This is a genomic window from Deminuibacter soli (genome assembly GCF_003412455.1).
Classification (GTDB): Bacteria; Bacteroidota; Bacteroidia; order Chitinophagales; family Chitinophagaceae; genus Deminuibacter; species Deminuibacter soli.
Map to the genome: position 1 here is coordinate 230,687 of NZ_QTJU01000001.1, position 230,686 is coordinate 461,372.

Annotated in this window: 210 protein-coding genes and 1 tRNA gene (2 of these 211 cut by a window edge); 66 read left to right on the plus strand and 145 right to left on the minus strand. The window is 45.9% G+C overall.

Annotated features, from left to right (window positions below):
• A protein-coding gene (locus tag DXN05_RS00840) for a glycosyltransferase (RefSeq protein ID WP_245975082.1) crosses the window boundary here: on the minus strand, positions 1-142 show its start. It extends 989 nt beyond the left edge of the window; the window shows 142 of its 1,131 coding nt (coding positions 1-142); the start codon lies at positions 140-142; the stop codon falls past the left edge of the window.
• Between the two features lies 1 nt (position 143).
• Complete coding sequence (locus DXN05_RS00845) at positions 144-1,340, minus strand: glycosyltransferase (protein WP_116845323.1); 1,197 nt, start codon at positions 1,338-1,340, stop codon at positions 144-146.
• Between the two features lie 453 nt (positions 1,341-1,793).
• Here DXN05_RS00845 and DXN05_RS00850 point away from each other — a divergent pair, with 453 nt between their 5' ends.
• From DXN05_RS00850 to DXN05_RS00865, 4 genes are read left to right on the plus strand one after another with little or no spacing between them, the layout of a single operon-like run.
• Positions 1,794-4,841 (plus strand): SusC/RagA family TonB-linked outer membrane protein, encoded by a 3,048-nt coding sequence (locus DXN05_RS00850; protein WP_245975083.1) that lies wholly within the window; start codon positions 1,794-1,796, stop codon positions 4,839-4,841.
• A gap of 19 nt (positions 4,842-4,860) precedes the next feature.
• The gene (locus DXN05_RS00855; protein ID WP_116845324.1) at positions 4,861-6,510 is read left to right on the plus strand and encodes a RagB/SusD family nutrient uptake outer membrane protein; all 1,650 of its coding nucleotides are present in this window, start codon (positions 4,861-4,863) and stop codon (positions 6,508-6,510) included.
• An 8-nt stretch (positions 6,511-6,518) separates the two neighbouring features.
• Positions 6,519-8,054, plus strand: coding sequence for a sulfatase family protein (locus DXN05_RS00860; RefSeq protein WP_116845325.1), 1,536 nt, complete (start codon positions 6,519-6,521; stop codon positions 8,052-8,054).
• A 4-nt stretch (positions 8,055-8,058) separates the two neighbouring features.
• Positions 8,059-9,594 (plus strand): sulfatase family protein, encoded by a 1,536-nt coding sequence (locus tag DXN05_RS00865; protein WP_116845326.1) that lies wholly within the window; start codon positions 8,059-8,061, stop codon positions 9,592-9,594.
• A 36-nt stretch (positions 9,595-9,630) separates the two neighbouring features.
• Here DXN05_RS00865 and DXN05_RS00870 read toward each other — a convergent pair whose 3' ends face one another.
• Positions 9,631-10,755 (minus strand): adenylate/guanylate cyclase domain-containing protein, encoded by a 1,125-nt coding sequence (locus DXN05_RS00870; RefSeq protein ID WP_147313802.1) that lies wholly within the window; start codon positions 10,753-10,755, stop codon positions 9,631-9,633.
• Between the two features lie 162 nt (positions 10,756-10,917).
• Here DXN05_RS00870 and DXN05_RS00875 point away from each other — a divergent pair, with 162 nt between their 5' ends.
• Entirely contained in the window at positions 10,918-12,420 is a 1,503-nt protein-coding gene (locus DXN05_RS00875; RefSeq protein ID WP_211329950.1) for an arylsulfatase, read from the plus strand.
• Between the two features lie 152 nt (positions 12,421-12,572).
• On the opposite strand, the gene DXN05_RS00880 is transcribed toward DXN05_RS00875, so the two are convergent.
• From DXN05_RS00880 to DXN05_RS00890, 3 genes are all read right to left on the minus strand, one after another.
• Complete coding sequence (locus tag DXN05_RS00880; protein WP_116845328.1) at positions 12,573-13,562, minus strand: glycosyltransferase family 2 protein; 990 nt, start codon at positions 13,560-13,562, stop codon at positions 12,573-12,575.
• Positions 13,563-13,993: 431 nt separating this feature from the next.
• Positions 13,994-14,983 (minus strand): glycosyltransferase family 2 protein, encoded by a 990-nt coding sequence (locus DXN05_RS00885; RefSeq protein ID WP_116845329.1) that lies wholly within the window; start codon positions 14,981-14,983, stop codon positions 13,994-13,996.
• A gap of 491 nt (positions 14,984-15,474) precedes the next feature.
• Positions 15,475-16,068: a thermonuclease family protein gene (locus tag DXN05_RS00890; protein ID WP_116845330.1), complete on the minus strand. Its 594-nt coding sequence runs from the start codon at positions 16,066-16,068 to the stop codon at positions 15,475-15,477.
• Here DXN05_RS00890 and DXN05_RS00895 point away from each other — a divergent pair.
• Entirely contained in the window at positions 16,062-16,868 is an 807-nt protein-coding gene (locus DXN05_RS00895) for a hypothetical protein (protein WP_116845331.1), read from the plus strand. The two genes, DXN05_RS00890 and DXN05_RS00895, sit on opposite strands and share 7 nt — an antisense overlap.
• Before the next feature lie 652 nt (positions 16,869-17,520).
• Here DXN05_RS00895 and DXN05_RS00900 read toward each other — a convergent pair.
• Complete coding sequence (locus DXN05_RS00900) at positions 17,521-17,871, minus strand: DUF6876 family protein (protein ID WP_116845332.1); 351 nt, start codon at positions 17,869-17,871, stop codon at positions 17,521-17,523.
• A 287-nt stretch (positions 17,872-18,158) separates the two neighbouring features.
• On the opposite strand from DXN05_RS00900, the gene DXN05_RS00905 reads away from it, so the two are divergent.
• Positions 18,159-18,344, plus strand: a complete 186-nt coding sequence (locus DXN05_RS00905; protein ID WP_147313803.1) for a hypothetical protein — start codon at positions 18,159-18,161, stop codon at positions 18,342-18,344.
• 988 nt (positions 18,345-19,332) lie between these two features.
• Here the strand turns inward: DXN05_RS00905 and DXN05_RS00910 are convergent.
• From DXN05_RS00910 to DXN05_RS01045, 28 genes are all read right to left on the minus strand, one after another.
• On the minus strand, positions 19,333-19,995 hold the full coding sequence (locus tag DXN05_RS00910) for a Rossmann-fold NAD(P)-binding domain-containing protein (protein WP_116845334.1): 663 nt from the start codon (positions 19,993-19,995) through the stop codon (positions 19,333-19,335).
• 16 nt (positions 19,996-20,011) lie between these two features.
• Positions 20,012-20,878, minus strand: coding sequence for an aldo/keto reductase (locus DXN05_RS00915; RefSeq protein ID WP_116845335.1), 867 nt, complete (start codon positions 20,876-20,878; stop codon positions 20,012-20,014).
• Between the two features lie 25 nt (positions 20,879-20,903).
• Positions 20,904-21,362 carry a cyclophilin-like fold protein gene (locus DXN05_RS00920; protein ID WP_116845336.1) on the minus strand — a complete coding sequence of 153 codons (459 nt, stop codon included), beginning with the start codon at positions 21,360-21,362 and terminating at the stop codon, positions 20,904-20,906.
• Positions 21,363-21,414: 52 nt separating this feature from the next.
• Positions 21,415-21,900 (minus strand): (R)-mandelonitrile lyase, encoded by a 486-nt coding sequence (locus DXN05_RS00925; RefSeq protein WP_116845337.1) that lies wholly within the window; start codon positions 21,898-21,900, stop codon positions 21,415-21,417.
• 4 nt (positions 21,901-21,904) lie between these two features.
• On the minus strand, positions 21,905-22,963 hold the full coding sequence (locus tag DXN05_RS00930) for an alpha/beta hydrolase (RefSeq protein ID WP_116845338.1): 1,059 nt from the start codon (positions 22,961-22,963) through the stop codon (positions 21,905-21,907).
• 8 nt (positions 22,964-22,971) lie between these two features.
• The gene (locus tag DXN05_RS00935; RefSeq protein ID WP_116845339.1) at positions 22,972-23,547 is read right to left on the minus strand and encodes a DapH/DapD/GlmU-related protein; all 576 of its coding nucleotides are present in this window, start codon (positions 23,545-23,547) and stop codon (positions 22,972-22,974) included.
• 63 nt (positions 23,548-23,610) lie between these two features.
• Positions 23,611-24,489, minus strand: coding sequence for a helix-turn-helix domain-containing protein (locus DXN05_RS00940; protein WP_116845340.1), 879 nt, complete (start codon positions 24,487-24,489; stop codon positions 23,611-23,613).
• 376 nt (positions 24,490-24,865) lie between these two features.
• The gene (locus DXN05_RS00945; RefSeq protein WP_147313804.1) at positions 24,866-25,531 is read right to left on the minus strand and encodes a hypothetical protein; all 666 of its coding nucleotides are present in this window, start codon (positions 25,529-25,531) and stop codon (positions 24,866-24,868) included.
• Positions 25,528-26,271 (minus strand): winged helix-turn-helix domain-containing protein, encoded by a 744-nt coding sequence (locus tag DXN05_RS00950; RefSeq protein ID WP_116845342.1) that lies wholly within the window; start codon positions 26,269-26,271, stop codon positions 25,528-25,530. The genes DXN05_RS00945 and DXN05_RS00950 overlap by 4 nt, the downstream gene beginning before the upstream one ends.
• Positions 26,272-26,276: 5 nt before the next feature.
• A complete protein-coding gene (locus DXN05_RS00955) occupies positions 26,277-26,831 on the minus strand; it encodes a hypothetical protein (RefSeq protein ID WP_116845343.1) in 555 nt (184 codons plus the stop codon).
• 16 nt (positions 26,832-26,847) lie between these two features.
• Positions 26,848-28,920, minus strand: a complete 2,073-nt coding sequence (locus tag DXN05_RS00960; RefSeq protein WP_116845344.1) for a Piwi domain-containing protein — start codon at positions 28,918-28,920, stop codon at positions 26,848-26,850.
• 4 nt (positions 28,921-28,924) lie between these two features.
• Positions 28,925-30,064, minus strand: coding sequence for a hypothetical protein (locus tag DXN05_RS00965; protein ID WP_116845345.1), 1,140 nt, complete (start codon positions 30,062-30,064; stop codon positions 28,925-28,927).
• A gap of 1 nt (position 30,065) precedes the next feature.
• Positions 30,066-31,376, minus strand: coding sequence for a restriction endonuclease subunit S (locus tag DXN05_RS00970; protein WP_147313805.1), 1,311 nt, complete (start codon positions 31,374-31,376; stop codon positions 30,066-30,068).
• A 56-nt stretch (positions 31,377-31,432) separates the two neighbouring features.
• Positions 31,433-33,247 (minus strand): restriction endonuclease subunit M, encoded by a 1,815-nt coding sequence (locus DXN05_RS00975; protein ID WP_116845347.1) that lies wholly within the window; start codon positions 33,245-33,247, stop codon positions 31,433-31,435.
• A 16-nt stretch (positions 33,248-33,263) separates the two neighbouring features.
• On the minus strand, positions 33,264-33,860 hold the full coding sequence (locus DXN05_RS00980) for a mobile mystery protein B (protein ID WP_116845348.1): 597 nt from the start codon (positions 33,858-33,860) through the stop codon (positions 33,264-33,266).
• Entirely contained in the window at positions 33,851-34,309 is a 459-nt protein-coding gene (locus DXN05_RS00985; RefSeq protein WP_116845349.1) for a mobile mystery protein A, read from the minus strand. Before DXN05_RS00985 ends, DXN05_RS00980 begins: the two co-directional genes overlap by 10 nt.
• 156 nt (positions 34,310-34,465) lie before the next feature.
• Positions 34,466-36,703 (minus strand): DUF3987 domain-containing protein, encoded by a 2,238-nt coding sequence (locus DXN05_RS00990; protein WP_116845350.1) that lies wholly within the window; start codon positions 36,701-36,703, stop codon positions 34,466-34,468.
• Between the two features lie 38 nt (positions 36,704-36,741).
• Positions 36,742-37,017, minus strand: a complete 276-nt coding sequence (locus DXN05_RS00995; protein ID WP_116845351.1) for a helix-turn-helix domain-containing protein — start codon at positions 37,015-37,017, stop codon at positions 36,742-36,744.
• Between the two features lie 2 nt (positions 37,018-37,019).
• The gene (locus DXN05_RS01000) at positions 37,020-37,313 is read right to left on the minus strand and encodes a helix-turn-helix domain-containing protein (RefSeq protein ID WP_116845352.1); all 294 of its coding nucleotides are present in this window, start codon (positions 37,311-37,313) and stop codon (positions 37,020-37,022) included.
• A 200-nt stretch (positions 37,314-37,513) separates the two neighbouring features.
• Positions 37,514-38,521 carry a DUF6617 family protein gene (locus tag DXN05_RS01005; protein WP_116845353.1) on the minus strand — a complete coding sequence of 336 codons (1,008 nt, stop codon included), beginning with the start codon at positions 38,519-38,521 and terminating at the stop codon, positions 37,514-37,516.
• On the minus strand, positions 38,518-39,621 hold the full coding sequence (locus DXN05_RS01010; protein WP_116845354.1) for a site-specific integrase: 1,104 nt from the start codon (positions 39,619-39,621) through the stop codon (positions 38,518-38,520). The genes DXN05_RS01005 and DXN05_RS01010 overlap by 4 nt, the downstream gene beginning before the upstream one ends.
• Positions 39,618-39,791 (minus strand): helix-turn-helix domain-containing protein, encoded by a 174-nt coding sequence (locus DXN05_RS25220; RefSeq protein WP_211329952.1) that lies wholly within the window; start codon positions 39,789-39,791, stop codon positions 39,618-39,620. The genes DXN05_RS01010 and DXN05_RS25220 overlap by 4 nt, the downstream gene beginning before the upstream one ends.
• Positions 39,792-40,201: 410 nt before the next feature.
• Positions 40,202-41,578, minus strand: coding sequence for a tRNA uridine-5-carboxymethylaminomethyl(34) synthesis GTPase MnmE (gene mnmE, locus DXN05_RS01020; RefSeq protein ID WP_116846342.1), 1,377 nt, complete (start codon positions 41,576-41,578; stop codon positions 40,202-40,204).
• Positions 41,579-41,669: 91 nt separating this feature from the next.
• On the minus strand, positions 41,670-42,503 hold the full coding sequence (locus tag DXN05_RS01025; protein ID WP_147313806.1) for an energy transducer TonB: 834 nt from the start codon (positions 42,501-42,503) through the stop codon (positions 41,670-41,672).
• 341 nt (positions 42,504-42,844) lie between these two features.
• A complete protein-coding gene (locus DXN05_RS01030) occupies positions 42,845-43,672 on the minus strand; it encodes an energy transducer TonB (protein ID WP_116845356.1) in 828 nt (275 codons plus the stop codon).
• Between the two features lie 51 nt (positions 43,673-43,723).
• A complete protein-coding gene (locus DXN05_RS01035) occupies positions 43,724-44,275 on the minus strand; it encodes an ExbD/TolR family protein (RefSeq protein ID WP_116845357.1) in 552 nt (183 codons plus the stop codon).
• A gap of 55 nt (positions 44,276-44,330) precedes the next feature.
• Positions 44,331-44,993, minus strand: a complete 663-nt coding sequence (locus DXN05_RS01040; RefSeq protein WP_116845358.1) for an ExbD/TolR family protein — start codon at positions 44,991-44,993, stop codon at positions 44,331-44,333.
• A 78-nt stretch (positions 44,994-45,071) separates the two neighbouring features.
• A complete protein-coding gene (locus DXN05_RS01045; RefSeq protein WP_116845359.1) occupies positions 45,072-45,938 on the minus strand; it encodes a MotA/TolQ/ExbB proton channel family protein in 867 nt (288 codons plus the stop codon).
• Between the two features lie 352 nt (positions 45,939-46,290).
• Between DXN05_RS01045 and DXN05_RS01050 the strand changes: the two genes are divergently transcribed.
• The 3 genes from DXN05_RS01050 to DXN05_RS01060 all read left to right on the plus strand — a co-directional run bounded on the left by DXN05_RS01050 (position 46,291) and on the right by DXN05_RS01060 (position 49,899).
• Positions 46,291-48,834, plus strand: coding sequence for a zinc-dependent metalloprotease (locus DXN05_RS01050; RefSeq protein WP_116845360.1), 2,544 nt, complete (start codon positions 46,291-46,293; stop codon positions 48,832-48,834).
• 118 nt (positions 48,835-48,952) lie between these two features.
• A complete protein-coding gene (locus DXN05_RS01055) occupies positions 48,953-49,459 on the plus strand; it encodes a BON domain-containing protein (RefSeq protein ID WP_116846343.1) in 507 nt (168 codons plus the stop codon).
• Between the two features lie 20 nt (positions 49,460-49,479).
• Positions 49,480-49,899: an SH3 domain-containing protein gene (locus DXN05_RS01060; RefSeq protein WP_116845361.1), complete on the plus strand. Its 420-nt coding sequence runs from the start codon at positions 49,480-49,482 to the stop codon at positions 49,897-49,899.
• Between the two features lie 32 nt (positions 49,900-49,931).
• Here DXN05_RS01060 and DXN05_RS01065 read toward each other — a convergent pair whose 3' ends face one another.
• The 20 genes from DXN05_RS01065 to DXN05_RS01160 all read right to left on the minus strand — a co-directional run bounded on the left by DXN05_RS01065 (position 49,932) and on the right by DXN05_RS01160 (position 69,194).
• Positions 49,932-51,197 carry an ABC transporter permease gene (locus DXN05_RS01065; protein WP_116845362.1) on the minus strand — a complete coding sequence of 422 codons (1,266 nt, stop codon included), beginning with the start codon at positions 51,195-51,197 and terminating at the stop codon, positions 49,932-49,934.
• A 179-nt stretch (positions 51,198-51,376) separates the two neighbouring features.
• The gene (locus DXN05_RS01070) at positions 51,377-52,765 is read right to left on the minus strand and encodes an NADH-quinone oxidoreductase subunit N (RefSeq protein ID WP_116845363.1); all 1,389 of its coding nucleotides are present in this window, start codon (positions 52,763-52,765) and stop codon (positions 51,377-51,379) included.
• A gap of 17 nt (positions 52,766-52,782) precedes the next feature.
• Positions 52,783-54,225, minus strand: coding sequence for a complex I subunit 4 family protein (locus tag DXN05_RS01075; protein ID WP_116845364.1), 1,443 nt, complete (start codon positions 54,223-54,225; stop codon positions 52,783-52,785).
• Between the two features lie 24 nt (positions 54,226-54,249).
• Positions 54,250-56,178 carry an NADH-quinone oxidoreductase subunit L gene (nuoL, locus tag DXN05_RS01080; protein WP_116845365.1) on the minus strand — a complete coding sequence of 643 codons (1,929 nt, stop codon included), beginning with the start codon at positions 56,176-56,178 and terminating at the stop codon, positions 54,250-54,252.
• 64 nt (positions 56,179-56,242) lie between these two features.
• On the minus strand, positions 56,243-56,578 hold the full coding sequence (gene nuoK, locus DXN05_RS01085; RefSeq protein WP_116845366.1) for an NADH-quinone oxidoreductase subunit NuoK: 336 nt from the start codon (positions 56,576-56,578) through the stop codon (positions 56,243-56,245).
• Positions 56,579-56,627: 49 nt separating this feature from the next.
• On the minus strand, positions 56,628-57,131 hold the full coding sequence (locus tag DXN05_RS01090; protein WP_116845367.1) for an NADH-quinone oxidoreductase subunit J family protein: 504 nt from the start codon (positions 57,129-57,131) through the stop codon (positions 56,628-56,630).
• Positions 57,132-57,171: 40 nt separating this feature from the next.
• Complete coding sequence (gene nuoI, locus DXN05_RS01095; protein WP_116845368.1) at positions 57,172-57,705, minus strand: NADH-quinone oxidoreductase subunit NuoI; 534 nt, start codon at positions 57,703-57,705, stop codon at positions 57,172-57,174.
• 27 nt (positions 57,706-57,732) lie between these two features.
• Positions 57,733-58,773, minus strand: a complete 1,041-nt coding sequence (nuoH, locus tag DXN05_RS01100; RefSeq protein WP_116845369.1) for an NADH-quinone oxidoreductase subunit NuoH — start codon at positions 58,771-58,773, stop codon at positions 57,733-57,735.
• Between the two features lie 43 nt (positions 58,774-58,816).
• Positions 58,817-59,935, minus strand: a complete 1,119-nt coding sequence (locus DXN05_RS01105; RefSeq protein ID WP_116845370.1) for a 2Fe-2S iron-sulfur cluster-binding protein — start codon at positions 59,933-59,935, stop codon at positions 58,817-58,819.
• A 51-nt stretch (positions 59,936-59,986) separates the two neighbouring features.
• A complete protein-coding gene (locus tag DXN05_RS01110; RefSeq protein WP_116845371.1) occupies positions 59,987-60,364 on the minus strand; it encodes a GxxExxY protein in 378 nt (125 codons plus the stop codon).
• A 51-nt stretch (positions 60,365-60,415) separates the two neighbouring features.
• On the minus strand, positions 60,416-61,768 hold the full coding sequence (gene nuoF, locus DXN05_RS01115) for an NADH-quinone oxidoreductase subunit NuoF (protein ID WP_116845372.1): 1,353 nt from the start codon (positions 61,766-61,768) through the stop codon (positions 60,416-60,418).
• 107 nt (positions 61,769-61,875) lie between these two features.
• Entirely contained in the window at positions 61,876-62,280 is a 405-nt protein-coding gene (locus tag DXN05_RS01120; protein ID WP_116845373.1) for a VOC family protein, read from the minus strand.
• Positions 62,281-62,295: 15 nt separating this feature from the next.
• Positions 62,296-62,796: an NADH-quinone oxidoreductase subunit NuoE family protein gene (locus DXN05_RS01125; protein WP_116845374.1), complete on the minus strand. Its 501-nt coding sequence runs from the start codon at positions 62,794-62,796 to the stop codon at positions 62,296-62,298.
• Positions 62,797-63,019: 223 nt separating this feature from the next.
• Positions 63,020-64,249, minus strand: a complete 1,230-nt coding sequence (locus DXN05_RS01130; protein WP_116845375.1) for an NADH-quinone oxidoreductase subunit D — start codon at positions 64,247-64,249, stop codon at positions 63,020-63,022.
• A gap of 63 nt (positions 64,250-64,312) precedes the next feature.
• Positions 64,313-64,831, minus strand: coding sequence for an NADH-quinone oxidoreductase subunit C (locus DXN05_RS01135; RefSeq protein ID WP_116845376.1), 519 nt, complete (start codon positions 64,829-64,831; stop codon positions 64,313-64,315).
• A 14-nt stretch (positions 64,832-64,845) separates the two neighbouring features.
• Positions 64,846-65,436, minus strand: coding sequence for an NADH-quinone oxidoreductase subunit B (locus DXN05_RS01140; RefSeq protein ID WP_116846344.1), 591 nt, complete (start codon positions 65,434-65,436; stop codon positions 64,846-64,848).
• 266 nt (positions 65,437-65,702) lie between these two features.
• Entirely contained in the window at positions 65,703-66,104 is a 402-nt protein-coding gene (locus tag DXN05_RS01145; RefSeq protein ID WP_116845377.1) for an NADH-quinone oxidoreductase subunit A, read from the minus strand.
• Positions 66,105-66,253: 149 nt separating this feature from the next.
• Positions 66,254-67,975 carry a tetratricopeptide repeat protein gene (locus DXN05_RS01150; protein WP_116845378.1) on the minus strand — a complete coding sequence of 574 codons (1,722 nt, stop codon included), beginning with the start codon at positions 67,973-67,975 and terminating at the stop codon, positions 66,254-66,256.
• Between the two features lie 59 nt (positions 67,976-68,034).
• Positions 68,035-68,901: a PstS family phosphate ABC transporter substrate-binding protein gene (locus DXN05_RS01155; protein ID WP_158559095.1), complete on the minus strand. Its 867-nt coding sequence runs from the start codon at positions 68,899-68,901 to the stop codon at positions 68,035-68,037.
• 62 nt (positions 68,902-68,963) lie between these two features.
• Positions 68,964-69,194, minus strand: a complete 231-nt coding sequence (locus tag DXN05_RS01160) for a hypothetical protein (protein ID WP_116845380.1) — start codon at positions 69,192-69,194, stop codon at positions 68,964-68,966.
• A 393-nt stretch (positions 69,195-69,587) separates the two neighbouring features.
• On the opposite strand from DXN05_RS01160, the gene DXN05_RS01165 reads away from it, so the two are divergent.
• Genes DXN05_RS01165 through DXN05_RS01175 form a run of 3 tightly spaced genes read left to right on the plus strand, consistent with a single transcriptional unit; the run spans position 69,588 to position 72,007 of the window.
• Entirely contained in the window at positions 69,588-70,049 is a 462-nt protein-coding gene (locus tag DXN05_RS01165; RefSeq protein WP_245975085.1) for a low molecular weight protein-tyrosine-phosphatase, read from the plus strand.
• A gap of 48 nt (positions 70,050-70,097) precedes the next feature.
• Positions 70,098-71,468, plus strand: coding sequence for a histidine--tRNA ligase (hisS, locus tag DXN05_RS01170; RefSeq protein WP_116845381.1), 1,371 nt, complete (start codon positions 70,098-70,100; stop codon positions 71,466-71,468).
• A gap of 50 nt (positions 71,469-71,518) precedes the next feature.
• Positions 71,519-72,007: a hypothetical protein gene (locus tag DXN05_RS01175; protein WP_116845382.1), complete on the plus strand. Its 489-nt coding sequence runs from the start codon at positions 71,519-71,521 to the stop codon at positions 72,005-72,007.
• A 117-nt stretch (positions 72,008-72,124) separates the two neighbouring features.
• Here DXN05_RS01175 and DXN05_RS01180 read toward each other — a convergent pair whose 3' ends face one another.
• On the minus strand, positions 72,125-73,318 hold the full coding sequence (locus DXN05_RS01180; RefSeq protein WP_116845383.1) for a thiolase family protein: 1,194 nt from the start codon (positions 73,316-73,318) through the stop codon (positions 72,125-72,127).
• 208 nt (positions 73,319-73,526) lie between these two features.
• Between DXN05_RS01180 and rlmN the strand changes: the two genes are divergently transcribed.
• From rlmN to DXN05_RS01195, 3 genes are all read left to right on the plus strand, one after another.
• On the plus strand, positions 73,527-74,597 hold the full coding sequence (gene rlmN / locus DXN05_RS01185) for a 23S rRNA (adenine(2503)-C(2))-methyltransferase RlmN (protein ID WP_116845384.1): 1,071 nt from the start codon (positions 73,527-73,529) through the stop codon (positions 74,595-74,597).
• A gap of 77 nt (positions 74,598-74,674) precedes the next feature.
• Positions 74,675-75,820: a pseudouridine synthase gene (locus DXN05_RS01190; RefSeq protein ID WP_116845385.1), complete on the plus strand. Its 1,146-nt coding sequence runs from the start codon at positions 74,675-74,677 to the stop codon at positions 75,818-75,820.
• 2 nt (positions 75,821-75,822) lie between these two features.
• Positions 75,823-76,548 carry an RluA family pseudouridine synthase gene (locus DXN05_RS01195; protein WP_116845386.1) on the plus strand — a complete coding sequence of 242 codons (726 nt, stop codon included), beginning with the start codon at positions 75,823-75,825 and terminating at the stop codon, positions 76,546-76,548.
• Positions 76,549-76,621: 73 nt separating this feature from the next.
• On the opposite strand, the gene DXN05_RS01200 is transcribed toward DXN05_RS01195, so the two are convergent.
• From DXN05_RS01200 to DXN05_RS01230, 7 genes are all read right to left on the minus strand, one after another.
• A complete protein-coding gene (locus tag DXN05_RS01200) occupies positions 76,622-77,323 on the minus strand; it encodes an NYN domain-containing protein (protein ID WP_116845387.1) in 702 nt (233 codons plus the stop codon).
• A gap of 262 nt (positions 77,324-77,585) precedes the next feature.
• A complete protein-coding gene (locus DXN05_RS01205; protein ID WP_116845388.1) occupies positions 77,586-78,221 on the minus strand; it encodes a peroxiredoxin in 636 nt (211 codons plus the stop codon).
• Positions 78,222-78,434: 213 nt separating this feature from the next.
• The gene (dinB, locus tag DXN05_RS01210) at positions 78,435-79,622 is read right to left on the minus strand and encodes a DNA polymerase IV (RefSeq protein ID WP_116845389.1); all 1,188 of its coding nucleotides are present in this window, start codon (positions 79,620-79,622) and stop codon (positions 78,435-78,437) included.
• Positions 79,623-79,681: 59 nt separating this feature from the next.
• Positions 79,682-80,200: a ribosome maturation factor RimM gene (locus DXN05_RS01215; protein ID WP_116845390.1), complete on the minus strand. Its 519-nt coding sequence runs from the start codon at positions 80,198-80,200 to the stop codon at positions 79,682-79,684.
• 141 nt (positions 80,201-80,341) lie between these two features.
• Positions 80,342-80,785: a 30S ribosomal protein S16 gene (gene rpsP / locus DXN05_RS25180; protein WP_317125851.1), complete on the minus strand. Its 444-nt coding sequence runs from the start codon at positions 80,783-80,785 to the stop codon at positions 80,342-80,344.
• Between the two features lie 168 nt (positions 80,786-80,953).
• The gene (gene ffh / locus DXN05_RS01225) at positions 80,954-82,279 is read right to left on the minus strand and encodes a signal recognition particle protein (RefSeq protein WP_116845392.1); all 1,326 of its coding nucleotides are present in this window, start codon (positions 82,277-82,279) and stop codon (positions 80,954-80,956) included.
• 220 nt (positions 82,280-82,499) lie between these two features.
• The gene (locus DXN05_RS01230; RefSeq protein ID WP_211329953.1) at positions 82,500-83,372 is read right to left on the minus strand and encodes a sigma-70 family RNA polymerase sigma factor; all 873 of its coding nucleotides are present in this window, start codon (positions 83,370-83,372) and stop codon (positions 82,500-82,502) included.
• A gap of 311 nt (positions 83,373-83,683) precedes the next feature.
• Here DXN05_RS01230 and DXN05_RS01235 point away from each other — a divergent pair, with 311 nt between their 5' ends.
• The gene (locus DXN05_RS01235) at positions 83,684-84,067 is read left to right on the plus strand and encodes an START-like domain-containing protein (RefSeq protein WP_116845393.1); all 384 of its coding nucleotides are present in this window, start codon (positions 83,684-83,686) and stop codon (positions 84,065-84,067) included.
• Here the strand turns inward: DXN05_RS01235 and DXN05_RS01240 are convergent.
• Complete coding sequence (locus DXN05_RS01240; RefSeq protein ID WP_116845394.1) at positions 84,064-84,711, minus strand: hypothetical protein; 648 nt, start codon at positions 84,709-84,711, stop codon at positions 84,064-84,066. The two genes, DXN05_RS01235 and DXN05_RS01240, sit on opposite strands and share 4 nt — an antisense overlap.
• A 20-nt stretch (positions 84,712-84,731) precedes the next feature.
• Between DXN05_RS01240 and DXN05_RS01245 the strand changes: the two genes are divergently transcribed.
• The 4 genes from DXN05_RS01245 (at position 84,732) to DXN05_RS01260 (ending at position 89,426) form a co-directional block, all read left to right on the plus strand.
• Positions 84,732-86,177 carry an LptF/LptG family permease gene (locus DXN05_RS01245; protein WP_116845395.1) on the plus strand — a complete coding sequence of 482 codons (1,446 nt, stop codon included), beginning with the start codon at positions 84,732-84,734 and terminating at the stop codon, positions 86,175-86,177.
• A gap of 169 nt (positions 86,178-86,346) precedes the next feature.
• Positions 86,347-87,375: a cation diffusion facilitator family transporter gene (locus tag DXN05_RS01250; RefSeq protein WP_116845396.1), complete on the plus strand. Its 1,029-nt coding sequence runs from the start codon at positions 86,347-86,349 to the stop codon at positions 87,373-87,375.
• 64 nt (positions 87,376-87,439) lie between these two features.
• A complete protein-coding gene (locus DXN05_RS01255; protein ID WP_116845397.1) occupies positions 87,440-88,810 on the plus strand; it encodes a dipeptidase in 1,371 nt (456 codons plus the stop codon).
• Between the two features lie 136 nt (positions 88,811-88,946).
• The gene (locus DXN05_RS01260) at positions 88,947-89,426 is read left to right on the plus strand and encodes an RNA-binding S4 domain-containing protein (RefSeq protein ID WP_116845398.1); all 480 of its coding nucleotides are present in this window, start codon (positions 88,947-88,949) and stop codon (positions 89,424-89,426) included.
• 30 nt (positions 89,427-89,456) lie between these two features.
• Here the strand turns inward: DXN05_RS01260 and DXN05_RS01265 are convergent, their stop codons facing one another.
• Positions 89,457-90,437, minus strand: a complete 981-nt coding sequence (locus DXN05_RS01265) for a DUF2963 domain-containing protein (protein ID WP_158559096.1) — start codon at positions 90,435-90,437, stop codon at positions 89,457-89,459.
• Positions 90,438-90,580: 143 nt separating this feature from the next.
• Between DXN05_RS01265 and trmD the strand changes: the two genes are divergently transcribed.
• Positions 90,581-91,267, plus strand: a complete 687-nt coding sequence (trmD, locus tag DXN05_RS01270) for a tRNA (guanosine(37)-N1)-methyltransferase TrmD (protein ID WP_116845400.1) — start codon at positions 90,581-90,583, stop codon at positions 91,265-91,267.
• Positions 91,268-91,993: 726 nt separating this feature from the next.
• Positions 91,994-93,664, plus strand: a complete 1,671-nt coding sequence (ade, locus tag DXN05_RS01280) for an adenine deaminase (protein ID WP_116845402.1) — start codon at positions 91,994-91,996, stop codon at positions 93,662-93,664.
• Between the two features lie 182 nt (positions 93,665-93,846).
• Here ade and DXN05_RS01285 read toward each other — a convergent pair whose 3' ends face one another.
• Positions 93,847-94,266, minus strand: coding sequence for a hypothetical protein (locus DXN05_RS01285; RefSeq protein WP_116845403.1), 420 nt, complete (start codon positions 94,264-94,266; stop codon positions 93,847-93,849).
• 59 nt (positions 94,267-94,325) lie between these two features.
• Positions 94,326-95,420 (minus strand): anhydro-N-acetylmuramic acid kinase, encoded by a 1,095-nt coding sequence (locus tag DXN05_RS01290; RefSeq protein WP_116845404.1) that lies wholly within the window; start codon positions 95,418-95,420, stop codon positions 94,326-94,328.
• A gap of 102 nt (positions 95,421-95,522) precedes the next feature.
• Here DXN05_RS01290 and upp point away from each other — a divergent pair, with 102 nt between their 5' ends.
• Together upp and DXN05_RS01300 are read left to right on the plus strand one after the other, a co-directional pair.
• Positions 95,523-96,176, plus strand: a complete 654-nt coding sequence (gene upp, locus DXN05_RS01295) for a uracil phosphoribosyltransferase (protein ID WP_116845405.1) — start codon at positions 95,523-95,525, stop codon at positions 96,174-96,176.
• Between the two features lie 143 nt (positions 96,177-96,319).
• Positions 96,320-97,327 (plus strand): PorP/SprF family type IX secretion system membrane protein, encoded by a 1,008-nt coding sequence (locus tag DXN05_RS01300; protein ID WP_116845406.1) that lies wholly within the window; start codon positions 96,320-96,322, stop codon positions 97,325-97,327.
• A 303-nt stretch (positions 97,328-97,630) separates the two neighbouring features.
• Here DXN05_RS01300 and DXN05_RS01305 read toward each other — a convergent pair whose 3' ends face one another.
• Entirely contained in the window at positions 97,631-98,287 is a 657-nt protein-coding gene (locus tag DXN05_RS01305) for a DNA-3-methyladenine glycosylase (protein WP_211329954.1), read from the minus strand.
• A gap of 34 nt (positions 98,288-98,321) precedes the next feature.
• Here DXN05_RS01305 and DXN05_RS01310 point away from each other — a divergent pair, with 34 nt between their 5' ends.
• Positions 98,322-99,092 carry an EI24 domain-containing protein gene (locus DXN05_RS01310; protein ID WP_116845407.1) on the plus strand — a complete coding sequence of 257 codons (771 nt, stop codon included), beginning with the start codon at positions 98,322-98,324 and terminating at the stop codon, positions 99,090-99,092.
• 1 nt (position 99,093) lies between these two features.
• Entirely contained in the window at positions 99,094-99,801 is a 708-nt protein-coding gene (locus DXN05_RS01315; RefSeq protein WP_116845408.1) for an SAM-dependent methyltransferase, read from the plus strand.
• A 188-nt stretch (positions 99,802-99,989) separates the two neighbouring features.
• Here DXN05_RS01315 and DXN05_RS01320 read toward each other — a convergent pair whose 3' ends face one another.
• Both DXN05_RS01320 and DXN05_RS01325 read right to left on the minus strand, forming a co-directional pair.
• A complete protein-coding gene (locus tag DXN05_RS01320; RefSeq protein WP_116846348.1) occupies positions 99,990-100,385 on the minus strand; it encodes a hypothetical protein in 396 nt (131 codons plus the stop codon).
• 87 nt (positions 100,386-100,472) lie between these two features.
• Positions 100,473-101,849, minus strand: a complete 1,377-nt coding sequence (locus tag DXN05_RS01325) for a M20/M25/M40 family metallo-hydrolase (protein WP_116845409.1) — start codon at positions 101,847-101,849, stop codon at positions 100,473-100,475.
• Positions 101,850-101,958: 109 nt separating this feature from the next.
• Here DXN05_RS01325 and bshA point away from each other — a divergent pair, with 109 nt between their 5' ends.
• On the plus strand, positions 101,959-103,098 hold the full coding sequence (gene bshA / locus DXN05_RS01330; RefSeq protein ID WP_116845410.1) for an N-acetyl-alpha-D-glucosaminyl L-malate synthase BshA: 1,140 nt from the start codon (positions 101,959-101,961) through the stop codon (positions 103,096-103,098).
• Positions 103,099-103,257: 159 nt separating this feature from the next.
• Here bshA and DXN05_RS01335 read toward each other — a convergent pair whose 3' ends face one another.
• The 5 genes from DXN05_RS01335 to porV all read right to left on the minus strand — a co-directional run bounded on the left by DXN05_RS01335 (position 103,258) and on the right by porV (position 107,893).
• On the minus strand, positions 103,258-104,694 hold the full coding sequence (locus tag DXN05_RS01335; protein WP_147313807.1) for a murein hydrolase activator EnvC family protein: 1,437 nt from the start codon (positions 104,692-104,694) through the stop codon (positions 103,258-103,260).
• 78 nt (positions 104,695-104,772) lie between these two features.
• Positions 104,773-105,588, minus strand: coding sequence for a DUF4292 domain-containing protein (locus tag DXN05_RS01340; protein WP_116845412.1), 816 nt, complete (start codon positions 105,586-105,588; stop codon positions 104,773-104,775).
• Positions 105,589-105,598: 10 nt separating this feature from the next.
• Complete coding sequence (gene dut / locus DXN05_RS01345) at positions 105,599-106,042, minus strand: dUTP diphosphatase (protein ID WP_211329955.1); 444 nt, start codon at positions 106,040-106,042, stop codon at positions 105,599-105,601.
• A 111-nt stretch (positions 106,043-106,153) separates the two neighbouring features.
• Entirely contained in the window at positions 106,154-106,633 is a 480-nt protein-coding gene (gene ispF / locus DXN05_RS01350) for a 2-C-methyl-D-erythritol 2,4-cyclodiphosphate synthase (RefSeq protein ID WP_116846350.1), read from the minus strand.
• A 111-nt stretch (positions 106,634-106,744) separates the two neighbouring features.
• On the minus strand, positions 106,745-107,893 hold the full coding sequence (gene porV / locus DXN05_RS01355; protein WP_116845413.1) for a type IX secretion system outer membrane channel protein PorV: 1,149 nt from the start codon (positions 107,891-107,893) through the stop codon (positions 106,745-106,747).
• A gap of 378 nt (positions 107,894-108,271) precedes the next feature.
• On the opposite strand from porV, the gene DXN05_RS01360 reads away from it, so the two are divergent.
• The 3 genes from DXN05_RS01360 (at position 108,272) to DXN05_RS01370 (ending at position 111,862) form a co-directional block, all read left to right on the plus strand.
• Positions 108,272-109,804: an SUMF1/EgtB/PvdO family nonheme iron enzyme gene (locus tag DXN05_RS01360; protein ID WP_116845414.1), complete on the plus strand. Its 1,533-nt coding sequence runs from the start codon at positions 108,272-108,274 to the stop codon at positions 109,802-109,804.
• A 301-nt stretch (positions 109,805-110,105) separates the two neighbouring features.
• A complete protein-coding gene (locus tag DXN05_RS01365; RefSeq protein ID WP_116845415.1) occupies positions 110,106-111,386 on the plus strand; it encodes a UDP-N-acetylmuramoyl-tripeptide--D-alanyl-D-alanine ligase in 1,281 nt (426 codons plus the stop codon).
• 194 nt (positions 111,387-111,580) lie between these two features.
• Positions 111,581-111,862 carry a hypothetical protein gene (locus DXN05_RS01370; protein WP_116845416.1) on the plus strand — a complete coding sequence of 94 codons (282 nt, stop codon included), beginning with the start codon at positions 111,581-111,583 and terminating at the stop codon, positions 111,860-111,862.
• A 30-nt stretch (positions 111,863-111,892) separates the two neighbouring features.
• Here the strand turns inward: DXN05_RS01370 and DXN05_RS01375 are convergent, their stop codons facing one another.
• From DXN05_RS01375 to DXN05_RS01445, 15 genes are all read right to left on the minus strand, one after another.
• Complete coding sequence (locus DXN05_RS01375; protein ID WP_116845417.1) at positions 111,893-112,777, minus strand: amidohydrolase family protein; 885 nt, start codon at positions 112,775-112,777, stop codon at positions 111,893-111,895.
• Positions 112,778-112,871: 94 nt separating this feature from the next.
• Positions 112,872-113,801, minus strand: a complete 930-nt coding sequence (locus tag DXN05_RS01380) for a Nif3-like dinuclear metal center hexameric protein (RefSeq protein WP_116845418.1) — start codon at positions 113,799-113,801, stop codon at positions 112,872-112,874.
• Positions 113,802-113,861: 60 nt separating this feature from the next.
• Positions 113,862-114,740, minus strand: a complete 879-nt coding sequence (locus DXN05_RS01385; RefSeq protein WP_116845419.1) for an AraC family transcriptional regulator — start codon at positions 114,738-114,740, stop codon at positions 113,862-113,864.
• Positions 114,741-114,962: 222 nt separating this feature from the next.
• Positions 114,963-115,637: a YoaK family protein gene (locus DXN05_RS01390; RefSeq protein WP_116845420.1), complete on the minus strand. Its 675-nt coding sequence runs from the start codon at positions 115,635-115,637 to the stop codon at positions 114,963-114,965.
• 42 nt (positions 115,638-115,679) lie between these two features.
• Complete coding sequence (locus DXN05_RS01395; RefSeq protein ID WP_116845421.1) at positions 115,680-116,099, minus strand: DoxX family protein; 420 nt, start codon at positions 116,097-116,099, stop codon at positions 115,680-115,682.
• A gap of 19 nt (positions 116,100-116,118) precedes the next feature.
• On the minus strand, positions 116,119-118,014 hold the full coding sequence (locus DXN05_RS01400) for an amidohydrolase (protein WP_116845422.1): 1,896 nt from the start codon (positions 118,012-118,014) through the stop codon (positions 116,119-116,121).
• A gap of 25 nt (positions 118,015-118,039) precedes the next feature.
• Positions 118,040-118,762 (minus strand): M17 family peptidase N-terminal domain-containing protein, encoded by a 723-nt coding sequence (locus tag DXN05_RS01405; RefSeq protein WP_245975086.1) that lies wholly within the window; start codon positions 118,760-118,762, stop codon positions 118,040-118,042.
• A 40-nt stretch (positions 118,763-118,802) separates the two neighbouring features.
• Positions 118,803-120,185 carry an alginate export family protein gene (locus DXN05_RS01410; RefSeq protein WP_116845423.1) on the minus strand — a complete coding sequence of 461 codons (1,383 nt, stop codon included), beginning with the start codon at positions 120,183-120,185 and terminating at the stop codon, positions 118,803-118,805.
• Positions 120,186-120,205: 20 nt separating this feature from the next.
• The gene (locus DXN05_RS01415; protein ID WP_116845424.1) at positions 120,206-120,838 is read right to left on the minus strand and encodes a hydrolase; all 633 of its coding nucleotides are present in this window, start codon (positions 120,836-120,838) and stop codon (positions 120,206-120,208) included.
• Between the two features lie 239 nt (positions 120,839-121,077).
• Complete coding sequence (locus DXN05_RS01420) at positions 121,078-121,704, minus strand: alpha/beta hydrolase (protein ID WP_116845425.1); 627 nt, start codon at positions 121,702-121,704, stop codon at positions 121,078-121,080.
• Between the two features lie 36 nt (positions 121,705-121,740).
• Positions 121,741-122,676 carry a ring-cleaving dioxygenase gene (locus DXN05_RS01425; RefSeq protein ID WP_116845426.1) on the minus strand — a complete coding sequence of 312 codons (936 nt, stop codon included), beginning with the start codon at positions 122,674-122,676 and terminating at the stop codon, positions 121,741-121,743.
• 54 nt (positions 122,677-122,730) lie between these two features.
• Positions 122,731-124,092: a sigma-54-dependent transcriptional regulator gene (locus DXN05_RS01430; RefSeq protein WP_116846352.1), complete on the minus strand. Its 1,362-nt coding sequence runs from the start codon at positions 124,090-124,092 to the stop codon at positions 122,731-122,733.
• Between the two features lie 37 nt (positions 124,093-124,129).
• Positions 124,130-124,930, minus strand: coding sequence for a sensor histidine kinase (locus DXN05_RS01435; RefSeq protein ID WP_116845427.1), 801 nt, complete (start codon positions 124,928-124,930; stop codon positions 124,130-124,132).
• A gap of 332 nt (positions 124,931-125,262) precedes the next feature.
• Positions 125,263-125,976, minus strand: a complete 714-nt coding sequence (locus tag DXN05_RS01440) for a hypothetical protein (protein WP_116845428.1) — start codon at positions 125,974-125,976, stop codon at positions 125,263-125,265.
• Between the two features lie 80 nt (positions 125,977-126,056).
• The gene (locus DXN05_RS01445) at positions 126,057-126,614 is read right to left on the minus strand and encodes a hypothetical protein (protein ID WP_147313808.1); all 558 of its coding nucleotides are present in this window, start codon (positions 126,612-126,614) and stop codon (positions 126,057-126,059) included.
• 221 nt (positions 126,615-126,835) lie between these two features.
• On the opposite strand from DXN05_RS01445, the gene DXN05_RS01450 reads away from it, so the two are divergent.
• On the plus strand, positions 126,836-127,378 hold the full coding sequence (locus tag DXN05_RS01450; RefSeq protein WP_116845430.1) for a GNAT family N-acetyltransferase: 543 nt from the start codon (positions 126,836-126,838) through the stop codon (positions 127,376-127,378).
• Between the two features lie 44 nt (positions 127,379-127,422).
• On the opposite strand, the gene DXN05_RS01455 is transcribed toward DXN05_RS01450, so the two are convergent.
• Positions 127,423-127,701 carry an RNA recognition motif domain-containing protein gene (locus tag DXN05_RS01455; RefSeq protein WP_116845431.1) on the minus strand — a complete coding sequence of 93 codons (279 nt, stop codon included), beginning with the start codon at positions 127,699-127,701 and terminating at the stop codon, positions 127,423-127,425.
• A 323-nt stretch (positions 127,702-128,024) separates the two neighbouring features.
• Here DXN05_RS01455 and DXN05_RS01460 point away from each other — a divergent pair, with 323 nt between their 5' ends.
• A complete protein-coding gene (locus DXN05_RS01460) occupies positions 128,025-128,294 on the plus strand; it encodes a hypothetical protein (protein WP_116845432.1) in 270 nt (89 codons plus the stop codon).
• Between the two features lie 7 nt (positions 128,295-128,301).
• Here the strand turns inward: DXN05_RS01460 and DXN05_RS01465 are convergent, their stop codons facing one another.
• Both DXN05_RS01465 and DXN05_RS01470 read right to left on the minus strand, forming a co-directional pair.
• Positions 128,302-128,577, minus strand: a complete 276-nt coding sequence (locus tag DXN05_RS01465) for a short-chain dehydrogenase (protein WP_116845433.1) — start codon at positions 128,575-128,577, stop codon at positions 128,302-128,304.
• 29 nt (positions 128,578-128,606) lie between these two features.
• A complete protein-coding gene (locus DXN05_RS01470; protein WP_116845434.1) occupies positions 128,607-129,692 on the minus strand; it encodes a 3-oxoacyl-ACP synthase III family protein in 1,086 nt (361 codons plus the stop codon).
• A gap of 243 nt (positions 129,693-129,935) precedes the next feature.
• On the opposite strand from DXN05_RS01470, the gene DXN05_RS01475 reads away from it, so the two are divergent.
• A complete protein-coding gene (locus DXN05_RS01475) occupies positions 129,936-130,199 on the plus strand; it encodes a hypothetical protein (protein ID WP_116845435.1) in 264 nt (87 codons plus the stop codon).
• Here DXN05_RS01475 and DXN05_RS01480 read toward each other — a convergent pair.
• Positions 130,177-131,445 (minus strand): restriction endonuclease subunit S, encoded by a 1,269-nt coding sequence (locus DXN05_RS01480; protein WP_116845436.1) that lies wholly within the window; start codon positions 131,443-131,445, stop codon positions 130,177-130,179. The two genes, DXN05_RS01475 and DXN05_RS01480, sit on opposite strands and share 23 nt — an antisense overlap.
• Positions 131,438-133,051 carry an HsdM family class I SAM-dependent methyltransferase gene (locus DXN05_RS01485; protein ID WP_116845437.1) on the minus strand — a complete coding sequence of 538 codons (1,614 nt, stop codon included), beginning with the start codon at positions 133,049-133,051 and terminating at the stop codon, positions 131,438-131,440. Before DXN05_RS01485 ends, DXN05_RS01480 begins: the two co-directional genes overlap by 8 nt.
• Before the next feature lie 259 nt (positions 133,052-133,310).
• Between DXN05_RS01485 and DXN05_RS01490 the strand changes: the two genes are divergently transcribed.
• The gene (locus tag DXN05_RS01490) at positions 133,311-134,699 is read left to right on the plus strand and encodes a DUF4932 domain-containing protein (protein ID WP_158559097.1); all 1,389 of its coding nucleotides are present in this window, start codon (positions 133,311-133,313) and stop codon (positions 134,697-134,699) included.
• 256 nt (positions 134,700-134,955) lie between these two features.
• On the opposite strand, the gene DXN05_RS01495 is transcribed toward DXN05_RS01490, so the two are convergent.
• The 5 genes from DXN05_RS01495 to DXN05_RS01520 all read right to left on the minus strand — a co-directional run bounded on the left by DXN05_RS01495 (position 134,956) and on the right by DXN05_RS01520 (position 139,741).
• Complete coding sequence (locus tag DXN05_RS01495) at positions 134,956-136,407, minus strand: ATP-binding protein (protein WP_116845439.1); 1,452 nt, start codon at positions 136,405-136,407, stop codon at positions 134,956-134,958.
• Positions 136,408-136,693: 286 nt separating this feature from the next.
• Positions 136,694-137,362, minus strand: coding sequence for a hypothetical protein (locus DXN05_RS01500; RefSeq protein WP_116845440.1), 669 nt, complete (start codon positions 137,360-137,362; stop codon positions 136,694-136,696).
• A gap of 612 nt (positions 137,363-137,974) precedes the next feature.
• A tRNA-Ser gene (locus tag DXN05_RS01510) sits at positions 137,975-138,061 on the minus strand.
• Between the two features lie 48 nt (positions 138,062-138,109).
• Positions 138,110-138,877, minus strand: coding sequence for a TatD family hydrolase (locus DXN05_RS01515; protein WP_211329956.1), 768 nt, complete (start codon positions 138,875-138,877; stop codon positions 138,110-138,112).
• Positions 138,878-139,087: 210 nt separating this feature from the next.
• Positions 139,088-139,741, minus strand: coding sequence for a polysaccharide deacetylase family protein (locus DXN05_RS01520; protein WP_116845442.1), 654 nt, complete (start codon positions 139,739-139,741; stop codon positions 139,088-139,090).
• 48 nt (positions 139,742-139,789) lie between these two features.
• Here DXN05_RS01520 and gltX point away from each other — a divergent pair, with 48 nt between their 5' ends.
• Together gltX and DXN05_RS01530 are read left to right on the plus strand one after the other, a co-directional pair.
• A complete protein-coding gene (gltX, locus tag DXN05_RS01525) occupies positions 139,790-141,331 on the plus strand; it encodes a glutamate--tRNA ligase (RefSeq protein ID WP_116845443.1) in 1,542 nt (513 codons plus the stop codon).
• Between the two features lie 86 nt (positions 141,332-141,417).
• Positions 141,418-142,947, plus strand: a complete 1,530-nt coding sequence (locus DXN05_RS01530) for an ArnT family glycosyltransferase (RefSeq protein WP_158559098.1) — start codon at positions 141,418-141,420, stop codon at positions 142,945-142,947.
• 82 nt (positions 142,948-143,029) lie between these two features.
• Here the strand turns inward: DXN05_RS01530 and DXN05_RS01535 are convergent, their stop codons facing one another.
• Positions 143,030-143,632: a trimeric intracellular cation channel family protein gene (locus tag DXN05_RS01535; protein ID WP_116845445.1), complete on the minus strand. Its 603-nt coding sequence runs from the start codon at positions 143,630-143,632 to the stop codon at positions 143,030-143,032.
• Positions 143,633-143,670: 38 nt separating this feature from the next.
• Between DXN05_RS01535 and DXN05_RS01540 the strand changes: the two genes are divergently transcribed.
• Positions 143,671-144,450, plus strand: coding sequence for an enoyl-CoA hydratase/isomerase family protein (locus DXN05_RS01540; RefSeq protein ID WP_116845446.1), 780 nt, complete (start codon positions 143,671-143,673; stop codon positions 144,448-144,450).
• 69 nt (positions 144,451-144,519) lie between these two features.
• Here the strand turns inward: DXN05_RS01540 and DXN05_RS01545 are convergent, their stop codons facing one another.
• Together DXN05_RS01545 and DXN05_RS01550 are read right to left on the minus strand one after the other, a co-directional pair.
• Positions 144,520-147,519: a glycoside hydrolase domain-containing protein gene (locus DXN05_RS01545; protein WP_245975087.1), complete on the minus strand. Its 3,000-nt coding sequence runs from the start codon at positions 147,517-147,519 to the stop codon at positions 144,520-144,522.
• A 28-nt stretch (positions 147,520-147,547) separates the two neighbouring features.
• Positions 147,548-148,861, minus strand: coding sequence for a DUF3472 domain-containing protein (locus tag DXN05_RS01550; protein WP_116845447.1), 1,314 nt, complete (start codon positions 148,859-148,861; stop codon positions 147,548-147,550).
• Positions 148,862-149,030: 169 nt separating this feature from the next.
• Between DXN05_RS01550 and fumC the strand changes: the two genes are divergently transcribed.
• From fumC to DXN05_RS01565, 3 genes are all read left to right on the plus strand, one after another.
• Positions 149,031-150,431: a class II fumarate hydratase gene (gene fumC / locus DXN05_RS01555; protein WP_116845448.1), complete on the plus strand. Its 1,401-nt coding sequence runs from the start codon at positions 149,031-149,033 to the stop codon at positions 150,429-150,431.
• 178 nt (positions 150,432-150,609) lie between these two features.
• The gene (locus DXN05_RS01560; protein WP_116845449.1) at positions 150,610-151,608 is read left to right on the plus strand and encodes a 2-hydroxyacid dehydrogenase; all 999 of its coding nucleotides are present in this window, start codon (positions 150,610-150,612) and stop codon (positions 151,606-151,608) included.
• Between the two features lie 105 nt (positions 151,609-151,713).
• Positions 151,714-152,616, plus strand: coding sequence for a hypothetical protein (locus tag DXN05_RS01565; RefSeq protein WP_116845450.1), 903 nt, complete (start codon positions 151,714-151,716; stop codon positions 152,614-152,616).
• A gap of 103 nt (positions 152,617-152,719) precedes the next feature.
• Here DXN05_RS01565 and DXN05_RS01570 read toward each other — a convergent pair whose 3' ends face one another.
• The 3 genes from DXN05_RS01570 to DXN05_RS01580 all read right to left on the minus strand — a co-directional run bounded on the left by DXN05_RS01570 (position 152,720) and on the right by DXN05_RS01580 (position 155,728).
• Entirely contained in the window at positions 152,720-153,805 is a 1,086-nt protein-coding gene (locus DXN05_RS01570) for a glycoside hydrolase 5 family protein (protein ID WP_245975088.1), read from the minus strand.
• An 81-nt stretch (positions 153,806-153,886) separates the two neighbouring features.
• Positions 153,887-154,924: a glycoside hydrolase family 43 protein gene (locus DXN05_RS01575; RefSeq protein ID WP_116845452.1), complete on the minus strand. Its 1,038-nt coding sequence runs from the start codon at positions 154,922-154,924 to the stop codon at positions 153,887-153,889.
• A gap of 129 nt (positions 154,925-155,053) precedes the next feature.
• The gene (locus DXN05_RS01580; protein ID WP_116845453.1) at positions 155,054-155,728 is read right to left on the minus strand and encodes a lipoprotein signal peptidase; all 675 of its coding nucleotides are present in this window, start codon (positions 155,726-155,728) and stop codon (positions 155,054-155,056) included.
• A gap of 185 nt (positions 155,729-155,913) precedes the next feature.
• On the opposite strand from DXN05_RS01580, the gene DXN05_RS01585 reads away from it, so the two are divergent.
• Positions 155,914-156,204, plus strand: coding sequence for a YXWGXW repeat-containing protein (locus DXN05_RS01585; protein ID WP_116845454.1), 291 nt, complete (start codon positions 155,914-155,916; stop codon positions 156,202-156,204).
• Between the two features lie 24 nt (positions 156,205-156,228).
• Here DXN05_RS01585 and DXN05_RS01590 read toward each other — a convergent pair whose 3' ends face one another.
• The 5 genes from DXN05_RS01590 to DXN05_RS01610 are packed head-to-tail and all read right to left on the minus strand — an operon-like array spanning position 156,229 to position 163,393.
• Positions 156,229-158,736, minus strand: coding sequence for a bifunctional UDP-N-acetylmuramoyl-tripeptide:D-alanyl-D-alanine ligase/alanine racemase (locus tag DXN05_RS01590; RefSeq protein ID WP_116845455.1), 2,508 nt, complete (start codon positions 158,734-158,736; stop codon positions 156,229-156,231).
• 9 nt (positions 158,737-158,745) lie between these two features.
• Positions 158,746-159,699 carry a TerC/Alx family metal homeostasis membrane protein gene (locus DXN05_RS01595; protein WP_116845456.1) on the minus strand — a complete coding sequence of 318 codons (954 nt, stop codon included), beginning with the start codon at positions 159,697-159,699 and terminating at the stop codon, positions 158,746-158,748.
• Positions 159,700-159,710: 11 nt separating this feature from the next.
• Entirely contained in the window at positions 159,711-161,465 is a 1,755-nt protein-coding gene (gldG, locus tag DXN05_RS01600; protein WP_116845457.1) for a gliding motility-associated ABC transporter substrate-binding protein GldG, read from the minus strand.
• A gap of 10 nt (positions 161,466-161,475) precedes the next feature.
• Positions 161,476-162,198, minus strand: a complete 723-nt coding sequence (gldF, locus tag DXN05_RS01605) for a gliding motility-associated ABC transporter permease subunit GldF (RefSeq protein WP_116845458.1) — start codon at positions 162,196-162,198, stop codon at positions 161,476-161,478.
• Between the two features lie 31 nt (positions 162,199-162,229).
• Positions 162,230-163,393 (minus strand): IscS subfamily cysteine desulfurase, encoded by a 1,164-nt coding sequence (locus tag DXN05_RS01610; RefSeq protein ID WP_116845459.1) that lies wholly within the window; start codon positions 163,391-163,393, stop codon positions 162,230-162,232.
• A 206-nt stretch (positions 163,394-163,599) separates the two neighbouring features.
• On the opposite strand from DXN05_RS01610, the gene DXN05_RS01615 reads away from it, so the two are divergent.
• A complete protein-coding gene (locus tag DXN05_RS01615; RefSeq protein WP_116845460.1) occupies positions 163,600-164,241 on the plus strand; it encodes a hypothetical protein in 642 nt (213 codons plus the stop codon).
• A gap of 378 nt (positions 164,242-164,619) precedes the next feature.
• On the opposite strand, the gene rnc is transcribed toward DXN05_RS01615, so the two are convergent.
• The 4 genes from rnc to DXN05_RS01635 all read right to left on the minus strand — a co-directional run bounded on the left by rnc (position 164,620) and on the right by DXN05_RS01635 (position 168,266).
• Positions 164,620-165,327 (minus strand): ribonuclease III, encoded by a 708-nt coding sequence (gene rnc, locus DXN05_RS01620; protein ID WP_116845461.1) that lies wholly within the window; start codon positions 165,325-165,327, stop codon positions 164,620-164,622.
• Between the two features lie 4 nt (positions 165,328-165,331).
• On the minus strand, positions 165,332-166,585 hold the full coding sequence (gene fabF, locus DXN05_RS01625; RefSeq protein WP_116845462.1) for a beta-ketoacyl-ACP synthase II: 1,254 nt from the start codon (positions 166,583-166,585) through the stop codon (positions 165,332-165,334).
• A gap of 110 nt (positions 166,586-166,695) precedes the next feature.
• Positions 166,696-166,932, minus strand: a complete 237-nt coding sequence (locus DXN05_RS01630) for an acyl carrier protein (protein WP_116845463.1) — start codon at positions 166,930-166,932, stop codon at positions 166,696-166,698.
• A 116-nt stretch (positions 166,933-167,048) separates the two neighbouring features.
• Positions 167,049-168,266, minus strand: coding sequence for a sterol desaturase family protein (locus DXN05_RS01635; RefSeq protein ID WP_116845464.1), 1,218 nt, complete (start codon positions 168,264-168,266; stop codon positions 167,049-167,051).
• Between the two features lie 174 nt (positions 168,267-168,440).
• Between DXN05_RS01635 and DXN05_RS01640 the strand changes: the two genes are divergently transcribed.
• Positions 168,441-168,881: a GNAT family N-acetyltransferase gene (locus DXN05_RS01640; protein WP_116845465.1), complete on the plus strand. Its 441-nt coding sequence runs from the start codon at positions 168,441-168,443 to the stop codon at positions 168,879-168,881.
• A gap of 59 nt (positions 168,882-168,940) precedes the next feature.
• Here the strand turns inward: DXN05_RS01640 and DXN05_RS01645 are convergent, their stop codons facing one another.
• A complete protein-coding gene (locus DXN05_RS01645) occupies positions 168,941-169,429 on the minus strand; it encodes a YcxB family protein (protein WP_116845466.1) in 489 nt (162 codons plus the stop codon).
• 72 nt (positions 169,430-169,501) lie between these two features.
• Entirely contained in the window at positions 169,502-172,858 is a 3,357-nt protein-coding gene (locus tag DXN05_RS01650) for a vitamin B12-dependent ribonucleotide reductase (protein ID WP_116845467.1), read from the minus strand.
• Positions 172,859-173,220: 362 nt separating this feature from the next.
• Between DXN05_RS01650 and DXN05_RS01655 the strand changes: the two genes are divergently transcribed.
• On the plus strand, positions 173,221-173,979 hold the full coding sequence (locus DXN05_RS01655; protein ID WP_116845468.1) for a geranylgeranylglyceryl/heptaprenylglyceryl phosphate synthase: 759 nt from the start codon (positions 173,221-173,223) through the stop codon (positions 173,977-173,979).
• Between the two features lie 71 nt (positions 173,980-174,050).
• On the opposite strand, the gene DXN05_RS01660 is transcribed toward DXN05_RS01655, so the two are convergent.
• From DXN05_RS01660 to DXN05_RS01670, 3 genes are read right to left on the minus strand one after another with little or no spacing between them, the layout of a single operon-like run.
• Positions 174,051-175,355: a M20/M25/M40 family metallo-hydrolase gene (locus DXN05_RS01660; protein WP_116845469.1), complete on the minus strand. Its 1,305-nt coding sequence runs from the start codon at positions 175,353-175,355 to the stop codon at positions 174,051-174,053.
• Between the two features lie 44 nt (positions 175,356-175,399).
• Positions 175,400-176,134: a LytR/AlgR family response regulator transcription factor gene (locus DXN05_RS01665; RefSeq protein WP_116845470.1), complete on the minus strand. Its 735-nt coding sequence runs from the start codon at positions 176,132-176,134 to the stop codon at positions 175,400-175,402.
• A 48-nt stretch (positions 176,135-176,182) separates the two neighbouring features.
• Positions 176,183-177,232 (minus strand): sensor histidine kinase, encoded by a 1,050-nt coding sequence (locus DXN05_RS01670; protein ID WP_116845471.1) that lies wholly within the window; start codon positions 177,230-177,232, stop codon positions 176,183-176,185.
• Positions 177,233-177,438: 206 nt separating this feature from the next.
• Here DXN05_RS01670 and dxs point away from each other — a divergent pair, with 206 nt between their 5' ends.
• Positions 177,439-179,373 (plus strand): 1-deoxy-D-xylulose-5-phosphate synthase, encoded by a 1,935-nt coding sequence (gene dxs / locus DXN05_RS01675; protein ID WP_116846355.1) that lies wholly within the window; start codon positions 177,439-177,441, stop codon positions 179,371-179,373.
• Between the two features lie 84 nt (positions 179,374-179,457).
• Here dxs and DXN05_RS01680 read toward each other — a convergent pair whose 3' ends face one another.
• The 5 genes from DXN05_RS01680 to DXN05_RS01700 all read right to left on the minus strand — a co-directional run bounded on the left by DXN05_RS01680 (position 179,458) and on the right by DXN05_RS01700 (position 183,030).
• The gene (locus DXN05_RS01680; RefSeq protein ID WP_116845472.1) at positions 179,458-180,273 is read right to left on the minus strand and encodes a segregation and condensation protein A; all 816 of its coding nucleotides are present in this window, start codon (positions 180,271-180,273) and stop codon (positions 179,458-179,460) included.
• A gap of 144 nt (positions 180,274-180,417) precedes the next feature.
• Complete coding sequence (mscL, locus tag DXN05_RS01685; protein WP_116845473.1) at positions 180,418-180,849, minus strand: large conductance mechanosensitive channel protein MscL; 432 nt, start codon at positions 180,847-180,849, stop codon at positions 180,418-180,420.
• 11 nt (positions 180,850-180,860) lie between these two features.
• Complete coding sequence (locus DXN05_RS01690; RefSeq protein ID WP_116845474.1) at positions 180,861-181,076, minus strand: polyphosphate kinase 2 family protein; 216 nt, start codon at positions 181,074-181,076, stop codon at positions 180,861-180,863.
• A gap of 104 nt (positions 181,077-181,180) precedes the next feature.
• Positions 181,181-181,744 (minus strand): ribosome recycling factor, encoded by a 564-nt coding sequence (gene frr / locus DXN05_RS01695; RefSeq protein WP_116845475.1) that lies wholly within the window; start codon positions 181,742-181,744, stop codon positions 181,181-181,183.
• 116 nt (positions 181,745-181,860) lie between these two features.
• On the minus strand, positions 181,861-183,030 hold the full coding sequence (locus tag DXN05_RS01700) for an MraY family glycosyltransferase (protein WP_116845476.1): 1,170 nt from the start codon (positions 183,028-183,030) through the stop codon (positions 181,861-181,863).
• Positions 183,031-183,280: 250 nt separating this feature from the next.
• On the opposite strand from DXN05_RS01700, the gene DXN05_RS01705 reads away from it, so the two are divergent.
• Entirely contained in the window at positions 183,281-184,123 is an 843-nt protein-coding gene (locus tag DXN05_RS01705) for a transketolase (protein WP_116846356.1), read from the plus strand.
• 166 nt (positions 184,124-184,289) lie between these two features.
• Here the strand turns inward: DXN05_RS01705 and DXN05_RS01710 are convergent, their stop codons facing one another.
• Together DXN05_RS01710 and rbfA are read right to left on the minus strand one after the other, a co-directional pair.
• A complete protein-coding gene (locus DXN05_RS01710; protein WP_116845477.1) occupies positions 184,290-185,510 on the minus strand; it encodes an FtsX-like permease family protein in 1,221 nt (406 codons plus the stop codon).
• Positions 185,511-185,515: 5 nt separating this feature from the next.
• A complete protein-coding gene (gene rbfA / locus DXN05_RS01715) occupies positions 185,516-185,905 on the minus strand; it encodes a 30S ribosome-binding factor RbfA (protein WP_116845478.1) in 390 nt (129 codons plus the stop codon).
• Between the two features lie 83 nt (positions 185,906-185,988).
• Between rbfA and DXN05_RS01720 the strand changes: the two genes are divergently transcribed.
• The 3 genes from DXN05_RS01720 to DXN05_RS01730 all read left to right on the plus strand — a co-directional run bounded on the left by DXN05_RS01720 (position 185,989) and on the right by DXN05_RS01730 (position 189,778).
• Complete coding sequence (locus DXN05_RS01720; protein ID WP_116845479.1) at positions 185,989-187,824, plus strand: ABC transporter ATP-binding protein; 1,836 nt, start codon at positions 185,989-185,991, stop codon at positions 187,822-187,824.
• Between the two features lie 296 nt (positions 187,825-188,120).
• Positions 188,121-188,852: a ferritin-like domain-containing protein gene (locus DXN05_RS01725; protein ID WP_245975089.1), complete on the plus strand. Its 732-nt coding sequence runs from the start codon at positions 188,121-188,123 to the stop codon at positions 188,850-188,852.
• A gap of 92 nt (positions 188,853-188,944) precedes the next feature.
• Positions 188,945-189,778 carry a ferritin-like domain-containing protein gene (locus DXN05_RS01730; protein ID WP_116845480.1) on the plus strand — a complete coding sequence of 278 codons (834 nt, stop codon included), beginning with the start codon at positions 188,945-188,947 and terminating at the stop codon, positions 189,776-189,778.
• Between the two features lie 188 nt (positions 189,779-189,966).
• Here DXN05_RS01730 and DXN05_RS24990 read toward each other — a convergent pair whose 3' ends face one another.
• Positions 189,967-190,560 (minus strand): TraR/DksA C4-type zinc finger protein, encoded by a 594-nt coding sequence (locus tag DXN05_RS24990; RefSeq protein WP_245975141.1) that lies wholly within the window; start codon positions 190,558-190,560, stop codon positions 189,967-189,969.
• A gap of 94 nt (positions 190,561-190,654) precedes the next feature.
• Between DXN05_RS24990 and DXN05_RS25185 the strand changes: the two genes are divergently transcribed.
• Entirely contained in the window at positions 190,655-191,005 is a 351-nt protein-coding gene (locus DXN05_RS25185; RefSeq protein ID WP_317125852.1) for a hypothetical protein, read from the plus strand.
• Here the strand turns inward: DXN05_RS25185 and ileS are convergent.
• The 4 genes from ileS to hemH all read right to left on the minus strand — a co-directional run bounded on the left by ileS (position 190,976) and on the right by hemH (position 197,873).
• The gene (gene ileS / locus DXN05_RS01740) at positions 190,976-194,407 is read right to left on the minus strand and encodes an isoleucine--tRNA ligase (protein ID WP_116845482.1); all 3,432 of its coding nucleotides are present in this window, start codon (positions 194,405-194,407) and stop codon (positions 190,976-190,978) included. The two genes, DXN05_RS25185 and ileS, sit on opposite strands and share 30 nt — an antisense overlap.
• Positions 194,408-194,486: 79 nt before the next feature.
• Positions 194,487-196,124 (minus strand): amidohydrolase, encoded by a 1,638-nt coding sequence (locus tag DXN05_RS01745; protein WP_116845483.1) that lies wholly within the window; start codon positions 196,122-196,124, stop codon positions 194,487-194,489.
• 125 nt (positions 196,125-196,249) lie between these two features.
• Positions 196,250-196,798, minus strand: a complete 549-nt coding sequence (locus tag DXN05_RS01750) for a CopD family protein (protein ID WP_116845484.1) — start codon at positions 196,796-196,798, stop codon at positions 196,250-196,252.
• A gap of 22 nt (positions 196,799-196,820) precedes the next feature.
• Complete coding sequence (hemH, locus tag DXN05_RS01755; RefSeq protein WP_116845485.1) at positions 196,821-197,873, minus strand: ferrochelatase; 1,053 nt, start codon at positions 197,871-197,873, stop codon at positions 196,821-196,823.
• 120 nt (positions 197,874-197,993) lie between these two features.
• Between hemH and DXN05_RS01760 the strand changes: the two genes are divergently transcribed.
• From DXN05_RS01760 to DXN05_RS01810, 11 genes are all read left to right on the plus strand, one after another.
• Positions 197,994-200,213 (plus strand): helix-turn-helix domain-containing protein, encoded by a 2,220-nt coding sequence (locus tag DXN05_RS01760; protein WP_116845486.1) that lies wholly within the window; start codon positions 197,994-197,996, stop codon positions 200,211-200,213.
• A gap of 270 nt (positions 200,214-200,483) precedes the next feature.
• A complete protein-coding gene (gene hemA, locus DXN05_RS01765; protein WP_116845487.1) occupies positions 200,484-201,674 on the plus strand; it encodes a glutamyl-tRNA reductase in 1,191 nt (396 codons plus the stop codon).
• A 10-nt stretch (positions 201,675-201,684) separates the two neighbouring features.
• Positions 201,685-202,620, plus strand: coding sequence for a hydroxymethylbilane synthase (hemC, locus tag DXN05_RS01770; RefSeq protein ID WP_116845488.1), 936 nt, complete (start codon positions 201,685-201,687; stop codon positions 202,618-202,620).
• Positions 202,607-203,311 (plus strand): uroporphyrinogen-III synthase, encoded by a 705-nt coding sequence (locus tag DXN05_RS01775; RefSeq protein WP_116845489.1) that lies wholly within the window; start codon positions 202,607-202,609, stop codon positions 203,309-203,311. Before hemC ends, DXN05_RS01775 begins: the two co-directional genes overlap by 14 nt.
• A gap of 18 nt (positions 203,312-203,329) precedes the next feature.
• Complete coding sequence (gene hemE / locus DXN05_RS01780; protein ID WP_116845490.1) at positions 203,330-204,358, plus strand: uroporphyrinogen decarboxylase; 1,029 nt, start codon at positions 203,330-203,332, stop codon at positions 204,356-204,358.
• A 155-nt stretch (positions 204,359-204,513) separates the two neighbouring features.
• Positions 204,514-205,521, plus strand: coding sequence for an alpha/beta fold hydrolase (locus tag DXN05_RS01785; protein ID WP_116845491.1), 1,008 nt, complete (start codon positions 204,514-204,516; stop codon positions 205,519-205,521).
• A 13-nt stretch (positions 205,522-205,534) separates the two neighbouring features.
• A complete protein-coding gene (gene hemF / locus DXN05_RS01790; protein WP_116845492.1) occupies positions 205,535-206,497 on the plus strand; it encodes an oxygen-dependent coproporphyrinogen oxidase in 963 nt (320 codons plus the stop codon).
• 131 nt (positions 206,498-206,628) lie between these two features.
• Positions 206,629-207,603, plus strand: coding sequence for a porphobilinogen synthase (hemB, locus tag DXN05_RS01795; protein WP_116845493.1), 975 nt, complete (start codon positions 206,629-206,631; stop codon positions 207,601-207,603).
• Positions 207,604-207,713: 110 nt separating this feature from the next.
• On the plus strand, positions 207,714-208,070 hold the full coding sequence (locus DXN05_RS01800) for a four helix bundle protein (RefSeq protein ID WP_116845494.1): 357 nt from the start codon (positions 207,714-207,716) through the stop codon (positions 208,068-208,070).
• A 73-nt stretch (positions 208,071-208,143) separates the two neighbouring features.
• Complete coding sequence (gene hemL, locus DXN05_RS01805; RefSeq protein ID WP_116845495.1) at positions 208,144-209,430, plus strand: glutamate-1-semialdehyde 2,1-aminomutase; 1,287 nt, start codon at positions 208,144-208,146, stop codon at positions 209,428-209,430.
• A 190-nt stretch (positions 209,431-209,620) separates the two neighbouring features.
• A complete protein-coding gene (locus DXN05_RS01810; protein WP_116845496.1) occupies positions 209,621-210,034 on the plus strand; it encodes a DUF4267 domain-containing protein in 414 nt (137 codons plus the stop codon).
• An 18-nt stretch (positions 210,035-210,052) separates the two neighbouring features.
• Here DXN05_RS01810 and DXN05_RS01815 read toward each other — a convergent pair whose 3' ends face one another.
• Positions 210,053-211,132: a type I restriction endonuclease gene (locus tag DXN05_RS01815; RefSeq protein WP_116845497.1), complete on the minus strand. Its 1,080-nt coding sequence runs from the start codon at positions 211,130-211,132 to the stop codon at positions 210,053-210,055.
• A gap of 116 nt (positions 211,133-211,248) precedes the next feature.
• Between DXN05_RS01815 and DXN05_RS01820 the strand changes: the two genes are divergently transcribed.
• Positions 211,249-211,455 (plus strand): SRPBCC family protein, encoded by a 207-nt coding sequence (locus DXN05_RS01820; RefSeq protein ID WP_116845498.1) that lies wholly within the window; start codon positions 211,249-211,251, stop codon positions 211,453-211,455.
• A 184-nt stretch (positions 211,456-211,639) separates the two neighbouring features.
• On the opposite strand, the gene DXN05_RS01825 is transcribed toward DXN05_RS01820, so the two are convergent.
• The 11 genes from DXN05_RS01825 to DXN05_RS01880 form a co-directional block, all read right to left on the minus strand.
• A complete protein-coding gene (locus DXN05_RS01825; protein WP_116845499.1) occupies positions 211,640-212,605 on the minus strand; it encodes an alpha/beta fold hydrolase in 966 nt (321 codons plus the stop codon).
• A gap of 253 nt (positions 212,606-212,858) precedes the next feature.
• The gene (locus tag DXN05_RS01830) at positions 212,859-213,050 is read right to left on the minus strand and encodes a hypothetical protein (RefSeq protein WP_116845500.1); all 192 of its coding nucleotides are present in this window, start codon (positions 213,048-213,050) and stop codon (positions 212,859-212,861) included.
• A 311-nt stretch (positions 213,051-213,361) separates the two neighbouring features.
• Positions 213,362-213,637: a hypothetical protein gene (locus DXN05_RS24875; RefSeq protein ID WP_211329957.1), complete on the minus strand. Its 276-nt coding sequence runs from the start codon at positions 213,635-213,637 to the stop codon at positions 213,362-213,364.
• A gap of 139 nt (positions 213,638-213,776) precedes the next feature.
• Positions 213,777-214,586, minus strand: a complete 810-nt coding sequence (locus DXN05_RS01840; protein WP_147313809.1) for a hypothetical protein — start codon at positions 214,584-214,586, stop codon at positions 213,777-213,779.
• A 447-nt stretch (positions 214,587-215,033) separates the two neighbouring features.
• Positions 215,034-216,419: a di-heme oxidoreductase family protein gene (locus tag DXN05_RS01845; protein ID WP_116845502.1), complete on the minus strand. Its 1,386-nt coding sequence runs from the start codon at positions 216,417-216,419 to the stop codon at positions 215,034-215,036.
• Positions 216,420-216,446: 27 nt separating this feature from the next.
• The gene (locus DXN05_RS01850; protein WP_116845503.1) at positions 216,447-217,514 is read right to left on the minus strand and encodes an imelysin family protein; all 1,068 of its coding nucleotides are present in this window, start codon (positions 217,512-217,514) and stop codon (positions 216,447-216,449) included.
• 6 nt (positions 217,515-217,520) lie between these two features.
• On the minus strand, positions 217,521-217,958 hold the full coding sequence (locus DXN05_RS01855; protein ID WP_116845504.1) for a ubiquinol-cytochrome c reductase iron-sulfur subunit: 438 nt from the start codon (positions 217,956-217,958) through the stop codon (positions 217,521-217,523).
• 10 nt (positions 217,959-217,968) lie between these two features.
• Complete coding sequence (locus tag DXN05_RS01860; RefSeq protein ID WP_147313810.1) at positions 217,969-219,225, minus strand: hypothetical protein; 1,257 nt, start codon at positions 219,223-219,225, stop codon at positions 217,969-217,971.
• Between the two features lie 176 nt (positions 219,226-219,401).
• Positions 219,402-220,661, minus strand: a complete 1,260-nt coding sequence (locus DXN05_RS01865; RefSeq protein WP_116845506.1) for a PepSY-associated TM helix domain-containing protein — start codon at positions 220,659-220,661, stop codon at positions 219,402-219,404.
• 56 nt (positions 220,662-220,717) lie between these two features.
• Complete coding sequence (locus DXN05_RS01870) at positions 220,718-223,165, minus strand: TonB-dependent receptor (RefSeq protein WP_245975090.1); 2,448 nt, start codon at positions 223,163-223,165, stop codon at positions 220,718-220,720.
• 358 nt (positions 223,166-223,523) lie between these two features.
• On the minus strand, positions 223,524-224,447 hold the full coding sequence (locus DXN05_RS01880) for a helix-turn-helix domain-containing protein (protein ID WP_116845508.1): 924 nt from the start codon (positions 224,445-224,447) through the stop codon (positions 223,524-223,526).
• A 228-nt stretch (positions 224,448-224,675) separates the two neighbouring features.
• On the opposite strand from DXN05_RS01880, the gene DXN05_RS01885 reads away from it, so the two are divergent.
• The 3 genes from DXN05_RS01885 to DXN05_RS01895 all read left to right on the plus strand — a co-directional run bounded on the left by DXN05_RS01885 (position 224,676) and on the right by DXN05_RS01895 (position 227,861).
• Complete coding sequence (locus tag DXN05_RS01885) at positions 224,676-225,158, plus strand: RDD family protein (protein WP_116845509.1); 483 nt, start codon at positions 224,676-224,678, stop codon at positions 225,156-225,158.
• 327 nt (positions 225,159-225,485) lie between these two features.
• A complete protein-coding gene (gene gyrB / locus DXN05_RS01890; protein WP_116845510.1) occupies positions 225,486-227,465 on the plus strand; it encodes a DNA topoisomerase (ATP-hydrolyzing) subunit B in 1,980 nt (659 codons plus the stop codon).
• 189 nt (positions 227,466-227,654) lie between these two features.
• A complete protein-coding gene (locus DXN05_RS01895) occupies positions 227,655-227,861 on the plus strand; it encodes a hypothetical protein (protein WP_116845511.1) in 207 nt (68 codons plus the stop codon).
• A gap of 70 nt (positions 227,862-227,931) precedes the next feature.
• On the opposite strand, the gene mfd is transcribed toward DXN05_RS01895, so the two are convergent.
• On the minus strand, positions 227,932-230,686 hold the 3' portion of the coding sequence (gene mfd, locus DXN05_RS01900; protein ID WP_245975091.1) for a transcription-repair coupling factor. The gene runs 620 nt beyond the window's last position; 2,755 of the gene's 3,375 nt are visible here — the last part of the coding sequence; the start codon falls outside the window, past its right edge — the gene reads right to left on this strand; it ends in the stop codon at positions 227,932-227,934.

Consider the following 230,686-nt stretch of genomic DNA (forward strand, 5'->3'; position numbering starts at 1 on the left):
CTGTATTGTCAGTAAGGTTAACGATGTGATCCCAGTTAACAGCAGGCATACCTTCAGCCGCAAAAATATCCGGCTGGCTGAATGCCTGCTTTTGCCTGAGTAGCCTGGGATTGGCCATAACAGGCGTTGTTCGTTTAGTCATATTAATAGGTAGCATTGTCGGGCAATTGTTTAAAAATGCCAATATCTTCGCGCAGTATGCTAGAGAATAGTTTCACGTGTTTACGCGCCACTGTTTTCCAGATGGTATTTCTTGTTTTAAGAAAGGCCTGGTTGCCCATCTCTTTACGCACAGCATCGTTGCTGAGCAGGTAAACGGCATTTTTGACCATTTCACTGGTATTGCCCAGCTCAATAATAATTCCTGTTTCCTTGTTCAGCATTTCACGCGCCAGTACAAATGAATTTGAAATAATTGCACAGCCCGCACTCATGGCATATAAAAATGTACCGCTCACAGCCTGGTTGGGGTCTTTGGAAGTAAACAGGTAAATATCTGTCAGCACAAGGTATTCCATCAGCTCACGCGTAGGCAGGTATTCATTAATCAGCTGCACGTGTTTTGTTAAACCGGCTGCCTGTATGCTGCGCTGCAGCTGTTTACGGTAGGCTTCTCCCTCACTGGCCAGTAAATTCGGATGCGTGTTTCCAAGCACCAGGTAACGTGCATTGGGAAATTGCCGCACAATCTCCGTCATGGCCTGTATACCTGTTTCAATGCCTTTGTTGGGACTTAGCAATCCAAATGTGGTAAGTATCAGGTTGGCAGACAGGTGATACTTTTCTTTCAGTTCACTGGCATCAGCAGTGTCAATCAAATGTGTACCGTGCGGTATAATGGCAATTTTATGCAGGGCAACCTGGTACACATCATTTAACAGCAATGCCGAATGCTTTGTCATTACTATTACCTTTTCTGCAAGCAGTGCAATATCCTGCACTATCTTCAGCCGTTTAAGTTCGGGTGCAGGCAATACAGTATGAAAACGGATCACAAAAGGTTTCTCAATCAGCGCCAGAAAACCCAGCAGGTAGTCGCCCATATCGCCGCCATATAAACCAAATTCATGCTCAAAGCACAATAATCTGATGGAATTGTCGCGGTTAATCAATTCAGCTGCCTCCATACAGGCCTGCAAACTACTGCTGTCTATCAGTCGTACCACAGGCCACTCATATAACCCGGCATGCGCAGTTTTATCCAGTGCATACACCAGCACTTCTGCTTCCTTTGCCAGCTCTGGCTGTAAGGCATTCAGCAAATCGCCCGCAAAACTGGCAATGCCACATTTTCTCGGCGGGAATGTGCTGATCAGCAGAATTTTAAATTTGTCATCCATAATTGTTCATCCTCACTTTTTTACGCACACGAAAACAATACCCGGAGGTTCAGTTTTTTCAGCAAAACACAACAGCGCTGCAATGCAACAATTAACCGAAAGCAGTAAGAAGTGCAGTTAACAGAAAAGAAAAGCTTTGAGGGAATATGACAAGTGCAGTGTAAGAATGGATAAATAAACCTGACGATTGATCAGCAAATGTGTTATTGATAAACCTTTCAAAGCCTTATAAAGTTAACCAATTTATCTGACCAGCCAAATAAAAGCTGTATTGCACCTCACAACACTCCGGTTTATTATTTCACCGATGATAAACAGGTATTCGGAGGTGAACAGAATTATTAGTCCACTAAATTAGAGGACTAATAAGATTATTTTATAGATTTGCGCGCAATGCATTCGCTGCTGCCGTAGAAAAAATCAACTGAACCAAATACCAAATTACTAAAGGCAATGAAACCAACACTGCTTACCGGCCTCCTCATGCTTATGCTGCAGGGATGGCTGAGCGCGCAATCAATTACCGTAACCGGCATTATAACCGACACACTGCACAAACCCATCAGCGGGGTAACCGTTAAAGCCGGTCGCCACAGCACCCTTTCACAGGAAAACGGCACGTACAGCATCGCAATAGAACCGGGCACAAAAACAATCAGCTTTTCGGCACTGGGCTATCCGCAAACTATTTTACCTGTAACCGGCCCCACGCTAGATGCAACACTGCACAGCGCAGACAATGTGCTGAATGATGTGGTGGTAGTGGGTTACGGCACGCAGAAAAGAAACCAGGTAATCGGCTCCGTGGCCCAATTACAAGGCAGTGAGCTTAGTAAAAGAACCTCACCGCAATTAACGCAATCCATCACAGGGCAGCTGCCCGGCATCACGGTAATACAACGCTCAGGGCAGCCAGGTGCAGTGGGCGCCAGTATACAGATAAGAGGCGTGGGCTCCTTCGGCGCCGGCACCGACCCGTTGATTGTGGTAGATGGTATCCTCGTTACCTCGCTCAACAACATCGACCCGAATGATGTGGAAACCTTTTCTGTTTTGAAAGATGCATCATCTGCTGCTATTTACGGCGCACGCGCAGCCAGCGGCGTTATTTTAATCACTACCAAAACAGGCAGGTCAGGCAAGTTCCGTATTGCATACAATGGCTACGCAGGTTTGCAAAAGCCCACCAAACTGCCCAGCTATGCCGGTTCTGCCGAGTATGCCACACTGATTAATGAAGCACAGCCAGGCTCTTACACCGATGCCCAGGTACAAAAATTCCGCGATGGCACCGATCCCGACAATTACCCCAACACCAACTGGTTTGATGCCACGTTAAAAAGCAGCGCTGTACAAACAGGGCACAATCTCAGTATTACCAACGGCAACGAACGTTCACAATACCTGCTCTCGCTCGGTTATTTAAACCAGGGCGGCATTATTGCCAAAAACAACCTGCAGCGTTATAATGCACGGTTCAATCTCACCAGTAACCTCTCCCGCAACCTGAAGCTTACCACCCGTTTTGCGGCCATACAGAGTTACGACAATGAGCCTTCCACTCCGGGTGGTATGGATTACAGCACTACACAGGATATTATTGGCCAGGTAGTACGGTACAGCCCAAACTATGTAATCAGGAAAAGCGACGGCAGCTATGGCACAGGTATTAACAATACCGGTACACCAGCCTCGGCACTGGAAAGCGCCTCATTTTACAAAGACAAAAGCACCAATCTTGAATCAAGTCTGCGACTGGAATGGACCATACTCGACGGACTTAAATTCACTGCGCTGGCCAGCTATTCTCAGGTAAATGAAAGAACCACCTTATTCAGGGCAACACAGAAATTAACACCCACCATCACCGATCAGCCTTCCAGCTTAACCGAAGGTTTTTACAACAACAATTACAAAACCCTGCAAACCTTTGCAGAATATCACAAACAGGTACGCCGGCACGAGTTCACCATACTTGCAGGTCATTCGTACGAAAGCGCGTATAACGAAACCAACACCTCGTTCCGCAGCAACCTGCCCGGTAACGATATCACGGTAATTGATGCGGGTGATGCCAGCACCCAATCCAATACCGGCAATGCTGCCGAATGGGCAATTGATTCTTACTTCGGGCGATTGCAATACAACTTCGCCCACAAATATTTAATTGAAGGTGTAGCCCGGCGCGATGGTTCATCCCGCTTTCCATCTACACAGAAATATGGCACCTTCCCTTCTGTGGCAGCAGGCTGGCGCATTAGCGAAGAACGTTTTTTAAAGAACCGGTTTTCCTGGCTCGATGAACTGAAACTGAAAGCATCTTATGGCACACTGGGCAACCAGAATATCGGCAACTATCCATACCAGCGCTTGCTGGCCACCGGCCACAATTATTCTTTCGGAAACACCATTGCAACCGGTGTTGGTCTCGATACTTTAACCGATAGCCAGCTGCATTGGGAAAGCACCCGCACAAAAGACGTTGGCATCGAAGTAAGCCTCTGGAAACAATTCCTGTCGTTCACCGCCACTTACTTCGACAAGTATACGTACGATATCCTGGTAAGCCCGTCTTCCAGCGTATCCAGTGTAATAGGGCTCGCACCCGGTGTACAAAACTCGGGCAAGCTTAGCAACAAGGGCTGGGAGTTTACGGTGAATCACCGCAACACGCTCGGTAAATTTTCTTATACTGTTGGCGTTAATTTCTCTATCATCAACAATAAAGTGCTCGACCTCGGTGTGGGTAATGTAAAACAACCCAACGGACTTGTAGGCAATGGCACCAACCTGTTTATCGGGCACCCGATGAATGTATATTATGGTTATGTGGCAGACAAATTGTATGCGAACGCAGCAGATGTTACCGCTTATACAGCCTCAGCCAATCAAAGCGCAGTAAACCCAAAACCGCAGCCGGGTGACATACGCTACAAAGACATCAGCGGCCCGGGCGGCAAACCCGATGGCGTGGTGAACGCAGCTTACGACCGGCAGGTACTGGGCAGCACCATTCCGCACTACACCTATGGTATCAATCTCGGTGCACGTTACAGTGATTTTGATTTCTCTGTGTTATTGCAGGGTGTAAGCGGTGTAAGCGGCTATCTCAATAACTATGCAGGCTGGGCATTTTACAATACTGCAGGCATACAGCGCTGGCAGGCAGATGGCAGGTGGTCTCCCGCAAACCCCAATCCCAATGCAGCTTATCCGCGCCTGGAGTTAATTACCAACCAGGGTACACCCAATACAGCCACCTCTTCGTTCTGGGTAGTCAATGGCGCCTACCTGCGCGTGAAAAGTATTCAGCTGGGTTACAGCCTGCCTGCTTCCATCGCCAGATCGCTGGGTATTGAAGGGGCACGGTTTAATCTCGCAGCAGAAAACCTGTTCACCTTTAGTCATTACCGTGAAGGCTGGGATCCCGAAGTTAATTCCAGCGGCGCTTACTATCCCATCCTGGCCAACTATACGCTGGGTGTTAACGTGAATTTTTAATCCTCAAACAAAGTAGTTTATGCAAGCACTGTTTTATATACGCCGGGGCATGCTGGCCGCAGCAACAAGCCTGCTGCTGTTCTCCTGCCGCAAAGACCTCGACAAAACGCCTCTCAGTAATTTCTCGAATGATAATTTCTGGACCAGTCAAAGCAATGCCCTCCTGGCTTTAACAGGTGTATACCGCGGCAATATCCAGATGATTAATGCCGGTGAATTTTCTGCAACAGACTGGTGGTCGTACCACGGCCTGCTGTTCCTGGAGTTTGCCAGTGACAATGCCTATGACCGCAGGGGCGAGAACTCCGGCTTCAACACGCTCACCAATGGCACGCTCACCAATAGCAATACCTATATCAGCAATTACTGGAACCTCAGCTACGCACGCATTGCACGCTGCAACTTTTTCCTGGAGAATGTATCCAAAGTACCGGCAGACAGTGCTTTTATAAAACGCATTGCCGCTGAAGCCCGCTTTATACGTGCCACACAATACTTTTATCTTTCGCAGTATTTTGGAGATGCACCGCTGGTAACAAAAGTGCTTACCGCAGCTGAAGCCAATACCGTAACCAAGGCTACCAGGCAACAACTCGCTGCATTTGTAGCAACCGAACTCACTGCCTGCGTAAACGACCTGCCCCGGTTTGGTGCACTTACGGCTGCAGAAAAAGGACGCGCAAGCAAACAGGCGGCGCTGGCCTTTCTTGGCCGCATGCAATTGTCGCAGGGAGAATATGCCAATGCAGCCGATACCTATCAAACGCTTATCAATTACAACGACAATACCATTGATCCCGATTTCAGCAGCCTGTTCGATGGCACCAATGAAAGCAGCAAGGAAATCATCTTTGCTACGCAATATGTGAAAGACCTTGCCCCCAATGGCATGCAGCTGCACGATTACCCGGCCACCAGCGGCGGCTATCATATATTCTGTCCGCTGGGCAGCCTCGTAGAATCATTCGAGTTTAAAGACGGCACCCCTTTTTCTTATACAGATGCACGGTACAATGCCAATGATCTTGCACAAAACAGGGACCCGAGGCTGGCCTATACCGTGCTGTACAACGGTGAAAGCTTTGCAGGGCTGCCCTACACCACACATCCGGATTCAACGGCATCGGCAGACCAGCTTACCTTAACCAAACAGGCTACCCGTACCGGTTACGGCATGCGTAAGTTTAATAACCCATCGTATTACGGCAGCGCCTTATCCAACTCGGGCATTGATTTGCCTATTGTGCGTTATGCAGAAATATTGCTTAGCTTGCTGGAGGCAAAACTGGAAAACGGAGATGCGATTACACAATCATTACTCGATGCAACCATCAACAAAGTGCGTGGCAGAACATCTGTAGGTATGCCGCCGGTAACAGAAACTGACCCTGCTGCACTACGCGTAATAGTACGCCGCGAACGAAGAAACGAACTGGCATTTGAAGGATTGCGCCTGTGGGATTTGCTGCGCTGGAAAACAGCGGCGCAGGCGTTGAACGGTGATTTTTACGGAGCGCCTTATCCCGGTGCAAAAAATCTTCGTAAAAAAGGAACTGCCACCGATCCATTCGGCCGCTGGTATGTTACTACCAAAACATTCAGGGCAGGTACCGATGAAAAATGGCCCGTTCCGTTAACTGAAGTAAGTATCAATCCCAATCTGAAATAATTCCTGTAATGAAAAAACACACGCTTGCAATCGGCGCCTTTTTATGCCTGGGTTTTACAGCCTGCAGCCAGCAAAAGCCCAATATTGTTTTTATTTATGCAGACGACCTTGGTTATGGCGACCTCGGCTGTTATGGCGCCACACAGGTGCATACGCCCAACATTGACCGCCTCAGCAAAAACGGGCTGCGCTTTACCAATGCACACGCCAGCTCTGCTACCTGCACGCCTTCCCGTTATTCCATTTTAACAGGCCAGTATGCCTGGCGAAAGGCAGGTACCGGCATTGCGCCCGGTGATGCAGCTGCATTAATAAAACCCAACCGCACTACCTGGCCTTCTGTTTTAAAACAGGCAGGTTATACCACCGCAGCCATTGGCAAATGGCATCTTGGTTTGGGCGAAGATGGGAAAGGGCCAGACTGGAACAACGAGATAAAACCAGGGCCGCTGGAAATAGGATTTGATTATGCCTATTACATGCCCGCCACTTTAGACAGGGTGCCCTGCGTGTATGTAGAGAATCACCGCGTGGTTAACCTTGACCCGGCAGATCCCATCACAGTAAGTTATAAAAATCCCATTGGCGACTGGCCTACCGGTAAAGACCATCCTGAGTTGCTGAAAATGCAATCATCACCCGGCCATGGTCACAACCAGACCATTGTAAACGGCATTGGCCGTATTGGTTATATGACCGGCGGCAAAGCTGCTTTGTGGAATGATGAAACGATTGCCGACACACTGGTTGCCAAAACGCAAAACTTTATACGCCTGCACAGCAGCCAACCCTTCTTTGTATACCTGGCAACCGGCGATATTCATGTGCCGCGCGATCCCAATAACCGTTTTAAAAACAAGAGCGGGCTGGGCGCCAGGGGCGATGCTATTCTGCAGCTGGACTGGACAGTGGGCGAAGTGCTCAAAACGCTGGACAGTTTGCAGTTAACACAGAATACCATTATTATTGTTACCAGCGACAACGGCCCTGTGGTAGACGATGGTTACCAGGATGGCTCTGTAGAAAACCTCGGCACACACAAACCCGCCGGTGAACTGCGCGGCGGCAAATACAGCGCTTTTGATGCAGGCACACGTGTTCCGTTTATTGTGCATTGGCCCAGGCAGGTTAAGCCAGGTGTATCCGCTGCATTGATCAGCCAGATAGATTTACCCATCTCTTTTACATCGTTTACACACCAATCGATACCCGCAGGCGAAATGCCCGATGGCTTTGACATGACGAATGTATTGCTCGGCCGCTCACAAAAGGGCCGCACCAGCGTTATTGAACACGCAGGCACACTCGCGATTATTGAAGGCGACTGGAAATACATTAAACCAGGCAAAGGCCCGCGTATCAACAAGCTGGTAAACATTGAGCTGGGCAACGATGAACAGCCGCAGCTGTATAACCTGAAAACAGATATCCGTGAGCAGCACAATGTAGCGGCACAACATCCTGACATCACAGCAAAACTTGCAGCCAGCCTGCAACGCATAGAGGAATCAGCCAGTGAAAGAAATATCGCTTCTTCAAAATAACTATATGATCAACACATTGCTTCGCGGTACAACATTCATCATCAGCAGCCTGCTGCTCACCGCAGCAGCAGTTGCGCAGCAACGGCCCAATATCATTTTCATTTTATCAGATGATCATGCCTATCAAAGTATAAGTGCGTATGGCAGCAAACTGGCACAAACACCCAATATCGATCGCATTGCCAGAGAAGGCGCGGTGTTTACGCACGCCATGATCACCAATGCCATTTGCGGACCAAGCAGGGCTACCCTGTTAACCGGCAAATACAGTCATGTAAACGGCTACAAGCTCAACGAAAAAGTATTCGATGGCAACCAGCCCACCTTCCCGAAACTGTTGCAGCAAAACGGTTACCAAACCGCCTGGATCGGGAAATGGCATTTAGGCAGCTTGCCGCAGGGTTTTGATTTCTTCTCTATTCTTAAAGGACAGGGAGAATACTACAACCCCAACTTTATTACCAGTCACGACACTACCGTACATCCCGGTTATGTTACAGACCTCATCACACAGTTCTCTCAAAACTGGCTGACCCGGCGGGACACCAGCAAACCTTTCTTCCTGGTAGTGGGCGAAAAAGCCACGCACCGCGAGTGGTTGCCCGATATACAGGATCTTGGCGCATACGATTCCATTGACTTTCCGCTGCCCGCCACATTTAATGACGATTACAATGACCGCCTCGCAGCACGCGACCAGGACATGACGATCGCCAAAACCATGCGTTTGAAAGAAGACCTGAAGGTGCATGCAGACTATGAGAAAAGCGGCACCTATAACCGTTTTACACCTGAACAGAAAAAGGCGTTTTATGAGTACTATGAAAACAAAGTGAGCAAAGATTTTGATGCACAACATTTAAGCGGTGCAGCACTCACCAAATGGAAATACGAGCGCTACCTGAAAGATTACCTGGCCACAGCCCGCTCGCTTGACCGCAATATCGGCCGCCTGCTCGACTACCTTGACCAGACCGGTTTATCACGCAATACAATTGTTGTATACGCATCTGACCAGGGTTTCTACATGGGAGAGCATGGCTGGTTCGACAAACGTTTTATGTATGAAGAATCACTGAAAACCCCTTTTGTAATGCGGTATCCCGACGTAATAAAACCGGGCACTACAGTTAACCAGTTTACATTGAACATCGACTGGGCGCCTACCTTCCTGGATGCAGCCGGTGTTAAAGCGCCAGCTGATATGCAGGGCGAATCGTTTTTACCGTTGCTGAAAAAAACAGCCGGTTCCACACCATGGCGTAAGGATATTTATTACCACTACTACGAGTTTCCTGAGCCGCACCATGTATACCCGCACTTTGGTATACGCACGGAACAATACAAGCTCATCCGTTTTTATGGCGGAGACGATTCATGGGAACTGTACGATGTAAACAAAGACCCGCTGGAAGTGCATAACCTGTACAAACAAAAAGCAGGTTCGAAGATAGTAACCGGTTTAAAAGCCAGGCTGCGTGCATTGATTATACAATACAAAGACAACGAAGCACTGCAGCTGCTGGATGCGGCAAAATAGAAACCGGGGTGTAGCAGGCAATTGCTACACCCCGTTTTAAAAATCTTCCACACTCCAGATATCCACCTTGGTGATTTTTCCGCGAAGTTGTATCAATCCAAGATCAGTTGTTACCAGTTCATGTGCAGGATCAACCTGCTGTAACAGGAAATCAGACACCAGGAATTTCTTTCCGTAGTAATTACATACCCCTTGTATACGTGCGGCTGTATTGAGTGTGTCGCCATGATAAGCAATATCACGCTTAACATCACCGATTTCAACAGCGGTAACTACACCCATGTGCGCACCGGCCTTGAATTGCGGCAGAAAACCATATTGCTCGGCATAGTATTGCCCGCGATGGTAAAACTGTTTTTCACAGGCAAAGAAAAAACGGATACAGGCAAAATCTTTTAATCCATCACGTACGTTCCACATCACCACTATCTCATCGCCCACATATTGATATACCTGCACATTAAAGGCCGCCAGCACCTGGTTAATATCACTGAAGCTGTCGCGGATAAAAGCGCTGTACTGCAAGTGCCCCAGTTTTTCTGCAATGGAAGTCGAGGACTTCAGATCCATAAACAGGAAAATACGTTCTTCTTCACGCGGGTTGCGGTATTTGCCCAGTAACAATGGAATAAGAATGCCCGGACCATATTTTTTATTTACCTGGTTGATAAAATTGATGACGAGTGTCATTACAAAATAATAGAGCAGCAACACGTAAAAGAAATATTCCCACGAGCGCCCGTTCATGGTAAAATCCATCTTATAGGAAGGCGTAGCAATAATGGCATTAAAAAATACAAAACGGATTAAGGCAACAAGCCCGGTAAGTACTAAAAAAGAAATACTTGTCTTGAGCAGAATGATGCGACCAAGGGGCTGTTTTTTAAATATATTCCGGTCGAGAAAGTTATCGGTTAAACCGAGGCAAATGCCATATAAAACACCCAATATAACAGCGAGGAATATAATGGGGCCAAGCCTGCTTAAGCGCTCCAGCTTAAAGGCAGCACCGATTGACAACGCCTGTAGATGCATCAAAATACCAAGAAAAATATTCGCCATAATCCAGAAATTGATCTGGATCATTACATAACTCAGCACCGGGAATCTTGCAGAGACCCTTTGGGCAATAGCAGTATAATCGAAAGTTCTGGACATCATATACAATAAGCCAACATATATCTCCAAAGCTAACAGTAACAGATGGCTTTTGTTTTATATAAATCTGTTTTTCTCAACTTCAATCCCCGACTGTACAGCCATATTCCGCTTTCTTCGCATTTTTAGTTGTGCGCAATTTTTCCCTTCGTAAATTGGCATATCATGAAAAACTTCCTCCGCCTCAGCCAACTGCTTATGCTAACCTTCCTGCTTCAAACAGGCATTGCCCAGCGCAAACCCAATATCGTTCTTATTATGGCCGATGATATGGGCTATTCAGACATTGGCTGTTATGGGAGTGAAATTCCTACACCCAACCTTGATAAGCTGGCCGGCAAAGGCATCCGGTTCAGGCATTTTTATAACAATGCACGCTGCTGCCCAACCAGGGCAACATTAATGACCGGTTTGTTTCCACACCAGACAGGTATTGGCCACATGACAGAAGAACCAGCTGATCCAAACGGTGAAAACTGGGGCACGCCCGGCTACCAGGGTTATCTCAACCGGAACTGCGTAACCTTGGCCGAAGTATTAGGCGCCAATGGGTATCATACTTACATGAGTGGCAAATGGCATCTTGGTATGCATGGCGAACAGAAATGGCCACTGCAGCGCGGCTTTGAACGTTATTATGGTATACTCGCCGGAGCCGCCAGTTACTTCAGGCCACAGGGAGGCCGTGGACTTACTTATAACAATACGCAATTGCCCGCACCGCAAGGTGACTATTATACCACTGATGCATTCACCGATTCTGCTATTAGCTTTGTAAATGCACAGCATGACAGTCGCCCTTTCTTTTTGTATCTCGCATACAATGCACCACACTGGCCGCTGCAGGCCAAAGCCGGGGATATCAAAAAATTTGAAGGCGTGTATGCAAAAGGATGGGATGCAATTCGCCGGGAAAGATATGCCCGCCAGCTTCAATCAGGCATAGTTGACCGCAATACCCCACTCTCGCAACGTGATACAGCTGTAAGGCCATGGACAGATCTATCAGCGCAGGAGCAGAAAGACGTGGCTTACAGGATGGCAGTATATGCAGCGCAGGTAAGTTGTATAGATCAGAATATAGGCAAACTGGTAACAGCACTGGAAAAGAAGGGTGAGCTCGACAATACCATCATCGTATTCCTGAGCGATAATGGTGCCTGCCCTGAGCCCTATAAAGAACTCGGTGGTGGTACTATGGCTGATATCAACAACCCCGAATTATCTGGTGCCATATCATATGGCATGGGTTGGGCCAATGCATCTAATACGCCCTACCGCAAATGGAAAAGAGAAACAGAAGAAGGCGGTATTGCAGCCCCCTTTATTATTTCGTGGCCCAAAGGCATTGCCCGAAACCAGCAATCAAAAATTATTGATGCGCCCTGTTACCTAATTGATGTAATGCCCACGTTCCTTGAACTGAGTAATACTGCTTATCCCAAAACTTACAAAAACAACATTATCTACCAGCTGGAAGGAACAAGCATTGCAGCTGTTTGTACAGGCCGGTCATTTACGGCACATCCCTGCCTGTACTGGGAGCATGAAGGTAACCGGGCTATCCGCAAGGGCAACTGGAAAGCAGTAAAAGACGGGAAAAGCGCCTGGGCTTTGTATAACCTCAGCAACGACCCGACAGAAGAAAAAAATGTTGCAGCAAATTAACCCTGCCCTGTGCAAGGCATTAATTGCGGAGTGGGAAGTCTGGGCCAAAAGTCATTTTGTACTACCGAAGAGAAAAAACGAGGATACAGTTGAACAATAATATTTGTCAAAATTACTATCCTGTTCCTTGTGGTTGTGTAAAACGCAACAGCTTATTTATCTGAATGTGCCAACGTTATAAAACGGTATAACTTATACTTAAACAACAGTAATTTTAGAGTGTGTTTCCTGTTACTGAAGTTGTACTGGTAAAATTTAAACAGTTCCTGAAACACTACTGAATCCCTGAATCGCTTCAATTCACTTACAGGATGAGGTGATGCTTTTATATTATTGAAGAACAGGTCTGTTACATGGTTGATATAATAGTAGCTCAGGTTTTTCCAGGTTCGCTGATCAATGGCAGCATTTACCCGTTTCTGAATTTCAATCCGTTTTTCATAGTGTTTGATGAAATTCTCACCCAGGTTCTTTTTATAACGCTGCGTTGTATACGATGCAGGGTTCACATGCTGTGTGTAAATCACTTTATTAATCATCCTGTTTTCAGGAAAATAAGAAAACACTTCAAAATTAAACAAGGTGTCTTCCCCCCAGGTAATGTCTGTTGAAAATTGAATGTTATGCTTTTTCAGAAAGGCCAGCTTGTGCAGTCTGCGTACTACATACCAAAAGAATGGAAGGCAATCTACATTGGAAAAATAGGCAGCGATATCGGCATGTGACAGCGTATCTGTTTTGTAATCAGGAAAATTCTCTACCTTATCATCACCAAACTGCCGCCTGAATTTAAAAGTAAGTACATCTGCAGCATTGTCTGCCAGTGCATCGGCTATTGTATTGAGGCACCCGGGATCAACGGCATCATCACTGTCAACAAACAATACATAATCGCCTGTAGCCAGCTGCAGACCCATGTTTCTTGCATTGGAAACACCCTGGTTAGGGATACTCCGGTATACGATCCGGTTGTCTGCCGCGGCAAATTCTTCGCAAATCCCGGGACTTCTATCCGTCGATCCGTCATTGATGAGCACTACTTCCAGGTTACTGTATGGCTGGTCAAGAATACTGCGCAGGCATTGTGCGATGTAAATTTCAGTATTATACACCGGGATGATAATCGAAATTTTATAGGGCAAAGCTTTATATTTAAAAAATTAATAATTAAGGATTGTATTATTTTTTTAATACGACAGTAAGATGCTTAACTATTAGGGGCAAGCTAATCCAAAAATTATTGCTTCAATGTTATTATGCGATGAACGACAATCGCATTAGCCATTTACGCAAAGCCGCATCAATTTAAGGCACAGCAAAATCAATACCGGGAAACGCTGCAATACTTACGCAATACAGGTTTTTGCACATCAACAAAGGCAGTTTGCTTCATTTGCAAAACAGCCACGCGTACACATCTGTAATAAAAGAAGCTGCCTCAACAATAGTAAGACAGCTTCTTTTATTAGCATAACGGTTTACCGGCAACTGGTAATAATAGCGTGGTACGAAATAAAAATGGCAGAATGAAAAATCATCCTGCCATAAAAATTATTGTGTTTTTTCCGGTGTTTTACTTACCAGAATGAGCCAACGTAATAAAATGATAGAGTTTATACCTGAACAAAAGCAATTTTAAAGCATGTTTCTTATTGGTAAAGTCATAATTATAAAATTTAAATAACTGCCGGAATACGATAGAATCCCTGAACCGTTTTAACTCGGTAACCGGGTTGGGAGAAGCTTTTATGTTGTTGAAGAATAAATTCATTACATGGTTAATGTAATAATAGCTCAGGTTTTTCCAGGTTTTATGGTCGATGGCAGCGCTTACTCTTTTTTGAATCTCGATTCTTTTTTCGTAGTGCTTAATGAAATTTTCCGTGAGATTTTTTTTGTAGCGCTGCGAAGTGTAGGATGTGGGGTTTACATTCTGGGTATAAATTACCTTATTGCTCAACCTGCTTTCCGGGAAATAGGAAAATACTTCAAAGTTGAACAGGGTGTCTTCTCCCCAGGTGATCTCCGTTGAAAAGGCAAGATGATGTTTTTGCAGAAATGCCAGTCTGTATAATCGCCTGAAAGGATACCAGAAAAATGGCAGATAATCCACGCTGGAAAAATAGGCAGCGATATCGGCACGGGATAAAACGCCCTTTTTATAGTCGGAGAAAGTCTCCATTTTCTCCGCGGAAAAATAACGCCGGAACTGGAAGGTAATTACATCTGCAGGATTGGCTGCCAATTCTGCTGTGATACTATTAAAACACTGCGGCTCTAACGCATCATCGCTATCCACAAACAGCAAATAGTCGCCGGTGGCTAGCTGCAGACCAATATTCCTGGCATTGGAAACGCCCTGGTTCTCGATGCTCCGGTATACGATCCGGTTGTCTGACGCTGCAAATTTTTCGCAGATTTGCGCACTGCCGTCGGTTGAGCCATCATTAATCAGCAGTATTTCCAGGTTATCATACTGCTGGTCAAGGATACTCTGTAAACACTGGCCAATGTAATTTTCCGTGTTATACACCGGGATGATGATAGAAATTTTATACCCCAAAGCTTTATGTTTTAAAGTTTAAAAATTGGGACTACAATTTTTCTATATGGCTGGCAATGCAAAAGCTAAAAGTACGCTCATCGCAAAAGTCTTGTGGGAATGCTCGGAAAGGAGGGTTGATCAAATCTCATATCAGTCTAGATATGAAATTACATTTGAATTTAATAAAAAAATTTCAGATGACTTTATTTATCAGGAAATATTATAGAATATATTACATTTTAATTAATGTAATATATTTATAGGAGGCTTATATTTTTATTCATTTAAGTTAATGTAACTATCTATAGCCTATTCTCCATTTCGTGTTGTCCTATTTGGGGGCAACACAAAATCAGGCAACAAATAAGAGAAGAACAATTATGCAGAATAATTATTTCCCAATACAAAAAGTAAAGAATGCAATATACAAAGGCGTTTGGAAGATTGGGCAACAAATGGGCAACATGAAAAATTAAACAAGTGAAAGAAAGAACAAAATGTTTTTGAAATTAAAAAACAGAAACTGTTTGATATAAACCTCGTTGCCCTGCTTTAGCAAATGTATTTAATTTCTGATACTCAGGCAATGCCTTGCAATAATATTTATCATAAGGCTTTGCATAGCCTTCATTGATCATCGTTTCGTTTAAGCAACTTCCATCAGGTAATAAAACATAAGCCAAGGTTCGTCCATAAAAATCAAAACTGTGTTGCCTCTCCATCACTAAAGTTATTGAAGTACCTACCGGAGCAATTGAAGAAAGATATTGTTTTGATGCCTGCCCTAATTCCAAAAGCAATTGCCCAGGTAAATGCGTTTCTCTTTCGTCTTGTTTCAACTTTCTTGATCTTCTTACTTCTGGTGCATCTATGCCAAGAAAGCGAATTTCTGTTTCATTCCTGCCGAACATATCAGCCACAAATAAGCCATCGCCATCAACAATTTTCGTGATTGTGAGGTGTGTTCTAATTATAGCCTGCCCGAGTGCTTTGATTTGCACTTGTTTACGTTGTTTATGATACTGTAAATCAATGTATTGTAGTGTAAATTTGAGAAGAAAAATTTGATTTACAAACACTTTAAATTCTATAAAAAATGGCAAAGCAAACAGGTTTAGTACGTTACTCTGGAACAATGGGCGGCGTAAGACATTTTAAAATTAAGGGCTTGTCCGGTGACTTCGCCGGTATGGTTGGCGGTCCTTCAGGTGATCAGATTTTAACTGCTCCTGAATTTGAAAGAACCCGTGAAAACATGAACGAGTTTGGCGGCTGCGCATCAGCCGGAAAATCTATTCGTACAGGTTTAAGCCAGGTGATTAAACAAATGAGTGATCCGCAAATGACGGGAAGACTTACTGGTGTTTTGAAAAAAATCAACCTGGAAGACCAAACAGAAGCAAGGGGTTACCGTGCTATTTTGATTTCCCAGGAAAAACAGTATTTGATTGGATTTCCATTTGATAAAAACATCAGTCTTGAAGGTGTGTTCACCGCTCCTTATACATTAAGCAACACTGTTGCCCGTGATGCAGGTACATTAACTGTTCCAGCTTTCAACCCGGCAAACCTCGTGAATGCTCCAGCTGGTTCAACTCATTTTCGTTTATTGGTTGCGTTAGCTTGTGTTTCTGATTTTGCTTACAACGACCAAACCGGAACTTATGAACCAATTGACACAGCAAACAATGAGCTTTCAAATGTTGCTTATTCAGGTTACCTCGATTTGACTGCAGCTATTGCAACGTCAACTGTAGTAACTGCAACATTGCCTGGTTCTCCTACTATTACTGCTGATGCAAGTGTTTTATTCTGTATTGGTATTGAGTTCTACCAGCAAGTAGGTGCTAATTATTACCTGTTCAATTCAGGTAATGCATTAAAAGTTGCGGATATTTTCTAAGCGATAAATATTACGACCAGAAACAGCCTTGCATTCTTGCAGGGCTTTTTTATTGCTATCTGTTTGCGCTTTTTTCTAATGTGGTGCTTCATGGTGCTTTTATGCTGGAGTTAAGGTCGGCTTATGGTCGAAACAGAGGCAAGCCTGGGTAAAGTCAATATGAAAGTGCAAAGCCCCTAAAAGGGCAATGCACTAAGCTGACGACGACCGGATGGCGAACAATGAAGATACCAACCAGTGGAACCAACTGCGAAAACCCGAGTGCCACGATAGCGATAATAAACAGAACGCCTGCCCAGATGCTTACCAAAAACCCATGATGGCATAGATGGAACAGGACTAAACTGCAAGCTGAATGGACAAACTGCCAAACAACGACTGGTAATAATGCGAAGCTGCTTTTGCATAACTATGATTTTTATAAGCATCTCTCAGCGAAGGCAGATAAAAAACCAAAAGGAAACGGAATAAAAGATGGCTTTGTGTGGAGGGTCTTGTGTTTATGCCGTAGTCTTTTGGTTTTTTTAGTCGGGTCAGTGCGGTGGCTGCCGCAGCTAACTTTGCTTAATAAAAAACATATCCGCAAAAGCATTGTCGTTGTACAGTTGTTGTAGTTAGGTAAAAAGCAGCCGTTACCGACTGCTTTCATTATTTAGTACTCCTTCGGCAGCATCAGGCAGCCATCAACTAACCAAATAGTGGCAAGGTCATATGGAAAATCGCTAAAGGATATTTCCTGGCTTGTAACCTTGTTGTGGTTTCCATCGGTACAAAGAATTGAAAATTTGTTATCCTGCTCCCGTTTCAGATCCCATACTTGGAAAGGTTCTTTCTTTACTCTGTCATTTACCTGATGGCTAATAATTAAATCAATCAACCAGTAAGCTTCGCAATCTTCAGCCATTTGCTTTACTCCATCTGTGTAAACAGTTTTAGCAATGTTGTGACGGTAGAAATTTTCTGAACCGTTGCTGCATCCGAAGTAGTGATTTGCATTTTTCATTGTAATAAAATTTAATTTTTAAAAGAAAAAAGAGAAAAAAAGAAAGCATCTACATCAGGCGGCGTGGCTGGCTGCAAAGAAGCAACGCAATAAAAGATGGCTTTGTGCGGTGGGCTTTGTGTTTATGGCGGAATTTCTTTGCAGACAGAAGGCGAGGCTGCGGTAGCCGCCTAACTTGCTGCGCTTTTTTTCAAAAAAATTCCAGCTTTTTGATCTTTTTCGGATTTCTTCAATATTTATAATAAAAAGAATATACAATGATTAAAACGTACAAAAAACATCAAATCATGGAACCACTAATAAGTGGCTATCCACACATTTTTGAAGAATTAAAAAATCAAATGATTACAGACATCGAACAAGGATACCAGATTAAGATTGTTACGCAATTGGAAGGATTTCCAATCGAAGATGTAGCTATGCTTAATACAGCCGAAGAAGTTGAAAATTGGTTTGAGCCGCATTTAAGTTGAAATGTATTCCCTGTGCGTTGGCAAGAAAGGTAAAAGCGCCTGCGGCTAAAAAGAAGCGTAGCTGTGTGGCACACTTGTCCACACTGTAGCCAGGGGGCGTGCCGCCATAAGCCAATGGAGAGAGGTACGAACGGAATTGGCTGCGTGCGCCTGCCACAGTGCTGACTAAAAAGCCGTGCAACGGCGATAGGCAGCAACAGTGAGACGCAAGGGTTTGGCGTGTGTTTTTGTATCCTATTAAGCTTTGTGTGTAAGGACAAAAACCATGACAAACCCGTAGCTGTGGCAGGCAGCAAGGCACGCCAAATTATGGGCAGCGGGTGGACTGAATGCGACTGAAGTGAATGGAGGACGTAGTGTAGCGGAATGGAACCCAGTGAGTATTGTAGCGATGGCTTGCGAAAAGGCATGTGCATCACTTGTGCTTTGCTTTGTGTGTTGATGGTGTGCCATGCCTTGCAGCAAATAGCCAGGCTGCGAACGTGGTGTAATGTAGCGGAACGAAGGACAAAATGAACGAAGTGGCATGAAGGACACAGTAGCTGCCGTGAGGAATGAGGAGGAACTGCAAGTAGTGTGACAAACTGCGAAGCGTAGCGAAGCACCTGAAAGGCATTGCCAGCTTTGCCAATACCATAAAAGTATATAAACAGATTTATTGGCAATGCTGCAATGGTTTGGCACATCTGCCTGCTGACGACGAAATGACGAACACCTATTTACCTTGCAGCGTGGGTCAAGTTGATGTGAGAATTATTGGTGTTGGGATTTATCCAGAAGCTGAACTGAAGCCGAGCAGAAAGCAAATGCCATAAGGAACGAATGGCTTTTGCTGTGGGAAGCCGAAGGTGGCTAATGGGTTGCCTTGGTTGTTGACTTAGCTACCGTAGGCGGGGCTAAATCTGCTCAATAGAATTGCTGGAAGTACAAGTGAGTGACACAACAGAAGCTGAATAAAGAGCAGAAGCTGATAACAAAAATCACAAATTTACTTTGATGCCTTATCTGCTAAAATCTTGATGTCGCTTACTTCTACTACTTTTTTTTCGTAACCGTTTTGTGCGGCATAAATCATTGCTTGTCCTAACTGCCTCACCGTGTTAGCGGTATTTGGAAATACCGTATTGAATGCAGGATAAAGCCATGAAAGGAATTTGTTCATTTTGGAAAGGTTCTTTTGACCCTCCGTGTATTTCATAGCACCTGGACGAAAAGCAAATACTTGCTTGAATGGCAGTTTCATTAGATCATTTTCTGTCTTGCCTTTTACCCGTGCCCACATCAGTCTTCCTTTTTCACTGCTGTCTGTACCTGCTCCACTGATATAAGCAAAAGTCATTTGGGACTTAGGATTTAAGGCTTTGGCAAAGGCTAAGGTTGTGTCATAAGTAATCCTTGCGTATTCTGATTCTTTCATTCCTACGCTGCTAACTCCTGCACAAAAAAAACAGGCATCGTAACCTGTAAGGTTCTCATCGTTTTCCTTTAGCGAAAGAAAATCTGGTACAATGTATTCTTTCAGCTTTGGATGTTTAATGCCTATGAGTTTGCGGCTTACACTTAATACTTCCGTTATTTGTTGATTGGCTAAACATTCTAACAAAACTCCTTCGCCTACCATACCTGTTGTTCCTGTGATAATGACTTTCATATACAACTATTCAACTTTAATTTCGTTTTCCTGCATATACTGGAAACCTGCTATGCTCTCCATAATCTCCAATCTGCTTCATGTTTTTCAATAATTCCATGTCTTCTTCAGAGATATTAAAATCCACTTCTGCATTTGTTTTCATGTGTTGTGGATTAGCCGTCTTGGGTAATGGAAGCAAGTCAAGTTGCAAACAGTAGCGAATAGCCAATTGCGAAAGGGAAACATTGTATTTATATGCTATCGCTTTTATTTCCTGGTTCTTGAAAAGTTCTCCGTGCCCAAATGGTGAATATGCTTCTACAAGAATGCCTTTATCCTGACAGTATTTAATCAATTCTTTCGGCGTATTACTTATGTGTGCTAATATTTGGTTTACCATTGGTTTTACAGAACATGAACTAAGGAGGTTGTCTATATCCCTTTCTTCAAAGTTTGATACACCAATAGAACGAAGTTTGCCAGCTTTATAGGCTTCTTCCAAAGCTCTCCATGCTTCACGGTTACCTTCAAAGTAACGTTCACTTTCAAGAAATTTTGCCCAGGGTTTGGGACTGTGAATAATCATTAAGTCAATGTAGTCAAGTCCCAACTTTTTTAGAGAACTTTCTATCGATGCAACAGCTTCTTTATACGACTTCACTTCGGCGGCAAGCTTTGTGGTCACAAACAGTTCATCTCTTTTTAAACCACATGCTTTAATTCCTTCACCCACGCCATGTTCATTTCCGTATGCCTGTGCTGTATCAATATGGCGATAACCAATTCTTGTCGCCGCCTCCACTGCTTCTACAACATCTTTATCATTTATAAACCAGGTTCCAAGACCAAGTTTTGGAATTTCAACGCCATTGGATAGCGTAAACTTTTCTTCTAAAATCATATTTCAATATTTTATGCTTTTTCAGTTATTCTAATTCAAACGAGACGTTTACATTACCTGCTCCAAGGGCAGCAACAAGCCCTTTAACGTCATCAATGCGACCGAGGTTTGTATAACTGTAAGCCGTAGAAAATGTTTTGTAAAACAGCACTAACGTTGAAGAACCGTATAACATTAAGTCTCCATTTTGAATGGTTCCCGGATTGGATGCATTAGTAGGTAGATTGCGGGACAAATCAACATACTTTTCATTGCCGTTTAACTCAATCATGCTTACGGTTAACGGCAAGAGAGATTTGAACGCTGTTGCTGTTGCGTTGTTATACAGTGTTGCTGTAAAAGTGCTGTTCCCGATTTTGATTTTCATTTTACTACCTGTTGGATTTGTGTTGTTGTTGCTTTCTGATGTGACGGTATTTTTAGTACAGGATGCACAGCTACCAAGCAATACTGCCATAAAAACAAGAAAGAGTAGTCGTTTCATTCTTTACAATTTGATGTAATAGTGCTGCTAAATTTCGTTCTTTGATAAAATACTACTTGCTGTTGTACTCGTCATCCGTTACAGGTTTCAACCAATTCACCACGCCCTTTTCTGTATTTACATTGATGGCAATATGCGTAAAGCTGCTTGTAGGCGAAGCACCATGCCAATGCTCTATACCCGGCTGTATTTTAACTACATCACCTGCATGAAGTGTTTGAATAGGCTTTCCCTTTTCCTGGTAATATCCTACCCCATCTGTGCAAATCAGAATTTGACCGGCAGGATGCGTATGCCAATAGTTTCTTGCACCAGGCTCAAACACAACATCGCTAATGATGGTTGTTAAAGTATCATCGTTTGCGACAAGTGTTTTTACCCATGCAGTGCCTGTAAAGTTTTGGGTTGCTTTTTCTCCTTTTGGAAAAATGCCTGATGTATTTTGATTTTCTTTCGTGTTCATTGGTTGAGCTTTTAATGTGATTTGAAATAGAAATGCAAATAAAACTGCTGCAATTCTTAGTCCTGTTTTTTTCATATTCTTATTTTAAGTTCTTTGTAAAGAAGTCTACCAATTTGCCAAACGGAATAATATCTACTTTGTCGTATAAATCCGTATGCACTGCATTTGGAATAATAATTAACTCCCTGGGCTCCGCTGCTGCTTTATAAGCATCTTCGCTGAAATACCGGGAGTGTGCTTTTTCACCGGCTATAAGAAGTATAGGTCTTGGAGATATTTCTTTAATGTAGGTGAGTATTGGCATATTCATAAGGGACAGTGAACTGGTCATTGTCCATGCACCATTGGAATTAATAGATCTTGGGTGAAATCCTCTTGGTGTTTTATAATAATCAAAATAGTTTTTTACAAATTGTGGTTCATTACCCTGTAGTTTATCTGGTAAATTATTGGTAGACAGGGCAGGTATCTGCTGCTGTGCATCCTGCCAACGTTGTACCGATAATTGCTCTAAAGCTTTAGTTCGTTGTTCGGTTGTTACCACATCATCATAACCCTTTGATGTAACACGGCACATGTCATACATACTTGTAGTAGCAACGGCTTTTACCCGTTTATCAACCGCTGTTGCATTTAACGCAAAGCCAGCAAAACCACAAATGCCAATGATGCCAATTCTGTTTCTGTCAACATTCTTTTGCACGCCCAAAAAATCTACCGCTGCACTAAAATCTTCTGTATTGATCTCGGGTGAAGCTATATTTCTTGGTTCGCCACCGCTTTCACCGGTGTAAGATGGATCGAAAGCAATGGCAATAAAGCCCCGTTCTGCCATCTGGTTTGCATAGAGCCCTGAAGATTGTTCTTTTACTGCACCAAAAGGACCACTGATAGCAAGGGCTGGCAATTGATTATTACTGCTATTCTTTGGAGTGTACAAATCACCTGTTAATTTAATGCCATAACGGTTTTTAAATATTACTTTTTGCCTTGTTACTTTATCACTTAATTGAAAAGTATAATGGTCTGTTGTATCTACTTTGTTCATCTTATTTGTGTTTACACTTTTTGAAGTTTGTGAGTAAACTTGTCCTATCATCAATAGAGAGAAAACAAATCCCAATGCTATGTTTTTCATATATCTGGTTATTTAATTTCTTTAATAATTTTTGCCGGTATTCCTCCAACAATTGTATCCGCCGGAACATCTTTTGAAACCACCGCACCTGCCGCAACAACAGCGTTTTCACCAATAGTTACCCCTGGCAATATTGTTGCACCTGCACCAATCCATGCATTTTTTTTGATGTGAACGTGACCGGGAACAAGAGAATGTCTGTCGCCTGGGGAAACCGGATGCCCTTCTGATAACAGGCTGACTTTTGGGGCAATCAACACATTGTCTTCAATAGTAATGCCGCCTAAGTCAAGGAAAACACAATCAAAGTTTATAAATACATTTTTGCCGATTTTGGTATGCTTACCATAATTAATATACAAAGGGGTAAATACGGCAACGCTTTCGTCAATTTCAGAACCTGTTACCTGGCTCAATAATTCTCTGATTTCTGCCGGATCATCAGCATTATTCATTTTAACCAATAACTTTTTTGTTGCATAAGAAGCATCCCGCATTTTAAAAGCTTCCGGATCGTTGGATAGAATGGTTTCGCCGTTCAATAACCGTTCAAAAATGTCTTTGGTATGGTGATCTGATTGCATACCACAAAGGTCTTACATTAAATATTCCGGGAATAAAGATTATCAAACCGATAATTAAGAATTTCAAACTTCCTGCAATCTTAACGATTTCGGGTTAGTACCGGTAATTCTTTTGAAGAAGTTATTAAAGTAGGTAGGATATTCAAAACCAAGTGCATAAGCTATTTCGGCAATATTCCAGCCGGTGTGGTGGAGCAAAGCTTTTGCCTCAGTTACTACTCTTTCGGTGATATGTGTGGTTGTGGATTTGCCCGTAACTTCTTTTACGGCACGATTAAGATAATTAACATGAACGTTCAGATTATTTGCATAATCCTGTGCTGTTTTTAATTGCAAAGGTTTATCAGCACTCTCCACCGGAAATTGCCTTTCGAGCAATTCAAGAAATACGGAAGTAAGGCGTGAAGCTGCATTTTTGTTCTGCTCATATTGTTCTGAAGGCTGCAGCTTTAATGCTTCATGAATAATGAGGTTGATATAGTTGCGTATAAGATCATCTTTGTATGCATAATCTGAACTTTGCTCTTCTATCATCTTTATAAAGATACTATTCAGGAAATGCCGCTGCTGTTCAGTTATCTTTAAAATAGGTGTACCACCGATTTTAAATAAAGGAGAATGTTGCAGGCTTTCACTACGATCGGAGGCTTTAAAAAAATCTTCGGAAAACAGGCAGGTATATCCTACATAAGTGGTTGAAATAGTTTCCCAGGAATAAGGGATGTGAGGGTTGCCAAAAAACAAAATTGTTCCTTCCTGTTCAAAACTTCTGTCCGCATAATGGATTTTACTTTTTCCTGTAGTTAAACATATTTTGTAGAAGTCCTTCCGGCTGTATGTCTTTGTAGCATTGCCATCAGCTTCTATTTGAAACACATTAAAGCCCTTCAACTTTAGTTCATTGTTGAACTCTGACACTGAACGCATTATTTTGTTTTCCATAAGGCAAAGTTAAGAAAATCAAATAATATTGATAAAAGCCCCTACCAAGGGGGCTCACATGAGGAAGTGAAAGAATAGCCTAACTGCGATGAAAATACAAATACACCGGGTGAAACAAACCAGCAGGAAACCCAAATGCTACCTACAAGCCAACGCTGAACAAGAACTGACATAACGATACATTTAATAATGAAAAAATAAAATGACGCTATGCCGCAATTGCCGCCGTTCCCAAGCCAAAAGGAAACGGAATAAATGATGGCTTTGTGTGTTGGGATTGTGTTTATGCCGTAGTCTTTTGGCTGCCGGGCTTTAGAATAGCCGGGCTTTGTAGTGATGCCGGGGCGGCAATTAACTTTGCGGACAATTTTGTTTGCTATCTCCTGAAACGACTTCTTCTTTTATATTGACCGAACAAAGATTTTCGAAATAGAAATATTGAACCAAGAAAAATTAATCCAGCGATCAGCCAATTGTGATTATCTGAATTAGAAACTTCCTCGATGTAAACTTTATCTTCATTCCATTGAATAAAGCTTTTGTTTTCTTTGTCTTGTAGCACTGCGTATTTGATTTGATCAGGTTGTGCAGACAACAATAAAGGGTCGCTTAAATCTATCCTTATACAGTTTATTTTGTTGGAGCGATAATGAAGTTTTTTATCAGTGGTTAAATCGTGATGTACAACAATTTCAAAATGCAGTTCTTCATTATTGTATGTTGCACTTACATCTGAACGGTATTTATCAATAACAGTTTCTAAAACTGGTTCTGTGTAATTTATTGTCTTCTTCTTTGAATTGACATATCTGTTTTGATACAAAAGGAACTTTGCAAACTGATGCAAGGCTGTTTCGTTATTACCGATACAAGTTGATTTATCAGAGTGCCGAAAATACCAATCCCTTTGTCCCTGCACTGCTTCCAATTTCTGTTCACACTGATAGCAAATACAATTACAAGCCAAACCATTCTTTGCATTTCGTACATGTAATGGTAAACCTGTTTCGTTACTCTTGCCTATAATAAAAACTGCACTCACTTGATTACATCCCAATTGTTCAGGTAATATTTCATTTCATGATTACGGTTCCCTAAATAAATTTTATCGTCACGTATATCTATTTTAACCCGATACTTTTTGTATGACTGTACATAGATGATTGCTTTTTCTGCAACCTTCTTTTCCATTTCGTGCAATGGTATAATCAGGAATTGTGTTTGCGTTTTTCCCTTCAGGATAAAGACGTAAAACGTGTTTCCTGCATAATCTTTTTCAAAGGATATTTTACGAACATCAAAATTGTAGGTTTCGTAGGTATTTGCGTTGGCTGTTTTTACCTGTATCGAAAACAATTTATTGTTTTTGGTTGCTATAATATCCATACCCGAATCAACACTCATAATGCTTGCATTGTAACCTCTAAATAACAACTCTGAACAAACCAAATGTTCGCCTGCCTTGCCTGTAAAACCTGTTTCCAAAATAATCTTTTCTTCTTCTTCAGCTTCCTCTTCCAATACTTTCTTTTGCTTCTTTGGCTCCAATACTTTCTTATTGGGATTTATGCCAAAAGTGGATGGTGCGGTTTTTATAAAATCTGAACCTTCACCTTTTTTATTAATGTCAGTAATGAGCTGTGCATTCATGCTTGCATCGGGTGTAGCACCTTCTGTTTCTAAAATGCCTTTATCCAAAGCAAGCTTTGTGATTTCTTTGTAATGAAGAGGCTTGCCAACTTCCGTTAATATTTGAATTGCAGCAGTTCTGAATTTATTCATGTTGATTATTTGGAAAGTGCTGAATAAAGCTGTGTGATAAGAGTTCTTAATAAGTTTGTCAATGGCTCTAAAAGCAATCGTTGATACTCCTGATAATCTTTACTTCCATGAACCAAATTACATCTCACTAAATAGATAACTTGCAATATTGCTTTGGCTTTTATATCTGCATTTGCAGATCGCACGTTTTGCAGGATTTCCAAATCAGCGTTTCTATCCCGCTGTCCGTTTCGTATTTTAATGTAAAACACTTCCTGATCTATTAACCTGTCAATAGCTTCAATATCGTTATCTAAATTATTAGCATGATAGTTAGCCAAGATATTTACACCACCTAAATATTGAACAACAATTTCTGTTGCTCCGTTACTATCATTTATTTTTCCTTTATAAGGATTACCTTTTGCAATCAAAGCATCTGGAACCTGATTGTATAATTTATTGTACACTGTAAATAAATCTCTATATCTCTCATAAACATCTGAAAGATTATCTCCTTTATTTGCTTCAATCTTTGCATTCCAGTTTTGGCAAAACTCAATTATTTCCTGATCTAACATTTGTAGTCAATTTTATTTATAAAAACCAAAGACTATTTATTGAATTATCCGGCAAATCTGCATGTTCCATGTATGGCGCTATTTCAGCAATGATCTCCGGGTATTTTACTGTTACGGGTAAATTCTGTTGTGCAAGACTTTTGAAATACATCCTGCTGAATTGGTACACCTGTTCAATTATTTCCCTGATGGTTTGTGCATTTTCCAAGTGCTTTTCCATATTGCAATTAATGGAAAGTTTTATCGGAAAGGGATAGCCATCGTTAATGCTAAATGTTTCATTTGGGTAACGGCTGTTATTGAATAGCAAATATTTGTTCTTGCCGATATTGATGAATGTGCCGCTGTAAGGCATCCATTTGCCAGCCCAGGCAGCATCATAAGCAATGATGTCTTTTGCTTCTGTTTTATTTACGTGAACAACAAATACAGGTATTGGATTCTGTAGCTGCAGTTGTGCCAATGCAGCTTCAACCGGTGCTATTTCTTCGTTGGTCATTTTCTCTTTGTAAAAGTGTATTACCAACCTTTCAGGATTGCCATATTTAGCTGCAAACTCTTTTACTTTTACTGCAATGCTGCCTGCCATTACATCCGTTTCGTGGCGAAGGAAATAAGCAAACTCATTGAAGTGACCTGTATTGTCAAAACAAAAGGCACTGCTTAAATACTGCACACCATCGGGATGGCGAAATGCACCAATGCCTATCACCAAAGATTCTTTTGCAGTAGTAACCAATTGCCAGGGAACACCTCCCAGCTTTGCCAGTATTGCCACTGACATATTAGTGAGACTCCATTTAAAACCATCATTGGGAGCCTGTACTGTTTCGGGTTCTACAAACTGGCAAGCAATGTTTCTGCGAAGCAACATTTCCTTTACCCGTACATAAATTCTTACCTCCTGCCTCCGTGTTTCTTCTCTTGTGAATGGTGTAACATAAATAGCCAGGTATTTGATTGCAGGGTTATTGAATGCTGTTTTATTAAAAAAGTTTTGAATCTCCGGCAAAGGATTGTTCCTTTCTTTGAAGCAAATATTCATTGCTGTATCAGGGTGAAACAAGATGCCTGCATACTGTGTTAATCCTTTGTAATGCCCCAAGCCTTTATCGAGGTAAGTCTTCAGCATATCTTTTACCGGCTGATCATCTTCATGGTAAATAAAAAACAAATGCACATTGTTGTGCGGACATGGTAAAAATGCTCTTTTGTATGGAAATTCCTTTTTGGGTGTACGACCTTTATTTGGCTTGCTAAATGCCAACTCATTACTTGCATCATTTACATGGTCTATTAAATGATCGGCTACCTGCAAGAAGCCGCTTTCATGCAAAGGGATGTATTGCTTAAATTCTTCCTTGTTTAAAAAGTAATCGTAAAAAATATCCAATACTTCTTTGTAGGTTTTGTATTTGTTTTCCTTAATGATTTCAGGGACCGGGAGGTTTAATGCTTTGCCTAAATCAAAATTCAGTACCGGATATGTTTTTCTATACTCAGGATGTTCATGCTGTGTTAACTCCTCATAAAAGTATAGTTCGTTGTGCTTAATTACCTTTTTGAAATTTGCCGGTGCTACTGTTCTTATTAATTCAGCTACACTGGTATTGTAAAGCCTTGACTTGCCATTGTAGGACAATAATAACTCCGGATGATTGCTTACTTCCTGAAACTGTATTTTTAAAGAGAACTTGTGATAAACAGTAATTTGTTTTGTTGATAGTTTTGTAGCCTTTACCCAAACCTGATTTTGCCCAATGAAACCTGTGCGTACCAGTTGTTCTTTTTCCTTACGGAAATAATATCTTATCTGCCGGTTATAGTATTTGCGAAGTAAATCCTGGTTCTCTGTTTTAAAATCTATACTTAAAGCGGTAAAACCTTCTTTGGCATAATCAAATGTGGTGTAAATAAATTCTGTGTTATCGGAAAGAATGCCGGGGAATATGGTTTCAATATCATTGGGGAATAAGGTACGGTGCAGCCTGTTAGATTTCTTTGTTTCTTCCAAACTAAAATAAAAGGTTTTTTCCTCCGCAGGAAGATCAAAAGGGATGATATTGAAGTATAGGGTTTGGTTAGCCATAAGGTTATATCCAGTTTAATATTATAAGCCCTTTTGCAAATCTATTAAGCACTTTATCAACTACATTCTCATTATTATACATAGCTTCAAGCTGTTCTCTATTACCGGCAGCATCAAAAGCTGCATCTGATATTTCTCTCGCTTTTACCAGTAAGTATTGCCGTAAATCTTCTAAGGAATTAAATCTGTATTCAGGATTGCCAGCTTGCCAATGATCATGAATAACAACTTCGTTATTATATTCGTTAAACTCCCCCGCTGAAAGCAAATCGTCTAAATTGTCATAAGCAAATATTTCAGCATCGTTTACATCATTTAGCAGCGATACTTCCTGTATTTCCCTTGCCCAAAACTCCTGAATGAAACGAAGCAACTCTGTTCTTGCTCTTGTATAATTAGCATCTGTCCGGTTTGGTATTTGCCTGTTGTGAGCAATGCAATTGCGAACGCTTTCTATTGGATCGAGTGTTGCCCTTACTGCTTGCAGGAAATCTACATGATGCTCAACTGTGATACCTCTCGAATTAAGATGTGCCCTCAATTCTTCGTATTGCTCTTTTGTTTGTATTAACGGTATTAATTCTTTTATCAATACATCTTTTGGCTTCTCAAATTTTAAGTAACCGCTAAAAGTCAAATAGAAAAATTTATTTTCTAAGCGTTTGTCTAATTCATCGGGTTTGGGTTCCTCAACTCCTGCGGTTTTAGCATCAAACTCTTCAAACAAATCATTTCCAGTAACGCTGTATTTATTATAGAAAATATATGAAAACACCTCCCTCATCTTCATCTCCATTTCTGCCAATTCAAGATAATATTTTACATATTGATCTGCCCTTATTTCATCTACATATTTTAGCAACTTATGAAAACCATCAGTTGCTTTTAAACGGTTCTTAAGCCCTTCTAAAAAATCATCGTACTTGCTGAAATCATATTGATCTGTATCTACATCAATTTCAAAACTGGTAAAGTTTACACCTGTTTGCAATGGCTTATTCAGGGTAAGTGAAATAAAATCCATTGCAGAACGCAGGTCAATTTGCATAAGCAAATCATCCTGCATGGTAAGATGCAAAGCATTACCGATAATCTTTAAAGGATTGTCCTGGTAGTTGTGCAATATTTGAAAACTTACTTTCATATTAACTTAAAATAAGAGCTTCTATCTCTTGTTTTGCTTTTTCCAAATCTTGTTTCGCTTCTGCCTTTAATGCTTCTGCCTTATCAATAAAGGCTTTTATATCAACTACGATTTGCTGTTGTACTTCAGGGCTTGGAATAGGAATAAATATTTTCTTCAGTTCTTCTGTTGTAATAGCAGGATAGCTGCCACCACTTGAACGTTGCAACATTTGCTGTAAGCAAATTTGTGTACGCAAAATGTAAAACAGGTATTCTTTGCTAATATCTGCTCTCAACAATTTTCGTAATACTGCAAAGCCAGTTGAAGCAATAAAACCATTCTGTTGCTCATTAATAAAAGCAATTGCTCCTCGGTGTGGTCTTGTAGAGGAAACAATAATGTCATTAGTTCTTATCACCATTCGTGCCCTACTTGGGGCTTCGCTAATGGGAATGTAACTGATATTTTGAATTTTGCCACTAGTAAGGTCTATTTCGCTTATTTCTATGTAAGGAAACTCATTTTCAAAACCATCTTTCTGGTTCCATGTTTCATTTGAAAACTCTACTACATCGCCTAACTGAGCATGATTGATTTGGCGGATATTATCAATTAAATCCTTGAAGCCAGGTAAATAGAAATGTGGGTCAATACGGTTTTCAAGCTCTGATATCTTAGTAACAAATGTTTTCTTATCAACTATTTCCGGAAACTCAAAGCCTATCAATTTAGCTATTGTAAAATCCACTTTGTGGATCATTGTTGCTGCTTCCGAAAGTTTACCATTATACTGAGTAGTTGCTGCAAAAATGTCTGCCTGAATTTTGGATTGAGTTTCAGTTGACAGTATTGGTAAAACTATTGCATCAATATTTTCCCTGCTAATGACTGGTTTTCCAGAGCCTTTTAAGCCTTTAAAGAAAAGGTTTCTGCCGATGTAAGTGCTTAGATATGTGGCAACATAATATGGATTGATACCTGGCTTTAGTTTTATCCTAATTACATTATCACTAAAAGCACTATTGGCTTCATTTTCACTAATAACACAACAATCTCCAACACCAACACCAACTCTTACGAATAATAAGTCACCATTTTGTGTCTTTTTTATGTTAGTTGTATCAGCTACATAGGAAACATCTTCAAGTGTTGGAAATATCATTCTTACATTTTGAGTTCTCAGGTATGGAATACCCTCATCCGTTTGAGGTAAGTTCTTCCCGGTATCAAATGAAATAATGTAATTGGATAGATAATCTAGTTGACTTGATGCTTGTTTTAATTTTTCCTCTAACTGTTTATATAAAGGATGGTGAAAAATTGGATCCAATCTACCTTCAATTTCGCCCCGGTTGGTGATAAACACTTTATCCTTCCAATCGGGGCTTATACGAAAAAATCAGGTGCAGCTTGAAATTGTCTGTACTGCTCTAAAATATCGGGTAGTTCGTTAGCATCATCTCTACCGGTAGCATCATAACCAATTTTCTCTGCCATTGCCATAAAGATGGGATAGTCTTCTACTACTTCATCTTTTGCTTTTTTACGGGCAAACACCAAACTGCTTTTTACACCTGCACCAAAATGGCTGAATGCAAATTGTGGTAATGAAATGATAGCAGTAATAACGCAGCGTTCCAGCAAAACTTCTCTCACATACTGCAATGATGAATTGGTTAAAATGCCATCGGGCAATACCAAACCCATTCTCCCCTCGCCAGGCTTTAAGAAATCAATACACCTTTCAATAAAAAGTATTTCAGTTTTTTGGTTTTGTCTGCCTTCGCCTAACTTGTATTGGTCTAAATATTTTTTTTCTTTTTCTGCACTTTTTACAACTGCACCAAATGGGGGATTTGCTAACAACAAAGAGAACCTGTCTTTAGTAAAACCTTTATGAAGTTCTTTTATATCTTTTAAGAAAGTAAGGCTGTCTGTGCTAATTACATTTGTATGCCCATCATCATGAATAATCATATTCATTTTGCAGATACGAGCAATCTGGTCGTTAATCTCAATTCCATATAAATTCTTCTTGGCAAAGTTGTGCCAGATATCGTAGGCTTCCTGTTCATCATAATCCTTTTCTGCGTCGTGCCTTACTGTATCTAACACCGAAAGCAAGAAACCACCGCTGCCGCATGATGGGTCTATTACTAAATCATCATGCATTGGCTGCAATAACTTTACTGCAAAATCAATGATGGGTCTTGGTGTAAAAAACTGTCCCATTTTCCCTTTGAAATAATCTACCATGAACTTTTCAAAGGCTACACCTTTTGTGTCAAGGTCAGTCTTATTCAATGCTAATCCCTGCAAGTGTTCGACTACGCTATAAATAACTTTTGGTTCTAAGCGTATATCTTCTTTAAACACTTCTTCGTCCTGCTTCTTTGCCTCCTGGTATATTTCATCAATGCGTTCTGCTACTTCGGATGCTGTTTCGTGTGTACCACACTGGAAGCGATAGGGCTGCCCTTTTTTGGTTCCATCTTTTTCATCCTTCATTTTACAGAAAAGCAGTTTTGAAACTTCATCAAAAGCTGTTGTTGGCGCTAACTTACCGCCTTGCCAAACGGTATCGTGACATTTTTCCAATGCACTAATTAAATCATCACGAGAAACTGTTTTAAGGTCCTTAGCTTTATCACCTTTGATAAATTTATATTTTGGAGCTTTACCATACTTGACAGGAATATCTGCAATTACATTACGTTCTCGTTCGCTTGGCTTAAAACCTGCTGCATCGAAAGCTGTTCGTGTATTACCGGCAACAACAGCTGCGTATTTAGCCCGCATACTATTTGCGTTGCCAAAGGTTTGTTCTATCGCCTGCTTGTACTCAGCATCAGTAATACCTTCTTTTTTGCATTCTACAACGAGATATGAACTAAGGCATTCATCATCTTCGTAAACAATAATATCTGCCCTATCTTCCGGTGTTCTTCTCGGTACAGTTACTTCAAGATTTATTCTTTTTACCGGATACTGATATGTAAGTACCAACTCGGAAAAGTAAGATGCCCTTACTTTTTCTTCCGGGTTTTTAAATGAAGTGCTATAATCTCTAAAGCAGTGATAAGTAATCTTGCTTTGGTCTGTATTGAGAGAGATTATACCAGCAGCCAACCCTTTGTTGATATTTTGTATCAATTCAGATTTTTTGCTATCCGCAGATGTATTAATTTCTTTTAATGCCATGAGTACAATTATTTAGTTATGATCTTGCAAAAGTTATTAAAGGTTTTATATCTCCGGCATCAGCAGCCCTGATAGCTGTTAGATAAGCTTTTCTTGTATCTCCCTGCTTTACCAGGTTTGCTGCACCCCATGTAAATACCGGTTGTTTAAAAATCTTTTCAATAATAATATCTGCCATCAAGCGGCTGTGCCTACCGTTTCCGTTTGCAAAGCAATGAATACTTACAATGCGGTGTTTAAACCGCACTGCCATTTCATCTGCACTGTAAGTAGTATTATCCAACCAGTATTTTGCATCATCCAACAAGCTTCTTAGTTCTATTGGTATCTGCCATTTATCAACCCCAATGTTTTTATTGGTTGTTCTAAAGTCGCCTGCCCATTGCCAAACATCGCTATACATTTTTTTGTGTACATCCCTTATAAATTCTTCCGTTAAAATTGTCTCAGCTTTGAATGAACGCCTTAATGTCCATGCAATAGCCTGTTCAATATTCTGCTGTTCAAATTCATCCAGTTCGCCACGGGTGGCAATTGCTTTTATGAGCAAACCTTCTTTCTCGTCTTCATCCAGCGGCGTTTGCCCGTCAAGATATTCCAGGTTTAATCCCATAGAGATTTTGGCATTTCATTTTTTATGGTAACGGCTCTTTCCTCAATGGCTTTTTCAATACGCTGTTTTGAATTTTCCTGGTCTTCCAGCTTCATTGTATTGGAGGTACGCAATACAATCTGCTTTGCCAGTTCTTTTGCCTTCCTGTCTATCAATGCCTCCAATGTACCATCATTCGGGATAAAGCCATAGACCAACTGCATGTCCATAGCTTTTGCCGTTTCTTTTAATGCTTTCAGTGTTATTGAGCCGTCCTGCTCCCTTTTTTCCATATCCTGCACACTCTGCTTGGTTATAGAAAGCCGGTTGCCTAACTGGAGCATGGACATGCCCAAGGCTGTACGGATGGCTTTAATCCAGCCGATAGGCGGGACTGCCACTTTCTGTAAACTACTGTATGCCAGTATTTTACTGTCAATTTGTTGTATTTGTAAGGACTTTTTAGCCACTTTAGTAAAGTTATATTCTGACAAATGATAAATAAAAGTAAAGATATAATCTTACAAAAACAAGAAAAAAGTAAGACTTTATCTTGACCGATTGCCGAAAAAAGAAATACTATAGCCTGACTAATTGCAGGATTGCAAAGTTTGCAAACAAGCAAACTAAAGCTTTTGATAATAGCCGGGCTTGGGTTTGGCAAGCAGGTTTGGGACGGCATGGTGTAACATGTCGTCAACAGAACGGGCAGCCAGTTTGTATTGTTTGCCTAACTGCACGGCTTCTGCTCTTGTAAATTCTTTTGGCAATGCTTCAAAGAATTTACGTTTGTGATCGGCAGCCTGGAAAGTGGTGTTGTCCTGTTGCTTTGGCAGGTTGTTAAACATTAAGATGCTGTGCTGGAGATAAATTTCTGCCAGTTGCAGGGCTGTATTAAAATCAATGTCTGTGCATTCAATCAGTTCTGCTACTTCTGCGTTTTCGAATTTTCTTACACTGGAAAAAAGCATTGCTATACGGTAAAGGATAAGCCCGAGCCGTTTTACAATACTGGCTGCATCTTTACCGGTGAACGTAGTAATATCCTGCAACCAGTTTGCACATTTATGATTGAGTTGCTGCCACTGGGTTTTTGAAAGCGTTATATTGGTTTCACCCATTTTCAAAAACTTTACCATCCTGTACACCTGCAAGGAAAGATTGCTAAAATGATCTGTGAGGTTTACCTGTGAGCCGTAAGGCGAAACATCTTTCCAGATTTGTTCTACTTCAAAAGCATAAAACAAGAAGCGGCTGAACAAGCCATCTTCGGCAGATGCAATCAACCCTGTTACCTGGCTCGGCGTGCCTGATAACGCAATGGATAAAGAAGGATTATTGACTTCTATAAATTCATTGTTTGTTTTTCGTGAACTGGATAAGCGTTCGTGATGAAAGGATTTGCGAAGCATATCTGAATAGCTCCCCCATTCCTGTTTGAATACATTGCCCAATGTGTCTGCCTCGGTTTCGCAAATGATGCCTGTTCCTTCGTTCTGCTCAAGGTGAGAAAGAATTTTTGCATAGCTGGTATTAGCCGGAATGAAAACCACTTTGAATTTTGGTTTTACGGGTGGTTCTTCATTCATGGTTTCACCTTTTTTGAGGGTACGAAAATTCTGCTTGTAGGCTGCATCCTGTTGCTGAAATTGTATATCCGCTTCCTTGCTTGCATTTAATACCTGTGTATGGTACTCGTCGGCTAATTGCTTTGCAAACTTCAATGCTCCTTTGCCACTTGCCGCCGGTGCAATGGCGAATGTGAAAAGATTAGGGTATACTTCCTGCTGTGCATAGATACCTTTTACATTTGGCAGGCAGCCGCTGAGAATACCCAAGGCTCCCGTAAGGAAAACATCTCTTTCCCTGGCATCGGTAAAAGCTAAAGCACCCTGCTTAATAATATCAGGCATCTGGTGATACAATTCTTCAGGAATTGCCGGAGTGTTTTTCAGATAATCTTCTGCGTTGTGTTCGGTGCTTTGTTGCAGGTTTGCAATGTTTGCAACGGTTGCAAACTCGTGTACATGATGGTTATAAGCACTGTTTACGGCTGCTGTTACTTCTTTAGCATTAAGATCATAATGCTGTAAACATAGCTCCAAAGTGTTTTGCAATGGAATACCGGCACGGTTGCAGTTAGATGCCAGCAGGTAAATGTAATTATTACGATTGTTGGGTTCATACTGTGATTTTTGATTGGTGAAATTGATTTGCATTTCGAAGGCTAAGGCATATTCATTTGGTTCTTCAGTTTGAGTTTGCAAATGTTTTGTAGGTTGAGGCAGTATGCTTTCTTTTTGAATTATGCCGTTAGTAATTACTGGAAATTTTTCATTGCTGATGTTGCGGTATGTTTCAGGATCATAAGAAATAAAGCAAAGCCTTGTGATGTCCTTTCCTGAACGGTCAACGGGCAAGCATAAGTGCTGTTGGTAGTAATCTGCTACCTGATTGTAAGCCTGCTCATGATGTTCCTGTGTGCTGGTTACTTCAACCAATATTTTTAAACCGTTACCACCCGGGCTGCGAAAGCAGCAAAAAGTGTAAGGGATTGCGGCGGCTTTGTTAAAAGCCGCCTGCAATTCTTCTTCTTTTAATTTGTCGAGGTCGAGAATGATGAACTGGCTGTATTGTTGTAAGAATTCCAGTTTGCGACCTCCGGCAAATGTTGCTGATGGTGTAAAAGCCAGCAGTTGTTTTTTAAGTTTGTCCGCTTCTTCTTTTTTATCCTGCCGTATTAATGCCCTTACGTCTTCAACATCCTGTTTGTATTTACCTTCTTTGATGTGATTGGTAAGAATGATCAGTGATATATTTTCTATAGGATTATTGAACCCTTTAAAGATTGTAGCTGTTGCCATTTCCTAAGCGTTGAAATTGTGACCAAAAATTGTTTGTGTTACTTCCCGGGTTCAATGCGGTTCTTTTGTAAGAGCAGCATGATGTCGCCCATTTTGTAGTAGATTTTATTCCCTACCTGTGAGAATGCAATCAGCTTTTGGTCCCGCCATGCCTGGGCTGTACGTTTGCTGATATTCATTACCTGCAAGAACTCCTGGTTATCTACAAATACATCATCGGGATTTGCCTGCTTCATTTTGAGCATTGCTTCCATCCTCGTAAGGCGTTGGAGTATTTCCTGAAAATCTTCTTCTGAAAAAATGATGTGTGCCATGATTAAGCCCTCCCTTTTTTGATGATGTAATTGGTTGCCTGCTTTTCTATTTCATCGGTAGTCGTTTGCCGGTTGCGTTGCAACCATGCATCCAGCTCATGCCGGTTGAAATAAAGTTTCTTCCCTTGTGGACAGAAATGAGGGATCTGCCTTGTACTGGTTAATTTGTACAAATGGGATTGCGATAGCTCCAGATAGATACATGCTTCATTGAAATTGAGCACATCTTTCTGTACAATGTTCTGGCTTTCTATGAGCCTTTCGAGTTTGTCGAGACGTTTTAATATTTCGTCCATTTTTAAACGATTGAAAAAGTTATAAAATGGACTTCAGCGCTAAAGTCAACTCCGATTACCGAAGCTGAGTGCAAGTTTGTAAGAAGTGGCTGGTAGTGGGATTTTGGTATTTTATACAAAGACAAAACCCTTGCAGTGCAAGGGTTTCATTATTTTTTTGGTATTTTGATTTGGTATAATCGGGTGAAAATACCAGCATTTTAAGACGGTATTAAAAGGGCAAGTGTAGCGTTATTGTCAAGATAGGTTTGTAATGCTTCTTTCTTTTTGAAATTCCTGAACTCTTTATCAATGTTTGCTGCGTAACGGCTGTTAAGGAACTTGCGAATGTGCAGGTCGGTTATTTTTTTCTTTCCTCCTTTGAATGGAAAAGGATTGAAATGCTTCTTTTGTATAATGATGTGATATACAGCCGCCATCTTTTCAACGTTGCCATGCTTTTTGATGAAACCATATTGGCTATCTATTAAGCCGGTGTTGAATAATTCTTCTTCCACTAAAGCAAAGCGATCAGACTTTGCAATTATTTCGGTGTAAGGCAATATGTTTTTTTGTTCGCCCCGGATGTCAGCTTTTATTGCATTGAATTTGGGCTCCTGGTCTTTTACTGCAATTGCTGTGGCAGGTTTTGGAAGATTAAGCGGTGTTGCTTCAATAATAAAAGATGTTTGCGGCGGAGCTTCGCTAAAATATAATGAGTGTATATCTTCTTCAGTTAGCAAGTCTTCTTTTACAAAAGCTGAAAAGCTGTTTTGAATTTCGAGGTATAACCTGATTAGCTGATATTTTAAATACTGGATTGTGTAAGCATCATCAGCCTGTTTCTTATCACTGTTCTTGTCAGCAACAATAGCCAATTGAAAATTGTTATTGCTGATTACCGTTTCTGTTTGATTCAGTTTGTCTTTGAGCTTCTTTGTTAACGTATCGTGTATCCAGAATTTTTTCTCATCATCACCTGCCTGATTCATCAGGGTGTGCAGATTATTGATGTACCTGTTTGCTTCGTTCGCAAAAAGCAAATGGTAATATTTTCGTTTTGCTGTCAGTGGTTTTGGAAAAGCTAATTCATATAAAGGTTGCTGAACCAGATTTTCCTTTGGAAGCTCATGCAACATTTGATGAAACTTTTGTTCAGTGGTGGTATTATCCAGCCAAGGTTGCTGCACCAGCAAAATATTGTGATAAAGTTCTAAGGTGTTATTCATAGTTCTAATTGAATGCGATTTGCAGCTTCCTTTTTTTTCTTATCAATCACCTTTGCATAAACCTCGGTTGTTTTCAAATGACGATGCCCCAGCATTTTTGAAACTGTATAAATATCGGTTCCTAAATTTAATTGTAATGTAGCATAAGTATGCCTGGCACAATGGAAAGTGATGTGCTTTGTGATACCGGCTTTCATTACCCACTCTCTTAGTTTTAAGTTATTCCAGGCACTGTACTTTAAATCTTCAAAAATTGCCTGCTCCGGTTTGCCTCTTTCGCCTAATAAATCGAACGCCTGCTTTGATATAGGTAACGTTTCTGAACCCTTCGTTTTCTTCTGCCGGAACCGGATGTAATAATCATTGCCTGAACTCTGTATTTCAGACCAAACAAGTTTTTTAATATCAGACCATCTTAGCCCGGTTAATGCAGAAAAAATAAAAGCCTGCTTTAGTATTGGTAAATCACATTCTTCTTTTGCTGCCGCCTGCAATTCTTCGAAAGTTAAAAACTCTCTGCTTGCATCATCAGGTTTTATACAATCAACCTGATTTGCCGGGTTGGTTAAAATGATGCCTGCTTTTACGGCTTCCTTTAAAGCTGCGGTTACTTTACTGTAATACGATGCCTGGGAGTTTTGAAGCAATGACTTTTTGTTTTTGGTTTTTGCGGTGTGCTTCAAATAGTATTTGAAATCTTCGAGCCAGGCTTTATCAATCTCTTTGAAAGTAATATCAAACTTTGCAAACTCCTGCAAGTGCTTTAACGTACTGTTCCAGTTGCCCCAATTGCCATCACTATCTTTTCTTTTTTCTGTAAGCATTTCAAAGTATGCAAGGAAGCTGCCTTTAGTTTTCTCCGTATCTCTAAAACCAAATTCTTCATTCTTGATTTGCAGATGCCGCTTTGATTTGATGGCTTCTGCTAAAGCCAACGTTTCATCATTGTGTTTCTTCTGCTCCTTGGTAAGCTTACCTTTTTCCGGTGTTGGGAACAGGTACATTTTTAAATATTCATACTTACGTTTGCCATCTTCGTAGTAGTCTAAATAAAGGCTGACCTTATCGCCTTTCTGACGTTGTCTAAGCGTTACATTCATACGACTGAAGTATTAAAGATGTTATCAATTGCTTTTCGTGAAATGATAGTGCGACTGCCTAACTTACCTGCTGTTAATTGTCCTTTTTCAATGAGCCTGTAAATGGTCCATCTACTTGTACCCAGCAACTGGCAGGTTTCATCTACACTCAGGAAATCTTTTTGAACCACAACCGGATTGAATGCAGTAACAATTTTTTGCTTTTCTTCCTGGATAGCTGTTTCAATCTTCGCTGCTCTCTTGCGTTGTTTATACGCTTACTTAGCACAGCTATCGGAGCAAAACTGTGTAACAGTTGTTTTAGCGGTGAAGCGTTTACCGCAGCAATTGCAGGTTTTTTCTAAGCGAATGTTACTACTCATATTTGTTGCCTTGTGTAGCTAAGTGTAGCTGCTTGTTGCTGTGTGTAGCACAATTTCTCCCTTATCGATTTTTTGATGCCGGGCAACAAATAATACTACTTTGGGCAACATTCAGGCAACTAATATACAACAAAAAGGGCAGACTGGCAACAAAAAAGAGAAAGATATTTCTATATAATAGTTGAAAAACAGATGTATAATTAATAAAAGAAGGATAGTTACTTTCCAATACAAAACTTACTGAATATATAATCCAGCTGATCTTCATTTGTCACTTCACCGGTTATTTCACCCAGGAAGTGCAGGCAACGGCGGATGTCGATGGCGAGCAGGTCGCCGGGAATATTGTTGTCAAGCGCATCGCGGATATCCTGCAGCGCGGTGTACACTTCCTGTAAAGCGGCCACATGGCGCGCATTGGTTACCAGGGTTTGATCCGTTTGCAGGTTTTCGCTTACGGCAAGTTTAAATAGCTGCTGCTTCAGGTCTTCGATACCCTGTTCATTTTTAGCAGAGATGGTAACGAGCTTGCCGTTACCGGCAGGAGAATAGGTATTGGGCAATTGATCAGCCTTGTTGGCCACCAGCAGGTATTGCAGGTGTTCTGCAGCAAACTGTGCTTCCATAGCCTGCAGCTCGGCGGCTGTGGTTTGTGTAATATCGTAGAGGTACAATACAATGTCTGCCTCACGCATTTTGGCCATGCTTTTTTCTACGCCAATAGTTTCAATCACATCGCTGGTATGTTCGCGTATGCCGGCTGTATCAATCAGGCGGAACAACACACCGTTAATGTTCAGCACTTCTTCAATGGTATCACGCGTAGTGCCGGCGATATCGCTTACAATGGCGCGTTCTTCATTCAGCAGGGTGTTGAGCAGGGTTGATTTGCCTGCGTTCGGTTTGCCAATGATGGCTACCTGCACACCATTTTTGATCACATTACCCAGCTTGAATGATTGAAGCAGTTTGTTTACCTGTACCAGCGCTTCATCCAGTAAGCGGAATAACTGCGGCCTGTCTGCAAAGGTTACATCCTCCTGCGAAAAATCAAGTTCCAATTCTATGAGTGCGGAAAAGGAAATCAGCTGATCACGCAATTGTTTCAGGGTATGCGAAAAGCCGCCGCGGATATTTTGCAGTGCGTTTCTTTTGCTGGCTTCGGTATTGCTGGCAATGATGTCAGCTACTGCTTCGGCCTGGGTTAAATCCATTTTACCGTTGATGAATGCACGTTGTGTAAACTCACCCGGTTTCGCAATACGGGCGCCCTGTTTTACCAGCTGGGCCAGTACCTGCTCCTGTATATAATGCGAGCCATGGCAGGATATCTCTACCACGTTTTCACCTGTAAACGATTTGGGTGCTTTAAACAATGCCACTACCACTTCATCGAGCAGTACCTCACCGCTTTTCAGAAAACCGACATGCAGGGTATGCGATGGCTGGGCAGTAAGGTCTTTCGAGGGAAACAACTCATTCACTATATCGATCGCTGCTGTTCCGCTCACGCGTATAACGCCGATAGCGCCTATTCCCTGAGGTGTTGCCAATGCGGTGATGGTATCGTTCCAACCGGCCAGTTTTCCGTGCATGCTGTTTAATTGTGCGGCAAAATTAAAGTAAAAAAAAATCCCGCCGGAATTGGCGGGATCCACTGTATACCGGAACCTGAGACCACTTGCTTTATTCTTCCTCTACCTTGAAAATCACTACCTGCCGCTGCCGGTAGTTTACATTGCGGCCGTTTTGTACGGCGGGCGTCCATTTAGGACCGCGCTGTATCACTTTCACTGCTTCGGCTGCTGTGCCGTACCCGGGGTCGTTTTCAGCCACCACTTCAGAAACACTGCCGTCCATCCTGTTTACCACGAAAGAAACCACCACTTTCAGCGTACTGCCCGACGCTGCGCCATTTTCAGCAGGTATGGCTGCATTTAAATTGCGCTCCAGGTATTTTCTCCAGGCGTCGATACCACCGGGAAATTTGGCTTCTATCTGCACAATAGCCACAATATCATCCACATCATTTTTGGGTTTCAGCTCAGTAGCTACGCCGGTGCCTTTTACTTCTGATGGTGGTGCAACAATACCGTTGTCGTCAATGCCGTTGGGGTTGTTGATATTGCCAATTTTAGCATGGTCCAGCTCATCCACTTCTTTCATTTCATCTTCAGGTTTCACGTTGTTATCGGGCACCACTACAGGCGGTGTTAATTTGATGGTTTTAACCGGCTCAACTGGTTTGGCAACAGGCGGTGTAACCACAGGGTCAGGCTTTTTTAAATCAACCGTTGTAAGTGTTACCACCTGCTCTATCGCTGGCCCCGGCGCTGGCTTTTTAGCACCTGCCAGCAAGCTGCCTGCGAAGAATAAACCGCTAACGCCAACCATAATACCAATGGCAGTGAGCAGGCGTTTGTTGTACGTTTTGCGTAATTGATAAGCACCGTAGTCTTTGTTTTTATGCTCGAATAATATATCCAGCATGTCGGCTTGCAGTATGTTATTGGCTTGCATAATGGTGTGTTTGTTAATGAGATGCTCAGCAAAAAACTTTCCATACAAGTACAATAAAAGTTTATTCAAAATCGCTGAAACAGCTGCTGGTAAAGGGTTCCAGCCGGCAATTAAAAAGCAGGAACTGTATCGTTCAATTACGCAACCATGCGACTGCTATAAAAAAAGGCCATTACAATTATTAATACAATTGCACAATCAATAAGAAATAATTATAATTAAAAACAGCTGCTACCGCACCAGAACAATGCGCAGTAACAGCTGTTGCAAAAAACAAAAAGGGCTGCTGTATTGCTACAGCAGCCCTTTTATAATGTGTGTGGTTTTTATTGTAAAACCTGCTATTCTTCAGCAACCTGGAAGGTGATGCTTTGTTTCTGACGGTAAATTACGTTTCTACCGTTTTGAACAGCTGGTGTCCAGTTAGGACCTTTTTTGATAACGCGAACAGCTTCATCAGATGTTCCGTAACCTGGGTTGTTCTCGGCTTTTACTTCAGAGATATGGCCGTCTTTATCCACGAGGAATGAAACGACTACAGTGTAATTGCCGGGAGGAGCACCGTTTTCTACAGGTAAATCACGGTTCAGGTTTCTTTCCAGGTACTTTCTCCATTCGCCGTCACCACCGGGGAATTTGGCCTGGATCTGTACTGTTTTAAATTCCTTATCGTAATCTTCTGTTGGTTTCGGAGCTTCCACCACACCAGTACCTTTTTCTTCTACTGGCGGAGCAACAATGTTCGGGTCTTTAATACCCTCCTGGTTGATGGTACCGATTTTGGTATCTTCCAGTTTTTCCTGCTCCGGAGGTGGTTCTTTTACTTCCTCGTCTTTTACAATTTTGGGAGGCGTAAATTTAGTGATCTCCACTTTAGGCGGCTCCTGTTTAGGGGGCGGCGGTGGCGGAGGTTCAGGCTTCTTCTCCTCCTGCTTTTTAATATCTTCCAAGCTTACATCCTGAACGATGATTTCAGTCTTGGCTTTCTTTTTTGTATTGGCCAGGATACCTGCAACGAACAGCAGTAAACAAACCAACGCCATCACAATGATCGAAGTGACCAGGCGCTTTCTGTAAGTTTTACGCAGTTCGTAAGCACCGTATTCCTTATTTCTGCCCTCGAAAATGATATCGAGCACATCGGCACTTAAAATTTTGTTTGCTTCCATTGCGTCACAATGTTTTTAATAAGATTCATAAACCCGGACAATTCCACAGAATTATTTTCCGGCAGGAGCTGCTGCGCCGCCTTCTGATAATTTAACCACCTGCTCTTCAACAGGGGAAATTTCAACAAGGGCGTAACGTTTTACCACGTTTATCAGCATTTCATCCAACATGTCAGTGACGTTCTTGTAAGAAGATTCATCCGTAGGTTTAATTACCACCACAAAATCCTTTTCATCGGTTCTGTGTTTTTTATCGGCAATTACATCACGGATCTCCTTAGAATTGGCCGATTTCAGGTTGGAAGCAGTTGCATCCAGGATACCCTCGTAGTAGAAGATATGGTTATCTCTACCCAACAGTATGGTTAATGCACCTGATTCTTTTGCCTTGGTCTGCTCTTCCGGTTTATCTGTGTCCTTCGGCAGGTTCAGCTTCATGGCTGTAGCCTGGCTCATGGTAGTGGTGAAAATGAAAAACGTGATCAGCAGGAAGCCCAGATCCACCATTGGAGTAAGGTCTACCCTGGTTGACAGTTTCTTACCTTTTTTGACGCCGGGCCCTTTCTTATGTCCGCCACCCGACGAGGTGTCCATTTCTGCCATAGCGCAATCAGATTTATTTTGTTTAAAATATTGTTATCCCTAACCCTTTCAACCCTTATTCAACCGGTGCACCACCTTTGGTAATCTGGTTTGCTTTGTACAAATCAGTACCGGTTGGTACGCCCTGGGGATTGGTTACCAGCTGGAATTTCAGGAGGTCATTCTTCGTAAGTGCCTGTTTTACAGCTTTGAAAGCAGGGTACTTAGATTCATTGTCACCTTTAATCAGCAGGTTCATAGAACCGCCTGAATAAGTGCTTACCGCAGCACGCATCCAGTCGTTCATTTCGTTATTAGCAGTATCCTTCACAGAGATGCCTGGTAAGGTTTTGTCCGTCTGTTGATCTTTCGGCAAAGTCAGCTGCTGTTTTAAACCGGCAATTGACATACCCCAGAAATCCAGTTTGGCCAATGCGTTAATATCTGCTTCACTCCAGCCCGCGCTGCGGATCTGGTTGAGAGAATTTAACAGCGATTGTTTTTTACTTACATCATCCATTGAGAGAAATACCTTGCCATCTTTTGTGATGGATATGAGTACCACATCTTTTTCAGGAGCCACTTTCGATGCTACTGAGCTGGGTGTGGTAACGGCTACCGCTTCGGAGGGCTTGAATTTTGTTGTCAGGATGAAAAACGACAACAACAGAAAAGCCACATCACACATCGCCGTCATATCTACACTCGTACTCTTTCGTGGTATTTTCGGTCTGGCCATTGTTAATTTTTTTTATCTTCTCTAATAAAGATGCGATCATGCATCATTTCCACAAATACACTGTAGGTTTTTTACAGATTATTTGTAGTTGGCAGCGAAGCTCTGGGTTAAAGTGAAACCAGATTCGTCGATACCGTAAGTGATGGCGTCGATTCTTGTAGTGAAGACGTTGTACATGATGATTGACAGCGCAGATGTACCGATACCCAGGGCTGTGTTATACAGGGCCTCAGAGATACCTTGTGACAGTTTCTGTGCAGCTTCACCACCACCGCTGTCACCAAGCGCAGCGAATGAACGGATCATACCCATTACCGTACCGAGCAGACCGAACAGGGTTGCTACTGATGCGATAGTTGACAGGAATACCAGGTTTTTTTCCAGCATAGGCAGTTCAAGCGCAGTTGCTTCTTCTACTTCTTTCTGGATGTTCAGCACTTTCTGCTCAGTGTCCAGCTCAGAATTGCTGATCATTTCTTTGTACTTGCGCAGACCTGCTTTCATTACATTACCCACAGAACCTTTCTGTTTGTCGCACTCAGCAATAGCTTTGTCAACATCTTTATTAGCCAGGTGGAACTGTACTTTGCGGATGAATTCAGAAATGTTACCGGCACCTTTGGCTTTGGTAACAGTCAGTAAACGCTCAATTACGAAAGTGATAACGGTTAACAGGAAACCAATCAGGATTGGTACGATGATACCACCCTGGTACATACGGGCGAGGTTGCTCTTAGGACCTTCGTGTGACGGCCAGAATCCGCCGGCTTTGTCAGGGTTAGTGAAATTAGCGTCCGCGCCAATCATAAAACGCCAGATAACATAACCCAGGATAATACAAACCAATGGAGCTATCCATGAAATTGCATTACTAGTTTTCTTCGGTTGTACAGAACTGATGCTCTTTGTTGCTGCTGCTGTTGCAGTTGGTTTAGTTTCAGCCATGATGCAATTGATTTTTTAGGTTTAAACTAATTATTCAAAATTTGAGTTCGCAATTCTAACGAAAAATCGTTTTAAAACACAAGTATTCCTAAGAAATTAATTTAGGGTTGCACAAATTATAAAAATTTAAGCGCCTTACAAATATACCCGCCGCATTTTTTTTAGCTTTTAAAGCTCCCTTTATTAGGCCAAACAACAGTTTTTTTAAGCCACTGGTTCAATATGGTTTAAAAAAGGTATAAGATGCCGTAACCAAATCAAATCCACAATTTTTATCGGATATTCGCCACAGCCTGCCTGCTGTGTTTTGTGCTTAAAAACTCTTCTGTAAATTGTAAATTTTCCCGTGTATATGAAACATGTTGTGCTTTCCTGTGCACTGGCTGCCACAGTCTTTTCTTCGTTGCATGCCCAGCGCCACAAACCCGTAAACCCCGCACCGGCAAAAGATACCACGCATTTGCCTCCTGTACCGGCACCCAGGCAAGGACCTAAACCCTATAAAGATGTCGTTACTGCCAAAGCTGTTACACATAAAGGTTTGTTTACTGTTCACCAGGTTGACGACAAATGGTATTTTGAACTGCCCGATTCAATGTTTAACCGCGATATTATGGCCATTACCCGTTACAGTAAAACGCCTGGCGGAGGCGGCGTTTACGGCGGCGAACTGGTAAACCAGCAAACCATTGAATGGGAAAAAGGACCGGCCAACACGGTTTTCATGCGTGTGATAACGCTGGTAAACATGGCCGACAGTACCAGCAGTATTTATAAGGCTGTTACCAATTCTAACCTTAATCCCATTGCCGCCGCATTCGACATTAAAGCTGTAAGTGCCGATTCTGCGGGCGTTGTAATCGATGTAACCGATTTTTTTAAGGGCGATAACCAAGCCGTTAGCCTTAGCCCCAATGCCAAACGCAGGCTGAATGTATCGGCTTTATCATCTGACCGGTCTTATATCGATTACATACATACCTATCCCATTAACACAGAAGTAAAAACGGTGAAAACCTTTAGTGCCACTGCATCCGCTGGTTTCAGCCTGTTTGGCCCTTCGCAGCCGCCGCTGCCCGCCGCCAGTGCCATCGGGGCCATTACCATGGAGCTCAACACTTCGTTTATACTGCTGCCGAAACAGCCCATGCAACGCCGTTTTGCCGATGCCCGTGTAGGCTTTTTTGCCGATGATTATACCGTTTACGGTGATGACCAGCAGAAAGTGCAGAACCAGGTTTTTATTGTACGCTGGCGACTGGAGCCCAAACCCGAAGATGTAGCCAGGTGGGAAAAAGGCGAACTCGTTGAGCCGCAAAAACCCATTGTGTACTACATAGACCCCGCCACACCCAAACAATGGCGCAAATACCTGGTACAGGGCGTTAACGACTGGCAGCAGGCTTTTGAAAAGGCCGGTTTCAAAAACGCTGTTATGGCGAAGGAATGGCCCGATTCGGCCGGTATGAGCACAGAAGATGCCCGCTTTTCTATGATCCGCTATTTTGCATCGGATATTGAAAATGCCTATGGCCCCAATGTGCACGATCCGCGCAGCGGCGAAATCATTGAAAGCCACATTGGCTGGTACCACAACGTAATGAAGCTGGTACACGACTGGTATATGATACAGGCCGCGGCTGTTGACCCGGCTGCCCGTAAAATGAAATTTGATGATGAACTGATGGGGCAACTCATCCGCTTTGTTTCATCGCACGAAATAGGCCACACGCTTGGCCTGCGCCACAACTGGGGCTCAAGCAGCACCATACCGGTTGAAATGCTGCGTAACAAGGCATGGCTCGATGTACATGGGCATACCCCCTCCATCATGGACTATGCAAGGTTTAACTATGTGGCGCAGCCGGAAGACCATATTCCGCAGGCAGATTTATTCCCCCATATCGGCGAATACGACCGCTGGGCTATTCAATGGGGCTACACCAGCACCCACACTGCCACACCTGAAGCCGACCGAAAAATTGTAAACAGGTGGATTGTCGATAGCCTGGCAGCCAATCCCCGCCTGTGGTTTGGCGCAGAAACACACCCAACCGATGCACGTTCGCAAAATGAAGACCTTGGCGATGATGCCATGAAAGCCAGTGCATACGGTATTAAAAATTTACAGCGTATACTGGCACAATTACCCGTGTGGACCAGCGAAGAAGCCGATACCTACACCAACCTAAAGGATATGTACACCCAGCTTACCGGCCAGTTTTCCCGCTACATGGGCCATGTGCTGAAAAACGTGGGCGGTATTAATGAAACACCGAAGTCGGTTGAACAGGGCGGCAATGTATACGAGCCAACACCCAAAGCCAAACAAAAAGAAGCCGTAGCGTTTTTAAACAAGCAGTTGTTCGAAACGCCTTTCTGGCTGCTCGATAAAAATGTGCTCAACAAATTCAGTAACCCTGCCGATGCGGAAAGAGTGGCTGCCATACAGACCAACACGCTGAAAGGCCTGCTGAGCGCAGCACGTATCAACAGCATGTTAACTGGCAGCGAACGTTTTGGCGTAGCTCAAACCTACACCGCAGCTGAAATGCTGGACGATGCAAAAAAGGGCGTGTGGAGCGAATTAAGCAGCAAAAAGCCGGTTGAAATGTATCGCCGCAACTTGCAGAAAGCCTATATAGCAGCCCTGGTTGAACTGGCCAAAACTGATGCAGACAACAGTGATTTCGTGATTGTTTTAGGCCGTAGCGGCGCTGCCGGCAGCAATACTAACGCCGCCTCATCCGATGCTTCTTCACTCGCAAGGGCACAACTGGCAGCGCTGCGCACCGAAATTAATGCAGCTATGCCGGGTTTTACCGATAAAATGACACGTTACCACCTGCAGGATATAGCAGACCGCATAAAAAAAGCGCTCGATCCCTCACATTAGCTTTTTTCGCCAGTAATGGCTGAAGCCCGCGCTATGCGCGGGCTTTTTTATTTTCTGTAAACAAAATACCTGCGCAGAATGTAGGACAATGGATTTCTTTACAAAACCTATTTTGCGTATGAAAAAGCACACATTAACCGCCTTTGTTGCCGTATTACTGTTTACTTCCTTCACCTTGTTCTCGTGTAAATCAAAACCTTCCGATGCTGACATACAGGCTGCTATTGCCACAGCCGTATCTACCATTCCCGGTGCATCTGCCGCCAGTGCTGCTGTGAAAGACGGCGTGGTAACCATTACCGGCCAGTTTACCGATGATGCAGCTAAAAGCCAGTACGAGACTGCCGTTAAAAATGTAAAGGGTGTAAAATCTGTACAGGATAATGCCAACGTACAGCCGCAGGTACAGGCGCCTGTTACCGCTCCTGTTGAAATTTCCGCCGATGATGCATTAAACAAGGGATTATCTGATGCCGTAAAAGATTTCAATGGCGTACAGGCTTCTGTAAAAGATGGCGTTGTAACGCTTACCGGTGAAATCAAACGCTCCGATCTGCCCAAACTCATGCAGTCAGTCAGCAGCCTTCGACCCAAAAAAATCGATAACAAATTGGTCATTAAATAACACAGAGGAGGAAACGAACTATGTCTTTACAGGATAAATACAAACCACTCACAGATGCCGCTACAGCAGCCGGCGTAAGCGATTTGCAGGTAAGAGAGCAGGATGGCATTCTGTACATTGACGGCACTGCCACTGACGGCAAAACAAAAGACCAGCTTTGGGATGTGTATAACCAGGTAGATCCTGATTACCGCTCCGGCGACCTGGTTCTCAACATCAACGTAACACCGGCTGCGGCAGGTTCAAAAGCCACGGTTGTAACGGACGAATCGAACCTGAACATCCGCAAAGGCCCCGGCACAGACCAGCCCATTGTAGGCAAGGCCGCGCATGGCGCAAGTGTTACACTGCTTAACCAAACCAACGACCAATGGTGGCTGGTAAAAACGGAAAGCGGTGAAGAAGGTTATGCCTATGCACGTTATTTGAAAGCTGAATAATAGCCGCGTTGTAACGGGCGTGCCTGGCCCTGCTATTCGTAACGTAATGCCACAATGGGATTTAACCTGGATGCCTTGATCGCCGGCCACAGGCCTGCTCCCAGCCCTACCATGGAGCAGATAAGTATACCGATGATCACCCACATCCAGGGCACTACAAAGCCAACTCCCAGGAACACGGAAAACAGGTTGCCAACCAGCACGCCCAGCACAATGCCGAAGAAGGCGCCCAGCAGGCTGATAATAGTAGATTCGAAGAGGAACTGCTGCCGTATGTTTTTGCGTTTGCCGCCAAGGGCTTTAATCAGCCCCACTTCTTTGGTGCGTTCGTTCACGGCAACCAGCATAATATTCATTAAACCAATGGCTGCGCCTATCAGGGTAATTAACCCGATAGCGCCTGCAGCGCCCTGTATACTGCCCAGCAGGCCGATAAAGGTTTCAGCGAGCTTGTCGCTTTTTTCAATTACAAAATTATCTTCATCGGCAGGGTGCAGTTTGCGGATACCGCGAAACAATGCCGTGCTTTCTTCTACTGCGCCATTCAGGAGCTGCACATCATCGGTTAACACGCCAATGGTGTACGAGGGTGATGTATTGCCTGTTCTGCGTACATTGCTGTAGGTGGTAATGACGATATTGTCTGCACGCATCATGGCGCTGGCACCTTTTGTTTTCAGCACACCGATAACACGGTAGGGGTAACTGCCTACGGTGATCATTTTATCGATCGCTTTCTCCGGGTTTACCGGGAACAGCTTTGCTGCCACATCACTGCCCAGCATACATACGTTGCGGCCTGTTTCTATATCAAGATGGTTAAAATTACGGCCAACAGCCAGCGTAAAACCATTTACCTGCAGGTAGTTCTCATCTCCCCCGCGCATGTTTACGTTGGGGTTTGTTTTGCGTTCCTGGTAATGCACTTCATTACCACCCGGACCATTCAATGCAATACTTACCAGGCCGGGATAATGAAAGGCCGTTTTAAACTGTTCCGCTTCCGTAACCTGGATGGGTTTATCGAGGTTTGATTTCTTCTGCTTTTTTCCCTTCGTCACTTTTACCGTTGAGTTGTTGTTCCCGAAACGGATACGTTCTTTATACGAAATGGTAAAACCGTTGGCGCCCATGGTAGAAAAGCTTTCTTTCAGGCTTTTATCCATGGCATCGATCGCGGTGATAATACCTATCAGCGCCATAATACCAAATGCAATAATGGCCACGGTAATGCCCGTACGAAGGCGGTTGCTGCGCACTGTTTTAAAAGCCAGGTCGAAGGAGTCTTTAAGCGTCATACGCTGGTAAGCACAGGCTATTGGTTTCCCTGTTGCTATAAAGATACAGCAAGCGGTATTTAAACGATAATTTTTTAGAGGGAAGGATTTGAGGCCGGAAGAACGGCTTTCTGCCAATTAAAAAGGTTTCAGCCGTTCAGCTGAAACCTTTTGTTATACACAACGCCGGTAACGGCATGTTAGAAATAGAACCAGTTAAGTATGGTTTGCGGCAGTATACCCACAATAACAATGATCGCAGCAACTATCACCATTCCTGCTTTAAAACCAGGGGTAATGGTATCCGTTTGTGCCTCACCGTTTTTGAAGTACATGGCCTGTATTACACGGAAATAATAGTACGCACTCACCGCAGCAAACAGTACGGCAAAAATTACCAGCCAGGTATAAGAACCTGTTTTGATAACCGATGCCAGCATATAGTATTTTGCAAAGAAACCGGCTGTAAGCGGGATGCCTGCCAGCGATAACAGGAAAATAGTATTGGTGGCAGCCAGCAGTGGCTGTGTTTTTGCCAGCCCGTTGTATCCCTCAAAGCTTACATCTTTCATTTTGATGAGAATGGCGAAAATACCAATGGTAGCCAGGCTGTAGGCTGCTGCATATAACAGTAAACCTTCTTTGGCCATATCGTTCAGGCTGAATAAGGCAAACAGCATAAAACCTGCCTGCGCAATACTGGAGTAAGCCAGCATGCGTTTTACACTCTGCTGGAAAACCGCGGTGATATTGCCAATGAGCAGGGTTGATATGATAAGGATAGAGAACAGCATTTTCCAGTCAACCGCAGCAGATGTTTCTGTAACCCTTGCATCGAACAGGCGGATAAAGGCAACGAAAGCCGCCGCTTTTACAACGGTTGCCATAAAGGAAGTGAATACGCTGGGGGCACCATCGTACACATCGGGTGTCCAGAAATGGAAAGGAGCAGCGGATACTTTAAAGGCCATGGCCACCAGTAAAAACAGTAGACCGGCAATTTCCAGGAACGATACGCCTTTGTAGGAAGCGAACACGCTGCGTACTACTTCCAGCTGAAAAGAGCCTGTACCGCCGTAAATCAGTGCAATACCCATGAGCATAATACCGGTTGAGAAGGAGCCCATCAGGAAATATTTGATGGCAGCTTCATTGCTTTTCAGGTTGCGTTTGTCGCTTCCTGTTAAAATGTACAGCGGTATAGACAGGATTTCGATACCGATAAACAGCATCAGCAGGTTGCCGAAGCTGGTAAGCAGGGTTAAACCGCACAGTACAAAAAAGATCAGCGCGAAATATTCAGCTACATAGTTGCCGCTTTTTTCAATATCGCGGCCGCTGAGTACCACATAAATAAGCGTGGCGCCAATACCGATGGTATTAAAGAACAGGCCGAACTTGTCGAAGCGCAGCATGTTGTGCAGGTCAATTTTAAACAGGGAACATCCATAGGTATCTGCAATGTTCGCTATCAGCAAAACAAGCAAACCTGCCGCAGCTATGTGTTTCAGCGCGCTTTTATTTTTCACGAAAACGCTGCTAAACATCATTACAACACCTAAAACAGCCGAGAGTATGATTGCGTTCATATTACCTGCAATGCTTTTTAAAACGAATGAATTTTAGTTAATACAGAGTGCACGGTATCGTTGGTGAGTTGCAGCATGGGCTGTGGATACACGCCCAGTACAACAATTACCACTACCAGTATGGCCAGCATCAGCTTAACACTGAAATCGCTGTCAACCGCATTTTCTGTTGCAGCAACCGTGTTGCCGTAAAATATTTTCTGCACCATACCCAGTGTATACACCGCGGCAAGTATAATGCTGATGCCTGCAATACCTGCCATCCAGCCATTGTAGCGGAACAGGCCGTTAAACATCATAAACTCACCTACAAAGGCATTGGTCAGCGGCAGCGCAATATTGGCAAAGGCCATAATCACAAACAGTATGGCCAGTCCGGGCGCTTTCTGCGCCAGTCCGCCCAGTTCGCTGAACTTGCGTGTGCCCTGGTTTTGTTCAATGGCATCAACCACAATCCACAAACCAATTACGTTTACACCGTGGTTGAACATCTGTACCATTACACCCTGCATGCCTACCTGCTGGCTCGAGAAAATAGCAGCGCACATTAACCCGATGTGGGCAATGGATGAATAGGCAACCAGGCGTTTAATATCGTCTTGTTTAATTGCAATCAGTGAAGCGTACAGTATACCAATTACGCAAAGGATAATCACAATGTGGTCAAAGCGCACTACCGCAGCAGGGAACACAGGCAGAATCCAGCGTATTACACCGTACAAGCCCATTTTTACCATTACACCGCTCAGCAGCATGGTTACTGCTGTGGGCGATTGCTCGTAAGTATCAGGCTGCCAGGTATGGAAAGGGAATACCGGCATTTTGATGGCAAAAGCAATAAAGAACAACCAGAAACCAAAGCTTTGTTCTGCCGGTGTAAGGTTGAGTTTATAAAAAGAAGCGATTGCAAATGAATGATCAGGTGTTTTAAAATACAGGAACAGTATACCCACCAGCATCAGCAGTGAACCGAGGAAGGTGTATACAAAGAATTTGAAGGTAACTGGTATTCTTTTTTCGCCGCCCCAGCCAGAACACAGGAAGTAAGCAGGAATCAGCGCCAGCTCCCAGAAGAAGTAAAACAACAGGCAGTCTGCAGATACAAACACACCCATTAAACCAGCCTGCAGCCACAACAGCAGACCGTAAAAATTACCGGCGTTCCTGTAATCGTTTTTAATGGTAGATACCACCACCAGCGGCATGGAGATACCGGTAAGCAGGGTGAGCATTTTTGCCATACCATCAAGGTGCAGGGTAAAACGGCTGCCCAGTGTAGGCAACCATGCAGCATCTGCATGCAATGCAGCCGCATTTTGTTCGTAAACACCTGCCAGCGATACAGCCAGCGTTACCAGCGATGCAATAACAGACCAGCCTTTGGCTGCTTTTTCATTTTTCAGAAAAAAGCTGACCAGTCCGGCCACAATGGGTATTAATATCAATAGAACAGGAATCATATCAGTAGTTTTCCTTCGGCCTGTTTAAAATATTTTCTTTAAAAATTCAGAGATGATGGTTTCGTTCCAGAATACCAGGAACAGCACCACCAGGCTCAATACCATGAACAGGATGTAGTTGCCCACCTGCCCGCTCTGCAGCAAACGCAGCTGGCGCGCGCTGTAACCAACAAACCTGCCTACGCCGTTTACAATACCGTCGATACCCGATTTTTCCACCACGTTTTTCAGGAAACCGGCCAGTTTCAGCAACGGGTTTACAATAACGGCATCGTATATTTCATCAACATACCATTTGTTTTCCAGCACTTTGCCCAGGCCTGTTTCTTCAGCATCACTGTACTGGTATTTGCTGAATTTGCGCCATGCCGCAACGATTACACCAATGATGATCACAGTTACCACACCCATCAGCATCAGCTCGGTGCTGTGTGATACAGTATGTGCTTCGTGTACATACCTGGTAGATTGTTCAAATACCGGCTCCAGGAATGCTTCCAGTTTGTGTGCATTCGGCAGAATGGCTTCGGGAATACCGATTAAACCACCAACGGCAGCCAGTATCGCCAGCACAATCAGCGGTATGGTCATTGCAGCCGGACTTTCATGCAGGTGATGCTCCTGCTCATGTGTTCCCCTGAACTGGCCAAGGAAGGTCATGGCGTATAACCGAAACATATAAAATGCAGTCATCAATGCACCGGCTACGCCGATATAATACAGCAGGCTGTTTTTTTCAAACGCAGCTGCCAGAATTTCGTCTTTGGAAAAGAAGCCCGACAATGGCGGCACACCTGCAATGGCAAAACAGGCTACCAGGAATGTCCAGTTGGTCTGCGGCATTTTTTTAGCCAGGCCACCCATTTTGCGGATATCCTGTTCGCCGCCCATGGCATGAATTACCGATCCTGCGCCCAGGAACAACAGGGCTTTGAAGAATGCGTGCGTCATAACATGAAACACGGCACCGGTATAGGCACCCACGCCCAAACCCAGGAACATATAACCCAGCTGACTTACGGTTGAATAAGCCAGTACTTTTTTAATATCGTTTTGTTTTAAAGCAATCGTTGCAGCAAACACCGCGGTAGCCAGGCCAATTACCGCGATGATAACCTGTGTTACAGGCGCCATCGTGTATAAAATATTGCTGCGGGCAATCATGTAAATACCTGCGGTAACCATGGTTGCAGCATGAATCAGTGCAGATACAGGTGTTGGACCCGCCATCGCATCAGGCAACCAGGTATACAAAGGAATCTGCGCGCTTTTACCCGTAGCACCAATAAACAGCAATATGGTGATGCCAAAGATATCGGCATTGCTGAGTTTGGCAGTTTGTGCAAATACTTCGTAGTATTCTACCGTGCCCAGTTTGGCCAGTATCCAGAACACAGCCAGCAAAAAGCCGAGATCACCGATACGGTTCATCACGAAAGCCTTTTTGGCGGCGTAGTTATAATTGTTGTTTTTAAACCAGAAGCCGATGAGCAGGTAAGAACAAAGTCCCACACCTTCCCAGCCGATAAACATAATAACATAGTTGGCGCCCAGCACCAGCAGCAGCATCGAAAACACGAACAGGTTCAGGTAAGCGAAGTACCGGCCAAAATGTTCGGCAGGCTCATCGTGCATGTACGAAGTGGAGTACAGGTGAATGAGAAAGCCGATACCGGTAATGATGAGCAGGAACAGGGAAGATAACTGGTCTACCTGGAAAGCAAACGCAATTTTAAACGATTCCACGTCAATGAACGAGAACAGTGGCTGCACGGGTAATGCGCCATTGCTTTTCACCTGGAAAAACAGTAACAGGCTCACAACGAAAGAAGCGAGAATTGAACCGCTGCCTATAATGCCGATCAGGGGTTTATTCAACGATTTGCGGAACAAACCATTGATTAAAAAACCAAGCAACGGAAAGAACGGTATTAAGTAAACTAAGTTATTCATGCACCGATACCCGAAAGGGCTTTTAAAATTTTATAATGAACTGCTGTTGCCGGAATTAGCCCGGTTAGTTTTTTAACCTGTTCAGGAAGTTAATGTCAACCGAGTGAACGTTCCTGTACATCATTACAATAATAGCCAGGCCCACACTTACTTCGGCTGCTGCTACCACCATAATGAAGAATACGAACAGTTGCCCGTCTATGCCTGCTGTGCTGGTTGCATCAGCTGCAAAGGCAGGTCCATGATACATTTTGGAGAATGCCACCAGCAACAGGTTGGTTGCATTCAGCATCAGTTCAATGCACATAAAAATGATGATGGCATTGCGGCGCGTAAGCACACCGATAATACCAATGCAGAACAAACAGGCCGCTAACGCGATATAATATTGAATGGGCATATGTTGCACCCCTGAACGGGCTATTTATGTTTATAAAATTCTGTTCCTACTAATTCTTTTTACCGATTACCACGGCACCAACCATGGCACTCAGGAAAAGCACACTGCTTATTTCAAACGGAATAACATAATCGCTGAACAATACTTTACCCAGCGTATTGATTAAACCGATATTACCCTCTTTCAGCTGTGCGGTTCTGTTAACCATATCAGCAGAAGAACGGATCACGGAAATAAGAATGGTGAATAAAATACCGCCGGAGATAACACCGGCCAGTTTCATCCAGATATTTTTCTGCGGTTCCGTATGGCTGTTCAGGTTCATGAGCATAATCACAAACAGGAACAATACCATGATGGCCCCTGCATATACAATCAGGTTCACAATGGCCAGGAACTGCGCATTTAACAGAATATAATGCCCTGAAATGGCAAAGAATACAGCAATAAGCCACAGGATGCTGTGTATGGGGTTTTTGCTTGCCAGCACCATAATGGCGCTCAGAAGTGCCAGTGCACTTAAAAACCAGAATAAAATTGTTGTTATACCCATTGTTTAAAACAGTGTGTGATTACGTATTGTGCGTCTGTTATTATTCCTGACCTTTTGCAGCAGCCAGGTCAGATGCCTGTGTTTTGGGATCAGGGATGAGCAGATCTTCCTTGCCGTATATAAATCCTTTGCGCGCATAGTTCGATGGCGCAAATGTTTCACTCAGGTAAATAGCGTCTTTCGGACAAGCTTCTTCACACAATCCGCAGAAGATACAACGCAGCATGTTTATTTCATAACGTGCAGCATATTTTTCTTCACGGTACAGGTTCTCTTCACCGGCTTTACGCTCTGCCGCTTCCATGGTAATGGCTTCTGCAGGGCAGGCAACTGCACACAATCCGCACGCTGTGCAACGCTCACGGCCTTCCTCATCACGGTTCAGTACATGCAATCCCCTGAACACCGGGCTGAATGGCCTGGTTTCTTCAGGATATCGGATGGTAGGCACTTTCTTGAACATATGACCGAAGGTGATAGACATACCTTTTGCAACAGAAGGAATGTACATTTTCTCCCATAAGCTCAACGGCCTGCGGTCAACGTCTTTTGATCTATGAGTTAAATTTTGCATGATAATTCTTTTATTAAATCCGCAGTATTAGCCTCTCAGCAATATCACCACGGCAGTAACCAACATATTTGCCAGCGCCAGCGGAATCAATGCCTTCCAGCCAAGGTTCATCAGCTGGTCGTAACGGAAACGGGGCAAGGTCCACCTGATCCACATGAATACAAATATGAAAATGAAAATTTTAACCAGGAAAGCCACCACACCAATGATCGCCAGCAGGTTGGGCGCCAGGTGCGCGTGTCCCAGGAATGGCACATCATAACCGCCAAAATACAGGCTGGCCATAATGGCACTGCTGATAAACATGTTGATGTACTCGGAGAACAGGTAAAAACCCAGTTTCATGGATGAGTACTCCTGGTGGTATCCCATGTTCAGCTCGCTCTCTGCCTCGGGCAAATCGAATGGTGCGCGGTTACATTCTGCCATCGCACACACAAAGAATATCAGGAAGCCCACCGGCTGGTAAACAATGTTCCATACATGACCTACCTGCTGCTCAACGATGGTTTTGATGCTCAGCGAACCGGTCAGCATCAGCAGGGCAATCAGTGAAATACCCATGGCCAGCTCATAGCTGATTACCTGCGATGCACCACGCAAGGCAGCCATCAGCGAGAACTTATTATTACTGGCCCAGCCACCGATCATGATACCGTAAACACCCAGGCTCACCACACCAAATACATACAGGATTCCAATGTTGATATCGGCAATCTGCAACTGAATGGTACGGCCGGCTATTTCTACCGAACTGCCCCAGGGTACTACGGCACAGGTCATCATGGCGGTTAACATCGCCAAACAGGGACCTAAAATAAACAGGAACCTGTTAGAGCTGTCGGGGATAATTTCTTCCTTGAAAAACAGTTTGAGACCATCTGCCAGGGGTTGCAGCAAACCAAACGGACCGGCCCTGTTGGGACCAATACGGTCTTGCATTACCGCGGCCACCTTACGCTCGGCATAGGTAGCGTACATCGCAATCACCAGCGAAGCGGTAATTACAATCGCAATCAGTATCAGTTTCTCTATCAGTAAAAACCAGTCAAGTGCTAGTAATGTCATACAAATAATCCCGTGGCGGGACTTTTATCGTCAATAAATAGGCTTAGTCTTTCTTAGGCAAGGCCGGATTAAAGTCATCTGAATGAGCCGGACCTTCAATCTGGCTCAGGTCTATGTTCGGCTGGTTCACCTGGCTAACGCTGTGAATATCCATCATTAACCTTGGCTTGCGGCCGTGTAATACCTTTTCAATGGTTTCTTCCGGTTTGTGCATGCCCACATAATGGCCCTGCGAAATAACGGAATGACGGCTGATTTTCCTCGGGCCTTCAATAACCCAGTCGCCGGTATGTTTTTTATCAAACCGGCAGGTATTGCAAATCCAGGCAGTTGTACCGTCTGGCAGGCTTTCCACTTCACCCCACTCATCTTTGCGGGCGGTAACGCGGAACACCTCATCGCCGCGGTACCACAGGGTAACCTGGCCACTGCAGGTTGGGCAGTCGCGGTGTGCGTCAACCGGTTTCAGAAACCATACGCGGTTTTTGAAACGGAAAGTTCTGTCAGTCAAAGCACCTACCGGGCAAACATCAATTACGTTACCGATAAAATCATTATCCAGTGATTTTTCGATGTAGGTAGCAATTTCTGCATGATCGCCGCGGCTCAGTATACCGTGCTCGCGTTTGTTGGTAAGCTGATCGGCTGTAAATACGCAACGGTAGCAAAGAATACAGCGTGTCATGTGCAGCTGTATATATTCACCCAGGTCGTGCTTTTCAAAAGTGCGGCGTTGAAATTCGTAGCGGGTGCCTTCCCTGCCATGCTCATAGCTCAGATCCTGCAGGTGGCATTCGCCGGCCTGGTCGCAAATGGGGCAATCGAGCGGGTGGTTAATCAGCAGCATTTCCACTACACCGGCGCGTGCGTCAACCACACGTTCGCTGGTAATATTTTTCACTTCCATACCATCCATTACAGTGGTGCGGCAGCTGGCTACCAGCTTGGGCATGGGGCGAGGATCTTTTTCAGAACCTTTGCTCACCTCCACCAGGCAGGTACGGCATTTACCGCCGCTGCCTTTCAGTTTGCTGTAAAAGCACATGGCCGGAGGCGCCACATCTCCACCAATTTTACGTGCAGCTTCCAGGATACTCGTTCCCGGCGCCACCTCAATGGTGATGTTATCGATGGTTACTTTAAACAATTGTTGCTCTGACATAAATATTTCGTTTCTCGCAAAGCCCGCAAAGCAGCAAGGCCGCAAAGAATTTTATAAATTGTTAGCAATACGGTGAATGCCATCCTTCATAAGAGGCACATTGAAATTAATCAACATCCCTAATTTAAGGTTGGTGAGTTTCAGATAGGTTAGTAATTGCTTGTGATGCAAATCAGCTAAAGCCTCAATTGATTTTAACTCCAGTATCACTTTATTTTCAACAACAACATCAGCCCTGAATCCAATCTCCATCTTAATGTCTTCATGTATCAGGGGTACTGCCTGTTGCCGGCTAAAATCAATGCCCGTTTTAATCAACTCAAAACACAGCACTTCTTCATATACACTTTCAAATAAACCAGGCCCATAACGCTTATGAATCTTCAAACACAAATCAAAAACTACTCTTGATATTTCGTTTTCAGTCATAGTTCTTCGTCCTTGCGCCTTTGCCCCTTAGCGCTCCTTGCGTGAAACCTTTTACGCCACCACTTCCCTCGCATCTGCATAATGCGCCAAACCGTAATTGCGGCGCTGGCTTTCTTCAGGGTTCAGTACATGCCATTCAAACTCATCCCTGAAATGGCGGATGGCAGCAGCTACAGGCCATGCAGCAGCATCACCGAGCGGACAAATGGTATTGCCCTCAATGCGGCGCTGGATATCCCATAACAGGTCTATATCGCTCATTTTACCTTTACCGGTATCAATTGCTTTCAATATTTTCTCCATCCAGCCGGTTCCTTCACGGCAGGGCGAGCACTGGCCGCAGCTTTCATGACGGTAAAAACGCGCCAGTGTATAAGTGTTGCGCACCACGCACTGGTCTTCGTCCAGCACAATAAAACCGCCGCTACCCATCATAGATCCTGTTGCAAAACCACCGTCGCTCAAACTTTCGTAGTTCATATAACGGGTTTCGCCTTTGGCTGTTTTCAGCAGCAGGTTGGCTGGCAGAATGGGAACAGATGATCCGCCCGGGATACAGGCTTTCAGGCGTTTCCCGTTAGGGATACCGCCACAATATTCGTCTGAATAAATAAACTCCTCTACAGAAATCGTCATGTCAATTTCATACACGCCGGGTTTGTTGATATTACCGCATGCAGAAATCAACTTGGTACCGGTTGATTTACCTACGCCGATCTTGGCATATTCTTCACCGCCCATGTTAATGATCGGCACTACGGCAGCCAGGGTTTCTACGTTGTTTACCACTGTTGGCCTGTCCCATGCACCTTTAATAGCCGGGAACGGCGGTTTAATACGTGGGTTACCACGTTTGCCTTCCAGGCTTTCAATCAGCGCAGTTTCTTCACCGCAGATATATGCGCCGGCACCCCGGTGTACATATATTTCACAATCGAACCCTGTACCCAGGATGTTTTTACCAAGGAAGCCATTGGCCCTTGCTTCTTCAATGGCCTGTTCCAGGATATCGGGTATCCATGCGTACTCGCCACGGATATAAATATATGTTGCGTTTGAGCCTAATGCAAAAGAAGATACAATCAGCCCCTCAATCAGCAGGTGAGGCAAAAACTCCATCAGGTACCTGTCTTTAAATGTACCCGGCTCGCTTTCGTCGGCATTACATACCAGGTGACGGGGAACACCTTCCGGTTTGGCAATAAAACTCCATTTCATACCGGTAGGGAAACCGGCGCCGCCACGGCCACGCAGGCCGCTTTTCTTCACCTCTTCCACAATGGTATCGGGCGTCATTTCTTTCAGTGCTTTTTCAACACTGCGGTAGCCGCCTTCGCGACGGTACACATCAAAATAACGGATACCTTCAACATGTGCTTTATCTAACAAAAGTTTTACTCCCATATCATCTGAGCTTTATAGGCTGCAGTATTTAACTGCCTGCCTTATTTGAAGTTATTACCCGCAGGTAACAACAGCCTGGTGTATTGTTCGCAGCGGTTTTACCGCATTTATTTTTGTTCACAGTTAAACATCCAGCTTACCCCGAATGGGTCTTGCAGCATCCCGAAATACGCGCCCCAGAACTGATCCTGCAAAGGCATTACTACTTTGCCGCCTGCCGCCATTTTAGTAAAAACGGTTTCCATCTGGTTGCGGTCGGGCACTTCTACGGATAGCTGGATATTACCTTCAGTTGAAACCGGCTGACCTTTAAACACATCCGATACCATGATCATGTTATCACCGAATGTGAGCCTTGCATGTATTACTTTCTGCTTGTAATCCTCATCCACAGGCATGGGAGAATCGCCGTAACGCTGTAAGGCAATGATCTCGCCACCCAGCGCCTCTTTATAAAAGTTCAGCGCTTCTTCGGCATTGCCGGCAAAATGCAGATAAGGAGTAAGTTTCATATACAGCAACAATTTTTAGTTGTTCTGCGCAGCTTTGCTTCTGCACTCTTCAATCAGCTGGTCAACCTTCTCTTTCGTCAGGTGCTCCCTGAAATGTTTGCCCAGCTGCATCATAGGTGCATAACCGCAGGCGCCCAGGCACTCTACCGTTTTCAGCGTAAACATACCATCAGCCGTGGTTTCACCGGGTTTAATACCCAGCTTGGTACCAATGTAAGCAATGATATCATCGCTGCCGCGCAACATACACGGACCAGTCTGGCAAACCTCGAACATATATTTACCAACCGGTTTCAGGTTGTACATGCTGTAAAATGTGGCCACCTCGTACACTTCAATCGGCGTTATCTGTAACAGCTCTGCCACATAATCCATCACAGGCACATCTAACCAGTTACCAAATTCTTCCTGGGCCAGGTGCAGCAAAGGCAACAAAGCACTTTTCTGCTTCCCTTCCGGGTAGCGGGCAATGATTTCGTTTACCTTGTTGATTTTATCGTCTGAAAACTTCACCATATAATTTGAAAATTTGGGAATTTGAAAATGTGTAAATAGAAAACCCAGACCCTTATTTACTTATTTTCAAATTGCATTTGCTCTTCCTTATATCCTGGTATTATGAAAACCCGAAAACTTCGCTAAATCCTCTGTGCCCTCAGTGTCTGCCTCCTCCGTGTCCTTTGTGTTTAAAACCTACGCTCCGGCAGCTAATTTTCAAATCTTCAAATTACCACATTAACTAAGCGTCCATTTCACCTGCAATCAGGTTCAGGCTGCTCAGTACCAGCACCGCATCAGCCAGCATTGAATCTTTTACCAGCTCGGGATAAGCCTGGTAATAGATAAAGCAGGGGCGTCTGAAATGCAAACGGTAAGGCGAACGGCCGCCGTCACTAATCATATAAAAGCCCAGCTCACCATTGCCGCCTTCTACTGAATGATATACCTCACCCGCCGGGATAGCCGTTTCACCCATAATGATTTTAAAGTGCCATATCAGCGCTTCCATTTTGGTGTACACATCTTGCTTTTTAGGCAGGTAATATTCGGGAACATTGGCGTGAAACACTTCAGCTTCCTCACCTTTGAATTGTTGTATTTTCTCGTACGCCTGGCGCACAATGCTCAGCGATTCCCATATTTCTTCGTTGCGCACCAGCCAGCGGTCGTATACATCACCGGTAGTACCAACGGGAATTTTGAAGTCGAAATCTTCATAGCTGCTGTAGGGCGTATGCACACGCACATCATAATCTACACCGGCAGCACGCAGGTTAGGACCAGTAAAGCCGTAGTTCAATGCCCTTTCAGCACTGATAGGACCCGCACCCACACAACGCTCTACGAAAATGCGGTTGCGTTTCAGCAGGTTTTCAAATTCTTTCATCACTTTGGGAAACTCATCGAGGAACGATTCGAGTTTGCTCCAGGCAGCAGGTGTAAAGTTTCTTTCAAAACCACCGATTCTGCCAATATTGGTTGTTAAACGTGAGCCGCAGATCTCTTCATAAATTTCATAGATGCGTTCACGGTATTGCATCACATACAAAAACACCGACAATGCGCCGGCATCCACGCCAATTACCGAGTTACAGATCACGTGATCCGCAATACGCGCCAGCTCCATGATAATCACACGCATGTAGTCAACCCTTTTAGGCGTAACCACACCCAGTAATTTCTCACAGGTCATATGCCAGCCCATGTTGTTGATGGGGCTTGAACAATAGTTGAGACGGTCGGTAAGCGGGGTAATCTGGTAAAGCGGTCTTCTTTCGGCCAGTTTTTCAAAAGCGCGGTGAATGTAACCTACGGTTGATTCAGCAGACACGACCCTTTCACCATCCATTTCCAGGATATTCTGGAATACACCGTGTGTAGCAGGGTGCGTAGGCCCGAGATTGAGGGTTGTGGTTTGCCTTTCGATAGATCCATCAGGCAACTTGATATTATGTTGATGCTCTTGCATGTTACTTTGAAATAGGCTAATATGAGAATGGGCAATGTATTTACAGGCTGTTGCAGCACATCACTAGTTGATGTGACCGCCGCGGCCAAACATGTCATCGTCTTTATCTATACGTGTCTGATCTTCGAGCGGAAACTCCTTGCGCATCGGGAAATAATCCATTTCATCCACATTTAATATGCGCTTCAGGTTAGGATGCCCAACGAAGTTTACACCATAAAAATCATAGGTTTCACGCTCCATCCAGTTAGCACTCTGGTACAGTGCCGTAGCAGTGTACACGTCGGGCTCGGTTACAGCAGTGAATACTTTTAAACGGATACGCACATTTTCTGCGAGGTTATGCAGATGGTACACTACAGCCAGTTCGCGGCCCGGCGCATCAGGATAATGCACAGCCGTTAAATCAGTTAAAAAGCGAAAACCCAGTGCTTCATCGTCGTGCAGAAACTGCATCACTTTCAGGTTATGCGATTTGGGCACTTCAAAAGTAAACATGCCGTAAGGCTGTTCAACACCTGTAACCAGTTCTCCGAATTTTTCCTGTAACCGTTGCTGTATGTATTCGTTTGTTAAGGCCATGAGTTTATTTCCGTTTATTGAATACCGTAGGTACCCAACAGGTTTTTATAATGTTCGCTGTTTCTGCGGCGCAGGCTTTCGTTGTGCACCAGCTCCTGTATTTTAATTACACCATCCAAAATGGCTTCAGGGCGTGGAGGGCAGCCGGGCACATACACGTCAACCGGTATAATCTGGTCAATTCCCTGTAATACAGAATAAGTATCGAATATACCACCTGAAGAGGCGCAGGCGCCAACAGCCAGTACCCAGCGCGGCTCAGCCATCTGCAGGTATACCTGGCGCAGTACCGGTGCCATTTTCTTGGCAATGGTACCCATTACCATCAGCAAATCACACTGGCGCGGGGTAAAGCCCATACGTTCTGAACCAAAACGGGCCAGATCGTAATGCGAACCCATGGTCGCCATAAATTCAATACCACAGCATGAGGTAGCGAATGGCAGCGGCCAAATGGAGTTTTTACGTGCTAAACCAACAACTTTTTCCAGTGATGTGGCGAAATATCCTTCCCCCTGTAAGCCGGCAGGCATGTCGGCAATAGCGATATTGTCATGAATATCAGCTTGCTTGGGGTGTATGTTGAATCGGACCGGACGGGGCATAATGTTCACTTTTTCTATATGAAACAAACTGCAGGAAACCGAAGTTTGTACCGGGTTAAATTTAGTATGCCTTTACCAAAAGGCAGACAAAAATATGACACTACTACCAATTTCAATCAAATGTTTTAACAACTTTCAAAACATTTTGAAAATGTTTATACCGTTTGCACACAATAAAAAAGCAGCGGTAACAACCGCTGCCTTCCATTATTTCAAAATCAACTGAAGCCGTGTTACATACGGCCTTGTGACAGCATAGTGATCCATTAATCTTCCCAAACCAGGGCACCTTTCTTAATAATATAGAAAAAGCCCACGATAAAGAAACCTACAAACATCAGTACTGAGTAAAAACCGCTCCAGCCCAATGCCCTGAAGTTAACCGCATAGGGATAGAAGAAAATTACCTCCACATCAAACAGCACAAACAGGATAGCCACCAGGAAGTATTTAATCGCCATCGGCGTACGCGCATTACCATGCGTTTCAATACCGCTGGTAAAGGTGGCGAGCTTGTCGGCCGTTTTACGTTTGGGACCCAGCAAATGCGTTACAATCATCATCGTAGCCACAAAACCCAGCGCAAAAAGCAACTGAAGGGCAATGGGCAGGTAATTGGCTGCGGTATTGGCCTGGGGCGCATCGAGTAACAAACCTGTGATATGCATGTAGTGGATTGTTTGAGTGGCAAAAATAAGCGCTAATGTATATAAAAGAAAAACTCCCTGCATAAATCAGGGAGTTTTTCTTTATCAGGTGTTGTTTACAGTTGCTTTGCTCTTAGATAGAATACTGTAAACTGTAGTGTTATTGGTAATTACTTACTCGACTTACCGCCGCCGGCTTTACTTCCGCCGTTTGAACCTTTGCTGCCGCCGCCGTTTGAACCGCCTTTAGGCGCGTTGGCTTTCTGCTTGAATTTCTGCAGCTGTGCCAGGTAAGCAGGGTACTGTGTATTGGTAGGATCCATTGCTACTGCTTTCTCAAACTCAGCAATCGCCTGGTCTACATCTTTCGCAGTATTCGCATAGTAACCGCCCAGAATGGCATGGTAGTAACCAATGATCTGTTTGTTTTTAACGGTGTCTTTGCTCAGGAAAGTGATGTAATCATTGATAGGACCAACTGCTTTGGCACCGGTTGTGTCAGCAGCCTGTGCACTTTTCACTGCCAGTGAATAACCCAGCGCCTGGTCAGGATATTTTTCACGGTAAATAGCAAACATGCTGTCAGCTACGGTATAGTCTTTTGCATCCATCGCTGCAGTACCCAGGTTAAAGATGTCAGCGTTAGACATTTTAGGATTTATTGCTGCACTTTTTTTCAGGTAATCGTAACGTTCAGCAGGCATGTTCATGGCTTTGTACGCGCTGGCAATGCTGTCGTAGTAGCTCATCTGGTTAGCTTTTACGGTATCCAGTGCCTGTGCTTTCAACAGGTAAGTAATCGCGTTCTGCTCGCTGCCCTTTACATGTTTCAGGAAGTTACCGGCACCTTTATAGGCATCCAAGGGAATTTTAGCTGAATCTTCAGATGTCAGGTATTTATCCCAGTAGGTTTTAGCCTGGGCAGTATCACCAACACGGCCATAGTCCATCGCGTAAACCAATGAAATAGGTTTGTAGTCCTTACAAGCACCTGCTTCCATTTCTTTCGCTTTGTTGATTGATTCCTGGTATTTACCGGCACGGAACAGGTAATCGGCCATGTAGAAATCAGTAGCACAATCTTTATCAGCGTTGGCAATATATTTATCCAAAAACTCTTTTGCTGCGTTTACGTCTTTATCAGAGTAGTAGTTAAAGTAAGCAAGGTAAACAGGAGCGTAAGTTGCATCAGCAGTTACGGCATCTCCAAACCATTTGTCCATTGCTTCTTTGTTGTTCTGGCTCTGGTAAATTAAACCGGTGCGGTAGTATGCTTTTGCATATTTGGGATCACGCACGGTTGCTTCGCGGTAAGCTTCTACAGCGTCACCGCCTTTTTCACCACCTTGTTTCAGGTACAGGATACCCATGTTAATGAAGATATCCGGGTTTTTAGGATCAAGTTCAGCTGCTTTTTTCAGCTTCTCGATACCGTATGCAGGATCACCCTGTTTGCCGCTGCCCGCTGCATTGGCACGGCCAATGGCATTCAGGATAGCAGGGTCAGGCTGACCTTTGGTTTTACCTTTCGTTGCAGTTGTTGCAGTAATTGCCTGCTCAAATTTCTGTTTGGCAGAATTGATATCACCACCGGTGAGCAATTCCACTTCACCAGAACCCACCCATATCCACGGATCATTTACACCATCGGTAAGGGCTTTCTGGTACAATGCCTTGGCAGCATTGTAATCTTTATCCTGGATAAATGCCTGCCCCAGCCAGTAAATGGCATATGCATCTTTGGGTTTGTCGTTCACCAGTTTCTGCAGCACTTCCTTTGCACTCTTGTTTTTTTCATAGTACAGGAATTTTATACCATCATCAACAGACTGCGCAAACGCAATCGCAGAGGTAAATGCTAACGCCAGCAATGTTAAAGCTGTTTTCTTCATGGTCTTCAGTTTACAGTTTTTACAGTTGATTTATTCGGTATTATACGTCGTGTTTTGTTTTACCTGTTGTCTACCTTGCGAACGTTGAAATTCATCTTGCCGGGTACCAGGTAGGCTCTTCTAAATACCAACTGGCCCCGTTCCAGGCTCATGAAATTCACAAACCCGTTTCCAAGACCAGTAAAATTTTCTTTAAGCACGTAATACAAAGGCCGTACCAAAGGATACATGTTCCATGAAATGGTAGCCTGTGACGGCTTTGCAAAAGTGTCGCTTACACAAGTGGTGCATTGCAGTAATGCATAACGCACTTTTTGCATATAAGCCTGCTGGCCGGGGTCTTCCTGGTCGCCAACCCAGCTCAAACCAACAAAGCCAATGGCATTTTTATTGGCTGCAACATAATCCAGTACTGCTTTGCTTCCTGCTGCGGCCATTACATTTTTGCCAAACGTACCGCCCTTTAATACTGAATCTGATAAATACCGCACCGTACTGGTAGCATTGTTTCCGTCCACCACCACCGGGTGTGGAGCACCTTCACCAGCCAGCAGCAAGTCTTTCAGCTGCTTCATGGTAAACAGGCTGTCTGTTGCACCTGCATTAATTACCGCGCTTACCGCATCATAGGCCAGTATATCCCATGTGGGCTTGAATGATAACTTGCTTTCGTAATAATCAGATTCCGCTTTTGTTAATCCTTTCGCTACAATAATCATACGCGTACTGTCACTCTGCAGATCGCGGAAACAATCAGCCTCAGACTTGTAAGATGCGATAATTTTTGTATCGGGATAAGTATTCTGGTATACATGAATCAGTTGCTCAACTACCGGCTTAAAGGTTTCATCCACGCTGATATGGATAGAGCCGCTTTTTGGAGTGTCACTTACTGCCTTTACAGGTTTATTATTGCAGGCCGTCATTAGTAAAACCAGCAAAACAAAACCACATATCCAACAAAAAATACGTCCTGGTTGCTTCATAATTAATATTGTCTCTTTATGCCTCTATATAACCTGAAGCCGCCATACAATACAAACATACCACCCAGCATATTGCGCATCAAAGGGTCAAGCGCAGCGATCTGGGGAATCTTTTTACTGCCAAAAAACAACACTATTCCCATGCCCAGAATCAGTAAACCCATTCCGGCATCGTAAATAGTGCGCATCAAAGTATAACTTTTTCGCTGCTTCTCTTTGTAATCCTGTTCCATTTAACAAAAAATTGAAGTTGGAAGATGGGCAATTTAGGTAAAAATCGTTTCAGATGCCGATATATTAGGGCAGAACAACAAAATTTGCCGCGATTGAATTCATCGTACACCAATTACTATTATTCTTCATGTTAAACACCTTTTACCCGCTATCACCCTGTCTGCTAATCAGATGCAGCCCCTCCCCTTTTTCCACATGAAACGTTGCCGTTTTAACAGAAGCGAAACCAGGCTCAATGTTCTATTGTTTCATTGTTCAATGGCCATTTCCAGTCAAACTATCTGTCTTTGAAACCATTGAACCATCAAGCCATCAGGCAATCCAACCATTGAACTATTTGAACTATTGAACCATTTGAACCTATCTTTGCAGCGTTTTTTAAAGAGGTTTTGATGAAAATATTAATGGTTTGTTTGGGTAATATCTGCCGCAGCCCGCTCGCAGAAGGCATTTTGCAAAGCAAGGCAGATGCGGCTAACCTGGGCTGGACAGTGCACAGCGCCGGTACGGCCGGGTATCATACCGGCGAACCGCCGCACCACTTATCGCAAAAAGTAGCCAAACTCAACGGTATCAATATCAGCAGCCACGAAGGCCGCAGGTTTACCGCAGCGGATATGGATACGTACGATTTGATTTATGTAATGGATGCCCAAAATTACCAGGACGTAAAAAAAATAGCCCGCGACAAATGGGCCGAACACAAAACAAACCTTATCCTGAATGAACTGCACCCCGGCGAAAACCGCGGCGTGCCCGATCCCTGGTACGGCACCGAAGAAGGCTATCACCAGGTGTACGATATGCTTAGCAAGGCAAGCGATCTGATTATTGAAAAATACGGCAGGCGCTAACACCACACCCGTTACAAACATTTACACATCTTTCATTCTGTATACAAAATGAGCAAACCCAGTTTACCGCAAGGCACACGCGATTTTGGCGCAACCGTAGTAAGAAAACGCAACTTCATTTTCAATACCATCCGCAGTGTGTTTGAACTGTACGGCTTTCAGCCCCTCGAAACACCGGCCATGGAAAACATGGAAACATTAATGGGCAAATACGGGGAAGAAGGCGATAAGCTCATTTTTAAAATACTCAACAACGGGCTCGATAACCAGGATAAACTGGAAAAAACAAAAGCCGGGTTCGATAAAATCATGGAAGGAAAAAACAGCACTGCCATTACCGAAAAGGCCCTGCGTTATGATTTAACCATCCCCTTCGCCCGCTATGTAGCCATGAACCATGGCCAGCTCACGTTTCCCTTTAAACGCTACCAGGTACAGCCTGTATGGCGTGCAGACCGACCGCAGCGCGGCCGCTACCGGGAGTTTTATCAATGCGATGCCGATGTGGTAGGCAGTAAATCACTCATCAATGAAGTAGAATTAACCAATATATACAGCACGGTTTTCAGCAAGCTGAACATACCGGTAGAAATACATCTCAACAACCGCAAAGTACTGGCAGCACTGGCCGAAGTGTGCGGCGGCACGGATAAACTGGTAGATATCACGATCGCTATTGACAAGCTGGATAAAATAGGCATCGACAAGGTAAAAGAAGAACTGATTCAACGTGGTTTAACGGAAACCCAGGTTAACCAGATTGCCGCTTACCTCAATATCAGCGGCTCCAATACCGAACGACTGCAACAGGTAAATGCCCTGGTTGGCAACACCGAAAACGGCCGTAAAGGTGTGGAAGAACTGCAGTTCATTGTAGACTATATTGCCGCGCAACCCGGCGTACAACCCAATATAGTACTCGATTTCACCCTTGCACGCGGATTGAATTATTACACCGGCACCATCTACGAAATAAAAGCACTGAATGTGCAGATGGGCAGCATTGGTGGTGGCGGCCGGTACGATGACTTAACCGGTTTGTTTGGCGTACCCAACCTGCCAGGTGTAGGCATCAGCTTTGGCGTTGACCGTATTTATGATGTAATGGAAGAACTGCAGCTGTTTCCCGAAGAAGTGCAAACAGGTACACAGGTATTGTTCTTCAACCTTGGTGAAGCAGAAAGCAAAAAAGCATTTGAACTGATGCAGCAACTGCGCAGCAATGGCATCCGCTGCGAACTGTTTCACGAGCAAACCAAGTTCGACAAGCAGTTTAAATATGCTGAAAAGAAAAATATCCCGTATGCCATCATCCTCGGCAGCACCGAATTGCAGCAGCAAACCTGTGTGGTACGCAACCTGGTAAGTGGTGAGCAAACAACCATTCAGCAAACAGAGTTACTGCAACAACAGTTTTAAATACAATTTGGCATAGTATTCGGAATATCTTCTCGTTCAATTTTAATACAATGAGAAGATATTTTGTTTTTAGCCTGGCCCTGTTGGCTGTACTGGCATTATCGTGCAGCAAAAAAACCGTACCTGCAAAGAATGTAAACGCCGCAATTGTTTACCCTGATAAAAACGGTAACACCACGGCAACACCGGCTCCGGGCACACCCGCAGCACCCGGCACCACAACGCCTGCCGCGCCTGTTACCAACGAGCGCATACTGGTAATACTCGATAAAGGCGGCCGCCTCGCAGCATCACAGTCATCACTGCCGCCTTATGTAGCAGCCAACACCAAACAGTTGCCGCAAAGCACACCGCTTACAGCAGAGCAACGCAATAACCTGCTGGCACGTCAAAAAACCTTGCTGCCACTGGCCCTGTATGTTCCCGATGCATATGCAGGCAAATCGCCACGCGGCCAGTTTTACAAATACAAAAGCAAGTTCTGGTACTGGAAAAAAGCAGACGGCTTTTACTACCTCGATGAGATTTATTATAAATAGGGAATAGCTCTTAGCCTTTACAAATAGCAAAGAGGCCATCGCATACACCAGATGCGATGGCCTCTTTATGTTCTTCCTATACGCTCCAACTTTAAACTTCAAACATTCAACTTTAAACTACACCCCCTCATATATCACCGCAGCACCCTGCCCCACACCCACACACATTGTAGCCAGCCCGTATTTCCCTTGCTGCCTGCGAAGCTCGTGCAGTAACGTAGCCGAAATACGTGCACCACTGCAACCCAGCGGATGACCGATAGCAATGGCCCCGCCATTTACGTTCACGATAGCAGGGTTAATGTTTAAATCCTGCATACAGGCCAGGCTTTGGGCAGCGAATGCCTCATTCAGCTCTGCAAGCGACAGGTCGTTGATACCGATACCCGCACGCTGTAATGCCTTTGTAGTGGCAGGCACCGGGCCAATACCCATAATCGCAGGATCAACCCCGGCAACAGCCATCGATACCACGCGTGCCAGCGGTTGCAGGTTAAACAGCTTTACCGCTTCTTCACTGGCCAGCAGCAAGGCAGCAGCCCCATCATTAATACCCGATGAATTGCCCGCAGTAACAGATCCGTCTTTTGCAAACGCAGGTTTCAGTGCAGCCAGCTTCTCCAGCGATGTCTCGCGTGGATGTTCATCCTGGTTTACCACCGATGGTTCCCGGTTATTGGTAATCTCTACCGGCACCAGTTCGGCAGTCCATTTGCCTGCAGCCAGCGCAGCGGCATATTTCTGTTGCGAAGCCAGCGCAAATGCATCCTGGCGCTCCCGGCTGATGTTCCATTGTTTGGCTACATTCTCTGCTGTTTCGCCCATGCTGTAGGGATAATACAGGTCAGTGAGCTTTTTATTGGGGAAACGCCAGCCAATGGTGGTATCATACAAGCTGGTATCGCGGCTCCACGCACCATCTGCCTTCGGCATTACCAGCGGGGCGCGGGTCATGCTTTCTACGCCGCCGGCAATATACAGCAGCCCCTCGTTACATTGAATGGCCCGCGCAGCATCCATAACTGCCTGTAAGCCAGACGCACAAAGCCGGTTCACCGTATTACCCGCCACCGAAACAGGTAAACCGGCCAGTAATGCGGCCATACGGGCTACATTACGGTTGTCTTCCCCGGCCTGGTTGGCATCGCCGGCTATCACATCTTCAATAGCAGCAGGGTCAATACCCGGGTTTCTTTTCAGTAAGGCTTTGATTACAAGAGCCAGTAAATCATCCGGGCGTACGGAGGAGAGTTTACCGCCATAGCGGCCAATGGGTGTGCGAACGGCGTCTATTACATAAGCTGTCTTCATTCAATGGAGCTTTCGTTTTGTACGGGTCTACCCTGCTCAATGCCAGCCAGTTAACCTTTTTTCGGGCCATAGCGGCGGGAAATTGGTGTACAGCGCAACGGCATTGGGTCTGTCACCCGGTTGTCAATTATGCTGCGCAAAGGAACAGAAAACCTTATAATCTGTGAAATACACCTGAAATGCTTTTAACTATGATTACCTTTGCACGATGATCGCCGCGCAGTTACAAAATATCCGCCACCTCGAGTTGCCTGAACTGGAGAAGTTTTTCACAGAAATGGGTGAGCAGAAATTCAGGGCAAAACAGGTGTACGAATGGCTTTGGCAAAAACACGCCCACACGTTTGCCGATATGACCAACCTGAGCAAGGAACTGCGCCAGAAACTGGGCGACCGCTTTACCCTTCCTGCCTTAACCGTTGATGCTACCCAATACAGCGAAGACGGTACCGTTAAAAGCCGCTTCAGAACACACGACGGACACCTGGTAGAAGGTGTGCTGATCCCCACAGACAGCCGCCAGACAGCCTGCGTATCTTCCCAGATCGGTTGCAGCCTCAGCTGTAAATTCTGCGCCACCGGCTATATGGACCGCAAGCGCAACCTCAATTACGATGAAATTTACGACGAGGTGGTGCTCATTAACGAGCAGGCAGAAAAAGTATACAACAAAAAGCTTTCTAACATCGTGTTCATGGGTATGGGCGAACCCCTGCTCAACTACAGCAATGTAATGAAGGCCATCGAAAAAATATCTTCTCCCGAAGGGTTGGGCATGAGCCCCAGGCGCATCACGGTATCTACTGCCGGTGTGGCCAAGATGATCAGGAAAATGGGGGATGACAAGGTTCGTTTCAAACTCGCACTCTCCCTGCACGCGGCCAATGATGCCAAGCGCAATGAGATCATGCCCATCAACGAAACCAATAACATCAAGGTGCTGATAGAAGCGCTGAACTATTTTTACAGGCAAACCAAGAACGAAATCACGTTTGAATATATCCTGTTTAAAGATCTTAACGATTCACAAAAAGATGCGGACGAACTGGTAAAGATTTACCGCCAGGTGCCTGCAGACCTCGTGAACATTATCGAGTACAACCCGATTGATGCGTTCCAATTCTCTAAACCTGATGAAGAAAGGGTACAGCATTTTATGCAATACCTCGAAGCCAACAAGGTAAACGCACACCTGCGCAGAAGCCGTGGCAAAGACATTGACGCCGCCTGCGGACAGCTGGCCAACAAAGGCGATAACCAGGCCCTACAGCCCGCTTAACCCGTCGCAAACACATACACAAGCCGTATCACTACGGCATTTTTATACCTGTTGTAAAACAGCAAAACACACTCACCATGAGTAACAAACAGTTCGAGAAGTTCATTAACAAAAACACGGGCGCTCACAAAAAAGAAGCCATCCGCCAGGAGAAAAGGCAGGTAAAAGCTGAGCTGCGCGCACAAGGCGAAGAAGCCCGCAAACGCAACGAAGACAAATACCGCGAGGTTACGCCCAGAAACAAGCCATCCGCTTCACCCAAACCATCCACTCCATTATTTAACGGCAAACCCCTTGAGCAGCCGCTGAAACCGGCACGGGTAAAAAAAGAAGCACCCAAAAAACAAGGTGGCGCCGCCTTCAGGGAATTTCCTGCAGCATCGGCCAGCATCAGCAAAGCCGCTGCCAGTGTGCAGAAAAAGGAGAAACCCGAAGCACCTGCACCACAGGCGCCTGCCATCAAATCAACCGCTGTTGAAGGCGAAATGCCCCTCAACAAGTACATTGCCCATGCAGGCATCTGCGGCCGCCGCGAAGCTGCCGATCTGGTGAAAGAAGGCAAGGTTACCGTAAACGGCGACAAGATATTTGAACCGGGTTTTAAAGTAACCGAGAAAGACAAGGTTACCGTAAAGGGCAAACAGGTGTTCCTGCAAAAGAATGCCGTGTATATCCTCATCAACAAACCCAAGGACTATATTACCACTGCCAAAGATCCTGAAGGCCGTAAAACCGTGCTGGATCTGCTGAAAGGCGCCACACAGGAACGCATTTACCCCGTAGGCAGGCTCGACCGCAACACTACCGGCGTATTAATCATGACCAACGATGGAGAGTTGGCGCAAAAGCTTACCCACCCATCGTACGAGATCAAAAAGGTATACGAGGTAAGATTGGATAAACCAGTTACCAAAAAAGACATGGATGCCATCGTAAACGGTATCACGCTCGAAGATGGTTTTATCACTGCCGATTCAGTTGGTTATGCAGATGCGAAGGATAAAAGCGTGGTGGGTATAGAAATTCATAGCGGCCGCAACCGCATTGTACGCCGTATTTTTGAACACCTCGGGTATACGGTAAAAAACCTTGACCGCGTCATGTTCGCCAACCTTACCAAGAAAAATGTAGACCGCGGTAAATGGCGTTACCTCAATGAAAAAGAAGTGCGTTTGCTTAAATACATGAATCAATCATTCGTTCGTAAAAAAGGAGAAGCATAGTTATGATAAAAACAGGTGTAGAAGTACTTGTTGAAAATGATTGCTTCATCGCTATCAACAAACCCGCCAGGTTACTGAGCATACCCGACAGGGAAGGAAAAGACATATCGCTGAAGAAAATACTGGAAGAGCAATATGGCAAAGGAAATATTTTCACCGTGCACAGGCTCGACCGCGATACCAGCGGTGTAATTGTATTTGCCAAAGACGAAGCCACACACAAACAGCTCTCCGCCTTGTTTGAAGGCAGGGACGTAGAGAAATATTATGTTGGTCTTGTACAGGGCACGCCTTTCAGCGACAAAGGCAGCATAGAAGAACCCATTATGGAACACCCCGGCAAAATCACTAAAATGATGACGCACCAGAAGGGTAAACCATCGCACACCGAATATGAAGTGCTCGAAAAGTTCCGCCGCTATACGCTGATGCGCTTTCAGATTCATACCGGCCGTACGCACCAGATTCGTGTGCACATGCAGCACATGGGCAATTCTATTGTGTGTGATGAGCTGTATGGTTCTGCTGAGCCCATCTTTATTTCTGCGCTCAAAAACAATTATCATTTGTCTAAGAAAGAAGATGCGGAACGCCCTATTCTTTCGCGCCTGGCCTTGCACTCACAACAACTGAAGTTTACCTTCAATGATGTTGAGTACAATATTGAAGCCCCGCTACCGAAAGACTTAAGAGCCTTGCTGCAGCAAATGCGCAAACTGAAAGCCTAGGCAATCGGCACAATTAATTTACAAACCGGTGTACCACAAGTGCACCGGTTTTTTTTTGCGCAACGCTCTGCTCTTACCGCTTCTGCGCTTGCTGCTGAACATTGCCCGGTTTATATTTATTAGGATTAGGGCAGGTAGAACGCAGCCCGTCAATATGCTCAAACAAATGCTTGTCTATGTGATTCCACATAGGATCCAGTATAAAATCAACGCCTTCCCTCCGCGCCAGTTTGGATGCAGGCACAAAATCGGAATCGCCGGAGATAAGAACAATCTGGCGCACAAAACGCTTCAACGAAAGTGATGCAATGTCTACCCCGATCTTCATATCAATCCCTTTCTGCCGCATTTCATAAACAACATCTGTATCTTTCAGATCCTCAATTTTCAATGTTCCATTCAACAGTTGTTTGGTTATATCCGGTTTAATCACCCAGTTAGAAGTATCCTTGATAGCCCCCAGCCTCAGTGCAACTTTCCGCTTCTTTTTTAATTCTTCAAACAGCTGAAGCCGGTAACTTGCCTGTGGTGTTTTGGAGAAATCAACCGCCTTCTTTGTAACCGGATTGTGTGCTTTTTTTAACAGCGGCTCACTGTCGTAGTAAAAAATCCGGTATAAATGTTCGTTAGCGCCAATATGCCTGTGCGCAATGGTGTACAGATTTTTTGCAACCTGCCCGGGTGAATGTTGCCAGCCGTTGTAATATACCTTGGCGTATTGTTTTAAGAAGAATGCACCATCTATCAGAATAGCAGTGGAGTGATTATGTGTCATAGGTTAAGCATAAAAAAGCCTTTGGGTTGGCATTCTCGCTATAAATACAAAAAAACCAAATAGAGAATACGTGGCCAAAGGCGTTATTAATATTGCTAAACTACATATCCTTTTTAAAATTCAAAATTAAAATTTATAGTGTCTGTGTCTCAGGCATATAATAATAAAAAAAGTCCCGCTAGACAACGGGACCGTAAACGAGTACAAAGAAAAATAAACCATTATGTAAATCTTTCACCGGGCATTAACCGGCTCAAGGCAGTTATTTATTTGGTTGCGGCGTATAACGCAGGTAAGGTTTTACCACTTCAATTCCTTTAGGGAATTTTTTAATGGCATCTTCAGTGCTTACGGCTGGTACCACAATCACCTGTTCACCTTCCTGCCAGTTGGCGGGTGTGGCTACACTGTAGTTAGCCGTTAGTTGCAGTGAATCTATCACACGCAATACTTCATTGAAGTTGCGGCCTGTAGAGGCAGGATAGGTAATGGTTAATTTTACTTTTTTATCAGGACCGATCACAAACAGTGAGCGAACGGTAAATGTTTCTGAAGCATTGGGGTGAATCATGCCGTATTGGTTGGCAACGCTCTTGTCTTCGTCGGCAATAATGGGGAAACCAACAGTCACATTTTGTGTTTCGTTAATATCACCAATCCAGCCCAGGTGTTTATCCAGTGAATCTACGCTCAGTGCCAGCACCTTTACATTGCGTTTGGCAAATTCCTCCTGCAGCAGCGCGGTTTTACCCAGTTCAGTAGTGCATACCGGGGTGTAATCAGCAGGGTGTGAAAACAATACTCCCCAGCCGGTACCCAGGTACTCGTAAAAATCAAGGTCGCCTGCAGTTGTCTTTGCCTGGAAATTTGGTGCAATATCACCTAAACGTAAGCTCATGGTTATTTTTATTTAGATGCCGAAGATATTAATTCCCTACTAAAATGGTAGAGAATGAAGCTATTTTTTTTGAAGAATTTCCTTCAGGCGGTAATAACCAACCATTAAGCTTACAATAAGCAGGTTAAAATGTATATGCGTAACCTGTTTTAACGGGTACCAGCATGGTATGCATGGGTTCCCTTGCAATACCACAAATGAATTCTTTTTGCGTTAAGGCTCTTTCTCCTCTTTGTCTTCCTTATCACTGCCGCGGATGGTACGGGCCTTGTTTAAGGCATAGTTGCCGTACTTGTTTTTAACTGCATCGATGGCTTTGTACAGGTTGTTTTTTTTCTCCGCATCATCAAACAGGCTGCCTTGCATGGCATGGTTGGTTAAATCGCTCAGCCGCACCCCCATCAGGCGTATTTTATTGCCTTTGCGGTATAGCTTATGGTATAAATCTTTTGCAACAGGTATCAGTTCATCGTCACGGAAAGTATAATCGATAGATACCTGGCGCGAGGTAGTTTCAAAATTGGGATAGCGCAGTTTAACGGTAATGCAGCCGGCAAGTTTTTCATCCTGCCTGAGTTCGTAGGCTACTTTCTCTGTCATACGCACCAGCTCGCTTAACAGGAAGGCTTCATCATCGGTGTTTTCATGAAAGGTATTCTCGGTGGAAATTGATTTGGCTTCATGATAAGGCTGAACAATACCCTCATGTTTGCCGTGGGCTTTATGCCATAATTCGGCACCGTAATTACCCAGTACTGCTTCCATTTGCTCAACGGTACGCTGCGCAATATCGCGTATGTAAAAGATGCCTGCATTTTTAAGCGTTTCTTCCGTATGCTTGCCTACACCCGGTATTTTACCCACTTTTAAGGGACCCAGGAAGTCCTTTTCCATACCAGGTTGTACGAATATATAGCCATTGGGTTTGGCCTCGTCTGTGGCAATTTTCGCGATCATTTTATTGGATGCAAGCGCAAAAGAAATGGGGAGTTTGGTTCGTTCAATGATCGACTGCCTGAGTTCGATTGTCCACTGGTAAGGATTGAAGAATTTATCCATCCCGGTAAGATCAAGGTAAAATTCATCGATGGAAGCCTTTTCAAACAGTGGTGCCTTTGCAGCAATAATTTCAGTCACCATACGCGAGTAACGACTGTATTCACCACGTGTACCGCGTACCAGCACTGCCTGCGGACAAAGCTGCAATGCTTTCTTCATCGGCATGGCGCTGTGCACACCAAATTTGCGTGCCTCGTAACTGCAGGCAGCCACCACGCCTCTTTCGCGCGAGCCGCCAACAAGCACTGGAAGCCCCTTGAGCGCAGGGTTGTTCAGTACTTCCACACTCACAAAAAACGAATCCAGGTCAAAATGGGCAATATAGCGCTGCTGCGGTTGCATCAGCTGCTAAGTTAGTTAGCAAAGCGCAAACAGCATGCAAATTCCGGGGAAAATGAAAGCTACCCTTCCCTGTAAATATCCAGCAAACCTTCCGGCAGGTTCAGGAACACTTCAAACTTATCGCGGTCAATGCGGTCGAGGGTTTCATCGTGCAGGGGAAGCAGGGCTTCCTTGCCGTTCAGGTTTACCTGCAGCAGGGTTTGATGGGGTTGTTCAATTACTTCGTTTACTTTGCCCACAGGCTCACCTTCGTTGTACACCAGGTAGCCCAGCAGGGAAATGGGAGAATTTTTGTTTACTACCTTGGCAAAATCGGCCTGCAGCAGCCATACATTTTTGGCCAGCAGCTTGTGTGCAGCTTCTTTGGAGGTAATACCATCCAGCATAAACAACAGTTCTTCAGTGCCTTTGGGTTTTACGGCGGTAATAAAGTAAGGGAGATAACTGCCCTTTTTTTCTTCTATAAACAGGGCCTCCACATCTTTAAACTGGGTGCGGCCAAGGGCGTGTACAACAATCACTTCACCGGCAACGCCAAAAGTGGCTACCAGCTTGCCTATATGAACATATTCCGTCATAATAATACGATGGTTAGATAGAACGATGATTGAATGGTTAAACAAACCATTGAGCAATAAAACAATAGAGACAGGTATAAAATAAAAGTCCCAAACAAAACTTTGTATGGGACTTTTACTATGGTATTCTGTTGATTACGATTAAGCTTCAGCAGAACCAGAACCTTCAGCAGGCTGATCGCGCTGAACTCTCTTTACAGGAGCCTGCGGACGACGTGCACGCTGAGTCTTTCTGTGATCATCGTGGCGCTGCTTTAATTTAGTCTCATGTTCTTCGTGCCACTTAGCGAATTTCGCCATAGCAGCAGCTTCATCAAACAATCCCAGTTTCACACCTCTTAAAAGGTGTTTCAGGTACAATACGCCTTTGAAAGAAAGGATCCTGCGTACAGTATCGGTAGGCTGTGCACCTTTGTGCAGCCATTCCAATGCTTTCTGACGATCTAAACTGATAGATGCAGGTACTGTAAGCGGATTGTACGTACCGATTTTCTGGATGAATTTACCATCGCGGGGTGCACGGGCGTCGGCTACTACTATAAAGTAGAAAGGCCTCTTTTTGCTGCCGTGTCTCTGAAGTCTCATTTTTACTGCCATGTAAATAGAAATTTAAAGGCTGAACAAATTAGGTTAACAAAATAGTGGACGGCGAAGGTAATAGAACTATTCAAAAATTCCAAGTTTCACAACCCAACTTTAATGATTTATTCATCAAAATTTATGAAAGGTACAAGGTGTAACCCTTGCTGCCATTTATTTACGTCCCATTAGTCCCTGCATGCGGCCCATCGGCATCTTATTCATCATTTTCATCATCTGTCGCATCTGGTCAAACTGTTTCATAAATGCGTTCACTTCGCTCATTTCCTTACCTGCGCCTTTGGCAATACGCTGGCGGCGGCTTGGATTGATGCTGTCGGGGTTGGCACGTTCAAACGGGGTCATGGAATTGATAATGGCTTCAATTCCCTTAAACGCATCGTCGCTGATATCAATATCCTTAATGGCCTTGCCCACACCGGGAATCATGCCCATCAGGTCTTTGATATTACCCATTTTTTTGATCTGTTGCAGCTGATCAAGAAAATCCTGGAAATCGAACTGGTTTTTGCGGATCTTCTTTTCGAGTTTGCGGGCCTGTTCTTCATCGTACTGCTCCTGGGCCTTTTCTACCAGTGAGGCAATATCACCCATGCCTAAAATACGCTGGGCCATACGGGCGGGATAAAACACGTCGAGTGTTTCCATCTTCTCGCCGCTGCTCACGAATTTTACGGGTTTGTTTACCGTGTACTGAATGGTGAGGGCCGCACCACCGCGGGTATCACCGTCGAGCTTGGTGAGTACCACGCCGCTGAAATCGAGGCGGTCGTTGAAGGCTTTGGCCGTATTTACCGCATCCTGGCCGGTCATGGAATCTACCACGAACAGGATTTCGGCAGGGTTAACGGCAGCTTTGATATTGGCCACTTCGGTCATCATTGCCTCGTCAACAGCCAAACGGCCGGCGGTATCAATGATCACCACGTTTTTATTGGTGGCTTTGGCTTGTTTTATGGCATTCAACGCAATGGCTACTGCGTCTTTGTTCTCTCTTTCGGCGTAAATATCCACCCCTATCTGGCCGGCCAGTACGGTTAACTGGTCAATCGCCGCAGGGCGGTAAATATCGGCAGCCACCACCAGGGGTGATTTGCCTTTCTTTGTTTTGAGGTAATTGGCGAGTTTGCCGGTGAAGGTGGTTTTACCACTACCCTGCAAACCTGCGATGAGAATAACGGCGGGATTGCCGGAAATATTAAACTCCGCTTCCTGGCCGCCCATCAGTTCGGTGAGCTCGTCCTGCACAATTTTCACCATTAACTGCCCCGGGCTGATGGCATTGAGCACCTTTTCGCCCATTGCCTTTTCCTTGATCTTGTCCGTAAATTCCTTGGCTATTTTATAGTTCACGTCGGCGTCAATTAACGCGCGGCGGATGTCCTTTACGGTATTGGCAATGTTGAGGTCAGTGATACGGGCTTCCCCTTTCAGGTTCTTAAACGCAGTTTCTAACCGTTCTGACAGGTTCTGGAACATAATGTTGGGTTTTCAAAATACGGCAGGGCGTACCATACACCATGGCCGTGCTGCAAATATAAGGCAAGTACAGGGCTGTTTTACCTAAAATTTCCAGGACCAGGAATGCAGTAACAGGGGTAACAGGATAAAACGGGCTACATAAGAGAAGCGGGTTCAGGGAAGGTTTGTCAGGGGAAGCCGGGCGTAGAAACACCCGTCTTTGGATACAAAAATTTAATTAACCCAGGTAAACACGCAGTTGTTTGCACCTGCTGGTGGTTTTGAGCTTGTTGATGGCTTTGTCCTTTATTTGCCTAACCCTTTCGCGTGTAAGGTTAAAACGTTCGCCTATGTCTTCCAGGCTTAAAGGATGGTCTACACCAATACCAAAAAAGTAACAAACCACATCTTTCTGGCGTTCGGTCAGCGTACGCAGTGAACGCTCTATTTCAAGGCGCAATGATTCGTGATGTTCCAGCCAGCCGTCTGTACGTTCGGCGTTGGGGTTTTCGAGCACATCTACCAGGGTGCTCTCTTCGCCATCGGCCAGCGGAGAATCCATGCTTACGTGGCGGGTGGCTACGCTCATGGTGGCGGCCACTTCTTCTATGCCTATCTCCAGCAAATCGGCCAGTTCTTCGGCAGTGGGTTCGCGTTCAAACTCCTGCTCCAGCTGTTGAAATGCCTTGCTGATGCGATTGGTTAAGCCTACCTTGTTCAAAGGCAAACGCACAATACGGCTCTGTTCCGCCAGTGCCTGTAAAATGCTCTGGCGTATCCACCAAACCGCATAGGATATAAATTTGAAGCCCCTGGTTTCATCAAAACGCAGGGCGGCTTTAATTAAGCCCAGGTTGCCTTCATTAATTAAATCCGGGAGGGATAAACCCTGATTCTGGTATTGCTTGGCCACTGATACCACAAAACGCAGGTTCGCTTTTACCAGTCTGTCGAGCGATCGCTGATCGCCCTGTCTAATCCTTAATGCTAATTGAACTTCTTCCTCTGGTGTAATAAGTTCTACTTTTCCGATCTCCTGCAAATATTTTTCAAGGCTTTGCGATTCACGATTGGTGATGGACTTCGTGATTTTTAATTGTCGCATGCTCATAATGCAGCGGGTTTATTTTGTTTTAAGTTTTGATTGCTGAATTAATTCATCATAGGAATATTTATAGCTCTGGATTCAAAAAAACAAGTAATAAGCGGGGACAATGCTGAAGTACTAGCAAGTTAAACTATTTGTAAAAGCTTTCCAAAAATTCTTTTTATGCAAATATTTGAACTACAAAACGTTAGAAAAAGCACCCTGTTTAGGTATTGTTTGCAAAATGTTAAACACATTTATATACAAAAAATATTTTGAGGCTGTTAATTATTTAATATTATTGCAGCCCTTGAATGACGATTAAAAGAAGCGTAATGAGCAAAAAACAGATATATACTCTGGAATATCCGGTACGATGTTCTCCCAGCATATTGTATGAATTTTTGTCCACTCCTGCAGGTTTACAGGAATGGTTTGCAGATAAGGTTGACGAACGCGATCATGTTTTTTCTTTCTCCTGGAATGGCGGTGTGCCTGATAAGGCAGAAGTGCTGGAACAGGAGGTAGACAAGTTTATCCGTTACCGCTGGCTGCATGCAGGCAAAGACGAATACTTTGAATTCCGCATAGAAAAAACAGAAATTACCAACCAGACAATACTGGTAATTAAAGATTTTGCCGAGAAAGGTGAAATTAAAGATCAGAGCCGGTTATGGGAATACCAGGTGAAAGATCTGTTTCACAGGCTCGGTAATTAATGGTCTGACCGGTTTTCCGTTTCGCTCTTTATTTTTTCTGCAACAGCTGCCAGGGTTGCAAAAGCTTCCCGGTAAAAATCATATGCATGATCCCACTCCTGCAGTGGGATTTTTTGTGCGAGCTTAATAAAGTGTTGTTTATACACGTGCTGCACACAAACCTCCCGCGCAGTGCCGATCAGCACATAGTTATCTTCCCCGAAATGATGTTCCCATTCGCCTGTTGCAATACAACAATACCAACTGTCTAAAGCCCCTGATTGTATAAGCGCTGCATACCCGTGCGCATACAACTGCTTCCAGCTGCCCGACAGGTGCAGGTGAATGCTGAAGCTATTGCCCCACCAGAACAAACAGCGAATGGCAAAGGCATTACCGCCGGCAAAATAACGCGGGTAATCGAGCATTACATATGGTAACTGCCGGTAACTTTCGCCCCGGTAAATCTTGGGCGAAACAGCCAGTACCTCTTCCGGAAATGCATGCGGATGCGCAGCCGTGTACTCCCTGAAATAGCTGCACAGGTTACCCAGGATGAGGTATACTTTTCCGGTGATGGCCAGCTTTGTTAAAATAAAACCCGCATCGGACACCAGGGCCATTTCGTTTGCCGAAAGTTTTACATTTGCATTCATTAACAGCATAATCAGTAAAGTTATACAAGGTGATTAAAAAACTGGATAAACTCATTGTTCGGGCTTTCGTGGGGCCATTTTTTGCCACTTTCCTGATTTCACTGTTTGTACTGGTGATGCAGTTCTTTTGGCTGTACATTGATGACCTGGTGGGTAAAGGACTGGATATATTCACCATTTTCCGCCTCATTGGTTATGTAAGCGCCTTTAACGTACCCCTGGCACTTCCCCTGGCACTGCTGCTTTCCTCTATCATGACTTTCGGCAACCTGGGCGAGAGCTTTGAACTGGTGGCCATTAAGGCAGCCGGCATTTCGCTGCTGCGTTTTATGCGCCCGCTGATGGTAGTAACCATCGGCATCAGCGGTATTGCTTTTTTGTTTTCCAATAATATTATCCCGGTTGTAAACCTGAAACTGAACGCGCTTAAATACGATATCATTGTTACCAAACCTGCCTTCGATATCAAGGAAGGCGTGTTTTACGATAAACTCGAAGGCTTTGTTATTAAGCTCGGTAAAAAGGAAAAAGACGATAGTACCATCCGCAGCGTGATTATCTACGAACGCAACCCGGGCCTGCAAGACAGGATGCTGGTGGCCGAAAGCGGTATTATGAGTGTTACGCCAGACAAGCGCTTTCTTCAGTTTAAGCTGTTCAATGGCTGGCGGTATGAAGAAAATGGTCCGCGGGGCGTGAAAGCCACTGAGTTCATCCGCCTTGGTTTTAAAGAATACAAAAAGCTGTTTGATTTGAGCAGCTTTAAAATGAACCGTACAGAAGACAGCCTGTTTAAATACGATGCCAAAATGCTGAGCGTTCGCCAGCTGGGCATTGCTATTGATTCGATGAAACACATGGACACTGTTTTTTACAAAAGAGCACAGCGCGAAGTAGCGTCTTACTATACTTTTGAACGTTATGCCGACAGTAACTGGGCAGCCGTTCAAAAACTGCCGCCCACCAAGGCGCGCAGCTTTAATGAGCTGGTGCCCGACACGCTTAAACGCGATGTGGAAGACCGGGCCATTTCGCAGATCAACTCCATCAAAAGTGCCATGCAGCTGCTCTCGAACGATTATGAAGAAAAACAGCGGGTGGAGCGCAAACACTATATTGAGCTGAACCGCAAGTTCACGCTTTCTGTAGCCTGCCTGGTATTGTTTATGATTGGTGCACCGCTTGGCTCCATTATCCGCAAAGGCGGCCTTGGCACACCGCTGATATTCGCCATCGCCTTCTTTGTTATTTTTCACCTGCTGAATACGTTCGGGGAAAAATTCGCCAAACAGGAAGTAACTTCCGTAGGCTTTGGCATGTGGCTCAGTACCATGGTGCTCATTCCTATCGGCATATTCCTGACCTCAAAAGCACTGAGCGATTCGCAGTTGTTTAATAAAGAATTTTATTTCCGTTTCTTTAAAAAAGTAAAACGGCTTTTCGGAAAAAACAAAGCAGTAACAACACCCAGCTAGCAACCAACCTGTAAAATATTCAAGGCCGTTTGGTTACACCTTAACCCGGTGGCTTTGTTGTACTATTAATGCCTGCCGCAAATGCGGCAGGTGACTGTATTCAATATCCATGCACCCGGTGCAATTATATTGACCGAAGTTTTATCTGTATCATACTAAATCCGATCGTTTGGAAGCATCAAAACAAAATTTCCGTGTGCAGCAATGGGTAACGCTATTGTCTGTAATACTCTTTATCGCGAAAATTATTGCTTACTATTTAACCCATTCGCTGGCCATTTTAACCGATGCCCTGGAAAGCATTGTGAATGTACTGGCCGGTTTTATTGGCCTATACAGCCTGTATGTAGCCGCCAAACCCAAAGATGAAGACCACCCTTACGGGCACGGCAAGGCGGAGTTTGTATCATCGGCTATTGAAGGCGGACTGATTATCGCAGCCGGCATTCTCATTATCTATGAAACCATTCTCAACTTTATACAAAACCACCCGCTGCAACAGCTGGACAGCGGCTTGATTCTCGTTGGCATTACCGGTGTTATCAACTACATTGCCGGCAGCATTTGCCTGCGCATTGGCAAACGCAACCAGTCACTCGCCCTGCAATCGAGCGGCAAACATTTGCAGATAGACACCTACAGCACACTCGCGATTATTGTCGGCCTGGCTGTAATGCTGATCACACATTTATTCTGGATAGACAAAGTGATTGCCCTGCTGCTGAGCGTGTTGGTTATTTACAATGGCTATGGCATTATCCGCAAATCGCTCGCCGGTATTATGGACGAAGCCGATATGGACCTGCTGGAACGCATGGTGCAGGCCCTCAACCGCAACCGCCGCCCCAACTGGATTGACATGCACAACCTGCGTGTGATAAAATACGGCAGCCTGCTGCATGTAGACTGTCACTTAACCGTTCCCTGGTACCTGAATGTGCACGAAGCACACGTGGAAGTAGATGCCCTGGTAGCCCTGGTGCAGAAAGAGTTTAGTGATTCACTCGAAATGTTTGTGCATACCGATGCCTGCCTGCCTTTTAGCTGCGCCATTTGCATAAAAGACGATTGCAAGGTGCGGCTGCAACCCTGCCAGCGCAGGCTGGAATGGAACCTGAAAAACATTCTGTCGAACCAGAAACACAGCACCGAAACCGTTGCAGCAGATATGCCGGGCCAGTCGCACGCTATTTACTAGCATCCGCGCAAAGCACCTTATCTTCGCCGCCAGTACTTTTTATTTATTCATTAAAAGATATATTATGCAAGCCTGGAAAGATTATCAAGCGCAGCATAAAGACCGTTTTTTAAACGAATTGCTTGACTTACTCCGTATACCCAGTGTAAGCGCCCGCAGTGAACACAAGCCCGATATGATCAGGTGTGCGGAAGCTGTGAAAGCACGTTTAACAGAAGCAGGCGCCACCAAAGTGGAGATCTATCCTACCGAAGGACATCCCGTGGTGTATGCCGAACAAATAACCGATGCCTCCCTGCCTACCGTGCTGGTGTATGGGCACTACGATGTGCAGCCGCCAGACCCGCTGGAACTGTGGCACAGCGGCCCTTTTGAACCGGTGATTAAAGATGGTAAAATATTTGCGCGTGGCGCCTGTGACGACAAAGGCCAGTTTTACATGCATGTGAAGGCTTTTGAAACCATGGTACGCACCAATAGCCTGCCGGTAAACATCAAGTTCCTGATTGAAGGCGAAGAAGAGATCGGCTCACAGCATCTCGGCAATTTTGTACAGGCACATAAAGACCTGCTGAAGGCCGATGTGGTGCTTATCAGCGACACTGCCATGCTGAGCCTTGAAAACCCCAGCCTCGACATTGGTGTACGCGGCCTTAGCTATATTGAAGTGGAAGTAACCGGCCCCAACCGCGACCTGCACAGCGGTGTGTACGGCGGTGCGGTTGCCAACCCCATTACCATACTGGCAAAAATGATTGCCAGCCTGCACGACGAAAACAACCACATCACCATTCCCGGCTTTTACAACGATGTACTGGAAGTACCCGCAGCCGAAAGAGCTGAACTGGGCAAAGCGCCCTACAATGAAGCCGAATACAAAACCGACCTGGGCGTAGAAGCCCTGTGGGGTGAAAAAGGTTATACCACCAACGAACGTACCGGTATTCGCCCTACGCTGGAAGTAAACGGCATATGGGGTGGCTACACAGGTGAGGGCGCCAAAACCGTATTGCCTTCAAAAGCCTTTGCCAAAATCAGCTGCCGCCTGGTACCCAACCAGCAGCACGAAAAAATGACGGAACTGGTGATTAACCACCTGCAGAAAATAGCACCGGCCTATGTTACAGTAAAAGCCACCCCACACCATGGCGGCGATCCTTACTTAACACCAATCAACACGGTGGAATTCCAGGCTGCTTCAAAAGCCATTGCCACCACTTTTGGCAAAGCGCCCATCCCGGTGCGCGGCGGCGGAAGCATTCCTATCACTGCCCTGTTTGAATCGGCCCTCGGTTGCAAAACCGTGTTCCTCGGTTTCGGGCTTGACAGCGACAACCTGCACAGTCCCAACGAAAAATTCGATGTCGCCAACTTCTACAAAGGCATCGAAACCATACCTTACTTTCACCAGTACTATGCTGAGTTGAAGCAATAAAAAAGGCCCCGGTTGGGGCCTTTTTTATTGCTTCAATTTGAAAATTTGGGAATTTGAGAATGTGCTAATGGAGCGCCAATGGTTTGATGGATGGTTAAATGGCTGACGACTGACGATTGACGCTTACCTTTGCCCCATGGCAGAAGCAAAAGAAAAATTGCGCATCGACAAATACCTGTGGGCTATCAGGCTGTTTAAAACCCGCAGCCAGGCTGCAGATGCATGCGACAAAGGAAAGGTGAAACTGAACGGCAGTGCTGTTAAAGCCTCCAGGACCGTGAATGTGGGCGATGAATACGAAGTGAAGAATGAAACCCGCAAATGGGTGATCAAGGTAAGCGGGTTGCTGGATCACCGGGTGCAGTACAGCGAAGCCATTAACTACTACACAGACCTTACGCCTGCTGAAGAACTGGACCGCATTAAGTTCCAGGCAGCTTCCTTTCATACCGGCAAACGCCTCAGCAAAATTGGCCGCCCCACCAAACGCAACCGCCGCGATATTGAAGGTTTTATGGGTGAAGAAGAAGGCGAAGCACAAACGGCAGACATTGAAGCGGAAGACCTTGAAGACGATGATATTGACCAGCAGCACGAAGAAGATGAGCAGGAATAATGCGCGTTATTCCTGCCCACATTCCTGCTGTTACCTGCCTGGCTCGGCTTCGGGCAAATCGCCGGCAGTGTAGTAACTGAGGGTGCTTTGCAGTAAAACCTGTTTCTGATCGCCATTCATTTTATAGCGTTCGGTCGCGGCCAGCCTGCCCGTATCATCATAGGTCATCATTTCAATCCACTCCACTGCATTATTCCGGTAGAGGGTCTTTTTAATCAGTTGCTGCTTATCGTCGTACTGTACAGTCAATACCTGCTTTATCTTTTTGCCCGATGTACCGGTGAAATCAACCGGCCTGGCTACTTCAATGCCCGACAGTTGCCATTTATCGTTGTACTTATAATGTGAGTTCAGCCCCAACAAATCAGAATTGCGCATGGCACCTGTTTTGGGAATCTCTTCAGACTGCATATACGCCCATCCCGGCTGGTGCCCGTAGGCAATTTCACTTGCAGCATAAGGGTATATTTCAATGGAAAACAGGGAATCGGCAAGCCTGCTGCCAAGTTTGCACTGACCATGCAGATTAAAAGTAAGATCGCAGTTTACCGGTGCAGATACACCCGCACCCCATACCTTCAGCGACTGCTGCTTTACAATTTTATCCACGTGAATCGTACGCTTAAACCGAATGCCTACAGCTGTTAAATGGCGTTGCAGCAGCGGATCGTACCCATCCCTCCAGGCATTGCGCACTACCTGGTTCTCATTTAAACCGTCCAGCAGCAAACCGTCCATGCCTTCCCTGGCAGCCTGTTCTTTTAACTTGTCTAAAAAGGCAGCATTGCTGCGGTAAGCAGAAGCAGATACTTCTATCAGCTTCATCTTGTAATAAGGCTCATGCGGTAGTTCGCCGTTGAAAAATACCTGCACATTGCCCGGTGAAGCATTGGCGGTAGTAATGGGTACATCAGTAAGTATATGGGGTTTGGCATCCAGCGTTTCCTGGGGCACATAGGCAGTGCAGGAAGCAAATGCTGCTGCCATAAGGGTAAGGTACAGGTATCTCATAAGTTTTATTTTACTATGAATTTCCTTCATAGCGCGCGAATTAAAGACAGAACTGCATTAAGTTATATTAAAAAGACTGTTAATGTTTATAATGCCCGCTCCTGCCTATTCCTCGCTATCTTTGCCCACTGAAAAGTGTTTACATGAAAATTGATATCATTACCGTTTTACCCGAATTACTGGAGAGCCCATTATCACACAGCATCATGAAACGTGCACAGGAAAAAGGCCTGTTGCAGGTACAGGTGCACCAGCTGCGCAAATGGGCGGTGAATGCCTACGGGCAGGTGGATGACTACCAGTATGGCGGCGGTGCAGGTATGGTAATGATGTGCGAACCGCTGGCCAATGCCATTGAAGAGCTGCAGGCCACTACCCAATACGACGACATTATTTACATGACGCCCGATGGTGCTACTTTTAACCAGCAAACAGCCAACCGCCTGTCGTTACAGGAAAATCTGCTGATTATTTGCGGTCACTACAAAGGCATCGACCAGCGCATACGTGACCACTATATTACCCGCGAAATTTCTATCGGAGATTTTGTACTAAGCGGCGGCGAGCTGGCTGCTGCACTGGTGGTAGATGCCATTGGCCGCCTGCTGCCCGGTGTGCTGAATGATGAAACCTCTGCACTGTTCGATTCGTTCCAGGATAACCTGCTGGCGCCGCCTGTTTATACCCGCCCTGCCGATTTCAGGGGCTGGAAAGTGCCTGATATGCTTTTGTCTGGTGACCCTAAAAAAATAGACGATTGGCGTCACGACCAGGCACTGGAAAGAACCCGGGAACGCCGCCCCGATCTGTTGAAAAAGCAGGACTTATAACAAAGCCTGTTTAACCATTATTCAATTGCGCAAACAGGGGGTAGCAAGGGACAAAATCGTTTTGTGTCCGATCTGGATACTGGATAAGTCCGAATACAATACCTAAGTGACCATTTCTAAACTACTTTAGCTGTAGGAAATACGATTTCCACCCCCCGTTTTCAAATCCAATATCAGAAAGACCTTTGAAAGTCGGCATAACTCCGAAAATGAGAAACCAATTACCGGAGCCTTTCGAAGGAGCATTACACTTTTTTTGACTAAGCAAGAAATCCCGGTTTTCGCAACCGGGATTTTGCATGCCTTCGTGACAAAAGTTCCCCCAATGAGCTGTTTACACAAGGCCCTTGCTCTCCTGTTCAGAAACCACCAACTTTATTTTTTCTGCACCGGCACCGCGCACAGCGTATTTATTTTTCCAATTCCGCCAATAAAAGCTCCACGATATGCGGGCTTTTATTGTTTTAGGGAGAACGTCAGCCGTGAATCGTCAGTCAATGTCGTTAGTTAAGCGTGATTTTTTTACCGCAAAGAACACAAAGGGAAAACCCGCAAAGTTCAAAGGAGCCGTTAACTAAACGACATTAAATCGTCAGTCGGTGCGTATTATTCCTTATGGTGCCCATGCCGGTGTCCTCACCGGCATACCCAATGCGTAACTTTCTCCGAAGGAGTTCCTTGGACAATTTTTCAAATTCGGTATTTTGTGCTTCTAACATATTTCGTATGCCCAATCGCAGCTTTTCCATTACCGGCCTGTTTGTAGATATATTCCGCCAAAGTATTTACCCGGCGATTGTAAAAATAGACAACCGTATAATCGCAGCTGTGGAACGCCACGATTCACTGAATGCAGACCAGCTGCCTTACATACTGCCGGGCTTTATCGACAGCCATGTACACATTGAAAGCAGCATGCTGGTACCCAGCGAATTTGCGCGGCTGGCAGTGGTGCACGGCACCGTTGCCACGGTGAGCGACCCGCACGAAATAGCCAATGTATGCGGTATGGAAGGTGTGCAGTTTATGATCGATAACAGCAAAACAGTGCCTTTCAAATTCAATTTCGGCGCCCCCAGCTGTGTGCCTGCCACCGGCTTCGAAACAGCAGGCGCTGCCCTCAGCAGCGATGAAGTGGCACAGCTGCTGCAGCAAAAAGAAATCAGGTACCTCAGCGAAATGATGAACTTCCCCGGCGTACTGCATGGCGACAGCGAGGTGATGAAAAAAATACATGCCGCACTGGCCCTTGGCAAACCGGTTGACGGTCATGCCCCCGGGCTGCGCGGCAGCGGGGTAAAGGCATACATTGAAGCCGGCCTGGGCGATGGACAGGTAGCTATCAGCACCGATCATGAATGTTTTACTGCAGAAGAGGCGCTGGAGAAACTGGGTTACGGTATGAAAATACTGATACGCGAAGGCAGTGCTGCCCGCAACTTTGAAGCGCTGGCCCCTTTGCTGCATACCCATGCCCGCAGGATGATGTTCTGCAGCGATGACAAACACCCCGACAGCCTCGCTGCAGGCCATATTAACACGCTTTGCGCCCGTGCCGTAGCAAAAGGCATTGATGTGTTCAACGTGCTGCAGGCGGCCTGTATTAATCCCGTAGAGCATTACCAGCTTGAAGTGGGCCTGCTGCGCCAGGGCGACCCGGCAGATTTTATACTGGTGAAAGACCTGAAGGATTTTGAGGTGCTGCAAACCTATATCAACGGCTTGCTGGTAGCCGATCATGGCCGTACACTTATTGCGTCTGTGGATACACCCGTGGTGAATAATTTCAACTGCCAGCCCATTGATGCCGCCGCACTGGCAGTGCCGGTAAACAGCTATCCTGCAACTAACGGGTTAATACCGGTAATGGAAGCGCTCGACGGCCAGCTCATCACCAACAGGTTGCAGCTGCCCGGCAAAATCGCCGACGGCAATTATGTAAGCGATACCGGTAATGACATCCTGAAAATAGTAGTGGTAAACCGCTACAGCCCCGCCCCTGTGGCCAAAGCGTTTATCCGCAATTTTGGACTGAAGCAGGGCGCACTCGCATCGAGCATTGCACACGACAGCCACAACATTGTTGCCGTAGGCACAGATGATGCTGCCATTACCCGCGCTGTAAACCTGGTGATAGAAAGCCAGGGTGGCGTATCTGCCGTGGGAAATGACGTTGAAAAGTTATTACCCATGCCTGTTGCAGGCTTAATGAGTGCCGAAGATGGATATGCAGTGGCAGATGCCTATACAGCCATTGACGCCCTTGTAAAAGAACAGCTGGGCAGCCGGCTGGGCGCGCCGTTTATGACGCTGAGCTTTATGGCCCTGCTGGTAATTCCCCACCTGAAACTAAGCGATAAAGGACTGTTTGACGGGGACACCTTCTCGTTTGTTTAGAGAGAGAAAAATGCGGCAGTAGCAGAACCCATGAACCGTTTTTAAACGTCATGGTACGTCTTTCTAATTTTTTAAGGTGTCAGAAACAGCGGTCAGCATGCCGGTGGGGACACGGCATGGGCATCACAGAAAATGGCTGCTTCGCTAAGATAGTCCCGACTGCCGATTCTCGATTTCCCTGCTCACTTCCCCACCGCCACCGCGCTCATCAGCGACACCGCCACACTATCTGTTCCCTTCGGCGTGGTAAACTTCTCTTTAAATGAAATGCTCGAACCCGGTTTCACCGTTTCGTTATACACCACCTCATGGTTGGCAACCAGCTGTTGCTGCTTGTTAAAATACCGCAGCTTTAAACGGATGTCCTTATACGAGCAAAGACTGGCTGTGTTACGCACATCGCCCTTCACTACGGTTTGGCCAAACCAGTTACGCTTGTCCCTGCTTTCCACTACTTCAAGAAACTGCAGGGGTGAATGTTTTTCTTTATCCAGCAGGGTTTCCTTCTGTTGCTGGTAACTGGTGGTATTGAATTTTTTATCGCTTTTACCACCGCAGGCGGTTAATGCCAAAAGGGCTGCATATATAAGCCAATGCCTCATACACGGGTTATTGATAAATGAAACACAATGTACAACATATGTGTTACAGCACGGTGCTGTTAGGCATCCTGCCCAATCCACACCGCACCGCCAATACTGCTGCGGGTAGCGCCGGTTACCGATGCCATCACGGTATTTTCTTCGCGCCAGCGCAGCACGCCCAGCAAGGCCATTACCAGCGCTTCCTTGTATTGTACCAACTCATTATCCGGCACATTCACCTGTACATTCAGCGGTTGCAGTTGCTGTTGCAGGCGGTTGATGAGAAAAGTGTTGAAAGCACCGCCGCCTGTAACCAGTAAAGTGCTGCCGGCTGCATCGGGTACAGGCTGCAGTTGGTTTACCGCGTACGTAACCTGCTGTACAATATGCTCGGTATAAGTACGCAGGGCATCTGCCACGGATAGCTGAAATGATTGTATAAGCGGGAAAACCACGCCTGTTCCAAAATCGTTTGCGAGTGATTTGGGTGCAGCCTGTTTGTAGTACGCCAATGCATTCAGTTTTGTAAGCAGGGCAGTATGAATTTGTCCGCCTGCAGCCAGTTGCCCGCCCTCATCGTATGGTTTGCCTGCCAGTTGTGCCAGCATGTTGAGCACGCGGTTGGCAGGGCAGATATCAAAAGCCTGGTAGTTGGATTGGTTGTAAGAGATATTCGCAATACCGCCCAGGTTCAGGAAGAATTTGTGATCGCCCAGCAGCAGTTTTTCACCCATGGGTACAATAGGCGCGCCCTGTCCCTGCAAGGCCACATCCAGCGCACGGAGATCGCTTACCACATTGATGCCTGTAACGGCTGCAATGGTAGCGCCATCGCCCAGCTGCGCAGTAGTGCCCAACTGCGGTGCATGAACCGTGGTATGACCATGTGAAGCAATGAGCTGCACTTTGTGGTGCAGGTCGTTTGCATCGATGAATTCGTTTATCTTCTCACCAATATACCTGCCGTATGCACTGTGCAGCAACAGGTATTCATAAGCCGGCAACGCAACGGCATTGCGCAAACGCTGTTCCCATTCAGGCGTGTAGGGGTAACAGGCCGCTGCCTGTATGGTGTAGCTCCATTTCCCGCGCGATTCATCCAGTTCTGCAAATACAATATCCAATCCGTCAAGGGATGACCCGCTCATTATACCAATTGCTCTGTAAATCATGGTGACAATTTTAAGGACGTTTACGCCGTACGGCGGAATTATTCTATTTTCGAGGCGCAATTTGCAATCTTCCAACAAAAAACCGAAATCTGCGGGGAAATTATGGTGATCAATCTGAGCAGCCAGCACAGCCTGGTAAGTAACTGGGTGAGTGAACTGAGGAATACCGATGTTCAGGGCGACCGTATGCGCTTCAGAAGAAACCTGGAACGCCTCGGTGAAATCGTTGCCTACGAGATAAGCAAGGAACTTCCCTGGACAGAAACAGAAATTCAGACACCACTCGGCACCCACAACAGCAAACTGCTGGCAGAGCAACCGGTGTTGCTCACCATTCTGCGTGCAGGCCTGCCCCTTCACCAGGGCATGCTGAACTATTTCGACAAAGCAGACAATGCATTTGTTTCGGCCTACCGCAAACACCGTAGTGACGGCAGCTTTGAAATAAGCCTCGAATACATGAGCAGTCCCCCACTTGATAACCGCATTGTAATCATCAGCGATCCCATGCTGGCTACCGGCGCATCACTGGTAAAAACCATCAACGTGGTAAAAGCAGAGGGCAACCCCGCAGCCATTCATGTAGTGGCAGCCATTGCCAGTACGATTGGTATTGAATACGTTCACCGCGAAGTAGGTACAGACGTGAAAATATGGTGCGGTGATATTGATGATGAGCTTACTGCCAAAGGATATATTGTTCCCGGACTGGGCGATGCAGGCGACCTGGCATTTGGCGCCAAAACACAATCGTAGGCAGCAACGCAACAAAAAAATAATGTGTTTACGGCTCAGTAAACAAGGCCATTATACATGCGGGTGTACTAAATTCGCAGTAATTGCAGGCAGCAAAATCCGAAACAATAATATCCTTACATTTAGGCCGGTAATTACTGTTAATGAGAAAATATTTACTTTTCCTGGTAGCCTTTGTTTATGTTCAGTACGCAACTGCACAGGATCCGCATTTTTCGCAATTCTTCTCCTCACCGCTTACCTTAAACCCCGCCTTCACCGGCAAGTTTGACGGTACCGTGCGGGTAGCAGGCAATTACCGCAACCAGTGGCCTACTATCAACAAAGCCTATGTTACCGGCACTGCTTCTGTTGATTTTCCCATTCTCCGCAATTACATCGCTCCCAATGATACCTGGGGTGTAGGACTGATGGGGTATACTGATAAAAGCGCCAACGGTGCCGTGGGCTTTAACTATTTCTCGCTTTCCACCGCTTATCACAAGGGACTTGATGAAGATGGCTACCATCAGCTGGGACTGGGTTTCCAGGCTACGTACGCCAACATGGTCATCAACACTTCTAACCTGAAGTTTGAAGACCAGCTCACCTCCACCGGTTTTACAGGTGTAAGTTCAGAGATATTTAGCGGCAGTACATTGAAGTCGAACTATATGGATGTAAATGCGGGTATCCTGTATACCGGTAGCACATCGGACAAGAATAATTTTTATGCGGGTGTGAGCATTTATCACCTTACCCGTCCCAAACAATCCTTCACCGGCGCGCTATACCTGTTAAACCAGCGCACCACATTTCACGCAGGCGGATATTTCCCTGTGGGAGATGCCTTAACCCTGCATTTAAGTGCCTTGCAAAGCATGCAGGCGGGTGCACATGAAACCGTGCTTGGCGGGGCCATGCAGTTTATGGCCAGCCCGGAAGGCACGGCCAAACCCGTGAGCTTTTATGCCGGCAGCTGGCTGCGTTTGCAGGATGCACTGATCCCCTATCTTGGCCTGGAGTTCAGTGATTTCAGGCTGGGTGTAACGTACGATGTAAATACCTCTGCCCTCAAAACCGGCTCCAACAGCAAGGGCGGCATCGAAATTTCCCTCATCTACATCAACAGGCCATCTGAAACAAAAGGATTGCCCTGCCCGAAATTCTAGAAACAGCCAGCTATTAGCGGTTAGCAGTTAGCAGTTAGCTTGAAAACAGCTGCGAGCTGCGTGCCTGCTGATGGAGGAGTAATGCATTTCTCGCGGAAATCGCGAAAATCACGGAAATATTTTAGCGAAGATCTTCGCGAAATGTAATACGCAAATGCAGCGCGGGCGCTGCTGGCTCGCTATAGTTTGGAGGACACCGGCATCGGCATAATTTAAATTGCGCATTCGCTTCGATCATCTCGACTGTCGATTCTCGATTCTCGACATTGGTACCCACACCGACTGACGATTCACGTTCACGGCTCACGCCTTCCTGCCGCTCACAAACGGGTTTCCTTTTACAATAAAGCGGTAGGGCAGCAACGCGTCTTCTGCTGCATAATCCACACCTATGCGCGGGGTAGCGGCGATAGCAGAGGCAGGGTAGCGTTTTTTATCATCGGCAATCCAGATCTTATTTTCCAATAAACTGAAACCCGTGTATTGTGTGGTAATGCCCAGGGCTTTAGATACATTGCCCGGGCCTTTGGTGAGGGTATTATCGGCCTTGTGTTTGTGCGTGCGCAGCAACATTTGTTCAATACCTATCAACGGCTCGGCCCCGCGGATGAGGACGGCATGCGGCGTTCCGGCTGCATTGGTAACCACATTAAACAGGTGGTGAATACCGTAAATCAAATACACATATGCAGTGCCGCCTTCACCAAACATCACTTCTGTGCGTGCCGTGCGGCGGTTGTTGTAGGCATGGGAAGCTTTGTCAACCACACCGTTGTAGGCTTCGGTTTCTACAATACGGGCGGCTGTGGTAATACCGTCAAAATGCGTTACCAGTATCTTGCCCAGCAGCTGTTTCGCCAGTTTTACCACATCCTTCTGCCGGTAAAATGAGGTGGTTAATTTTTGCCATTCCGCAAAATTGCCGGAACCTTGCAGAATATCGTCAGCTTGTTGTGTCAAAATCAATACATTTATCTGCTAAAATACTTCCCTGGTGTTAAAAGAAATCGTCTTAGCTATCCAGTCCTATATCCAGGCCCATCATTTTATCCAGAAGCACAAGCTATGGAAATGGATTATTATACCCGGCATTATTTATACCATACTGTTTGTGGTGAGCATGTATTTTTTTGGCAAAACTGCCACGCTTTTTATTGAATGGCTGAGTTTTGAAACCGGGTTAAAAACCTGGGTAGACCATATGCAGAGCGGTTTGCTGGGTTTCCTGTTTACCCTGGCCGGGCTCATTTTCTGGCTGATACAGATGATGCTGTATTTCTCGCTGTTTAAATATATCTGTTTAATTATCGGTTCACCGGTATTCGCCTACCTCAGTCAGCGTACAGAAGCCACACTGGAAGGCAAAACAGATTTTCCTTTCAGCTTTAAGCTGTTTGCCAAAGACATTACCCGCGCCATCAAAATAGTGCTGCGCAATGCCCTGTGGCAAACGGTGTATGCCCTCTGCTTCCTGCTATTGTCTGTTATCCCTGTTGCGGGCTGGGCCACGCCGATTATGGCAGTTACCAACGAATGCAATTACTTCGGCTTTTCCATGCTTGATTACAGCTGCGAGCGCAGGAACATGAGTATACAGGAGAGCATCGTTTTTATCAACAGGCATAAAGGACTGGCTATTGGCAACGGGCTGATGTTTTACCTTATGCACCTGGTACCTTTTCTGGCACCTGCCTATGCCATTATCGCTGCTACCATGAGCATGGTACAGGCCAAAGAAAATCCTTCACTCATCGATAATCATTAGTATGAAAACAGGCACTGTGCATTTGATACCCACTGTACTGCACGAGGAAGAACAAGCCCTCCAGGCTATTCCGCCCTACATTACGGAGGCGATCAAAAAATGTGATGTATTTTTTGTGGAGCAGGAAAAAACAGCCCGCCGTTTTTTTAAGAAGTTATGGCGTGAAATGGTGATTGACGATTACCAGTGGTTTACCATACACAAAGCAGAAGAACAGGTAAAAAACGCCTTTACCGAACAGCTGAAACAAGGCAAAAATATCGGCATTGTAAGTGAGGCCGGCTGCCCCGGCATTGCCGATCCCGGGCAACTGCTGATAGAGGCTGCACAACGCATGGGCGCTACCGTGGTGCCCTATGTTGGCCCCAGTTCTATTTTGCTGGCGCTGATGGCCAGTGGAATGAACGGGCAAAACTTTTACTTCAACGGCTACCTGCCCATTGATGCGCATGAGAAGAAAACCGCCATCCGTGAAATGGAAGCCCATTCGGCCAAGACAGGCTGTACGCATATTTTTATAGAAACCCCTTACCGCAATAACCAGCTTATCCGCGACCTGCTGCAAACAGCCAAACCCACCACACGTTTCTGTATTGCAGTAGACATTACTGCATCAACCGAAAGCATTCTCACCAAAACCGTTCAGCAATGGCAACAAAAAACGCCTGACATTCACAAACGCCCGGCGATATTCCTCCTGCAGGCGTAGGTGCAGTGACATCTATTTCTCGCGAAAATCGCAGAATACGCTGAATTTATGGAGGAGATCGCAGTGGGTTTAATATGCAGATGCAGTGTGTGGTATGCCGGTGAGGACACCGGCATAGGCATAGATTCGCTACGATCAAATACACGCTACAATAGTCTCGACTGTCGATTCTCGATTCCCGATGAAGCTCATCTCGGCTTAATCACCGATTCACCAGACGCGCTGCGTATCTGTATCACACTGTCAACAATGGTTTTCTGCATGCCGCGCCAGGGAAGGGCTCCAAAGTATTCCTTGTAATGCACTTCTATTTCGCGGCCTGCATTTTCACTTAAAATACGCGCCACCTTTTCATCTGTTACGCTGAATTCAAATTCATTGCTCTGCACATTGGCCTTAAAACCGCTCTGGATAATTTTTCCTTCATAGGTTTTAAACACATAGCCTTTGCGCATAAAGTAATTGAGCGTGCCGGCCTTGGTGCCATCGCCAAAAACCCAGGTAAAACGGAAATAACAAAATACGATAAGTACTACTACCAGCACTGCCAGTACTTTCCAGAATATTTTTTTTCCTTTTGTCATAACAGGATGCGGTTTTGCAGTTGTATAAATAAAAACGCACAGCCGGTTATTGGTTACGGCTGTGCGCTGTATGTACAAACGGGAGAACTATAAGCCGTATTGATCAACAAGATATAACAAAGCGGCCATGTTTACAGCACCCAGTTTCAATTCGCGGATATTTACGTTTTCCAGTACATCGTTCGCCGCATGATGCACGTCGAAATAACGCTGGCTATCGGGGCGCAGTTCACTTACTGCCGTACCCAGCACTGCATGCAGCGGGTCTACGTCTGCACCGCCGCCGCCTGCTGTAAAGCCTTCCACACCATAGGGTGCAAACAGGGGTTTATAGCTGTTGAATTTATCCAGGCTGGCAGGCGCACCCAGCGTAAAGCCGCGCGGGGCAAAACCGCCTGCATCGCTTTCCAGTGCAAACAGGTGCTGCTCACCGGCTGCCTTGGCTGCTTCTGCATATTTTTTACCGCCACGGGTACCGTTTTCTTCATTGGCAAACAGTACAAAATGAATAGTGTGTTTGGGGCGGTAGCCGGTTTCTTTAAATGCCTTTAAAATAGCGATGGTCTGTACCACACCTGCACCATCGTCTGTAGCGCCTTCGTTTACATCCCAGCTGTCGAGGTGGCCGCCAACGGTAATGATCTGCTCAGGATGTTCGGTGCCTTTCAATTCGCCGATTACATTATGCCCGATGGTATCGGGCAGCATTTTGCCGTATGTATACAATTCACCGGTAAGGGTTTTACCCTGGTCGAGCAGTGAATCAAGTTTTTCCATGTCACGCAGGCCTACTGCAGCTGCGGGAATCTGGGGAATACTGTCGAGGTAACGCAGTGAGCCGGTGTGCGGGTTATTGTCAACCGAATGCGACATAGAACGTACCCAAACCGCAACAGCACCATATTTGGCGGCGCGGCTGGCACCGATGGCACGGTAGATGACATTTTTGCCATAGGCTTCGAAAGTCTGTACAAAGGTTTCTTCAAAAGGCACATCGTACAATACAATTTTGCCTTTCACTTCATTTTTGCGTGCATCCAGCTCGTCGAACGAGTGTACGCGAATGAGTTCGGCTTTTACGCCTTTGGCGCCGGTGCCTACGGAGTTACCCAATGCCAGTACATTTACAGGTGCTGATACCTGTTTGCCACCCGCTGTATAGATAAAGCTTGCCTTGTCTTTTCCGCCGCGCACCCAATGCGGCACCATGCATTCCTGCAGTATCACCTTATCGGCACCTGCAGCTTTCAGGGCATCGGCGCCCCATAATTCGGCTTTTACCATACCGGGCGAGCCGGCGAGGCGGCCGCCTACTTTTTTGGTGAGGTTGTATAAATTCTGGTAGGTGCTGCGTTCAGTTAATGCGCTGTTGGCTATTTTCCTGATAAACACAGAATCATCATTACCCGGTGTACGGGCCATTACCGCTGCAGGGAAGCAGAGGAGCAGTACTAGTTTTTTCATTGTTTTGCTTGCCTTTTAAAGGCGGAAGTTACTTGATTCGGGGCAGCCAATCATGAAAATTGCGTTCTCGTAAAATGGTTGTTATTTTGTACCCAATAAACCATTATGCATGCGAATAGGAATAGTTTGTTACCCAACATTCGGGGGTAGCGGCGTGTTGGCAACAGAATTAGGAAAAGCTTTGGCTGATAAAGGACATTCGGTTCATTTTATTACTTACCAGCAACCGGTGCGTTTAAATATCTTCAGTGCAAATATTTACTATCACGAGGTACGGGTGCGCACTTACCCGCTTTTTGATTATCCCCCTTACGAAGTAGCACTGGCCAGCACCATGGTTGATGTGATCCGCAACCACGATCTTGACCTGCTGCATGTACACTATGCCATTCCGCATGCAAGCGCTGCCTATATGGCCAAGCAGATTGTAAAACAGCAGGGACGCACCATCCCCGTAATTACCACCCTGCACGGTACAGATATTACGCTGGTGGGGAAAGACAAAACCTATGAACCCGTGGTCACGTTCTCTATCAATGAAAGCGATGCCATTACCGCGGTGTCGAATAACCTGCGGGAAGAAACCTTTCACTCATTCCCCATTACCAAGGAAATTGAGGTGATCTACAACTTTGTAGATGTAGCCCGCTTTAATAAAAAGCCCATCGATGCGTTCCGCAAGGTGATTGCGCCCAATGATGAAAAAATACTGGTGCATGCCTCCAATTTCAGGAAGGTAAAACGCGTGACTGATGTGATACGCATATTTGCCGAGGTGCGTAAACACCAGGCTGCCAAACTATTGATGGTAGGCGACGGACCAGACCGTCCTATTGCCGAAGAACTGGGCCGCGATCTGGGTGTGGATGCCGATATCCGCTACCTGGGCAAACAGGAGCAGATGGAAGAAATACTGGCTATCTCTGACCTGTTTATCCTGCCTTCAGATTATGAAAGCTTTGGTTTGGCAGCGCTTGAAGCCATGGCGGCCAAAGTGCCTGTGATCAGCAGCAATGCAGGCGGCTTGCCCGAGATCAATCTCCAGGGCGAAACCGGTTTCCTGGCACCTGTAGGCGACATTGCCCAAATGAGCGCCGATGCCATTACCCTGCTGGCCGATGACGCCAAACTGCAGCAGTTTAAAGACCAGGCCTATGCCCAGGCCTGCCGTTACGATATACAAAACATTGTACCCATTTACGAACAGCTGTACAGCCGTTTCTGCAGGATGGAGTGCGGGGGGAAATAGTGGGAGTATTTAAAAGTTTAAGAAGTTCAAAGGTTCAAGAGTTCAATGGCCTAATGGTTATAAAGGTCGCGACGCAACGCGCCTGTTAAATTGAACTAGTAAACATTTAAACTTTTAAACAAAAAGAAAGGCGGCCCTGTAGTAGGGCGGCCTTTCTTTTTATCGATGCTTAAGCCAGCTTACGGGGTTCAGGAAGCTGCCTTTTTCGTTGGTGATCATAAAGCCTACCATACCATCGCCATCGTCGCTGGCGCCGGCTTTGCCGATAACGGTACCGGCTTTTACTTTCTGGCCTGAGTTTACATTTACTGAACCCAGGTGGCTGTAGGTGGTAAAGTATTTACCATGCATAACCAGCACGGCCTGTTCTCCGCCGCCCAGGTCAAATACTGAAGACACTTCCCCATCGGCCACTGATTTTACTGTAGCGCCTACGGGTAAAGAAATTTCAATACCCTCGCTGTTGCCTTTGAGTTTTGAATTGGGTACTTCGTATTGGCCATAAGGTATAGACACATAACCTGCATCTACCGGCCAGGGCAGGCGACCGCGGTTACTTTCGAAATTCAGTGATTGTGTTAAGCCTTCGGTGGTAGATTCAAAAGGGCTGTACGTACGGTCGCTGTGTTTTACCCCATTTACGTCAGCAACATTGGCATTACTGGGTGCGCTGCTGGCGGGTGTGGAGGCTGCAGACTGCGGCGGCGGTGCAGCAGGTTTGGCGGCAGCAGTATTGTTTTGTGCGGCGGCGGCTTTGGCAGCTGCTGCTTCCTGGCGCTGCTGATCGGCCAGGCGTTGTTTGCGGGCAGCTTCTTCTTTAGCCAATCTGTCGCGTTCGGCTTTTTCGCGTTCAGCAGCCTTGCGGCGTGCCTCGGCAGCTTCACGGCGGATAATGGTTACAATGTTATCACTGATCTTCTTCTGCATGCGCTGCTTGTTCTTAATTTCAGAAGCCACATCAGATTCACGGTCTTTCAGATCCTGCACCACTTTATCCTTTTCCTTTTTATCATCTTCCAGCACGGTAAGCTGTTTGCCCTGCTCTTTCAATGCAGAGTTTTTCTCTACCTTGGAACTGCTCAGGTAAGTAGATTTCTGCTGCAGCACCTGTTGTGTTTTAACAATATTCTCCACCTGTGTTTCGCGGTACTGGCGATAACTTTTCAGGTAGTTCATGCGTTTGAGCGCATCATTAAAACTGGTGGCAGAAAATATAAAGTTGAGGTAATCGTAATTGCTCCTGTTTTTATACGCAAAAACCAGGCTCTGCGCATAATTCTGTTTCAGCGTATCCAGCTCCCGCTTCATGCGGTTCATCTCCAGCGTGGTAAGGTAAATATTGTCATCAATCAAACGCAGGTCTTTGCTCAGTGTGCTCACCAGTTCTTCACGCGCGCGTATTTTGCGCTGTACCACAGCCAGCTGGCTCAGTGACTGCTTTTTGTTTTTCTTGATTTCGTCGAAAGTGCTGTTCAGGTCTGCAATTTCTTTCTGCAGCTCCTGCTGTCTTTTCTGTAGTTCTTCTTTTGTTTGCTGGGCACCTGCTGCCAGCACACACATAAGCATCCCCAATGAAATAAACAGCTTCTTCGTCATGTAATGGTTCTTTTTCTGGTTCTGGATTTCAAGAATAGGTTGAATGATGACAATTAAACGCGCCTGCAGGTTCAAAAATTACTTCCTTTTAAAGTTTTTTGGAATATTAAAAGGAAAAGTTACCGGCTGGTTAAATATATACTTTTTAAAATCAAGTTTTACGTCGAGCCTCGATTGTTCGGCCACAGCTATTTGCCTGTAGGCAGAAAAGTTAACATCACCATTGGGCTGGTATTGACTGAAAGTGATATCGCAGGTGCGGTTGCGCACAGAATCCACATCGTCGAGTTTGCTATGCATTACCAGGTTGGTGTTTTTATCGAGCGTGAGCAGGTGCTTGAATATTTTACCCACGATGAGCACCTGCAAACCGGCATCGGCATTTTTATAGGAAACGATATTGCCGTCTGCAAAAATTGTATTGCCCACAATCAGGTCCTGCAGCGTGTAAAAATCAAACGGGATCTGTGTCAGATCTTTCAGGTAGGAAATGCTGCGGTACACCACGGTTTTGTTAAGCTTGTTCATCAGCTTCACGCTGTCGCGCGTAACCAGCAGGCGGTAGCCTTCAATACCGAACGGACCGGTAAGCTGTATCCAGATAGCGCTGTCTTTCTGCATCTGGATATTGGCATTGGCGCCATCGCCACCGTTTTTATCTTCATAGTCTACTTTTACCTTGGCAGAAAAAGTAGTGAAATCAATACGTTTGGTTTTCAGGTTGTGCACGATGTCTTTTACAATGGTAAGCGAATCAACCTCGTCTTTTTTCACCATTACTTTCTGCACCGTGTCTTTCTTCGAAATCGCGTTCTCTATCCTTTGCACTTTTTTGGCCGGACGGCAGCTTGCCCAAAGCAGCACTGCCATGCAGCCATATAATATATATCTCATCTGCTAATTTTTATTGTTTCCCGGTGTGGCCAAAACCACCGGCTCCTCTTTGCGTTTCGTTTATAACAGCTACTTCGGCCCACTGCACCTGTTCTACTTTCTGAATCACCACCTGCGCAATACGGTCGCCCGGGTTTATCACCTGTACTTCATTGCTCAGGTTAATCAGTATCACCTTTATTTCTCCCCGGTAATCCGCATCAATTGTGCCAGGGGTATTGAGGCAGGTTATACCCTGTTTAATAGCCAATCCGCTGCGCGGGCGAACCTGGGCTTCAAGCCCTTCGGGTAATTCCATGTACAAACCGGTGGGCACCAGGGTGCGTTCCAGCGGCTGCAGCTGTATGGGTGTTTCCAGAAAAGCACGGATATCCATGCCCGATGAACCCGTTGTGGCATACGCCGGCAAGGGGTTATTGCTTTGATTGATGATGTTGACAGTTATGGTATTCACGGCGGCAAAAATAGTTGAAAGTTTTACTGGCAGGTTTGAAAGTTCCCGTTTAAAGTTTCAAGTTTAACGTTATAATACACGAAAGAACTTTAAACATTAAACCCTTAAACATTAAACAGTTTGAATCAGGGCGACAGCGTAGGCAACCACGCCTTCTTCACGGCCTACAAAACCAAGCTTCTCGGTAGTGGTAGCTTTAATGGAAACATCGTCGATGGTGATGTTCAGTATAGCAGCGATGGTTTGCTGCATCTGCTGCACATAAGGTTTTATTTTGGGTGCTTCGAGGCACAGGGTAGCGTCTACATTGCCTACGCGGTAACCTTTGGCGGAGATGAGTTCTGCCGTGCGTTTCAGCAGTATTTTGCTGTCAATGCCTTTAAACTCGGCCGAAGTATCAGGAAAATGTTTGCCAATATCGCCCAGGGCGGCAGCGCCCAGCAGTGCATCGCAAATGGCATGCAGCAGCACATCGGCATCACTGTGCCCCAATGCACCCTTGGTATGCGGTATCAGCACACCACCCAGCCATAAATCGCGGCCTGTTACCAGCTGGTGAAAATCTACCCCCTGACCTATTCTTATATTCATTAACAACAGTTTTGGCCGCGAAGGTAATGAGAAGCGTGTTAAAAGCAGGCAGGCCGTATTTGCCACGGGGGTAAATACGGCCTGCACCGGTTATATTGAAAGGAGATGAGACTAATTGCCCGCGTTGTTTTGATCAGCGCTTTGGCCCAGGTTAAAAATAACCCCGAAACGCAGTGTATTAGACAGCGGGTTACGGGTTACACCATTACCGGAGGGAATGAGGTAAGAAAAGTTGAGGTTGATCATACTGTACTGCAAACCAACACCCAGGGTAAAATATTTACGGTCGCCTGCCTGCTGGCTTTCATAAAAATAACCTGCACGTGCAAAAAACTGTTCGTTGTAGGCGTATTCGGCACCCAGTGAAGCCTGTATGGATTTTAAACCGCCATTGTCGCCGTTGAACGATTTAAACCAGCTTTCAAATACACCATAGCTGTGGTACTCGGCCAAACCCGCACTGTCTACCGGGGCAACAGGCACCAGCAGTTTGTTAAGGTCCAGGCCAAATGTGATGCGACTGGTTTCATCGAAAGTAGAGGTGTATGCACCGCCGATACCCAGGTTGGCCGGGATAAAGTCTTTGGTAGTGGCATTATTAGTATAGCTGATTTTAGAACCGAGGTTAGACAGTACAATACCCCAGTTAAAACCGGAGCCTTCTTCATTAATACCGTGGTGATACAGCGACAGATCGGTAGCGAAGGCACTACCCGCCTTATATGTGTTACCGTTGTAGGAGCCGCTGGCCAGTTTTGAATTAATGTAACGGAAAGTAGCGCCCACACCCAGTTTTTCGCTGAGCTTACGTGAATAACCTATATCAAAGGAAAACTCGCGGGGGTTCTGACCGCCCAGCGGGTTACCGTTCTGATCGGTAAAGTCGATGTGACCCAGGTTAAAGTAACGCAGGGAGGCAGACAAAGCCTGTTCTTCATCGAGTTTATAATAGCCTGCCAAGGTGGCAAGAAAAACGTCTTTGGTAATATCGCCCAGCCAGGGGGTATAGGTTACACCAATACCTGAATTTTCCTTGGCAAACGGCGTTTTGGCCAGATTCCAGAACGTGCTGTTGGCATCCGGCGGTGTAGCAATACCAACATCACCCATCCCTCCTGCCCGCGCATCGGGCGAAATACGTAAAAAGGGTACAGCGGTTGTTACTACGTTTAAGGGGTTACGGTCTTGGGCAGCTACCTGCTTTTGTACACCTATCGCCAACAGCAAAAAAGCTGCTGATTTTAAAGCGGTTAGTTTCATTTCCTTGTTTGTGATTTGATCAGCGGTTTTTGTACCCTGTATATAGCTAATACGTAAATTCGGATAATAATAGTATATATGGGACAAGAACCCTTTGAAGTTTTCAATAAAAAGACTGCGTAGAAATTGTATCTATAACGGAAATTTATGAATGTTTGACAAACAATCTTACCCACTTGCTGTTTGCAAATATGAAATAATTTTCTTTCAATAGCAATAGTCCGGCCAAAAATGCAATTGGCGCCGCTTTTGTGCAACTTTCATTTTCCTTAGCTTCGCCTTTCGGATACAAAATTCTTTTATATTCGCAGGGATTTCAACCGTAAACAATATTTTTAAAAAACCATCGTTTTAACTCTCAGCTAAACTAGTCTGCACATGTTAACTGGACTTAGAAAGTATGCTATACTCATAGCAACAGCCGGCAGTCTTGCCAGCTGCCACAAAAAGAAGGATAAATCAGATGTAACTGGCTGGAATTATAATGATAAAGACCGGGGAGGCTTTTTTGTAGCTAAACCCAAGGATATCAAAACCGGTCCGGGTCTGGTATTTGTACAAGGTGGTACCTTTACCATGGGCGCCACCCAGGAGGATGTAATGGGCGACTGGAATAATATGCCGCGCCGTGTTACCGTGAACTCCTTTTTTATAGACAAAACTGAAGTTGCAAACGTTCACTACCGTGAATACCTGTACTGGCTCGAGAACGTGTTCTCCGACGACCAGTTTAAAGCGGTTCTGGAAGGTGCCAAACCGGATACCCTGGTATGGCGCAGCGAACTGGGTTATAATGAGCCGCTGGTGGAATACTACTTCCGTCACCCTTCTTATAACTACTATCCCGTTGTTGGTGTAACCTGGAAACAGGCGTATGATTTCTGTATCTGGCGTACCGACAGGGTGAATGAAGGTGAGCTGATTAACAAAGGCTACCAGAATAAAAACGTAGTTAAACAGGAAATGAACGGCGGTGGCCAGGAAAACTTCAACACCAAATCGTACCTCATGGGCGAATACCAGGGTGTACCCGGTAAACCCAAAAAGAACGACCTGAAAGATGCACAGGGCCGCCCGCGTAACACCGTGAAATTTGAAGATGGTATCCTGCTGCCTGATTACCGCCTGCCTTCAGAAGCAGAATGGGAATATGCAGCGCTGGGTCTCATCAACGAAAACCCGCAGGTGCGCAACGGCGAGAAAAAACGCGGTGAAGAGTTAATCAGCAACAAACAGATCTATAGCTGGAAAAACGACGGCTACGACAACCTGCGCGCCACACGCCGCGGTAACTGGCAGGGTGCTTTCCTCGCCAACTTTAAACGTGGTAATGGTGACTACATGGGTACTACCGGTGGTTTGAATGACCGCTCTGCCTACCCTGCTGAAGTAACCTCGTTCTTCCCCAACGGTTTTGGTTTGTATAACATGAGCGGTAACGTAAGCGAATGGGTTGCCGACGTTTACAGGCCTACTACCAATGTTGAAGCAGATGATATTAACCCATACCGCGGTAACGTGTTCAAGAAAATTGACATGAGCGGTGGCGAAGGCAATCTTCGCGATAGCATGGGTCGTATGAAATATATTCCGGAAAGTGATTCTGCATTGCGCAACCGTCGCAACTACCAGCAATCATATGCCGTTAACTACCTCGATGGTGATTCACTGAGCACAGTAGCCTATGGTTACGGTATCACAACACTGATCAGTGATAAATCAAGGGTGGTAAAAGGTGGCAGCTGGAACGATATGCCTTACTGGCTCAGCCCCGGCAGCCGCCGTTTCCTTGAAGAAGATCAGAGCAGCAGCACCATCGGTTTCCGTTGTGCCATGACACACTACGGAGCACCTGAAGGCAATGGCCGCAAAAACGGTAACTTCTTCCCGAAACGCAGACAAAAAAGATAAGGTAAAGGTAAATAAAGAGTAAAAGGCCATCCATTGGGTGGCTTTTTCTTTTGAAGAAAACGTCAGTCGTGAGTTGACACGCGAAGGGCGATTCGAGCATCGACAGCCGAGATAATCAAAGCAAGGCCGCTACTCCCTGTGATGCCTGTGCCGGTGTCCCCACCGGCATGCCCTAAACCAATGGCGGTGAGACTTCCTGCCGCAGGCGGCAACACTCAACGAGCTGGCAGCTTGTAACTTGTAGCTTAAAGCTGTTTCGAAGCTGTTCCATCATTTTCATAAATTGCAGCAAACTTGCACTGTGACTATACCTGAATTATACGCCATTTTCAAGCAACATCCATCTGTACAAACAGACACCCGCAAACTGCAGCAGGGTGATTTGTTTTTCGCACTCAAAGGCCCCAACTTCAACGCCAACAGTTTTGCCTTACAGGCACTGGAAGCAGGCGCAGCCTATGCTATTATTGACGAGCCTGTAGAGGGTGCCAATGGCCGTTGCATAGTGGTAGAAGATGTACTTACTACGCTGCAGCAACTGGCAGGTTATCACCGTGCACAGTTTAATATTCCCTTTATCGCCATTACCGGCAGCAATGGTAAAACCACCACCAAGGAGCTGGTGAGTACTGTACTGGGCACGCATTTTATTACCTATACCACGCAGGGCAATCTCAACAACCATATTGGTATTCCACTAACCCTATTACGCGTTCAACCTGACGCGCAGATGGCTGTGATAGAAATGGGCGCCAATCACCAGAAAGAAATTGAGGGTTATTGCGTGTACACCAAGCCAACACATGGCATTATTACCAATGCAGGTAAGGCCCACCTGGAAGGTTTTGGCGGCGTGGAAGGCGTGCGCAAAGGCAAGGGCGAACTGTTCGATTACCTGCGTGCGCATGAAGGCACTGCTTTTGCCTATAACGATTATGATTACCTGCACAACATGATACAGGGAGTTAAACACGTTGAATGGTACGGCACACAAACAGGCACCGTAACCGGGCAGGTGGCAGTAAGTGAACCATTCCTGGGTGTATACGTGCAGGGAGTAGACGGTGTGCAACAGGTGCAGACACAATTAGTGGGTGATTATAATTTACCCAATGTGCTGTGTGCAATAACCCTGGGCAAATACTTTGGCGTGCCGGGTAATAAAATACAGGCAGCAATTGAAGGATATGCACCCAGCAACAGCCGCTCACAGCTGGTAGAAAAAGACGGCAACAAGATCATCCTCGACGCATACAATGCCAACCCCACCAGCATGCGTGCTGCCATTGAAAATTTCGCCAAACTGCATGCAGCAGAAAAAATATTACTGCTGGGCGGCATGATGGAACTTGGCCCGGAAAGCATCGGCGAACACGAAGCAATTGTACAGTTGCTGCAGCAATATCCCTGGAAACAGGTGGTGCTGGTAGGCGGTGATTTTGCGCATGTAACATCGCCGTTTATTTACCTGCCCGATTCCCTCGCTGCCAGGCAGTGGCTGCACGACCAGCATGTGACAGGTGCGCATATACTGGTGAAAGGTTCGCGCAGCACACGCATGGAAAGGATATTAGAAAATTAACTTTGTATCCACCGGTCAAATATTAGAATTAACATACATAGAACGGCCACATGGCCGTTTTTTTTGTACTTTTAATTTAAACAACCCCCTAAATCCTTATGTCTCCCCGGCAATATCCCGATAGACCCGTCATGTTATACAATGATGTCTTGTGTGCTCATTTAAAACCCAACAAAGTCTGCTTGTGCATTGCTATGAAGAAGAATTCCTCCTCCACCAGGTTTGTTGTAACAGCGCTGCTGCTGATTGGCGTAGCATGGTCGGCCCTGGCATTGTATTATCACAATTACTGGATGCTGACGCTTGGCGCCCTTTGGCTGCTGATGCCCTTCACCATTAGCTTCAGCTATACTGAAGAAGAAGATGCCGGCAGTACAAATGAAAATTCCTCTGCATCCACCGGCTCCCAAAACGATAACAGCAGTCATTTTTTTAACGAAGACAAAGTGCACGAAGAAGAACGCAAAAACTACTAGCGTAACTTATTTTCCCGCAGGCTATTACTGCTATTGTTGTAATAGCCTGCTGGCGTTACCGTAAAAAAGCAGTTGTTCTTCTGCCCGTGTAAAGCCCATGCCATGCACGCTTTTAATAGCATCAGCAGGGTTGAATACAGGATAATCTGAACCAAATAAAAACTGGTCAACGCCAATGGTGCGGATGGTCCATACCAGCTGATCATGAAAAGGTGAATGACCGAGTACCGGCGCAATGGCAGAAATATCGCACCAGATATTGTTTTTGTACCAGGGATATTTTTTGAGTGCTTCAATGGTAAGCAGCTGCGGAAAATTTACCAGTCCCATGTGCGCAAAAATAAACCGGGTATCCTGGTTCATGGCAGCCAGCATAATCAGCTTGCCTATTTCGTTGTTATCAACCGGGCTATAGCTATCAAACAGCAGCACCAGGTGCAGTTCTCCGGCTTTTTTGGCGAGACTGGCTACTTCGGGCGCCCCTACATCAAACCCCTGGCTATTGGGATGCAGTTTAATAATACTTACACCCTGTTTGTGTACACGTTCCATTTCAGCAAAAGCATCGGCACCATCCATGGGATGTACCGAGCATACCGGGATCAGTGATGGATATTTTTTGCTGAGTGCAATAATGCTGTCGTTACGCTGGCGCGTATCGGCCATATTGCCTTTTTGTGCGATGGTAATAATGGCAGCCTTTTCAACGTTCGCTGCGGCCATGTAGGTGCGTATATTGGCCAGCGTATGATTTCTTTCGCCACTCATCGTATTTTCTTCGCCTGGCATCACGGCAATGTGCACATGCATGTCGATGATTTTTCCATGGTAGTGCGCCGTATCTTTCTGCGCGTGAACAAGCAATACATACAAGAGCAGGAAAACGGTAAGGGCATAACGCCGTGTTGGTTTCATGTTAGGCAGTTTACATTAAGATATAAAAAACAACTATATGTAAACTTAAAAGATTTTGTTTTCCGCCGGCAAAAACTGTGTTGAACGGTTGGCATTACACCCAGGTGAACGGGCTGCCCGATGCAATATGGGTAACCGTTATGCCATTGAGTTTGGGCTGCAGCCAATTGGCAACGTATGCCATACCGGGTTCTTCGCTTTGTGCATGACCCAGTATAACCAGTGCTGTTTTTTTACCCATGCTGTGTGCATCCCTGATATATTCGGCAGTTTCCCATTCGCTCACCTCACCCACCACCAGTACATCGGGTATTTGTGTTTCGGCAATGGTAACCTGTCGCACACCGCCCCATGCGCCCGGCAATAATGCAATACGGCTGCAGGGCTGCTCCAGGTTGCCTATTACACGTACATGCGCAATATGCAGGGCCTGCTTTAACTGGTTTACCAGCTGCTGCAGGGAAAGCTGCGGAATGGTAAGCACCACATCGCCCTGTTTATACCAGGCTTGCCAGTTCATTTGCTGTACTACCCCATAACTGATGGCATCGGGCTTTAATGCATGGCAATAATCATGAAAACGCCAGACTGCCATATTGTATTTTTCCAGCAACTGCTGCTTCTGTTTTACCACCGCGTTGCCGGGTACCCACGCAGGATTGTCTGTATGATTGTAAAACGTTGGCTCGTGTGCGATGATAAAATTCGCGTTCAGTTGCGCAGCCTGTTCAATAACAGCCGTAGTGGTAAACATGGTGGTAACAATACCTGTTACTGTTTGGCCGGGGCTGCCCGCCTTAATGGTATCTACCGTGTTCGGGATAACCTGCAGCTTTCCCTCTTTTAAAATAAGTTCTATTACATCCTGCACGGTGTATGTGTTTGCGGCAGACTGCAGGCCATTACCGGCAAGGGAAGGCTGCACACCCAGCAGGGCCAGCGCACCGGCTGATAAAGCAGTGCGCGTAATAAAATCCCTCCTGTTTACAGCTGACTGATCCTGTGTGACGTGCGGATGTTTCATATTGCTTTATTTACTGCTTAAATATAAATCATTCCGCAACGCGTGCAGCAGTCAGTACGGTTATAACACGGCATCTTTCTTGAAACTCGAAAAACACATGCCGGTATTGGCTTTAAAAAATTTGCTGAAATGCGCCTGGCTTTCAAAACCCAGGAAATACGCAATCTGCTTCATGCTGGTGTTGTAATAAATAAACTGTCGTTTGGCTTCGAGAATTACCTGTTGCTGAATGTGATGACTGGCCGTAAAACCGGTAACATGTTTTACTGCGCGGTTCAGGTAATTGGGTGTTACATGCAGTGCAGCCGCGTAACAAGCTACTTTTTTCTGGGTGATGAAATGCTGTTTCAGCAGTTCCATAAACTGGCGTACCAGTTCTGTTTCACGTTTTACCATCCGTGTTTGTCCGTCATCTTCCAGCAGGCGTATAAAATAAATCAGCAGTGTATTCAGCAACCCGGCGAGTATGGTCGGTTTCAGCTGAAAATCGTTGTGCCACTCACGTATCATGCGGTTAACAATACCTGCCATTTCCATTTGCTCTTCAGTACCTGCAATGGCATACAGCAGGGTTCTGTCAATTACGCTCCGTTCAAACAAATGCATCATCTCCTTCAGATCGCCGATGCGGTACAACATATCCATGGAAAAGGAAATGCAGAAGCCTTGTGTACCGGGCGCAATGTCAATTACACGCATTTGCCCGGGAACCACGCAGCAGGCAAACCTGTTGGTAAGCTCATATTTGCGCGTATCAACGCTCAATGTACCGGCCCCTTCACTGATGAGGATGATTTCGAAATGATCAAGGGGGGCGAGCTTCGCGGCTGTAAAGTCAGGACATTGATCCTGCAGCATGCAGATATTGAAATGCCGTTTTGAAAGATGGGCGTCATTTGCAGTTGCGCTCCATGGCGGGTAGGCTGTTGCTGTATTCATAGTGTTATCCTTTCTTTTGCAAGAGATAAGACAATTCACATACCATCCTGTAACAAATTGAATACAAACAAATTACAGCATAATACAGTTTCTGGAATTTACGATATATCAACAATTTATGAGCCTGCTTATCAATCGTCGCGGTGGCAAAAAATGCCGGATGACCTGCAACTGGTGCAGTTCATCCGGCATATTCAATACGGCTGCATGGGGTTTGCACTGCTATTTGCGCCCTGCAGGATACAGGTATGCCGCAAAACCGGTAACCAGCAATCCCGGCAGTACCACAGCCGGCAAACCCAGGCGCTGCGACAGCAACCCACCGGCCAGGCAGCCTGTTAAAAAACCGCCGAGCACAACACCTTGCTTTTTTAGCGACTGCCCTGAAACAGCATCTGCAAATTTATTGCGCAGTCCCTGCTCCAGGTCAAGCGACAGTTGTGTTACATTACCTGTCATAATGGTTGTTGGCCCGTATGTTTCTTTGGGAAACAACCTGCTGAAAGCATTCTGCAGGCCCATGGCAAATACAATTACCATGGCAATGGTGTATACACTGTTTTCACTAAGCATACCCTGCCATTGCAATACCACTGCTGCCAAACCAGCCAGCAATAAAAGCAGCCCTTCTGCCAGCAATAAATTGTACCGGTTGCCCCATTTTGCAGCCATTCTTCCGCCCACGGTAACGGAGCATATAAACACGGGGAACGTAACCAGCTTCAGCCATGCATGCCAGTCTGCCCGGTGCACCAGGTCGTACGCAAACACAATAAAGTTACCGGTTACATGCGCCGAGAACAGTTCGGCAGCAGCAACAAACGTGGTGGTATCGCAAAACCCGGCTGCAAAAGTTAGCAGGAAGGTGGTACACCGCAGGATATTATTTTGTTCCATGACTTTGTTACGGTTGGTGATAAAGCTATTGTTGCCGCAGCCTTACAGGTGCTGATACAACCAGTAATCTGCCGAAATCGTTCCTGCGCCTGTAACAGCGAGGTATAAAAAGCAAAGGGTATATACATAAGGCACATCCCTTACCGCAATTGAATCGTGCCGGTGCACCACAAAATAACCAACCGCGGTAACACCGATAGTTGGCCATACTACCAGCCTTGTGCCAATACCCAGTATAACCAGTGCAGGCACTACTGTATCTGCAACAGAAGCCATAACCTGGTTAAGCTGCGGTGGCAGGCCGAGGGGGTTGGGTACGATTTCCTTTTTACCTATAAACTTTTTCAACCCATGCACCCGGAACAGCTCAACTGACAGCAGGATGCGGAACACCAGCAATGCCCAGTTGTTTATTTCACTGCCTGCGTTGGAGTACAACAGGCTTTTCAGCAACTCTATCATATCACAATATTTTTCTGGTTTAAAAGGCAAAGCAGGAGCAGCCCAGTGCGCCCCAGAATGCCGTGTAATTGGTTACAGGCACAGTACTGCGGCGTGCTTTGTCGTGATCGTGCCCATGCACACCACAACTGCCGGTGCAATGATGCACATGCGAAAACAGGTTGCCTGTTAACGCACCATCGTGTTGCTGTGCAGCCTGATGCCCTGCCTGTTGTATGGATGTGGTACAATAACCGTTGTAGATATTGGCAGGCGACCAATCGGGCAATACAGGAATGGAAGGTGGTGCAAAGCCGGTGAATGCTCCTTTTGCATACACAATTCTTCCACCCACAATGGTAAGCTCTGCTTCAATGTTTTTGATGTCTGCCTCATCAACGGTAAAGTAATCGGCATTCAGCACGGTAAGATCGGCCAGCATGCCCGATTTCACCGATCCTTTTTGATGCTGCTCATCAGAAAACCAGGCACTGCCACGGGTGTACAGTTCCAGTGCAGTTTCACGGCTAAGGCGGGTGTTTTCGTTGTACAGCTCCAGGCCGCCTACTGTTTTGCCTGCAGTTAACCAGTACAAACCTACCCATGGGTTATAAGTAGATACACGTGTGGCATCTGTACCGCCGCCTACAGGCACTTCCATTTCCAGCATTTTGCGCACAGGCGGTGTGTGCGCCGCTGCAGCTGCACCGTAGCGTTCGGTAAAATATTCACCCTGGAATGCCATGCGCGACTGAATTGCGATACCGCCGCCAAGGGCCTTTACGCGTTCAATGTTTCTTTCATCGATGGTTTCTGCATGGTCGATGATAAAATGCAGGCCATCAAAAGGCATATCCCTGTTTACTTTTTCAAACACGTTGAGAAAGCGGGTAATGCTTTCGTTATAGGTAGCATGCATGCGAAAAGGCCACCTGTTTTCAACCAGCAAACGAACCACTGTCTCCAGCTCGGCCTCCATATTTTCGTGCAGTTCAGGACGGGGTTGTACAAAATCTTCAAAGTCAGCAGCAGAGAATACCAGCATTTCACCGGCACCATTGTGGCGGTACATTTCATCGCCCTGGTGTAATGGTACAGATTTTATCCAGCTGGCAAAATCTTCTTTCTCCTGTTTGGGGTGTTGTGTAAACAGGTTGTAGGCGATACGCACGGTAAGCTGATCCAGTGCACGCAGCTCTTCCACCACTTTATAATCATCGGGGTAATTCTGGAAACCGCCACCTGCATCAATTACGCTGGTTACACCAAAACGGTTCAGCTCTTTCATGAAATGCCGGGTTGAATTGAGCTGGTGTTCGTAAGATAGCCTGGGGCCTTTTGACAGCGTAGCATACAATATCAATGCATTGGGCGAAGCGATTATTAAGCCGGTAGGTTCACCGTTGCTGTTTCGCTCAATAGTACTGCCTGGCGGGGCAGGTGTATCTTTTGTAAAGCCAACCGCACGTAAGGCTGCGCGGTTCAGCAACGCCCTGTCGTACAGGTGCAGGATAAAGACCGGTGTATCCGGCGCAATGGCATTGATTTCATCAAGTGTGGGCAGGCGCTTTTCTGCAAACTGAAACTCGCACCAGCCACCTACTACCCGCACCCACTGCGGCGATGGCGTACGTGCCACCTGCACTTTCAGCATGCGCAAGGCATCGGCCAGTGAGGGCACACCATCCCAGCGCAGTTCAAGGTTATAGTTTAAACCACCCCTGATTAAGTGTGTATGCGAATCGTTCAAACCGGGGATCACCCGCTTTTTTTGCAGGTCAATCATTGTTGTTTCATCACCTGCCAACTGCATTACTGTGGCATCATCTGCAACTGCGATAAACCGGCCGTTCTTAATAGCCACAGCCGTGGCTACAGGATTATTCCTGTCTACCGTATGAACCTGTCCGTTGTATAAAATAGTCTCTGCTTTCATACCGTTTGCCGTTGTGTTAAGAAAATCAGTTATTGTAAGATGCGATCACTTCTTTCAAAGCCTCGCCGGACGGCGCGAAAAACGCAGGTCCTGCGAGCAGGGTAATTCTCGTCAATGGCTTAAAGAAATCCATGTTATTCTTTTGCAGGAACACTTGTGTGCGGTAGGCATCCATAGCGCCTTTCAATACATTTTGGGCAACCGTTGCAGTAGGTGAATCTATACCTGCATCTTTCAGATCGCTTGCATGCGCATAAGACGATACACCCAAACGCAATGCTTCGCGCATGCCGATGCTGCCCACCGTATACATGATATCTGCAGAGAATTTATTGCGGTCGCCCAGGCCTATCAGCAGCAGTTGTTTGGCAGCGATGGAACCTTTGGCAGGCGTTAACAATAACGTTTCATAAGCATGACCGCTAAACTTACCGCTCCTGCGCAATTCGGTGATAATGCCGTTTAAAGCCTTATCCAGGTGCAGCATGCCATTAAGCTGTGCAGGCAATGCAGGCGGGTTGGTAAAATCACCTTCCGTATATTCAAATACGCAGGCAACCTGCAAGGGTGTTATTTCTGCAGCAGGGCCCTGCACCATGGCTTCTACTTCAATGCCATCTATTTTACCGATGATAGCCGATGTGCCCGCTGCAGGAAGTTTGGCTGCAGTTTGCTGCGCTGTGGCACCCTGCATTATCAATACCGCAGCAGCAATCAATACCATGCGGCCGGCTGCTTGTAGGATCATTGTTTTCATATACTGTTGAATTGTGTGTTGATTACACTGGTTAAAACTTAAATGCCAGCTGCGCGTTTACAAAAGAAGAATTGACGGCAGGCTGAATTTTATCGTGAATAAATGCGCCTGTTTTAAAGAACTGCCCGCCACAGGTGAATACCATGTACTTGCTGAATGCATAGCTGGCATTTAACAGGTAGGCAGTACCGATATACCGTTTATCTGAACCTTCACCAGCAAGGTTGAAAGTACCGCTGGGGCGGTAAATGCCATCCATTAACGAGTAACGCCAGTTGATGACCACATCGGCCTGCATGGTGAGTTTGCCGGTAAACGCAGCAGTAACATAAGGATGAAGGTCGATTAAGTTGGCAGGGCCAATACGCGGGTTAAAGCCGAAGTAACCACCTTTCGGGTACAGGGGATTGAATGTTTGCAAGCTGCCATCGCCCGGCCGCTTGTCGCCTGAAATATAATCGTTGCGCAGGTTTACAGAAGGCGTAAATTTTACATGATCAAACCGGTAGCCTATATCAATGGCGGCAGTCCACGCATTGATATTCCCTTTGTTAAAAGAACCAAACTGGTATGCACCTTCCACATTATAAATAAATCCGCCGCCATATTTCCAGTAACGGGCAGCAATGGTATGCCTTACCTCTTTCCCTTCCCCTTCTTCAAACACAGCGTTATCGCGGCGTATACCCAGGTAGGTGAAATCAATATTGCCCGAAGCAGGTATAACCAGGTGCGAATACACACCCCACAGGTTGGCCTGGTGCGTGGGTTTATTGTCAAAGAAACCGGTGTTCACCTTATCATCCATCATTACAAAACCATCTACTGCCAGTGAAGGTGTGGTATACATAATTTTACCGCCGGTAAAATATTGCCGTACATTGGGGCCTTCCCTTACTGATATCAACCGACCGGTGCCATAATCCAGCTCTTGCCTGCCCAGGCGTACGGTAAGCTGCTGCCTGCCCTGCTGCCATGCAATTACATCTGCAAACAGGTTCTGTATGTTCATCTTGTCTTCATCAATCGGCCTCGGGGCATCTTTACTGCCGCTTTCCAATGCACTCCGCAGTTGTGTAAACAGGCGTACACGATTGCCCAGGTGCACATCAGCATGCAGGTCGTAGCGTTGCAGCAGGTAGTGGTTATCGCCTTCACCAAACTCATTCCAGTCGGCATTGTGCGTATACACCATTTCATACCTTGCTTCGCCGCCTATTGAGGCATATATTTTTTTATCTGCCGTGAACGGGATAAACTTGATGTGGTTATACCAGCCGGGTGAAGTATCATTTTTAAGATAAGTATAATCTTCATCATAGCGCATCAGTTTAAACTTCTGTGCGTTTGCCGGCTGCATTGCCAACACTGACACAAAAACATACACCAGGAAAAACAGGAACGGATATTTCATAACCGGGTTAAGGTAAAAAATTAATGAGCCAGCATATTGTGTGCGTATTGAATACCGATGCCATATGCGCCACCAAAGCGTTTCATTAAATCGGTAACGGCAACATAAGTTTCCTTGCGTGCCCAGTCACGCTGCAATTCCAGCAGGTATTGAATAGAAGTCATGGGTTGCGCACCCGCCTGTATCATACGTTCAACAGCACGTTCATGCGCTTCTTTGCTAACATCGCCGCAGGCATCGGTGATGATATATACTTCATAACCTTCAGCCAGTGCACACAGTGCAGGCCCAACAATGCACACACCTGTCCACAAACCTGCCAGCACCAGTTTCTTTTTACCGGTGCCGGTAATTGCCTTGTAAGCCGGTTCATCTTCCCAGGTATTCATTGATGTGCGGTCGATATAGTTAGCGGCAGCCTGCGGATATACAGCTTCAATTTCAGGAAAAACCGGTCCGCTAAAAGTGCGTTCAGCAACAGTTGTTACAATCGTTGGCACATTGAAAATGCGCGATGCACCTGTAACAACAGCAGTATTGGTACGCAGCAGGGCAATATCAATACTATTTACAGCAAAAGCCATCTGGCTTTCAAAATCAATTAATACCAGCGCATGATTTGTCGGGCTCAGCAATTTGGGAGCAATAGTCATATATGTAAATTTTAGGGATTACGCACAGGGCATGCGGTGAACAGGCAATTGTTCTATTAATTGCAAAGCTAGTTGCACCATGCACCGCTGCCAATGCACAGATAGGGCTAACAGTTACACAAATGAAGAATGCATTAAGAACAAGGTGGAGTTAGACAACAGTGCAGCAAATAGCAACGGCTGAATGCAACTGCCTGGCAGCAGTACATTCAGCCGTTGAATAAAATGAGGATGCGCTTTTACTGACCTGCGTTTAATATAAGCGTATTGGCCATGGTTATTTCATCCTGGTTAATGGTATGCCCCATGTTGGCATATACTTTCTCTGTAACAGCCGCGCCCATTTCGTTAAGTATATTGGCAGTGGCATATACCCTTTCAACAGGCACATGAAAATCAGGATCTGAAGTACCTATAAACACAGGTGTTTGCGCAAAATCACCTTTATAATGATCGCGGTAAATTTTATCGCCGATAAGGCCGCCGGTAAAAGCAATAACACCACCGTAACGCGTGGCGTTGCGTGTAATAAATTCGAGCGCCAGGCAAGCCCCCTGCGAAAACCCCAGGAAATACATATCCTGTTTGCGGATGCCTTTGGTTTCAAAATCAGCTACCAGTGCATGCAGCATTGTTAAGGCATCGGACAATGCAGGTTCGTTTTGTTCGGGTGGCGCAAGAAATGACCTGGGGTACCAGCTGCCGCCGGTTGCCTGTGGGGCTGCCAGTGCAAATTCGTTTACATCAAGATAAGTAGCCAGGGAAAGAATGTCTTCTGCAGAGCTGCCCCTGCCATGTAACATGATCAAAACCTTTCCATTCTTTTTAATGCCTGCGCCTGCGAATAGTATATTTTCTTCGTGCATAACTGTTCTGTTACATAAGTGAATAAAAGTGTGGTGCTAGTGCAGCGAAGGCAGCATTTTTTCAATTTCCGCCCTGCCCGGCTCGTATTGTTTCGGCAATTTAAGACTGCTGCCCAATTGATCCAGGGGTTCATCAACCGTGAAACCCGGATTATCCGTGGCAATTTCAAACAATACACCACCGGCTTCCCGGAAATACAGGGAATAAAAATAATCGCGGTTAATTTTCGGTGTTACCTGGAAGCCCAGGCTTGACAGTTTATCATGAAAAGCCATCTGCACCGTTTCGTCAGCCACCCTGAAAGCCACATGGTGATTGGTGCCTGCAGCATTTCTCCCGGGCTTGCCTGATGGCTCTTCTATCAAATCAACAATAGCTGCTTCAGCTACTGCATTGGTTGCAAAACGGTACCGGCTGCCTTCCTGCGAAACAAAATGATAGCCGAACACATCAGTGAGCAAACGTGCTGTAGCCTCGACAGACTGCAATGTCAGCGACACACTGTGAAAGCCTGTAGCAGCAGCTTCCGGCCTTACATCGGCCCCTGCCCAGGGCGTTCTGCTGTCTGCATTGGCAGGAACCAGCAGACTGATGTGTAAGCCATCGGGATCAGTAAAAGGCAAACAGGCTTCACCAAAACGGGTTGTTTCTTCGCCTGTATTTACATGCAGTTGTTTAAACCGTTGTTTCCAGTAATCCAGGCTGCCGGCAGGCACTGCATAACCTATTTCTGTGGCCATGCCTGTACCTGTGTGTCCCTTACCAATACCTTCCCATGGAAAAAAGGTGAGAATGGTACCCGGTGCACCCTGCTCATTGCCGTAATAAAAATGGTAAGTGCCGGGATCATCAAAGTTCACCGTTTTCTTTACCATGCGCAACCCCATTATCCTTGTATAAAAATCATAGTTCACACGGGCATTATCGGCAATTGCAGTAATATGATGCAATCCCAGAATTGTATTTTCCATTCCTTTCTTTTTTTGATGGTAAAGTAGAGAGAATTGCGGTGTAATGCAACAGGCTTATTTGTATACCTGCTTTATATCGAGCTTGCGCATTTTGGAATACAATGTTTGCGCAGGAAGGTTCAGCATTTCGGCCGCACCACCCGGACCAGACACTTTACCGTTACATATTTTAAGCACATATAAAATATGATCCCGCTCCATTTCCTCGAGCGTTTTTACCCGCCCGTTTTCACCGGTAGCAATTGCCGCAACTGTACAGGAGGCAAGATCGAACCATGCTACAGGCTTGTCGCCTGCCAGTAAAAGGCTGCGTTCGATAAGATGTTCCAGCTCGCGGATATTACCCGGCCATGCATATTGTTTCAGTTGCGCCAGCCCGGCAGCACTGATGGTGTTAACAGGCCTGCCCATTTTTTTTGCATACAACGATAAAAAATAATCAGCCAGCAATGTGATGTCTTCTATTCTGTCGCGCAGTGGCGGCAATTGCAGGCGAAACACATTTAGCCGGTAGTATAAATCAAGCCTGAAGCGCTTTTCGGCTACTTCTTTTTCGAGATTGCGGTTGGTGGCAGCGATAATACGTACATCAATTTTAAACGGCTGATCGCCGCCGATACGCTCGATTTCCTTTTCCTGCAATACTCTTAACAACCTGGACTGCGCCTCCAGCGGCAGCTCACCAATTTCATCAAGAAAGATAGTGCCGCCATTGGCCTGTTCAAATTTACCCGTACGCCTGCCTGTTGCCCCGGTAAACGCTCCGCGCTCATGGCCAAACAATTCCGATTCAATCAATGATGGCGGCAAGGCTGCACAGTTGATGGTGATCATGGGCTTCTTACTTCTTTCCGATAAATCATGAATGGCATGCGCCACTTTTTCTTTGCCGGTACCGCTTTCGCCCAGTATCAGCACTGCAGTATCTACCGGCGCAATCAGCCGTATATTCCGGATAACCTCTTTTAACTGTGCGCTGCTTCCTACAATGCCATCAACTGCAGCAACAGCCTGTGCTGCGTTTTTCTGTTGCTGCCTGCCCATTTCCACACCATACCTGTGGCGGGCAATATCAAGCATCACCATCAGGTCCCGTTCACGAAAAGGTTTTACCAGGAAGCCGTATGGCTGTGTTGCTTTTGCAGCTTCGAGTGTAGACTGGTTGGTATTGGCAGATATAAACAGGAACGGGATCTGCATTTTAAACAGGTCGGCTGCCAGATCGATCCCTGTTTGTGTTCCTTTCAAAACAATATCCAGCAGCACCCAATCGGGCCGTTTTATTTCAATAAGCCCCTTCGCCTGCTCTACCGATGCGGCAATGCCGCACACTTCATGACCTGCACGTTTCAGCATAATACGCAGGTCATTGGCCACAATAAACTCATCTTCTACAATCAGTATTTTTTCCTTCATACTTAAAGGAGATTTAGCTGCTTTTTCTTTACACATTTTACACCATCACCGGTTCGCAGGTGGTTGCAAAACTGACATATATTTTCAATCCTTCCGGTTTATTTTCAATACGCAGCTGTCCGTCCAGCTGTTCGCTCAAACCCTTTATCAGGCTCATACCCAGTGATTCATTGTCACACAGTTCAAAATCCTGCGGCAGCCCTACCCCGTCATCTTCCACCACCAGCATACAGGTATCATCCCGCTTCGTGAAATAAACATGCACGGTTCCCCTGCCTGTACCCGGAAATGCATATTTCAATACATTGCTGACGGCTTCGTTGAGTATTAAACCCAATGGCACCGCCTGCACCACATTAAGCGCCACCTGCTCAGTATGCAAGGCAAAGTTCACGGCACAATCTTCATCCAGCGATTCAATCATATAATCTACCAGCGCATGAATGTACCAGTTCATATCAATTGTAGACAGGCTGTCTGACTGGTACAGGCGCTGATGAATAAGCGACATGGTATACATTCTGTGCTGGCTGGCATGAATGGCAGACAATGCATCTTTGTTATCCAGGTAAGCAGATTGTGTGTTTAACAAACTAATCACTATCTGCAGGTTATTCTTCACCCTGTGATGCACTTCCCTTACCAGCCATTCTCTTTCTTCCAGCAGCTTTTTCATTGCCGCCTGCTGGCTATCGATCTCGTTTTGCTTCTGCTGCAACTGCAGCCGGCTTATTTGTTTAATGCGGTACCGGCAGTACCCCAATGCCAGCAAAAAAAACAGCGCCATAACACTGCCGGTGTACATATAGCCAATTATGTTTTCGTTGAGCAGCACCATACATCAACCTGCAATTTGTACAACCGGTGTTTTAACAAACCGGCTTGGGTTACAAGAACACTGTTTTTCAACAACCAGGAAGTGTTGTATAACATGCGGCCGCAACACCAGCCGCCCGGGCAGTTCGGCATACAGGCATACAGTAACAGGCATCATTCGCCGGGCAGCAATTATTTTCATGTGTAAGATAATGAAAAAAACAGCAGCCAAGTATAATGCCATCCAAGCAATAATCTGATTATCAAATAATTACAAATCGGCTTCTAAAAAAGACACCTGCGATATTTCGTTATTTTATGATGGCAGTTATGATAAAGTATACGGGCAGATGATCAGGCATGGGCCATTTTAAAAGGCAGCAAATGATCAATCCACTGTGCGGCGAGGGCTTCTACATAGTCGGTAAATGAATCGATACCTGCTACAAGATGAAAGGTGCAGGCAGGCTGACCGGGCAGTTCGGTTGCATTCATATGCACATGATCATGCGCAAACAACAGCACCTGGCGGCTGATAATATCATAACACATAAAGGCGCCCCCATTGGCCTCTTCGGTAAAACAAATGAGGTTGTTTACAGGCATTGGAGCAATGTGTTCTTCTTCGCAGAGATTGAAATAATAATCACGCCATGGTGAACCAAACCAGTTGCTGCTGGATTTGGTGAAGAGAAATTGATGATTTTCGGTTAACGCATTGTCGGGCCCGTTGTATGATTTAACAATACCACCGAGGCTGTCAACCAGCAACTGGTGCTCCCATAACACCGGCAGGGAAGACACATCCGGTGTTTCCTGTTTGCACAACCAGCCGCAGCTGGCGCCATCCCGGTCGGTCCACGAAAACAGGCGGTAACTGTTTTCATTGATTTTGATATGCAGCACACGGGCTCTTTGAATAAGACTGCAAAGCGCGGGAAAATATTCACAGAAGGAAGCGCGCACATGCGGGGTATCTTCAGTGACAACTACCTCATCTGCCGGTTGTACAAAGTATAGAATATTGCTTTTAAACGCTTCAAAGTCTTCAAACAGGGGTGCTGCCATTGCGCAAAAATAGGTGTTATCAAAACAAAACCCTGCGCACAATCGTGGCAGGGCCGTATTATCGCTTATGCATCTATCAATTACACCCAGGCTTCCCAATAAGTCCTTCCCGGGCCGCCTGCACCGGTTGGATCAATGTCAAAAAAGGCAGGAATAATTTCTGCAGTTTCTTTGTGTGCGCGCTGCTCCAGGAAATAAGTAATACATTCAAGCAGCTTGGGAAAGGAGGAGAATATAATTTCACTCAGCCCTTCGGGCGGGTTGCCTTCTTCCTGATCGTATATGCGGATAGGAAATTCATTACCAGGCACTAGTGTGCGCCCGTCAAATACCAGCGGACCTGCATCGTTGCCTTCTTCACCAAAAGGATATAGTTTTTCGGCTATCAGCTCGCGGCCAATTTCCCAGTCAAAATTCACGATCAGTTCTTTCAATGGCTGCGCGGGGTTGGATTCGGGCAGGCGGATGATGCCGCAATCGCCATCGAGAAAATAAAATGACCGGTGCCATTCAATAAAACTCGGGGGCAGGGTTACACCGAAACGCTTTTCCAGGTTTTCATAATCTGTCATTGTTAAAGTGCCGGGTATGGGCTGCCATTTTACCCAGCCATCTTCACTGGGAGCAGAAGTAATCATTGCCGCCGGAAGTGTTTTGCGATAAGGAACCGTTGCCTGAGAAAACTTCATATATGCGTCAAAATAAGCCTTCGCCATTGTGTAATTTTCAGTCAATATAACGAAACCCTTAAAATTTGCATGCTAAAAAATAGTGATGATTTTACGAATGCCGCCTGTGTAAAAGAATAACAGGCATTGGAAGCTGTTCAGTAATTTACCGGCTTTTATAACAGGATCGCATGAACACCAGTTATACCATTGTTCCATTACGTAGCGAACCGGGCATTATTGCTGCATTGGCAGCCATGATTATTGAAACCGTGGCCCATGGCGGATCGGTAAGTTTTATGCATCCCTTACCCGAAGACATGGCTATTGCTTTCTGGACAAAATCGCTTGAGGCTGCAGATCGCGGGGAAAGGATTGTATTGGGCGCTTATGAAGGCGATACACTCGTTGGCACCGTTACCTTGTTGCTCGATTGCCCGCCCAACCAGCCCCACCGCGGCGAAATAGCCAAAATGATGACACGTGTACCTTATCGCGGCCAGGGCATTGCCCGTGCACTGATGCAGGCAGCAGAACAGTTGGCCGTTAAATATGGCCGTACCCTTTTAACCCTCGATACTGCTGAAGACGAAGGAGCAGCAGGCCTGTACGAGAAACTGGGGTTTGAACGCGCAGGCGTGATTCCAGGTTTTGCACTGAAACCCTATGGCGGACTTACCGGGACAATTATTTATTACAAACGCATAACGCCCGAAACCAATGAGGGACACTGATTTCAGGCGTTATTGTTTTATAAACGCTTAAAGTTGTAAAGCTATTACCAGCTTTTTTTGTAGCCGTTACCAGAGCTCTGTTCTTTAGGTCTTGCTTCGGTTACTTTCAACGGCCTGCCGTCTACATCACCACCATCTAATTCACTGATGGCTTTTTTGGCAGCCGCGTCATCCGGCATTTCTACAAAGCCGAAGCCCCTTGATTTACCGGTAAATTTGTCGTTGATTACCTTGGCAGAAGATACTTCACCATAAGCTGTAAAAAAGCTTTTCAGGTCTTCATCCTGCACATTATAGCCAAGGTTGGATACGTAAATGTTCATATTTGATTTTTATACTGTTATTAATTATTTATACTGAAAAATGCGGGCGTAGGAACTAATTAAAACGCAGATGCCGTGCTGAATTAAATTAACGAGCGCTGACGCGAAATTCAAATTGGGACACTAAAGGTATCGGTTATCCCAGTAATATCCTAGTGTTTGTTATAAAATAGGTAAGCTGAATAATTAAGGCTACCTTTAAATTCACTTAGCTGAGTGCAAACCAATTTATCATCCAGTAAATCCCCCCGGTTAACGCTCTAAACTCCTGATTTATTTAACAGATTCAGTTCAGCTAAGCCAGAAACATCTAACGAACGGTTATGACAATTAACGAGCTTTACAACGCATTACACAGCAGGTTATTTTATGAAAAGAACAGTCTAAAGCGCTACCGCTTTCAGGGAAACTCACTGTTTATTGACAGGAAAGCATTCATCCCTTTCACTATTTACCTCGAAAACAACTGTGTTTATTTATCGGCCTTGTTGTGTGAAAACGAACAACATTTTAAAGTAGTGATCGATGATTACACAGCCAATATCTATTTCTACGGAAAACAGAGCGGCCAGCCATTGCTGATACTCGAATAACCCGCCGTTATTTGCCAACCACCGGTTCTGCCTGTGCCAGGCGAAGCCGCTGAAACTCAGCACCACTGAATATTTTAGCCAGGTCAAGGTCGCCCGAGAGTTTCCACTGGTCTATGTTTTTATGCGAAACAATACGCCAGAAATTTTTTGATTCCAGGTCAGCGTAATCGTTTCCCTTTATAAACAAGCCACTCATCGCTACCCGCTTCTTGAAGTCAATTCTGATTTCCTTACCGTTGTTTTCACCGCGTGAGAGAAACTTTACAATTTCTTCTGTATTCATAATTATTGTTATTTAACCGTTTTGGCCAATTAAGCCTTGTAACATACTGCATTAATATTCATACCTGCACCTACTGATGCAAACACCAGCAAATCGCCTTTATGGATATGATGCCCCGGTAATTCTCCCTTGCAAACCATATCGAACAGGGTTGGAATGGTAGCAACAGAACTGTTTCCCAGGCAATGAATGTTCATGGGCATAATATCAGCCAGATCTGCTTCCAGATCATATAACTTATATAATTCATTAATGATTGCAGCATCCATTTTCTCATTCGCCTGATGTATAAAGATCTTTTTTACTTCAGTGATGTCGATATTGCAATTCGTCAGGCATTGTTTAATAGCAGCAGGCACATATTTCACTGCAAACTCATATACTTTCCTGCCACGCATTTTAATGTACTGCGTGCACTGGTTATTGTTACTGAAATTAGATGATGCCATGTTAATGTAATTCAGTTCACCGGCTGTGAAAGATTGCACGCTGGCACCTAAAAAACCATACACTTCGGCCACATCGCGGTATTCTTTTGCTTCAACAACCACGGCCCCTGCGCCATCACTGAAAATCATGCTGTCCCTGTCGTACACATCAATTACGCGACTTAGGGTTTCGGTACCAATTACCAGGCATTTCTTTGCCATCCCGCTTTGAATAAAGGCATTTGCCTGTATAACCCCCTGCAACCATCCCGGACAACCGAACAATAAATCGTAGGGTATACAACCTGCATTCCTGATACCTAGCTGGTGTTTTACCCGCGAAGCAATAGCCGGCACAGCACTTGACGAAGTGCTTTCAATGCCTATATCACCAAAATTATGCGCAACAATAATCTGGTCAATCGTCTCAGCATCAATGCCTGCGCTTTCAATGGCGCGTAACGCTGCCATAGACGCCATACCAGATGCATCCATATCATGTGAGGCATACCTGCGTTCCCTTATCCCGGTTATCTGCTCAAATTTCTGGACAATGATTTCTCCGGATTGTTGAATTTGCTGGCCCTGGTCATCATAGAAATCCTGTGCGGTGAAGTCTTTGTTGGCTTTTTTAAGAAGAGGGATATAACTGCCTGTTCCTGTAATAACAGCGTGAACTTTATTCAATAGTAACGATTGATGCCATAACCTGAATGTATAATGGCAATTGAAGATAGTGCATTATTGTCGTAACCGCCCGTTTATTTGAGGAACGCCCCGGCAACAGCCATAGTATTGTTAATGTGTAATATTAGTCGCGATTTAATTGTATCTTGACATACATGATTGCTGTCAGCTCAACTTTATTATTTCCTGCATTATAAAAACACCGGCTGCAAAGCATGCATTGCTCAATATCAACTCAATAATATGCGTATTTATTATCAATGTGAAACATCCGGCGGTGAAGAAGATGATGTTAAACGCATAACATTGCTCGAAAAAACGAAACGCTTTCTTGCTATTCAACTAAAAAGTCTCGAAAAGGAAATGAATGAAGAAGAAGGCACCATTGTAATCACCGGTCATGGTACCAGCCATAAAATAGATGTCAGGAACTTTACGGTAGAGCTGAACCAGAAAATCACGGCTATCCTCAACGGACTTGATTTTACGCAGGTGGCGAACAGCTGACGCCTGTTGTTTGCAATACATCCTCATCAATGCTTACCGCTCCGTTCAGCAGCCCAGGTATAAGCCATGCACGCAATCCGGCAAGTGATTGGTTTTGCTTAAGATTCAGGAAATACTTTTCACACATTGCATTTACCGTAGCATCAAACTGCTGTAGCAATTGTTTGGGAGGAGCGACAATTAAAAGCTGCCGTATTTTATCCTGCGAAAGATTGTCTCTTGCAGAACCCGAACTTAAGTAAACGAGGTGCTGATACATGCCATCCAGCATGTACCGGATATAATGCCGCCACTCTTTTTCATAAGGCATAATGGCACATACAGCCTGGTTGGTTGTTGCAGCTATTTTCAGGTAACTTACTTTACCGGCAGTAGCACCATACATGGCAACAAGAACCGATTCTGCAGGAAACAGCTTTGCATTACTGTTTTTCATTCCAAGCGCTGTAATATAATTTTCAGCTGCAATAATCACCGGCTTATTCAGCTCACCGCTGTTAATCCACGGGATGTCCCCCTGCGCATAATAGGCCGCATTGGTTGATGCAGGCGTTCCGCCGGAGCCTGTTGCAGCAACATCGGCGATCGTTTTTACTTCCCATCCTTCCGGTATCATTTTTTTCAAGGCTGCATTGTACACCATTTTACCGCCTGAAGCGGCATAAGGTTCGCCTGCTTTCCCGGGAAAATCAAACTGAACAAACCAGTAATTATAAATTGTTTTAACCAGGGCATCCAGCCTTGCATTGATATCGTGGTTAAGCGCTATTTTAGTTTCTAAAGAAGATAAAAGATGTGCGATTGCTTTCGCTGCAGGCAGATCAGGTACCACGCATTCAAAATCCATTAGCTGGTCTCTTGTTATGCCGGGAAACACTGATCCCAGGGTGCCGCGCAGTAAATCTTTTAAATGGTATTCCAGCAAAGCCTTCACAAAAGGTGCCAGCGCCCGGCCATTTTTGTGGGAGATGGCAGCCAATCCGCGGCCAATAGCATAATGGGTGTCTGCAATGTTTATTCTGCCGGCAGTAGAGCCGCGTACGCAAAAAAGAATATCTCCCTGCATTGCAAAACGCTTTCCATTGGTGGTAAACTGTACAGGCTCCGGATGCCTGCCGGTAAATTCCGCAGGCCCGTTCAGCAGCGGCACGCCTGCTCCTTCCTGGTTTACAAACACCGCCTCGGGTGATTGCCCCATGCTGATGTTCAAAAAATCTCCGAAAGTGGTTTTGGTTTGTTTATGCATACCTCAACCCCTCCAGCTGTTGTTTAATAGCGCGCTCCAGTTCAGCCGATGCTGCAAATAACCGGTCAATATCCTGTGAAAAATCATTGACGCGCTGCTGAAACGCTGCTGCTGTAATGGGTACATACGCTGTTTTTACATCAAAAAACTGCCCTGCGGCAAACGTGTAATTTTTATTCCTGATGTCAGCTGCGGTAACCACTGCAGAGAAATGCTCCTGTGCCTGTTTTTCGTTCATGGCAGTGATGATGCGTTGCTCTTCTGCAGCGCTTAAAACAGTACGCTGATTTTTGCCATCCTTTACCATGTTACCCAATGCAGATGCATCAACCAATACAATGCCCGCAGCATCAGCATTTTTATCTATGAACAGCACGCTTACATTGGTTCCGGTACTCGCAAACATATTGCCTGGCATACTTACCACACCGCGCAGCATGTTCCGTTCAATCAGTGCCTCGCGTATATTTCTTTCCATGCCTCCCCGCGCAGTAATAAAACCGGTGGGTACTATCACAGCAGCCTTCCCCTTTTCGCTGAGGCTATACATAATATGCTGTATAAACAACAGGTAAATTGCCATCGCTTCCTTCCTGCTTTTCGGCACATTGGGCACACCTGCAAAAAAGCGGTCTTTAAAATTATCATTCAACAGGTTGTTCCTGAAATCAGAGAAGTCTAATTTAAACGGCGGGTTGGAAACAATGTAATCAAACTTCTTATCCAGGTAATAAGGCGCAGCAATGGTATTTGTTTTAACAATATTGGGTATAGAACGGGAAAGATTATTCAGCAGCAGGTTTAAACGCAGCATACCGGCTGCTTTTTGCGAAATATCTTCTGAATAGATGGTACAGTTGTTTTCACCAATGGCATGTGCAATATTCAGCAGCAATGTTCCTGAACCTGCACTTGGATCGTAACAGGTGACGTGCTTCACCGGGCCAGGCACCATAATCGCAGCCATAATACGTGCTGCTGCATGCGGTGTGTAATATTCCGCATACTTGCCACCGCTGTCACTATTGTAATCTTTGATGAGGTATTCGAAAATAGTGGCGAAGAAATCATATGTTTCACCCAACATTTTCTCAAAACTGAATGCCGCTAATCTTGAGATTAAACTCCGGCAGAATGCGTCGCGCTGCGAGGTATCGGCGATAAACAGGCTTAGCTGGTCAAACAGGCTATCTTTTGCGCCGCCGGCCGATGTTATAGAGAACAACCCGGCATTGTGTACACTGATTGCCTGCAGGGTTGCATCAAACAAACTTGCGAAGTTTTCCTGCCCCTGCCTGTTGTATAAATAAGCCACTGTTTCACCGGGCTTCAGTGCGGGTGCCTTACTCCCGATAAGCGCAACCAGGTGTGTAAAATCGTCGGCATGCATTGCCTCCAGCGCTGCCTGAAAATCTTCTGCCTTAGCCAGTGTTTCATCTTGTTTCCTGGCTTCGTAACTAAACTTATCATTTATGTACCTGTACAGAAACAGCTGGGTAATAATTTTAAACTCATTGCCATCATTGCCCAACCCAAAATTCGCGCACACGCTTTTTAAGCTATCAATCAGCTGCTTTGTTTGTGTGATAAAAATGAGGTCTGTCATTTTCTATGATTATTGTAGTGTGCAGGATCTGTATATTACAAATTATCAACGATTTCTGTTGTCATGAAATTAAAAACTAACCGCTTTTGCTCCGCACCTTTTACCGTAACTGCCTGCCTAATTTACCCTGCCTGCCTAATTTCTCCTCCACCTAACTGCAAACATGTACTATTATTAAACTATATCCTTAAATTCCTAAAACAAAACCAAGCGGTCAATGAGAATCCTTTTATTCTTTGCCACAGTATGCATAAGCCTGATGGCTTCAGGGCAAACAGTTGAAGAAACATACCCTCAAACACTCTGGAGCCAGAATGATACTTTTATCATGAAACATAAAGGCCTTTCCACACCATTTTATTTTACTGCCAGCAGAAAAGACAACCGCAGTCCGGGAACAGATGCGGCTATTGATGAATACGCAACTATTTATTACGGGCACGACAGTCTGCGGCTCAACTATAACAACAGAATTCCGTATGCGCACATCATCTATCTTCATTTTGCATCACCCAAGGGAAAGACAACATTCCGTTTTCATTTCAATGAGGTCGCGGGCTATTTCCCTGATGATTATATTAAAAAAAACAGCAACAACGTTCAATATGATATTCCGGAACCTTATGAGTTGGCGAATATTATCTGGACACTTTCACCAAGCGGGGAAAGAGCCCAGGATTTGAATAAAGCGAGTGACTACTATAAACAGGTCGTGGCTTATTTCAAGCCTTATAAAAATCATCCCATCTTTAAAAAGCTGGATTTCCCTGACAGCTTGTATGCCGTTAAATATTACGACTTCAGGGAAAACAGTTTTGCTTTTAACATGAAGGATACTGTACCAGGATCAAAGAATATGCAGTTATTATTCAACGGTCCTTATTACTATGTAAACGGCGATGCTTTAGCTGACAGCAGTTTATTCGGCAACCTGAAGCCGCTTGTGGAAGACTTTGCAGCAAAGTCGAATTTCCGGCAGTTTTATAAAAGCCATTTAAGTTATTACCGGAAAGAGCTTCAGCGGCAAAAAGAGCTGTTGCCTGTTAAGCAAATGTGGCACTGGCTGGAAGATCAATTTCCTGCAACGCAATATAATTCTTATCGCATTGTGTCGTCACCACTTATCGGCGGTTCGCACAGCACACAAAATTATGCCAGCCCTTACAATGGTAAATGGTTCTCTGAAAGTGTGATGTTTATCTGCGGAACAGACAGGTATGATAAGGTACCGGAGCTGACTGAAAAACAAAAAGAAGGATTGATGTCAGGCATTGTATTTACTGAAATAGACCACAACTATATCAATCGCATCAGCAGCAAATACGCCAATCAAATCGATTCTATTTTCGGGCATCGCAGCGTTTGGGCAAAGAGCGGCAATAGTTCAGAGTTTTACTATAGCGCAATGAGCGTATTTAATGAGTATATGACCCATGCTGTTTTCTGCCTATATATACTGGACAATTACGACAAGCAAACTGCGGATCTCGTTATTGACAAGCGCGAGGATTTAATGGTTAATAGGCGCAACTTTATCCGGTTTAAAGAATTTGATAGTGCGCTTATAAAATTGAGACAGGAAAATAAGGCAGTGAAGGTAGTTGATCTGTACACGGCTATATTGCAATGGTGTGCAAAACAGCTTTGATCCTCGTTATAAACATATATCAGTTCCATTCCCAGATTTTGCCATTAATTAAATAATTCATCATTTTCAATTTCTGGCATGTATTCGTGAATGTACTCACGCAAAAAAACGACGACTTTCGCACTTTCGGATCTTTAATTGGGCCGCATCCATATTAATTTCGAAGTGTTGAATTCGATTTCTAGCCTTGCGATTCATACAAAACATTTCTTTTAATTATTAAAGAAATTAAAGTATAAAGGAAAGGTCTCAATCTTTACGCCCAAAAAGGAACGTAGGCGGCATGTTTTTTTGATGTACTTGTTGCATCTTTTGGTTTGATTAGGCCAGTTTCCAACGTCTCGTATATGATTCGGGAAGCCATTGGATAGTTGGTTTCTGCAATCACAAATCTTTTTCTTACCGTTTGATTTGTCATCGTAGAATTACTGACATAAAGCAAACAACAATGTTGGTAACATGCTCTTATCCTATCGTCTTTCTCCATCTTAGTGAGCTGCATGTGTGCATACAGAGTGACCCGTGTGTAATCCTCTCCGCGCTCAAATTTGGCGGCGGGAAGTTGGAATGCTTCAATTTGGGATACTGCCCGATCAACACCGCTTCCCCTTTCTTCACATATTTTAAGCCGGCGTAATAGTGATGCCATGCTTTCATTTCTTGACTTGGGAGGTGTATCTATGAACCTGTTAGTGTCGACAAGTGGAACTCCGGGATTGGTAATTTCAATTCGATCCGTATAAATTTCAATTAACACACCTGTTCCTAAAATTGAAAAGTCCTGGTGAATTAAAGCATTGGCAACAAACTCTCTTATGGCAACCTCCGGATACATTTTAAATTCACGGCGTAGCGCGCTTTCAATCACTTCGTTTGTGGGAAGAAGCCCCATAATATAGGTTATCAAGCCTTCAAAGCCACTTGCATAACCTCTTTTGCCTTCTATTTCATGGATAGCATGAAGTTTATTAGTACCGTTATATTGGATCACCCTTACTGCCTTACGGGAAAGGTTCTTAAATGTTACAATATTGCGGGCAAATGTTATTGCGCCTAAATTTGTAATATCCCAGGTGCCATTTTCTGATTCCTTTACAATATCATCACTAGCGAGTGTTTTCACAATGGCAGTATTGCCATTAGGGAGTGGCCGATTATATAGACGGAAATAGCTGTCAAAATCGATTAAATTGATTACGGTTTCTGTTGTTTGATTAGGAAGTGCTATTTGTTCCTCAAATGTTTGCCCTTGGGACAAGGCTATCAAATTTTTCACTTCATTTGGCGACATCTTAACAGTCTGTCCGGCAGAACGTGTATAACTATCCCATATTGTTTTACCACGCGGGAAAACGGGTTTTGCCAGGTTTTCTGGTATGTGTACGATCAGCACTGGTTGATCCCCGACGAGAAGTACAATATGGTCAATTATAACCGTTACTGAAAGGTTATTTCTGGCAATTTGACCTAACTGCTGAATGATTTCATCGATCTGGTTTTTGCTTATGCCTATTGGAATCCCATCATTATTAATTCCAAATGCTAAGAACCCTCCCTCCGGAATATTTGAAAATGCAGATATATGTTGGGCTAACCGCTCTGTTTTGTTCGAAAGGCCTGATTTCCAGTCAATTTCATTGAGTTCGCTTGGAACCGGGTGTAAACTTTTGTCTAAGAGGCCAAAGGCCCTATTTTCCCATTTCTTCATAGCCAGTTACATAACCATTACATAATTAAATAATTGATAATCAAAGTTTTATTTTGAAAATCAACCAACAGGTGTAATTCCAGTTACATAAAAAAATTGAGTTATTAACAAATATGAATAACAGCAAATAACCTGCTTGTTGTTGAACCAAATAAAGGTAAGCCTAAAGACGTTAAAAAGTAGACATTTTCATGACTGGAAGCCTAAGAGGTCTTCACAGTGGCTTAGGCTGTACTTCTTAATTTATATAAATGGCACTAGAAAAACAGTTTGCTTTCTCTCCTATTTATCTTTTCTGCTGTGTCGCAGCTTTTGCTAGTAATCCTATGGAGCCATGTACCATTATGTCATACCACAAGTCCTCACTAAAAATCATTAGTCGACAATGATCGGAGGAGGTATTAGAAAATGGCTGAACGGCAACTGGGTGCATTTGGTCTACAGAGGTGAATAGCATGAAGCTGAATCTGTCAACAATCAGGCAATACGGATCTTCAGTTTGAGGAGCCATCAGAACATTAGCTGATTCATCTTTAAATGACCGTGCACTTATCATAGAATATGGGAGAAACATCGAAGGACCTGTAGTTTCAATTATTTTTTGAAAGTCAGTTCTTGATGTTGCCTTAAATCTCATTAGCTCCTGTCGTAACATATCTTCGATGTCATCAGCTATTTTAAAATTATTGAATAGCCCGTGATTGGAGATGCTGGCTCGCCAAAACAACGAGTAGACAAGTAATCTAACAACCAATGGATTTGCAGTGGAACAATCCACAACGTCGAGAAAGGCGTTCTTTGTAAGTTTATATTCTCCAACACCAACTTTTTGCGGCCAACTGGAGAAAGCCCCACTAACCAATTGTTCCAGCACACTAAGATAATGCTCACATTCCTCGCAGAGAATGTAATTTTCTTTGGCCGAATCCTGAATTGTTTTTGGCCTTTTATCCATTGCGGTGTCGCTGCTTATCTCGAATCCCTTTCGAGGTTTACCTCTGGGGCCGAGAAATCCAGTTGAAATAAACCTGGAATAAATATGCGAATTAGTTTTTGTGGCAGGATTAACTTTGCATGATAAACATGGATCTGTTGGGCTACGTGTGTTCATGGCTTTAAATAAACATTATCAATATAAACAACAACAACGACATGTCGCAGAGAACACGCTGATGAACGTAAAAAATACTAAATGCTATCTCTGAAAGCCAAGACCTTTTGCAGTCAGAAAGGTTTCTGTGAATCAGGCTGTAGGGCTTTTAGCTCGGATGGCATTCGGGTGAACATGGAAAAGGCAGAAGTAATATTGGATTTCCTTTATCTCGTAGCAAAAACATATAACACGCAAAAAGGACACAATGACTGTCGGGAACTAGAACCCACAAGATGAATCGAACACCCGTATCAGCAGTCTATTAACGTTTTATTCCAAAACAAATCAGCAGTTGAAAAATCTCTGAGTAAAACTCAAACAACATTTTCGTTAAAAAAACCGGAAGTAATAGGTTGTAAATCAATATGTTTTGCTCAAAAAAAGGAAACAATCAAAAATGACTATTTCCTTAAGCGGAGACGGCGAGATTCGAACTCGCGATACAGTTTCCCGTATACACACTTTCCAGGCGTGCTCCTTCAACCACTCGGACACGTCTCCGTAATTTGCTTCCCGCCCGGCGGGCCGCAAAAATACAATATTCAGGCATTACTTGCCGAATATTTTCAAAGCATTTGCTGTGGTTATTTCTGCAATCACTTCAGGCCGCACCTGGTATACATCTGCCAGCTTTTCAGCTACATAGGTCAGGTAACTGCTTTCATTGCGTTTGCCCCTGAAAGGTACCGGCGTAAGGTAGGGCGCATCGGTTTCCAGCACCAGGCGTTCGAGGGGTATTTTCTCCAACGCTGCAGGCAGTCCTGCATTTTTGTAGGTAACCACTCCGCCGATGCCCAAATAAAGGCCAAGGTCAACAATCTGTTTCGCAGATTCATAGCTGCCGCTGAAACAATGAAAGATGCCCCGCAAACCCTTTGCAGCAAAGGGTTTCACTGCTTCAATGGTTTCCTGCATGGCGTTGCGTGTATGTATTACAATGGGCAGCTTTCGGTCGAGCGCCCATTGCATCTGCCGGTCAAAAGCTTCGTATTGCTGGGCAGTGAATGTTTTGTCCCAGTAAAAATCCAGTCCAATCTCACCAATGGCTACAAACGGGCGCTTATTGAGCCATTCCTCAACCAATGCCAGCTCTTCGAGGTAGTTTTCTTTTACATAACACGGATGTAATCCCATCATCGCAAAAAATTCTCCCGGGTGGGCAGCTTCGAGCTCAAGCATCACATTATGACTTTCACTATCTATCGCCGGTAAATAGAACCGGGTAACGCCAATTTTTTTTGCGCGGCTTATTGCGTCTGCTATATCGTTTTTGAATTCATCTCCATATAAATGACAATGTGTATCTATGATTTCCATGCTGCAAAATGCTTTTTTTTAATGAAAAAAAGCAGCAAAAAACCGTAACTAACCTGTTTTTGCTTAAAATTCAATGCAAATACATTGAAAATATTTATATATAAATTTTGAAGTCACAACATCAACGCTTATTTTTGATCAGTTTTCATAGGGTACGGATTAAAAACGGGCTGAGGTCTCCACCTCGGCCTTCATTTTTTTAGTACTTACCTATAAAGATTTGAATTGATAGCCTTGTTTTTTTAACGCTTCCAGTACGCCTGGCAAAGCATATTGCAAACGGTTCCATGCCTTGGTACTATCATGAAAAACAACAATACTTCCTGGCTCAACATTCAGCAACACATTCTGCAAACACTGCTCCGGTGAAAGCTTCACATCAAAGTCGCCACTCAAAACACTCCACATAATAATCCTGAAACCATTGGCACCTGCTTTAACACCTGTGTGTAACCCGCGCACAGCGGCCTTTTGCAGCAATGTTGTCTGGAAACGGGTGATACGGCCATACGGTGGCCTGAACAAATCAGAATCGATGTATTTCGCGGCTTCGAGCACATTGCTGAGGTACTGTTTATCGCCGGTCTTCCAGCCGTTTACATGGTTGTGTGTGTGGTTGCCTACCGCATGCCCTTCGGCAATTACCTGGCGATAGATATCGGGATATGCCACTACATTTTTCCCGATACAGAAAAAAGTACCCTTCGCATTGTATTGTTTCAGCTGTGCTAATACAAATGGGGTAGCCTGTTCGTGCGGACCATCATCGAATGTGAGATAGATTGTTTTTTCGTCAGCCGGCATTTTCCAGGTCAGCGAGGCGTACCACTTGCGCAGCAGCCAGGGAGTTTTAACGAGATACATGCGAGGTTATTTGAATTACAAAGAAACGAACGATTATTTTTGCACCCTATGAGTAATGCAAAAAAAGTACGTGTTCGCTTTGCCCCCTCGCCAACCGGCGGTTTACACCTGGGCGGCGTGCGCACCGTGTTGTTCAACTACCTGTTTGCCAAACAACAGGGCGGCGATTTTATACTGCGTATTGAAGATACCGACCAAAGCCGTTTTGTTCCCGGCGCTGAAGAATATATCACTGAAACACTCCGCTGGTGCGGCTTAAACCCGGATGAAAGTCCTGCACAGGGTGGTCCGTTTGCACCCTACCGCCAGAGTGAGCGCAAAGCCGGTTACCTGCAATATGCAGAACAGCTGGTGCAGCAGGGTAATGCCTATTATGCATTTGATACCCCGCAGGAGCTGGAAGATATGCGCAATAACTACAAAACAGCTGAAAATCCATCCCCCCAATACAACCATGCTCTGCGCAGCAAAATGCGCAATTCTGTTTCATTGGGTGAGGAAGCGACCAGGGAGCTGCTGGCCAATGGTACGCCTTATGTTATCCGCATTAAGATGCCGGAAAACGAAACCGTGCATTTAACCGATATGATACGCGGTGAAGTCAGTTTCCAGACTTCACAGGTAGATGATAAAGTATTATTGAAAGCAGACGGGATGCCCACCTATCACCTTGCTGTTGTGGTAGATGATTACCTGATGCAGATTACACATGCCTTCCGCGGGGAAGAATGGCTGCCTTCCGCACCTGTGCATGTGTTGGTATGGCGTTACCTGTTTGGTGAAGAAAACATGCCGCAGTGGGCGCATTTGCCGCTTATTCTGAAACCCGATGGCAATGGCAAACTCAGCAAACGCGATGGTGACCGGCTTGGCTTTCCTGTGTTCGCAATGAACTGGACCGATCCGCGCAGCAATGAGTTTACACAAGGTTTCCGTGAAAGAGGCTTTTTGCCAGAAGCATTCGTGAACATGCTGGCTGTACTGGGCTGGAATGATGGCAGCGAGCAGGAACTGTTTACGCTGGACGAGCTGGTACAAAAATTCTCGATGGACCGTGTACATAAAGGCGGCGCCAAATTCAATTATGAAAAGGCGAAATGGTTTAACCAGGAGTGGATTAAGAAACTGCCGGTTGCTGCATACCAGCCATTGGTAAAAGACATACTGCAGCAAGCAGACATCAACATTGCGGATGATGCATTGTTAACAAAGGTGCTGGAGCTGGTGAAAGACCGCTGCACACTGCTGACCGATTTTGTACAGCAGGCGGGCTTCTTCTTCAAACAGCCGGAAACCATTGATACGGCTGCCATTAAACCCAAATGGGATGATAAAAAGCAGCTGTTCTTTGTTGAGTTAATCCGCGCCTATGAACTGGATGCTTCGTGGGAACACGATGAGCTGGAAAAAATATTCAAGGAGATAGCAGCCGCTCACCAGATAAAACCGGGCGACTTAATGATGCCGCTCCGTGTGATGCTGGTAGGTGGCAAGTTTGGTCCGGGTGTGTTTGACATTGCTGTGCTGATTGGCCGCGACAACACCATCCGCCGCATTAAACATACACTGCAGCTGTTGCAGCAGGCATAAGCTGGCAGCAGTTTTATATGAATGGCACCGGTGGTCGAACAGATTGCCGGTGCCATTTTGTATATTGGCCAACCAAACCTTTATCAATGAAAAACGGCAACCGGCTGATACTGCTGCTCGCGATCATCAAGTTTATACTTCCTTACCTGCTGCAACACCCGGTTTATGAGCCGCATCGTGATGAATTTTTATACCTGGCCGAAGGCAATCACATGGCCTGGGGCTTTATGGAAGTGCCACCTGTATTGTCGGTTTTCGCATGGCTCACGAAGGCATTCGGTAACTCTATATTCTGGATCAAGTGCTGGCCCTCGCTGTTTGGCGCACTCACTTTTGTGCTCACGGCACGCATAGCGGTATCGCTGGGTGGAAAATATTTTTCCATACTGCTTTGCTGGCTGCCCTTTGTACTGGGCGGTTTCCTGCGTGTGCATTACCTGTTTCAACCCAATGCGCCTGAAGTATTCTTCTGGACACTGATGGCCTTTAATCTCATCCGTTATACAGAAACCAATGCCAGGCGTTTTATATATGGATTTGCCATAGCTGCTGCGCTGGGCATGCTTACCAAATATTCCGTGGCGTTTTATATCACGGCATTGCTGGGTGGCTTGTTGCTTACACGCCAAACACACATCTTCAAACAACGCACCTTTCTGTGGGCTGCCTTGCTTGGCTTTCTTATTTTTCTGCCCAACCTGCTGTGGCAATACAGCAATCATTTCCCCGTGGTTTTCCACATGAGACAACTGCGCAAAACGCAGCTGCAATACATCGCCCCTTCCACTTTTTTAATAGAGCAGCTGACCACCCATATCCCTGTTTTCTTTGTGTGGATGGCCGGTTTGTGGTGCACGCTGTTTACCGCAAAGGGAAGGCAATACCGCTTTATTGGTGTGGCATATGTGATTGTACTGGCATTGCTGCTTGCCGGTCATGGCAAGGGCTATTACGCGCTGGGTGCGTACCCTGTGCTGTTTGCTTTTGGCGCATGGCATCTCGAAAATTTCACTGCTGCTAAACTCAAATGGCTGCGGTATGCAATGGTGGTAGTTACGGCAGCATTGGGTTATGTACTGTTGCCCATTGCATTGCCGATGCTGCCACCAAAAGCACTGGCGGCACATTATGAAAAGCACCATACGGCGCGCTATGGTGTGCTGCGGTGGGAAGACCTGGAAAATCATCCGCTGCCACAGGACTTTGCTGATATGCTGGGCTGGGAAGAGATGGCGCAGAAATCGGCCAGGGCCTGGCAACTGCTCAGTGATGAAGAAAAGAAACATACCCTGTTTTTCTGTGACAATTATGGCCAGGCCGGTGCTGTTAATTACTACCGCCGCAAGTATGGCCTGCCGGAAGCGTTCAGCGATAATGCGAGTTTTGTATACTGGCTGCCAGATAGCATACACCTCACCAATGTGCTGCTGATCACGGATGACAAGCAGGAGATGCGGCACCCGTTTATACACGATTTTCAAAGCGCTGTTGCGGTAGACAGTGTGATGAACCCATATGCCCGCGAACAGGGGGATCTTATTATTTTACTTAAGGGTGCCAATGAGCCTTTCAACCGGTTCTTTGCAGAGAAGATCAGGAAGGCGAAGGCGCGGTAGGAAAATATCGTTCCAATGGTTTAATTGTTCAAGCGTTCAATCTATGTCGGGCTGGCCTGATGGTTGTATGGTTTGATCGTTTTTATAGTTCCGGGAGGGTGATGCGTTTGCGCATGGATATTACGCGGATGAGGACTACTACCACTACGCAAATGAAGAGATCTGCCTCGTCGCCTATTTTGTAATGTTGCAGGGCAATGTATACACCGCCACCGATGGCGCTGGCTGTGGCGTACAGCTCACCGCGGCGAAGCAGGGCGGGAACGTTGTTGCTGATAATATCTGCAACAAAGCCGCCGAATGTTGCGGTGATAACACCCATGAGTACTGCATACAGATCGTTTATGCCATGTGCAAGGCTGCGTTCAATACCTGCTGCTGTAAACATGCCCAAACCGATGGCGTCCGTATAAAAAACAATGCGCTGGAATTTATTGAAATTGGGCTTGAACAAAAAGGTGATAATTACTGCGCCTGTTACCAGGCTGAAAGCAAAATAATCGTTGATCCAGTTGATGGGGCGTATGCCAATGAGCAGATCACGTACCGTACCGCCACCGTAAGCGGTTACAAATCCCATTACACAACCACCGAATATATCCATCCGGTGCGTTCGGGCTTTGAGCGCCCCGGTAACTGCAAAAAAGAAAATACCGGTGTAAATAATCAGGTCAACCAGCTTCATACTTTGTTATCTTCGGTTAATCATAAAAGTAATGAACTATGCCATATCAAACATTATTAACCGGCTTAAGCGATGGAATATTCACCATCATTATTAACCGCGCTGATAAACTGAATGCGCTGAATACAACCGTGATGCAGGAGCTGGGTGAAGCGTTTGATGAAATATATGCCGATCCCGCAGTTAAGTCTGTTATCATTACCGGCGCAGGCCCCAAGGCTTTTGTTGCAGGTGCAGATATCAGTGAGTTTGTTGGCTTGTCTGTAGCCGAAGGCAGCGCGCTGGCGCAACGCGGTCATGATTTGTTTTTTAAGATAGAACGTTGCCCTAAACCGGTGGTTGCCTGTGTAAATGGTTTTGCACTGGGCGGCGGTTGTGAACTGGCCATGAGCTGTCATTTCAGAATCGCATCTTCCAACGCAAAGTTTGGTCAGCCAGAGGTAAACCTTGGCATTATTCCCGGTTATGGCGGTACGCAACGGCTTACCCGGCTAATTGGCAAGGGCCGCGCGATGGAGCTTATTTTAAGTGCCAATATGATTGATGCTGCCACTGCACTGCAGTACGGACTGGTTAACTATGTAGTGGAGCCGGAGCAGTTAATACTGAAAGCCCAGGAGCTGCTGATCACAATTAACAGCAAGGCACCGCTGGCGCTTGCAGCTGCGATTAAAGCCATTAACGCCGTGTACGATGAAACAACAAACGGCTTTGAAACCGAGGTGCTGGCTTTTGGCGATTGTTTTGCCACGGAAGATATGAAGGAAGGCGCCAGCGCTTTTCTCGAAAAAAGGAAAGCTGTTTTTACGGGTAAATAAATAAGAAGTCCCCGCACCTTTACCGGAACGGGGACTTCTTATTAAATCGTTTTGTAAGCACTTTGTGCGTTATTCAATTACAAGCAGCCAGCCTTTGCCTTTGGCTACCGGCAGGGCATTTTTGGTGAAATCGCCGGCCTGCTGAAAACCTTCGATGGCTGGGGCGGTGATTCTGGCTTTGGCGGCATCAATGCCAAGCGCTTTCCAGTCAATATTCAGCTGTACTTCGGTATCTGCATCAGCCCAGCTGGCGATGGCTACCATGGCCTTGCCGTCTTTTTTATATACGGTTGCCAGTACTTTACCGTTGCTGGTTGTAACCGGGCAATTACCGCTCCAGTAGCCGATCATGGCAGATTTTTCCAGGCCGAAAGATTGCCACAATTTCCAGAGGGGACGGGGATCGTTTACGTTTGTCCAGCCCAGTCGGTTGGTCATACCGTAAATCATGCCGCGCCATGGGTTACCGCCGTCCTGCAGCATTTCGCCCATCAAACCGAAGGGAATGCCGCTCACTTCAGTTAAGAAGAAATCAGGGTTGTTTTTGTTGTAATCGAAGTATTCGCCGTACCACAAACGGTTGAGGTATGGGAAATGCTCCATGTATAAATTGGCGCTGTTGTTAAAGCCATCACTGGGGTTGTATTGATTGGCTGAATGCAGATCAATAATGCCGGGGTGACCATTGTTGGTGAGCACACGTTTGATGCGTTTCATGGTAACACGGTCGAACGCCACATCATCGAGGTAAATACCATCGATGCCTACGTTTTGCACCAGCCAGTTCATGCCTTCTACATAATAGTTGTGCCAGCGGTTCATGCCACTGTTGATGATGGCAGCATCTTTTACTTCGGGCACAAACCATGCGGCGATATAATCACTGCCCACATGCTCCTGCAACCAGGTAAAGCCGCCACCCTTGCCGGGTGAATATACTTCATGACCCAGGCTGCGCAGTACAGGTAATTCGTAAGTGTGATTTGAGAGTTCGCGGATGGTATTGTAAATCTTCACCTTTAAACCCTTGCTGTGTGCTTCATCGATGTAGGATTTCATCTGCTTCCATTCAATAAACGGATAGTTGATCCAGGGATTGATGGGTGTGCCGTGGTGAATGTTTACAACTGTAGCGCCAGTGGCTTTGATGGTATCGAGGTTATCGTATTTGTGGTAGAAACGTGTACTCCACTGGAAGTCGGTATTGATGGCATGGAACGGCGTAATGAGCAGGTTGAAATTATAGTACAACACCTCACCCTTTTTCATGTTGCGTGCACCGCTGTATGCATTTACCAGGATGGCCTTTCCTTTCTGGAAAACATCGATACCGCCCTTGTTGCTATTGCCCCATGAGGTGGGCAGCAGCAAAGGTTTCTGCAGGTAGAAGTTGGTATTGAGTGGGCGCACATAATGTTCATCGCGCAGGGAGAATTGCAGGCCGGCATTTACACTGCCGATCCATGCACCGTCCTGGTTTTTGTGTGCCACATCCCATTTCCATTGAACGGTATCAGGCCTGTTGCCGCCTTTTAAACCGAGGCCCATTAAGTATTTCGATGCATCGGGCTGCATGGGCAGGTGCAGGTTGATATCGTTGAGCTGTACATCGTTCAAAGCGGTGAACTTAACGCTGTAGGCAACAAAGCCATCAAACTCCATTGTTGCGCTTACCTGCATTTCGAGAGCTTCGGAAGTACTGGTGGCTTCCCAGGCTACTGTGCCCGGCTCGCGACGGGTGAAGGTGAAGCCATTTGTTTTCCAGTGCAGGAAGTTCTTGTTGGCAGCATCGGTAAAATGAAAGTGCACCGGTTCGGTAAACAGGTTATTGGGTGTGCTGCTGACGCTGGTCATTTCAGGGGTGAAGAAAGTCTGTATTTGTGCAGGGAGACCATCTTTACCAATTTTCAGGTTACGGCCCAGCAGGTTGATTGTGCTGTCTTGTATGGCCAGCGGTGTGTAAGGAGCGATTACCGTATTTTCCTGTGCCATGGCAGAGTTGAGCCACTTAACACGCGTCATGTTTTCCGGTGTGTTTACACCGCCATTAACGGCTGTGGTATTGCTCACGGTTAACTGCAGCTGAATGGTTGTTGCGGGCATACCATCGCATTGCACGGTAGCAGTGCCTTTGTATACTCCGGGTGTTGCAGCGGCGGGCACATCTACCCCACACCATAAAGGTTGTATGTCGTGTGCGGCCACCTGTACGGTTTGTTTGAATGGTTTGCCATCGTACTGCAGTCCGGTGGTATTGATGCAATCTATTTTATCGCTGCTGATAACGGCGCCGCCAGCGGTTTTGAGATCAGAGAACTGAACGTGCACGTTCTGCAATTGCTGCAGTGCATACACACCGAGCTGGAACGCGTAGTAAGCACCTTTGTCGCTTGTACCGCTGAGTTGCTGCTGTACGCCTGATTTTATCCAGCGGTAAGGCAGATCGGTTTTCATTTTAATGGCATGCAGCCTGTCTTCGGGGAACACCAGGTAAGCCTTGCCGGGATATTTCGCCAGCAGCTGTTGGGTTTCAGCGGCAGTGGCAATTACCTCCATGGGATAAAAGCTGTTGAAGGCATTGATAGCCTGCAATTCTTTCACAGTTGCGGCAGCTGCGGTGTTTTTGTGCAGCTGGTTAAGCCAGGTGGCTGAAGCAGTGGTATCCGCCTTTACATACACACCACGCGGGTAGTTGCTGCGGCCTTCATTTTTATAAGGCAGGTAGTACACATAGTAAGTGCCTTTGCCCTGCACGGGCTGGAAATAAATATCCCCGGCTTCGCGGGTAATATTTTCAGTGAACACATTATCGATACGGTGATTTTGTGCGTCGGTAACAATGATTCTTTTCAGCTGTGGATCATTGTCGTTACGGCGCCAGGCAATGTGTGCATGTACAGCATTACCGGGTGCAGCCACCTGCAGTACTATGCGGTGGTTGCCGAGTGAATCAGGATTCCAGGCATTGTTGCCGTTGGTATAGTGCAGTTCCTGCGCCATTACCGTGCCGCTGCAGACAGTTGCAGCGAGCACAACAGCCAGCCTGTTAAAACCTTTGGTAGATAGCATAAGTGAAATATTTCTGAGCGATATAATGTTAAGGTAGTTGCGTAAAGTCAATTTGCGGAGCGCCGTCACCAGCACCGGGTTGTATTACCAGCGGTGTATTCAGCACAGTGTTGTTGCTGAAAAAGCCGCAGTTGTGCAGGTAGAAAGCATTGCCCGCTGTACCGCCGCCATAGTCCATACGGTAACCTTTTTGCGCGGTGGCATCACCGGTAAATTTCGCTTTGCTGAGTGCTATCCACTTACCATCGCTGGTTTTTACCCACTGGTTATGGTACAGTGCCTTGCGGGTAAGATACCCTGTTTCGGGCTCAAAATTCTCGAGAAAAGAATGCAGGTGTTTGAGCCAGGTTTGGGTATGCGGGCGGCTGAAGCTGGCGATGAGTTGCCATTGGTTACGTTCGGGTGCAAAGAAGTAAGCAGTATAAGTAGTCCGGTCGCTATCGCCGGGTTGGGCATGCAGCAGGAATTTATAGCTGTTGCCTGCTTTCCAGTTGAAGCGCAGGTAACTTTGTCCGCCCGAACCTTCGTTGCCAAACTCACCGGCATGTACGCCATCACCTTTTTTCAGCAGGCGTATTTTCTGGTCTTCCGGGATAGCAGCCGGATCATCGGTTTTAAAGGGGCTCCATACCGAAAACAGGATGCGGCGTTCGGTGGCAGAGTTTACCTGCATGCCGAAATAGCCTTCTCCAAAACCATTGGCCATATAATAAGAGCCGATAACATCATTGTCTTTGGGAACCGTGATCTCGTTGTAAAACCATTCTGCATTACCCTGTACCTCGCTGATATCGTAACCGAGATGCACGGAGGGACCGCGGCGCCCCCAGTAAAAATAATTGCCTTCATTGTTTTTTACATAGTGCGCCTGTGCATCTACCGCTGTGCCGCCTATGCGCCATTGCAACAGGCTGGCGAACACAGGGCCTGTTTTGCTTACGCCCTGCATGTCGATTTTCACGTAGCCCGCGCTGTCGATATCCCAGCTGCCCAGTGCATATTCTTTGGCGGCATTGTCTTTTAGCGTAACCGTGCGGGAATTTTTACCGATAGTGCAACGCACCACCGATTGTCCCTGCGGTACCTGCAGGGTGGCAAACAATTGCAGGCTGCCTTTGCGGCTCACTTTAATATACGTGCTGAAAACAGTGGACGATTGCTGCCAGTTTTCCCAGCCCTTGCCGGTGACTTCGGCTTTATCGCCCTTGACTGTTGTGGTTACAAACGAGTTGCCGCCTGGCGGAACGATGACTGCGGAAGTATCTGATTGTGCAACCACTGCGCCTGCAAAAAGCAGCCAGCTACATAGCTGGAGCATGGTACGGGTAGCCTGTTTCTTCATCCGTTAAAAATAGCAACAGCACCCTGTTTGCGGCGCAGCCGGTGAAAATATTGAACAATCGTTTGCGGAAACCGGAAATACTGTAACGGTTGCACCAAATATGTACCCTGCTGCTACCCCATGTTTCCCGTTTTCTCACCTACCTTTGCCCTCAAAATAAATCAACTGTATGGACTATCGCATAGAAAAAGATACCATGGGTGAGGTAAAAGTGCCTGCTCATGTTTATTGGGGTGCGCAAACAGAAAGAAGCGTTGAGAATTTTAAAATTGCGCAGGACATTAACAAGATGCCCAAGCCAATTATCGAAGCCTTTGCCTATCTGAAAAAAGCAGCTGCCCTTGCCAATGAAGAGCTGGGTGTGCTGCCAAAAGAAAAAGCTGAACTGATTGGCGAGGTGTGCGACGAAATTCTTGCCGGTAAACTTGACGACCAGTTTCCGCTGGTGGTTTGGCAAACAGGCAGCGGCACGCAGAGCAACATGAACGTAAATGAAGTAGTTGCCTACCGCGGTCATGTACTGAAAGGCGGCCAGCTGACAGACAAAGACAAAATACTGCACCCGAATGACGATGTGAACAAATCACAGTCATCCAACGATACCTTCCCTACGGCCATGCATATTGCGGCCTACAAAATGCTAGTAGAAACCACCATCCCCGGTATTGAACGCCTGCGCGATACGCTGGAAGCCAAAAGTAAAGCGTTTATGCAGGTGGTGAAAATAGGCCGTACGCATTTTATGGATGCCACCCCGCTTACACTGGGCCAGGAATTCAGCGGTTATGTATCGCAGCTGAACCATGGCTTAAAGGCCATCAAAAATTCGCTGGCGCACCTCACGGAGCTGGCACTGGGCGGCACTGCGGTTGGTACCGGTATTAATACCCCCAAAGGTTATGATGTGGTGGTAGCCCGCAAAATTGCCGAGCTTACCAAACTGCCTTTTGTTACAGCTGAAAATAAATTTGAAGCCCTTGCTGCACACGACGCCATTGTAGAAGCCCACGGCGCACTGAAAACCGTAGCGGTAAGTTTGATGAAAATAGCGAATGATGTGCGCATGCTGAGCTCAGGCCCGCGTTCGGGTATCGGGGAAATCTTTATCCCTGATAATGAACCCGGTTCATCTATCATGCCTGGTAAGGTAAATCCCACGCAATGTGAGGCGCTGACCATGATTGCTGCCCAGGTATTGGGTAACGATGTAACCATCAATATTGGCGGCGCTACCGGCCATTTTGAGCTGAACGTATTTAAGCCGGTAATGATTTACAACTTCCTGCACAGTGCCCGTTTAATTGGCGAAGGCTGTGTAAGCTTTAATGATAAATGTGCAGCCGGTATTGAGCCCCTGCACGAAAACATTAAAAAACACGTTGACAACAGCCTGATGCTGGTAACCGCGCTCAACACCAGGATCGGTTATTACAAAGCTGCTGAAATAGCGCAGAAAGCCCATAAAGAAGGCACTACGCTGAAAGAAATGGCAGTAAAACTCGGCTACCTTACCCCTGAAGAATTTGACGAGTGGGTAATACCCGCTAAAATGGTAGGCGAACTGAAATAACCATACAAGCGATTTTTATAACGGGCTGCGTCTGTTCCTCCGAACGGGCGCAGCCTTTTTTTTAAATGAACAGGTACTGCTGTCAACTGTTTGCAGGCTGCAATTGTTGATCTGTTGTTGTTTGGAGCAGTTTTTGCATTCTCCCCATATTATACATCTGCAAACCACCGGGTACCTTATGAAAATTGCATTCTTTTCTACCCAGCCCTATGACCGGCATTTTTTTGATTGCTACAATGACCCGTTTGGTTTTGAGCTGGAATATTTTGATACACCGCTTAACAGGAACACAACCGGCTTAATCAGCCAGTGCGAAGCGGTGTGCATTTTCGTAAACGACCATGCAGACGCCGCGACCTTGCAGCAGCTGGCAGACAAAGGCGTAAAAATCATTGCACTGCGTTGTGCGGGTTTTAATAATATAGATCTCGGGGCAGCAAAGACGCTGGGCCTGCGCGTATGCCGCGTACCGGCCTATTCGCCCGAGGCCGTAGCTGAACATGCACTGGCCATGATACTGACCTTAAACCGTAAAACACACAAGGCGTACAACCGTGTGCGGGAGCAGAATTTTGCCCTCAACGGTTTGCTGGGCTTTGACATGCATGGCAAAACCATTGGCGTGGTAGGTACAGGCAATATAGGTAAGGCATTTTGCACTATTGTGCAAGGTTTTGGCTGTAAAATGCTTGCGTTTGACCTGGTGGCTAACCGGGAGCTGGAGCAGCTGGGTGTTGAATTTGTGCCGTTGATTGATTTGCTGCAACAGAGTGACATTATTTCCCTGCACTGCCCGTTAACCGATCAAACACGGCACCTGGTAAACACAGAAACTATGGCGCTGATGAAGAATGGCGTGATGATCATCAATACCAGCCGTGGCGGTTTAATTGATACCGCCAGCGTGATTGAAGGATTGAAAAGCTGCAAAATCGGTTATCTCGGCATTGACGTATATGAACAGGAGGAAAAGCTGTTTTTCAGGGATTTGTCTGACGATATCATCCAGGATGATATGATACAGCGGCTGATGAGTTTTCCGAATGTACTGGTTACAGCGCACCAGGCTTTTTTTACAAAGGAAGCGCTTACACAAATCGCCCTCACCACCTTAAAAAGCATAGATGAATTACACAGGGGAAACAATTTAACCCAAAAGGCAGCGTTATTAGTGTAAGGGTCATCTTTTCAGTAATCCAATATATTTTCAGGAAATCCAATGTAGAACAGCATCCCGGAGCTTTTCCGCAGTGTGCTGCAGTGTAGTAAAAATATATGTGCTATGAAAAATTTGTTCCCGATCAGCGTGGTCGTATTTGTGATGGTGTGCTTTTTAGTGTCGTGCTCGAAAGAGAAAAGTTATGAAAGCGGCATAAACGGCATACCCTCCAAAGGTGCGCTGTCAAAGGATTCCCAGGGCAATTGTCTTTCCACCATCACACACGGCAGTTATGTTACCGGCAAAACTTTAAACCGCGACAGTAACTATGTTGAAGTACAGGTAACTGTTACGCAAACCGGTTCTTATAAAATAAGTACTGACAGCCAGAACAACATGATCTTCTCCGATTCAGGCTACTTCGCTGCTACAGGTGCGCAAACCGTTAAATTAAGAGGTGCGGGCAAACCCATACTCGCCAACATTACCGACTTCACCGTATCGTACGACAGCACGGTGTGCAGTTTCAGCGTTACGGTTAAACAAGGCACTACAGACAGCACGGGCACGGGCGATAGTTCAATTAACCAGAGCGATACTGCATGGCATTTTGCAGACGCCAACCTGTCGAAACAATACAATGGTTATATCGATAAAATGGTGATCTATGATTACGTTACAGATACGGTTACCTATAAACTCATGAGCATTGTGGGTTACCCTGCAACCAACTACGATACGGCATTTCAGCTGGCTATACGCCTGCCCAACGGTGTTATTGAACCGGGTATATATGATAACAGCACCGGCGCCACTTTTAATTATGTAAAACAAGATGGTGCCAATGGCTTTACCTATGTGTATGCTGCTGATGGCACCAATTCTACAAGTGTATCGGTAACCATTGAATCGTATAACGCCACTACACACGTGGCAACCGGCACCTTTACTGCTGAAGCCAGTTATGTTTCAACAGGCAACAATACCATTACCGGGCGGTTTACCGGGTATGTATCATCACAGTAATGTCTTCCTTTCAGCCTTACCAATAGAGGGTCGCAAATAAAAAGGTTGAAGCTTCATTCATTGCTTCAACCTTTTTTATAGTCAGTTTATTTTACTGCTATCGTTATTCCGCATTCAGTTTTTTAATCAGGTTCACTTCATCCTGGCGGTACGCTTTACCATCTTTGTAGAAGATATCATGAAACCATTGTACAGGCTCGCTTCCATCGGGAATGGGAGTATCCCATGCGTAGATGGTGTTGGTTTTTCCTGAAACAAAGCCCCAGTTAATGGCGCCCACGTGTTCTTTTTTCAGCATGGGCAATATGGTGTAGAAGGTGCTGTTGCGCGGACGGGCCATGTATTCTGTGCAGATTAACGGGCGGCCTGTTGCTTTCAGCAAATCAACCACGCGCTGGTGCCAGGGCAGTTCTTCATAATCGTGGTAAGTGATTACGTCTGAATTGGCTTCCTGGAAAGCGTTCAGGTTTTTGAGATCCCATGCCCACAAACCGGCGCTTACAGGCTGATCGGGATTTACGTCTCTTGCCCAGCTGAACACTTTGGTGAGCAATGGCAATGAAGAATCACCTTTGCCGGAGTTACCGGGTTCGTTATACAAATCCCACAGCAGAATGCGTTTGTCATGCGCAAAAGTGGTTAATACGTCTTTTACATATTTTTCCAGGTCAGGAAAAATGGTGCTGTCTGCAGAAGCGGGCTGACCGGGATCCTGTACCCAGCCTGAGTTGTGGATGCCGGGTTTGGGTGCAGGCTGTATGCCGGGTTTGGGAGTTTTGTTCCAGCAGTCATCAAAAAACACAAACAGGGTTTGAATATGATGTTTATCTGCAATAGATAAATACTGGTCTACTCTTTTTTTAAATCCGGCGGGATCCTGTTTCCAGGCTACATTGTGCAGGAACACGCGCATGGTGTTAAAACCAATGCCTTCGGCATAACCCAATTCCCTGTCAATGGTAGCTGCATCAAAGGTTTCGGCCTGCCACATTTCGAGCTGGTTGATGGCAGTGCTGGGGATAAAATTGGCGCCGGTTATCCATTTGTGTTGCTGGTACCAGGCATTGGCTTTTTCGGCAGACCATACTTTGGCTTTTTCGGGCGCAGGCTTTCCGGGTTTGTCACCGGCATGCGCAGTAAGCGTGGCAAGCAGGGAGCACATATAAATGCTCCGCATCAGATGTTTCATTCTAGTTGTTTTTGGTAGTAGTGCCTGCAATATAATACGGGCAGGTTGCCCCGCCCGTATTTTTAAATGTTTTTTCGACATTTATTTTGAAGAAGATGGCAAATTCAGCTCTGCACCTGCTTTAACAGGCGTGCCGAAATCGGGCATGCCGTCTGCTTTCCAGGTGAACGGCTGCATGCGTGGAGAGCGCAATCCGCCGCAACCGTCACCGGGATGGCTGTTGGCATGGTACAGAATCCAATCCTGTTTGCCGTCTGGTGATTTAAAAAAAGAATTATGTCCGGGTGCGTATACCTCGTTTTCGGGAGACTGTTTAAATACCGGCTCGCTGTGTTTTGACCAGGAGGTGGGGTCAAGAATATTGCCTTTGCCATTGTAGCGTAGCAGTCCGAGTGCGTAAAAATCAGTCCAGCAGCCGCTGGCAGAATATACTACAAACAGGTTGCCCTTGTGCTGCAGTGCCTGCGGGCCTTCGTTTACATCAACATGCGGCGGATTGCTGCTGGCACCGAGGTCACCATTTTTCTCCCAGCTGTATTCTGGTGAAGACAGTTTTACGCGGTTACCCTCGATGGTCCAGGGATTGCTCATAGCGGCAATGTATATGTCCTGGCGGCCGTTGGTATCGCCTTCCCAGCCACTCCAAACCATGTACAGTTTGCCTTTAAACAGGAACACATCCCCATCAATCGCCCATTTATCGGACGGGTCGCTAACCTTGCCCCTGAACGTCCATTCGCCTTTCATCGGGTCGTTGCCATTGTTCTCGAGCACGTACATGCGGTGGTGGTCGTTGCTGCCATCATCTGCTGCAAAATAGGCGTACCATTTACCATTCAGTTCCATTACCTCGGGCGCCCATAATTCTTTGCTGTAAGGCATTCCCTGCGGCGGACGGTACAATACCGCATGTTCGGCATCTTTGAGGTTGCCGAGACTTTTGGTTTTCCACAACTCAACGCTGTGACCGGTAGTGCTGGTGTAATAGTAATAGCCGTTTTTGTAGAAGCTGTACGGATCGGGCCCTGATGGCAGAATGGGATTGGTAAACGTTTGCTGCGCCTGCACAGATGCAGTGGAAAGGCAGGCAGCAAAGGCAAGCAATTGGATTAATTTCATAATGCTGATTATAAAGTGTGTGCTGTTGCCTGCTCAAAATACTGATTACTGCGAATTTTGAAAAAACAAAAGCCGCAGTGCATGAACACTACGGCTTTTGAAAAATGTATATAACAATTTACGTTACGGCTATTTAAGCGGTGCCTGCTGTTCATTGAGCGTGACATGATCCAGCGGTGCGGCTGTTTTTGCCGGTGCAGGGAAAAATTTCTGCTGCCAGATAACAATGGCGATTACACCTACCGAAATAGATGCATCTGCCAGGTTAAACACCGGGCTGAAGAATTCAAACTCATCACCACCCCAGAAAGGAAACCACATGGGATAATGGGTGTTGCGGATGATGGGAAAATACAGCATATCCACCACGCGGCCATGCAGGAAGCTGGCATACCCGCCGCCTGCAGGAAACAGTTTGGCAACATTCTGCATAAATGGATCGCTGCGTTCGAAGATCATTCCATAAAAAAGACTGTCGATGAGATTACCGAGTGCGCCTGCATAAATTAAACCGGCGCAAATAATAAAACCTTTGTGGTATTTTTTACGGATGAGGGTGCGCAGGTAGAAAGTACCGAATATAACGGCCACGAGCCTGAACAGGGTGAGCACGATTTTTCCGAAACCGCCGCCGAACTTCCAGCCCCAGGCCATGCCTTCGTTTTCTACAAAGTGCAACCTGAACCAGCTACCCAGTACTTTGTGCTCTTCGCCCACGTAGTAATGGGTTTTAATATAAAACTTTAATGCCTGGTCTGCGAACAATACCAGCAAAATCAAAAAGGCCAGTTGTTTCCCTTTCATCTCAGCCGCTGTTTATTTTTTTCGTTTCAAAGATAGGAGAATTGCCCGAAGTTCAATGGTTGTATAAATTGGGCTGGTATGCGAAATGATGCGGGTTACAGCGAAAATCTGTTGAAATGGCGTTAAAACTGTTTTTGGGTTAAACGCCTGGTGGCAATTGGTATCCAAACCGGCAAAGCAAAACTATGAAACGATTGATGTTACTGTTCTGCGCCGCTGCCATCACCCTGTTTGCGGTGAGCTGCGCACCTTCTGCCGTAGTTGTTACAGAACGTCCTGCACCACCGGTTTATGTGCGTCCTGCACCGCCCCGCCCCGGTTACATATGGGTAGAAGGCGAATGGCGCGCACGCAGCGGCCGTTATGTTTGGCAAAATGGTTACTGGACCCGCCCGCATGGCTCCAGGCAATGGCATGGCGGCCATTGGGAAAAAGCCCGCGGCGGCTGGTACTGGCAAAATGGCTACTGGCGCTAACGGGTTGAGAATGATAAGCTTTTATTAATCTTCGTAATAAATGCGTTTCACGCGCTGGCCAATGCCTGTGAGTATTTCATAGGCAATGGTTTTGCCCCAGGCAGCCACCTGCTGTACAGGAAGCTGGTGACCAAAAATCTCTACCTCATCGTTTTCCTGTACACCGGGTATGCCGGTTACATTTACCATGGTCATATCCATGGCTACATTGCCTATCACCGGGGCCAGCCGCCCGTTGATGTACACCTGCCCTGCCCCGTTACTGAAACGGCGGCCAAACCCATCGGCATAACCAATGCGGATGGTGGCTATTAAGGAATCTGCTGTTATTTTCCCCTTCCTGTTGTACCCTACCGTATCACCGGCAGGCACATGGCGCAATTGCGCAATGGTGGTTTTTAGCGTAGCCACTGTTTGCAGGTTCATGTGCTCGTTATTGGCACTGTCAATGCCATACAACCCAATGCCAAGACGCACCATATCAAACTGCAGGTCGTGCCTGCGGCTAATGCCCCCTGTGTTGGATAAATGCCGGATAAAACGGTAACCCAATTGTTGCTGCAGCAAAGTGCAGGCTTCTGTAAAACGCACGGCCTGCAGATCGGTAAAAGCATCATCACCGGGGTCTTCGCTTGATGCAAGGTGGCTGAATACAGATTTTACACGCAGGTGCGTGCTTTGTGTGAGCAGGGCCTGCAGCGCTTCCATATCGTGTAATTCAAAACCAAGCCGGTGCATGCCGGTATCAATTTTAATGTGCACGGGATATTGCTGCAAACCCTGCTGGCGAACATATTGCTGAAAGGCAGTTAGTATGCCGAAAGAAAATAACTCGGGTTCCAGGTTATACTGCACCAGCACTTCAAACGCGGCTTCGTCTACATTCATGATTAAGATGGGCAGGCTAATACCTGCCTTGCGCAGCTCTACGCCTTCATCGGCATATGCAACGGCGAGATAATCTACTTTATGAAACTGCAGCATACCGGCAATTTCAGCACTGCCGCTGCCATAACCAAAGGCTTTTACCATGGCCATGAGCTTAACGCCTGGTCTTAATTCCTGCTGGTATTGTTTAAGATTATGCACCAACGCAGAGAGGTTAATCTCCATCACGGTCTGGTGAACCTTCTGTCCCAGCCAGTTGCTGATGCGTTCAAATGCAAACACGCGTGCACCTTTCAGCAACACATATTCATCCCTGAAATGGTGGGTGGTTACTTTGTGCAGAAAAGCATCGGTGCTTTCGTACAGTTCTATGGCAGGCGCATCGGGCATGTTTTCCAGCAGGTGTTTTACCTGCTGCATTTGCGTGCCGATGCCGATAAAACGGCTGATGCGGCGCATGCTTATTTCGGCAGCCACCTGCCTGTACAGCTGCGCAGGGGCCATACCTGCCTGGAATATATCGGAGAGTATTACAGTTTTGCGATGCGCGCCTGCCTGCTGCACCAGGTGATCCAATGCAATGGTTAATGAAGCCAGGTCGTTGTTGTAGGCATCGTTGAGCAGGTAACAGCCGTTCACGCCTTTCATCAGCTGCAAACGCATGTCTACTGCCTGCAGGGCAGGCATGCGCTGCTGTATTTTTTCTGCTCCTGTTTGCAGGTACAGCATAATACAGCAACAGGTAATGGCATTATCTACAGATGCCTTATCGGTAAATGGTATGGCAAAGGAAAATGTGGTATCTGCATAGCGCACACGCAGCTGTGTGGTATCCTGCGCAGGATTTTGTTCTTCCTGTAACAATTTTACCGTGGCATTGCCCGAACGGCTCCAGGAAAACAGCTGCAGCCCGGCAGGCAGCAAATGGCGGTCATCACCGGTTATGTCAATACCCGCCTGCGCCAGGTTTTCTGTGCAATACACAAGCACCTGGCTGTTGCTGAACAGGCGTAATTTTTCCAATGCTTTTTCGCGGTAGCCGGTAAAGCCTTCGTTGTGCGCTTCACCGATATTGGTGAGAATGCCTATACCTGGTTGTATAATGGCCTGCAGCCTGGCCATTTCATGCACGGTAGAAATACCGGCTTCCAGTATGGCGAGGTTGTGCTGCTCACTCATTTGCCAAACACTAAGTGGCACACCGGTTTGGGAGTTATAACTGCGCGGACTTCTTACAATGGTATAATCGGGTGACAGCAATTGATACAGCCATTCTTTCACGATGGTTTTGCCATTGCTCCCGGTAACGCCAATTACGGGGTAGTGAAATTGTTTGCGGTGCCAGGCAGCCAGTTGCTGCAGGGCATCGAGCGTATTGTTTACAAAAACAATATTGGCGCCAGTTAATGCCGTTGTATCAAAGCCTTTGCGCACCATAAAATTGCGCACGCCGCTGTTGTATACTTCGGATATATACAGGTGCCCATCGTTACGGCCGGTTTGTAAAGCAATAAATAAACTTGTTTGCGGAAAGGCAATGCGCCGGCTATCGGTTAACAAATATTCCACCAGGGCAGCCGGCTCAGCTATCTGCGAAGGCGCATTTAATACATCTGCTATCTGCTGTATGGTATATTGGTTCATAACATGCGTTTATGCCTGCGGTTGTTTTTTCAGCAGGGATGCCACAATTGATCCGGCAATGCAAAGTACAATTACACCCAGTGATAGGTAAATGGAGATATGGATATCGAAAAACTCAATCAGCATTTTAATACCGATGAATACCAGCACCACGGCAATACCCTGCTGCAGGTACACAAAGCGGTTAACAGCACCACGCAGCAAAAAGAACAGGCTGCGCAAGCCCAGTACCGCGAAAACGTTGCTGGAGTAAATCACCAGTACTTCATCCGGTGTAAATGCCTGTTTGGCCGAGCTGCGCACCAGGGTTACCACGGTGGGTATGCTATCCAGCGCAAACACAATATCGGTTGCAGCCAGCATCAGCACCACCACAGCCAGTGAAGTAAAATACCATTTGTTCTGGATGGGAATTACATATTTGCCATTGGCCTGGCGGTCGGTTATCCTGAATAATTTTGTTACTGCCTTGTATACTTTTGATTGCTGCGGATCGTACTCATCATCTTCTTTGCGGATGAACAATTTAATACCTGTGTACAGCAAAAAGGCGCCGAACACGTACATGAGCCAATGGAAACGGTTAATGAGTTCTATGCCAAGTGCAATAAATATCACCCTGAATACAATAGCCAGCAAGATACCTACCAGCAGGGCGCGGCCTGCATCCATTTCATTTACCTTGAAAAAGCTGAAGATGAGGATAAACACGAAGATATTGTCGATGCTCAGGCTCCATTCCATTAAATAAGCCGAGATGTATTTTGTAGCTACATAACTGTCTTTTTCTATCCATAAAAAAGCCCAGAATACCATAGACAGGCCAACCCAGAACAGTGTTTGCCACAGCGCTTTTTTAATGCTTACGGTGGCATGTTTTTTACTCATCAGTCCCAGGTCGAACAACAGGGCCAGTACCAGTACTATACCAAATACAATATATGCCAATTGTGTAGTGCTCATGATAGCCAGGGTTATGCAGCGTATTTGCGTTTGCGCTGCCATTGAAAAATTAAGCCAGCCAGTAATACCAGTGCCACGGGTAAACCTATGTTAACCAGCTGCCAGCGGGTGCGTTGCCCGGCTACTTTCTGCTTGTCGAGCAAACGCAGCGTAACATCTTTATTACGCGCCTCGTACAAACCGTTGTTGCTTACCAGGTAATCGAGGCAGTTCAGTAAGTATTCGCGGTTGGCAAACCGGTAATTCTCCATGGGCAGCATACCCATGGCCAGCGGACCGGTGGTATTGCTTACTGCGTTGGTTACCATGTCACCGTCTGAAGTAACGATTTGCTGCGTAGGTTGTTCAGCTACCTCGGCAAAAGGTTTACCCAGGGCATTGGCCACCGAATCTTTTACCTGCTGCGTAAGCCTGTTGGCAAACAAAGAGCGGAAACGGCCTTCGAGCAATACGGATACCGGCACATGGCTTTTATTAAAAGTAAGCAGTTCCTGCTCTGTGGGTATATTGATGGTAACCATGGCAGGTGAGCTCAGCGAACGGCTGTTGGTATCTGTTGCCAGCAACACGGTTTTGCGGATGCCTTCTGCTTTTACAGTGTCAATGCTTGAAGGAAATATGGGCAGCACCCTGTCGAGGTTTTTGGAAATGGGGTTGTTGTTTGGCGCAGACAAAAACGGGTAGTAAGGGAAGGGTATTCGCTGCATGCGCGGACTGTTATCCGGGTTGTACCCCACCACCACGGGTATTTTAGAACAATTGAGATCCTGCAGCAGGTCGCCATTTACGCGAACACCATATTTAAACAGCAGGTCGTCCAGGTCAAGGTTGCGGTCGTAAGCAACAAAGTCAGCTTTGCTGCGCATCAGGCTGTCCAGCTCGGCGTAGAGTTTATCTACAAACCACAATACTTTACCGCCGTGCATTACATACTGATCAATTTTCAGTTTGTCTTCATCGGTAAATTGCTGCGTGGGTTTTACTATCATCAATGCATCTATCTGCTGCGGGTTGGGGTACGATTGCTTTAAATCGAAAATACCCAGCCTGTAATCGTTGCGCATGCTTTGAATCAGGTCGTACACACGTGCACTGCCCGGTTCGCCGTTACCGATGGCGTAGGCTATTGTAGGCACGTATTTGCGGGTAAGCCGGTCAATGGCATTGGCGAATTTATATTCCAGCAAAGCTTCCGCTGCATTGCGGGTGGCTTCTTTGTCTTCCTGCGGCACATCGTTCAATACATTAAAGTTCTTGAACACTTTGCGGCTGCTGCGCAGGTCAATGACCACGGGCGGCCTGTTGCCGCGAAACACCAATGCTGAAGGAATGATCAGCTGGTTTACCGATTTATCGTTGTTGCCTGCAGCCATATCTTCACTTTGCTCAAACACCACGCCCATGCGGGCCAGGCTATCGTACAGCGCCAGTCTTTCCGTATCAGCCAAATCAGCCCCCGGCCTTTCAAAACGCACGCGTACTTTATTGCCGCTTAAATCCCTGAATTCATTCAGCAGATCGCTGGTGGCGCTGCCAAGTTTTTTATAATCGGCCGGCAAATCACCGGTTAAAAACACCTGCACCATTACAGGCGTATCGATGTTGTTGAGAATTTTCCTGGTAGCGTTGCTCAGGCTGAAACGCTTTTCTGCAGTAAGGTCTGCCCGGTAATGAAACAGCGAGGCAATATAGGTAAGCGCCACAAAAAACGCCAGCACACCCAGCCACCAGTATTTATGTTTTATGCTTTTTTGAATAATGCTCATGATGGGGGGATTAACGTTTTACCAGGTTGCGTTGGGTGATGAATAGGAACAGTACAATAACGCCGGCGAAATAAATAAGATCACGTGTGTCAACCACACCACGGCTGATGCTGGTATAATGAAAATTTATACCGAGCATTTCTATATAATAATCGGCCCCTGCCTTAAATACAGGCAGTTTGCTGATGGCTTCAAAACCGGTGTACAGGAAAAAGCAGATGAATGCACCTGCAATAAATGCGACAACAGTATTGTTGGTAAAACTGCTGCTGCAGATGCCTACGGCTGTAAACACAGCGCCCAGCAATAACAACCCTATATAACTGCCAATGGTGCTGCCTGCATCAATACCGCCTACTGCACTGAGCTGCTGCATAGAAATGGCATACACAATAGTGGGCAACAACGCTGCGAATACCACCAATAGCGCACCCAGGAATTTGCCCCATACAATTTGCGCGGGTGTAACAGGCCATGTTTTCAGCAGTTCGAAGGTGCCGGTTTTGTATTCTTCGGCAAAACTGCGCATGGTAATAGTGGGCACCAGGAACAGGAGTATCCAGGGGCAAAGGGAGAAATAACCATTTAATGAGGCGTAGCCAAAATCGAGCAGACTGGTGTCGGGAAACACAAACAGGAAAAGCCCGTTAAGCAATAAAAACAGCAGAATGGCGATATAGCCGGTAAGGCTGCTGAAAAACTGCTGCCATTCTTTTTTACATATCATCCACATTGGCCAAAGCTAAGTATTTTGCGTTTATGGTTCAATGGTTTAAGGGTATACGCAGCTGGCTTATTCCCTGCTTTACCTGGTCAATGGCATAATTCACCTGTTCTTCTGTAGTAAAGCGGCCCAGCGAAAAACGCAGCGAGCTGTAGGCCATTTCATCACTTAAACCCAATGCTTTTAATACATAACTCGGCTCCATGGTAGCCGATGTGCAGGCCGAGCCGGATGAAACGGCAATATTTTTACCAAAGCCCATCATCAGCACTGAACTTTCCACGTTGCTGAACGAAATATTGCAAACATGCGGCAACCGCTGTTCCGGGCTGCCATTCAAAAAGGTGTCTGGCAACTGCAGCAGGGCTTCTTCCAGTTTATCGCGCAGTATCCGTACCTGCCGGCTGTCTTCTTCCATTTCCAGCCTGCACAATTCGCAGGCTTTGCCCAGCCCAACAATACCCGGCACATTCAGTGTGCCGCTGCGTATACCGCGTTCATGGCCGCCACCATCCAGCTGCGCTGTGATTTTCACCCGTGGGTTTTTACGCCGCACAAACAGCCCCCCCACCCCTTTGGGGCCATAGAACTTATGTGCACTAAACGCCAGTATGTCTATATTATCCCTGTTCACATCTACCGGTATTTTACCTACTGCCTGGGTAGCATCTGTAAAAAACAATACCCCATGCCTTCGTGCAATAGCACCTATTTCGGCAATGGGTTGCACCACACCGGTTTCGTTGTTGGCATACATAATGGCAATCAAAACTGTTTCACCGGTAATGGCGGCTTCAAGCTGCTGCAGATCTATCAGTCCTTCATTATTTACAGGTAAATAGGTTACTGAGGCTCCGTTTTTCTCGGCATGTTTACAAGTATCCAGTACGGCTTTGTGTTCGGTTGCACAGGTAACCACATGATTGCCTTTTGAAGCATACATTTCCAGCACACCTTTAATGGCCAGGTTAACGGCTTCGGTTGCGCCGGATGTAAAAATCAGTTCTTTTACTTCTGCACCTACCAGTTGCGCGGCCTGTGAACGGGCATACTCTACTGCTTCATCGGCTTCCCAGCCATAGGCATGGGTTCGGCTGGCTGCATTGCCAAAATATTCGCTAAAATAAGGCAGCATGGTTTCCAGCACCCGCGGGTCAACAGGGGTGGTGGCGTTGTAATCGAGATAAACGGGCAGTTTTAACATGGCTCATCGGGGTTTTGCTATGGCTGGTACTGCAAAAATAGGGCAATAGTGCCCGCAGGCCGGCCATTGTTTCTTAAAACGAAAATGTACGGGCCAGTTGCATAAGCGGCTGTGCTAAAAGCAGCAAAAAGAATGTTAACTCTTCCCGGCGATTAAGCGAATGATTGCGTAAAAGGGTCTAACCAACGTACTCAAACACAAATTCTATGAAACGGATCATACCATTTGCAGGGGCAGCACTTGCGGTTGTATTGCTGTTGCAAAGCTGCAGCAGCAGTACCAAACTTACCAACAGCTGGGCAGCACAGGAAAGCGGCACCAATCACAATACTCCCAAAATAAAAAAGGTAATGGTGCTGGCCATGTTTAACAATGCCAGCAATATGTCGTTACGCACCAATATGGAAAAAGAACTGGTGCGCGATTTAAAAGCCTACCGCGTTGATGCCGTAGGTGCGTTGCAAACGTATGGACCAAAAGCTTTTGATGGTTTAACCGAAAACCAGGCCCTGGCCAAGTTGCGTGAAAGCGGCTCAGATGCCGTGCTCACGGTTCGCCTGCTCGATAAAAACAAGGAAAAACAATATGTGCCCGGCCGTTATGCCCCTTACCCGTATGGTTTCTGGGGTTATTATTCTTATTATTCACCCATGATGTACCAGCCGGGTTACTATGCCAACAGTGTACAGTATTCATTTGAAAGCAACCTGTATGGCTTAAATGATAGCCAGCTTATTTATTCTGCCCAATCATCTGCCCTCGACCCCTCTTCACCACAGGGTTTGGCCGATGACTATGCACGGATGATTGTAAAAGATTTACACAGGAAGGGAGCGATTGGAAGGTGAGATGGTTCAAGAAGGTTCAATTGTTTAAAGTTTGATGTTTAACGTTTGTGCGTTAAGGCAGTTCAAAAGTTCAAAGGTTCAATTAATACACGTGGTAAGGGTGTTTTACAATGGAACTGTTGAACAGTGAAACGCCGGAACAATGTATTGGAAGACGGTTCAGTTGCAAGGAATGTTCGGGAGTTCCCGCAGGGTAAGCAAAGAGGCTAAAGTGGAGCTTCTGAACATTTTACACCAGGGCATTCAATTGTTTCAGAGTTTACATGTTCAGGAAAGTATATGAGCATGTGACTTCAAATGGAACTATTGAACAATTGAACCTTTTAAACTTCCGGATCCGGAAGATGATCAATTTGATTGGCGTAAAAGAAGTTGAAGTTAAAGCCCGATCTTTTCTATTGCCAGTTGTGCGGCTATCTGGCTGGCGTCTTTTTTATTGAACCCTTTGCCTTGTGCCATGGTTTCGCCATCGAGTACGGCGGCAATGGTAAATACACGGCGACCGTTCTCCATTTTTTCTTCCACGGTTTCAAATTCAAGGATTTTGCCGTTTTTACTGGCCCAGCCTATCAGTTTGTTCTTGAGGTTAATGTCAATTTGTTCGAGATCGTCTACGAACAGGTGGGGCATTACGATACGCTGCAACACCCAGCGGTGGGTGCGTTTGTATCCCTTGTCAATGTACACAGCGCCAACCAGTGCTTCCAGGGTATTGCCAAAAATCTGGCTGCCTTTCAGCGAGCTGTCAAACTTATTGTACATGGTGAGTTTCTTCAGGCCAATTTTAAGTGCAATATCATTCAGCTGCTGCCGGTTTACCATTTTGCTCCGCATTTCGGTAAGAAAACCTTCGCCTTTATACGGGTAGCGCTTAAACAGGTAGTCGGCCACAATAGCGCTTAACACAGCATCGCCCAGGTATTCGAGCCGTTCGTTGTTTTCTTCGGGCCCCTCTTTTACCGAGCGGTGACTTAATGCGGTGCGGTATAACGATTCGTTACCCGGCTTTATACCCAATAAGTTCTTCAGCTGTTTGTCAAACGACTGCTTCGATTGCTTCTTAAAAATTTTCTTCAGAATTTCCACAACCTTAAGCTACATATTTTTTTACTATCAGCGAAGCATTGTGACCGCCAAATCCGAAAGTATTGCTCAAAGCGGCGTTAACGGTACGTTTCTGTGCCTGGCCAAAAGTAAAATTCAGTCGTGCATCCAGTTCGGGATCGTCAGTGAAGTGATTGATGGTGGGTGGAACAATATCATGCACCACGCTCATTACACAGGCAATGGCCTCGATTACACCGGCAGCACCCAGCAGGTGGCCGGTCATCGATTTGGTTGAGCTGATATTGATATCATAAGCATGTTCGCCAAATACTGCCTGTATGGCTTTCACTTCCGCCATGTCGCCAAGCGGAGTAGAAGTGCCGTGTACATTGATATAGTCGATATCATCTGCTTTTAAACCGGCATCACTGAGGGTGGCCAGCATTACATTCTTGGCTCCAAGTCCTTCAGGATGAGGGGCTGTAATATGGTGTGCATCTGCCGTAGCACCTGCACCACCAATTTCACAGTAAATTCTGGCGCCCCTTGCCAGCGCATGATCCAGGTCTTCCAGCACCAGCATACCTGCACCCTCACCCATTACAAAACCATCGCGGTCTTTGTCAAACGGGCGTGAGGCAGTGGCCGGACTGTCATTACGTTCACTCAATGCTTTCATGGCATTGAAACCGCCAACACCTGCTTCGCTTACCACGCTTTCGCTGCCACCTGCCAGGATAATGTCTGCCTTACCCAAACGAATCAGGTTAAATGCATCCATAATAGCATGGGTAGAAGAAGCGCAGGCAGAAACGACTGCATAGTTGGGGCCGCGAAGGCCATGACGCATAGAGATGTGGCCTGCTGCAATATCCAGGATCATCTTGGGAATGAAGAAAGGATTGAAACGCGGTGTACCGTCTCCTTTTGCAAATTCTACTACTTCCTGCTGAAAAGTGATTAACCCGCCGATACCGCTGGAGAAAATAACACCAATGCGGTCGGCATTCATGGTTGTTGTATTAATGCCTGCATCCTGCACTGCCTGATCGCTTACTACCAGGGCAGTTTGCGTAAAGCGGTCCAGCTTGCGGGCTTCTTTTTTATCCAGGAACTGTGTGGGATCAAAATTTTTCAACTCACACGCAAACCTTGTCTTAAACTTACTGCAATCAAACTGTTTGATATAATCGGCGCCGGATACACCATTGATTAATCCATTCCAGTATTCCTCCAAATTATTGCCAATCGGGGTTATTGCTCCAATGCCAGTTACAACTACTCTTTTTAATTGCATATATGGTAAGCCCTCGGTTCAGTGTTTTGAAAGTGTAAATCCGCCCTTCGGCTGCAAAATCTGCTTCCGTAAGGCGGATTGAATAATATCGCAATGAAAACGGCTATGCGTTACTTAGCATGCTCTTCCAGGTACGCGATAGCCTGGCCAACTGTAGTAATGGTTTCAGCTTGTTCGTCAGGAATGGAAATATTGAATTCTTTTTCGAATTCCATAATCAACTCTACGGTGTCTAAAGAATCGGCACCGAGATCGTTGGTGAAAGAAGCCTCATTGGTTACTTCAGCTTCGTCTACTCCTAATTTGTCAACAATGATCTTCTTAACTCTTGTTGCGATGTCTGACATTTTGAAAAAGTTTTGTTACAGGCGCAAAAATATAATTTTTGAGAAACCAGCAAGTTTTTCGGCAACTTTTGTTTTTACAGTGGAAAAGTATCCCTGCGTTCGCCGCTTTTGCTACGTTACTCACCGCTATTAAACAAAAAACGCTCGTAATATGTTTGAACTGCCCTGAAGTAGATGGTCAGCAACAGTACCATAACCGTCACAACACCCAGTGTCACACTGTTTTGGCCATGGTAACCTACTGCTGCCAGCACCAGTAACAACCGGCCGTATTCCAGGTAAAAAACCCATTTTTTCTGCTCCAGGATAGCACCGGTATTTACCAGGCTTACCAATATTATCCCCGATAATAACATGCACTGCACACCCGAAAGTTGCGCAGAAAACAGTGTTACCAGGAATAAAAGCAGCAGCGAGAAGCCGGTTTGCCATAAAATATATTGCCGCTGGGCACGTGTTGTGCTGGCAGTTCCGGGTGCCGTTAACAGCTTTTTTTCCAGGATCACCCTTGCCCCGGGGTCCATTGCTGCCGGTTTGCCAAACAATATCCGTAACCTGGTTTCCCGGTTGGGGGCTGCCGCACAGGCATGCAGCAACTCCAGGATATAGTGAAAATGCTGCCATAAAAAGCTGTAGTGCCCCAGCGGTTTGGTGAGGCCGTAAGTAATCGGCTCCTCATCTTCTTTACAAAAGGTGCCGAACAGTTTGTCCCATATTATCAGTACATCCCCATAATTTTTGTCGAGGTAACGCTCGTTCGAGGCATGGTGCACCCGGTGGTGCGAGGGCGTAACCAGCACATATTCCAGCCAGCCCAGCCTGCCAATGGTTTGGGTATGAATAAAAAACGGGTACAACCCGTGCACCAGCAGCAGGGTGGTAATCATCTCCGGCGGAAAACCTGCCACCGGCAGTACCGACCAGAACAGGCTACGCACCGCAGCCTGCAACACGGTGATGCGCGCCGATACCGTGTAATTAAAGTCTTCGCTCTGGTGATGCACCACGTGCACGGCCCAGCCAATATTTATTTCGTGTGCCAGCCGGTGGTACCAGTACCACACCAGGTCGGTTAACAAAAACAGCAACAGCCAGTTGTACCAGGTTGCCTGCAGGTGAAAAAAGGCAAAATGGACGTACAGGTAGCGGAAAAAATAAAAAAACAGCAGGGAGGTAAACACATCACTCAGCCGTTCGGCGATGCCTGTGTTAATATTGGCTACCGATTCGGTAAAATGGTAAAAAGGCAGACCCTTCCTTTTACAGTACAAATATTCCCAGCCTATAAACACCAGGAAGAACGGAACAGCCAAAGCCATCAGGTTGAAATGCATAGAATTTATTTACTCTATCAAATTAGTAGACTATTCAAAAATAAAAGAACCTCCTTAAAAGGCAAAAAATAGTTGCACCGCCGGTCATATAGCGGTTATTTACAGCAGGCAATTTGCTAACTTGCACACGCGGCCTGCCGGCCGTTTTACCTAATTCCCAATAGTACTAAGTTCATGGCCATCAAAATAATTGATCACGGCACAAAAGAATACCGACAGATGGTAGAGTTGCGGCACCTGATTTTAAGGAAGCCGCTAGGATTGGATTTTGTTCAGGAAGAACTGGAAAAGGAAAAAGAAGATATTCTCATTGCCTGTTTCGACGACGACAAAATGGAAGGTTGCTGTATGCTTACCGATAATGGCGACAAATCTGCCCGCCTGCGCCAGATGGCTGTTCTCTCCGGTTTACAGGGCAAGGGCCTGGGTCGTGTGCTGATGCAGTTTGCCGAAAACATTGCACGTGACAGGGGTTTCCGCAAAATAATTATGCATGCACGCAAAACCGCAGTTGGCTTTTATGAAAAACTCGGCTACCAGGTAGTTGGCGAAGAATACGAGGAAGTCACTGTTCCCCATTACACCATGGAAAAAATATTAACTGCGCGAATGTAATACCAGCGCAAAACCGTATGCTATTATAACAAAGCCGGATCATCTCCGGCTTTTGTTATTTATTTATATTTTACTTTCTTCTCAATTTTGCGCCCCAGCAGCCCGCGTAATTCATGGCTGAACTCGGCTGTCATGTTTTCCTTAGGCAACAGGAAAAAGGAACGTGCCGAAAAATACAGGTGAAAAAAATTCGGGCTTTCAAAATAATGCGCAAACTGTTTCCATTCCCAGTTCACATAACCGCGCCCGTTTTCGAGGCGAACATTGGTTTCATTCAGAAAAATGGAAAACCGGTCTTTAAATGTAGCCGAGCGTTTGTAAATCGTTACCGGCAATATATACCAGAAGGTCATCATCATCAGTAACCACAGGCACGAGCCCAGCAAAAACGGCTCGGGGCGGATCTTTTTCATGTAGAAAAGAACGGCCGCTACTATCGCGAATACATTCACTAAAATTACCAGTATGCGTATCTCCGGACGTGTAATAAAATGATACCGCAAACCCTGAATCACCTTTTTTCTGTCGTATGAAAAACTTAGCTGCATGGTGTAAAAGTATCCAATTTTGAAAATTTGGCGTGCGCCAAATTTTCAAAATTGTTTGATAGCTGCATTGTTTTAACTACAGCCCATGCTGTTACCACAATTTAAACATTTGTAACAGGTGCCGCTGCGAACCGTGATATGGCCGCAGGTATTACAGGCAGGTGCATCGCTCTGCATGCTTTTAGCTGCTGCATTTACTGCGCTTAACCCGGCGTCTGTTTTTACGGCAGCCTTATGTGTTTTGTGTTGCGGCTGTGCAGCAGGCGTGGTATTGGGCGATGCAGAAGTTACCCGCACACTGCTCAGCTCGGGTTTGCTTAACAGTGTAAGTTCTTCTTCATGGCCCAGGTTGCTTACCTCGGGTTTGTCCAGCACATGCACCAGGTCTGTACGGCCCAGGTATTCGTAGGCCAGCGAGCGGAACACAAAATCAACCAGCGAAGTGGTGGTTTTGATATTCGGGTGATCTACCATACCTGCAGGCTCAAACTTGGTGAACACAAATTTTTCCACAAACTCTTCCAGCGGCACACCAAACTGTAAGCCTACAGAAATAGCTATGGCAAAACAGTTCATCAGGCTGCGCAGTGTAGAGCCTTCTTTGGCAAGGTCAATAAATATTTCGCCAAGCGTGCCATCGCTGTACTCACCGGTACGCAGGAATATCACCTGACCGCCTACCTTGGCTTTTTGTGTGTAACCGCGGCGTTTGGCCGGCAAGCTTCTTCTTTCCACAATACGCGCCAGCTCACGTTTCAGCTGGGTATCTGGCGCTGCCTGCATGCGTTTGTTCACCTCTTCAAGCAGCTCTTCAATGGTAAGTTTGCCCAGGTCAATCATGGCCGCTGGTGCTGCGGCCGGTTGTTCTGCAACAACCGCAGCCGTGCTTTCTTCACCGGCTTTTTTCTTTTTGTCTGATTTATTGCTCAGTGGCTGCGACAGTTTTGAACCATCGCGGTACAGGGCATTTGCTTTTAATCCCAGCTGCCAGCTCAACAGGTAGCTGTCGGCAATTTCATCTACTGTAGCCTCGTGCGGCAGGTTGATGGTTTTTGAAATAGCACCGCTTAAAAATGGCTGGCAGGCTGCCATCATGCGGATATGGCCGTGCGCATGTATAAAACGTTCGCCTTTTTTACCGCATTTGTTGGCACAGTCAAACACCGGCAGGTGTGCCTCTTTTAGATAAGGCGCGCCTTCAACGGTCATGGTACCGCATACATAATCGTTCGCTGCATCTACCTGCTCTTCTGTAAAGCCCAATGCTTCCAGCAAATCAAAGTTCCAGTCATTGTATTGTTCCGGCGTAAAGCCAAGGCGTTCCAGGCAGGCTTCTCCTAAAGTAAAACGGTTAAACACAAAACCTATTTCAAAGGCAGATTTTGCAGCTTCATTCAGCTTTTTGATTTCCTCTGCAATAAATCCTTTTTCACTCAGGGTTTGCGGGTTAATAAACGGTGCACCTTCAAAGCTGGCAGCGCCTACCGCATATTGTACAATGGCGTTGACTTCTTTTTTGCTGTAACCCAGGTTCTGTAAAGCCGTAGGTACAGACTGGTTGATGATTTTAAAATAACCGCCGCCGCTCAGTTTCTTGAATTTCACCAGCGCAAAATCAGGCTCAACGCCGGTTGTATCGCAATCCATTACCAGCCCGATGGTGCCGGTTGGGGCAATCACGGTGGTTTGTGCGTTGCGGTAGCCGTGTTTTTCGCCCAGCTGTACTGCCTCATCCCAGGCTTTGGTAGCTGCTTTCAGCAGGTAGTCAGGACAAAAACGGGCGTTAATGCCCACCGGGCGGATGCTCAGTCCTTCGTAGGCATCAGCCGCATCGTAGGCAGCAGCACGGTGGTTGCGCATTACGCGCAGCATGTCTTCCCTGTTTTCCTGGTAGCGCGGAAACGCACCCAGCACCTCCGCCATTTCTGCCGAGGTTTTGTAGGCAACACCGGTCATAATAGCGCTCACAGCGCCTGCAATGCCGCGTGCTTCTTCGCTGTCGTAGGCAATGCCGCTTACCATCAGCACAGAGCCCAGGTTGGCAAAACCCAGTCCCAGCGTGCGGTAGTCGTACGAAAGCTGCGCCACTTCTTTGGAAGGAAACTGTGCCATCAGTACAGAAATTTCCAGCACCACCGTCCACAAACGGCAGGTGTATTCGAAGCCTTCCACATCAAACGTGTTGGTGGCTTCATCGTAAAATTTACGCAGGTTGGCAGAGGCCAGGTTGCAGGCAGTATTGTCGAGGAACATGTACTCTGAACAAGGGTTAGACGCGTTGATGCGGCCACCCTGCGGACAGGTATGCCATTCGTTGATGGTGGTATCGTATTGCGTACCGGGATCTGCACAACGCCAGGCTGCATAGGCAATCTGGTTCCATACTTCACGGGCAGGTATGCGTTTCAGCACCCTGCCATCTGTTCTGGCTTTCAGCTCCCAGTCACTGTCTTCTTCCAGTGCTTTAAAAAATTCGTTGGGAATGCGGATGGAGTTATTCGAGTTCTGGCCTGCCACCGTCATGTACGCCTCGCCTTCATAACTGTTGTCGTAACCGGCTGCCACCAGGGCTGCCACTTTTTTCTCTTCCTCTACCTTCCAGTTAATAAACTCCATTATTTCGGGGTGGTCCAGGTCAAGACAAACCATTTTGGCTGCCCTTCGGGTAGTGCCACCGCTTTTAATGGCGCCGGCAGCACGGTCGCCTACTTTTAAAAAGCTCATCAGCCCCGATGAAGTACCGCCGCTGCTGAGTTTTTCGCCTACACCGCGTATCTGCGAATAATTGGTACCCACACCTGAGCCGTATTTAAAAATGCGTGCTTCACGCACCCATAAATCCATAATGCCGCCATCATTTACCAGGTCGTCGTTTACCGAGAGAATAAAACAGGCATGCGGCTGGGGACGTTCGTATGCGCTACCCGATTTTTTGAGATTACTGTCTTTGGGATCTACATAATAATGCCCCTGCGGTTTGCCGGTAATGCCGTAGCTCTCGTGCAAACCCGTGTTAAACCATTGCGGACTATTGGGCACGCAGGCCTGGTTCAATATGCTATACACCAGTTCATCATAAAAAACCTGTGCATCTTTTTCGCTGGCAAAATAACCATATCGCTCGCCCCATACCCGCCAGCAGTTGGCCATACGGTGCGCGACCTGTTTTGAGCTTGTTTCGCGCCCAAGGCTGCCATCTGCCTGTGGAACGCCGGCTTTACGGAAATACTTCTGGGCAAGAATATCGGTGGCTATCTGGCTCCATTGCCTGGGGACTTCCACATTGTTCATTTCGAACACAATTTCTCCGCTAGGGTTACGAATTATACTGGTGCGGTAATCATATTCGAACATGTCAAACGCGCTTACCGTATCACGGGTAAACCGGCGTTGAAACTGCATACCTTTATTGGATTGCTGTTTGGCCATATTCGGTTATTATTAAGGAGTGAAGGAATTCGGGGAAAGGTGTTAACGAATTTATCTTTTGAAATCCATTTTCTGAAGGCAGAAATATGCACAGCTGTGGATAAGGAATATTGGCTGAATAACAATTCAAAAGGATACTATTTTTTAACAAAATCTAAAATCTGGCAAGAATTTCGTAGCTTTTAAGACAAGTGTAAATAGGCGAATTGCATGCCAAAAACAGTGTAGAAAAAGGGAAGAATTACCCTTAATCCCTTAATATTGAAGTCTTATACATAAATAAGCAGACGTATATTTTATAAATCCCGCCCTTAAACAAAAAACTTTTTCGCATTTTTGCATAGGCCACCTATTCAAATTACATGAAGCATAAGCTATACCATCAATTTTTAGAGAGAAAGAAAGCAGGGCGCAAATCTTTTACGGTATTGATAGATCCCGACAAGGTAAACGCGGCTAAAATTGATCAATTGGTAGCCCTATCCATTGATGCAGGGGTGGATTATTTTTTCCTGGGCGGCAGCCTGGTGATCGACAATAACCTGGATGAATGTATTCAGCAGATCAAGGCTTCCTGCGATATTCCTGTTATCCTGTTCCCTGGTTCCCCTTCCCAGATCAGCAAATATGCCGATGCACTGCTGTACCTCTCGCTTATTTCGGGCCGCAATCCCGAACTGCTTATTGGTCAGCATGTGATCAGCGCCCCTGCCGTTAAAAAAAGCGGCCTGGAAATTATGCCTACCGGTTATATGGTTATAGATGGCGGCGCCCCTACCACGGTATCGTATATCTCCAACGCAACACCCATCCCGTCTGATAAAAACGATATTGCCATGTGCACAGCCATGGCCGGCGAAATGCTGGGTATGCAGCTCATTTATATGGACGCCGGCAGCGGCGCCAAACGCCCCATTACCGAAACCATGATTGAACGGGTGTCATCACAAATAGAATCACCCCTGATTATTGGCGGCGGCATTACCAGCCCGGAAAAAGCTTACCGCAACTGCCAGTCGGGCGCCGATATTATCGTGGTGGGCAATGCCATTGAAAAAGATACTACCCTCATCAAGGAAATGAGCGATGCCATTCACCAGATGAACCGGGTAAAAGTTTAAGCAATTACGTTACTTCTTATAACAGCAAAGCCGCTCTGTGAGTGGCTTTGCTGTTATATACCCTTCTGCTGTTAACGGTTTAAAGCACCGGTATCTACCCTTGAAGGCGTGTCTTTTCCTTCAATAATAGAAGTAGAGCTGATGGCTACAGCTTTGATGATCTCTGCCATATTCTTCATGTCCAGCGTGCCTATTTCGTCGCTCAGCTTGTGATAATTGGGCTCATTGTCCATTTTAGAAGTTGAAATGGTGTGTGCCGGTACACCCAGGCGGGCCAGGGTGGCATTGTCTGAGCGGTAAAACAACTGCTGGTCTGTATACGGATCAGGATAAAAGGTAAAACCGGAGCCTTGCAGGTTTTTCTCCAGTATTTTGCCCATGTCTGTTTTTTCGTAACCGGTAATGTATGCGGAATTTCTACCCCATTTTGATTCGGTGCCGATCATTTCGATATTGAACATCGCCATTACATCGGCAGGATTTGAAAATTGTTTTGAAAAATATTGTGAGCCATAACCGCCGATTTCCTCTGCGGTGAAAGCTGCAAATACCAGTGTGCGCTCATTGTTATGCTGCGCTTTAAAGTAGCGCGCCAGCATAATTACGCCGGTGGTACCTGCTGCATCGTCGTTTGCGCCGTTGTAAATGGAATCACCATTCTCGGGTTTATTGGTAATACCCAGGTGATCGTAGTGACCGGAGAAAATAACGTATTCGTTCTTTTTGCTTTTGCCCGGGATAACACCCACTACATTCATCAGGTGCTGCTCGGTAATGGCCTGCTTAACATGAATGGTAAATTTTGCAGGCAGTTGTTGCGCCAGTACCAACACGGTTGAATGCGGGGTGGCTGATTTAAACTGTGAGCCTGCAAAATGCTGTAAACGCGGAAAAATACCGGCCAGTGAAGAATCTACCAGTACCAGTGTGTTGGCAGTAATCTGCGACAAACCGCCTGCAAAGCTGCGCAGCTCCTGTGTTGATTTCAGGGTTTTAACAGCATAACCCGATTGTTCTGTAACCGTAATATCCGGCTCAACACTTACTGCAATAATTTTATCTGCACCCAGTGCAGTGCCATCAAACGTTGCTTCGGCCAAAGTTGTTTTTGCATTCACCATGCTGAAACGCTGCAGGTAACTGTCGCTGCTGTTCCAGGTTTGCAAGCCTGCCTTTTTAAATTCAGCTGCAATAAATGCAGCTGCTTTTTCATTGCCCGGCGTACCGGTTTTGCGGCCCTGCATGGCATCTGAAGAAAGCACACGCTCTATTTTTTCAACCTCACCTGCATTTATAATAGTGTTGATGTTTTGCGCAAAAGAACAATACGAATAAGATGCTGCAAAAAACACAGCACCGATAATCAATGGTTTCATCGTGTTGAGATGGTTGAAATTGTTATAATGGTTTTGTGGAGGATTTACAGGCTCATCATTTCCTTGAACTTAACGGTCTGTCTTCTGCTCACTTCAATTTTTTCACCGCCTTTCAGTTCAAGCAGTAAACCGCCGTTAAAGTAAGGTTCTATCTTTTCTATCCAGCGCAGGTTAATAATATGCTTGCGGTTGGCGCGGAAAAAGATACGGTCGTCGAGCCTTTCCTCCAGTGCATTCAGCGATTTCAGGATAAGGGGTTTGTTGTTGCCGAAAAACACTTTGGCATAGTTGCCCACACTTTCAAACAAACGTATTTCACCCAGCTTTACAAACCAGCAACGTTCACCGTCTTTTACAAATACCTGGTCATTGTCTGACAAAGGGCCACGGTTGATAAAGCTGCCGTCTTCTGCGCGTTCATTGCGCATTTCATCCTGCAGCTTGTGTACCGCATCGGCCAGGCGTTTGGGCTCAATGGGTTTTAACAGGTAGTCGAGTGCATTTACTTCAAAGGCCTTCAATGCATACTCATCGTATGCCGTGGTAAACACCACACGCGGTGCCTTATCCAGCTCGGCCAGCAGGTCGAACCCGGTTTTACCGGGCATCTGAATATCCAGGAAAATGAGATCGGGATTTTGCGTTTCAATTTTTTCCACGCCCTCATCTACGTTCGAAGCTTCATCAATCACTTCGATATCGGCATGCTCCTGCAGTAATTTTTTCAGTTCATTTCTTGCCAGACGCTCATCATCTACAATAATCGCTTTAATAGACATAGCTGATACAATTTATGTGCATAAGGAATCTGTTACAAACATGCCGTGTTACAAACCATTCACCGGCATAATTACTTTCGCTTCCACCATGTTGTTGTTCACATCTTTGATTTCAAAAAACGCGCGCGAGCCAAACAGCAGTTTTAACCGGTTGCTGGTGCTGGCAAGGCCAAAGCCATCACTGCGTGCATGCCCGTTTAATTTGCCGGTGTTTTGCACAATCAGCTCATGATGGTCGTCCCTGAAATCGGAAATAATTTTGATACGCCCCCCGTCTATCTGTTTGCTGATGCCATGTTTAATGGCATTCTCTACCAGTGTCTGCAACATCATGGGTGGCACTGGCTGATCCAGTGTGTCTTCGTCAATATCATATTCAACCTGCAAGCGGTCTTCAAAACGGATATGCTCCAGCGCCAGGTAATCCTGCACAATATTCAGCTCACGTTCCAGCGGGGTGGTTTCCAGTTTTTCGGCCTGCATGCTGCTGCGTAATATGTTGCTTAGTTCTGTAATGGCGGTGCGTGCACGTTCGGGGTTTTCATCTACCAGCGCGCGGATGCTGTTAAGCGCGTTGAATATAAAATGCGGGTTGATGTGCGCTTTAATGGTTTTCAGTTCCAGCTCTTTCACCAGGCTTTCCAGGTGAATTTTATCGAACTGGTCTTTCCGGCTTTTAATTACATAATGGTAAATAAAATACACCAGGTTCCAGATCAGGAAAAACATAAACGAACCGGTGAACGTGCGCATGGCCTTATTAAAAAACGAGAGGGCTTTGAACGATTCTTCTTCAATTTCCAGCTGCTCTTCAATAAACACCGATAAGAAGGAATAACAGAAGGCAAAAAACACGGTAATAAAAAAGAGGTAGGTGACCTGTTTTTCAAGACTTAACCGGGTTACATTCATCGCTTTAATCACACTGCGCATAATGTGCGTTAACAAAAAACCTTCTGCTGCTGCGAGAAATAGCGAATCAAAAAAAAAGGGCTGCGGACGGGTACGCATGGTGATGTAGAAGAAGGTCCAGATAACACAATAAGTGCCCCAGCCTGCAATCTGGCATACCCAGTATGGAGAGATTTTTTTGAGCATAAGTATAACCCAAATTTACTATGCATGCACAGTTTGCAGGATTTAAATTTGACCAGAGGCAATTTTCCCCCGGTAACGGCAAACAAGGCACGGATTTATCAGCAGACAATATAAACAATAATTGTTTTCAGCGGTTTATTTTAAAACAGTGGTTAGCCGTTAAACCAGCTGAAAATAGTATTTTTACACTCAAATTCTCTTTTCAGATGGAAATAACACCTGGTCCATTGCTTCGCATGATAGATTCACCCGATGATCTTAAGAAATTAAGCAGGGAGCAACTACACCAGGTTTGTGATGAGCTGCGGCAGTACATTATTGATGTAGTGAGCGTTTACGGCGGGCATTTCGCTGCCAGCCTGGGTGTGGTAGAACTGAGCGTGGCATTGCATTACATTTACAATACACCTTACGATCAGCTGGTATGGGACGTAGGTCACCAGGCTTATGGTCATAAAATACTCACGGGGCGCCGTGATAATTTCATCACCAACCGCAAATACAAAGGCCTTAGCGGTTTTCCCAAACGCTCAGAGAGCGAATACGATACTTTTGGCGTAGGCCACTCTTCCACTTCCATCTCAGCAGCGCTGGGCATGGCCATGGCTGCCAAATACAAAAATGAAAACCGCAAATCGGTAGCCATTATCGGCGATGGCGCCATGACTGCAGGCATGGCTTTCGAAGCCCTGAACCATGCAGGTGTGGCTGATGCTGACATGCTCGTTATTCTCAACGACAACTGCATGAGCATTGATCCTAACGTGGGCGCGCTGAAAGAATACCTTACCGATATTTCTACCAGCCATACCTATAACAAACTGCGCGATGATGTTTGGAATATGCTGGGCAAACTCCCGGTAGGTAAAAACTTCAGCCGCGACATGGCCAGCAAGCTCGAAACCAGTGTAAAAGGCATGGTGAGCAAAAGCAGCAACCTGTTCGAATCGCTGAAAATACGCTACTTCGGCCCTATTGACGGGCACAATATCACCAAACTGGTAGATACGCTGAAAGACCTTCGCAACATACCAGGGCCCAAGCTGCTGCATATTGTTACCGTGAAAGGTAAAGGATACGCGCTCGCGGAAAAGGACCAGACCAAGTGGCATGCACCCGGATTGTTTGATAAAGTAACCGGTGAAATTTATAAGAAAACATTTGAAACGCCGCAGCCTCCCAAATACCAGGATGTGTTTGGCCACACCATTGTAGAGCTGGCGGAAAAGAATGCCAAAATAATGGGCATTACACCTGCCATGCCCAGCGGCTCTTCCCTCAAAATAATGATGGAGAAAATGCCTGACCGCGCATTTGATGTAGGCATCTGCGAACAGCATGCAGCCACACTCAGCGCAGGCCTGGCCACACAGGGGCTGCGGGTGTTCTGTAACATCTACTCATCGTTTACACAACGCGCATACGACCAGGTGGTACATGATATTGCTATCCAGAAATTACCGGTAGTAATGTGCCTTGACCGTGCAGGCCTGGTAGGCGAAGACGGGCCAACGCACCACGGCGCTTATGATATTCCTTTTTTCCGTTGTATCCCCAACATGATTATCAGCGCGCCGATGAACGAACAGGAGCTGCGCAACCTGATGTACACAGCACAACTGGACAGTAATGAATATCCTTTTGTTATCCGCTACCCGCGTGGCGAAGGGGTAATGCCGCAATGGAAAACACCGTTCGAAGCAATTACGGTGGGTAAAGGCCGCAAGCTGAAAGATGGCGAGGAAATAGCGATTTTATCACTTGGCCATCCCGGCAATTTTGCCACCGCGGCCATCCGTGAACTGAAAACAGCAGGCATCAATCCGGCACACTACGACATGCGTTTTGTAAAACCACTCGATGAAGCTTTACTGCATGAGGTATTCGGCAAATACCAAAAAGTTGTAACCGTTGAAGATGGTACCGTAGTAGGCGGCTTCGGCAGTGCTATTCTTGAATTTATGAGCCGGCACGGTTACCATGCCCAGGTAAAAATGCTCGGTATTCCAGACAGGATTGTTGAGCATGGCACGTTAAAGGAACTGCATCGCGAATGTGGTTACGATGCGGCTGCCATTGCAGAAACAGTAAAAGAAATGATGAAAGACAGCGTAAAATTCAATACCCTGATAGCAGGATAAAATACCATCCATCTCTTTATACAAAATGCGATCAGTGATGATCGCATTTTTTTTGCGGCTTGCGCTGCTATGGATTTTTATTTACTAGTTCTCGCTGGGCGACACCTGGTTAAAATCAATCTGCGAAATATCGATATCATCTTCCCTTTCAGGGTTCCATTCAAGAATGAAATTGTTTTTACCCTCACCCACCATAATGTTCATGTATTTCAGCTGCACCAGCTCAAGCAGTGAGAGAAAGATGAAGATAGCCTGGATGCGGTCTGCACATTCTTCAAATATGCGTGGAAAAGCCACCGTTTTTTCCCGGTTCACCATCGACAGCATTTGTTCGCGGCTGTCTTCCATGCTGTAGTTGTAACGCACAACAGTGTGAACGGGTTTATTGTTTTTATCGTGTATGCGCTGCATCACCTTTTCAAACGCCTTCATCAGTTTGAACAAGGTTACGGTTTGTATTTCTGTGCCTTCAGAAGCGTCTTCTCCAATTTGCGACAGTTCTTTCTGCAGGTTGCCGCGTTTCACCATCAGCATGCGGATGGCTTCCATTTCAGCCATTTCAATAGATGCTTCCTTAAAACGTTTGTACTCCAGAATTTTATCTACCAGTTCCTGGCGCGGGTCAATTTCATTGCCCTGTGCATCGAGCTCCTTGCGTGGCAGCAGCATTTTGGCCTTGATGCGCATAAGGGTTGATACAAACAGGATAAACTCGCTGCTCAGTTCAATATTCAGTTTTTCCTGGGCATGTATGTATGCCAGGAAATCGTTGATGATACCGGTAATGGGAATATTGTAAATGTCCAGCTCGTCCCTTTCAATGAAAAAAAGCAACAGGTCGAACGGGCCTTCGAACTGGGGTAATTTTATCTGGTAGTTGGGCGTATTAATCGCTGCCATAGTGTGCTGAATAAGGTGCTATCCCTGCACGGCAAAGTATTCACCGGGCCGGGATAGCACAAATGTATCGTTTGTGGCAATACAATCAGGCAACAGTATGGGTGCCCCTGCAGGAATATGGATATCTTCTGAATAAGTTTCCGTTTACGGGCGCTTTTTCAACTCGTCGCGTATTTCGGCCAGCAGTTGCTCTGTTGGTGTGGGGCCGGGTGCAGGCGCTGCTGCTTCCTGTTTGCGGCGCAGTTTATTGATGCCTTTTACCATAAAGAAGATAATGAGGGCCAGCAGGATAAAATTAATAAGTACGGTTAAAAAGTTACCGTAGGCAAACAGTACGGTATCAGGTATTTTCCTGGCTTCTGCCAAAGGTGTTTTATCAGGAACAGTTCCTTTCAGCACCAGGTACAGGTTACTGAAATCCGGCTTGCCAATGATGGCTGCCACTACAGGCATTACCAGGTCATTTACCACGCTGTCTACAATTTTACCAAATGCCCCGCCAATGATAACACCCACGGCGAGATCCATTACATTGCCTTTTACAGCAAACTCTTTAAACTCCTTGATAAAACTCATAATAGTAGGTTTTAAATATAACAAATACGACTTGCAAGTTTACTGTCTTTCCCGCTGGCATCCATTCCCTGGATAACCACCAGCACGGCATGTTGTTTACTTGCGTAGAGCAGGTTTTGCAAATCGCTGATCTGCTGCAGCAGCTGCGCCGTTTCCTGTTTAATGGTTTCCTTGTTTACATGGGCGGGTGCGTCGGGGCTGATTTTTCGCAGGTCAATCGCTTTCATAGTGTTGAAAACAATGCGAAATAGATTTGGTTTACAGAATTGCCGGCAAATAAAAATCCCGGTTTGCAGGCAAACCGGGATCACTATCATAACCTTGCACAGGTTTATACCACCATAATTTCCTTTTCCTTGGCTGCAAGGTGTTTCTCAATTAATGCAATAAAGCGGTCTGTAAGCTCCTGAACGCCTTTTTCAGCATCCTTGGCGATGTCTTCACTTAAGCCATCTTTCTGCAGTTTTTTAATTCCTTCAATGGCATCGCGGCGGATATTGCGTACGGCCACTTTCGAAAACTCTGCTTCACCGGCTGATCTTTTCACCAGCTCTTTCCTTCTTTCTTCTGTAAGCGGGGGCAAAAACAGGCGTATCAGCACACCATCGTTTTGCGGCGTTACGCCGATATTGGCCATCATAATGGCGCGCTCAATGGGCGCAAGCATATTTTTTTCCCAGGGCTGAATGCTGATGGTACGTGCATCGAGCACGGTTACATTGGCCACCTGGTTAATTGGTGTGGGTGCTCCGTAATAGTCAACCGCAATGCTGTCGAGCATGGCCGGACTTGCTTTTCCTGCCCTGATCTTTGCCAGTTCTGATTCAAGGTGATTGATTGCTTTTTTCATGGAAGATTCGGCATCATCCAGTATCAGGTCCAGTTCTTCTGACATATTAGGTGTATTTAGATGGCGGCAAAACTAACAAATCCCCGTAAAAATCTGATATCATGCAATAAAAAAGCAACCCGGTAAAGGATTGCCTGTATTATTTCGTTGTGCAAAATCGGTTATTCTTCTTCTACTGCCGCGGGGCGTTCTTTAAAAGAGAACAGCGACACCAGTTTAACACGCTGTGCGGTTTCTTCTTCATGCTCAAGCGCAGGCGCTGTTTCTACACTGTGTTTTACCACATGCATGTGGTGAATACGTGTTTTAAGCCTGGTGGTCATGTAAATCGCGGCGAAAAACAATGTAATCAGGCAAAGGATAGACATGGTTGAACCCATGAGCGGCGCCAGTACAAACGATAACCCTGCAAATGCAATGGTGGTAATGCCTACAGACACGGCGATGGTTTTGTGCGAAAATCCTTTGTCGAGCAATATATGATGCAAATGGTTTCTGTCTGGTGAAAATGGCGAACGGCGGTGAAAAATACGGATGCCGAATACACGCAGTGTATCCATCAAGGGCACCAGCAAAATGCCGAAGCCGATAGCCGGTGAAGCATGTACCGGGAAATTCTGGTACTGGGGCGCCATTTCAATAAAATGGATCACCAGGATTACATTTACCACACCCAGCAGCATAGAACCGGTATCACCCATGAATATTTTTGCCGGATGGAAATTATAGATCAGGAAACCGGCAATGCTGCCTGCCAGTGTAAAACCAAGCAAGGCATGCGCATAGTCGTTATTGATTAAAAAATAAGTGCCGAATACGCTGCAGGTAATTAAAGCAATACCGCCTGCCAGGCCATCAATACCATCGATGAGGTTAAAGGCATTGATCACAACAATAATGGTGAAAAAGGTAAGCAGGTAACTGGACATAGGATCAATTGCCTGTAAACCAAGAAAACCGTACATACTGGTAATCACTACTTTGCCACGAAAAGCCAAGATAGCTGCAACCAATACCTGGCCCACCATTTTTTTCATGGGCGACAACATGACCAGGTCATCTTTTATACCAATAAAAAAGATAATCAGGAAGGCTACTATATAATACTGAAAACACGCATTTGCATGATCTATGGTGACGGTAAGCATCAGGCTTATTAAAAAGCCGATAAACATAGCCAGGCCCCCAAGTCGTGGGATAGGTTCTTTATGAATTTTCCGCTCATCGGGAAGGTCATAAAGCTTTTTATCATGCGCCACCTGCAGAATAACGGGAATTGCGTAAAAAGTAGTTAGAAATGCAATTATCCCTCCGATAATGATTTGCTCCATGCAGTCACATTTAGTTAGTTAATACAGCACAATGACAATTGGTGGGGGAAATGCGTTGCAAACGTACTGCCTTTTTTTATAATAATTGTATTACGAAATAATTATTTCAAACGCTGGGTACCTCGTAAATTATTCCAAACCCGACAAAACTAAACAAAGCAAAAAACATCTGCAATTTAAACCAGATATATTTTATAGCAATTTTGCTGCCTATTTCTTATCACTTAGATTTGCTAAAACTATTTTTCGTATGGCAGATACACAGGAGCTTAGAAAAATTGCCTCACAGGTAAGAAGAGATATCGTTAGAATGGTACATGCAGTTCAGAGTGGACACCCCGGTGGGTCACTGGGTTGTACAGATTTCCTGACCTCATTGTATTTCGGAATCATGCAACACGACCCTAAATTCAATATGGACGGGATCAACGAAGACATCTTCTTCCTTTCCAACGGACATATTTCACCGGTTTTTTACTCCGTTCTGGCCCGTTCAGGCTACTTTGATGTGAAAGAACTGGCCACTTTCCGCAAATTAAACTCACGCCTGCAGGGCCATCCCACCACACATGAACACCTGCCCGGTGTACGCGTAGCCAGCGGCTCGCTTGGCCAGGGTATGAGTGTGGCACTGGGTGCAGCCAAAGCTAAAAAACTTAATGGTGACAAGCATCTCGTGTTCTCCCTTCATGGCGATGGCGAACTGGATGAAGGTCAGAACTGGGAAGCCATCATGTTTGCAGGTCATCATAAAGTAGACAATCTTATTGCCACCATTGACCACAATGGCCAGCAAATTGACGGCCCTACAGATAAGGTAATGAGCCTCGGTAACCTGCACGCCAAGTTCGAATTGTTCGGCTGGCGCGTACTGGATATGGACGGCAACGATATGGACGATGTTATCAGGGTACTGGATCAGGCTAAATCACTCGCGGGCCAGGGACAACCTATCTGCATCATCATGAAAACCGTGATGGGCAAAGGTGTCGACTTTATGGAAGGTCACCATGAATGGCATGGTATCGCTCCCAACGACGAACAACTGGGCAATGCACTTGCACAGTTGCCCGAAACCCTTGGTGATTATTAGCATTTCCCGGGGCGTAAACGAAACACCCTGCCAGTTATTGCACCACTATAAAAAATAATATATAAAAAGGCCGTTTTTAATGAAAACGGCCTTTTTATATATTCAATATGATCAATTATGTACAGGGAAAAGTCGAAAACCGGAGAAAAATAACGGGTTGCTTATTTTAGCTTTTTAGGCTAAACTGTTGGGTTGCTGCCTTTCTTGCCGGTAAAAAAGCCGCCAGCACGGTAATAAATGCCACGGTTGCGGTGACCAGGATAAAATCGGCCGGGGTCATTTTCACCGGGTAATAATTAATAATGAATGTACCGCCTTCCAGCTTTATTATTTTGAAGGTAAGCTGCACATAACAAACCAGGTAAGCCAGCACCATGCCTGCCAGTCCGCCAATACCTGCCAGTAAAAATCCTTCACTCAGAAAAATGCCCTGTATCAGCTGTTCATTGGCACCCATGGCTTTTAATACAGCGGTGTCTTTCTGTTTTTCCATTACCAGCATGGTTAAAGCGCCAATCATGTTAAACGCTGCCACTACCAGTATCAGGGATAAAATAGCGTAGATCACCCATTTTTCAACAGTCATAACCGTGAACAGGCTCTGGTTTTGCTCAAGCCTTGTGCGCACGGTAAAGCCTTTACCCAGCCTTTTTTTAAGTTCAGTACTTACCCTTTCAACCTCGCCGGTATTGGCTACTTTCAACTCGATGCCGCTGTATTGTTCCGGTTTCAGGTTAAGCATGTACTGCATAAAGTCGAGATTGGTGAAGGCGTATTTGTTGTCAAATTCCTGCTGCACCATAAAAGCGCCGCTCACATGAATGGGAGCAGAGAGCATACCCTCCTGTCCGCCGGCTGCACCAGTGGCCCGGTTAGGCAGGTAAACCGTGATATCCGGCGATTCCGGCGACGAGGGGTCAACTGCCACTGCGTTTTCGATACCTACACCTATTACCAGTGAAGGCGTTTCGGCATTGCCCATGGCATACTCGCCGCGTTTAATATGCACCTGCAGGCGGTTTACCACCGCATAATTACTGTCAATTCCTTTCAGCGATACAATGGTCTTTGCTTCGCCGTTTACCAAAGCGGCCTTTTCTTCTACAGTCCGTGTAATCTGCACCACACCCGGCGTTTCTTTCATGCGCTGTAATTGCTGTGCCGTAACATGAAAAAACTTGCCGGAGGCCGGGGTAATGCGTATGTCTGAATAAAAATCGCTGTATAAACTCTGCACCAATCCTTCAAAACCATTGAACACGCTCAGCACAATAATCAACGCCGCAGTGCCTACGGTAATGGCTACCACACTAATCCATGCAATAATATTGATGGCATTGGTTGATTTCTTCGATTTAAAATAGCGCCAGGCGAATAACAGTTTCACAGTAGTTAGTCTTGGGATGAAGTGGGCTGATCGTTTTCGGGCTTGTCTTCATTGATTTTTTTGAAGAGCTCTTCCATTTTAAATACCTGGTCCAGGGTATCGTCATGGTAAAACTGCAGCACCGGTATACGCCGCAGCTGGTGTTTTACCCTGTCGGTGAGTTCTTTTTTTATTTCCCAGGCCCTGTCTTCAATTTTTTTCATGGTAGCTTCTACATGCTTTACCTGAAAAAGGCTCAGGTATATGCGGGCTTCCAGCAGGTCGGGCGTTACTTTTACAGATGAAATGGATACCATTCCTCCATCTATCATATTCAGCGACAGGCGGCGGAAAATATCACTCAGCTCTTCGTTTAACAAACCGGCAACCTGTTTTTGTCGTTTTCCTTCTTCCATAGTATTACCTTTGAAGCCGTAAATTTACAGCTTAAAATTCACAGACAGGGAACGGGATTCTGTGCATCCCATGCAAATTCAATATGAAAAAATTCTCGAGGATCTTTAAATATGTGGGTCGCTACAAGGCCAAACTGTTTGCTTATTTCACTTTGACCATTCTCTCCACCGTTTTTTCAGTCGTTTCCATTGGCATGCTGGGGCCCTTTATGCAAATCATTTTTGCGCCCAGCACACCGCAGAAAGCCTGCGATTGTGCGCAGCAACCTGCGCAGGGCAATGCTGCCGGCGAATTTCTCAGCAGCATTATTACCCATTACCGCGACAGTTATGGTGCAGTTACCGCAGTAGCGCTTATCTGCGGCTTTATTATCAGCGCTACCCTGCTTAAAAACCTGTGCCTTTACCTGAGCAATGTAATTTCGGCACCCATCCGCAGCGCCATTACCACCGACCTGCGTACAGATATTTACGATAAAATACTGTTTTTGCCTATCGGCTACTTCACCGATCAGCGTAAAGGCGATATTATTTCGCGTATGACCAACGATGTGGGTGAAATTGAAAGTTCGGTAGTAGGCACACTTGAAGGCTTAATTAAAGACCCGCTCACGATTCTCTTTTACCTGGCTTACCTGATTTACCTGAGCCCCACCCTGTCGCTGTTTTTGCTGATACTGCTGCCTGTAACTGCGCTGATCATCGGCCGCATCAGCCGTTCGCTGAAAAAACAGTCACAGGCTGCATCTGAAAAACTGGGGGAAGCATTGTCTATCCTTGACGAAACGCTGGGCGGCATGCGCGTAATTAAAGCTTTTTTGGCTGAAAGCCTGATGCTGCGCAGGTTTCATGATGTAAACCACAGCCTGTTCAATATCCGCAATAAAATGAATGCACGCCGTGACCTGGCATCGCCGCTTACCGAAACACTGGGTGTAATAGTGCTGTGTTCTATCTTGTACGTTGGTGCAAGACTGGCGTTGCAAACCAGTGTTACCGGCCATGGCATGGCTGCGGGTGACCTGATTGCCTACATCGCCATTTTTGCCTTGCTGATTAACCCGGCCAAATCATTGTCTACCTCCTTCTTTAACATGCAGCGCGGCGTAGCTGCCATTGACCGGGTGGAAGAGTTGCTGCAGGCCACACAGGTAGTGGCCGAAAAAGATGTGCCCACGCCTATGCCAGGCTTTAACCATGCAATCGAGTTTAAAAACGTATCGTTCGGGTATGGAGATACGCCTATTCTCAAAAACATAAACCTGGTAATACCTAAGGGCAAAACCGTAGCACTGGTGGGCTCTTCCGGTGCAGGCAAATCATCACTGGCCGACCTGGTGCCCCGTTTTCATGATGTGAGTGCAGGCGAGTTACTGATAGATGGTGTAAACATCCGTGAATACTCATTGCACGGACTGCGCCAGCACATCAGCATTGTTACGCAGGAGCCGATTTTATTTAACGACACCATTGCCAACAACATTGCCCTGGGTACTGAACACCCCGATGCAGCGGCCATAGAGCAGGCGGCCAAAGTGGCGAATGCCTACCAGTTTATACAGCAGAAAGAAAACGGTTTTGATACCAACATCGGCGACAGGGGCAGCAAACTGAGCGGTGGTGAACGCCAGCGCCTTACCATTGCACGCGCGGTATTAAAGAACCCGCCTATTCTTATACTGGATGAAGCCACTTCATCACTGGATACAGAGAGTGAGCGACTGGTACAGGATGCCATCAACAATATGATGCAAAACCGCACCAGTATTGTTATTGCACACCGTTTAAGCACTATTCGCCATGCAGACGAAATTATTGTACTGCAGAAAGGCGAGATCGCTGAACGCGGTACACATGAATCACTGATGGAACAGAAAGGCATCTACTACAAACTGGTAGCCATGCAGGAAGTAAAATAAACCACATCCATGTAATTTCTTCTGCCAGCAATAGAACAGGCTGTACAATGCTGCATGCACAAGGCTTCCGGGGCTTGTACAGGCAGCATTTTTTTGTGCGGTTATTGTTCAATTATTCGAGCCTGTTGCAGGCTGCGTGCTTCAACAGTTGCGCTATTCTTCTACACTTCTTTATTCCTGCTATTCATTTTACTTATATAGTGCATTTTTTTATGCCATTTCAAAACCATTTAATAAAGGCGGCCGTAAATGAGTTGTTAAAGGAAGTATTCTGTTCATTTCAAAAACGAAACTTTATGAAAAATGCGATGTACGCAGCAGAAGAGCAAGCCAAAGGCAAGCCGGCTTCTGTACCGCGCTTCTCTGCCTCGAGAAGGAATTTCTTACTTAAAACCGGTGGTATCTCCTTCGCTTCTGCACTGGTATTGGCTGCTTCGGGCTGTACAGACAATGATGCACCCAATGGTGGTTCCCTCACACCGCCCAACACAACAGCCATTGATTTGGGTAGTGGTGACACCGGCATTCTTAACTACGCTTATGCACTGGAACAACTGGAAGCTGCATTTTACACACAGGTGATTGCTACACCTTACAGCGGCATCAGTGATGCAGAAAAAGCACTGTTGACCGACATCCGCGACCACGAAGTAGCACACCGCGAATTCTTTAAAACAGCATTGGGCAGTAAAGCGATTGTTGCATTGAAAGTAAATTTCAGCAGCATCAATTTCTCTGACAGAACCAGCGTACTGGGTACAGCCAAAGCCTTTGAAGACCTGGGTGTATCTGCCTACAACGGTGCAGGCCATTTAATTTCCAGCCCTGATTATTTAACGCTGGCAGGAAAAATTGTATCTGTGGAAGCAAGGCATGCAGCCTATATCCGCGATCTGATTACACCGGGTTCCTTCTCTTCCAACGTTGACAGCAATGGCCTGGACATATCTGCCGCCCCTACCGACGTGCTGAAGACTGCACAAACCTTTCTTACCTCAAAGCTCGACGGCAGTCACTTACCCAGCTAGCTGAGCCATTACTACCTCCCTTCTCCCGCGGCCGGTATTTACCGGTATTGTATACATCCCTTTTTCATAACCAGTACACAAAACACAACACCATGAATCTTCAGAATATCATTAATGAAATTGCGGAAGTAGACCCCGAGGTTTACGAACGCACCAGCACCCGCAGGCATGCCTTTAAGCATTGGGGTGATTTTGGCAAAAAGTTATCGCTCACAGCCCTGCCGCTGTTTTTCGGCAGCGTGCTGAAAAAAGCTTACGGCCAGTCGACCAGCGGCATTGCAGACGTGCTCAACTTTGCCTTAACACTCGAATACCTGGAAGCAGGCTTTTACAGCAGTGCGTTGGCAAGTACTGCCCTCACCTTTCCTACTGCGGATGCAAAGGCAGCCATTACCACCATTGGCGGTCATGAAACTGCACATGTAAACTTCCTGAAAACAGTGATCTCCGGCCCGTTGGCCAGTACGCCTGTGGCGCAGCCTAATGTAGATTATACGGCCAAAGGCACTTTCCCGGATGTATTCAGCAATTACAACACCTTTTTGGCCGTTGCCCAAACCTTTGAAGATACCGGGGTACGCGCTTACAAGGGCCAGGCCGCTAATGTGCAAAGCAATGCCACCGTATTAACTGCTGCATTGAATATACATTCAGTAGAAGCGCGTCATGCTTCACATATCAGGCAAATGCGGGCGGCAGCGGGTGCAACGGTAAAACCGTGGATTACGGGTAACAGCAGCGGTATTGATTCAACTGCTGTACAGGCATCGTACAATGGCGAGGATAATGTGTCGCAGGGTGGCGTTACCATTACCAGCTTAACGGGCGTGGGTGGCAATGTATCTGCCAATGCGGCTACAGAATCGTTTGACGAGCCGCTGGCCAAGGCCGATGTGCTGGCCATTGTGCAGCCATTTCTCGTGTAGCTTAGTGCCTCCATATAGTCCAACAAAAAAGGTTGTGCGTACTGCACAACCTTTTTGCATATAGCTAAAATGATGTAATCTGAATTATGGCAAAACGATCCCTTTACAAAAACGGGGATTTTGTTTTTCAACCGTTCATGTTTTTCACAGGTACTGCATTACATCGTGGCCCGGTGCAGGCCCTTATTCTACTGTTCGCTGCTTGGTTTTACCAAACCAAGTTTTGCTTCGAGGCTCAGTGTGGCATGGGGAACGGCGCGCAGGCGTGCCTTGTCGATTAATTTACCGGTTACGCGGCAAATACCATACGTTTTGTTCTCGATGCGGATAAGGGCCTTTTCGAGGTGATCAATATAAGTAATCTGGCGGCTGGCCATCTGGCTCAGTTGTTCGCGCTCCATGCTCATACTGCCATCTTCCATGGTCATGTAACGGTTTTCGCTTTCGTCACCGCCCATTTCGTCCTTACGGGTAATGAGGCCCTGTAAATAAGCCAATTCTTTTTTGGCTGCTTCCAATTTTTTATTGATGAGTTCCCTGAACTCATTCAAATCGCTGTCGCTGTATCTAACCAAGGGTTCGTTTGATTTAAAGTTATTTTCTCTTTGTTCGAGCGGCTTGTAATCGGGTTGATAAGGAACGCTTGTCTTAACCGATATTTTGGGCACTTTTACTTCTTTCAGCGGTTCTACTTTTTTAGGAACCGGTTTGGGAATAGGTGCATTTTTTACCTCAACTGGCTTTGGGTTAACAGGCACTGTAACGGGCGGTTGCTGCTTCACTGGCTGGGGCTGTGAGGCAGGCGCGGGCTTTGGTACCTCCTTTTTTACGGGAGCGGGTTGCGTTTTTACTGCAGGGGCAGCAGGCTGGGCCGGTTTGGCACTTTTTACAGCTACTGCTTTCTCAGCAGGTTTGGAAACAGTTTTTTCTGCGGCTTTCACTGCAGTTTTAGCTGGGGCTGCCGGTTTGGCCGGAGCAGCCTTGGTTGCTGTTTTCGATACGGGTTTTACGGCAGGCTTCGCAGGCACGGCAGCTTTTTTAGCAGGTGCTGCTGGTTTGGCTGCGGGTTTTACGACAGGTTTAGCAGCAGCTTTCTTCACCGGTGCGGCCGCCTTTTTTACCGGTTTGGCCGCCGGCTTAGCTATTTTTGATGTTTTTGTGGCTGGTTTCGCTGCTTTCTTGTTGGTAGCCATACGATTAACCTTTTTTATTTACGCTAACTTTTAGCAGAGCGTCATTTACTTCAATTTCGGTGCCATCCTGCAAATCAGGCACTAATTCAAGTGTGTCCGCCAAAATTTCTGCGCAGATGTATTTTTTAAATTCAGTCAGGGAAGGCCTGATGTATTCGTTGTCAAGCACTTTTACGAATATACGGTCTGTTAAGTCAAAACCACTCTCTTTTCTGATATTTTGTATACGGTTGACGAATTCCCTGGCGTCTCCTTCCTGTTTCAGTTCGTTAGACAATGTTATATCGAGGGCTACCGTTAATGCACCTTTGCTCGCCACACTCCAGCCCGGAATGTCTTCTGCCGCGATATCTACCTCATTCAGCAATAAAGTAACAGCTTCTGCATCAATTTGCAAGGTATATTGGCCTTCTTTTTCCAACAATGCAATGTCATGTTGTGTAAAACCCGCCAATGCCGCAGAAACCGCCTTCATTTTTGCCCCCATCCTGGTACCCAGGGCTTTGAAGTTGGGTTTTATTTTTTTCTTGATAATGCCTTCCGTTTCGGTAATATACGCGAATTCTTTAACATTTACTTCCGCTTTAATCAGGTCTTCTACCTTGCCCAGCTGCAATTTCATTTCGGGGTTCAGCACCGGGATCATGAGTTTCTGCAATGGCTGGCGCACTTTTATGTTCAGTTTTTTCCTGAGCGACAGTACCAGTGAAGAGGTATCCTGGGCCAGCTGCATCCTTTCTTCGAGCAGGGTATCGATTGCTGCTTCGCTGGCAACCGGGAAATTCACATGGTGGATGGATGCTGCTTTAAAGCGGCCGGTTACAGCCTCGAGCCTGCAGAATACTGCATCGCTGAAGAAGGGTGAAATAGGCGCCATTAGTCGCAACAGTGTTTCGAGACATTCGTACAGGGTTTGGTAAGCGCTGATTTTGTCGGCTTCGTACTCGCCTTTCCAGAAACGGCGGCGGCACAAACGTACATACCAGTTGCTCAGGTGCTCATCTACAAATTCCTCGATGGCCCTGCCTGCAATGGTGGGTTCAAAATCGTCGAGCGCTGCGGTTACTTTCTTTATTAAGGTATTGAGTGAAGAAAGTATCCAGCGGTCTATTTCGGGGCGTTGTTCCAGCGGAATGTATTCTTCGCTGAAAGTAAAGCCGTCTACATTGGCGTACAGAACAAAGAACTGGTAGGTGTTGTACAGGGTGCCGAAGAATTTGCGCTGTACTTCGCGTATGCCTTCCAGGTCAAATTTCAGGTTATCCCAGGGTGAGGCATTGGTAACCAGGTACCAGCGGGTGGCATCTGCACCAAAAGTGGCCAGGGTTTCAAATGGATTTACCACGTTGCCCAGGCGCTTGCTCATTTTGTTGCCGTTTTTATCGAGCACCAGGCCGTTGGACACAACGGCTTTGTAAGCCAGGCCAGGATATTTTTCGTCAGAAACCGGGATACCTGCTTTTTTCAGCTCTTCGTGCACGTCTTCTTTGATCAGTGCGGCGAGGGCGTGCAGGGTATAAAACCAGCCCCTGGTTTGGTCAACTCCTTCGGCGATAAAGTTAGCCGGGTAGTTCTGCGCGAAGATTTCCTTGTTCTCGAACGGGAAATGCCATTGTGCATACGGCATAGCGCCTGAATCGAACCATACGTCGATGAGGTCGGCTACGCGTTTCATGGGTTTGCCTGTGGCAGAAACCAGGGTTATATTGTCTACATAAGGTTTATGCAGATCGGATGTCAGTTTTTCAATTGTTGCTGCGGCCGTTTCACCTGCTGCGGGCTGCATAATGCCTGCGGCAAATGATTTTTCCAGCTGGGCTTTCAGTTCAGCTACGGAGCCGATGCAGATTTCTTCACGCACCACACCGGCAGCTTCTTCCGCCCCGGTGAGTTCGGTACGCCAAACCGGGAGCGGTGTACCCCAGAAACGGCTGCGGCTCAGGTTCCAGTCAACCATGTTCTCCAGCCAGTTACCAAAACGGCCTTCCCCGGTTGATTTTGGTTTCCAGTTGATGGTTTTGTTGAGCTGCACCATACGGTCGCGCAGATCGGTGGTTTTGATAAACCAGGCATCGAGCGGGTAGTACAACACCGGTTTATCGGTACGCCAGCAATGCGGGTAGCTGTGCTCGTATTTTTCTACTTTAAAAGCGCGGTTTTCTTTTTTCAGTTTTACGCTGATGTCTACGTTTACATCCACATAATTGGGATCGTCTTTGTAGTCTTTTACATAGCGGTTGCTGAATTCGCCCAGGCCGTCAACAAACTTGCCCTGCTTATCTACCATGATCAGTATGCCGATATCGTATTTTTTACCTACGCGGTAGTCATCTGCACCAAATGCAGGTGCCGTATGCACAATGCCGGTACCATCTTCGGTAGTAACGAAATCGCCGAGCAAAACGCGGAAAGGATCACCGCCTGCAACTGCAGGGCTGTTGGCCTCGTAAGGCATCAGCTGCTCGTAACGGCATTCTTCTATCTGGCTGCCTTTGAAAGTGGTAACGATTGACCATGGAATAACCTTGTCGCCTTCTTTGTAAGCGGCAAAATCACCATTTTCTGCTTCGGGTTTAAAGTATTTGCCCAGCAGCGCTTTGGCCAATACCACGTTCACCGGCAGGTGTGTGTACGGGTTAAATGTTTTTACCAGTACATATTCAATGTTGGGGCCTACTGTTAAACCAAGGTTGGAAGGCAAAGTCCACGGTGTGGTAGTCCATGCCATAAAGAACACTTCTTCGCCATTTACCGCATTGAACAGGAACTGGCTTTTCGCGTTGGCGATGGCTTTAAACATCACCACGGCAGAAGTATCTTTTACATCTTTGTAACAGCCGGGCTGGTTTAATTCGTGTGAGCTGAGACCGGTGCCTGCTGCAGGTGAGTACGGCTGAATGCTGATGCTTTCGTACAGCAAACCGCGGTTGTACAGCTTCTGCAACATCCACCACAGCGATTCAATGTAATTGTTCTCGAAAGTGATGTAGGGATGATCCAGGTCAACCCAATAACCCATTTTACGGGTAACATCATCCCATTCACGTTTGTAGCGCAACACCGCTTCACGGCATTTCTGGTTGTATTCTTCAACGGTAATTTTTTTACCGATGTCTTCTTTGGTGATGCCGAGTTCTTTTTCAACACCCAGTTCAACCGGCAGGCCGTGGGTATCCCAACCGCCTTTGCGTTTTACCTGGAAACCCTGCATGGTTTTGTAGCGGCAAACCAGGTCTTTCAGCGTACGTGAAATAACGTGGTGAATACCAGGCATACCATTAGCGCTTGGCGGGCCTTCGTAAAACACGAAAGGCTCAGCGCCTTCACGGAGCGACACACTTTTCTCAAAAGCCTGGCTTTCATTCCATTTGCTCAATATCTCCTGCTCTATGGCGGGTAAATTCAACCCTGAAAATTCCTGGTATTTATTGCTCATAACCAAAAAACCTTGATGTTGCTATATTTTTAAAGGATTGCGAAGTTAATAAAAAAAGGCAGGAGTTTACGGATGCCAGTTAAGGCGTGCCGTATACCTTTTTACCGCCTGAATATGTGGCAATTACCTTTGTTTGCAGCACACTGGCTTCGGTCACTTCCATTAAATCCTGGTCAAGGATGGTGAAATCGGCTTTTTTACCTGCTTCGAGGCTGCCCACTTCTTTTTCGAGGAAATCGGCTTTGGCTGCCCAGATGGTCATACCCCGGATAGCCTGTTCGCGGCTCAGCGCGTTTTCAACCTGGAAACCACCGTCGGGAAAACCTTTGGCGTCTTTGCGGAACACTGCGGCGAGATAGGTTTTGAAGGGAGAAATATCCTCTACCGGGAAATCGGTGCCCAATGGTATCCAGCCATTCTGTTCGAGCAATTGTTTATAGGCGTAGGCAGTTTTTAAACGCTCTGCACCAAGTCTGTCAGCCGCCCAATACATATCGCTGGTGGCGTGCGTAGGTTGTACAGAAGGGATAATGGCAGCTTTCCCAAACAATGCCACATCATCCGGGTGAATGACCTGGGCATGTTCTATACGCCAGCGCTTATCGTTACCGTGCTGTAGATACTTGTTGTAAATGGTGAGTATAACCCTGTTGCCCGAATCGCCGATGGCATGCGTGCACAGCTGGAAATCTGTTTTCGACAACATGGCTGCGACAGAATCAAAATGTGCCTGGCTGCTCAGTAAAAAGCCACCCCAGCCCGGTTTATCGGCATAAGGAGCAATTAAACAGGCGCCGCGGCTACCCAGTGCGCCGTCTGCATACACCTTCACACCTTTTACAAAAAGACGATCGGTTTTATAGGGGCCTTTATTAAGATAGTGCGCGTAGTTGGCGGAATCGTCACTCAACATGGCATACAGGCGCATGCTTAATTTACCTTCTTTTTGCAGCGTATCAATCATATCAATATCGTGGTACATCAGGCCGCAATCGGTAATGGTGGTAAGTCCTTGTGCAAAGCAGCGCTGCTGGGCAGCGATAAGCCATTTTTCGTACTCGGCCTTTTGGGGTGTGGGTATTTTGGATGATACGCGCCTTACTGCATTATCTACCAGCACACCGGTTAATTTACCGTTGGCCATTTCAAACGTGCCACCGGCAATGGTTTCGCCGGGTTTTATACCGGCCAGTTCCAATGCTTTGGCATTGGCAATGGCTGCATGGCCATCTATCCTTTCAAGCAGTACGGGTTTATCGGGGTACAATTGATTGAGTTGCTCATTGGTAGGAAAAGCCTTGCCGGGCCATTTGTTCTGGTCCCATCCCCTGCCGAGTATCCAGGCTTCTGACCCATGTTCTTTGGTAAACTGCTGCACACGCTGTACCACTTCATCGAATGAAGCTGAGCCATACAAGGCAACTGCAAACAACGATTGGCCATAACCCACAAAATGTGCATGTGCATCAATAAAACCGGGGTATACGAAGTGATGCTGCGCATCTGTTTTTTCTTTGGAATCGTACGCGGCCAGGATGGCGCTGTCGCTGCCGGTGGCCAGTATTTTACCATCTTTCACAGCCATGGCAGAGGCAGTGGAGAAACTGCTGTCCACCGTATAAATACGGGCATTGTACACAATTAAATCAGCCGCAGTGCGGGAATGGCAGGCAGCGAGCAAGCTCAATAAACAAACAGACAAAACGGGTAAGCGCATAGCAATTGGTTGAAGCTGGAAGATAGAGAAAAGCTGCGAGCTACGAGCTGCAAGCTGCGGGCTTTTCGGTGGAATGCGCAGCCAGACCCATTCGCTTCGATCATTCATTATTCACTATTGACTATTCACTGTTTCGAGCGCACGATCTTGTAAATTTTGATGGCGCTCATGAGCAGGATGATGAACAAAATTAATCCTGCGAGGCCCCAAACGAAACTCATGCTTTGTTTTACTACAGCAAGCATTACGATGGCGATGAGGAAAATGGTAGCTACTTCATTCCATATGCGGAGCTGTTGCGAAGTGTAACGGAATATGCCATTGGATTGTTGTTTGAAAATTTTGTGCAGCGTGAAATGATATATGTACAGCAGTAAAACAAAAACCAGTTTTACCAGCAACCACCTGCCGGCCGGTTCAAACAATGCCTGGTACCAGTTGCCGGTAAATAAAACGGAAAGCCCCATGCATAAAGTGATCACTGCCGAGGGCCAGGTAATGCCGTACCACAGCCTTTTCATCATAATGCCAAACTGTTGTTGCAGCACGGCTTTTGCGGCTTCGGGCTGTGTGTTTGCTTCGGTGTTGTAGATAAACAACCTGGGCATATAAAACATACCGGCAAACCAGGTTACCACAAATATGATGTGTAAAGCTTTTAAGTAGGCGTACATAATAATTGTTAAACGATTGCAGTTATGCTAAAATCATTTCCTTGCTGCCTGCTTCTGCATATTCCTTCAGCCACTTTACTGCGGCATTTACCCAAAGCGGGTCTACATTCAGGCATGGTATCAGCGTTAATTCTTCACCACCTGCTTCAATAAAAGATTCCTTACCCTGCATGGCGATTTCTTCGAGTGTTTCGAGGCAATCGCTTACAAAGGCAGGACAAACCACCAGCAGTTTCTTTACACCTTCTTTCGGCAGTTCCAGCAGGCGCTGTGCTGTATAAGGCAGCAGCCACTGATCGCGGCCCAGGCGCGACTGGAAGGTTTGCTCTACCTTTTCTTTCGGGAGATTCAACCTGTCGGCCGTAAGCTTCGTGGTTTGCATGGTTTGGTGGCGGTAACAGGTAGTGTGTGCCTGTGAAGGCACATTACAGCAATCATTCACCTTCAAACAATGGGCACCCGTCATATCGGTTTTCTGTACATGCCTTTCGGGAATGCCGTGGTAGCTGAACAGGATTTTATCGTATGAGTTTCCTGCTACATAAGGGCGTATGCTTTCGCTCAGCGCTTGTATATAATCGGGGTTATTGTAAAACGGTTTAATGGTAGTGAGCTTAAAAGCGTAGTTGTGCTTTTTGTGTACCTCTTTCATATACTCCACTGCAGTTTCGTAGCTGCTCATGGCATAGTGCGGGTACAATGGGAAAAGAATCACCTCTTCCAGGCCGGGTACTTTCTTCAGCAGGTTTTCGTAAGCAGCCTGCGGCGTGGGGTTGCCGTAGCGCATGGCTATTTCAACCGGTTCGTCAAATTCAGGCTGAATGGCCTGTTGCAATTGTTCGGTTAAAACAATGAGCGGCGAACCGTTGGGCCACCAGATAGAGCGGTAAGCTTCGGCAGATTTGGGCGCGCGCAGCGGAACAATAAAACCGCGCACCAGTAAAGTGCGCAGCAGGAACGGCATATCAATCACCTTGCCGTCCATTAAAAATTCGTTCAGGTAACGGCGAACATCCTTCACTTCTGTTGAATCGGGAGAACCCAGGTTCATTAAAATTATTCCTCGCTTAGCCATGCTTACATTTTGTGCGTGCAAAAATAGGTTTAAATCAGCTATAAAGGGAACAGCGTTGCGTATATATGACAATAGCGTGAAAATTGCCACAGGATTAACTGATTCTACCTAATTTGCCGCATGTTTTTACCTGACGGCACCAATCAGCGTTTTGCCCTTGCAGCGCAATTTGTTCAATACACCAACACCCACCTGTTTATTACGGGTAAGGCCGGTACGGGTAAAACTACCTTCCTGCGTTATATACGCGAGCATAGCAACAAAAAAATGGTGATTGTTGCGCCCACCGGTGTTGCAGCCATGAATGCAGGCGGTGTTACCATCCACTCTTTTTTCACCATTCCGCCCGGATTGTTTGTACCTGGCAACAGTAATGAATTTAACAAACCCGGCATGGCGGTGTTGAACGAGCAATCGCTTTTTAAGCATGCGCGCTTCAACAGCGAAAAAAGAAAATTGCTGCAGGAGCTGGAATTGCTGGTGATTGATGAAGCATCGATGGTGCGTGCAGACTTGCTCGATGCCATGGATGTCGTGATGCGCTACTACCGGGGCAAACAGGATATTCCGTTTGGTGGTGTGCAGGTGTTATTTATTGGTGATCTTTTCCAGCTATCACCCGTAGCAGGCAACGAAGAATGGGAAGTACTGCGCAATTTTTACCAGGGGCCTTATTTTTTTGATGCCCACGCAGTGCGGCAATCGCCCCCGGTAGTGATTGAACTGGAAAAAATTTACCGCCAGCGCGATCATACGTTTATCAACCTGCTGAATAATATACGGCACAACCAGGCCGGCGCGGCAGACCTGGATTTTTTGCAAACCCGCTTCCTGCCAGGATTTGAAGCACCTGCAGACAAGCCTTATATTACGCTTACCACGCACAATTACCGGGCAGATGCCATTAACCAAAGCGAGCTGGATAAACTGCCTTCCACCGTGCATGAATTTGCTGCGGAAATAAAAGGCGATTTCAGTGAAAAATCATTGCCGGCGGATAAAACATTGTATTTAAAAGAGGGCGCGCAGATAATTTTTATCCGCAACGACAAGGGAGAAGCACGCCGTTTTTATAATGGCAAAATTGCGCAGATCTCGTCTATCAAAGAAGGGGAAGTGTATGTAAAATTCCCGGGATCTGAAGAGGAAATGCTGCTGGAGCGTGAGGTTTGGCGCAACATACGCTACGCATTGAACCCGGAAAAAAATGTAATTGAAGAAGAAGAAATAGGCTCGTTTGCGCAATATCCCATACGCCTTGCATGGGCCATTACCATTCACAAAAGCCAGGGTTTAACATTTGAACGCGCCATTGTAGATGCAGGTGCCGCCTTTGCGCCAGGCCAGGTGTATGTTGCACTGAGCCGGCTTACATCACTGGAAGGATTGGTGCTGCAATCGCGCATTTACCCGGAAAGCATACGTACCGACGAGCGCATTGTGCAATACACGCGGCAGGCGCAAACCGACGAAAGCATTTTGCAGGATATACTGGCCAAAGCGCAGCAAACTTACCTGTATCATACGTTGCTGCAGCATTTTAGTCTGGACACGCTGGCAACAGCCTGGCAGGAATTGTTCGACAGTTATGCACACCGCCAGATGCCTGACAAGGCCAATGCAGCCGTATGGGCGCAAAAAATATTAACGCAGCTGCTTACCCTGCAGGATACAGCCACCAAATTCAACAAACAAATAGCCTGGCTGGTAGCCACACAGGCGCCTGTAACCCAGCTGCAGCAACGCATTGAAGCCGCAGGCACTTATTTTACACCTGCGCTGCAAAACATCGCCGCACAACTCAAAACGCATATTGATGAAATCATCATCAAACAAAAAATACAGGCTTATTATAAAGACCTGGTAGCGCTTCGCGCGCTGGTGCAACGCAAGCAGCAGCAGTTACAGCAGGCCGCACAACTGGCCGCAGGCATTGCCAGGGGCGAGCAGGCAGGCTCATTACTCGGCGCTGTAAGTACTGCGCAGGCAGCTGCAACGCCCGATGAAGACACGCAGGTACTGGGCAAAGGCAGCAGTAAAAACATTAGCCTGCAACTGTTTAAATCGGGCAAAAACATCGCTGAAATTGCCGCAGCACGTGGCATGGCAACAAGCACTATTGAAACACATTTAACTTCATTTATTACCTCGGGAGAAATACAGCTGCACGAATTATTAACGGAAGAAAAAACTGCAGTACTGCTGGATGTGGTGACAAAAAACAGCGACAAAACACTTTCCGAGCTTAAAGAACTATTGGACGACAGTTATACTTATGCAAACATCCGCGCAGCAATGGCACACGTTGCATTGCAGCAGCACACAAAGCCGCAGCCTTAAGCAAGCCATGTTCCACGAATAAAGAAAAAGTAATACAGACACCAGTTTCTGTTAATCAGGAACCACAAAATCCAAGCGATTACTTGTTTATTTAAAAACCACCGAAAATGATGTACAACGCACGTTTTTTTTGTGTAATATCCGCGGGATTACAGGGTTAAACATGACAGAGAAATGACAGAATACGCTTTATTTTCCTTCTTTTTATGCAACCCCTGAAGCTACCTTTGCGTAAGTAATTAAGCAGGGTTAAGTACAACAGGCAAGCACATGGATTTCAACCACTTTTTTATAGCAGGGATCAACTACAAGAAAACGGATGCTTCGAGCAGAGGCCAGTTTGCCATACAACCTGACCAGTACACTTCTCTTTTACAAAAGGCAGCGTTGCAGGGCATCCAGGAAGTTTTTGTTTTAAGCACATGTAACCGCACAGAGATTTATGGAATGGCGCAACATGCAGGCGAGCTGGTTCAGCTGCTTTGCAATGAAACCACCGCAACCATGGAATCTTTTGAAGAGTTGTGTTACATTAAACAGGGAAAAGCAGCGGCCGAACATTTGTTTGCTGTAGCTGCCGGTCTCGATTCGCAGATACTTGGTGATTATGAAATTGTTGGTCAGCTGAAACAGGCGGCCAAGTTTTCGAAAGACCAGGGCTGCATCGGTACTTACCTTGACCGTTTGCTCAACATTGTATTGCAATCCTCCAAAGCTATCAGGACAAACACTGCACTCAGCGGCGGCACTGTTTCTGTTTCCTTTGCTGCCATACAGTTTCTGAAAGATCATGTGGCCGATATCAGCGAAAAAGAAATACTGGTACTTGGTACCGGTAAAATTGGCCGCAATACCTGCAAAAACCTGGTTGATTACCTGGGCACCACCAATATCACCCTGATTAACCGCACCGAAGCGCGTGCAGAAGAGCTGGCGAAAGAACTGAAACTGCGCCATGCATCGTACAGCTACATGGATGCAGCAGTAGCCAAGGCAGATATTGTAATTGTAGCCACCAATGCTGAGCAGCCCGTTATCACAACCGCACAGCTGCAGCACAGCAATCCCAAAATACTCATCGATTTATCTATCCCCAATAACGTAGCGCCTTCTGCAAAATCACTTGCACACATTACACTGGTGAATGTGGATGACCTCTCCAAAATAAACGACGCCACGCTGCAAAAACGTTTGGCTGAAGTGCCTAAGGCAAAAGCAATTATTGCCGAGCACATGGAAGAGTTCAGGGAATGGTACAACATGCGCAAAAACGTTCCGCTGATCAAAGCAGTTAAGCAAAAACTGATGGACATGCAGCAGAACGGTGAACCCGGGCTGGTAGAAGATGAGGCCATACAGAAAGTGATTAACAACATGGCCCTGAAAATGCGCAAGCAGCCCAATCCCGGCTGTGATTATATCGGAGCCATCACAGATTATATTACCGGCCGCGTTAACTAGCAGAACCCGCATGTCAAAAATTTTAAGAATTGGTACCCGTGACAGTCAGTTAGCCGTTTGGCAAGCCACCCTGGTGCAGCAGCAGTTGTTACAGCTGGGTGTGCAAAGCGAGCTGGTGTACATAAAAAGCGAAGGCGATATTGACCTGGTAACCCCGCTGTACGCCATTGGCGTGCAGGGCGTGTTTACCCGTACGCTGGATGCAGCCTTACTCGGCAATAAAATTGATATTGCCGTACACTCAATGAAAGATGTGCCAACCCAACTGGCACAGGGCATACAACAGGCCGCTGTATTACAGCGCGCCAGTTACAAAGACCTGCTGGTATTTAAAGGCGATACTTCTTTTTTAAACGATGCACAAAGCACCGCAGTTATTGCTACCAGCAGCATACGCCGTAAAGCCCAGTGGCTTAGCCGTTACCCCAACCACACCATCGAAAACCTGCGCGGCAATGTAAACACCCGTTTACAGAAAGTAGCGCAAAACCCATGGAACGGCGCCATTTTCGCGGCAGCCGGCCTGGAGCGCATTGCTGTTCGCCCGGCCGAATCAATTGAGCTGGATTGGATGCTGCCTGCACCTGCGCAAGGCGCCATTATGGTGGTTTGCCGTGAAAACGATACTGCAGCTGCAGCAGCCTGCGCACCGTTACATCACCCCGCAACAGCCATTTGTACCCGTATTGAGCGCGATTTTCTGAAAACACTGATGGGTGGTTGCTCTACCCCTATCAGCGCACTGGCACAGATACAAAATGACACCCTTTATTTTGAAGGAAATATTTTTTCGCTGGACGGCAAACAAAAAGCAGAAACAAAGAAATCAGTACCTTATACCCCCGAAAACCCGCAGTTAACCACCCTTGGCACAGATGCTGCCAGGGAAGTATTGGCTGCCGGCGGAAAAACAATAGCCGAAGCGATACGCAATGCCACAGTCTAAAGTAAACATATTGTGTACACGCGCGCTCGATATGCAGCTGGTACAAAAAGCAGCACACAAAAATATCGGGATCGACGTAACCACATTTATTGAAACCATTCCTGTACGCACAGAAGAAGTCGCTACACTGGTACAGCAATATTCACTGCAAAATATTGTCGTTGTTTTCACCAGCATGAGCGCGGTAGAAGCCGTGATTATGCAGCTGAACATTAAACCCAACTGGCAGATTTTCTGCATGGGCGGTGTTACCAAAGACCTGGTGATCGATTTTTTTGGCAATGCCGCTATCATTGGCACTGCGCGCAATGCCACTGTGCTGGCCGAAAAAATCGCCTCGCACGAGCACATTAAAAAAGTCGTGTTCTTTTGCGGCGAACAACGCCTCGACGATTTACCCGAGCTGCTGCACCACCACCAGATTGAAGTGGTAGAAACAGTGGTATACATGACCCTGCAAACACCACAGCTCATCGAAAAAAATTACGACGCCGTGATTTTTTTCAGTCCGAGTGCAGTACACAGCTTTTTTTCCATGAACACCATTCCCATTACGGTAGTGTTGTTTGCCATTGGCAAAACCACGGCAGCCACCATTCAAACCTATTGCACCAATAAGGTGGTAATAAGCGAATGGCCCGGCAGGGAACAGATGATTGACCTTGCCATACAGTATTTTACCCAGCAATAAAGCATCAAACCAAGGCATATGTTACAAAACGATTTGTTATTACGAACACTGAGAGGAGAGCAAACTGAAAGAACACCCGTGTGGATGATGCGCCAGGCAGGCCGTTACCTGCCGGATTACATGAAACTGCGCGACAAATATTCTTTTTTTGAACGTGTGCAAACCCCTGAACTGGCTACAGAAATTACCCTGCAACCAGTTGACCAGGTAGGTGTGGATGCTGCCATTATTTTCTCTGACATATTGGTGATACCGCAGGCCATGGGCCTGGAAGTACAGCTGATTGAACAAAAAGGACCACTGTTGCCGGATCCCATCAAAACCATTACCGACTTAAAGCGTGTGCGCGTACCTGATGTGAATGAAACACTCGGTTATGTATTCGACGCGCTGAAGTTAACCAAACAGGAACTCAACGGGCGCGTGCCCCTGATTGGTTTTGCCGGCGCTCCATGGACATTGCTTTGCTACATGGTACAAGGCAAAGGCTCTAAAACATTCGACGAGGCAAAGGCCTTTTGTTATACACAGCCCGAGCTGGCACACACACTGCTGCAAATGATCACTGATACCACCATAGCTTACCTGAAAGGCCAGGTAAAAGCAGGGGTGGATGTGGTACAGATATTCGACAGCTGGGGCGGCCTGCTGAGCCCGGATGATTTTGAACTGCTGTCGCTGCAATACATTCGCCAGATTGTAGCTGCACTGAAAGAAGAAGTGCTCACCATTATTTTCGCCAAAGGTGCATGGCATTCACTGGAGCAAATGACTGCCACCGGCGCACATGGCCTGGGTATTGACTGGTGTGTAACACCACAAATGGCACGCAAACTGGCAGGCCATAACATAACCCTGCAGGGCAACTACGATCCTGCGCGTTTGTTATCACCCATTCCTGAAATTGAAAAATCTGTCACCAAAATGCTGCGCGATTTTGGTCCGGGCTACCATGTAGCCAACCTGGGTCATGGCATATTGCCCAATGTTCCGGTTGACCATGCCAGGGCTTTTGTAGACACTGTGAAGAACTTCAGGCACAGCTAATCGCTGCGCTTACCATACGCCCCGTTACCTGCAACACCATACCATGCGTAACGGGGCTTTTTTATGCATAATTCCTTTGCTTTAACGTATTGATTACAGAATAATGACGATTGCCCGGGATTAGTTAAATAATTTTGCAGCCTAAACAGGAAACGATGAAATACAGACTAGTCTTATACTGCAGTATGCTACTTTCCCTGTTTACTGCACCCGTTTTTGCGCAGGATCAGCAGCTCACTGCACTCGGCAGCAGTCTTGAAAACTACACCTATCCCTACCCCGTACACTACATTAACCTCACCATACAGGGCGAAGACGTAAAAATGGCCTACATGGACGTGCAGCCCGCTAACCCCAACGGCCACAACATACTATTGCTGCATGGCAAAAACTTCAACGGCGCCTATTTTGGTGAAACAGCCAAAGCACTCATTGCAAAAGGTTACCGTGTAATTATTCCAGACCAGGTAGGTTTTGGCAAATCAACCAAACCCAGCCATATTCAATACACCTTTCAACTACTGGCGCAGAATACCAAGGCCATACTCGATACCCTGGGTATTACCCGTACAGCCGTGCTCGGCCACTCCATGGGTGGTATGGTGGCTACCCGTTTTACATTGATGTACCCCGCCATAGTAGAAAAATTTATTCTCGAAGATCCCATTGGCCTGGAAGACTGGAAACTGAAAGTACCTTACCAGAGTGTTGACAAATGGTACCAAAGCGAGCTGAAGCAGGACTACAACAGCATCAAAAAATACCAGCTGGAAAATTATTTTCACAACGAATGGAAACCCGCATACCAGCAATGGGTAAACCTGCAGGCCGGGTGGACGTTAAGCCCCGAATACCCGCGCATAGCCTGGAACTCCGCCCTGCTGTACGACATGATTTTTACACAACCCGTTTGCTACGAGTTTGAACAAATACACGTACCTACCCTGCTCATCATCGGCCAGCTTGACCGCACAGCCCTTGGCAAAGCCAATGTGCCCGAAGACGTACGCAAAACCATGGGCAACTACCCTGCACTGGGTAAACTTACCCATAGCAAAATAGCCGGTTCAAAACTGGTTGAGCTGGATGGTGTAGGCCATGTTCCGCATATCGAATCATTTAACCGTTTTATAGAACCATTGTTAAGCTTTTTGCAGCAATAGCAAATACCCGCCAATGAGTACAGTAAGCACTTTAACCAACAGCAGCGTATTATTCAAAGACCAATGGATTGGTTTTATTCACGATCTACAAAACCGCATATGCACCGCACTGGAAACAGCAGATGGCAAAGCCCGCTTTATAGAAGATGCATGGGAACGCCCGGAAGGTGGTGGCGGCAAAACTAGAGTGATCAGCAACGGCAATGTATTTGAAAAAGGCGGTGTAAACAGCTCCGTGGTATTCGGTGAAGTAACCGATGCCATGCGCAACCAGCTTAAAATAAACGGTCACAGCTGGTTTGCCTGCGGCCTCTCTATTGTATTACATCCCATCAATCCTTTTGTACCCACCGTGCACTGCAACTACCGCATGTTTGAGTTGTACAATAAAGCAGGCGAAGTAATGGACCGCTGGTTTGGCGGTGGCACCGATCTTACTCCTTACTATCTTTTTGAAGAAGATGCACAGCATTTTCACCAAACCTATAAAGACACCTGCGACGCATTTGATACCGGCTTTTACCCTGCATTCAAAGCCACCTGCGACGATTACTTCGTAAACTGGCACCGCGAAAAAGAGCGCCGTGGCATTGGTGGTATTTTCTACGATTACCAGAAGCCCGACGACACCAAAGACCTGCAGTTCTGGTTTAATTTTGCGCAGGCCTGCGGCAATGCATTCATCACGGCCTATGTGCCCATAGTTGAAAAGAGAAAACACATGCCCTACACACCCGCCAATAAACACTGGCAGGAAATACGGCGCGGCCGCTATGTTGAATTCAACCTGGTACACGACCGCGGTACCATATTCGGTCTCAAAACCAATGGCCGTATAGAAAGCATACTCATGAGCCTTCCGCCCACGGTACGCTTTGAATACAACTATCAGCCCCAACCCGGCAGCGAAGAAGACAAGCTGTTACAGGCCTGCCTGCATCCGAGGGAGTGGGCTTCGCCCGTGAGTGGTGAGTAGTAAGTAGTGAATGATCGTAGCGAATTTTAAGGTGAATAACAAAATGTGAGCAAGATGTAACATCACTCACCACTCACTACTCACCAGTACTCCAACAACGATATATAAGTAAACCTCCAAATCAGCATAAGATGTACTTACAAAGAAGAAACAGGATTTTAAGACAAACCCCCGCTATACGTGCGTTGGTGGCTGAAACAAACCTGACCCCCAACGATTTTATTGCCCCTATTTTTATTGATGAAGGATCTAATATACAAACCGAAATAGCCTCTATGCCCGGCTATTATCGCCGCTCGCTCGATCTCACCGTGGCCGATTGTAAAGAGCTGTGGGCAATGGGCATTAAAAGCGTTTTACTGTTCATCAAATGCAAGGATGAACTGAAAGACAACAAAGGCACCGAAGCCTGGAACCCGGATGGTTTAATGCAGCGCGCTATCAAAGCCATCAAAAATGCCATACCGGAAATGGTGGTAATGACCGACGTGGCGCTTGATCCTTATTCAGAATACGGCCATGATGGTATTGTACACAACGGCGAAATAGTCAACGACGAAACCGTTGAAGCCCTTGTTAAAATGAGTGTAAGTCATGCACAGGCTGGTGCAGACATTGTTGCCCCCAGTGATATGATGGACGGCCGCATTGGCGCCATTCGCCAGGGTTTGGAAGAAACCGGTTTCACTAAAACAGGCATACTCGCTTACAGCGCCAAATACGCTTCGTGCTTTTACGGGCCCTTCCGCGACGCATTGGACAGCGCTCCCGGCTTTGGCGATAAAAAAACTTACCAGATGAACTATGCCAACCGCATTGAAGCCATCAAAGAAACCATGATGGACATTGAAGAAGGTGCAGACATTGTAATGGTAAAACCGGCAATGGCCTACCTCGACATCATCCGCGAAATAAAAAACACGGTTGATGTTCCTGTGAGCGCCTACCATGTAAGCGGCGAGTACGCCATGATTAAAGCCGCAGGCAAAATGGGCTGGATAGACGAAAACAAAGCCATCATAGAAAGCCTCACTTCCATTAAACGCGCCGGTGCAGATTTAATCGCCACCTACTTCGCGAAAGATGCGGTGAGGTTGCTGGGATAGCGGCGTGAGTGGTGAGTAGTGAGTGGTGAGTTTTAGAACTCAACTTTTTAAGTTAAAACATTTGCAAACCAGCATATTTCAGAATACTTTGGCGGCTTAAAACACCACACATGTTTCTACAATTAGCTCACACCAGGCTAACCACTTACGCAGCTTCACGTCAACTTGTAATTGAATGCTATAAAATAACTGCAGCATTTCCCGCAGATGAACGCTTTAATCTTGTTTCACAAATAAGACGCGCAGCACTTTCTGTACATTTAAATCTTGCAGAAGGATCATCAAGGAAATCAGCATTAGAAAGAAAAAGATTCTATGAAATATCCAGAGGCTCTGTCATAGAAGTAGATACTGCACTGGATGTTGCAGCTGAATTAAATTATATTGACATAAAAGAAACAGACCAGCTAGGAAGCTGTATTCTTAAAACATTTAAACTAATATCGGGTCTGATTAGTCAAGTTTAGATAGTGTAGCCAAATTAGTCACTGACTACTCACTACTCACAACTGACCACTCAATACTCACTACTCACCAACCATGTACAACAATAGCAAATCCCTCTTCGAACGCGCGCAGCAGAGCATTCCCGGCGGCGTTAACTCGCCGGTAAGGGCCTTTAAAAGTGTAGGCGGAACGCCGGTGTTTATGAAAAAGGCCAAAGGTGCTTATATGTTCGATGAAGATGGCAACCGTTATATAGATTATATCGCCTCGTGGGGGCCGATGATACTTGGTCATGCCCACCCTGCCGTGGTAAAAGCCATACAGGAAAAAGCAGCAGATTCCACCTCGTTCGGCGCGCCTACTGAACTCGAAATCGAAATGGCAGAACTCATCCGCAGCATGGCGCCCAATGTTGACCTGGTACGCATGGTAAGCAGCGGCACTGAAGCCTGTATGAGCGCTCTTCGCCTGGCACGCGGTTATACCGGCCGTAACAAGTTCATCAAATTTGAAGGCTGTTATCATGGCCATGCAGATTCTTTCCTGGTAAAAGCAGGCAGCGGTCTGGCCACGTTTAACATACAAACCGTACCTGGCGTTACCGGCGGCGTATCAAACGATACGCTAACCTGCGCCTATAACGATTTACAGGCTGTAGAACAATTAACCGAAGAACATCCTGATCAAATTGCTGCCATTATAGTAGAACCAGTTGCAGGCAATATGGGCTGTATACTGCCTGCTCCCGGCTTCCTGGAAGGCCTGCGCAGCATCTGCGACAAAAAAGGTATAGTGCTGATATTTGATGAAGTAATGACCGGCTTTCGCCTTGCAGCAGGTGGCGCACAGCAAAAACTGAATGTAGATGCCGACCTTGTAACATACGGCAAAGTAATCGGTGGCGGTATGCCCGTAGGTGCATTTGGCGGCAAGCGCGCAATTATGGAAAAAATAGCACCACTGGGCAGCGTATACCAGGCAGGTACCTTAAGCGGCAACCCCATTGCCATGATTGCCGGCTATACCCTGTTAACCGAGCTGAAAAACAACCCCGGCATATACACCGAACTGGAACAAAAAACAGCCTACCTGCATACCGGCTTACAGCAGGTACTGGAAGCTGCCGGCAAACCGTTTGTTATTAACCGCTTCGGCAGTATGATCAGCGTACACTTCAGCGATCACGCCGTTACTGATTTCACCACCGCTGCAACAGCCGATATTGAGTTGTTTAAAAAATATTTCCATGCCATGTTAAAACGCGGCATCTACCTGCCACCCAGCGCCTTTGAAAGCTGGTTCTTAAACAACGCCCTCACCACCGAAGACCTAGATGTGACTATCAAGGCTACCAAGGAGAGTTTGGAGGAAATCTTATAAGATGGTTGGATGGTTTATAGCCAGATGGCTAATGATATTTTTAAAGGCCGGTTGCATGCAACCGGCTTTGTCTTTGTATTGCAACCATGAGGCCATTAAGCAATCAAGCCATCTTCGAAGTTAACCCAGGTGCATCACCAGCAAAAAACACCAGCTTAGCTTTACTGTATCAAACTAAAACATACAGTATATGAAAACAGCAACAGCTAAAACAGCATTTACATTAACCTTTATTACAGGCGCATTACTGGTATTCATTGGCGCGCGGTTTTTATTACTGCCCCGGGTGGCAGAACTGGCTTTTGGAATAGATGTAAATACCGGCAGCAACTTCTCCTTTCACTATATTAAAGGTATACGTGATTTGTCTGTAGGCATCGCCATATTAGCCCTGTTATTCGCGCGTAACTGGCAGGGATTGGGTATTGTATTGCTGGTGGCATCCCTGGTACCTGTTGCAGACTTTTTAATTGTATTAAATACTCCGGGGCATCTAACTGCACGGTTATACCCGCATGCTACAGCTGTGGTGTTGGGATTGGTATTAGGTGCTTATTATTTGTACGCCGGTAAAAGACAGGTACGGGCACAAGCAGGAAGCTAATCATGACCTTGCAGGTGATCAAACTTCCACCGGCTTCAACACATAATTCTTCACCGTATCACACAAGTGATCAGCGTGATTAAAAATATCATCCAGCGAGGTTAGTTCATGCCGCGTTTCAACCTTGTCACTGTTAAACAAACCGATGTATTTTTTACTGCTGTTAAAATGCATGCGGCAAACCGGCTTACGGTTATTGTCTTCAAACAATATGGCAAAGTATGATTGCGCATCCCGGTAATTAATTTTACCAACCGGTACCACTTTACGCAGTATAGACTTTACAATGTTAAAGGCATCCAATTCTTCCTGCGTTGTTACAATCTTGTTCTCTGCTTCAGCAGCAACAGCTTCAATGGCATCAGGCGCAGCTTGTTCCGTTTCTTCTTTTTGCAAAGCAGATTTAAGGCGCTCTGTAATTAAATCATTCACGTATATCTGAAACGCTTTTTTAGTCAGCTGTGTAAATTGATCGAGTACCTTTTGCGTTAATATGCCTGCTGTATACACCTGGCGGGCAAAATGCCGGGTAAAATCCTGTGTAGGGCCATTAAACTCCGTATTCAATATGGCCTTTAGCTGACCTACATATTTTAGCTCACTGGCGGTAGAGACAATATTATCGGTATCAAAATAGGTTTTGTGAAACTTCTTCAGTTCCTCAATCTGGTTGTCTTTTATATCCCGCAGGTCGAAAGTGAAAAAAGGCTTTTCATCCATCTTGTTGGGTTCATCCAAATCAGTATAAAACCGACACTCAAAGCCATTGGTAAGGATAGAAAACTTGGCTTTGGTAGTATGAAAGTAGCGGAACAACTGGGAGTTGTGCGGGTCCAGGTTGCTTGACCAATGTTTGCATTCAATTAATATAATGGGCTGGCTATCTTTTACAATAGCATAGTCTACCTTTTCACCTTTCTTAATACCCAGGTCTGCAATAAATTCGGGGACTACTTCCAATGGGTTGAATACATCGTACCCTAAAGCCTGTAAAAAGGGCATCACAAAAGAATGTTTGGTAGCTTCTTCGGTTTGCACCAATTCTTTGTGCTTTACAATGCGGTCTGCAAGTTGTTTAATAGCATCTTTAAAATCCATAAGGCGGTTGTTTTGGTATAAGACAAATAAACTGCAAATCCCGCGGGTATATTTACGGTTTCCCGTAGCTATGTTCCTTATATATAAACCAACAACCATTAAACCGTGAAGCTATTATGCCCGGCTTTCAACCATACAACAATCCATCCACCAAACAATTCCCCTGGCACAAAAACAACGGGGTTATTGCATACACCATTAATGATGGCAGAAAAGTAAAAGTGCTGTTTAGCAAAGAAAGCAGCGGTACCAAAGTAACAGAGACTTTTAAGGCAGAAGACATGCACTCAGTAGAATGCAGCAGGGTGGGTGGCAGGCGATAGTAGACAATTTTAAAAAGTATACCGAAAACAACTAACACTACTGCCGGTATATAATGGTAAAGGCTGCCTCAACAATGTTGGGCAGCCTTTTTATTGGGGCTATGCTCAGTAAAAGCAATGGTTGAGGCCCGCCGCAAAAGCCGTTTGCAGGCTGGGCTTATGGGCAAGGCCCCAACACGTTTTGCTATTCACCTAAAAAGTTGATGGCATTTTTTACAAACTCATCAGCATATTGAAACAACGCTGCATGGTTAGCATCGGGGAAGATAACGACGCGGCCGTTCTGCACTGCCTTTGATAAATTAACTGCGTTGGCAATAGGTACCAGCATATCGTTTTCGCCGGACATGATTAATACCGGCTGTGTAACCGCTTTCAGCTCTGTTAACGCATTGGGATAAGGTTGTCCCCAGGCCAGTACTGCTGTTAAGCCTGCACCGGTGCTTGCTTCACTAACAGGCGTATCGCGGTTAACAGTACGTTTGTTTACACGTGCATATACTTGTTTGCCTAATGCTATGCTGGCCTGTGAATCAGTAAAGCCAAGTTTCAGGAACTGGTCTTCTGCACTAAGACCTGCAGCTGCGCCAATTACATTAGGCAGGTTCAGCAAACCATCTGCGCCTTTAGGACCTGTACCACTCAATATTACTTTGTTAACCAGCGAAGGCTGTGTAAGCAATATTTGTTGTGTAATAAAACCACCCATTGAATAACCCAGCAGGTTTACTTTGGTATAACCCAATGCTTTGATAAAAGTTACCGCATCATTGGCCATGTCGGCAATAGTGGTGGGCGTAGTGCCGGTAGACGAGCCTACCCCTTTGTTATCGAACAGGATTACCTTATAATGCTGCGCAAGTCCATTGGTGAGTGCAGGATCCCAATCATCCATCGAAGCGCCGAGGTGTGATAACACGACCAATGGTGTACCTTGTTGTTTACCCAGCACGCGGTAAGCGAATTTAACACCACCTGCTTCCACAAACTGGGTGGTCGCTGTTTGGTGATAGTCAATCGCAGTACTATCCGTGGTTTTGGTAGGCAAATCATCTTTTGCGCAACCAATAGTACCGCTGGCAATGGTAATAGAAAACAGTATGGCTAAAATTGAACTCCTGATGCTGATAGCTGCTTTTTTGTTTTTCATCGTAGTGCGTTTTTGCTTGTGTTTGTGTGTTTGATGATGTAAAACTATACCCACCAACGCAGCAGCAACACCACGAATGCCGTAAAGCAGGCTAAACAAACCGCGAAACGGGCAATGGCCCCATTCAACCCTTGTCACTATGCATGGTTGCAATGATTGTTTGATAGTTGTTCAGCTTGAATACAAGGCATAAAAAAAGCCGGTTGTAGAACCGGCTTTACCTATAACAATTAAGCCCGCAGGCCATTTAACATTATTTCTCCTTCTCTTTCAGCCTTTTCAGCAACTCCGTTGCAGGCACTTTACCGTAGTTACCCTCCAGGTCGCCCACTACCATGTCAATGCCTTTGGCTGCATTTTCTTCAATGAGCTTACGAACAGCTTTATCAGTAGATGCCTTCACACTTTTTGCCAACTCATGAATGGGCATATTTTTAATGTCCATAGTTCACATTTTGTATTTGAATGATGTTATAAAGATACGGATTCGTCAATTGTATAGTAAAACCCTTTCCACCCTCCGCAATAAGCTCCATGGCCTCAAATATGTTCCCATTTATCAACCATTTGTCACACAATTGAATAGATAAGTTAAACAGATTGTATATGCCCCTATAGTATCGGCGCTCTATTATTTCTTCCGGTATGTTATGGCCACCATTGGCAACGCGCCCTTGTACACGATACATGGCAAAACCTGGTGAAGGCAGCCAATAGAAAAACAGGAATATAAAGTACCCGTTTTGTTTAGCACGTTCAATAAATGCCTTGTATAGCCAATGTTGTTTCAAAAGCAAAATCTTTATGCTGATCAAGCAATTCATTCATGCGGCGTAGCATAATGCGACCCGCCTCAATAGCAACTGTTTCGGGATTGCCGGGAGATAATTCGGCTGCAATAATATCCGCATTTACAAATTCTTTGCACTCAAATATTTCTGTAAGCAAGATAGTACTCGCCGTTGTTTTACCGGCACCATTGCATCCCGCAATAATATATAGGTTAGGCATACGGCAAGTTAGCAAGCGCATTCAGTTCAGCACTGTTCATTACTGCAGGAATGCATTTGTTTGTAATCTGAACATCAATTATCTACAAGGCACCGCTGTAAAACAAACAGGCCGGTTGAATGGTCAACCAGCCTGCTTTAAAACTTACCCGCAATTACAGTTACGGCAACATAATATCATCGTTAATCGTAAGTACATTTCCCGCGGTAATGGTTATAGTACCTGTTACATGTGCATATGTTTGCGTGGCATCAATCGTATAGGTAAGTGAATAGCCCGAATAAGCTATATTACTACCGGCCGCTGTTATATTAATCTTCATAACATTTCCACCGGTTGTTACACTTGCACCATAAAATTGAATGCCATATGGCGCCTTTTTAACCGCGCCCAGCAAAAAACCTGGCGGAGTGTAAGGGTCAGTATCTTTTGTCGCAGACATACCTGTTGGTGATGTATGATCTCTTACTACCTTGCCTCTAACTTCAATTACTCCACCCGATCCATTAGATGATGCTAATGGCGCAGGGTACGCTACAGAACCAGGCGCATCATCAAGAGAGTTATAATACTTATTTAGTTTGTCAAAATAATCACTCACCTGATCCTGCGTAACGGCTCCTGGAAACGTAGGTATAAGCACGTCAAAATATTCTCCATTTACGTTTCCCCAGGCAGCATCTGGTGGAGTAATACTATTTACAGAATTAACGGTAGGTATAGGCGCCCCGTCATAAATCCCACCAGGATCGCTATCAAGCGGATGTGGTAAAATCGAACCAAAAGTAATACCTCCGTTATACCCATAGGTAGTGTAGTAATTACCGTTAGCGTCTTGATTAATCCAAACCCTGTTGGGCTCTGCCTGCCTGGCTACAGTTCCGCCAGAAGTAATATCCGTTTTCTTACAAGATGCGGCAAACAACATAAGGCTGCCAAGCGTCGCCGCTAAAATCAAGTTTTTTCTCATGAGCATAATAATTATTGGTTAGGAAAATGTACAGACATATAAACACACCACGGCATACAGCACCAGGCGCACATATACACTATGCGCACAGGCATGCAATCGCAACAAGCGGTTAATCAAAATCAATAAACAGTAGGAAAACTAGATGTAACAATTAAACAACGAAAACAAATATGCTACGTTTGGTTTTGTAGCGAAAGACGCAGTTAGTATTGGTTTTTCAGGTGTCATGGTTATTGGTTGATGTTTTAAAAGGCATTTCGAATATAATAAAGAAATATATAACGCACCAAAATTTATTTCATCTGGTTAACACGTAAAACACAATATTTATCGCTAACTCATTCAGTGTTACGTACAAAATATTTTCATAAACAAAACAGCCGGCTGAACATTCAGCCGGCTGCTTCTATAAACAATTAAACAATCAAACCATTCAACCATCAACTACAATGACTGCAGAAATTTCACCAGCCTGCCACGGTCATCTTTCGATAACTGCATAAAACCTTCTTTCGATTGCTGTGCTTCCCCGCCATGCCACAATATGGCTTCTTCCATGGTGCGGGCACGGCCATCGTGCAGGTAATAGGCTACACCGTTGGCATTTGTTTTAACCAGTAATCCTAAACCCCACAACGGCGAGGTACGCCATTCGCGGCCGGTGGCCAGGTAATCGGGGCGGTTATCAGCCAGGTCATCACCCATATCGTGCAGCAGCATATCAGTGTAAGGATGTATGCGCTCGCTTCTTAAACCAATGCTTGCATTGGCAGCTGTTTGTATGGTTGCACGGTGACAGGCTCCACAATTCAATTGTGTAAACAGTACTTCACCTCTTTTATTATCTGCATCCAACACATCCCTGCGTGCAGGTACTGACAGGGTTTGCACATAGTAGGTTACATAATTCAGAATACTATCTACCAGTTCGGTACCCACATCGGTGCCAGGTACTGCGCCCATCTGTGTTTGTCCCAGTGCGCTTTCAACAGGTGTAATGTAGCTGGTTACACCCATATCCTGCTGGTAAGCGCTGGCTACCTGCAACGCGATGGTGCTGGTATTGGCTTTTACACCAAAGCGGCCCAGCTCTTTGCGTTTGGTATAAGGATCGTACACATAGTTGGCTTTACCGGTAATACCATCGCCGTTTTTATCGCCTGCATCCACAAACGATAAAATGGTTTGCTCCGGTATGTTTTCCAGCAGGCCCATGCCTACCAGTTTAGGAGCAAGCCTGGGAGATAACAGGTAGTTACCGGGCAAGGTGGTATATGCATTGCTGAGTGTGTAGGCCGGTTTACGCAGCGTGGTTACACTGCCGTCAGGATACACCACAGGCACATCGCTATAGGCAATGTTTAAACGCACTTCGGGCGTGGCGCCCAGTACAGCCTGATCCTGCAGCTGCACACCAAAACCCGGTGCTGCCAGCGGACCGCCATGCTCATCTTCACCCGGTATACTGATACGCATCAGCATGCCTGAGTTGGAACCGCCGAAGGTGGGAAAGCCCTGGCCATCGCCACGGTGACAGTTAATGCACGAGATGTTGTTGAACACCGGGCCTAATCCTCCGAAGAGTTTCGCAGGCGGTGCAACAAATACCTGGTCGAAAATAGCATCGCCCTTGTCGTGCACCTGTTGCTGCCGTGCAGATAAATCACTCATCGATTGCTTGAATGCCTGCGATGAGATATCGAATACGGTACAGGAACCACCACTCAGGCGATCATCAAACTGATCGCCTGGTAATGAATCTGCTTTATGGCACATGCTGAATCCCAGCACAAATACACAAAGCGTTGATATGATATAGAATTTTTTCACTTGTTCTGATCTCTTCTGTTGTAGGGTTTAATCCTGCACGTTGGCAACAATAAATGGCTCCAGCTTATTGCTTAAGGTTGCCGCCAGGGTATTAATCTGGTTCATCACTGTTTGCACCTGTGTACGTTGATTGTATACCGCTTTTTCGTAAGTAGTGGTAATGTTATCAAACGAGTTCACTGCAGCTGTAATCTGCGCCTGTATCTGGTTGTCGAGGTCTTTGTTTTTAGCAGCAACCAGGTCTTTCAAACCCTTGCCACCGTTAAGGCCCATGTATACGTTCTGCAGGCTGATGATATTGTCTTTGAAATCGCTGAGTGTGTTGTGCGAGTATGGCGATTCACATTTGCTTGAATCACTCGGGTTAAACGGATCCAGCATTTTGCCGTTACCTACTTCATTACAAATACCGCCCATACCATTATCACCTACCAGGTCTAAAAACAGGTCTTGTTTCTTTTTGTAAGGCTCAGCACCTTTACCTGCATTCAGTACGTCGTTGGCATAACCGTTTTTCCAATCAGCCAGCAGCGGTTTAATATTGTTGTTCAGCATATCGGCGCTCAGGCTTACCAGGTACTGTTTTTTGCGTGCATCCAGTTCGCTGGCTTTACGGATACCACCATTGCCAAACAGCAGGTATTCAATGGGGTGATAACCACGCAGTGTTTGTGCCAGGTTCTGCACATCAGCTACCTGCAGGGCATTGTTACTGGCCAGCAGGGAATCCATCTGGTTATAATCGGTAGGCCATGTATCAGTGTTGGGGTCATAATCGCCGCCTTCTACAGGTCCAATCAAAAAGCCTTCGCTTCTTTCCCAGGTACGGCGTAACGATTTCCAGGCAGTTTGTGCCAGCAACAGGTTGGCATCTGTTGGGTTGGCGTTTAATACCTGGATAGCGCTGTCAAGCGTAGTACCGCCGGCAACCATGTTGGTGTAAGTAGGCAGCGCCACATTGTTTACGAAATCAGTCACTACCTGCGATTCCAGTGTTTTGAAATCAGTCGTATTAGATGGTGTGCTGTCATTTTTAGAACAGGATGCGAACACCATTACTGAAAAGGAAACGAGTGGTATAAACAGTTTTTTCATGTTGAATTATGCTTTCTTTATATGGATGATCAGTTTATCGTTGTTGATGGTTGTAGCGTAACGCTCCAGCGGTTGTTCTGCCGGACCTTTACGCACTTTCCCGTTTTTATCAAACTGGCTGCCGTGTAATGAGCAGGAGTAGCCGTTGCCCGTAACATTCAGTTGGTTTTCCTGGTGCGTGCATTGCAGCAACAATGCCTGGTACGTATTGTCTTCTTTTTTCTCCACGGCAATATCGTAATACCAGCCATTGGGACGTACAAACTGCACCGGTGCCTGCTGCGTAAACAGGTTCAGGGGTATTTCCACCGAGTTGTTCAGCACAGGCGATTTATATACGCTGTATTTGGCACCTGCACAGCTGTTAAGCAGGGGCAGCAACATTCCTGCAGCTCCCAGCAGGCATACATTACACGATGATTGTAAAAATTGTCTGCGCTCCATGGTTCCTGTTTTAAAAAGAATAGCCGATGCCAATGTTTAAGATGGAATTGTTCTGTTTATAAGGCAATGCATTGGGTGGCGGGTTAATCACCAGCGCACTGTTCTGCGGGCCTGTATGCACCAGCCTTACGTCTGCCTTAATTACCACGTTGGGTATGGGCAGGTAACCAAGGCCGGCAACTATATGCGTTTGTTTCAGGGTGGGGTCTTCCAGTCCTTTCTGTATGCCGGCAACGCTTGAATTCAGGTTGAGCATTTCACCGCGCGCAAACACAATCAGCTGGTCTTCTTTGCGACGTTTGTACAACAGGTCGTAGGCCAGTTCGGCATACGCTCCGTACATGCCGGTAGCAAGGTTTTTACCATAAGCCTGGTATACTTTATCTGCATCAGGATAGCTGATGTAGGTGCCCAGCGCTTTGGCAGAAAAGCCGTTGTTGCTATACTGCACATCTGCCTCGCCCAGGTATACCGGTGTGCCAAAGGCGCCGCTGTTTAAACCAAGACTGTCTGCACTGTGTGGCGATAAACCAACCGTTCCGCCTGCATATCCCGATACCTGGAATTTAAAGTTGTTCACCAGGTATTGCAGCGAGCCGGTTACTGCCAGGTTGTTGGCCAGCGCTACGCTGCCCTGACCAATGCCACCGCCTATACCGCCGCCATGTTCAAAGTTGGCGCTGTTTAAACCGTTTACCACGGCAATAGAATAGTTCAGCGGCAGGCGGTTAAGCGAGCCGTAAAAACCCACACCTACTTCACGCCAGGTAGTGGGTATAATTTCCTGCTCTACAATCGGGCGTTCCACACCATTGAAGTTTACAGGCAAATGGTTTTCGTTTACAATACCAATACGCGGTGTAAACAAACCTGCTACGATATATTGCTTGGGATTGAGGTTAAACCTGAGATAAGCCTGCTCCATGGCTACATTGCCTTTGCCATTGGGACGAAATTCGTCGCTGCCATCATTGGCAACTACCGCGTTTTCTACTTCCAGCTCTGAGAAGAAGGCGATTTTTGCGTTGAACTGGTGGCCTACAAATAACACGGCCCTGTCTAATGCAGCGGTGGCCTGGTGAAGGGTAAAGTTTTTCTGGTAAAGGGCACTTCCATAACCCGAAATAACAGTCTTGTTTTTTTGAACACCGCCGGCGTTAAGGGAATCTTCGTTGGTCATCACCAACTGCTGGGCCTGGGTTCTGTATTGGGAAAAAGTAGTCGATGCACTCAGCAGAAGACCGAGTAGCGGTAAAGTATACTTCATGTTAGTGATTGCTTGCGGGCAAAAGTAATGCTGTACGCTTCCTTCCGGTTTACGGAATCGGGAAACGCAGTTTACGGGATGCGGAAAAACCGCGCCGTACCAGTAAAATTGCCATGGTGATCGTTGATTTATGCTGGTTCACCATGTCCAAACACGTAGCATGTAAGCCTACCGGCTTATTCAACAATAGCCGGGGTGCCGGAAGTAGTTTTGTCCAGTGCCTTTGCAGGCTTTTTTGTTTTCTTCCGCTTATGCCACCATACCAGGAAACCGGTCACCGGCAAACTGGCACATATTAAACAGGCGATAAACGCAATTATTTTCCCCGCCAGCCCACCTACTACACCCACATGAATGTCATAATTCATTTCGGTGAGTTTTTCTCCTGCATTGCGCTCGCGGCGGTTGCGGCGGTACAACAGTTTACCGGTATATTGGTCAAACTGCAAATCGTCGCGGTCGTAGTAATTCTCTTTGTCTTTGTATGCGTAGGCATAAATAACACCTTCTTTTGCTTCGGCAGCGCCTATACCAATTCTGCGCGCATCGGGTGCCAGGGCAAAGGCGTTCTGCAGTGCTTTATCCAGGCCGCTGTTTTCAGCAACCCCGGGTACAATAGCCGATTGTTTGGTTACGTATTCCGGTGCTTTGGTAGTGCCTGCCGCTACGGCATATACCACGTTGTTGAACCACTGAAAGGCAAATACCATCCCGGTAAGTGCCAGTACCAGCGCTATCAGCAGACTGTAAAAGCCCAACACATTGTGCAGGTCGTAGTTCAGCCGTTTGAATTTGGCGCTGAATTTTATTTTAAAGCTCCGCTCACGCGTACTCTTGTTCCATTTCCTGGGCCACCACAATACCAGCCCCGTAATCAGCAGTATCACAAAAATCAGCGTGCTGTATCCCACAATGGGCTGACCGTATTTGGTGTTCAGCAACAAGCTCCAGTGTACGTATTTCATGATAAACAGGAAATCGTACTTGTAATCGCGCCTGCCGGTTATCTGCCCGGTATAGGGGTTTACAAAAACCGATTCATAATACTGCAACCCGCCAAAATAAGTTACAGCGCTGTCGTTTTCCTTATACGCCATAAACTCCCAGGCCTTATCCGGCTCACGGTAAGTGGTAATGCCTTCTATCGGCTTTGCCGCCCCCAGCGCGTGCTGTGCTTTTTCACGCAATACACTAAGCGGTATAGTAGCAGTTTGCTGTGGTGTTACAAAAAAAGCCTTGCGGTATACCACATTCGAAATCTCTGTTTGAAAACAGAAAATACAGCCCGATACACATACAATCAGCACCACAATACCCGATGCCAGACCCAGCCACAAATGCAGCTCGCCAATTAACCAGCGCAGCCAGGATTGCCTGTGCTTCCTGGCTGAGAGAAATCTCCTTTTTTGCTCGGTATGATGCTGAACTTTACTCATTACTATCAGGCCGTTTAATTAAGCCACAATCCAACTTTAACTTTAAACTTCAAACATTAAAACTTAAAAGCAACGCTGGCTACAAAACGACGCAGCATCTGCGGGTTAATAGTCGTCCAGCCGTTCCAGTATTTTTCGTTCGTCAGGTTGTCCATTTTCAAAGTAATGCGGTACGATGGCTTGTTGTAAAACACCGAAGCATTCAGCACTGTGTAAGAAGGCAAAATAAATGCGCCTGTAGATACACTGTTGATAGACCGGTTGTCGCTGCCATAGTTACCGCCAAAGCCAATACCCAAACCTTTCAGCGTTTCGTTGCTGAAATGATAGCTGGCCCAGAAATTCACCAGGTGTTTGGGACCGGCAGTTACCGGGCGCAATCCATTTACATCCGGGTCACTCTCCGTGTACTTGCTGTCGTTATAGGCATAACCCGCAGAAATGTCTACACCTTTAATCGGGTTGGCAATTACTTCTGCTTCAAAACCTTTGCTGCTTTGTGTACCATTCTGTACAGAGAAGTTGGGGTGAACCGGATCGGTACGCACAATGTTTTTTACAGAGATATCGTAATAACTTAAAGTAGAACTCAGTTTGCCGTTAAATGCATTCAGCTTAACACCACCTTCCCACTGGTTGGCCTGCTCGGGTTTAAAGGTTTTACCTTCAAAATCCTGGCCGTCTTTGTTAGAGAAAGAGTTTTGGTAGTTGCCAAACAGTGACACCTTATCTTTCAGCACCTGGTATACGATACCAAATTTGGGCGACAAGGCCGTCTGGTCAAACTTTCCGGTTGTTGCATCTGCATCTGCAGAGTAGGTACCGCGGTTATGAAAACGATCCAAACGCAACGCAGCATTTACCAGCAAGGCATCGGTAATGTTCAGCACGTCAGATGCATAAGCACTGTAAATATTGTTGCCGCCATTTACCTTATACACCGCACCACCGTTAAACAGGGGCAGCACATTTGCTTTATTGAAAGCAGTGTAATTCGGGTTGGGATGTACAAAACTGATGGTATCAAATACCGTGTTGTAACCGCTGAAATAACTGTAATTGGTGATGTTATCGTTAGCGTAGTAATCCAGCCCTGCTACCAGCCTGTTGCGCATGCTGCCGATATGAAAATCGCCGATAAAGTTCTGCTGAATTTCTATGGTTTTATCGCTCGCATTATTATACCAGGCATTGCGTGTAGCGCTGGTGCCGCCGGGCAACAGGTACAGCCAGGTCATGGTACCATCACTGGTATTGCTGGTGGTAGTGAAGTTCGTTTGCGATGTCCACTGGTCGCTTATTTTGTAATTCATCTGGCCAAACACATTCGCTGTTTTGGAGTTCAGTGCCAGGTCATTGCTCAGGTAACTGCGTTTGTAGTTAACCAGCAGCTGGTCTGCCCTTGTGGCACCCAGATTGCTCACCGTGGTGTTCCATGCAGGGTCGCCGCTGTAATTGAAGTACAGGAGTGATGGCGTGGTACCGGTTACATTGTTAAACTCTGCTTCCAGTGAAAACGACAAGCGGTCGCTCGCTTTGTAAGTAATTACCGGCGCCAGGAAGTAGCTCTTGCTGTAACCATAATCCTGGAAACTGTTCTCATCATTATACGCCGTATTTAAACGGAACAGTACTGTTTTATCCTTATTCAGCGGGGTATTGATATCAGCTGTTACCCTGTTCAGTCCATAGCTGCCAAAGGTATAGCCCACTTCACCACCCAGGTGGTCGTAAGGCCGTTTGGTAACACGGTTAATCAAACCGCCGTACGATGTAAGCGCACTGCCAAACAACGTTGCCGACGGACCTTTGATGCTTTCAATTTTTTCGAGGTTGGCCGCGTCCGCATTACTGCTTACCCTGCCGGCAATACCATTGCGAAAAGCGCTCTGTGTATTAAAACCGCGTGAGGCAAAATAAGCACCGCCGCCATCTGCACGGCCCACAGCACCCCATATTTTATACAAGCCGGGCACATTGCGCAGGGCATCGTCCTGGTTGGTGATCACCTGCTCCTGCATTAATTCTTTGGAGATAACCGTATACACCTGTGGGTTTTCCAGGTTGCTCAGGGGCATCCTGGCAACATAATCGCTCTTGGTTTTAGCGAACTTATTGCCGCGGGATACCACTTTTACTTCTTCCAGCTGTTTTTCAGAAGCAGTAAGCTGCACCTGCACGGTAGCTGTTTTATGCTTTTCAACAGTTACGTTTTGTGTCACTGTTCCAAAACCCACCAGGGTAATTTCGAGTGAATAAGAACCGCTTGCCACATTGGAAAAACTAAACGTACCATCTTCATCAGTGGTCGTTGTTTTTTTAGTGCCGGTAATTTTTATGGTAACGTTTGCGGCTGCGGTGCCGTCTGCTGTAGTAACTTTTCCGCTGATGGTTCCGCCGGGTTCTTCCGTATCAATCGCCATCGCGCTGTTCACAAATAAAATCAGTAAGCCCAGAAACATTAGTCCCTTTACTTTTCTTGCCACTTGCATCATTCCTTTCATTGCTCGGTTTTGTATTCGAAGCGCAAATGTCCGGGCATAATACCAGCTTCATTTACACAATCGGGAAAAACGACTTACGCAATGCGGAAGATTATTGTATTACAACAAGTTGCAAAAACCGGCCCTGCGCTGTGTCCTTTGTGGCTTTTTCCTCTATGCGTTTTGTGGTAAAAAATAGCGCCCTGCTCAACCAAGTATCAACAAAAAGAGATCCCGCAACCAAAAGCCGCGGGATCTCTTTATATTACTTCTTCAATATCATTTAGTTAAGCCAATTGAACATTGAAACATTTGAACCATTTCTCTTCCCACTCAACGTTAAACATTAAACTTCAAACATTAAACTTCAAACATTAAACTACTTAATCAGATCACACGGCTTCAGCCCCGTATGCTTCTTAAACGCCGCAGAAAAATGCGAAATTGAAGAGTAACCCAGCAGCGCCGACACATCGGTTACGCTAAGCGATTTTTCGTACAGCAGGTATTTCGCATGCTCCATACGCTGTTGCTGGTAAAAATCGAAAATGGTAGTGCCGAACACTTCCTTGAACCCTTTTTTGAGATAACATTCGTTCATTGCCACCTTGCGGCTCAGCTCTTTGATGGTGATAGGGTCACCAATATGCTGCAGCAATAAATCACGGGCCATGAAAATGCGGTCACGTCCTTTTTCATCCGCCAGGAATTTACAGGCAAAGCCTTCTTCTTTCTCGTCAACCAGGCACTCCAGGCTGTACAGCAGCAGTTCGTGCACTTTGGCATTCACAAAAATGTTCTCCAGCGAACCGGAATAACTATGGTTCAGCAACCCATCGAGCGACATACGTTTGCGCCCGCAAATAGGGAACATCTTGGTAAAAGAATGCGGATGTTTAAACGCCAGCACCTCGTCTTTACGGTTGCTGAGCTTTACATTATGTACAAACTGGTAAAGAAAAGCGGCGGAGAAATGGAAAGAAAACACGTCTACCGTTTCATGCTGTCCGCTGCAGTTTTGCGTGGGCAGCTCTTTACACTGGGAGCAGCTTTTTTCGAAACAGTATTTATTGCCCGATATGCAGTAGCGCAGTTCCATAAAGTTTTCTTCCGGGACTGCATCGTTGTAGTGGTATACCAGCATGCCGGTATCGTCACTTTGCCAGGACTGCTGGGTATAATAGCGCCGAATCACATATTGAATAGAACCGGGAATATGCTGCTCTTTCATGTGCAGCAGGTTCATTGAAGGTTCAATGGTGTTCCTGTGTGCCACGCGTAATATGTCCAGTGCCTGCTTCATCGTGACGCAAATGTACTGCATATACATTCATAAACTTCGATATGTTGTCACGATAATGTAAAATATCGATCACATTCAATAAATCAGGCATGTCTATACCCGGCATTATGACAGCGAAACGTGACAGACTTGACAAAGCGATGATAAAAGAAAGCTTCAGCAGAACAAACCACAACAAAAATCACCGAAAAAAACTATTTTGCTTCCCATCCTTAAACCTTAATAAAAATGGAAGAACAAGTACACATTCTCGAAGAAGTTGAACAGGAAGTATACCTGGAAAGTGCAAGCGTAGGGCAACGTTTCGGCAATTTGATGATCGATATCATTGGCAGTTATATTTTTTCGCTGCTTGTCAGTATCATCGTTGGCGTCATTATAGGGCTGGTGCTGCTTGGCTCCGGAACCAATACCAGTTCTTTTTTCTCTGAGCTGGGAGGTGGAAACAGCCAACTGTTGCTGTTTTTCTCCGCAATAATCGTTGACATTATCTACTATTCTATTTTCGAATATGCCACAAAAGGCCGAACACTGGGTAAACTTATTACAGGCACAAGGGCAGTAAACGAAGATGGCAGCCGCATTTCTTTCAAAAAGGCACTGGCACGCAGCGCAGCGCGCTTTGTTCCCTTTGAGCCACTGAGCATTTTTTTTAGCGATGGCGGCCCGTGGCACGACAAATGGACCAACACCAAAGTGGTAAGAAAATAAGCAGGCGATACCAATAGAAAAGACCATCCCGGTTTAATTGCAGCAGCAGTAAACCGGGATTTTTGTTGCTTCCAAACATTAACATTTCCCCATGCTTCCCACACCCCAACAGCGCCGTTTTAAGAAAGCGTTCCCAAATATTCACGCCATACCTGTCTCATCCGCTAACCACCCCTGCTAAAAAGCATTTACAGCCCGTTTTCACGCCTCAAAAACCGGAGCCTGAAACCTTGATAAAAAGTAGATAATTAAGCGCTAAAACCCCTTTAAATTTCGTAATTTCGCACACTTTCGAACTAGTATAAACAACAGCGGATCCATACAACTATGAGTGAAGAAGTTACAAGCATTGAAGCCCCGGTCCAAAGTGGTTACGGAGCAGACAGTATTCAGGTATTGGAAGGTCTTGAAGCGGTTCGTAAAAGACCAGCGATGTACATTGGCGATGTAGGTGTAAAAGGTTTACATCACCTGGTGTATGAAGTTGTAGATAACTCGATTGACGAAGCGCTTGCCGGTTATTGTAAAAATATTCTCGTTACCATTCACGAAGACAACTCCATCAGTGTGCAGGACGATGGCCGTGGTATCCCCACCGGCATCAATAAAAAAGAAGGCAAGTCTGCCCTCGAAATGGTAATGACCATGCTGCACGCAGGTGGTAAATTCGATAAAAATACCTATAAAGTTTCCGGTGGTTTGCACGGTGTGGGTGTAAGTTGCGTTAACGCACTGAGCACCGTACTGCATGTTACCGTTAAACGCGAAGGCAAACTGTTTGAACAGGAATACCACACCGGTATACCGCAATACCCTGTTCGCGAAATAGGCATCTCCGAAACAACCGGTACCCTGGTACACTTCTGGCCCGATAACACCATCTTCCAGAATACCGTTTACCAGAAAGAAATCCTTGAAGGCCGTTTACGTGAACTGGCCTACCTCAATAAACGCATCAGCATTACCCTCACCGATCTGCGCGAAAAAGACGAAGCCGGTGACGTGTATGTTAAAAACTTCTACAGCGAAGGTGGCATCACCGAGTTTGTAGAAATGCTCGATAAAAGCGCCAAACGCGCACCGCTTATTGCTCAAACCCTTTTCGTAGAAGGGCTCGACGAAGCTTCCAATGTTGCGGTGGAAGTGGCCATGACCTACAACGACGACTTTAAGGAACATATCTTCTCTTACGTTAACAACATCAACACCATTGAAGGTGGTACACACGTTACCGGTTTCAGGCAGGCATTAACCAGGGTGTTTAAAGGTTACGGCGACAGGGAAGGTTTGTTTGAAAAAGCAAAAGTAGAAGTAGAAGGTGATGACTTCCGTGAAGGCTTAAGCGCCATCATCTCCGTAAAAGTTCCTGAGCCGCAGTTTGAAGGGCAAACCAAAACCAAGCTGGGTAACAGTGAGGTAAGCGGTATTGTGCAAACTACCGTGGCGAAAGTACTGGAACATTACCTGGAAGAAAACCCCAAAGAAGCCAGGAACGTTATCCAGAAAGTTATCCTGGCCGCACAGGCCCGCGTTGCTGCTAAAAAAGCACGCGAAATGGTACAGCGCAAAACCGTAATGAGCGGCGGCGGCTTACCCGGTAAACTGGCCGACTGCTCTGAAAGAGACCCTGAAAAATGCGAACTGTACCTGGTGGAAGGTGATTCGGCCGGTGGTACAGCCAAACAGGGAAGGGAACGCCGCTACCAGGCTATCCTGCCACTGAGGGGTAAAATCCTCAACGTAGAAAAAGCCATGGAGCACAGGATCTACGAAAACGAGGAGATCCGCAATATCTTCACCGCAATGGGCGTAACCATCGGCACGCCCGAAGATCCCAAAGCACTGAACCTTGCAAAACTGCGCTACCACAAGCTCATCATTATGACCGATGCCGACGTGGATGGTTCGCACATCGATACACTGATTCTCACTTTCATTTTCCGCTACATGAAAGCACTGGTTGAACAGGGTTATGTATACCTGGCACAACCTCCCCTGTACCTCGTTAAAAAAGGCAAGGAACAGGAATATGCTTACAACGAAGAGCAACGCAAGGCACTGATTACCAAATTAGGACAAGGCAAGGAAGAAAGTGTGCACATTCAGCGGTACAAAGGTTTGGGTGAGATGAATGCCAACCAGCTGTGGGAAACAACCATGGATCCTACCCGCAGAACACTGAAACAAATTACCATTGAAAGCGCTGCAGAAGCAGACCGCATTTTTAGCATGCTCATGGGCGACGAAGTGGCACCCCGCCGCGAGTTCATTGAAACACATGCCAAATATGCGAAAATTGATGTGTAATTTTCTATACAAACACACATAATTGCACCGGATATTATTCTTTTCTGTAATAATATCCGGTTTTTTATGCATTGTTACTGACTTAATTAGCTAAAAACAGAGTTTGGCCAAAATATTGCATGTTATGGCAGAGTAAAATATCATTCATAACCCGTCTATTTATATCGTAGACAATAAACTCCTGTAAATATGGATACTTCCAAAATGATTAAAGCATACTGTTTGAAAACAAAAGAGAAAGATGTTCCCATGCATGATGCTGTTGTTTCTAAAACTGAGAAAGGCGGTTATATTGCCAAAGGAAACGATGGCAAAGGGAATAAAATGAGTGCTATTTTAAGCGAAGCAAAAGCACTGAAAGCAATCGAAGACGGTGTTGCCAAAAAAGATTTTTAGTAGCCACTCTACTAACCGGAATACACATTGAAAACAATATTGCGCAGGCGCCCATGGCACCTGCGCTTTTTTATGCTACAATCTCGGCACGCGCCTTCATTACACCATCGTGCATCTGCTGCAGAAAGCGGTGCATGGCGGCCATGTCTTTAATATCATCTACCACCAGTAAAAAGTTTTTACCGGCCTGTTTAAGCCTGGCCTTGTTGGTACCTGTTTGCAGGTAAGCCAGTATATTTTTGAACAGCTCCGATTCAAAGTAAGGCGAATCGTTGCGGTTAATGAAATAACAACGCAGCGTATCTTCTTTCAGCGACATTTTTTCAAAGCCCAGTGCTATTGCCAGCCAGCGGCAACGCATGGTAACAAACAAGTCTTCTACCTGCGAAGGCATCGGACCAAAACGGTCGATCATACCTGCATAAAACTCCTGCAGGTCTTCCTCTTTCTCACAATGATCCAGCTGTGTGTACAGCGATAACCTTTCGGTAATGCTCTCCACATAACTATCCGGTATCAGAATTTCCAGGTCGGTATCAATGGTACAATCGCTTACATAATCATCCTGCTTGCTGATCTCATCTTTAAACAGGTCTTTAAACGAAGTACGTTTTAATTCGCGGATGGCCTCTTCCAGTATCTTCTGGTACATCTCAAATCCAATCTCTGCCATAAACCCGCTTTGCTCACCACCCAGCATATTACCCGCACCACGTATGTCAAGGTCACGCATCGCAATCTGGAAACCGCTGCCCAGGTCACTGAACTGTTCCAGCGTTTGCAAGCGCTTTCTTGAATCATCCGGCAGGGTGCTCATCGGCGGCGCCAGCAGGTAACAAAATGCCTTGCGGTTACTGCGTCCAACACGGCCACGCAACTGGTGCAGATCACTTAAACCAAAATGATGTGCGTTGTTGATGATGATGGTGTTTACGTTTGGTATATCCACACCGCTTTCTACAATGTTGGTACAAATGAGCACATCGTATTTGCGGTCTATAAAGTCCAGGATCTTTTCTTCCAGCTCATGCCCTTCCATCTGGCCGTGTGCATATGAAATGCTCAGGTCAGGACATAAGCCCTGTATCAGCGCCGACATTTCCTGCAGGCCGTTGATGCGGTTGTAAATAAAAAACACCTGCCCGCCGCGCTCTGTTTCATAGTAAATGGCGTCACGTATAAAATCTTCGTTGAATACATGCACCTCTGTTTGTATAGGCTGGCGGTTAGGCGGTGGCGTATTGATGATGCTGAGATCACGTGCACCCATCAGGCTAAACTGCAGCGTACGCGGAATAGGTGTAGCGGTAAGGGTTAAACAGTCCACATTTGTTTTTAATGTTTTCAGTTTTTCCTTATGACCCACACCAAATTTCTGTTCCTCGTCAATAATCATCACACCGAGGTCTTTGAACTGCACATCCTTGCCCAGCAAGGCATGTGTGCCCACGATAATATCAATCTTACCTTCTGCAAGGCGTTTATAGGTTTCTTTTTTCTCCTTGGCAGATTTGAAACGGTTTACATAGTCAACCGTAACAGGAAAATCTTTCAGGCGGTCTTTAAAGGTCTTGTAGTGCTGAAAGGCAAGAATGGTAGTAGGCACCAGCACAGCTGCCTGTTTGCCATCTACCACCGATTTAAATGCAGCACGCACGGCAATTTCGGTTTTACCAAAACCCACGTCACCACACACCAGCCTGTCCATAGGCGCGGCCATTTCCATATCGCGTTTTACATCGCTGGTAGCCTTGCTCTGGTCTGGTGTGTCTTCGTAAATAAACGAAGCTTCCAGCTCGGTTTGCATGTAGTTGTCAGGCGTATGTGCAAACCCTTGCTGCGACTTGCGTTGTGCGTATAACTGAATAAGGTCGAAGGCTATTTCCTTAACCTTGGTTTTTGTTTTGTCTTTCAGGCGTTGCCAAACATCGCTGCCCAGCTTGTTTACCTTGGGCACAGAACCTTCCTTGCCCGTATACTTGGATATTTTGTGCAGTGAGTTAATATTCACGTACAGAATATCACTGTCTTTGTAAATAATACGCACGGCTTCCTGCAGCTTGCCGTTTACTTCCAGCTTCTGCAAACCGCTGTATACGCCCACGCCATGATCAATGTGTGTTACATAGTCGCCAGGCTGCAACTCGCGCAGGGTGCGTAAAGTAAGTGCCTTGTTTTTGTTGTAAGCCTGCTTTACCCGGTATTTGTGATAACGCTGAAACAGCTGGTGATCGGTGTAACACACAGCCTTCAGGTCGTTGTCTATAAACCCTTCGTGTATGCTCGTCGCTACCGGTACAAATTGTATCTCGGTATTCAAATCAGTAAAAATGCTGTTAAGCCTTTCCAGCTGCCTGGCCTGCTCTGCAAAAATGTAGATGGCATAACCGGCTGCTTCATGGGCTTTCAGGTCTTTGATCAGCAAATCGAACTGGCGGTTAAAAGCCGGTTGCGGTTTGGTATCAAAGGTTATTTCAAAAGTAGAGAGCTGTGGTTTATAGCCAAACTCTACTACATGCCGTTTCTCTAATTCAACTTCAGTTACCACCGCCTGCACAAAATCGTCGCTGTGTACTTCTTTCAGCAGCTTGGTATCATCCGCATCGTCTTCAATCTTGTTCATCTGCCCGTTAGACACGAGGTTGAGAAACAGGCCCAGGTCTTCTTCCTGCACTTCTATTTTCTCTTTAATCACATCCCAGTCTTTCAGCCACACAATGGTATTGGCCGGCAAAAACTCCAGCAGGGATACCTTATCGCCGGTTTCAAACTGTGTTTCCACGTTGGGGATAATAGACACCTGCAGCAGTTTGCGTTCGCTGAGC

What these genes read in the sequence shown, in the direction of transcription:
- DXN05_RS01650 (WP_116845467.1), bottom strand. Translation starts at nt 172,858, where the DNA reads ATGGCCAAACAGCAATCCAATAAAGGTATGCAGTTTCAACGCCGGTTT.
- DXN05_RS01150 (WP_116845378.1), bottom strand. Translation starts at nt 67,975, where the DNA reads ATGAAGAAAACAGCTTTAACATTGCTGGCGTTAGCATTTACCTCTGCG.
- DXN05_RS01800 (WP_116845494.1), top strand. Translation starts at nt 207,714, where the DNA reads ATGTTTCTACAATTAGCTCACACCAGGCTAACCACTTACGCAGCTTCA.
- DXN05_RS01390 (WP_116845420.1), bottom strand. Translation starts at nt 115,637, where the DNA reads ATGGAACAAAATAATATCCTGCGGTGTACCACCTTCCTGCTAACTTTT.
- DXN05_RS01175 (WP_116845382.1), top strand. Translation starts at nt 71,519, where the DNA reads ATGAGAAGATATTTTGTTTTTAGCCTGGCCCTGTTGGCTGTACTGGCA.
- DXN05_RS00950 (WP_116845342.1), bottom strand. Translation starts at nt 26,271, where the DNA reads ATGAATAAATTCAGAACTGCTGCAATTCAAATATTAACGGAAGTTGGC.
- hisS (WP_116845381.1), top strand. Translation starts at nt 70,098, where the DNA reads ATGAGCAAACCCAGTTTACCGCAAGGCACACGCGATTTTGGCGCAACC.
- DXN05_RS01380 (WP_116845418.1), bottom strand. Translation starts at nt 113,801, where the DNA reads ATGAAACATCCGCACGTCACACAGGATCAGTCAGCTGTAAACAGGAGG.
- hemC (WP_116845488.1), top strand. Translation starts at nt 201,685, where the DNA reads ATGTCAAAAATTTTAAGAATTGGTACCCGTGACAGTCAGTTAGCCGTT.
- DXN05_RS01190 (WP_116845385.1), top strand. Translation starts at nt 74,675, where the DNA reads ATGAGTAACAAACAGTTCGAGAAGTTCATTAACAAAAACACGGGCGCT.
- DXN05_RS01540 (WP_116845446.1), top strand. Translation starts at nt 143,671, where the DNA reads ATGCCATATCAAACATTATTAACCGGCTTAAGCGATGGAATATTCACC.
- DXN05_RS01885 (WP_116845509.1), top strand. Translation starts at nt 224,676, where the DNA reads ATGGAAGAACAAGTACACATTCTCGAAGAAGTTGAACAGGAAGTATAC.
- DXN05_RS01205 (WP_116845388.1), bottom strand. Translation starts at nt 78,221, where the DNA reads ATGAGCTTACGTTTAGGTGATATTGCACCAAATTTCCAGGCAAAGACA.
- dinB (WP_116845389.1), bottom strand. Translation starts at nt 79,622, where the DNA reads ATGCAACCGCAGCAGCGCTATATTGCCCATTTTGACCTGGATTCGTTT.
- DXN05_RS00905 (WP_147313803.1), top strand. Translation starts at nt 18,159, where the DNA reads ATGGAACCACTAATAAGTGGCTATCCACACATTTTTGAAGAATTAAAA.
- ade (WP_116845402.1), top strand. Translation starts at nt 91,994, where the DNA reads ATGCCCAATCGCAGCTTTTCCATTACCGGCCTGTTTGTAGATATATTC.
- dxs (WP_116846355.1), top strand. Translation starts at nt 177,439, where the DNA reads ATGGAAATAACACCTGGTCCATTGCTTCGCATGATAGATTCACCCGAT.
- DXN05_RS01030 (WP_116845356.1), bottom strand. Translation starts at nt 43,672, where the DNA reads ATGGAAGCAAACAAAATTTTAAGTGCCGATGTGCTCGATATCATTTTC.
- DXN05_RS01065 (WP_116845362.1), bottom strand. Translation starts at nt 51,197, where the DNA reads ATGACGCTTAAAGACTCCTTCGACCTGGCTTTTAAAACAGTGCGCAGC.
- DXN05_RS01285 (WP_116845403.1), bottom strand. Translation starts at nt 94,266, where the DNA reads ATGAGGCATTGGCTTATATATGCAGCCCTTTTGGCATTAACCGCCTGC.
- DXN05_RS01825 (WP_116845499.1), bottom strand. Translation starts at nt 212,605, where the DNA reads ATGAAAAACAAAAAAGCAGCTATCAGCATCAGGAGTTCAATTTTAGCC.
- DXN05_RS01815 (WP_116845497.1), bottom strand. Translation starts at nt 211,132, where the DNA reads ATGGATTTTAAAGATGCTATTAAACAACTTGCAGACCGCATTGTAAAG.
- DXN05_RS01655 (WP_116845468.1), top strand. Translation starts at nt 173,221, where the DNA reads ATGAAGCATAAGCTATACCATCAATTTTTAGAGAGAAAGAAAGCAGGG.
- DXN05_RS01615 (WP_116845460.1), top strand. Translation starts at nt 163,600, where the DNA reads ATGAAACGGATCATACCATTTGCAGGGGCAGCACTTGCGGTTGTATTG.
- DXN05_RS01840 (WP_147313809.1), bottom strand. Translation starts at nt 214,586, where the DNA reads ATGAGAAAAAACTTGATTTTAGCGGCGACGCTTGGCAGCCTTATGTTG.
- DXN05_RS01055 (WP_116846343.1), top strand. Translation starts at nt 48,953, where the DNA reads ATGAAAAAGCACACATTAACCGCCTTTGTTGCCGTATTACTGTTTACT.
- DXN05_RS01040 (WP_116845358.1), bottom strand. Translation starts at nt 44,993, where the DNA reads ATGGCCAGACCGAAAATACCACGAAAGAGTACGAGTGTAGATATGACG.
- DXN05_RS01385 (WP_116845419.1), bottom strand. Translation starts at nt 114,740, where the DNA reads ATGAATACAGCAACAGCCTACCCGCCATGGAGCGCAACTGCAAATGAC.
- DXN05_RS01320 (WP_116846348.1), bottom strand. Translation starts at nt 100,385, where the DNA reads ATGACAAAAGGAAAAAAAATATTCTGGAAAGTACTGGCAGTGCTGGTA.
- DXN05_RS01500 (WP_116845440.1), bottom strand. Translation starts at nt 137,362, where the DNA reads ATGGATAAAAGGCCAAAAACAATTCAGGATTCGGCCAAAGAAAATTAC.
- rpsP (WP_317125851.1), bottom strand. Translation starts at nt 80,785, where the DNA reads ATGAGACTTCAGAGACACGGCAGCAAAAAGAGGCCTTTCTACTTTATA.
- rbfA (WP_116845478.1), bottom strand. Translation starts at nt 185,905, where the DNA reads ATGGAAGAAGGAAAACGACAAAAACAGGTTGCCGGTTTGTTAAACGAA.
- DXN05_RS00845 (WP_116845323.1), bottom strand. Translation starts at nt 1,340, where the DNA reads ATGGATGACAAATTTAAAATTCTGCTGATCAGCACATTCCCGCCGAGA.
- DXN05_RS01810 (WP_116845496.1), top strand. Translation starts at nt 209,621, where the DNA reads ATGAAAACAGCAACAGCTAAAACAGCATTTACATTAACCTTTATTACA.
- DXN05_RS01445 (WP_147313808.1), bottom strand. Translation starts at nt 126,614, where the DNA reads ATGATTACTTCTGCTCCCAGTGAAGATGGCTGGGTAAAATGGCAGCCC.
- DXN05_RS01725 (WP_245975089.1), top strand. Translation starts at nt 188,121, where the DNA reads ATGAAAAATGCGATGTACGCAGCAGAAGAGCAAGCCAAAGGCAAGCCG.
- DXN05_RS01830 (WP_116845500.1), bottom strand. Translation starts at nt 213,050, where the DNA reads ATGGACATTAAAAATATGCCCATTCATGAGTTGGCAAAAAGTGTGAAG.
- DXN05_RS01260 (WP_116845398.1), top strand. Translation starts at nt 88,947, where the DNA reads ATGGCAGAAGCAAAAGAAAAATTGCGCATCGACAAATACCTGTGGGCT.
- hemH (WP_116845485.1), bottom strand. Translation starts at nt 197,873, where the DNA reads ATGGCTAAGCGAGGAATAATTTTAATGAACCTGGGTTCTCCCGATTCA.
- DXN05_RS01460 (WP_116845432.1), top strand. Translation starts at nt 128,025, where the DNA reads ATGACAATTAACGAGCTTTACAACGCATTACACAGCAGGTTATTTTAT.
- DXN05_RS01515 (WP_211329956.1), bottom strand. Translation starts at nt 138,877, where the DNA reads ATGGAAATCATAGATACACATTGTCATTTATATGGAGATGAATTCAAA.
- DXN05_RS01420 (WP_116845425.1), bottom strand. Translation starts at nt 121,704, where the DNA reads ATGCACGAAGAAAATATACTATTCGCAGGCGCAGGCATTAAAAAGAAT.
- DXN05_RS01730 (WP_116845480.1), top strand. Translation starts at nt 188,945, where the DNA reads ATGAATCTTCAGAATATCATTAATGAAATTGCGGAAGTAGACCCCGAG.
- hemL (WP_116845495.1), top strand. Translation starts at nt 208,144, where the DNA reads ATGTACAACAATAGCAAATCCCTCTTCGAACGCGCGCAGCAGAGCATT.
- DXN05_RS00940 (WP_116845340.1), bottom strand. Translation starts at nt 24,489, where the DNA reads ATGGAAAACAAAATAATGCGTTCAGTGTCAGAGTTCAACAATGAACTA.
- upp (WP_116845405.1), top strand. Translation starts at nt 95,523, where the DNA reads ATGGTGATCAATCTGAGCAGCCAGCACAGCCTGGTAAGTAACTGGGTG.
- DXN05_RS01495 (WP_116845439.1), bottom strand. Translation starts at nt 136,407, where the DNA reads ATGAAGAAATGGGAAAATAGGGCCTTTGGCCTCTTAGACAAAAGTTTA.
- DXN05_RS01570 (WP_245975088.1), bottom strand. Translation starts at nt 153,805, where the DNA reads ATGAAACATCTGATGCGGAGCATTTATATGTGCTCCCTGCTTGCCACG.
- DXN05_RS01315 (WP_116845408.1), top strand. Translation starts at nt 99,094, where the DNA reads ATGAAAACAGGCACTGTGCATTTGATACCCACTGTACTGCACGAGGAA.
- DXN05_RS01440 (WP_116845428.1), bottom strand. Translation starts at nt 125,976, where the DNA reads ATGGCAGCACCCCTGTTTGAAGACTTTGAAGCGTTTAAAAGCAATATT.
- DXN05_RS01410 (WP_116845423.1), bottom strand. Translation starts at nt 120,185, where the DNA reads ATGAAATATCCGTTCCTGTTTTTCCTGGTGTATGTTTTTGTGTCAGTG.
- DXN05_RS01155 (WP_158559095.1), bottom strand. Translation starts at nt 68,901, where the DNA reads ATGACGGCCTGCAATAATAAACCTGTAAAGGCAGTAAGTGACACTCCA.
- DXN05_RS01595 (WP_116845456.1), bottom strand. Translation starts at nt 159,699, where the DNA reads ATGAGCACTACACAATTGGCATATATTGTATTTGGTATAGTACTGGTA.
- DXN05_RS01125 (WP_116845374.1), bottom strand. Translation starts at nt 62,796, where the DNA reads ATGGTGAAGTTTTCAGACGATAAAATCAACAAGGTAAACGAAATCATT.
- DXN05_RS01165 (WP_245975085.1), top strand. Translation starts at nt 69,588, where the DNA reads ATGAAAATATTAATGGTTTGTTTGGGTAATATCTGCCGCAGCCCGCTC.
- nuoK (WP_116845366.1), bottom strand. Translation starts at nt 56,578, where the DNA reads ATGCCCATTCAATATTATATCGCGTTAGCGGCCTGTTTGTTCTGCATT.
- porV (WP_116845413.1), bottom strand. Translation starts at nt 107,893, where the DNA reads ATGAAACTAACCGCTTTAAAATCAGCAGCTTTTTTGCTGTTGGCGATA.
- DXN05_RS01660 (WP_116845469.1), bottom strand. Translation starts at nt 175,355, where the DNA reads ATGAAACCATTGATTATCGGTGCTGTGTTTTTTGCAGCATCTTATTCG.
- DXN05_RS01240 (WP_116845394.1), bottom strand. Translation starts at nt 84,711, where the DNA reads ATGCTGTTAATGAATGCAAATGTAAAACTTTCGGCAAACGAAATGGCC.
- DXN05_RS01235 (WP_116845393.1), top strand. Translation starts at nt 83,684, where the DNA reads ATGAGCAAAAAACAGATATATACTCTGGAATATCCGGTACGATGTTCT.
- DXN05_RS00955 (WP_116845343.1), bottom strand. Translation starts at nt 26,831, where the DNA reads ATGTTAGATCAGGAAATAATTGAGTTTTGCCAAAACTGGAATGCAAAG.
- DXN05_RS01865 (WP_116845506.1), bottom strand. Translation starts at nt 220,661, where the DNA reads ATGAGTAAAGTTCAGCATCATACCGAGCAAAAAAGGAGATTTCTCTCA.
- DXN05_RS00960 (WP_116845344.1), bottom strand. Translation starts at nt 28,920, where the DNA reads ATGGCTAACCAAACCCTATACTTCAATATCATCCCTTTTGATCTTCCT.
- DXN05_RS01025 (WP_147313806.1), bottom strand. Translation starts at nt 42,503, where the DNA reads ATGCAAGCCAATAACATACTGCAAGCCGACATGCTGGATATATTATTC.
- DXN05_RS01490 (WP_158559097.1), top strand. Translation starts at nt 133,311, where the DNA reads ATGGCTTCAGGGCAAACAGTTGAAGAAACATACCCTCAAACACTCTGG.
- DXN05_RS01145 (WP_116845377.1), bottom strand. Translation starts at nt 66,104, where the DNA reads ATGCATATCACAGGTTTGTTACTCGATGCGCCCCAGGCCAATACCGCA.
- DXN05_RS01255 (WP_116845397.1), top strand. Translation starts at nt 87,440, where the DNA reads ATGCAAGCCTGGAAAGATTATCAAGCGCAGCATAAAGACCGTTTTTTA.
- DXN05_RS01665 (WP_116845470.1), bottom strand. Translation starts at nt 176,134, where the DNA reads ATGTCTATTAAAGCGATTATTGTAGATGATGAGCGTCTGGCAAGAAAT.
- DXN05_RS00895 (WP_116845331.1), top strand. Translation starts at nt 16,062, where the DNA reads ATGGCAAAGCAAACAGGTTTAGTACGTTACTCTGGAACAATGGGCGGC.
- DXN05_RS01060 (WP_116845361.1), top strand. Translation starts at nt 49,480, where the DNA reads ATGTCTTTACAGGATAAATACAAACCACTCACAGATGCCGCTACAGCA.
- DXN05_RS01230 (WP_211329953.1), bottom strand. Translation starts at nt 83,372, where the DNA reads ATGAGCATGCGACAATTAAAAATCACGAAGTCCATCACCAATCGTGAA.
- gldF (WP_116845458.1), bottom strand. Translation starts at nt 162,198, where the DNA reads ATGTGGATGATATGTAAAAAAGAATGGCAGCAGTTTTTCAGCAGCCTT.
- DXN05_RS01855 (WP_116845504.1), bottom strand. Translation starts at nt 217,958, where the DNA reads ATGGAGCGCAGACAATTTTTACAATCATCGTGTAATGTATGCCTGCTG.
- DXN05_RS01880 (WP_116845508.1), bottom strand. Translation starts at nt 224,447, where the DNA reads ATGAAGCAGGCACTGGACATATTACGCGTGGCACACAGGAACACCATT.
- DXN05_RS00865 (WP_116845326.1), top strand. Translation starts at nt 8,059, where the DNA reads ATGATCAACACATTGCTTCGCGGTACAACATTCATCATCAGCAGCCTG.
- DXN05_RS01005 (WP_116845353.1), bottom strand. Translation starts at nt 38,521, where the DNA reads ATGAATAACACCTTAGAACTTTATCACAATATTTTGCTGGTGCAGCAA.
- DXN05_RS01370 (WP_116845416.1), top strand. Translation starts at nt 111,581, where the DNA reads ATGAAGAAGAATTCCTCCTCCACCAGGTTTGTTGTAACAGCGCTGCTG.
- nuoL (WP_116845365.1), bottom strand. Translation starts at nt 56,178, where the DNA reads ATGAATAACTTAGTTTACTTAATACCGTTCTTTCCGTTGCTTGGTTTT.
- DXN05_RS00990 (WP_116845350.1), bottom strand. Translation starts at nt 36,703, where the DNA reads ATGGCAACAGCTACAATCTTTAAAGGGTTCAATAATCCTATAGAAAAT.
- DXN05_RS01535 (WP_116845445.1), bottom strand. Translation starts at nt 143,632, where the DNA reads ATGAAGCTGGTTGACCTGATTATTTACACCGGTATTTTCTTTTTTGCA.
- DXN05_RS01720 (WP_116845479.1), top strand. Translation starts at nt 185,989, where the DNA reads ATGAAAAAATTCTCGAGGATCTTTAAATATGTGGGTCGCTACAAGGCC.
- DXN05_RS01135 (WP_116845376.1), bottom strand. Translation starts at nt 64,831, where the DNA reads ATGGCCTTAACAAACGAATACATACAGCAACGGTTACAGGAAAAATTC.
- DXN05_RS01290 (WP_116845404.1), bottom strand. Translation starts at nt 95,420, where the DNA reads ATGATTTACAGAGCAATTGGTATAATGAGCGGGTCATCCCTTGACGGA.
- DXN05_RS01000 (WP_116845352.1), bottom strand. Translation starts at nt 37,313, where the DNA reads ATGGACGAAATATTAAAACGTCTCGACAAACTCGAAAGGCTCATAGAA.
- DXN05_RS00915 (WP_116845335.1), bottom strand. Translation starts at nt 20,878, where the DNA reads ATGATTTTAGAAGAAAAGTTTACGCTATCCAATGGCGTTGAAATTCCA.
- DXN05_RS01465 (WP_116845433.1), bottom strand. Translation starts at nt 128,577, where the DNA reads ATGAATACAGAAGAAATTGTAAAGTTTCTCTCACGCGGTGAAAACAAC.
- DXN05_RS00980 (WP_116845348.1), bottom strand. Translation starts at nt 33,860, where the DNA reads ATGGGATTAAACCTGGAATATCTTGACGGGCAAACGCCGCTGGATGAA.
- nuoI (WP_116845368.1), bottom strand. Translation starts at nt 57,705, where the DNA reads ATGCAAAATTTAACTCATAGATCAAAAGACGTTGACCGCAGGCCGTTG.
- DXN05_RS01680 (WP_116845472.1), bottom strand. Translation starts at nt 180,273, where the DNA reads ATGGCAGCGATTAATACGCCCAACTACCAGATAAAATTACCCCAGTTC.
- DXN05_RS01400 (WP_116845422.1), bottom strand. Translation starts at nt 118,014, where the DNA reads ATGAAAGCAGAGACTATTTTATACAACGGACAGGTTCATACGGTAGAC.
- DXN05_RS01475 (WP_116845435.1), top strand. Translation starts at nt 129,936, where the DNA reads ATGCGTATTTATTATCAATGTGAAACATCCGGCGGTGAAGAAGATGAT.
- DXN05_RS01045 (WP_116845359.1), bottom strand. Translation starts at nt 45,938, where the DNA reads ATGGCTGAAACTAAACCAACTGCAACAGCAGCAGCAACAAAGAGCATC.
- DXN05_RS01580 (WP_116845453.1), bottom strand. Translation starts at nt 155,728, where the DNA reads ATGAAAGGGAAACAACTGGCCTTTTTGATTTTGCTGGTATTGTTCGCA.
- DXN05_RS00925 (WP_116845337.1), bottom strand. Translation starts at nt 21,900, where the DNA reads ATGAAAAAAACAGGACTAAGAATTGCAGCAGTTTTATTTGCATTTCTA.
- DXN05_RS00855 (WP_116845324.1), top strand. Translation starts at nt 4,861, where the DNA reads ATGCAAGCACTGTTTTATATACGCCGGGGCATGCTGGCCGCAGCAACA.
- DXN05_RS01530 (WP_158559098.1), top strand. Translation starts at nt 141,418, where the DNA reads ATGAAAAACGGCAACCGGCTGATACTGCTGCTCGCGATCATCAAGTTT.
- DXN05_RS01485 (WP_116845437.1), bottom strand. Translation starts at nt 133,051, where the DNA reads ATGACAGACCTCATTTTTATCACACAAACAAAGCAGCTGATTGATAGC.
- DXN05_RS24875 (WP_211329957.1), bottom strand. Translation starts at nt 213,637, where the DNA reads ATGCGCTTGCTAACTTGCCGTATGCCTAACCTATATATTATTGCGGGA.
- nuoF (WP_116845372.1), bottom strand. Translation starts at nt 61,768, where the DNA reads ATGGGAGTAAAACTTTTGTTAGATAAAGCACATGTTGAAGGTATCCGT.
- DXN05_RS01335 (WP_147313807.1), bottom strand. Translation starts at nt 104,694, where the DNA reads ATGACGAAGAAGCTGTTTATTTCATTGGGGATGCTTATGTGTGTGCTG.
- DXN05_RS01105 (WP_116845370.1), bottom strand. Translation starts at nt 59,935, where the DNA reads ATGTCAGAGCAACAATTGTTTAAAGTAACCATCGATAACATCACCATT.
- hemE (WP_116845490.1), top strand. Translation starts at nt 203,330, where the DNA reads ATGTTACAAAACGATTTGTTATTACGAACACTGAGAGGAGAGCAAACT.
- DXN05_RS01455 (WP_116845431.1), bottom strand. Translation starts at nt 127,701, where the DNA reads ATGAACATTTACGTATCCAACCTTGGCTATAATGTGCAGGATGAAGAC.
- gltX (WP_116845443.1), top strand. Translation starts at nt 139,790, where the DNA reads ATGAGTAATGCAAAAAAAGTACGTGTTCGCTTTGCCCCCTCGCCAACC.
- DXN05_RS01075 (WP_116845364.1), bottom strand. Translation starts at nt 54,225, where the DNA reads ATGATTCCTGTTCTATTGATATTAATACCCATTGTGGCCGGACTGGTC.
- ffh (WP_116845392.1), bottom strand. Translation starts at nt 82,279, where the DNA reads ATGTTCCAGAACCTGTCAGAACGGTTAGAAACTGCGTTTAAGAACCTG.
- DXN05_RS01635 (WP_116845464.1), bottom strand. Translation starts at nt 168,266, where the DNA reads ATGCATTTCAACCTGATGGCTTTGGCTGTTCCGTTCTTCCTGGTGTTT.
- DXN05_RS01110 (WP_116845371.1), bottom strand. Translation starts at nt 60,364, where the DNA reads ATGACTGAAAACGAAATATCAAGAGTAGTTTTTGATTTGTGTTTGAAG.
- ispF (WP_116846350.1), bottom strand. Translation starts at nt 106,633, where the DNA reads ATGAATATAAGAATAGGTCAGGGGGTAGATTTTCACCAGCTGGTAACA.
- hemB (WP_116845493.1), top strand. Translation starts at nt 206,629, where the DNA reads ATGTACTTACAAAGAAGAAACAGGATTTTAAGACAAACCCCCGCTATA.
- DXN05_RS01070 (WP_116845363.1), bottom strand. Translation starts at nt 52,765, where the DNA reads ATGAACGCAATCATACTCTCGGCTGTTTTAGGTGTTGTAATGATGTTT.
- DXN05_RS01035 (WP_116845357.1), bottom strand. Translation starts at nt 44,275, where the DNA reads ATGGCAGAAATGGACACCTCGTCGGGTGGCGGACATAAGAAAGGGCCC.
- DXN05_RS01450 (WP_116845430.1), top strand. Translation starts at nt 126,836, where the DNA reads ATGAACACCAGTTATACCATTGTTCCATTACGTAGCGAACCGGGCATT.
- DXN05_RS01585 (WP_116845454.1), top strand. Translation starts at nt 155,914, where the DNA reads ATGAAACGATTGATGTTACTGTTCTGCGCCGCTGCCATCACCCTGTTT.
- DXN05_RS01785 (WP_116845491.1), top strand. Translation starts at nt 204,514, where the DNA reads ATGAAATACAGACTAGTCTTATACTGCAGTATGCTACTTTCCCTGTTT.
- mnmE (WP_116846342.1), bottom strand. Translation starts at nt 41,578, where the DNA reads ATGCACGGAAAACTGGCCGGTTGGAACGATACCATCACCGCATTGGCA.
- hemA (WP_116845487.1), top strand. Translation starts at nt 200,484, where the DNA reads ATGGATTTCAACCACTTTTTTATAGCAGGGATCAACTACAAGAAAACG.
- DXN05_RS01050 (WP_116845360.1), top strand. Translation starts at nt 46,291, where the DNA reads ATGAAACATGTTGTGCTTTCCTGTGCACTGGCTGCCACAGTCTTTTCT.
- fumC (WP_116845448.1), top strand. Translation starts at nt 149,031, where the DNA reads ATGGACTATCGCATAGAAAAAGATACCATGGGTGAGGTAAAAGTGCCT.
- DXN05_RS01430 (WP_116846352.1), bottom strand. Translation starts at nt 124,092, where the DNA reads ATGAAGGAAAAAATACTGATTGTAGAAGATGAGTTTATTGTGGCCAAT.
- DXN05_RS01340 (WP_116845412.1), bottom strand. Translation starts at nt 105,588, where the DNA reads ATGAGATATATATTATATGGCTGCATGGCAGTGCTGCTTTGGGCAAGC.
- DXN05_RS00900 (WP_116845332.1), bottom strand. Translation starts at nt 17,871, where the DNA reads ATGAAAAATGCAAATCACTACTTCGGATGCAGCAACGGTTCAGAAAAT.
- DXN05_RS01750 (WP_116845484.1), bottom strand. Translation starts at nt 196,798, where the DNA reads ATGTACGCCTACTTAAAAGCTTTACACATCATATTTGTGGTAACCTGG.
- DXN05_RS00910 (WP_116845334.1), bottom strand. Translation starts at nt 19,995, where the DNA reads ATGAAAGTCATTATCACAGGAACAACAGGTATGGTAGGCGAAGGAGTT.
- DXN05_RS01160 (WP_116845380.1), bottom strand. Translation starts at nt 69,194, where the DNA reads ATGGAACAGGATTACAAAGAGAAGCAGCGAAAAAGTTATACTTTGATG.
- DXN05_RS01425 (WP_116845426.1), bottom strand. Translation starts at nt 122,676, where the DNA reads ATGGAAAATACAATTCTGGGATTGCATCATATTACTGCAATTGCCGAT.
- DXN05_RS01360 (WP_116845414.1), top strand. Translation starts at nt 108,272, where the DNA reads ATGTTAACTGGACTTAGAAAGTATGCTATACTCATAGCAACAGCCGGC.
- DXN05_RS01760 (WP_116845486.1), top strand. Translation starts at nt 197,994, where the DNA reads ATGTTTTTACCTGACGGCACCAATCAGCGTTTTGCCCTTGCAGCGCAA.
- DXN05_RS01375 (WP_116845417.1), bottom strand. Translation starts at nt 112,777, where the DNA reads ATGAAACCAACACGGCGTTATGCCCTTACCGTTTTCCTGCTCTTGTAT.
- ileS (WP_116845482.1), bottom strand. Translation starts at nt 194,407, where the DNA reads ATGAGCAATAAATACCAGGAATTTTCAGGGTTGAATTTACCCGCCATA.
- DXN05_RS01550 (WP_116845447.1), bottom strand. Translation starts at nt 148,861, where the DNA reads ATGAAGAAACAGGCTACCCGTACCATGCTCCAGCTATGTAGCTGGCTG.
- DXN05_RS01690 (WP_116845474.1), bottom strand. Translation starts at nt 181,076, where the DNA reads ATGAAAGCGATTGACCTGCGAAAAATCAGCCCCGACGCACCCGCCCAT.
- DXN05_RS01215 (WP_116845390.1), bottom strand. Translation starts at nt 80,200, where the DNA reads ATGACGGAATATGTTCATATAGGCAAGCTGGTAGCCACTTTTGGCGTT.
- DXN05_RS00975 (WP_116845347.1), bottom strand. Translation starts at nt 33,247, where the DNA reads ATGGCATTAAAAGAAATTAATACATCTGCGGATAGCAAAAAATCTGAA.
- DXN05_RS01850 (WP_116845503.1), bottom strand. Translation starts at nt 217,514, where the DNA reads ATGAAAAAACTGTTTATACCACTCGTTTCCTTTTCAGTAATGGTGTTC.
- frr (WP_116845475.1), bottom strand. Translation starts at nt 181,744, where the DNA reads ATGTCAGAAGAACTGGACCTGATACTGGATGATGCCGAATCTTCCATG.
- DXN05_RS01645 (WP_116845466.1), bottom strand. Translation starts at nt 169,429, where the DNA reads ATGCAGCTAAGTTTTTCATACGACAGAAAAAAGGTGATTCAGGGTTTG.
- DXN05_RS01180 (WP_116845383.1), bottom strand. Translation starts at nt 73,318, where the DNA reads ATGAAGACAGCTTATGTAATAGACGCCGTTCGCACACCCATTGGCCGC.
- DXN05_RS00920 (WP_116845336.1), bottom strand. Translation starts at nt 21,362, where the DNA reads ATGAAACGACTACTCTTTCTTGTTTTTATGGCAGTATTGCTTGGTAGC.
- DXN05_RS01870 (WP_245975090.1), bottom strand. Translation starts at nt 223,165, where the DNA reads ATGAAAGGAATGATGCAAGTGGCAAGAAAAGTAAAGGGACTAATGTTT.
- DXN05_RS01415 (WP_116845424.1), bottom strand. Translation starts at nt 120,838, where the DNA reads ATGACTATTGCTCCCAAATTGCTGAGCCCGACAAATCATGCGCTGGTA.
- DXN05_RS01670 (WP_116845471.1), bottom strand. Translation starts at nt 177,232, where the DNA reads ATGCTCAAAAAAATCTCTCCATACTGGGTATGCCAGATTGCAGGCTGG.
- DXN05_RS01520 (WP_116845442.1), bottom strand. Translation starts at nt 139,741, where the DNA reads ATGTATCTCGTTAAAACTCCCTGGCTGCTGCGCAAGTGGTACGCCTCG.
- DXN05_RS01640 (WP_116845465.1), top strand. Translation starts at nt 168,441, where the DNA reads ATGGCCATCAAAATAATTGATCACGGCACAAAAGAATACCGACAGATG.
- DXN05_RS01700 (WP_116845476.1), bottom strand. Translation starts at nt 183,030, where the DNA reads ATGGAGCAAATCATTATCGGAGGGATAATTGCATTTCTAACTACTTTT.
- DXN05_RS01010 (WP_116845354.1), bottom strand. Translation starts at nt 39,621, where the DNA reads ATGAATGTAACGCTTAGACAACGTCAGAAAGGCGATAAGGTCAGCCTT.
- DXN05_RS00875 (WP_211329950.1), top strand. Translation starts at nt 10,918, where the DNA reads ATGAAAAACTTCCTCCGCCTCAGCCAACTGCTTATGCTAACCTTCCTG.
- DXN05_RS00995 (WP_116845351.1), bottom strand. Translation starts at nt 37,017, where the DNA reads ATGGCACACATCATTTTTTCAGAAGAAGATTTTCAGGAAATACTCCAA.
- DXN05_RS01775 (WP_116845489.1), top strand. Translation starts at nt 202,607, where the DNA reads ATGCCACAGTCTAAAGTAAACATATTGTGTACACGCGCGCTCGATATG.
- DXN05_RS01545 (WP_245975087.1), bottom strand. Translation starts at nt 147,519, where the DNA reads ATGCTATCTACCAAAGGTTTTAACAGGCTGGCTGTTGTGCTCGCTGCA.
- DXN05_RS01560 (WP_116845449.1), top strand. Translation starts at nt 150,610, where the DNA reads ATGAAAATTGCATTCTTTTCTACCCAGCCCTATGACCGGCATTTTTTT.
- fabF (WP_116845462.1), bottom strand. Translation starts at nt 166,585, where the DNA reads ATGCAATTAAAAAGAGTAGTTGTAACTGGCATTGGAGCAATAACCCCG.
- DXN05_RS00965 (WP_116845345.1), bottom strand. Translation starts at nt 30,064, where the DNA reads ATGAAAGTAAGTTTTCAAATATTGCACAACTACCAGGACAATCCTTTA.
- DXN05_RS01480 (WP_116845436.1), bottom strand. Translation starts at nt 131,445, where the DNA reads ATGCATAAACAAACCAAAACCACTTTCGGAGATTTTTTGAACATCAGC.
- DXN05_RS00935 (WP_116845339.1), bottom strand. Translation starts at nt 23,547, where the DNA reads ATGCAATCAGATCACCATACCAAAGACATTTTTGAACGGTTATTGAAC.
- bshA (WP_116845410.1), top strand. Translation starts at nt 101,959, where the DNA reads ATGCGAATAGGAATAGTTTGTTACCCAACATTCGGGGGTAGCGGCGTG.
- DXN05_RS01630 (WP_116845463.1), bottom strand. Translation starts at nt 166,932, where the DNA reads ATGTCAGACATCGCAACAAGAGTTAAGAAGATCATTGTTGACAAATTA.
- DXN05_RS01820 (WP_116845498.1), top strand. Translation starts at nt 211,249, where the DNA reads ATGCCCGGCTTTCAACCATACAACAATCCATCCACCAAACAATTCCCC.
- DXN05_RS01200 (WP_116845387.1), bottom strand. Translation starts at nt 77,323, where the DNA reads ATGACACATAATCACTCCACTGCTATTCTGATAGATGGTGCATTCTTC.
- gyrB (WP_116845510.1), top strand. Translation starts at nt 225,486, where the DNA reads ATGAGTGAAGAAGTTACAAGCATTGAAGCCCCGGTCCAAAGTGGTTAC.
- DXN05_RS00930 (WP_116845338.1), bottom strand. Translation starts at nt 22,963, where the DNA reads ATGAAAAACATAGCATTGGGATTTGTTTTCTCTCTATTGATGATAGGA.
- DXN05_RS01395 (WP_116845421.1), bottom strand. Translation starts at nt 116,099, where the DNA reads ATGATAGAGTTGCTGAAAAGCCTGTTGTACTCCAACGCAGGCAGTGAA.
- DXN05_RS01590 (WP_116845455.1), bottom strand. Translation starts at nt 158,736, where the DNA reads ATGAACCAATATACCATACAGCAGATAGCAGATGTATTAAATGCGCCT.
- DXN05_RS01575 (WP_116845452.1), bottom strand. Translation starts at nt 154,924, where the DNA reads ATGAAATTAATCCAATTGCTTGCCTTTGCTGCCTGCCTTTCCACTGCA.
- DXN05_RS01435 (WP_116845427.1), bottom strand. Translation starts at nt 124,930, where the DNA reads ATGGTGCTGCTCAACGAAAACATAATTGGCTATATGTACACCGGCAGT.
- DXN05_RS01140 (WP_116846344.1), bottom strand. Translation starts at nt 65,436, where the DNA reads ATGCCCCGTCCGGTCCGATTCAACATACACCCCAAGCAAGCTGATATT.
- DXN05_RS01300 (WP_116845406.1), top strand. Translation starts at nt 96,320, where the DNA reads ATGAGAAAATATTTACTTTTCCTGGTAGCCTTTGTTTATGTTCAGTAC.
- DXN05_RS01265 (WP_158559096.1), bottom strand. Translation starts at nt 90,437, where the DNA reads ATGAGATACCTGTACCTTACCCTTATGGCAGCAGCATTTGCTTCCTGC.
- DXN05_RS01120 (WP_116845373.1), bottom strand. Translation starts at nt 62,280, where the DNA reads ATGAAACTTACTCCTTATCTGCATTTTGCCGGCAATGCCGAAGAAGCG.
- DXN05_RS01895 (WP_116845511.1), top strand. Translation starts at nt 227,655, where the DNA reads ATGGATACTTCCAAAATGATTAAAGCATACTGTTTGAAAACAAAAGAG.
- DXN05_RS01705 (WP_116846356.1), top strand. Translation starts at nt 183,281, where the DNA reads ATGGCAGATACACAGGAGCTTAGAAAAATTGCCTCACAGGTAAGAAGA.
- DXN05_RS01745 (WP_116845483.1), bottom strand. Translation starts at nt 196,124, where the DNA reads ATGCGCTTACCCGTTTTGTCTGTTTGTTTATTGAGCTTGCTCGCTGCC.
- DXN05_RS01610 (WP_116845459.1), bottom strand. Translation starts at nt 163,393, where the DNA reads ATGTTAAAACTGCCCGTTTATCTCGATTACAACGCCACCACCCCTGTT.
- DXN05_RS01195 (WP_116845386.1), top strand. Translation starts at nt 75,823, where the DNA reads ATGATAAAAACAGGTGTAGAAGTACTTGTTGAAAATGATTGCTTCATC.
- mscL (WP_116845473.1), bottom strand. Translation starts at nt 180,849, where the DNA reads ATGAGTTTTATCAAGGAGTTTAAAGAGTTTGCTGTAAAAGGCAATGTA.
- DXN05_RS01405 (WP_245975086.1), bottom strand. Translation starts at nt 118,762, where the DNA reads ATGATCCTACAAGCAGCCGGCCGCATGGTATTGATTGCTGCTGCGGTA.
- DXN05_RS01860 (WP_147313810.1), bottom strand. Translation starts at nt 219,225, where the DNA reads ATGAAGTATACTTTACCGCTACTCGGTCTTCTGCTGAGTGCATCGACT.
- DXN05_RS01130 (WP_116845375.1), bottom strand. Translation starts at nt 64,249, where the DNA reads ATGCAAGAGCATCAACATAATATCAAGTTGCCTGATGGATCTATCGAA.
- DXN05_RS00860 (WP_116845325.1), top strand. Translation starts at nt 6,519, where the DNA reads ATGAAAAAACACACGCTTGCAATCGGCGCCTTTTTATGCCTGGGTTTT.
- nuoH (WP_116845369.1), bottom strand. Translation starts at nt 58,773, where the DNA reads ATGACATTACTAGCACTTGACTGGTTTTTACTGATAGAGAAACTGATA.
- trmD (WP_116845400.1), top strand. Translation starts at nt 90,581, where the DNA reads ATGAAAATTGATATCATTACCGTTTTACCCGAATTACTGGAGAGCCCA.
- rlmN (WP_116845384.1), top strand. Translation starts at nt 73,527, where the DNA reads ATGATCGCCGCGCAGTTACAAAATATCCGCCACCTCGAGTTGCCTGAA.
- gldG (WP_116845457.1), bottom strand. Translation starts at nt 161,465, where the DNA reads ATGAGCATTATTCAAAAAAGCATAAAACATAAATACTGGTGGCTGGGT.
- DXN05_RS00850 (WP_245975083.1), top strand. Translation starts at nt 1,794, where the DNA reads ATGAAACCAACACTGCTTACCGGCCTCCTCATGCTTATGCTGCAGGGA.
- DXN05_RS01565 (WP_116845450.1), top strand. Translation starts at nt 151,714, where the DNA reads ATGAAAAATTTGTTCCCGATCAGCGTGGTCGTATTTGTGATGGTGTGC.
- hemF (WP_116845492.1), top strand. Translation starts at nt 205,535, where the DNA reads ATGAGTACAGTAAGCACTTTAACCAACAGCAGCGTATTATTCAAAGAC.
- DXN05_RS01090 (WP_116845367.1), bottom strand. Translation starts at nt 57,131, where the DNA reads ATGGGTATAACAACAATTTTATTCTGGTTTTTAAGTGCACTGGCACTT.
- DXN05_RS01325 (WP_116845409.1), bottom strand. Translation starts at nt 101,849, where the DNA reads ATGAAAAAACTAGTACTGCTCCTCTGCTTCCCTGCAGCGGTAATGGCC.
- DXN05_RS00870 (WP_147313802.1), bottom strand. Translation starts at nt 10,755, where the DNA reads ATGATGTCCAGAACTTTCGATTATACTGCTATTGCCCAAAGGGTCTCT.